At 58.9% G+C, this 230,686-nt stretch carries 194 protein-coding genes, 1 tRNA gene, 1 pseudogene and 1 riboswitch (2 of these 197 running past the window's edge); of the genes and pseudogenes, 95 read left to right on the top strand and 101 right to left on the bottom strand.

All coding sequences use genetic code 11. The features are described 5' to 3' along the window. Together ACIPY9_RS06275 and ACIPY9_RS06270 are read right to left on the bottom strand one after the other, a co-directional pair. Nucleotides 1-37, bottom strand: the 5' portion of a protein-coding gene (locus tag ACIPY9_RS06275; protein ID WP_400698136.1) for an EAL domain-containing protein. Its footprint begins 2,324 nt before the window's first position; only the first 37 of its 2,361 coding nucleotides appear in the window; the start codon lies at nucleotides 35-37; its stop codon lies beyond the left edge, outside the window. Continuing rightward, nucleotides 34-711 carry a methylamine utilization protein gene (locus ACIPY9_RS06270; protein ID WP_400698133.1) on the bottom strand — a complete coding sequence of 226 codons (678 nt, stop codon included), beginning with the start codon at nucleotides 709-711 and terminating at the stop codon, nucleotides 34-36. Before ACIPY9_RS06270 ends, ACIPY9_RS06275 begins: the two co-directional genes overlap by 4 nt. 268 nt (nucleotides 712-979) lie before the next feature. Here ACIPY9_RS06270 and lon point away from each other — a divergent pair, with 268 nt between their 5' ends. The 4 genes from lon (at nucleotide 980) to cmoB (ending at nucleotide 5,746) form a co-directional block, all read left to right on the top strand. Further along, nucleotides 980-3,394: an endopeptidase La gene (gene lon / locus ACIPY9_RS06265; protein WP_400698130.1), complete on the top strand. Its 2,415-nt coding sequence runs from the start codon at nucleotides 980-982 to the stop codon at nucleotides 3,392-3,394. 147 nt (nucleotides 3,395-3,541) lie between these two features. Beyond that, complete coding sequence (locus tag ACIPY9_RS06260) at nucleotides 3,542-3,934, top strand: protease inhibitor I42 family protein (protein ID WP_400698128.1); 393 nt, start codon at nucleotides 3,542-3,544, stop codon at nucleotides 3,932-3,934. Between the two features lie 112 nt (nucleotides 3,935-4,046). After that, nucleotides 4,047-4,790: a carboxy-S-adenosyl-L-methionine synthase CmoA gene (gene cmoA, locus ACIPY9_RS06255; RefSeq protein ID WP_400698125.1), complete on the top strand. Its 744-nt coding sequence runs from the start codon at nucleotides 4,047-4,049 to the stop codon at nucleotides 4,788-4,790. Further along, nucleotides 4,787-5,746, top strand: coding sequence for a tRNA 5-methoxyuridine(34)/uridine 5-oxyacetic acid(34) synthase CmoB (gene cmoB / locus ACIPY9_RS06250; RefSeq protein ID WP_400698123.1), 960 nt, complete (start codon nucleotides 4,787-4,789; stop codon nucleotides 5,744-5,746). Before cmoA ends, cmoB begins: the two co-directional genes overlap by 4 nt. 62 nt (nucleotides 5,747-5,808) lie before the next feature. On the opposite strand, the gene pdxJ is transcribed toward cmoB, so the two are convergent. From pdxJ to rpoE, 11 genes are all read right to left on the bottom strand, one after another. Beyond that, nucleotides 5,809-6,549, bottom strand: coding sequence for a pyridoxine 5'-phosphate synthase (gene pdxJ / locus ACIPY9_RS06245; protein WP_400698120.1), 741 nt, complete (start codon nucleotides 6,547-6,549; stop codon nucleotides 5,809-5,811). A gap of 50 nt (nucleotides 6,550-6,599) precedes the next feature. Next, nucleotides 6,600-7,283 (bottom strand): DNA repair protein RecO, encoded by a 684-nt coding sequence (gene recO / locus ACIPY9_RS06240; RefSeq protein ID WP_400698117.1) that lies wholly within the window; start codon nucleotides 7,281-7,283, stop codon nucleotides 6,600-6,602. A gap of 68 nt (nucleotides 7,284-7,351) precedes the next feature. Beyond that, nucleotides 7,352-8,254 (bottom strand): GTPase Era, encoded by a 903-nt coding sequence (gene era / locus ACIPY9_RS06235; RefSeq protein ID WP_400698114.1) that lies wholly within the window; start codon nucleotides 8,252-8,254, stop codon nucleotides 7,352-7,354. Then, on the bottom strand, nucleotides 8,247-8,936 hold the full coding sequence (rnc, locus tag ACIPY9_RS06230) for a ribonuclease III (protein ID WP_117183829.1): 690 nt from the start codon (nucleotides 8,934-8,936) through the stop codon (nucleotides 8,247-8,249). Before rnc ends, era begins: the two co-directional genes overlap by 8 nt. After that, nucleotides 8,933-9,310, bottom strand: coding sequence for a DUF4845 domain-containing protein (locus ACIPY9_RS06225; protein WP_400698111.1), 378 nt, complete (start codon nucleotides 9,308-9,310; stop codon nucleotides 8,933-8,935). The genes rnc and ACIPY9_RS06225 overlap by 4 nt, the downstream gene beginning before the upstream one ends. Nucleotides 9,311-9,419: 109 nt before the next feature. Further along, nucleotides 9,420-10,274, bottom strand: a complete 855-nt coding sequence (lepB, locus tag ACIPY9_RS06220) for a signal peptidase I (protein WP_400698108.1) — start codon at nucleotides 10,272-10,274, stop codon at nucleotides 9,420-9,422. A gap of 9 nt (nucleotides 10,275-10,283) precedes the next feature. Further along, nucleotides 10,284-12,080: a translation elongation factor 4 gene (gene lepA, locus ACIPY9_RS06215; protein ID WP_400698105.1), complete on the bottom strand. Its 1,797-nt coding sequence runs from the start codon at nucleotides 12,078-12,080 to the stop codon at nucleotides 10,284-10,286. A 170-nt stretch (nucleotides 12,081-12,250) separates the two neighbouring features. After that, nucleotides 12,251-13,627 carry a DegQ family serine endoprotease gene (locus ACIPY9_RS06210; RefSeq protein ID WP_400698329.1) on the bottom strand — a complete coding sequence of 459 codons (1,377 nt, stop codon included), beginning with the start codon at nucleotides 13,625-13,627 and terminating at the stop codon, nucleotides 12,251-12,253. A gap of 344 nt (nucleotides 13,628-13,971) precedes the next feature. Further along, nucleotides 13,972-14,931, bottom strand: a complete 960-nt coding sequence (locus ACIPY9_RS06205; RefSeq protein WP_400698102.1) for a MucB/RseB C-terminal domain-containing protein — start codon at nucleotides 14,929-14,931, stop codon at nucleotides 13,972-13,974. Between the two features lie 8 nt (nucleotides 14,932-14,939). Beyond that, nucleotides 14,940-15,533, bottom strand: a complete 594-nt coding sequence (locus tag ACIPY9_RS06200) for an RseA family anti-sigma factor (protein ID WP_400698100.1) — start codon at nucleotides 15,531-15,533, stop codon at nucleotides 14,940-14,942. A gap of 32 nt (nucleotides 15,534-15,565) precedes the next feature. Then, nucleotides 15,566-16,147 (bottom strand): RNA polymerase sigma factor RpoE, encoded by a 582-nt coding sequence (gene rpoE, locus ACIPY9_RS06195; RefSeq protein WP_002554912.1) that lies wholly within the window; start codon nucleotides 16,145-16,147, stop codon nucleotides 15,566-15,568. 494 nt (nucleotides 16,148-16,641) lie between these two features. Between rpoE and nadB the strand changes: the two genes are divergently transcribed. Further along, nucleotides 16,642-18,258 carry an L-aspartate oxidase gene (gene nadB, locus ACIPY9_RS06190; RefSeq protein WP_400698094.1) on the top strand — a complete coding sequence of 539 codons (1,617 nt, stop codon included), beginning with the start codon at nucleotides 16,642-16,644 and terminating at the stop codon, nucleotides 18,256-18,258. On the opposite strand, the gene ACIPY9_RS06185 is transcribed toward nadB, so the two are convergent. Continuing rightward, a complete protein-coding gene (locus tag ACIPY9_RS06185; RefSeq protein ID WP_400698093.1) occupies nucleotides 18,227-18,691 on the bottom strand; it encodes a protein YgfX in 465 nt (154 codons plus the stop codon). The two genes, nadB and ACIPY9_RS06185, sit on opposite strands and share 32 nt — an antisense overlap. After that, complete coding sequence (locus tag ACIPY9_RS06180; protein ID WP_400698090.1) at nucleotides 18,675-18,929, bottom strand: succinate dehydrogenase assembly factor 2; 255 nt, start codon at nucleotides 18,927-18,929, stop codon at nucleotides 18,675-18,677. The genes ACIPY9_RS06185 and ACIPY9_RS06180 overlap by 17 nt, the downstream gene beginning before the upstream one ends. Before the next feature lie 141 nt (nucleotides 18,930-19,070). On the opposite strand from ACIPY9_RS06180, the gene ACIPY9_RS06175 reads away from it, so the two are divergent. Continuing rightward, nucleotides 19,071-20,012 carry a YgfZ/GcvT domain-containing protein gene (locus ACIPY9_RS06175; RefSeq protein ID WP_400698087.1) on the top strand — a complete coding sequence of 314 codons (942 nt, stop codon included), beginning with the start codon at nucleotides 19,071-19,073 and terminating at the stop codon, nucleotides 20,010-20,012. Between the two features lie 111 nt (nucleotides 20,013-20,123). Further along, nucleotides 20,124-20,945 (top strand): HDOD domain-containing protein, encoded by an 822-nt coding sequence (locus ACIPY9_RS06170; protein ID WP_400698084.1) that lies wholly within the window; start codon nucleotides 20,124-20,126, stop codon nucleotides 20,943-20,945. Here ACIPY9_RS06170 and ACIPY9_RS06165 read toward each other — a convergent pair. Both ACIPY9_RS06165 and ACIPY9_RS06160 read right to left on the bottom strand, forming a co-directional pair. Then, nucleotides 20,939-22,324, bottom strand: a complete 1,386-nt coding sequence (locus ACIPY9_RS06165) for a sensor histidine kinase (RefSeq protein WP_400698082.1) — start codon at nucleotides 22,322-22,324, stop codon at nucleotides 20,939-20,941. The genes ACIPY9_RS06170 and ACIPY9_RS06165 overlap by 7 nt on opposite strands. After that, a complete protein-coding gene (locus ACIPY9_RS06160) occupies nucleotides 22,317-22,988 on the bottom strand; it encodes a response regulator (protein WP_400698079.1) in 672 nt (223 codons plus the stop codon). The genes ACIPY9_RS06165 and ACIPY9_RS06160 overlap by 8 nt, the downstream gene beginning before the upstream one ends. Before the next feature lie 446 nt (nucleotides 22,989-23,434). On the opposite strand from ACIPY9_RS06160, the gene ACIPY9_RS06155 reads away from it, so the two are divergent. From ACIPY9_RS06155 to ACIPY9_RS06140, 4 genes are all read left to right on the top strand, one after another. Further along, on the top strand, nucleotides 23,435-24,415 hold the full coding sequence (locus ACIPY9_RS06155; RefSeq protein WP_400698076.1) for a Bug family tripartite tricarboxylate transporter substrate binding protein: 981 nt from the start codon (nucleotides 23,435-23,437) through the stop codon (nucleotides 24,413-24,415). A 61-nt stretch (nucleotides 24,416-24,476) separates the two neighbouring features. Further along, complete coding sequence (locus ACIPY9_RS06150; RefSeq protein WP_400698074.1) at nucleotides 24,477-24,935, top strand: tripartite tricarboxylate transporter TctB family protein; 459 nt, start codon at nucleotides 24,477-24,479, stop codon at nucleotides 24,933-24,935. A 2-nt stretch (nucleotides 24,936-24,937) separates the two neighbouring features. After that, nucleotides 24,938-26,449, top strand: coding sequence for a tripartite tricarboxylate transporter permease (locus ACIPY9_RS06145; protein WP_400698326.1), 1,512 nt, complete (start codon nucleotides 24,938-24,940; stop codon nucleotides 26,447-26,449). Further along, nucleotides 26,442-27,479: an AbrB family transcriptional regulator gene (locus tag ACIPY9_RS06140; protein WP_400698071.1), complete on the top strand. Its 1,038-nt coding sequence runs from the start codon at nucleotides 26,442-26,444 to the stop codon at nucleotides 27,477-27,479. The genes ACIPY9_RS06145 and ACIPY9_RS06140 overlap by 8 nt, the downstream gene beginning before the upstream one ends. Before the next feature lie 101 nt (nucleotides 27,480-27,580). Here the strand turns inward: ACIPY9_RS06140 and ung are convergent, their stop codons facing one another. Next, on the bottom strand, nucleotides 27,581-28,273 hold the full coding sequence (gene ung / locus ACIPY9_RS06135) for a uracil-DNA glycosylase (protein ID WP_400698068.1): 693 nt from the start codon (nucleotides 28,271-28,273) through the stop codon (nucleotides 27,581-27,583). A 163-nt stretch (nucleotides 28,274-28,436) separates the two neighbouring features. Here ung and ACIPY9_RS06130 point away from each other — a divergent pair, with 163 nt between their 5' ends. Further along, nucleotides 28,437-29,540 (top strand): enoyl-CoA hydratase/isomerase family protein, encoded by a 1,104-nt coding sequence (locus tag ACIPY9_RS06130; protein WP_400698324.1) that lies wholly within the window; start codon nucleotides 28,437-28,439, stop codon nucleotides 29,538-29,540. Between the two features lie 53 nt (nucleotides 29,541-29,593). Here ACIPY9_RS06130 and ACIPY9_RS06125 read toward each other — a convergent pair whose 3' ends face one another. Then, entirely contained in the window at nucleotides 29,594-29,950 is a 357-nt protein-coding gene (locus ACIPY9_RS06125; protein ID WP_400698322.1) for a hypothetical protein, read from the bottom strand. A 429-nt stretch (nucleotides 29,951-30,379) separates the two neighbouring features. Further along, a riboswitch (guanidine-I (ykkC/yxkD leader) is annotated at nucleotides 30,380-30,482 on the top strand. A gap of 62 nt (nucleotides 30,483-30,544) precedes the next feature. Here ACIPY9_RS06125 and ACIPY9_RS06120 point away from each other — a divergent pair. The 13 genes from ACIPY9_RS06120 (at nucleotide 30,545) to ACIPY9_RS06060 (ending at nucleotide 47,590) form a co-directional block, all read left to right on the top strand. Beyond that, entirely contained in the window at nucleotides 30,545-31,624 is a 1,080-nt protein-coding gene (locus ACIPY9_RS06120; protein ID WP_400698066.1) for a putative urea ABC transporter substrate-binding protein, read from the top strand. A 27-nt stretch (nucleotides 31,625-31,651) separates the two neighbouring features. After that, nucleotides 31,652-32,467: an ABC transporter permease gene (locus tag ACIPY9_RS06115; RefSeq protein ID WP_400698063.1), complete on the top strand. Its 816-nt coding sequence runs from the start codon at nucleotides 31,652-31,654 to the stop codon at nucleotides 32,465-32,467. Then, complete coding sequence (locus ACIPY9_RS06110; protein WP_400698061.1) at nucleotides 32,464-33,228, top strand: ABC transporter ATP-binding protein; 765 nt, start codon at nucleotides 32,464-32,466, stop codon at nucleotides 33,226-33,228. The genes ACIPY9_RS06115 and ACIPY9_RS06110 overlap by 4 nt, the downstream gene beginning before the upstream one ends. A 14-nt stretch (nucleotides 33,229-33,242) precedes the next feature. Then, nucleotides 33,243-33,968, top strand: a complete 726-nt coding sequence (locus ACIPY9_RS06105; RefSeq protein ID WP_400698058.1) for an urea amidolyase associated protein UAAP1 — start codon at nucleotides 33,243-33,245, stop codon at nucleotides 33,966-33,968. A 13-nt stretch (nucleotides 33,969-33,981) separates the two neighbouring features. After that, complete coding sequence (locus ACIPY9_RS06100; protein WP_400698056.1) at nucleotides 33,982-34,596, top strand: urea amidolyase associated protein UAAP2; 615 nt, start codon at nucleotides 33,982-33,984, stop codon at nucleotides 34,594-34,596. 122 nt (nucleotides 34,597-34,718) lie between these two features. After that, nucleotides 34,719-38,363: an urea carboxylase gene (uca, locus tag ACIPY9_RS06095; RefSeq protein WP_400698054.1), complete on the top strand. Its 3,645-nt coding sequence runs from the start codon at nucleotides 34,719-34,721 to the stop codon at nucleotides 38,361-38,363. A 30-nt stretch (nucleotides 38,364-38,393) separates the two neighbouring features. Beyond that, nucleotides 38,394-40,208 (top strand): allophanate hydrolase, encoded by a 1,815-nt coding sequence (gene atzF, locus ACIPY9_RS06090; RefSeq protein WP_400698052.1) that lies wholly within the window; start codon nucleotides 38,394-38,396, stop codon nucleotides 40,206-40,208. Nucleotides 40,209-40,327: 119 nt separating this feature from the next. Beyond that, nucleotides 40,328-43,630, top strand: a complete 3,303-nt coding sequence (locus ACIPY9_RS06085; RefSeq protein WP_400698049.1) for a dermonecrotic toxin domain-containing protein — start codon at nucleotides 40,328-40,330, stop codon at nucleotides 43,628-43,630. A 100-nt stretch (nucleotides 43,631-43,730) separates the two neighbouring features. Continuing rightward, nucleotides 43,731-45,212, top strand: coding sequence for a diguanylate cyclase domain-containing protein (locus tag ACIPY9_RS06080; protein ID WP_400698046.1), 1,482 nt, complete (start codon nucleotides 43,731-43,733; stop codon nucleotides 45,210-45,212). Next, nucleotides 45,209-45,436 (top strand): cysteine-rich CWC family protein, encoded by a 228-nt coding sequence (locus tag ACIPY9_RS06075; protein WP_400698043.1) that lies wholly within the window; start codon nucleotides 45,209-45,211, stop codon nucleotides 45,434-45,436. The genes ACIPY9_RS06080 and ACIPY9_RS06075 overlap by 4 nt, the downstream gene beginning before the upstream one ends. A gap of 44 nt (nucleotides 45,437-45,480) precedes the next feature. Further along, nucleotides 45,481-46,173: a pseudouridine synthase gene (locus ACIPY9_RS06070; RefSeq protein ID WP_400698040.1), complete on the top strand. Its 693-nt coding sequence runs from the start codon at nucleotides 45,481-45,483 to the stop codon at nucleotides 46,171-46,173. Between the two features lie 303 nt (nucleotides 46,174-46,476). Beyond that, a complete protein-coding gene (locus tag ACIPY9_RS06065; protein ID WP_400698037.1) occupies nucleotides 46,477-47,358 on the top strand; it encodes an alpha/beta fold hydrolase in 882 nt (293 codons plus the stop codon). Nucleotides 47,359-47,516: 158 nt separating this feature from the next. Then, nucleotides 47,517-47,590: transfer RNA gene (locus ACIPY9_RS06060), tRNA-Gly, on the top strand. Between the two features lie 1,158 nt (nucleotides 47,591-48,748). Here the strand turns inward: ACIPY9_RS06060 and ACIPY9_RS06055 are convergent. The 10 genes from ACIPY9_RS06055 to ACIPY9_RS06010 form a co-directional block, all read right to left on the bottom strand. Next, nucleotides 48,749-49,108 (bottom strand): RidA family protein, encoded by a 360-nt coding sequence (locus ACIPY9_RS06055; RefSeq protein WP_400698035.1) that lies wholly within the window; start codon nucleotides 49,106-49,108, stop codon nucleotides 48,749-48,751. Between the two features lie 122 nt (nucleotides 49,109-49,230). Next, nucleotides 49,231-50,037, bottom strand: a complete 807-nt coding sequence (locus ACIPY9_RS06050) for an ABC transporter ATP-binding protein (protein ID WP_400698032.1) — start codon at nucleotides 50,035-50,037, stop codon at nucleotides 49,231-49,233. Between the two features lie 16 nt (nucleotides 50,038-50,053). Then, complete coding sequence (locus ACIPY9_RS06045; protein ID WP_400698029.1) at nucleotides 50,054-50,731, bottom strand: ABC transporter permease; 678 nt, start codon at nucleotides 50,729-50,731, stop codon at nucleotides 50,054-50,056. A gap of 17 nt (nucleotides 50,732-50,748) precedes the next feature. Continuing rightward, a complete protein-coding gene (locus tag ACIPY9_RS06040; protein WP_400698027.1) occupies nucleotides 50,749-51,462 on the bottom strand; it encodes an ABC transporter permease in 714 nt (237 codons plus the stop codon). A gap of 10 nt (nucleotides 51,463-51,472) precedes the next feature. Further along, entirely contained in the window at nucleotides 51,473-52,627 is a 1,155-nt protein-coding gene (locus ACIPY9_RS06035; RefSeq protein WP_400698025.1) for an NAD(P)/FAD-dependent oxidoreductase, read from the bottom strand. Next, nucleotides 52,620-54,122 carry an FAD-dependent oxidoreductase gene (locus tag ACIPY9_RS06030; protein ID WP_400698023.1) on the bottom strand — a complete coding sequence of 501 codons (1,503 nt, stop codon included), beginning with the start codon at nucleotides 54,120-54,122 and terminating at the stop codon, nucleotides 52,620-52,622. Before ACIPY9_RS06030 ends, ACIPY9_RS06035 begins: the two co-directional genes overlap by 8 nt. Further along, nucleotides 54,122-54,562, bottom strand: coding sequence for a (2Fe-2S)-binding protein (locus ACIPY9_RS06025; RefSeq protein ID WP_400698020.1), 441 nt, complete (start codon nucleotides 54,560-54,562; stop codon nucleotides 54,122-54,124). The genes ACIPY9_RS06030 and ACIPY9_RS06025 overlap by 1 nt, the downstream gene beginning before the upstream one ends. Before the next feature lie 71 nt (nucleotides 54,563-54,633). Further along, nucleotides 54,634-55,479, bottom strand: coding sequence for a transporter substrate-binding domain-containing protein (locus tag ACIPY9_RS06020; protein ID WP_400698018.1), 846 nt, complete (start codon nucleotides 55,477-55,479; stop codon nucleotides 54,634-54,636). A 640-nt stretch (nucleotides 55,480-56,119) separates the two neighbouring features. Continuing rightward, the gene (locus ACIPY9_RS06015) at nucleotides 56,120-57,376 is read right to left on the bottom strand and encodes an OprD family porin (protein WP_400698015.1); all 1,257 of its coding nucleotides are present in this window, start codon (nucleotides 57,374-57,376) and stop codon (nucleotides 56,120-56,122) included. 122 nt (nucleotides 57,377-57,498) lie between these two features. Next, a complete protein-coding gene (locus ACIPY9_RS06010; RefSeq protein WP_400698012.1) occupies nucleotides 57,499-58,344 on the bottom strand; it encodes a transporter substrate-binding domain-containing protein in 846 nt (281 codons plus the stop codon). Nucleotides 58,345-58,482: 138 nt separating this feature from the next. Here ACIPY9_RS06010 and ACIPY9_RS06005 point away from each other — a divergent pair, with 138 nt between their 5' ends. Then, on the top strand, nucleotides 58,483-59,373 hold the full coding sequence (locus ACIPY9_RS06005) for a LysR family transcriptional regulator (protein ID WP_400698010.1): 891 nt from the start codon (nucleotides 58,483-58,485) through the stop codon (nucleotides 59,371-59,373). A gap of 576 nt (nucleotides 59,374-59,949) precedes the next feature. Here ACIPY9_RS06005 and ACIPY9_RS06000 read toward each other — a convergent pair. Continuing rightward, complete coding sequence (locus tag ACIPY9_RS06000; protein ID WP_400698007.1) at nucleotides 59,950-60,981, bottom strand: bile acid:sodium symporter family protein; 1,032 nt, start codon at nucleotides 60,979-60,981, stop codon at nucleotides 59,950-59,952. 82 nt (nucleotides 60,982-61,063) lie between these two features. On the opposite strand from ACIPY9_RS06000, the gene ACIPY9_RS05995 reads away from it, so the two are divergent. Continuing rightward, nucleotides 61,064-61,903, top strand: coding sequence for an AraC family transcriptional regulator (locus ACIPY9_RS05995; protein ID WP_400698004.1), 840 nt, complete (start codon nucleotides 61,064-61,066; stop codon nucleotides 61,901-61,903). A gap of 53 nt (nucleotides 61,904-61,956) precedes the next feature. Next, nucleotides 61,957-62,487: a hypothetical protein gene (locus ACIPY9_RS05990; RefSeq protein WP_400698001.1), complete on the top strand. Its 531-nt coding sequence runs from the start codon at nucleotides 61,957-61,959 to the stop codon at nucleotides 62,485-62,487. Between the two features lie 261 nt (nucleotides 62,488-62,748). On the opposite strand, the gene ACIPY9_RS05985 is transcribed toward ACIPY9_RS05990, so the two are convergent. Then, complete coding sequence (locus ACIPY9_RS05985; RefSeq protein ID WP_400697999.1) at nucleotides 62,749-62,910, bottom strand: hypothetical protein; 162 nt, start codon at nucleotides 62,908-62,910, stop codon at nucleotides 62,749-62,751. Here ACIPY9_RS05985 and ACIPY9_RS05980 point away from each other — a divergent pair. Then, a complete protein-coding gene (locus tag ACIPY9_RS05980) occupies nucleotides 62,909-63,829 on the top strand; it encodes an SMP-30/gluconolactonase/LRE family protein (RefSeq protein WP_400697996.1) in 921 nt (306 codons plus the stop codon). The genes ACIPY9_RS05985 and ACIPY9_RS05980 overlap by 2 nt on opposite strands. Before the next feature lie 47 nt (nucleotides 63,830-63,876). Next, a complete protein-coding gene (locus tag ACIPY9_RS05975; protein ID WP_400697993.1) occupies nucleotides 63,877-65,232 on the top strand; it encodes an MFS transporter in 1,356 nt (451 codons plus the stop codon). Here the strand turns inward: ACIPY9_RS05975 and ACIPY9_RS05970 are convergent. Both ACIPY9_RS05970 and ACIPY9_RS05965 read right to left on the bottom strand, forming a co-directional pair. After that, nucleotides 65,225-66,463 carry an MFS transporter gene (locus ACIPY9_RS05970; protein WP_400697990.1) on the bottom strand — a complete coding sequence of 413 codons (1,239 nt, stop codon included), beginning with the start codon at nucleotides 66,461-66,463 and terminating at the stop codon, nucleotides 65,225-65,227. The two genes, ACIPY9_RS05975 and ACIPY9_RS05970, sit on opposite strands and share 8 nt — an antisense overlap. An 81-nt stretch (nucleotides 66,464-66,544) precedes the next feature. Beyond that, complete coding sequence (locus ACIPY9_RS05965; protein ID WP_400697987.1) at nucleotides 66,545-67,222, bottom strand: RraA family protein; 678 nt, start codon at nucleotides 67,220-67,222, stop codon at nucleotides 66,545-66,547. A 233-nt stretch (nucleotides 67,223-67,455) separates the two neighbouring features. Between ACIPY9_RS05965 and ACIPY9_RS05960 the strand changes: the two genes are divergently transcribed. After that, complete coding sequence (locus ACIPY9_RS05960) at nucleotides 67,456-68,433, top strand: hydroxyacid dehydrogenase (protein WP_400697984.1); 978 nt, start codon at nucleotides 67,456-67,458, stop codon at nucleotides 68,431-68,433. A gap of 84 nt (nucleotides 68,434-68,517) precedes the next feature. Further along, nucleotides 68,518-69,852, top strand: a complete 1,335-nt coding sequence (locus ACIPY9_RS05955; RefSeq protein ID WP_400697981.1) for an MFS transporter — start codon at nucleotides 68,518-68,520, stop codon at nucleotides 69,850-69,852. 82 nt (nucleotides 69,853-69,934) lie between these two features. Here ACIPY9_RS05955 and ACIPY9_RS05950 read toward each other — a convergent pair whose 3' ends face one another. The 4 genes from ACIPY9_RS05950 to yiaY all read right to left on the bottom strand — a co-directional run bounded on the left by ACIPY9_RS05950 (nucleotide 69,935) and on the right by yiaY (nucleotide 73,915). After that, complete coding sequence (locus ACIPY9_RS05950) at nucleotides 69,935-70,654, bottom strand: IclR family transcriptional regulator (RefSeq protein WP_400697979.1); 720 nt, start codon at nucleotides 70,652-70,654, stop codon at nucleotides 69,935-69,937. 123 nt (nucleotides 70,655-70,777) lie between these two features. After that, nucleotides 70,778-72,292: a diguanylate cyclase gene (locus ACIPY9_RS05945; protein ID WP_400697976.1), complete on the bottom strand. Its 1,515-nt coding sequence runs from the start codon at nucleotides 72,290-72,292 to the stop codon at nucleotides 70,778-70,780. A gap of 86 nt (nucleotides 72,293-72,378) precedes the next feature. Then, nucleotides 72,379-72,702 (bottom strand): DUF2025 family protein, encoded by a 324-nt coding sequence (locus ACIPY9_RS05940; RefSeq protein WP_400697974.1) that lies wholly within the window; start codon nucleotides 72,700-72,702, stop codon nucleotides 72,379-72,381. A 64-nt stretch (nucleotides 72,703-72,766) separates the two neighbouring features. Next, nucleotides 72,767-73,915: an L-threonine dehydrogenase gene (gene yiaY / locus ACIPY9_RS05935; RefSeq protein ID WP_400697972.1), complete on the bottom strand. Its 1,149-nt coding sequence runs from the start codon at nucleotides 73,913-73,915 to the stop codon at nucleotides 72,767-72,769. A gap of 249 nt (nucleotides 73,916-74,164) precedes the next feature. Here yiaY and ACIPY9_RS05930 point away from each other — a divergent pair, with 249 nt between their 5' ends. Continuing rightward, entirely contained in the window at nucleotides 74,165-75,064 is a 900-nt protein-coding gene (locus tag ACIPY9_RS05930) for a DMT family transporter (RefSeq protein WP_400697970.1), read from the top strand. Here ACIPY9_RS05930 and ACIPY9_RS05925 read toward each other — a convergent pair. From ACIPY9_RS05925 to ACIPY9_RS05915, 3 genes are all read right to left on the bottom strand, one after another. Further along, nucleotides 75,057-76,271: a class I SAM-dependent methyltransferase gene (locus tag ACIPY9_RS05925; RefSeq protein ID WP_400697967.1), complete on the bottom strand. Its 1,215-nt coding sequence runs from the start codon at nucleotides 76,269-76,271 to the stop codon at nucleotides 75,057-75,059. The two genes, ACIPY9_RS05930 and ACIPY9_RS05925, sit on opposite strands and share 8 nt — an antisense overlap. A 112-nt stretch (nucleotides 76,272-76,383) precedes the next feature. Next, nucleotides 76,384-77,001: a TPM domain-containing protein gene (locus ACIPY9_RS05920; RefSeq protein ID WP_400697964.1), complete on the bottom strand. Its 618-nt coding sequence runs from the start codon at nucleotides 76,999-77,001 to the stop codon at nucleotides 76,384-76,386. A gap of 25 nt (nucleotides 77,002-77,026) precedes the next feature. Beyond that, complete coding sequence (locus ACIPY9_RS05915; protein ID WP_400698319.1) at nucleotides 77,027-77,710, bottom strand: TPM domain-containing protein; 684 nt, start codon at nucleotides 77,708-77,710, stop codon at nucleotides 77,027-77,029. A gap of 329 nt (nucleotides 77,711-78,039) precedes the next feature. On the opposite strand from ACIPY9_RS05915, the gene bglX reads away from it, so the two are divergent. From bglX to ACIPY9_RS05885, 6 genes are all read left to right on the top strand, one after another. Then, the gene (bglX, locus tag ACIPY9_RS05910; protein WP_400697962.1) at nucleotides 78,040-80,346 is read left to right on the top strand and encodes a beta-glucosidase BglX; all 2,307 of its coding nucleotides are present in this window, start codon (nucleotides 78,040-78,042) and stop codon (nucleotides 80,344-80,346) included. 77 nt (nucleotides 80,347-80,423) lie between these two features. Further along, nucleotides 80,424-82,193 (top strand): ATP-binding protein, encoded by a 1,770-nt coding sequence (locus tag ACIPY9_RS05905; RefSeq protein WP_400697959.1) that lies wholly within the window; start codon nucleotides 80,424-80,426, stop codon nucleotides 82,191-82,193. Continuing rightward, entirely contained in the window at nucleotides 82,187-83,509 is a 1,323-nt protein-coding gene (locus ACIPY9_RS05900) for a sigma-54-dependent transcriptional regulator (protein ID WP_400697957.1), read from the top strand. The genes ACIPY9_RS05905 and ACIPY9_RS05900 overlap by 7 nt, the downstream gene beginning before the upstream one ends. A 77-nt stretch (nucleotides 83,510-83,586) precedes the next feature. After that, nucleotides 83,587-85,281, top strand: coding sequence for a molecular chaperone HscC (locus tag ACIPY9_RS05895; RefSeq protein WP_400697955.1), 1,695 nt, complete (start codon nucleotides 83,587-83,589; stop codon nucleotides 85,279-85,281). 5 nt (nucleotides 85,282-85,286) lie between these two features. Further along, nucleotides 85,287-86,888: a molecular chaperone DnaJ gene (locus ACIPY9_RS05890; RefSeq protein ID WP_400697952.1), complete on the top strand. Its 1,602-nt coding sequence runs from the start codon at nucleotides 85,287-85,289 to the stop codon at nucleotides 86,886-86,888. A gap of 171 nt (nucleotides 86,889-87,059) precedes the next feature. Beyond that, nucleotides 87,060-88,385 (top strand): MFS transporter, encoded by a 1,326-nt coding sequence (locus ACIPY9_RS05885; protein WP_400697951.1) that lies wholly within the window; start codon nucleotides 87,060-87,062, stop codon nucleotides 88,383-88,385. Between the two features lie 88 nt (nucleotides 88,386-88,473). Here ACIPY9_RS05885 and panB read toward each other — a convergent pair whose 3' ends face one another. Further along, on the bottom strand, nucleotides 88,474-89,325 hold the full coding sequence (gene panB / locus ACIPY9_RS05880) for a 3-methyl-2-oxobutanoate hydroxymethyltransferase (protein ID WP_400697949.1): 852 nt from the start codon (nucleotides 89,323-89,325) through the stop codon (nucleotides 88,474-88,476). Nucleotides 89,326-89,340: 15 nt separating this feature from the next. After that, nucleotides 89,341-89,958 carry a LysE family translocator gene (locus ACIPY9_RS05875; RefSeq protein ID WP_400697946.1) on the bottom strand — a complete coding sequence of 206 codons (618 nt, stop codon included), beginning with the start codon at nucleotides 89,956-89,958 and terminating at the stop codon, nucleotides 89,341-89,343. Between the two features lie 137 nt (nucleotides 89,959-90,095). On the opposite strand from ACIPY9_RS05875, the gene ACIPY9_RS05870 reads away from it, so the two are divergent. From ACIPY9_RS05870 to ACIPY9_RS05860, 3 genes are all read left to right on the top strand, one after another. Continuing rightward, nucleotides 90,096-90,551 (top strand): Lrp/AsnC family transcriptional regulator, encoded by a 456-nt coding sequence (locus ACIPY9_RS05870; protein WP_400697944.1) that lies wholly within the window; start codon nucleotides 90,096-90,098, stop codon nucleotides 90,549-90,551. Between the two features lie 302 nt (nucleotides 90,552-90,853). Next, nucleotides 90,854-91,168, top strand: coding sequence for a hypothetical protein (locus tag ACIPY9_RS05865; protein WP_400697941.1), 315 nt, complete (start codon nucleotides 90,854-90,856; stop codon nucleotides 91,166-91,168). 120 nt (nucleotides 91,169-91,288) lie between these two features. Continuing rightward, on the top strand, nucleotides 91,289-91,918 hold the full coding sequence (locus ACIPY9_RS05860) for a flavin reductase family protein (protein WP_400697938.1): 630 nt from the start codon (nucleotides 91,289-91,291) through the stop codon (nucleotides 91,916-91,918). Here ACIPY9_RS05860 and ACIPY9_RS05855 read toward each other — a convergent pair. After that, nucleotides 91,908-92,147: a hypothetical protein gene (locus ACIPY9_RS05855; RefSeq protein WP_400697935.1), complete on the bottom strand. Its 240-nt coding sequence runs from the start codon at nucleotides 92,145-92,147 to the stop codon at nucleotides 91,908-91,910. The two genes, ACIPY9_RS05860 and ACIPY9_RS05855, sit on opposite strands and share 11 nt — an antisense overlap. A 237-nt stretch (nucleotides 92,148-92,384) precedes the next feature. Here ACIPY9_RS05855 and ACIPY9_RS05850 point away from each other — a divergent pair, with 237 nt between their 5' ends. Next, nucleotides 92,385-92,555, top strand: a complete 171-nt coding sequence (locus ACIPY9_RS05850) for a hypothetical protein (RefSeq protein ID WP_400697933.1) — start codon at nucleotides 92,385-92,387, stop codon at nucleotides 92,553-92,555. A 108-nt stretch (nucleotides 92,556-92,663) separates the two neighbouring features. Continuing rightward, nucleotides 92,664-94,163 carry an MDR family MFS transporter gene (locus ACIPY9_RS05845; protein WP_400697930.1) on the top strand — a complete coding sequence of 500 codons (1,500 nt, stop codon included), beginning with the start codon at nucleotides 92,664-92,666 and terminating at the stop codon, nucleotides 94,161-94,163. Here ACIPY9_RS05845 and ACIPY9_RS05840 read toward each other — a convergent pair. After that, nucleotides 94,160-95,290, bottom strand: a complete 1,131-nt coding sequence (locus ACIPY9_RS05840; RefSeq protein ID WP_400697927.1) for a DUF3396 domain-containing protein — start codon at nucleotides 95,288-95,290, stop codon at nucleotides 94,160-94,162. The genes ACIPY9_RS05845 and ACIPY9_RS05840 overlap by 4 nt on opposite strands. A 438-nt stretch (nucleotides 95,291-95,728) precedes the next feature. After that, the gene (locus tag ACIPY9_RS05835) at nucleotides 95,729-96,394 is read right to left on the bottom strand and encodes a TetR family transcriptional regulator (RefSeq protein WP_400697924.1); all 666 of its coding nucleotides are present in this window, start codon (nucleotides 96,392-96,394) and stop codon (nucleotides 95,729-95,731) included. 237 nt (nucleotides 96,395-96,631) lie between these two features. Between ACIPY9_RS05835 and ACIPY9_RS05830 the strand changes: the two genes are divergently transcribed. Genes ACIPY9_RS05830 through ACIPY9_RS05820 form a run of 3 tightly spaced genes read left to right on the top strand, consistent with a single transcriptional unit; the run spans nucleotide 96,632 to nucleotide 102,387 of the window. After that, nucleotides 96,632-97,792 (top strand): efflux RND transporter periplasmic adaptor subunit, encoded by a 1,161-nt coding sequence (locus tag ACIPY9_RS05830; RefSeq protein ID WP_400697921.1) that lies wholly within the window; start codon nucleotides 96,632-96,634, stop codon nucleotides 97,790-97,792. Nucleotides 97,793-97,795: 3 nt separating this feature from the next. Beyond that, a complete protein-coding gene (locus tag ACIPY9_RS05825; RefSeq protein WP_400697918.1) occupies nucleotides 97,796-100,930 on the top strand; it encodes an efflux RND transporter permease subunit in 3,135 nt (1,044 codons plus the stop codon). Continuing rightward, nucleotides 100,927-102,387: an AdeC/AdeK/OprM family multidrug efflux complex outer membrane factor gene (locus ACIPY9_RS05820; RefSeq protein WP_400697915.1), complete on the top strand. Its 1,461-nt coding sequence runs from the start codon at nucleotides 100,927-100,929 to the stop codon at nucleotides 102,385-102,387. The genes ACIPY9_RS05825 and ACIPY9_RS05820 overlap by 4 nt, the downstream gene beginning before the upstream one ends. Before the next feature lie 59 nt (nucleotides 102,388-102,446). On the opposite strand, the gene ACIPY9_RS05815 is transcribed toward ACIPY9_RS05820, so the two are convergent. The 5 genes from ACIPY9_RS05815 to pcaR all read right to left on the bottom strand — a co-directional run bounded on the left by ACIPY9_RS05815 (nucleotide 102,447) and on the right by pcaR (nucleotide 107,785). Beyond that, complete coding sequence (locus tag ACIPY9_RS05815) at nucleotides 102,447-103,760, bottom strand: MFS family transporter (protein ID WP_400697912.1); 1,314 nt, start codon at nucleotides 103,758-103,760, stop codon at nucleotides 102,447-102,449. Nucleotides 103,761-103,927: 167 nt separating this feature from the next. Beyond that, entirely contained in the window at nucleotides 103,928-105,133 is a 1,206-nt protein-coding gene (pcaF, locus tag ACIPY9_RS05810; RefSeq protein WP_400697909.1) for a 3-oxoadipyl-CoA thiolase, read from the bottom strand. Then, on the bottom strand, nucleotides 105,130-105,909 hold the full coding sequence (locus tag ACIPY9_RS05805; RefSeq protein WP_400697907.1) for a CoA-transferase subunit beta: 780 nt from the start codon (nucleotides 105,907-105,909) through the stop codon (nucleotides 105,130-105,132). The genes pcaF and ACIPY9_RS05805 overlap by 4 nt, the downstream gene beginning before the upstream one ends. Further along, nucleotides 105,909-106,766, bottom strand: coding sequence for a CoA transferase subunit A (locus tag ACIPY9_RS05800; protein WP_400697904.1), 858 nt, complete (start codon nucleotides 106,764-106,766; stop codon nucleotides 105,909-105,911). Before ACIPY9_RS05800 ends, ACIPY9_RS05805 begins: the two co-directional genes overlap by 1 nt. A 176-nt stretch (nucleotides 106,767-106,942) precedes the next feature. Further along, nucleotides 106,943-107,785, bottom strand: coding sequence for a pca regulon transcriptional regulator PcaR (gene pcaR / locus ACIPY9_RS05795; protein ID WP_400697902.1), 843 nt, complete (start codon nucleotides 107,783-107,785; stop codon nucleotides 106,943-106,945). A gap of 812 nt (nucleotides 107,786-108,597) precedes the next feature. Here pcaR and ACIPY9_RS05790 point away from each other — a divergent pair. Together ACIPY9_RS05790 and ACIPY9_RS05785 are read left to right on the top strand one after the other, a co-directional pair. After that, the gene (locus ACIPY9_RS05790) at nucleotides 108,598-108,795 is read left to right on the top strand and encodes a hypothetical protein (RefSeq protein ID WP_400697899.1); all 198 of its coding nucleotides are present in this window, start codon (nucleotides 108,598-108,600) and stop codon (nucleotides 108,793-108,795) included. 197 nt (nucleotides 108,796-108,992) lie between these two features. After that, on the top strand, nucleotides 108,993-110,465 hold the full coding sequence (locus tag ACIPY9_RS05785; protein ID WP_400697897.1) for an inorganic phosphate transporter: 1,473 nt from the start codon (nucleotides 108,993-108,995) through the stop codon (nucleotides 110,463-110,465). A 53-nt stretch (nucleotides 110,466-110,518) separates the two neighbouring features. On the opposite strand, the gene ACIPY9_RS05780 is transcribed toward ACIPY9_RS05785, so the two are convergent. Then, on the bottom strand, nucleotides 110,519-112,006 hold the full coding sequence (locus ACIPY9_RS05780) for a helicase HerA-like domain-containing protein (RefSeq protein WP_400697894.1): 1,488 nt from the start codon (nucleotides 112,004-112,006) through the stop codon (nucleotides 110,519-110,521). A 185-nt stretch (nucleotides 112,007-112,191) separates the two neighbouring features. Here ACIPY9_RS05780 and ACIPY9_RS05775 point away from each other — a divergent pair, with 185 nt between their 5' ends. Both ACIPY9_RS05775 and ACIPY9_RS05770 read left to right on the top strand, forming a co-directional pair. Next, entirely contained in the window at nucleotides 112,192-113,304 is a 1,113-nt protein-coding gene (locus tag ACIPY9_RS05775) for a glycosyltransferase family 4 protein (protein ID WP_400697892.1), read from the top strand. A 4-nt stretch (nucleotides 113,305-113,308) separates the two neighbouring features. Then, complete coding sequence (locus tag ACIPY9_RS05770; RefSeq protein WP_400697890.1) at nucleotides 113,309-114,076, top strand: DUF2334 domain-containing protein; 768 nt, start codon at nucleotides 113,309-113,311, stop codon at nucleotides 114,074-114,076. Here ACIPY9_RS05770 and ACIPY9_RS05765 read toward each other — a convergent pair. Then, the gene (locus ACIPY9_RS05765; RefSeq protein WP_400697887.1) at nucleotides 114,052-114,234 is read right to left on the bottom strand and encodes a hypothetical protein; all 183 of its coding nucleotides are present in this window, start codon (nucleotides 114,232-114,234) and stop codon (nucleotides 114,052-114,054) included. The genes ACIPY9_RS05770 and ACIPY9_RS05765 overlap by 25 nt on opposite strands. A gap of 201 nt (nucleotides 114,235-114,435) precedes the next feature. Further along, nucleotides 114,436-115,221: pseudogene (gene purU / locus ACIPY9_RS05760) on the bottom strand (formyltetrahydrofolate deformylase); the annotation flags it as partial. A 345-nt stretch (nucleotides 115,222-115,566) separates the two neighbouring features. Between purU and mvaT the strand changes: the two are divergent. Continuing rightward, a complete protein-coding gene (mvaT, locus tag ACIPY9_RS05755) occupies nucleotides 115,567-115,944 on the top strand; it encodes a histone-like nucleoid-structuring protein MvaT (RefSeq protein ID WP_400697885.1) in 378 nt (125 codons plus the stop codon). 90 nt (nucleotides 115,945-116,034) lie between these two features. Here mvaT and sbcB read toward each other — a convergent pair whose 3' ends face one another. Continuing rightward, nucleotides 116,035-117,465, bottom strand: coding sequence for an exodeoxyribonuclease I (gene sbcB / locus ACIPY9_RS05750; RefSeq protein WP_400697883.1), 1,431 nt, complete (start codon nucleotides 117,463-117,465; stop codon nucleotides 116,035-116,037). A 173-nt stretch (nucleotides 117,466-117,638) separates the two neighbouring features. On the opposite strand from sbcB, the gene ACIPY9_RS05745 reads away from it, so the two are divergent. From ACIPY9_RS05745 to ACIPY9_RS05730, 4 genes are read left to right on the top strand one after another with little or no spacing between them, the layout of a single operon-like run. Then, the gene (locus tag ACIPY9_RS05745; RefSeq protein ID WP_400697880.1) at nucleotides 117,639-118,361 is read left to right on the top strand and encodes an RDD family protein; all 723 of its coding nucleotides are present in this window, start codon (nucleotides 117,639-117,641) and stop codon (nucleotides 118,359-118,361) included. Continuing rightward, nucleotides 118,358-119,338, top strand: coding sequence for a stage II sporulation protein M (locus ACIPY9_RS05740; RefSeq protein WP_400697878.1), 981 nt, complete (start codon nucleotides 118,358-118,360; stop codon nucleotides 119,336-119,338). The genes ACIPY9_RS05745 and ACIPY9_RS05740 overlap by 4 nt, the downstream gene beginning before the upstream one ends. Continuing rightward, entirely contained in the window at nucleotides 119,325-120,914 is a 1,590-nt protein-coding gene (locus ACIPY9_RS05735; protein WP_400697875.1) for a DUF4129 domain-containing protein, read from the top strand. Before ACIPY9_RS05740 ends, ACIPY9_RS05735 begins: the two co-directional genes overlap by 14 nt. Then, entirely contained in the window at nucleotides 120,911-122,140 is a 1,230-nt protein-coding gene (locus ACIPY9_RS05730; protein ID WP_400697872.1) for a DUF4350 domain-containing protein, read from the top strand. The genes ACIPY9_RS05735 and ACIPY9_RS05730 overlap by 4 nt, the downstream gene beginning before the upstream one ends. Before the next feature lie 505 nt (nucleotides 122,141-122,645). Here ACIPY9_RS05730 and ACIPY9_RS05725 read toward each other — a convergent pair. Beyond that, the gene (locus tag ACIPY9_RS05725; RefSeq protein WP_400697869.1) at nucleotides 122,646-122,837 is read right to left on the bottom strand and encodes a hypothetical protein; all 192 of its coding nucleotides are present in this window, start codon (nucleotides 122,835-122,837) and stop codon (nucleotides 122,646-122,648) included. 269 nt (nucleotides 122,838-123,106) lie between these two features. On the opposite strand from ACIPY9_RS05725, the gene ACIPY9_RS05720 reads away from it, so the two are divergent. From ACIPY9_RS05720 to ACIPY9_RS05705, 4 genes are all read left to right on the top strand, one after another. Beyond that, nucleotides 123,107-124,435, top strand: coding sequence for an AAA family ATPase (locus ACIPY9_RS05720; protein WP_400697867.1), 1,329 nt, complete (start codon nucleotides 123,107-123,109; stop codon nucleotides 124,433-124,435). Then, a complete protein-coding gene (locus ACIPY9_RS05715; protein WP_400697865.1) occupies nucleotides 124,435-125,385 on the top strand; it encodes a DUF4435 domain-containing protein in 951 nt (316 codons plus the stop codon). The genes ACIPY9_RS05720 and ACIPY9_RS05715 overlap by 1 nt, the downstream gene beginning before the upstream one ends. A 1,299-nt stretch (nucleotides 125,386-126,684) precedes the next feature. After that, entirely contained in the window at nucleotides 126,685-127,728 is a 1,044-nt protein-coding gene (locus ACIPY9_RS05710) for an AAA family ATPase (protein ID WP_400697863.1), read from the top strand. Then, complete coding sequence (locus ACIPY9_RS05705) at nucleotides 127,725-129,068, top strand: DUF58 domain-containing protein (protein WP_400697860.1); 1,344 nt, start codon at nucleotides 127,725-127,727, stop codon at nucleotides 129,066-129,068. The genes ACIPY9_RS05710 and ACIPY9_RS05705 overlap by 4 nt, the downstream gene beginning before the upstream one ends. Nucleotides 129,069-129,098: 30 nt before the next feature. Here the strand turns inward: ACIPY9_RS05705 and ACIPY9_RS05700 are convergent, their stop codons facing one another. Then, nucleotides 129,099-129,458, bottom strand: a complete 360-nt coding sequence (locus ACIPY9_RS05700) for a PilZ domain-containing protein (RefSeq protein WP_400698316.1) — start codon at nucleotides 129,456-129,458, stop codon at nucleotides 129,099-129,101. Between the two features lie 200 nt (nucleotides 129,459-129,658). Then, nucleotides 129,659-130,027 (bottom strand): tol-pal system YbgF family protein, encoded by a 369-nt coding sequence (locus tag ACIPY9_RS05695; protein ID WP_400697858.1) that lies wholly within the window; start codon nucleotides 130,025-130,027, stop codon nucleotides 129,659-129,661. A 177-nt stretch (nucleotides 130,028-130,204) separates the two neighbouring features. Here ACIPY9_RS05695 and pyk point away from each other — a divergent pair, with 177 nt between their 5' ends. Together pyk and ACIPY9_RS05685 are read left to right on the top strand one after the other, a co-directional pair. Further along, the gene (gene pyk, locus ACIPY9_RS05690; protein ID WP_400697856.1) at nucleotides 130,205-131,656 is read left to right on the top strand and encodes a pyruvate kinase; all 1,452 of its coding nucleotides are present in this window, start codon (nucleotides 130,205-130,207) and stop codon (nucleotides 131,654-131,656) included. Nucleotides 131,657-131,863: 207 nt separating this feature from the next. Beyond that, nucleotides 131,864-133,150 carry a hypothetical protein gene (locus ACIPY9_RS05685; protein WP_400697854.1) on the top strand — a complete coding sequence of 429 codons (1,287 nt, stop codon included), beginning with the start codon at nucleotides 131,864-131,866 and terminating at the stop codon, nucleotides 133,148-133,150. A 4-nt stretch (nucleotides 133,151-133,154) separates the two neighbouring features. Here ACIPY9_RS05685 and ACIPY9_RS05680 read toward each other — a convergent pair whose 3' ends face one another. After that, nucleotides 133,155-134,105 carry an iron-sulfur-binding ferredoxin reductase gene (locus ACIPY9_RS05680; protein ID WP_400697851.1) on the bottom strand — a complete coding sequence of 317 codons (951 nt, stop codon included), beginning with the start codon at nucleotides 134,103-134,105 and terminating at the stop codon, nucleotides 133,155-133,157. A 187-nt stretch (nucleotides 134,106-134,292) separates the two neighbouring features. Here ACIPY9_RS05680 and ACIPY9_RS05675 point away from each other — a divergent pair, with 187 nt between their 5' ends. The 7 genes from ACIPY9_RS05675 (at nucleotide 134,293) to ACIPY9_RS05645 (ending at nucleotide 154,699) form a co-directional block, all read left to right on the top strand. Continuing rightward, nucleotides 134,293-135,816, top strand: coding sequence for a fumarate hydratase (locus ACIPY9_RS05675; RefSeq protein ID WP_400697849.1), 1,524 nt, complete (start codon nucleotides 134,293-134,295; stop codon nucleotides 135,814-135,816). Nucleotides 135,817-136,134: 318 nt separating this feature from the next. Then, complete coding sequence (locus ACIPY9_RS05670; protein ID WP_400697846.1) at nucleotides 136,135-139,137, top strand: Tc toxin subunit A; 3,003 nt, start codon at nucleotides 136,135-136,137, stop codon at nucleotides 139,135-139,137. Between the two features lie 48 nt (nucleotides 139,138-139,185). Then, a complete protein-coding gene (locus tag ACIPY9_RS05665; protein ID WP_400697844.1) occupies nucleotides 139,186-143,955 on the top strand; it encodes a neuraminidase-like domain-containing protein in 4,770 nt (1,589 codons plus the stop codon). A 19-nt stretch (nucleotides 143,956-143,974) separates the two neighbouring features. After that, the gene (locus tag ACIPY9_RS05660) at nucleotides 143,975-148,294 is read left to right on the top strand and encodes a SpvB/TcaC N-terminal domain-containing protein (RefSeq protein WP_400697841.1); all 4,320 of its coding nucleotides are present in this window, start codon (nucleotides 143,975-143,977) and stop codon (nucleotides 148,292-148,294) included. Nucleotides 148,295-148,402: 108 nt separating this feature from the next. Further along, nucleotides 148,403-151,144, top strand: coding sequence for an RHS repeat domain-containing protein (locus ACIPY9_RS05655; protein ID WP_400697839.1), 2,742 nt, complete (start codon nucleotides 148,403-148,405; stop codon nucleotides 151,142-151,144). Nucleotides 151,145-151,528: 384 nt separating this feature from the next. Beyond that, nucleotides 151,529-151,759: a DUF6124 family protein gene (locus ACIPY9_RS05650; protein WP_400697836.1), complete on the top strand. Its 231-nt coding sequence runs from the start codon at nucleotides 151,529-151,531 to the stop codon at nucleotides 151,757-151,759. Between the two features lie 171 nt (nucleotides 151,760-151,930). Further along, the gene (locus ACIPY9_RS05645; RefSeq protein ID WP_400698314.1) at nucleotides 151,931-154,699 is read left to right on the top strand and encodes an RHS repeat domain-containing protein; all 2,769 of its coding nucleotides are present in this window, start codon (nucleotides 151,931-151,933) and stop codon (nucleotides 154,697-154,699) included. A gap of 199 nt (nucleotides 154,700-154,898) precedes the next feature. Here the strand turns inward: ACIPY9_RS05645 and ACIPY9_RS05640 are convergent, their stop codons facing one another. From ACIPY9_RS05640 to ACIPY9_RS05630, 3 genes are all read right to left on the bottom strand, one after another. Then, nucleotides 154,899-156,056 (bottom strand): phosphatidylserine/phosphatidylglycerophosphate/cardiolipin synthase family protein, encoded by a 1,158-nt coding sequence (locus ACIPY9_RS05640; RefSeq protein ID WP_400697833.1) that lies wholly within the window; start codon nucleotides 156,054-156,056, stop codon nucleotides 154,899-154,901. Nucleotides 156,057-156,206: 150 nt separating this feature from the next. After that, the gene (locus tag ACIPY9_RS05635) at nucleotides 156,207-156,545 is read right to left on the bottom strand and encodes an amidase (RefSeq protein WP_400697831.1); all 339 of its coding nucleotides are present in this window, start codon (nucleotides 156,543-156,545) and stop codon (nucleotides 156,207-156,209) included. Then, the gene (locus ACIPY9_RS05630) at nucleotides 156,538-157,647 is read right to left on the bottom strand and encodes a serine hydrolase domain-containing protein (protein ID WP_400697828.1); all 1,110 of its coding nucleotides are present in this window, start codon (nucleotides 157,645-157,647) and stop codon (nucleotides 156,538-156,540) included. Before ACIPY9_RS05630 ends, ACIPY9_RS05635 begins: the two co-directional genes overlap by 8 nt. 328 nt (nucleotides 157,648-157,975) lie before the next feature. On the opposite strand from ACIPY9_RS05630, the gene olsB reads away from it, so the two are divergent. Next, nucleotides 157,976-158,731 (top strand): L-ornithine N(alpha)-acyltransferase, encoded by a 756-nt coding sequence (olsB, locus tag ACIPY9_RS05625; RefSeq protein ID WP_400697826.1) that lies wholly within the window; start codon nucleotides 157,976-157,978, stop codon nucleotides 158,729-158,731. Beyond that, nucleotides 158,731-159,522: a lysophospholipid acyltransferase family protein gene (locus tag ACIPY9_RS05620; RefSeq protein WP_400697824.1), complete on the top strand. Its 792-nt coding sequence runs from the start codon at nucleotides 158,731-158,733 to the stop codon at nucleotides 159,520-159,522. The genes olsB and ACIPY9_RS05620 overlap by 1 nt, the downstream gene beginning before the upstream one ends. Here the strand turns inward: ACIPY9_RS05620 and ACIPY9_RS05615 are convergent. Beyond that, nucleotides 159,480-160,079: an ACP phosphodiesterase gene (locus tag ACIPY9_RS05615; RefSeq protein WP_400697822.1), complete on the bottom strand. Its 600-nt coding sequence runs from the start codon at nucleotides 160,077-160,079 to the stop codon at nucleotides 159,480-159,482. The two genes, ACIPY9_RS05620 and ACIPY9_RS05615, sit on opposite strands and share 43 nt — an antisense overlap. Nucleotides 160,080-160,240: 161 nt before the next feature. Between ACIPY9_RS05615 and ACIPY9_RS05610 the strand changes: the two genes are divergently transcribed. Genes ACIPY9_RS05610 through ACIPY9_RS05600 form a run of 3 tightly spaced genes read left to right on the top strand, consistent with a single transcriptional unit; the run spans nucleotide 160,241 to nucleotide 162,819 of the window. After that, on the top strand, nucleotides 160,241-160,555 hold the full coding sequence (locus ACIPY9_RS05610; RefSeq protein ID WP_400697819.1) for an ArsR/SmtB family transcription factor: 315 nt from the start codon (nucleotides 160,241-160,243) through the stop codon (nucleotides 160,553-160,555). A 26-nt stretch (nucleotides 160,556-160,581) separates the two neighbouring features. After that, nucleotides 160,582-161,748, top strand: coding sequence for an MFS transporter (locus ACIPY9_RS05605; RefSeq protein ID WP_400697817.1), 1,167 nt, complete (start codon nucleotides 160,582-160,584; stop codon nucleotides 161,746-161,748). A gap of 21 nt (nucleotides 161,749-161,769) precedes the next feature. After that, nucleotides 161,770-162,819 (top strand): alkene reductase, encoded by a 1,050-nt coding sequence (locus ACIPY9_RS05600; protein ID WP_400697814.1) that lies wholly within the window; start codon nucleotides 161,770-161,772, stop codon nucleotides 162,817-162,819. Nucleotides 162,820-162,890: 71 nt separating this feature from the next. Here the strand turns inward: ACIPY9_RS05600 and ACIPY9_RS05595 are convergent, their stop codons facing one another. The 3 genes from ACIPY9_RS05595 to ACIPY9_RS05585 all read right to left on the bottom strand — a co-directional run bounded on the left by ACIPY9_RS05595 (nucleotide 162,891) and on the right by ACIPY9_RS05585 (nucleotide 165,746). Continuing rightward, a complete protein-coding gene (locus ACIPY9_RS05595) occupies nucleotides 162,891-163,745 on the bottom strand; it encodes an ATPase (RefSeq protein WP_400697812.1) in 855 nt (284 codons plus the stop codon). A 66-nt stretch (nucleotides 163,746-163,811) separates the two neighbouring features. After that, nucleotides 163,812-164,810: an NAD-dependent epimerase/dehydratase family protein gene (locus ACIPY9_RS05590; protein WP_400697810.1), complete on the bottom strand. Its 999-nt coding sequence runs from the start codon at nucleotides 164,808-164,810 to the stop codon at nucleotides 163,812-163,814. Between the two features lie 36 nt (nucleotides 164,811-164,846). After that, complete coding sequence (locus ACIPY9_RS05585; RefSeq protein WP_400697807.1) at nucleotides 164,847-165,746, bottom strand: LysR family transcriptional regulator ArgP; 900 nt, start codon at nucleotides 165,744-165,746, stop codon at nucleotides 164,847-164,849. A gap of 95 nt (nucleotides 165,747-165,841) precedes the next feature. Between ACIPY9_RS05585 and ACIPY9_RS05580 the strand changes: the two genes are divergently transcribed. The 5 genes from ACIPY9_RS05580 (at nucleotide 165,842) to ACIPY9_RS05560 (ending at nucleotide 172,529) form a co-directional block, all read left to right on the top strand. Then, a complete protein-coding gene (locus ACIPY9_RS05580; RefSeq protein WP_400697805.1) occupies nucleotides 165,842-166,444 on the top strand; it encodes a LysE/ArgO family amino acid transporter in 603 nt (200 codons plus the stop codon). 204 nt (nucleotides 166,445-166,648) lie between these two features. Beyond that, nucleotides 166,649-167,230, top strand: a complete 582-nt coding sequence (sodB, locus tag ACIPY9_RS05575; protein ID WP_400697803.1) for a superoxide dismutase [Fe] — start codon at nucleotides 166,649-166,651, stop codon at nucleotides 167,228-167,230. Between the two features lie 241 nt (nucleotides 167,231-167,471). Then, the gene (locus ACIPY9_RS05570; RefSeq protein WP_400697801.1) at nucleotides 167,472-168,578 is read left to right on the top strand and encodes a pyridoxal phosphate-dependent aminotransferase; all 1,107 of its coding nucleotides are present in this window, start codon (nucleotides 167,472-167,474) and stop codon (nucleotides 168,576-168,578) included. A gap of 327 nt (nucleotides 168,579-168,905) precedes the next feature. Continuing rightward, the gene (locus ACIPY9_RS05565; protein ID WP_400697799.1) at nucleotides 168,906-170,957 is read left to right on the top strand and encodes a putative bifunctional diguanylate cyclase/phosphodiesterase; all 2,052 of its coding nucleotides are present in this window, start codon (nucleotides 168,906-168,908) and stop codon (nucleotides 170,955-170,957) included. A gap of 213 nt (nucleotides 170,958-171,170) precedes the next feature. Next, entirely contained in the window at nucleotides 171,171-172,529 is a 1,359-nt protein-coding gene (locus ACIPY9_RS05560) for an imelysin family protein (RefSeq protein ID WP_400697797.1), read from the top strand. Between the two features lie 86 nt (nucleotides 172,530-172,615). Here ACIPY9_RS05560 and ACIPY9_RS05555 read toward each other — a convergent pair whose 3' ends face one another. From ACIPY9_RS05555 to ACIPY9_RS05545, 3 genes are all read right to left on the bottom strand, one after another. Then, nucleotides 172,616-173,764 (bottom strand): MFS transporter, encoded by a 1,149-nt coding sequence (locus ACIPY9_RS05555; protein ID WP_400698311.1) that lies wholly within the window; start codon nucleotides 173,762-173,764, stop codon nucleotides 172,616-172,618. A gap of 172 nt (nucleotides 173,765-173,936) precedes the next feature. Next, the gene (locus ACIPY9_RS05550; protein WP_400697795.1) at nucleotides 173,937-174,788 is read right to left on the bottom strand and encodes an SDR family NAD(P)-dependent oxidoreductase; all 852 of its coding nucleotides are present in this window, start codon (nucleotides 174,786-174,788) and stop codon (nucleotides 173,937-173,939) included. Then, nucleotides 174,785-175,942 carry a metallophosphoesterase gene (locus ACIPY9_RS05545; protein ID WP_400697792.1) on the bottom strand — a complete coding sequence of 386 codons (1,158 nt, stop codon included), beginning with the start codon at nucleotides 175,940-175,942 and terminating at the stop codon, nucleotides 174,785-174,787. The genes ACIPY9_RS05550 and ACIPY9_RS05545 overlap by 4 nt, the downstream gene beginning before the upstream one ends. A gap of 126 nt (nucleotides 175,943-176,068) precedes the next feature. Here ACIPY9_RS05545 and ACIPY9_RS05540 point away from each other — a divergent pair, with 126 nt between their 5' ends. The 6 genes from ACIPY9_RS05540 (at nucleotide 176,069) to ACIPY9_RS05515 (ending at nucleotide 185,168) form a co-directional block, all read left to right on the top strand. Then, entirely contained in the window at nucleotides 176,069-176,989 is a 921-nt protein-coding gene (locus tag ACIPY9_RS05540; protein ID WP_400697790.1) for a LysR family transcriptional regulator, read from the top strand. A gap of 138 nt (nucleotides 176,990-177,127) precedes the next feature. After that, nucleotides 177,128-178,555, top strand: coding sequence for a di-heme oxidoredictase family protein (locus ACIPY9_RS05535; RefSeq protein ID WP_400697787.1), 1,428 nt, complete (start codon nucleotides 177,128-177,130; stop codon nucleotides 178,553-178,555). Nucleotides 178,556-178,585: 30 nt separating this feature from the next. Next, nucleotides 178,586-179,650 (top strand): imelysin family protein, encoded by a 1,065-nt coding sequence (locus tag ACIPY9_RS05530; RefSeq protein ID WP_400697785.1) that lies wholly within the window; start codon nucleotides 178,586-178,588, stop codon nucleotides 179,648-179,650. Between the two features lie 16 nt (nucleotides 179,651-179,666). Beyond that, nucleotides 179,667-180,767 carry a DUF1513 domain-containing protein gene (locus ACIPY9_RS05525; RefSeq protein WP_400697782.1) on the top strand — a complete coding sequence of 367 codons (1,101 nt, stop codon included), beginning with the start codon at nucleotides 179,667-179,669 and terminating at the stop codon, nucleotides 180,765-180,767. A gap of 178 nt (nucleotides 180,768-180,945) precedes the next feature. Further along, nucleotides 180,946-182,097: an efflux RND transporter periplasmic adaptor subunit gene (locus tag ACIPY9_RS05520; RefSeq protein WP_400697781.1), complete on the top strand. Its 1,152-nt coding sequence runs from the start codon at nucleotides 180,946-180,948 to the stop codon at nucleotides 182,095-182,097. 14 nt (nucleotides 182,098-182,111) lie between these two features. Continuing rightward, nucleotides 182,112-185,168 (top strand): multidrug efflux RND transporter permease subunit, encoded by a 3,057-nt coding sequence (locus tag ACIPY9_RS05515; RefSeq protein ID WP_400697779.1) that lies wholly within the window; start codon nucleotides 182,112-182,114, stop codon nucleotides 185,166-185,168. Nucleotides 185,169-185,207: 39 nt separating this feature from the next. On the opposite strand, the gene ACIPY9_RS05510 is transcribed toward ACIPY9_RS05515, so the two are convergent. From ACIPY9_RS05510 to colR, 5 genes are all read right to left on the bottom strand, one after another. Beyond that, nucleotides 185,208-185,435, bottom strand: a complete 228-nt coding sequence (locus tag ACIPY9_RS05510; RefSeq protein WP_400697776.1) for a hypothetical protein — start codon at nucleotides 185,433-185,435, stop codon at nucleotides 185,208-185,210. Next, nucleotides 185,435-186,154, bottom strand: coding sequence for a lipopolysaccharide kinase InaA family protein (locus ACIPY9_RS05505; RefSeq protein ID WP_400697774.1), 720 nt, complete (start codon nucleotides 186,152-186,154; stop codon nucleotides 185,435-185,437). The genes ACIPY9_RS05510 and ACIPY9_RS05505 overlap by 1 nt, the downstream gene beginning before the upstream one ends. 5 nt (nucleotides 186,155-186,159) lie before the next feature. Continuing rightward, on the bottom strand, nucleotides 186,160-186,840 hold the full coding sequence (locus ACIPY9_RS05500; RefSeq protein WP_400697772.1) for a class I SAM-dependent methyltransferase: 681 nt from the start codon (nucleotides 186,838-186,840) through the stop codon (nucleotides 186,160-186,162). A gap of 155 nt (nucleotides 186,841-186,995) precedes the next feature. After that, nucleotides 186,996-188,282 carry a sensor histidine kinase gene (locus tag ACIPY9_RS05495; protein ID WP_400697770.1) on the bottom strand — a complete coding sequence of 429 codons (1,287 nt, stop codon included), beginning with the start codon at nucleotides 188,280-188,282 and terminating at the stop codon, nucleotides 186,996-186,998. Then, on the bottom strand, nucleotides 188,272-188,955 hold the full coding sequence (colR, locus tag ACIPY9_RS05490; protein WP_400697767.1) for a two-component system response regulator ColR: 684 nt from the start codon (nucleotides 188,953-188,955) through the stop codon (nucleotides 188,272-188,274). Before colR ends, ACIPY9_RS05495 begins: the two co-directional genes overlap by 11 nt. A 184-nt stretch (nucleotides 188,956-189,139) precedes the next feature. On the opposite strand from colR, the gene ACIPY9_RS05485 reads away from it, so the two are divergent. Further along, nucleotides 189,140-189,880 (top strand): phosphatase PAP2 family protein, encoded by a 741-nt coding sequence (locus ACIPY9_RS05485; RefSeq protein WP_400697764.1) that lies wholly within the window; start codon nucleotides 189,140-189,142, stop codon nucleotides 189,878-189,880. A gap of 540 nt (nucleotides 189,881-190,420) precedes the next feature. On the opposite strand, the gene groL is transcribed toward ACIPY9_RS05485, so the two are convergent. The 4 genes from groL to ACIPY9_RS05465 all read right to left on the bottom strand — a co-directional run bounded on the left by groL (nucleotide 190,421) and on the right by ACIPY9_RS05465 (nucleotide 193,953). Continuing rightward, nucleotides 190,421-192,067 (bottom strand): chaperonin GroEL, encoded by a 1,647-nt coding sequence (gene groL, locus ACIPY9_RS05480; RefSeq protein ID WP_400697762.1) that lies wholly within the window; start codon nucleotides 192,065-192,067, stop codon nucleotides 190,421-190,423. Nucleotides 192,068-192,116: 49 nt separating this feature from the next. After that, nucleotides 192,117-192,410: a co-chaperone GroES gene (locus tag ACIPY9_RS05475; protein WP_004881479.1), complete on the bottom strand. Its 294-nt coding sequence runs from the start codon at nucleotides 192,408-192,410 to the stop codon at nucleotides 192,117-192,119. Nucleotides 192,411-192,662: 252 nt separating this feature from the next. Continuing rightward, nucleotides 192,663-193,154 carry an FxsA family protein gene (locus ACIPY9_RS05470; RefSeq protein ID WP_400697757.1) on the bottom strand — a complete coding sequence of 164 codons (492 nt, stop codon included), beginning with the start codon at nucleotides 193,152-193,154 and terminating at the stop codon, nucleotides 192,663-192,665. A gap of 67 nt (nucleotides 193,155-193,221) precedes the next feature. Further along, nucleotides 193,222-193,953 carry a HugZ family protein gene (locus ACIPY9_RS05465; RefSeq protein WP_400697755.1) on the bottom strand — a complete coding sequence of 244 codons (732 nt, stop codon included), beginning with the start codon at nucleotides 193,951-193,953 and terminating at the stop codon, nucleotides 193,222-193,224. A 127-nt stretch (nucleotides 193,954-194,080) separates the two neighbouring features. Between ACIPY9_RS05465 and ACIPY9_RS05460 the strand changes: the two genes are divergently transcribed. Continuing rightward, on the top strand, nucleotides 194,081-194,839 hold the full coding sequence (locus ACIPY9_RS05460) for an SDR family oxidoreductase (protein ID WP_400697752.1): 759 nt from the start codon (nucleotides 194,081-194,083) through the stop codon (nucleotides 194,837-194,839). A gap of 52 nt (nucleotides 194,840-194,891) precedes the next feature. Here the strand turns inward: ACIPY9_RS05460 and ACIPY9_RS05455 are convergent, their stop codons facing one another. After that, nucleotides 194,892-195,899 carry a DUF481 domain-containing protein gene (locus tag ACIPY9_RS05455; RefSeq protein ID WP_400697749.1) on the bottom strand — a complete coding sequence of 336 codons (1,008 nt, stop codon included), beginning with the start codon at nucleotides 195,897-195,899 and terminating at the stop codon, nucleotides 194,892-194,894. A gap of 167 nt (nucleotides 195,900-196,066) precedes the next feature. On the opposite strand from ACIPY9_RS05455, the gene ACIPY9_RS05450 reads away from it, so the two are divergent. Both ACIPY9_RS05450 and ACIPY9_RS05445 read left to right on the top strand, forming a co-directional pair. Continuing rightward, the gene (locus tag ACIPY9_RS05450) at nucleotides 196,067-196,423 is read left to right on the top strand and encodes an MGMT family protein (protein WP_400697747.1); all 357 of its coding nucleotides are present in this window, start codon (nucleotides 196,067-196,069) and stop codon (nucleotides 196,421-196,423) included. A 54-nt stretch (nucleotides 196,424-196,477) separates the two neighbouring features. Beyond that, nucleotides 196,478-198,028 carry an AmpG family muropeptide MFS transporter gene (locus tag ACIPY9_RS05445; RefSeq protein ID WP_400697744.1) on the top strand — a complete coding sequence of 517 codons (1,551 nt, stop codon included), beginning with the start codon at nucleotides 196,478-196,480 and terminating at the stop codon, nucleotides 198,026-198,028. Between the two features lie 63 nt (nucleotides 198,029-198,091). On the opposite strand, the gene ACIPY9_RS05440 is transcribed toward ACIPY9_RS05445, so the two are convergent. Together ACIPY9_RS05440 and ACIPY9_RS05435 are read right to left on the bottom strand one after the other, a co-directional pair. Then, nucleotides 198,092-198,922 (bottom strand): mechanosensitive ion channel family protein, encoded by an 831-nt coding sequence (locus ACIPY9_RS05440; RefSeq protein WP_400697741.1) that lies wholly within the window; start codon nucleotides 198,920-198,922, stop codon nucleotides 198,092-198,094. Between the two features lie 123 nt (nucleotides 198,923-199,045). Further along, the gene (locus ACIPY9_RS05435; RefSeq protein WP_400697739.1) at nucleotides 199,046-199,525 is read right to left on the bottom strand and encodes a YajQ family cyclic di-GMP-binding protein; all 480 of its coding nucleotides are present in this window, start codon (nucleotides 199,523-199,525) and stop codon (nucleotides 199,046-199,048) included. A gap of 173 nt (nucleotides 199,526-199,698) precedes the next feature. On the opposite strand from ACIPY9_RS05435, the gene ACIPY9_RS05430 reads away from it, so the two are divergent. The 3 genes from ACIPY9_RS05430 to ACIPY9_RS05420 are packed head-to-tail and all read left to right on the top strand — an operon-like array spanning nucleotide 199,699 to nucleotide 203,293. Then, the gene (locus ACIPY9_RS05430) at nucleotides 199,699-200,619 is read left to right on the top strand and encodes a putative 2-dehydropantoate 2-reductase (protein ID WP_400697736.1); all 921 of its coding nucleotides are present in this window, start codon (nucleotides 199,699-199,701) and stop codon (nucleotides 200,617-200,619) included. Nucleotides 200,620-200,662: 43 nt separating this feature from the next. Further along, entirely contained in the window at nucleotides 200,663-202,705 is a 2,043-nt protein-coding gene (locus ACIPY9_RS05425) for an ATP-binding protein (protein WP_400697734.1), read from the top strand. A 15-nt stretch (nucleotides 202,706-202,720) separates the two neighbouring features. After that, nucleotides 202,721-203,293 carry a cob(I)yrinic acid a,c-diamide adenosyltransferase gene (locus tag ACIPY9_RS05420; RefSeq protein WP_400697731.1) on the top strand — a complete coding sequence of 191 codons (573 nt, stop codon included), beginning with the start codon at nucleotides 202,721-202,723 and terminating at the stop codon, nucleotides 203,291-203,293. Between the two features lie 60 nt (nucleotides 203,294-203,353). On the opposite strand, the gene ACIPY9_RS05415 is transcribed toward ACIPY9_RS05420, so the two are convergent. The 4 genes from ACIPY9_RS05415 to secA all read right to left on the bottom strand — a co-directional run bounded on the left by ACIPY9_RS05415 (nucleotide 203,354) and on the right by secA (nucleotide 209,121). After that, nucleotides 203,354-204,295 (bottom strand): Nudix family hydrolase, encoded by a 942-nt coding sequence (locus tag ACIPY9_RS05415; RefSeq protein ID WP_400697729.1) that lies wholly within the window; start codon nucleotides 204,293-204,295, stop codon nucleotides 203,354-203,356. Then, the gene (locus tag ACIPY9_RS05410; RefSeq protein WP_400697727.1) at nucleotides 204,292-204,924 is read right to left on the bottom strand and encodes a glutathione S-transferase family protein; all 633 of its coding nucleotides are present in this window, start codon (nucleotides 204,922-204,924) and stop codon (nucleotides 204,292-204,294) included. The genes ACIPY9_RS05415 and ACIPY9_RS05410 overlap by 4 nt, the downstream gene beginning before the upstream one ends. Before the next feature lie 133 nt (nucleotides 204,925-205,057). Then, on the bottom strand, nucleotides 205,058-206,275 hold the full coding sequence (argJ, locus tag ACIPY9_RS05405; RefSeq protein ID WP_400697725.1) for a bifunctional glutamate N-acetyltransferase/amino-acid acetyltransferase ArgJ: 1,218 nt from the start codon (nucleotides 206,273-206,275) through the stop codon (nucleotides 205,058-205,060). Nucleotides 206,276-206,385: 110 nt separating this feature from the next. Beyond that, nucleotides 206,386-209,121, bottom strand: coding sequence for a preprotein translocase subunit SecA (gene secA, locus ACIPY9_RS05400; RefSeq protein ID WP_400697723.1), 2,736 nt, complete (start codon nucleotides 209,119-209,121; stop codon nucleotides 206,386-206,388). Nucleotides 209,122-209,429: 308 nt separating this feature from the next. Here secA and ACIPY9_RS05395 point away from each other — a divergent pair, with 308 nt between their 5' ends. Then, on the top strand, nucleotides 209,430-209,885 hold the full coding sequence (locus tag ACIPY9_RS05395; RefSeq protein WP_400697720.1) for a DUF721 domain-containing protein: 456 nt from the start codon (nucleotides 209,430-209,432) through the stop codon (nucleotides 209,883-209,885). A gap of 3 nt (nucleotides 209,886-209,888) precedes the next feature. Here ACIPY9_RS05395 and ACIPY9_RS05390 read toward each other — a convergent pair whose 3' ends face one another. The 12 genes from ACIPY9_RS05390 to ACIPY9_RS05335 all read right to left on the bottom strand — a co-directional run bounded on the left by ACIPY9_RS05390 (nucleotide 209,889) and on the right by ACIPY9_RS05335 (nucleotide 220,667). Further along, a complete protein-coding gene (locus ACIPY9_RS05390; RefSeq protein WP_400697717.1) occupies nucleotides 209,889-210,563 on the bottom strand; it encodes a hypothetical protein in 675 nt (224 codons plus the stop codon). Continuing rightward, entirely contained in the window at nucleotides 210,560-210,997 is a 438-nt protein-coding gene (gspM, locus tag ACIPY9_RS05385) for a type II secretion system protein GspM (RefSeq protein ID WP_400697715.1), read from the bottom strand. The genes ACIPY9_RS05390 and gspM overlap by 4 nt, the downstream gene beginning before the upstream one ends. After that, on the bottom strand, nucleotides 210,994-212,112 hold the full coding sequence (locus ACIPY9_RS05380) for a type II secretion system protein GspL (protein WP_400697713.1): 1,119 nt from the start codon (nucleotides 212,110-212,112) through the stop codon (nucleotides 210,994-210,996). The genes gspM and ACIPY9_RS05380 overlap by 4 nt, the downstream gene beginning before the upstream one ends. A 14-nt stretch (nucleotides 212,113-212,126) precedes the next feature. Next, nucleotides 212,127-212,717 carry a type II secretion system protein J gene (locus ACIPY9_RS05375; RefSeq protein WP_400697711.1) on the bottom strand — a complete coding sequence of 197 codons (591 nt, stop codon included), beginning with the start codon at nucleotides 212,715-212,717 and terminating at the stop codon, nucleotides 212,127-212,129. Next, nucleotides 212,714-213,079 (bottom strand): type II secretion system protein, encoded by a 366-nt coding sequence (locus ACIPY9_RS05370; RefSeq protein ID WP_400697708.1) that lies wholly within the window; start codon nucleotides 213,077-213,079, stop codon nucleotides 212,714-212,716. The genes ACIPY9_RS05375 and ACIPY9_RS05370 overlap by 4 nt, the downstream gene beginning before the upstream one ends. Then, nucleotides 213,076-213,525, bottom strand: a complete 450-nt coding sequence (gspH, locus tag ACIPY9_RS05365; protein ID WP_400697705.1) for a type II secretion system minor pseudopilin GspH — start codon at nucleotides 213,523-213,525, stop codon at nucleotides 213,076-213,078. The genes ACIPY9_RS05370 and gspH overlap by 4 nt, the downstream gene beginning before the upstream one ends. A 2-nt stretch (nucleotides 213,526-213,527) precedes the next feature. Continuing rightward, on the bottom strand, nucleotides 213,528-213,965 hold the full coding sequence (gene gspG / locus ACIPY9_RS05360) for a type II secretion system major pseudopilin GspG (protein WP_400697702.1): 438 nt from the start codon (nucleotides 213,963-213,965) through the stop codon (nucleotides 213,528-213,530). Between the two features lie 18 nt (nucleotides 213,966-213,983). Continuing rightward, nucleotides 213,984-215,186 (bottom strand): type II secretion system inner membrane protein GspF, encoded by a 1,203-nt coding sequence (gene gspF, locus ACIPY9_RS05355; protein WP_400697699.1) that lies wholly within the window; start codon nucleotides 215,184-215,186, stop codon nucleotides 213,984-213,986. A 3-nt stretch (nucleotides 215,187-215,189) separates the two neighbouring features. After that, nucleotides 215,190-216,638: a GspE/PulE family protein gene (locus ACIPY9_RS05350; RefSeq protein ID WP_400698308.1), complete on the bottom strand. Its 1,449-nt coding sequence runs from the start codon at nucleotides 216,636-216,638 to the stop codon at nucleotides 215,190-215,192. A 5-nt stretch (nucleotides 216,639-216,643) separates the two neighbouring features. Further along, entirely contained in the window at nucleotides 216,644-218,527 is a 1,884-nt protein-coding gene (gene gspD / locus ACIPY9_RS05345) for a type II secretion system secretin GspD (RefSeq protein ID WP_400698306.1), read from the bottom strand. 62 nt (nucleotides 218,528-218,589) lie between these two features. Next, entirely contained in the window at nucleotides 218,590-218,979 is a 390-nt protein-coding gene (locus tag ACIPY9_RS05340; RefSeq protein WP_400698303.1) for a pilus assembly protein PilZ, read from the bottom strand. A gap of 35 nt (nucleotides 218,980-219,014) precedes the next feature. Next, a complete protein-coding gene (locus ACIPY9_RS05335; protein ID WP_400697697.1) occupies nucleotides 219,015-220,667 on the bottom strand; it encodes a lipoprotein UxpA in 1,653 nt (550 codons plus the stop codon). A 233-nt stretch (nucleotides 220,668-220,900) separates the two neighbouring features. Between ACIPY9_RS05335 and ACIPY9_RS05330 the strand changes: the two genes are divergently transcribed. Continuing rightward, on the top strand, nucleotides 220,901-222,919 hold the full coding sequence (locus ACIPY9_RS05330; RefSeq protein ID WP_400697695.1) for a PhoX family protein: 2,019 nt from the start codon (nucleotides 220,901-220,903) through the stop codon (nucleotides 222,917-222,919). 76 nt (nucleotides 222,920-222,995) lie between these two features. Here ACIPY9_RS05330 and gspK read toward each other — a convergent pair whose 3' ends face one another. Beyond that, nucleotides 222,996-223,970 carry a type II secretion system minor pseudopilin GspK gene (gene gspK, locus ACIPY9_RS05325; RefSeq protein ID WP_400697692.1) on the bottom strand — a complete coding sequence of 325 codons (975 nt, stop codon included), beginning with the start codon at nucleotides 223,968-223,970 and terminating at the stop codon, nucleotides 222,996-222,998. A 263-nt stretch (nucleotides 223,971-224,233) separates the two neighbouring features. Here gspK and ACIPY9_RS05320 point away from each other — a divergent pair, with 263 nt between their 5' ends. Then, nucleotides 224,234-226,327: a multicopper oxidase family protein gene (locus ACIPY9_RS05320; RefSeq protein WP_400697689.1), complete on the top strand. Its 2,094-nt coding sequence runs from the start codon at nucleotides 224,234-224,236 to the stop codon at nucleotides 226,325-226,327. A gap of 93 nt (nucleotides 226,328-226,420) precedes the next feature. Here ACIPY9_RS05320 and ACIPY9_RS05315 read toward each other — a convergent pair whose 3' ends face one another. From ACIPY9_RS05315 to ftsA, 4 genes are all read right to left on the bottom strand, one after another. After that, the gene (locus ACIPY9_RS05315; RefSeq protein WP_400697687.1) at nucleotides 226,421-228,040 is read right to left on the bottom strand and encodes a methyl-accepting chemotaxis protein; all 1,620 of its coding nucleotides are present in this window, start codon (nucleotides 228,038-228,040) and stop codon (nucleotides 226,421-226,423) included. Nucleotides 228,041-228,346: 306 nt separating this feature from the next. Continuing rightward, the gene (lpxC, locus tag ACIPY9_RS05310) at nucleotides 228,347-229,258 is read right to left on the bottom strand and encodes a UDP-3-O-acyl-N-acetylglucosamine deacetylase (protein ID WP_400697684.1); all 912 of its coding nucleotides are present in this window, start codon (nucleotides 229,256-229,258) and stop codon (nucleotides 228,347-228,349) included. Between the two features lie 111 nt (nucleotides 229,259-229,369). Beyond that, nucleotides 229,370-230,563, bottom strand: a complete 1,194-nt coding sequence (gene ftsZ / locus ACIPY9_RS05305) for a cell division protein FtsZ (RefSeq protein WP_400697682.1) — start codon at nucleotides 230,561-230,563, stop codon at nucleotides 229,370-229,372. A gap of 71 nt (nucleotides 230,564-230,634) precedes the next feature. After that, on the bottom strand, nucleotides 230,635-230,686 hold the final stretch of the coding sequence (gene ftsA, locus ACIPY9_RS05300) for a cell division protein FtsA (RefSeq protein WP_400697680.1). Its footprint extends 1,205 nt past the window's final position; the window shows 52 of its 1,257 coding nt (coding positions 1,206-1,257); its start codon lies beyond the right edge, outside the window; it ends in the stop codon at nucleotides 230,635-230,637.

The following is a 230,686-nucleotide window of genomic DNA, read 5'->3' as shown; positions in this document are numbered from 1 at the left end:
AGGCAATGCGCGCCTGAAAGCTATTACGAAGATTCATTCATGAGCAGCCTTGTGGAAAGCATCGCCAAAGGCGCCGGGCGCGGGCTTGGACGGTTTGTCGCTGGCCTTGACCTCGACATCGAGGTTGAAACGCTGAGTCAGGCCCGCCGCTGGCATATCGAATTCACCTCCCGATACCGGCTGCATGTCTTCAGTCTGTGGGTGCCAGAGCGTGGCCGTGTAATGGCCAGCCGGCATCTGATCGAGCTTGAGCGTGCCATTGCTGTCGGTCACGCCAAACCAGGGATCGTCGGTCACGTAGATATAGCCGACCATCCAGTCATGGATATTGCAGCCGAGCACGACCACACCGGCCTTGTCGAACAACAGGGGTTCCGATGGCGTGCCCTCATAGAGACGCAACTCGAAACGCTTGGCCGGAGAAAAGGAATAAACCTGGTGACGGATGTTGTCACTGTTGGGGAATTTGACCTGTGTACCGGTATGCACAGCCAGAACGTGGGGTGAAAACTCCTGATCGTGCTGGTCCATGCTGGCCTTCAACCCACTGGCAGCCGGACCCGCCGGGCCATTGAGCGTCACGACAGCATCGGCAAGCGGCTTGCCTTGCTTGTCGAATACCTGAGCCGTCAGGGCCGCAGCCGACGCACTGGCAGCGGTCCACAGCAGTAATCCGGCCAGAACAACCGAGGAAGAGAATACTTTGGTCATACTCAATTCAACCCACAACGACAGTGCCGGTAACAAGAACGCCAGCACTGGCAGCGATCGATCACTTCGCTTGCAGATCTACTGCCGAACCCATTAAAAGCACATAACTAGAGGCATTATGCCAACACGCAATCAACCCGACGAAAGGTCCGGAATTTCCTCGCCGTCAGCAGACTGATTGCCTCCTACCCACACTATCGACCGCCCCCATTGAAACCTGAGGAGATCTGCCCCATCTAACCTTCATGTTCAATTTCGCAGGTGCCCTATGAGCGACCAGCAGAAAGACTCGCAAGATTTGCCTGATGACGTAGCCGAACACTCTCTTCTGAGCTCCAACAGCACCTCCCTTGCCCTTCCCGGCCAGAATCTGCCGGACAAGGTCTACATCATCCCGATCCACAATCGCCCTTTCTTTCCGGCGCAGGTCCTGCCTGTAATCGTCAATGAAGAGCCCTGGGCCGAGACCCTTGAGCTGGTCAGCAAGTCCGAACACCACTCGCTGGCACTGTTTTTCATGGACACTCCCCAGGAGGATCCACGTCATTTCAATACCAAGGCGCTCCCCGAGTATGGCACTTTGGTAAAAGTTCACCACGCCAGTCGCGAAAATGGTCGATTGCAATTTGTTGCCCAGGGTTTGAGCCGCGTCCGTATCCGCACCTGGCTCAAACATCATCGCCCGCCTTATCTGGTGGAAATCGAATACCCGCAGCAGCCCAACGAACCGACCGACGAGGTCAAGGCTTATGGCATGGCCCTGATCAACGCAATCAAGGAGCTGCTGCCACTCAACCCGCTGTACAGCGAAGAACTGAAAAACTATCTGAATCGCTTCAGCCCGAACGATCCCTCCCCTCTGACCGACTTTGCCGCGGCACTGACCTCCGCGACCGGCGTCGAACTGCAGGAGGTGCTCGATTGCGTCCCCATGCTCAAACGCATGGAGAAAGTCCTGCCGATGCTGCGCAAGGAGGTCGAAGTCGCCCGTCTGCAGAAAGAGATATCCGCCGAGGTCAATCGCAAGATCGGCGAACATCAGCGCCAGTTCTTCCTGAAAGAACAGCTCAAGGTCATTCAGCAGGAGCTGGGGCTGAGCAAGGACGATCGCAGCGCCGACATCGAACAGTTCGAGCAGCGCCTTGCAGGCAAGACCCTGCCCGATCAGGCACGCAAGAAAATCGACGAAGAACTCGGCAAGCTCAAGGTGCTGGAAACCGGCTCACCCGAATATGCCGTGACCCGCAATTACCTGGACTGGGCCAGCTCCCTGCCCTGGGGGATCTACGGCGAGGACAAGCTTGACCTCAAACACGCCCGCAAGGTGCTCGACAAGCACCATGCCGGTCTCGACGATATCAAGGGCCGGATCCTCGAATTCCTTGCCGTGGGCGCCTATAAAGGCGAAATCAGCGGCTCGATTGTCCTGCTGGTCGGCCCGCCAGGCGTGGGCAAGACCAGCGTCGGCCGCTCGATTGCCGAATCCCTGGGCAGGCCGTTCTACCGCCTGAGCGTGGGCGGCATGCGCGACGAGGCGGAAATCAAGGGCCATCGCCGCACCTACATCGGTGCCCAGCCGGGCAAGCTGGTGCAGGCGCTCAAGGATGTCGAGGTGATGAACCCGGTCATCATGCTCGATGAAATCGACAAGATGGGCCAAAGCTATCAGGGCGACCCGGCTTCCGCCCTTCTGGAAACCCTGGACCCGGAACAGAACGTCGAATTCCTCGACCACTATCTGGACCTGCGCCTGGACCTTTCCAAAGTCCTGTTCGTCTGCACCGCCAACACCCTGGACTCGATTCCCGGCCCCCTGCTGGACCGGATGGAAGTGATCCGCCTGTCCGGCTATATCACCGAAGAAAAACTCGCCATCGCCAAACGTCACCTGTGGCCCAAGCAACTGGAAAAGGCCGGCGTGTCCAAGACCCGCCTGTCGATCAGCGACAGCGCACTGCGGGCCGTGATCGAGGGGTATGCACGCGAAGCCGGGGTCCGACAGCTGGAAAAACAATTGGGCAAGCTGGTACGCAAGGCCGTGGTCAGACTGCTGGACGAACCCGAGGCCGTGATCAAGATCGGCAACAAGGATCTGGAAGCGTCACTGGGCATGCCGGTTTTCCGCAGCGAGCAAGTGCTGTCCGGCACCGGCGTCATCACCGGGCTGGCCTGGACCAGCATGGGTGGAGCCACATTGCCGATCGAAGCCACACGCATCCACACCCTGAACCGTGGCTTCAAGCTGACCGGACAACTGGGTGAGGTGATGAAAGAGTCCGCAGAAATCGCCTACAGCTATGTCAGCTCCAACCTGGCGAAGTTTGGCGGTGATGCGAAGTTCTTTGACGAGGCTTTCGTCCACCTGCATGTCCCCGAAGGGGCCACACCGAAAGACGGCCCGAGCGCCGGAGTCACCATGGCCAGCGCCCTGCTCTCTCTGGCGCGCAACCAGCCGCCGAAAAAGGGCGTGGCCATGACCGGCGAACTGACCCTGACCGGGCATGTACTGCCGATCGGCGGGGTGCGCGAGAAAGTCATTGCGGCCCGGCGACAGAAGATCAACGAACTGATCCTTCCCGAGCCCAACCGTGGCCACTTCGAGGAACTGCCCGACTACCTGAAGGAAGGCCTGACCGTTCACTTCGCCAAACGCTTTACCGATGTGGCGAAAGTGTTGTTCTGATGAAATGAAGCGTTGCCTCTGCCCCCTCCCACGGATTGACATGGACTTCTTTGGGAGGGGGTCAGTCACCGCGGGCGATCCTCGATTCCCCATCCAAAACTCCTATCGGTTATGCTCCAGTCTCGTCACGCAAAACCGGACCTTGCCATGACCCCAGCCCGTCTTCTCGTACCCTTGAGCCTTGTTCTTCTGACAGCCTGCGCGCAGACGCCGAAAAACATTGTTTCGGTGGACGCCCAAAGCGACTGCCCGTTGACGCTCAAGAGCGGACAAACCCTGATGCTCACCTTGCCCAGCAACCCCACCACCGGATTCCGCTGGCAGGTGCAGAACCCCGCGCAGAACGTCCTGCGCAGCCTCGGGCCCGAGGTGTACAACAACTCGCAAAGCACGGAAATGGTCGGCAGCGGCGGGCAGTCGGTATGGCGCTACAAGGCGACCGATACAGGCACTGGCCGGCTGATGCTGATCTATCAGCAACCCTGGGCGCCTGAAGTGCCGCCCGAGCAGGCGTTCGAGTGTGAAATCACGGTGAACTGAGGCGTTTTTCGCGTCTTGCCCAACGGCTTATCCGACAGTCCATGATCACTCATGCATCCCGGCGACAACTTGGCTAGAATGCCCGCCTTTCAAAGCCTTCGCCGGAACCGCCGTGAGCAACGAACCCGACCGCATTTTCGCCCAGCCATTGGCTCAGGTGCCTGACTTCGCCTTCAACGAAGATGTCGTGCGGGTCTTTCCTGACATGATCAAGCGCTCGGTGCCCGGTTATCCGACGATCGTCGAGAACCTGGGGGTACTTGCAGCACAGTTCGCCAGACCCGATACCGTGCTCTATGACCTGGGCAGTTCGCTGGGTGCCGTGACCCAGGCTCTGCGTCGCCATGTGCGCAGCGAGGGTTGCAAGGTCATTGCTGTGGACAACTCGGCGGCCATGGTCGAACGCTGCCGCGAATACCTCAACGCGCAAGACTCGATGTTCCAGGAACTGCTGCCTGTCGAGGTCATCGAAGGCGACATTCTGGCCCTGCGATTCCAGCCCGCGTCGGTGGTGGCGCTGAACTTCACGCTGCAATTCATCGCGCCGGAACAGCGCCTGACGCTGCTGAGCAGCATTCGCCAGGCCCTCGTGCCCGGCGGCGCCTTGATCCTCTCGGAAAAACTGCGTTTCAGCGACGAACAGGAACATGCACTGCTGACAGACCTGCACATCGCCTTCAAACGCGCCAACGGCTACAGCGATCTGGAAATAGCCCAGAAACGCAGTGCCATCGAGAACGTCATGAAGCCCGACAGCCTGGAAGAACATCGCCAACGCCTGCTCGCCGCCGGATTCACCAAAGTCGTTCCCTGGTTCCAATGCCTTAACTTTGCCTCGTTGATTGCCCTGCCATGATTGATCTCGCTCCACTCGTACACCGCCTCAGAGGCACACCTCTGTCCGACTGGGCCAATGGCCTTCAGGCACAGCTCGACGCCAAGATGGCCAAGGGGCACGGCGATCTGCAACGCTGGCAGAGTGCGCTGGATGCGCTGCCTGAACTCACGGCCAGCCGTGTCGAGCTGGCCGACAGCTTTACCCTGGAAGTCGAGTGCGACACCGAAACACGTACGCAACTGCACAAGGCCCTGATGGGCCTGTCGCCATGGCGCAAGGGGCCGTTCGATGTCTTCGGGGTCCACATCGACACCGAGTGGCGCTCGGACTGGAAGTGGTCCCGTGTTTCCCCGCATCTGGATCTCAAGGGCAAGCGTGTCCTGGATGTGGGTTGCGGCAACGGCTATTACCAGTGGCGCATGCTGGGTGCCGGCGCCGAAAGCGTGATCGGTGTCGACCCCAACTGGCTGTTCTTCTGCCAGTTCCAGGCCATGCAACGCTATCTGCCGAACCTGCCCGCCTGGCATCTGCCTTTTGCCCTGGAAGACCTGCCTGCCAACCTTGAAGGCTTCGATACCGTCTTCTCCATGGGCGTGCTGTACCACCGCAAATCGCCCATCGACCATTTGCTGGCGCTGAAAGACTGCCTGGTCAAAGGCGGTGAGCTGGTCATGGAAACGCTGGTGGTGCCGGGTGATGCCCAGCAGGTGCTGGTCCCGGAAGACCGTTACGCGCAGATGCGCAACGTGTGGTTCCTGCCATCGGTTCCGGCGCTGGAGCTATGGCTACGTCGTGCCGGGTTCACCGATGTGCGCTGCGTGGATGTCAGCACGACGACCGTTCAGGAACAGCGCAGCACCGACTGGATGCGCTATCAATCGCTGAGCGACTTCCTTGATCCGAACGATCACAGTCGCACCGTGGAAGGCCTGCCAGCGCCGATGCGTGCGGTCATCGTAGGGCGCAAGCCATGAGTTTTCGCGGATGAATCCGCTCCTACATGGCCTGAGTAGGAGCGGATTCATCCGCGAAAGACTTACTTCGCTGCCGCCACAATCAGCGCTTTCATCTCGGCCACTGCGGCCTTGAAACCGACGAACAGGGCATGAGCCACCAGCGCATGGCCGATGTTCAACTCATTGATACCCTTGATGGCCGCTACCGCTTCGACGTTGTGATAATGCAGGCCATGACCGGCATTGACGATCAGGCCCTGAGCCACACCGAACGCCACGCCGTCCGCAATACGCTTGAGCTCTTCGGCCACTTCGGCCGGCGTCTGTGCATCGGCGTAACGCCCGGTATGCAATTCAATGGCAGGTGCGCCGACTCGTCTGGAAGCAGAGATCTGTTGCTCATCGGCATCGATGAACAACGACACTTCACAACCGATCTTCGACAACCGCTCGACCGCGGCCTTGATCCGGGCTTCCTGACCGGCGACATCCAGGCCACCCTCGGTGGTCAGTTCCTGGCGGGTTTCCGGAACCAGGCACACATGGGCCGGGCGAATACGCTCAGCGAAGGCGAGCATTTCTTCCGTGACGCCCATCTCGAAGTTCATGCGCGTCTGCAACACATCCTTGAGCAGCAGGACATCACGCTCCTGAATATGGCGACGGTCTTCACGCAGGTGCACGGTGATTCCATCCGCGCCCGCCTCTTCGGCATCCAGCGCGGCTTTCACCGGGTCCGGGTAACGTGTCCCACGGGCCTGACGCAACGTGGCCACATGATCGATATTCACGCCAAGAAGGATGCGAGTGCTTTGGGTCACGGGTGTCTCCTGAAATTTGATCGAAGCAGGCCGCAGAGCATAAAGCCTGTTCACGGCTTGCGAAACAGTTCGCGGCTCACTAATGGACGGCCACCCAGATGGACAGCCAGCGCCTGACGCATCAAGCGCTTGGCCGATGCCAGCGCGCCCGGAGCACTCCAGTCAGCCTCGGCCATGGCCAGTAGCTCTGCCCCCTGAAAAAGCCCCGGTTGCAGCAGGTAGACCCGCTCCAGGCCAGCGTCCACTTGCAGGCGATACAACCCGTCCGCCGCAAGAGGCTCACCATCGATATCGACATCCAGCGCAAAGCCGTAACCCAGATCATCCAGCAGCCGCCACTCGAACGAGCGCAGCAAGGGTTCCAGCGGACGGCCTTCGGCCAGGGCCATCAAGGTCGCGGCATAGTGATCGAATACGGCAGGATGCGGATCTTCCGAGGGAAGCAGTCGAATCAGCAGCTCATTGAGGTACATGCCGCTGAACAGGGCTTCGCCCGACAACCAGACGGCAACACCGGCGCTTTCCATGCGCCCGACATTCTTGAGCTCGCCACGTCCGCGAAACTCCGCTTCCAGAGGCACGAAGGGGCGCGCCAGCGTACCGGCCTTGCCACGGGCATTGCGCAGCACGGCCCGCAAGCGACCTTGCGGCGTCAGGAAGTCGACCAGGGCGCTGTTTTCGCGATACGCCCGGCTATGGAGCACATAAGCAGGTTGGCCGGTTGGCGTGCTCATCGGGCTGGCTCGAAAGAAGAGAAACTCACCCGGCCACAAAAAACGTCATGGCCGGATGACAGAACAGCTTAAAGGTCGCCGTAGCCCAACGAACGCAAGGCACGCTCATCGTCGGACCAGCCACCTTTGACCTTGACCCAGAGGTTGAGCATGACCTTGGAGTCGAACAGCAGCTCCATGTCGCGACGGGCATCGCTGCCAATACGCTTGATCCGCTCACCCTTGTCACCAATGATGATTTTCTTCTGACCGTCACGCTCGACAAGAATCAAGGCATGGATGTGCAGGGTACGGCCCTGCTGCTTGAACTCTTCGATCTCGACAGTGATCTGGTACGGAAGCTCGGCACCCAGCTGGCGCATGATCTTCTCGCGAACCAGTTCAGCCGCCAGGAAGCGGCTACTGCGGTCGGTGATCTGGTCTTCCGGGAAGAAGTGGTCGTTTTCCGGCAGATGCGAAGCGATCAGACCTTCCAGCGCATCGAGGTTGTGACCGTGCTGTGCGGAAATCGGCACGATGGACGCATTCGGCAGCTGGCCTTGCAGCCACTCCAGGTGCGGCATCAGCTCGCCCTTGTCTTCGATGCGATCGGTCTTGTTGATCGCCAGGATGACCGGGCCTTGTACGTACTGGACACGCTCCAGGACCATCTGGTCTTCCTCGGTCCAGCGGGTGCGGTCAACCACGAAGATCACCACATCGACGTCTTTCAACGCGGCCGAAGCGGTCTTGTTCATGTAGCGGTTGAGGGCTTTCTCGCTGTTCTTGTGCATGCCGGGGGTATCGACGTAGATCGCCTGCACGGCGCCTTCGGTCTTGATACCCAGCATGTTGTGGCGAGTCGTCTGCGGCTTGCGCGAAGTGATCGCCAGCTTCTGGCCCAGAATGTGGTTGAGCAGCGTGGACTTGCCGACGTTGGGACGGCCGACGATGGCAACATAGCCACAGCGGGTTGCAGTTGTATCAGTCATTACCGTTCTCCACGCCCAGGGCAATCAGTGCTGCGGCCGCGGCGACCTGCTCGGCAATCCGACGGCTGACACCCTGACCTCGACTCTTTTCATTCAATAAGGTGATCTCGCATTCGACGAAAAACGTCCGGCAATGCGGTTCGCCCTGGATATCCACCACTTCGTAACGCGGCAACTCACAGGCACGGGACTGCAGGAACTCCTGCAAGCGGGTTTTCGGGTCCTTGTTGGTGTCGACCAGCGTCAGGCTGTCGAACTCGTTGGTCAGCCAGGCCAGGACACGCTCCCGTGCAACCTCCATCCCCGAATCCAGGTAGATGGCACCGATCAAGGCTTCAAGGGCGTCGGCCAGAATCGATTCGCGGCGAAAGCCACCGCTCTTCAATTCGCCAGAGCCCAGGCGCAGATACTCACCCAGGTCAAAACCACGGGCCAGCAATGCCAGGGTTTCACCCTTCACCAGTCGAGCACGCAAACGCGACAACTGACCTTCACGGGCCTGAGGGAAGCGCTCGAACAGCGCCTCACCGGCGACGAAGTTGAGAATGGCGTCACCGAGAAACTCCAGGCGCTCGTTGTTGCGACCGGCAAAACTGCGGTGGGTCAGGGCCAGGATCATCAGTTCCTGATCCTTGAAGGTATAGCCGAGCTGACGCTCCAGGCGGCTCAAGGATACGCTCACGGTTTACCCACGCTGAATTGCTGGTCGAACTTCATCACCAGATCGATGTTCTGGATCAACGGCTCACGCTGTTCATATTTCAAATGCGCGCTGAACTTGTTGTTCTGCACCGTTACCTTTAACGCCTTGTTCAAATCCACATCCTGAATATTGTTGACCTGCATGTTTTTACCGACATAACTGTAGAAATCGTCGACCGTGGTGATGTCCAGAGCCTGATTGCTATCGACCGCCTCGATGATTTTCTTCATCGACATGTAGTCGAGATAATGCGGAACCAGTTTGAACGCCGTACTGACCACAAAGGCGACCAGCGCCAGCGACACCAGCAAACCGACGAACGACAACCCTTTTTGAGAAGCAGAGGACTTCATATACAACCTCAAGGTTAGCCTGCCAACGCAATCGAGATGATTTATCGACAAGCCCCGTTTCAAGCCAGCCCAAATGAGATACGGCGCTGTTCTAGCAGCGCCGCATTGATTACTTGATCAACCCTACCCGAGAGAAGTTAGGGAAGTGACTGAGCTTGGGCTCAGGCCAGCTCATCCAGACGGCAAAAGCCTTGCCGACGATATTCCGGTCCGGGACCATACCCAGTTCATTCTTGGGAATGTTGGGGTCATCCCAGTAACGGCTGTCATTGGAGTTGTCCCGGTTGTCGCCCATCATGAAATAGTGCTCGGACGGTACGGTCCATTCGCTGTCGGGCGGCGCACGGTAGCGGCTCATTTCCTGACGGATCTGGTGCTCGACCTCACCCAGTTGCTCTTCATACAGCTCGGCACTGCCCAGGGTACCCGGCTCGCTGCCAATCAGCTTCTTCGCCACCAGCTCGCCATTGACGAACAGGCGCTTGTCGCTGGTGTAGCGGATATGGTCGCCCGGCAGCCCCACTACGCGCTTGATGTAGTTGACGCTCGGATCGCTCGGGTAGCGGAACACCATGACGTCACCGCGCTTCGGGTCGCCGATCTGGATCACTTTCTGATCCAGGACCGGCAGGCGAATGCCGTAGGAGAACTTGTTGACCAGAATGAAATCACCCACCTCCAGTGTCGGTTTCATGGAGCCCGACGGAATCTGGAAGGGTTCGACCAGAAAGGACCGGAGCACCAGTACCAGAAACAGCACCGGAAAGAACGACTTGCCGTACTCGACCAGCAAGGGTTCCTTGTTCAATTGCTCAACAACCGCGATGTCCGGCTGGCTGACACTGCCCTGATAGGTCGAGATGGCAGCCCGGCGGCGAGGCGCCAGGAGAACCAGATCGATCAGTGCAAGCAAGCCACAGACAAAGACTGCGATGACCAACAACAGCGGGAAATTTAGAGACATAGGACCTGACTATTCCAACCTGAGCACTGCAAGGAAAGCTTCCTGTGGAATCTCCACGTTGCCGACCTGCTTCATGCGTTTCTTACCGGCCTTTTGCTTCTCGAGCAATTTGCGCTTACGGCTCACGTCGCCGCCATAACATTTGGCCAGTACGTTCTTTCTAAGTGCCTTGACGGTTGTCCGGGCCACAATCTGCCCGCCAATGGCGGCCTGGATTGCCACGTCGAACATCTGCCGCGGAATCAGCTCTTTCATCTTCTCGGTCAACGCACGCCCTTTGAAGTGCGCGTTGTCACGGTGAACGATCAATGCCAGGGCATCGACCTTCTCACCGTTGATCAGCACATCGAGCTTGACCAGATTGGCTGACTGGTAACGATCGAAATGATAATCCAGAGAAGCATAACCACGGCTGACCGACTTGAGGCGGTCGAAGAAATCCAGGACCACTTCATTCATCGGCAGATCGTAGCTGACCTGTACCTGCGTACCGAGGAACAGCATGTCGCGCTGGACGCCGCGCTTTTCAATGCACAGCGTAATGACGTTGCCAAGGTGCTCCTGAGGCACAAGGATATTGGCCCGCACGATCGGCTCACGCATGTCCTCAATGGAAGACAGGTCAGGAAGCTTGGACGGGTTATCGACGTAAATCGTTTCACCGTTCTTGAGCAACAGCTCGAAGATTACCGTTGGCGCGGTGGTAATCAGGTCCAGATTGTACTCACGCTCCAGACGCTCCTGGATGATCTCCATGTGGAGCATGCCCAGGAAGCCACAGCGGAAGCCGAAGCCCAGTGCATCGGAGCTTTCAGGCAGGTATTGCAGCGAAGAGTCGTTCAGCGTCAGCTTTTGCAGCGCTTCACGGAAATCCTCGAAATCGTCGGAGCTGACCGGGAACAGACCGGCGTAGACCTGCGGCTGAATGCGCTTGAAGCCCGGCAGCACGTCCACATCCGGCGTGGAGCTCAGGGTCAGGGTGTCACCGACCGGTGCACCGTGAATGTCCTTGATGCCGGCGATGATGAAACCCACTTCGCCCGCTTTCAGGTCGACAGTGGCCGTGTGCTTGGGGTTGAACACACCCACGCTGTCGACCAGGTGAATCTTGCCGGTGGACTTGACGAGGATCTTGTCGCCTTTCTTGACCCGGCCGTGACGGACGCGCACCAGGGAGACAACGCCCAGGTAGTTGTCGAACCAGGAGTCGATGATCAATGCCTGCAACGGGTCTTCGATGTTGCCTTCCGGAGCCGGAATGGTCGTCACCAGACGCTCCAGCACCTCGTCGACACCCATGCCGCTCTTGGCGCTGCACGCCACTGCGTCGGTGGCATCGATACCGATGATCTTCTCGATCTCTTCCTTGACGCGGTCGGGATCGGCCTGCGGCAAGTCCATCTTGTTCAGAACGGGCATGACCTCAAGGCCCTGCTCGATAGCGGTGTAGCAGTTGGCAACAGACTGTGCCTCGACACCCTGACCCGCATCGACGACCAGCAGCGCGCCTTCACAGGCGGCCAGGGAGCGGCTGACTTCATAGGTGAAGTCCACGTGACCCGGGGTGTCAATGAAGTTCAGCTGGTAGGTCTTACCGTCGCGGGCCTTGTAGTACAGCGTGACACTATGGGCCTTGATGGTGATCCCGCGCTCGCGCTCAAGGTCCATGGAGTCGAGAACCTGCGCTTCCATTTCGCGCTCGGACAGGCCACCGCACATTTGAATGAAGCGGTCGGCCAGCGTCGACTTGCCATGGTCAATGTGGGCGATGATGGAGAAATTGCGGATATGACTCAAATCACTCACGGATCAACACTCAAAAAGGTTGCAGGCAGATTGCCCGCCGAAAAATAGCCGGGAATTGTACCTGAAGGAAGCAAGAGGCGTCACGCCCACAGGGAGGCAGATCGGCTCCGCCCGGCGGGCAACCACAAAAAAGGGCGGTGTCTACCGCCCTTTTTCGTCAAACCTGTCGCTTACTCAGCCAGTTTGAAGGTGATGAAACTGGCCCGGCCCTGACGCAGGACACGCATGGACACGGAACGGTCCTTCGGAAGATTCCTGGCCACTTCGGTAAACTGCTTCGCCGAAGTGATCGCCTGATTGCTCAGGTGCGTGATCACATCGCCCGGTTGCAGGCCGATCAAGGCCGCAGGACCGCCCTGCACTTCCTTGATGACGACACCGCCCTTGAGGTCGAAGGTCTTCTTCTGCTCGGCAGTCAACTCGATCACCGAAACACCGAGGCGATTGCTGCTGCGCTCGGCACCCGCTCCCGGAATACCCGTTTCCTGACCTTCGTCCGGCAAGGCACCCACAGTGACCGTCAGGTTCTGACGCTTGCCATCACGAATCACCTCAAGCTCGGCCTTGCTGCCGTCCTTGAGATTGCCGATCAGGTGAGGCAGGTCCGCGGACATCACAATCGGCTGACCGTTGGCACTGAGGATCACATCACCGACCTGCAGGCCGCCCTTGGCTGCCGGCCCGTCTTCAAGCACCTGGGCAACCAGGGCACCGGCAGGCTTGTCGAGACCGAACGACTCGGCCAGATCCTTGTTGACTTCCTGGATCACGACACCCAGCCAGCCGCGATTGACCTTACCGCTGGTCTTGAGCTGATTGGCGACATCCATGGCCACATCGATCGGGATCGCGAACGACAGGCCCATGAAACCACCGGACCGGGTGAAGATCTGCGAGTTGATACCCACCACTTCACCCGCCATGTTGAACAGCGGACCGCCCGAGTTACCCGGGTTGATCGCAACGTCAGTCTGAATGAACGGTACATAGGTATCGTTCGGCAGGCTACGGCCCTTGGCGCTGACGATCCCCTTGGTGACCGAGTGATCGAAACCGAATGGCGAACCGATTGCCAGTACCCACTCACCCACTTTCAGCTTGTTGGAGTTACCCAGCTTGGCGGTAGGCAGGTTCTTGCCATCGATTTTCAGAACGGCAACGTCTGTGCGTGGATCGGTACCGACCAGCTTGGCCTTCAACTCGCTGCGATCGGAAAGACGCACGATGATTTCATCGGCACCATCGATCACGTGATTGTTGGTCAGGACATAACCATCGGCAGAAATGATGAACCCCGAACCCAGCGACTGGGCTTCGCGCTGGCGATCACCCTTTCCTGGCGAACGGGATCCTGGCGGCATGCTGCGCTCGAGAAACTCGCGAAGCATGGGCGGCAAGCCTTCCAGGTCGGGTACCTGACTCGCGACTGCACGATCAGGCATTTTTTGACGGGTGCTGATATTCACTACGGCAGGCGAAGCCTGCTCAACCAATCCGGTGAAATCCGGCAAGTCCTCGGCCTGAGCCACAGCGACCTGTCCGAGCATCAGCACGGCAGCTATCAGTGAAAGATAAGATTTCAAGCTTGGTATCGACATACGGCTCCCGTTAACAACGAGCAAAGTTAAGCAGTACAGAGCGACCGATCCGGATATCGCCTACATCGCACTCAACCGCGACACGATCCCGGATCAGCTTTTGGACCCCAGAAACGACAAAGGCCAGAGCTGCAAGGCTGTGACCTATAGAAAAAAACGAGGGCTTTTGCAACTTGCAAAGTTCACCAAACATTTCAGCATCTCAACCCAAGACCCCGTGAACTCTGGCCTGGCGACTTGTCGAGCCCAAGATGAAAACTTTTACATCCCGGGCTTTGAGATCGTTTTCAGACTTATTGACTGGCCTGGACATCGGTACTGCGCATGGACAATGCCACATGTTCGGCCGTCCCCATCGGAATCTCGCCAACCACTGTCACCATCGAGACACCACGCGGTGTCGTGAGTCGACGCGACACGGCAACGGTAGGCCCCAACTGAGTACGGATATCCGTTGACGATGTATCGCTTACCGGCTCGATAAACACGGAAAAACGCGCCAGACCGTCGCTGTACATCAAACTGGTGACCAGCGCCTTTGAGGTTTGATCCTTGCGGGCAGCGCTACTGCTGAGTTCAAAGCCAGGCGGCAACCATTCGGAACGCCACGCGACAGGACCACTCGACGCCTCAGCCCTGGCCTTCGCGACGCCGACCGGCTTGCAATCGGAACTGGCCTGCAACGATGAATCCGAAGGCACGTCAGCGGTATCGAGTTCAGTGAACTGGAAACGCTCCAGCAACTGCCCTTTCTCGCTCAACAGCAGAGACTTGAGCGGCAGACCGGTTTCGTTGTCCACATGCAGTTCGATGCCATACCGATGCTGATCCTTGGGCGTCATGGCCACAATGGTCGCAGCACGTCCCGCCACCCGCGACTTGCCGACGATGGTCATGTCGTACCAGGCCGAAAGCTTCTTGACGTCGAAGACGCGGGCGGAGGAGTCCGAAGGATTGGCGACACCCGACACGAGCGTGCCGCTGACGCACTGGGTCAACCCGTCGAGACGCACGACTTCCTGAGCGGAACCATCGAGCTGCAACAGTCGCTCCTTCACCTTGCCATCAGTTACCCGATGCCAGATACGGTGAGTGGAGAAGCTGCCATTACGTTCGTAGACGAAGGTGCCTTGATAGCTTTGCTGCTGGTTGGCTTGCGCAAGACGCTTGAACATGTCTTGCGCATCATCGGCATGCACGGGAAGGGCAAGCCATCCACCAAGCAGAAACGGCAACAGAGGGATGGCTCGCATGTTTTTCCTTAGCGGTTTTCCAGGCTGGCAGCGCGTGCATATGGCAGTGCGCTTTCAGTGCCTTTCAACGCAGCTTCCTGTGCGTGTTGACGCAGGTAGCCTGGCAGACGCTGATCGCCTTCAGCGGCCTGACCTTGCAGGACACCATTGGCCATCGGGCCTGTGGCCTGCTCGGAGCTTTCTGTGTAGCCAGCCAGTACGGCCGGGCCTTTTACTTGAGGTACGGACAGGTTGGCCGGCTGCTGAACCTGCTGAGCCAGTTGTGCGCCTGCAATATCGTCCTGATTGTAAAGACGGACACCGGCCAGAACGGCAACGGTCACCGACGCGGCAACGGCCAGACGACCCAGCGTGCGCCAAGGGCCACGTGCGACCTTGAGCGGGCTGACTTCATCGGCGATAGCGGCAGATACAGCAGCCGAAATATCCAGATGAGGGATCAGCAGTTCCTTGTGCATCGCTGCACGGGCAACCTGGTAACGCGACCATGTGGCACGTGTTTCCGCATCGTCAATGGCATTCAATACCCGACGTAATTCCAATTCATCCGCTTCGTTATCCATCACTGCGGACAGCGATTCCTGCAGGGCTTCACGACTCATGGCGGGTTCCTCTCTTGGCTATCGCCGCTGTCTCAGGATTCCTGCAACAACGGCTGCAGGGCTTTATCGATGGCTTCCCGAGCGCGGAAGATCCGGGAGCGCACGGTACCAACAGGACATTGCATGACGCTTGCAATGTCTTCGTAACTCAGACCATCGAACTCACGTAAAGTTAGTGCCGTACGTAAATCTTCCGGGAGAAGCTGGATGGTCCGATGGACTGTGCCCTCGATCTCATCCCTCAACAATGCGCGTTCTGGCGATTCGATGTCCTTGAGGCCATGATCGCCGTCGTAGAACTCCGCATCCTCAGACCTTACATCGCTATCCGGTGGACGCCGACCGCGCGACACCAGATAGTTTTTCGCCGTGTTGATGGCGATGCGGTACAGCCATGTATAGAAAGCACTGTCGCCGCGAAAGTTTCCAAGTGCGCGATAGGCCTTGATAAAGGCTTCCTGCGCAACATCCTGAGCCTCATGGGTGTCGTGCACGAATCGCACGATCAACCCTAGAATCTTGTGCTGATACTTCAGCACCAACAGATCAAATGCTCGCGTGTCACCGCGCTGAACGCGCTCGACAAGCTGCTGATCCTCTTCCTGGGTTAGCATGAACACTCCTCGTTGAGCTTGGAGGGGTGCAGCTGCTGCCATTTCTCAGGCTCGCAAACATAGACTCGGGCTTTTCGCAAAAGTTCTCCCCCTTCAAGCAAGTTTCCTGCGTACAGTGATTTGTCACGCACGAAAAACGCAGCGCGAACAATGTCGGCTGCGTAAATAGTCTTGTCGTCGATTCCGCGGTCGATAATGCATCGACCCATCGCAATACGACGCGGTCCCTTTACAGGCAACCTGCTATGGAGCCGGGCCTCAATAAAAAGTTCCCAAAACCCGAATGCAGGCGCAAGACACGCTGCAACCGCTCAGAGCCAAACCCGACCCGTGGTAGAAACCCCACCGACCGACTCAACGGAAAACGGTATGCATGAGGTCAAGGACTGGCGCACAATCCGAGCCCGCAGTGGTCTCACAATGCCATAAAAGCGAGGCTATTGTGCCGATCCCCCCTTACTTATACTAGTGGCCGCTAACAGCGGAATTCATACATGAGTCAACATTTTCAGCACGATGTACTGGTGATTGGCAGCGGTGCGGCAGGCTTGAGCCTGGCGCTGACCCTTCCCGAACATTTGCGTATCGCCGTCCTGAGCAAGGGCGACCTTTCCAACGGCTCGACATTCTGGGCCCAGGGCGGCGTCGCGGCCGTGCTGGATGACACCGATACCGTGCAGTCTCATGTGGAAGATACGCTCAATGCAGGGGGCGGACTCTGCAATGAAGAAGCCGTGCGCTTCACCGTCGAACACAGCCGTGAATCCATTCAGTGGCTGATCGACCAGGGCGTACCCTTCACCCGTGGCGATCATTCGGGCACCGAAGAAAGCAGTTTCGAATTCCACCTGACCCGCGAAGGCGGCCACAGCCATCGCCGTATCATTCATGCGGCGGACGCCACCGGCGCGGCGATTTTCAAGACGCTGTTCGAGCAGGCCAGCAAAAGACCGAACATCGAGCTGCTGGATCAGCGCGCTGCCATCGATCTGATTACCGAGCGACGACTCGGCCTGCCGGGGCAGCGCTGCCTGGGCGCCTATGTCCTCAACCGCAAGAGCGGCGAAGTCGATACCTACAGTGCCCGCTTCACGATTCTGGCCTCGGGCGGGGCCGCGAAGGTCTACCTCTACACCAGCAACCCGGACGGCGCCTGTGGCGATGGCATCGCCATGGCCTGGCGCTCCGGTTGCAGGGTCGCGAACCTGGAGTTCAATCAGTTCCACCCGACCTGCCTCTACCATCCGCAGGCCAAGAGCTTTCTGATCACCGAAGCACTGCGCGGCGAAGGGGCCTATCTCAAGCTGCCCAACGGCGAGCGCTTCATGCCGCGCTTCGATGAGCGCGCCGAACTGGCTCCGCGAGACATCGTGGCCCGCGCCATCGACCATGAAATGAAGCGCCTGGGCATCGACTGTGTCTATCTGGACATCAGCCACAAGCCCGAAGCCTTTATCAAAAGCCATTTCCCGACGGTCTACGAACGCTGTCTGGAGTTCTCCATCGACATCACCCGGCAGCCGATCCCGGTGGTGCCAGCGGCGCACTACACCTGCGGCGGTGTCATGGTAGACAGCAAGGGCCGCACCGATGTGCCCGGCCTGTATGCGATCGGTGAAACCAGCTTTACCGGCCTGCACGGCGCCAATCGCATGGCCAGCAACTCGCTGCTGGAGTGTTTCGTCTATGCCCGCTCGGCGGCTGCGGACATCGAGGCCCAACTGAGCGATATCAGCATGCCGGCCAACCTGCCTGCCTGGGACGCCAGCCAGGTCACCGACTCGGACGAAGACGTCATCATCGCCCACAACTGGGACGAACTACGGCGATTCATGTGGGACTATGTGGGCATCGTGCGGACCAACAAGCGCCTGCAACGCGCCCAACACCGGGTCCGTCTGCTGCTGGACGAGATCGACGAGTTCTACAGCAACTATAAAGTCAGCCGCGACCTGATCGAGCTGCGCAATCTGGCCCAGGTGGCTGAACTGATGATTCGCTCGGCCATGGAGCGCAAGGAGTCCCGGGGCCTGCATTACACGCTGGACTATCCGGAGATGCTGCCCGAGGCGCTGGACACTATTCTGGTACCGCCCACCTACGCGGGCTGAATTTCAGACGTACGCGCAGACGTCGATGGGTATCCGGCGTCAGCGCATCGCGGGGAATGCAGAGGCTTTTCACAAAGTGCCCGGCGCGCCCTGCCTTTACCGGGCGAAAGCGCAGGATCACGATCCATGGCAGGGCCAGGCTGTCACGGCATAACTGCACAGGCTGCCAGCCACCCTGCTCGCTCCACAGCTGCCAACCCTGGCGATCACGCCGCAGTGCCTTGAATGACGAGGCATGACTGAGCAGGATCGACCTGGGAAGCACCCACAGGCCGTGTACCAGACAAAGCGCAACGCCGGACACACAAGCCCAGCGGGGGATATCGAGCCAGTACAGGGCAACGAAGGCCAGCAACTGGGCGCTCAGATATCCCGCCAGCAGCAGGCGTGAGGCCTGCCAATGGCACTCGAAGCGATCACTTGGGCTGGACACGATCCAGAATCATGCGAACCATGCGCTGCAACTCGGGATCTTCCGATTCGGCACGCTGCATGAACCAGCCGAACATGTCCTGATCCTCGCAGTTGAGCAGACGGCGATAAAGCTCACGATCTTCTTCATTCAAATCCGGGTAGACTTCCCGGACAAACGGCACCAGCAGCACGTCCAGTTCAAGCATGCCGCGGCGGCTGTGCCAGTAAAGGCGGTTGAGTTCAACGTCTTCGACCATGGAGCGCTCCTCAAAGTAGGCCGCGAGTATACAGCCGCAAGCCTGTTGAGCGAATCGCACAATAGTCGCAGCAGTTTTCATGTACCCATATTCACGAGTCGGCACTATGATGTGCCCCAGACTTTTCCACTTGCGATGACCATGGCCCACTCAGCTTTTTTCTGCACGCTATCCCACGAAGGCGTTCTTGCCGTCCGCGGCGTGGATGCCAGTAAATTCCTTCAGGGTCAGTTGACCTGCAACCTCAATTACCTGAGCGACAGCAAATCCAGCCTGGGTGCCCGCTGCACACAGAAAGGCCGCATGCAATCCAGCTTCCGCATCGTGCTTGAAGGCGATGGCTGCCTTCTGGCCATGGCCAGCGAGCTGATAGAGCCGCAATTGCTGGACCTGAAAAAGTACGCCGTGTTTTCCAAGTCCAAACTGACCGATGAAAGTGCGGCCTGGGTGCGCTTCGGCCTTCAGGACGGCGACGGTGCCCTGGTCAGCCTCGGGCTGGACCTGCCACAGGACACCGACGCCCTGGTGAGCGCCAATGACCTGATTGCCCTTCGCGTGTCCCCTGCCCGCGCCGAACTCTGGGTTCGTGCCGAACAGGCAGACAGCGTGAAATCGCGACTGGCCGCCCAACTGGCTGAAGGCTCGCTCAATGACTGGCTGCTGGGCCAGATCCGTGCCGGTATCGGTCAGGTTGTAGGCAGCACACGCGAAGAGTTCATCCCGCAGATGATCAACCTGCAGGCGGTCGGTGGCGTCAGCTTCAAGAAGGGCTGCTACACCGGCCAGGAAATCGTGGCCCGCATGCAATACCTGGGCAAGCTCAAACGTCGGCTTTACCGCCTGACGCTGGCAACCACCGACCTTCCCGAGCCCGGCACGGCACTGTTTTCTCCCGTGCATGCCAGCGCGGTGGGGAATGTCGTCATCGCGGCCAACGCCGAATCCGGCATTGAGTTGCTGGCAGTCCTGCAGGCCGATGCCGCAGAAGACGGCCACCTTCACCTGGGCTCGCCAGAAGGTCCGGCCCTGCACGTGAGTGATCTGCCTTATACGCTGGACAGCAAACTCGAAACCCAGCGTTAAGTGCGATAGCGAACACCTACATAATCCGACTGTCACAAAAGCTATTCGGCCCCCTGGCGCTTATATGGCGTCCAGGGGGTGTGAACACCCCCAACGGCTGCGAGATGCAACATGAGCAAGATGGCTGACGAGGTGCAGAGAAACCTGATCAAGGCGATCGACAGAGATGCCTTGTTTTTGCCTACCCTGCCAGAGGTAGCACTTAAAATTCGTCTGGCTGCCGAGAACACCGAAATAAGCATTGCCGAACTGAGCAAAGTCATCGGCAGCGACACCGCGCTTTCCGCACGGCTGATCAAGGTTGCGAACAGCCCACTGCTGCGCGCCAACTTTGAAGTCAGCGACGTGAACACCGCCATTCGTCGCCTGGGCGTCAATTACACCTGCAACCTGGCCATCGGGCTGGTGGTCGAGCAGATGTTTCACGCCAAGTCGGAAGTCATCGAACAGAAGATGCGCGAGATCTGGAAACAGAGCCTGCAGGTGGCCGGGATCAGTTACACCCTGTGTCACCGTTACACCCATCTGAAACCGGATCAGGCGACGCTCGCCGGGCTGATTCACCTGATCGGCATCCTGCCGATCCTGACCTATGCCGAAGACCATTTCGAGCTGCTGGCAGACCCGGTCAGCCTCAATCACGTGATCGACAACATTCACCCGATCATCGGTGAGCGCCTGCTGCGCTCATGGGATTTCCCGGAGCCACTGGCGGCCGTTCCAGCCCAGTTCCAGGACTTCACCCGCGTATCGAAAAGCGCCGACTATATCGATCTGGTACAGGTTGCCACCCTCCACATACACAGGGACACCGGGCATCCTTTCAGCCAGATCGATATCGTCGACCTGCCGGCCTTTCATCAATTACGACTGAATGTGGCCGGCGGACTGTTGAGCGCTGAAATGGACGCTGCGATGGACATGCTTTACTGAAAGGCCGCAAAACTGACCCGCACCTTCAAGCCGCGCTCAGCACCGTCATGCAACGTGATGTGTGCCAGGTGAGCGCGGCAGATCTCTCCGACGATCGCCAGCCCCAGCCCTGAGCCGCTCCCCTGCTGATTACGGCGGTAGAAGCGCTCGAAGACCCGCTCACGATCCTCTTCCGGGATGCCCGAGCCATCATCTTCGACTTCGAGAATGCAGGGCGCATAGACCCGCAAGATCACGTTGCCGCCCACGGGCGTATGCGCCAGGGCATTGTCGACCAGATTGCTCAGCAGCTCGTTGAGCAACGTCGGTTCACCACGCAGCCAGACCGGCTCGTTGGCTTCAAGGGCCAACGCCACACCACGGGAATGCGCCAGGGGCGCCATCGCCATGCCCAGTTCGCGAGCCAGCTGGCTCAGATCCAGTTCCTGCACGCCGCCCTCGGCAATCGCCCGGGCACCGTTTTCAATGCGCGCCAATGACAGCAACTGATTGGCCAGCGATGTCAGGCGGTCCGTTCCCTGGGATGCCGCCTCAAGGGTGGTGCGCCAATGAGCCGGATCAGGATCCCGCAAGCCCAGTTCGACCCGCGCCTTGAGCGCGGCCAGAGGCGTGCGCAGTTCATGGGCCGCATCGGCAATGAATTGCGCCTGACGCTCGAACTGCTGGCGCAGGCGTTCGGTGAAATGGTTGAGCGCATTCACCAAAGGGCGCAGTTCATGCTGGACCTCGACCATGGGCAATGAACGCAGGTCATCGGGCTGCCGCTCTTCCACTGCAGTACGCAGCCGTTCAAGCGGACGCAGTGCGGAACTGACCGTGATCCAGACCAGCAACAGGGCTCCGCCTCCCAGCATGCCCAGCCTCAGCAGCGTGTCGGCCATCAGACTGCGAGCCATCCGCACCCGGGCCTCCTGGGTTTCAGCCACACGGATTTCCGCAATGCCGTTCATGCCTGGCTCGCTGACCGGCTTGAGCAGGCTGACCACCCGTACGTCCTGCCCCAGATAAACCCCGTTATAGAACTTGGCCAGCGCCGGGTAATCGTCGGTACGCAAGGTACCGGGCGGCGGAGACGGCAGGTTTTCATAGCCGGAAATCAGCGTCTTGTTGATGTCGTTGACCTGATAGTAGATCCGGCCTTCGCTGTCGTAGACGAAGGTATCCAGCGCCACATAAGGCACATCGGCGCTCAGCGTACCGTCACGCTGAGTCAGCCCCGCCGCGATGGTCCGCGCCGATGCCAGCAGGGTCCGGTCGTAGGCCGTATCGGCAACCTCGCGCCCGTTCCAGTAAGCGCTCATGCCGCTGGCCAGCATCAGCATGACCAGCAGCAATGCCAGGTTCCATAACAGCCGCCAGCGCAGGCTGTCGTTACGCATCACGGTTTTCCAGCAGATACCCAAGGCCACGGAAAGTCACGATGGCCACAGGGTGACCGTCGAGCTTCTTGCGCAAGCGATGGACATAGATTTCGATGGCATCCGGGCTGGCCTCTTCATCGAGACCGAACACCTGGGCCGCCAGTTGTTCCTTGCTCATCACCCGCCCCGGCCGGGCAATCAACGCTTCAAGCACGGCCTGCTCACGGGAGGTCAATGTCATCAGCTCATTGCCCAGGGTGAAACGCCTGATGTCCAGGTCATAGGCCAACACACCACAGCGCTGCTGACGCTCACCGCCCAGCACACTGCGCCGAAGCAGTGCCTTGACTCGTGCTTCCAGCTCCGACAGCTCGAATGGCTTGGCCAGGTAATCGTCGGCTCCCAGGTTCAGGCCATGTACCCGGTCCTTGACGTCGCTGCGGGCGGTCAGCATCAACACCGGGAGGTTCTTGCCTCGTGCCCGCAGACGGCCCAGCACTTCAAAACCGTCCATGCGCGGCAACCCCACATCGAGGATTGCCACGGCGTATTGCTCGCTACTCAAGGCCAGATCGGCCGCGACGCCATCGTGTAATACATCTACGTTCAAACCCGCGCCCTTGAGCGCCTGCGCAATACTTTCAGCCAGTTGCAGATGGTCTTCGACGAGAAGAACACGCATCGCCGTCTCCTGATTCTGGATATTGTTATAAAGGCACGGGAGCGGAGTTTACAGGCGTGCCACAACCTGTGAAGCATTGAAACAACTCGATGCGATTACGCTTCTCATCCAAAGATAGTTGAAAGGTTTTTGAAAGGTTCACCATTTAGCATCGCAACGCAGCCCGTAAAAGGGCATACAAACAAAGGCGCCTGGATGCGTCTGTAGAATAAAAACAATAAACGGAGTCAACCATGCCAAAGCCATCTCTGGCTCTTGCGTTCGTCCCTCGCCCTGAAAACTCAGGCGCGTTTCTCTTGCTTCACACCGGTTTGTCGAGCGTCCGCTCCCCTCATTCACGTCGACGATAACCCGTATCGGTCAGCGGTATTGCTTGCCGCATGCCCGAAAATCGCACTGAACAGCTTCTCTAATCCAAAAACAAAAAACGCTTCAGGAGACTGACCATGATTCCATCCCTGCGTCATTTGAGCCTGGCCGCTGGCTGCATGCTGGTTGCCACCCACCTGTTCGCCGCAGAACCCAAGCGTCCGGAATGCATCGCACCGGCTTCGCCGGGTGGCGGCTTCGACCTGACCTGCAAGCTGGTCCAGAGCGCTCTGATCAATGAAAAGATCCTGACCTCTCCCATGCGCGTGACCTACATGCCAGGCGGTGTCGGAGCCGTGGCCTACAACGCCGTGGTCGCCCAGCGCCCAGCCGATGCCGGAACACTGGTGGCCTGGTCCAGCGGCTCGCTGCTCAACCTGGCGCAGGGCAAGTTCGGCCGTTTCGATGAAAATGCCGTGCGCTGGCTCGCGGCCGTCGGCACCAGCTATGGCGCTATCGCGGTCAAAAGCGATTCGCCTTACAAAAACCTCGATGATCTGGTCAAGGCACTCAAGACCGATCCCAGCAAGGTCGTGATCGGCTCCGGCGGCACCGTTGGCAGCCAGGACTGGATGCAGACCGCTCTGATCGCAAAAGCCGCAGGCATCAACCCGCGCGAATTGCGTTATGTCGCCCTTGAAGGTGGCGGTGAAATCGCGACCGCCCTGCTCGGCGGGCACATTCAGGTCGGCAGTACCGACATCTCCGACTCCATGCCCCACATCCTGAGCGGTGACATGCGCCTGCTGGCGGTGTTCGCAGAGAAGCGTATCGACGAGCCGGAAATGAAAGACATTCCGACCGCCAAGGAGCAGGGTTACGACATCGTCTGGCCGGTGGTTCGCGGTTTCTATGTCGGCCCCAAGGTCAGCGACGAAGCCTACAACTGGTGGAAGGAGTCGTTCGACAAGGTGCTGGCGTCTGAAGACTTCGCCAAATTGCGCGATCAGCGCGAGCTGTTCCCGTTCGCCATGACCGGCGCGGAACTGGACACCTACGTCAAGAAACAGGTGGCCGACTACAAGATGCTGGCCAGGGAATTCGGCCTGATTCAGTGATTGAACTCAATTGACTGACAAAACGTCGGGCCTGTCAGCCAGGCCCGACCAGGAGTTTCCCATGGTCTTGCAACGCATTTTCGCTGCCGTGCTGTTACTGGCATGCGCCGGCCTGGCCCTGATGGCCTGGCCTTATCAGGCACCTTTTTCCTATGAACCCGTCGGCCCCCGGGCCTTTCCGCTCTTGATGCTGAGCCTGATGGGCGTGGCGCTGCTGTACATGCTGATTCGCCCGACGCCCATCGTGCACTCCGAAGACGAGCCGCCTCTGGATCGCGAAACCCTGATCAAGATCGGCACCTGCATCGCACTGTTGCTGGTCTTTGCCGGCCTGTTCGAGCCGCTGGGCTTCATTCTCAGCAGCATCCTGATCGGCATTCCCATGGCACGCCTGTACGGCGGGCGCTGGATGCCGAGCGTCGTGGTCGTGACCCTGATGAGCGTCGGCCTTTATCTGCTGTTCGATAAAACCATGGACGTTCCCTTGCCCTTGGGCCTGCTCAGCGTTCTGGAGAATTGATGATGGATACTTTCAGCTACCTGGGTCAGGGATTCGATGTCGCCCTCACCCCTTACAACCTGGTCACAGCCCTTTCCGGCACCTTGATCGGTACCATCGTCGGCCTGCTGCCGGGCCTTGGACCGATCAACGGCGTAGCGCTGCTGATTCCCATCGCCTTCGCCCTGGGCCTGCCACCGGAGTCGGCACTGATCCTGCTGGCAGCGGTGTATCTGGGCTGCGAATACGGCGGTCGCATCAGCTCGATTCTGCTGAACATTCCCGGCGAGGCCTCAACGGTCATGACCACGCTGGACGGCTACCCGATGGCCCGCAAAGGACTCGCCGGTGTCGCCCTGTCGCTGTCGGCCTGGAGCTCGTTCATCGGCGCGTTCATCGCCACCTGCGGCATGGTGTTGTTTGCTCCGATGCTGGCCAAATGGGCGATCGCCTTTGGACCGGCGGAATACTTCGTACTGATGGTGTTTGCGATTGTCTGCCTGGGCGGCATGGCCGGAGATCGACCGCTCAAGACCTTCATCGCAGCGCTGATCGGACTGTTTCTGTCGGCCGTGGGTATCGATGCCAACAGCGGCGTATACCGCTTTACCGGCGACAACATCCACCTGGCGGACGGCATTCAGTTCGTCGTGCTGGTTCTGGGCCTGTTTTCCATCAGCGAGATTCTGTTGCTGCTGGAGAAGACCCACCGTGGCCAGGAAGCGGTCAAAGCCACCGGACGCATGCTCTTCAACCTCAAGGAAGCTTCGGCAGTATTCGCGGTGAACATTCGTAGCGGCCTGATGGGCTTTGTACTCGGTGTCTTGCCGGGTGCCGGAGCAACCCTGGCCAGTGCCGTGGCCTACATGACTGAAAAACGCATTGCCGGCCCGGATGGCGAGTTCGGCAAGGGCGACATGCGCGGCCTGGCCGCCCCGGAAACCGCCATCGGTGCAACCGCCTGCGGCGCGCTGGTGCCCATGCTGACCCTGGGGGTTCCTGGCTCCGGCACCACGGCGGTGATGATCGGCGCCCTGTCGCTGTACAACATCACGCCCGGCCCGATGCTGTTCCAGCAACAACCGGACATCGTCTGGGGCCTGATCGCGTCGTTGTTCATCGCCAACATCATGCTGGTGATCCTCAACATTCCGATGATTCGTATCTTCACCCGCATCCTGGCCGTGCCGAACTGGGCACTGGTGCCGGTGATCGCGATCATTACCGGGATTGGCGTCTACGCCGTGCATGCCACGACCTTCGACCTGTTCCTGATGGTCGGTATCGGTATCTTCGGTTACATCCTGCGCAAGCTGGATTTCCCGCTGTCGCCGATCCTGCTCGGGTTCATCCTGGGTGGTCTGATGGAGCAGAACCTGCGTCGTGCCCTGTCGATTTCCAATGGTGCGCTGGAAATACTCTGGTCCAGTCCGATCAGCATGGGCGTCTGGGTCCTGACCCTGTTCATGCTGCTGTTCCCGCTGTTCCGCATCTGGCGCAAACGCGCCAGGTCCCGTGCGATGGCCAATGCCTGATCGCGGCTTGCGGAGCTGGTGGGGCACCCCGCTGGTCGGCCTGCTGGGCGGATACCTCGCCAGCCAGGTCGGCTGGCCGCTGCCCTGGATGGTCGGCTCGTTGCTGGCGATCATCCTGGTACGCTGCCTGACCCCCTGGCAACTGACCCAGATCCCCGGCGGGCGCAAGTGCGGGCAACTGATCATTGGCATCGGGATCGGCCTGCACTTCACCCCCGTGGTCATCGAGCAAGTGCTGGAACACTTCGGGCTGATTTTCTTCGGCGCGCTGGTGACCAGCCTTTCCAGCATGGTCGGAGTGTGGCTGATGTTGCGCACAGGAGAAGACCGCCCGACCGCGTTCTTCTCCAGCATGCCCGGCGGTTCGGGGGAGATGGTCAACCTTGGAGCACGCAATGGCGCAACCCTCAGCAGCGTGGCGGCGGCTCAGAGCCTGCGGGTGCTGGCGGTGGTGTTGTGTGTACCGGCCATCTTCAAATACTTGCTGGGCGATGGTGCTCCGGCGCTGCACGCCACCACCGTGGACTGGCGCTGGTTGCTGTTTCTGTTGCCCATGGGCGCGGTGCTGGCGTTTTTCTGGGAACGTCTCAAACAACCCAATCCCTGGCTGTTCGGCCCCCTGCTGCTCAGTTCGGTGGTCAGTGTGACCTGGGATTTGAAGATCGGCCTGCCCAACGGGGCCAGTCAACTCGGCCAGTTGCTGATCGGCAGCGGCCTGGGCTGTCATTTCAATCGTGAGTTCTTTCGACGGGCACCGTCCTTTCTCGGCAGAACGCTGATCGGCACAGCCCTGACCATGCTCATCGCTGCCCTCGCGGCCTTGGGCTTGAGCGCTCTCACCCATCTGGATCTGCGCTCGCTGACCCTGGGCATGATGCCCGGCGGCATCGCCGAAATGAGCCTGACGGCCGAGGTGCTTCAGCTTTCGGTACCGCTGGTGACGGCCATGCAGGTCATGCGCCTGTTGTTTGTGCTGTTTCTGGCTGAACCGTTGTTCAGACGCTGGAACAAACGAACCTCACACCTGTAGGACCGGATTCATCCGGGAAGGCGGTATTCCAGACGCGGTGTTTAATGCTGGAGTACTGATTCTTTCGCGAATGAATTCGCTCCTACGGGTGGTCGTCTGGTTCAGATATTTGGCAGATACCAGTCAATCGGCGTCATACCGTTCTGTTCCAGATACTTGTTGGCGCGACCGAAATGCCCGTTCCCCAGAAAGCCCTTGTAGGCCGACAGCGGTGACGGGTGGACCGAGGTCAGCACCAGGTGCTTGGTGGCATCGACCAGTTTCCGCTTGCCTTGTGCATGGGAACCCCACAGCAGAAAGACCAGGTGCGGCTGGTGTGCGCTGACCACTTCGATGACCCGGTCAGTGAAATGCTGCCAGCCTTTACCGGCATGGGATGCCGCATTGGCCCGCTGTACCGTCAGCGTGGTGTTGAGCATCAGCACCCCCTGATCGGCCCAGGATTGCAGACAGCCGTGGTTGGGAATGTCGATGTTCAGGTCACGCTTCAATTCCTTGAAGATGTTGACCAGCGAAGGTGGCGCAGGCACGCCGGGCTGTACCGAAAAGCACAGGCCATGGGCCTGACCCGGGCCGTGATAAGGGTCCTGGCCGAGAATGACGACCTTGACCTTGTCCAGTGGCGTCGAGTTGAGCGCATTGAAGATCAACGGCCCGGGCGGATAGATCTCTTTGCCTTCCGCGTGTTCCTGGCGAAGGAACTCACGCAACTGCGCCATATAAGGTTGGTCGAACTCTTCGCGCAGCGCCTGTTTCCAGCTGGGCTCAAGTTTGATGCGGTCATCGCTTGTCATGGTCATACCCGGTAAAAACACTGCGCGACACTAGGAAAGCTGGCAGCCAATGTCAAATGTCCAGCATTGAACCAGCCGTTTCCTACACTTGACCTCAGACAGCCGTCTGCGGCTTCCCGCACGGCATGATAAAGATCGCTGCCGTACCCACGAGAGGGTCATGATGAATCTGCAATTCAAAGAGCTGCATGCCCAGGATGGTGCCCGGATAGGTCTCGCCAGTCTGGATGCCGAGAAATCCCTCAATGCCCTGTCACTGCCCATGATTCTTGCGCTTCAGGATCAGCTCGATGCCTGGGCGGCCAACCCACAGATCGTCTGCGTCCTGCTGCGGGGCAACGGGCCGAAAGCATTCTGCGCTGGCGGTGAGGTTCGTTCGCTGGCCGAAGCCTGCCGCGAAGAACCGGGAACCGTGCCAGCCCTGGCCGCCAGCTTTTTCGCAGCCGAGTACCGGCTGGACTACAGCCTGCACACCTATCCGAAACCCTTGATCTGCTGGGGCCACGGCTATGTGCTGGGTGGCGGTATGGGCCTGTTGCAGGGTGCCAGCATTCGTATCGTCACGCCCAGCAGCCGCCTGGCGATGCCCGAAATCAGCATCGGCCTGTACCCGGACGTGGGGGCCAGCTGGTTTCTGTCCCGTCTGCCCGGCAAGCTGGGTCTGTTTCTGGGGATGACCGGTGCCCACATCAATGGCCGTGATGCGCTGGACCTGGACCTGGCCGACCGTTTCCTGCTCGACGAACAACAGGACGACTTGATCGAAGGCCTGCTGCAACTGAACTGGCAGGAACAGACCGATATCCAGCTCAACAGCTTGCTCAAGGCCCTGCAACAGGAAGCCGTCAGCCACTTGCCTGAAGCCCAGTGGCTGCCGCGCCGACATCAGATCGATGAGTTGCTGGATGTGGGAAACCTGCCAGGCGCCTGGAATGCCATCAGCCACCTTCAACATCAGGGCGATGCCTTGCTGGCACGTTGCGCCAGGAATCTGCTGGAGGGCTGCCCGCTGACGGCCCATCTGGTCTGGGAGCAGATTGCAAGGGCCCGGCATCTGTCACTGGCTCAGGTGTTCCAGATGGAATACGCCATGAGCCTCAATTGCTGCCGCCATCCGGAGTTCAATGAAGGTGTTCGGGCGCGCCTCATCGACAAGGACCACACGCCCCACTGGCACTGGCAGGATGTCGCCACCCTGCCATCAGCCGTGATCGAGGCTCATTTCGCCAAGACATGGGAAGGCCGGCACCCACTGGCCGACCTGTAGGAGCGAATTCATTCGCGAACGGACCATTCGCGGATAAATCCGCTCCCACGAGATCAATAACGTCCATCACCTCGGCCACGGTCCCATGACCGGCTGCCGCGGTAGTCATTCCGATAGCCGTCATGGCCACGGAACCGGTTATCCCGCCATCCATGCCCCGGTGGCCGTCCGGGCTGGTAATAACGGGGTGGCGGAGGCGGCGCGTAATAGCGCGGCATGGGTGGTGGGGCGTAATAACGCGGTGGCGAGCTGTAGTAATAACGTGTCTGCGGCGCTACATAGATGCGTCGTTCCTGGTAGTAGGAAGAGCGATAACCGTTGTCATAGGCATAGCCTCCAGCGAGCACCGTCGTCGGTTGCGTGTATACCTCGGATTCGTAGTAACCGGGGCCTGCATAGCACCCCGTCATGAACAGGGACAGCAAAGCGATAAGCAAGGATTTTCGATACATGGCGGCCTCCTTGGACCGCGATTGGGCACAACCAGCGACGCTGGTCGGCATCGGCCCCATAGAGTGGGCGGACGAAGATTCAGACAGCAAAAAGGCCATCTAGTGCGGAATCCTCCCCTTGCCATGCAGGGCCAGACAGCCCCGAAAAGCCCTGAAAACCAAGGCCTGCGGGCCTGCTCCAGCGCCGTACAAAGGTGATACAAAACATTTCAGCCCATGACGCCTCATCACGGTGCAAACCTGCACCAGCACAAGGCAGCCCTGCCCCTGAAAGCCCACCTTCCTTTTAAGCAATCCATGAAGAAACAAGGCGTGCAGCAAGTTGGCACAACTCTCGCTTAACGATGGGTGTGCAGGAGTCAACACCGCTTCGCGGCACCACAATTTGCAATAGCCGACTAGGGTTCCGGCTTGCCGACAGGCAAGTGGCTGGTCCGAGAGTTGGCGACCTCCAGTAGAGGTTACACGGCGGGATAAAAGCCCGGGAGACAGGACACCAGTGGTGTCGAGTTGCTCCTGGCCGCCCCTTTCACTACTGGAGGTTTATTCAGCATGCAGAAGCACAAGCCAAAGTCCCGTCTGTCCGGTCTGCTCACCGCAGGCCTCATCGCTGCATTGAGCCTCTCGGCACAGGCCGCTCCCAAAGATCATTTCAACGTCTGCTGGACCATCTACGCGGGCTGGATGCCGTGGGAATACGCAGGCACCCAGGGCATTGTCGACAAGTGGGCGAAGAAGTACGGCATCAAGATCGATGTCACCCAGCTCAACGACTACGTTGAGTCGATCAATCAGTACACCGCCGGCCAGTTCGATGGCTGCACGATGACCAACATGGACGCCCTGACCATTCCGGCCGCTGGCGGCGTGGAAAGCACCGCACTGATCGTCAGCGACTTCTCCAACGGCAACGACGGTATCGTCCTCAAGGGCGAAGGCAAGAAAGTCGCCGACCTCAAGGGCATGGACGTCAATCTGGTGGAGCTGTCGGTGTCCCACTACCTGCTGGCCCGTGCGCTGGAAAGTGCCGACCTCACCGAAAAAGACCTGAAAGTGGTCAACACTTCGGACGCCGATATCTCGGCCGCCTTCAACACAGATGACGTCAAGGCAGTCACCACCTGGAACCCGATGCTCTCGGATATCAAGAGCAAGCCCGGCGTCACCCAGGTCTTCGACTCGAGCAAGATCCCCGGCGAGATCATGGACATGATGGTGGTCAACACCCAGACCCTGAAGGACAACCCGGCGCTGGGCAAGGCCCTGACCGGTGCCTGGTTCGAGGTGGTGGCCCTGATGAACGCCAAATCGGCTGCCAGCCAGACCGCGCTGGAACACATGGCCAAGGCGTCGGGCACCGATCTGGCGGGGTTCCAGTCACAACTCGAAACCACCCGCCTGTTCGCCACGCCTAAAGAAGCCCTGACGTTCGCCACCAGCACGCAGTTGCCGGAAACCATGCGCAAGGTCGCCAACTTTTCCTTTGAACACGGCCTGCTCGGCGAAGGTGCCAGGGACTCCAGCGCCGTGGGCATGTCGTTCGCCAATGGCGTGACCGAAGGCGACAAGGCCAACCTCAAGCTGCACTTCGACCCCAGCTACGTGCAGATGGCCGCCGACAACAAGCTGTAAACCGTACCCCGTCCAAAGGTCATTGCCATGCGCTTGATAAATCGCCACCCGGACCGGGCCGGCCGCCTGATTCTGGTGATTCTGCCCTTCGCCCTGTTGCTGTTTGCCTACTTCACAGGCTCGGCCACACGGCTGATGGAGAACCCCAACGACAAACTGCTGCCCAGCGCAGTGCAGATGGCCGATGCGGTCCATCGCATGGCCTTCACCGAAGACACGCGCACCGGCAGTTACCTGCTGTGGCAAGACACCGGTTCCAGCCTGCAACGGCTGGCCATCGGGTTGGGGATCAGCGCCTTGCTGGGGCTGTGCCTGGGAATAGCGTCGGGCATCCTGCCGATGTTCGGTGCGCCTCTGTCCCCCTTGCTGACGGTGTTGTCGATGGTGCCGCCGCTGGCGATCCTGCCGATTCTGTTCATCGTTTTCGGCCTGGGCGAGTTATCGAAAGTGATGCTGATCGTCATCGGCATCACCCCGGTTCTGGCCCGGGATCTGGAACAGAAAGCGCGAGAAATCCCGGTCGAATTGCTGATCAAGGCACAAACCCTGGGTGCCTCGACCTGGACGTTGATTCTGCGGGTGATCCTGCCGCAATTACTGCCTCGCCTGCTGATCGCGCTGCGTCTGGTGCTGGGTTCGGCCTGGCTGTTCCTGATCGCGGCCGAAGCCATCGCCTCCACGGACGGGCTGGGTTACCGGATTTTCCTCGTGCGGCGCTATCTGGCCATGGACGTGATCCTGCCTTACGTGATCTGGATCACCCTGCTTGCCTGGCTGATGGACTGGGGCCTCAAGGCCCTGACCCGTCGGGCCTTCCCCTGGTATGAAGGAGCCCGCGGATGAACTTCATTTCTGTACGCAATGTCTGGCAACAGTACGACGATCAGGTGGTGCTCGAAGGCTTGAACCTGGACGTGGCTGAAGGGGAATTCTGCACCCTCGTCGGCGCCTCGGGCTGCGGCAAGTCCACCTTCCTGCGCCTGTTGCTCGGCCAGGAAACTCCCAGCCGTGGCGCAATCACACTGGACGGCAAGGCCTTGAGCCATGAGCCGGACCCCAGCCGTGGTGTGGTCTTCCAGCGCTACTCAGTCTTCCCGCACCTGTCGGTGCTGGACAACGTGGCACTGGGCCTGGAACTGCCGAACGCGCCCTGGATCGGGCGGCTGTTCGGGCAGGCCAAGCGCAATGCCCGAGAGCAAGCCGAAGTGCTGTTGCACAAGGTTGGCCTGGGCCATGCGCTGGACAAATACCCGACCCAACTGTCCGGCGGCATGCAACAACGGCTGGCCATCGCTCAGGCGTTGATCATGAAACCTCGCGTCCTGCTGCTGGACGAACCTTTCGGGGCGCTGGACCCCGGCATTCGCAAGGACATGCACAACCTGCTGCTGGAGCTGTGGCGGGAAACGAAGCTGACCGTGTTCATGGTCACCCACGACCTGTCCGAAGGTTTCAACCTCGGCACCCGCCTGATGGTGTTCGACAAGGTGCGGCATGACCCCCACGCCCCCGGTGCCTATGGCGCACGCATCACCTACGACATTCCCCTGAACAGCGGCCGCCTTGCAGCACGTGCGGCCCTCGATTCGTTGCAATCGGCTTGAAAGGAGCCTGATCCATGACTGATTCAACCACCCTGTTCTCCGTGTTCGCCGAAGAGCTGTTGCCCGGCGGCGCTCATCGCTCATTTGTGCTCAAACGCGGCGAACTGCTGCGTCTGACCGACCTGAACGGCAATGCCAACGTCAGCCTGACGCTGCTCAATGCCCATGAAAAGACCGAGCGCCTTAACCTGCCCGACAGCCTCAAATGCCAGCACACCGCCAAACTCACCCGCGGCCACTGCCTGTATTCGGACATGGGCCGTGTACTGGCAGCCATCACGGCTGACACCTGCGGCTGGAGCGACAGCATCGGTGGCGTGCTCAACGCCCGGGAAGTGGCAGAAAAATACGGCCAGGGCCGCTATCAGGAACGACGCAATGGCTTCTTCCGCAACGGCGTCGACAACCTGCTGGTGGAGCTGGGCAAATGGGGGCTGGGCCTGTCCGACCTGCTGATGACCCTGAACCTGTTCAGCCGGGTCAATGTGGACGAGGCCGGCGCATTGCATTTCGTGCCGGACAACTCCAAAGCCGGGGACTACATCGAACTGTATGCACCGATGGACACGCTGGTGGTACTGACCGCCCTGCAACACCCGATGGACCCCAACCCGACCTACGCCCCGCAGCCTTTGAAGCTGAGCTGGATGAAAGCCGACGCCAGCGTGGCCGAGCATTGCCGCACGTCACGCCCGGAAAACGAGCGTGGCTTCATCAACACCGACCGTCTGTTCGCCTGAGGAGGCCCCTGCCATGCATTCGACTCACCACTGCTGCGACGCGACCATACCGGCGGGCGAGCCTTTCCTGACCGAGGTCAAGGCCGGACAGACCGTGCGCATTCTCGACCTGGAAGGCAATCAGGCCGTCGATACCCTGTTCTACAGCCTGGCCAATCCGCGCGAGCGTTATGACGTGCAACGCACCCTGCGTCGCCAGAACAGCGTGTACCTGACCACCGGCAGCGTGCTGTATTCCAACCTCGGCCAGCCGATGCTGACCATCGTCGATGACACTTGCGGCCGGCATGACACCCTCGGCGGTGCCTGCGCCCAGGAAAGCAACACCGTGCGCTACGCCCTCGAAAAACTGCACATGCACAGCTGCCGCGACAACTACCTGCGCGCCTGCGCCCATGACGGGCGGCTGGGCAAGAGCGATATCGGGCCGAACATCAACTTCTTCATGAACGTCCCGGTGACGGCCGAAGGCGGCCTGACCTTCGAGGACGGCATTTCCGCCCCCGGCAAATACGTCGAGCTGCGTGCCGAAATGGACGTGATCGTGCTGATCTCCAACTGCCCGCAACTGAACAACCCCTGCAACGGTTACAACCCGACACCGGCCCGGATACTGATTCGGGACTGATCCCGGAATCGCGACATTCAGAGCCCACCACAACGGACGACCGTTGTGCGCAACGACCCATAGCGGGACGGCCCGCTTCCCATCACGAAACCGAGCGAGCCTGGGTTTCCGGGGTTTATGCCATGTTCGACAAACTGCTGATCGCCAACCGTGGCGCCATTGCCTGCCGCATCCTGCGAACCCTGCGCACCTTGAAGGTCAAGGGCGTGGCGGTCTACTCCGAAGCCGACGCCGCCAGCCTGCACCTGATGCAGGCCGACGAAGCCCACAGCCTGGGCGAAGGCGGTGCGGCGAATACGTATCTGGCGGTCGACAAGATCCTCGCCATTGCCGCTGAAAGCGGTGCCAGGGCGATTCACCCCGGCTACGGTTTTCTCTCGGAAAACGCAGCCTTCGCCCAGGCCTGCGAAGACGCCGGTATTGCCTTCGTCGGCCCGACACCGGAGCAACTGCGCGTCTTCGGCCTGAAACACACCGCCCGCGCACTGGCCAGACAGCATGGCGTGCCGATGCTTGAAGGCACCGAACTGCTCGACAGTCTCGAAGCGGCCCTGACGGCAGCCCGTGAGATCGGCTATCCGGTGATGCTCAAGAGCACAGCGGGCGGAGGCGGGATCGGCATGCGCGTCTGCCGCAGCGCCGAGGAACTGACCGAATCCTTCGAGGCGGTGAAACGCCTGGGGCAGAACAATTTCAGCGACGCGGGCGTCTTCATCGAGAAATACATCCAGCGCGCCCGCCACCTTGAAGTGCAGGTCTTCGGTGACGGTCAGGGCGAGGTATTGGCCCTTGGTGTGCGCGACTGCTCGGTGCAGCGTCGCAACCAGAAAGTGCTGGAAGAAACCCCTGCACCAAACCTGCCGGACGGCATGGCCGACGAACTCTGCGCAGCCGCCATCAAACTGGCCAGGGCCGTCCATTATCGCAGCGCCGGAACCGTGGAATTTGTCTTCGACAGCGAAGACCAGCGTTTCTACTTTCTGGAAGTGAATACCCGTCTGCAGGTTGAACACGGTGTCACCGAGCAGGTATGGGGTGTCGATCTGGTGAGCTGGATGGTGCAACTGGCCGCAGGCGACCTGCCGCCCCTGAGCCAGTTGCAAGCCAGCCTGAAACCCACCGGCCATGCCATTCAGGCACGACTGTATGCCGAAGATCCGGGCCGTGACTTCCAGCCCTGCCCCGGCCTGCTGACCGCCGTGGGCTTTCCCGTCGCCGATGGCAAGCGCCTGCGCATCGATACCTGGGTGGAAGCCGGTTGCGAGATTCCACCCTTTTTCGACCCGATGATTGCCAAGCTCATCAGTTGGGCACCCGATCGGCAGAGCGCCAGCGATGCCCTGAGCCAGGCCCTGGACGACACACGTCTGTATGGCGTGGAAACCAACCGCGACTACCTGCGCCAGATCCTCGTCGATGCGCCGTTTGCCAGCGGCGAACCCTGGACCCGTTGCCTGGAAGGCCTGAGCTATCACGCCGACACCTTTGAAGTCCTCAGTGGCGGAACCCAGACCACCGTGCAGGATTATCCGGGCCGTCTCGGCTACTGGGCCGTCGGCGTGCCGCCTTCAGGCCCGATGGACAGCCGTGCCTTGCGTCAGGGCAACCGGCTGCTGGGCAATGCCGAAGGCTGCGCTGCGCTGGAAATCACCATGAGCGGGCCATTGCTGCGCTTCAATACCGATGCCGTGGTCGCGGTCACCGGGGCAGCAATCCCGATCGCCCTTGACGGTGAACCGCAGGCCATGAACACCGCGCTGCCGATCGCTGCCGGTTCGACCCTGGCGCTGGGCACCATCCCCGGTGCCGGGGCACGCAGTTACCTGTGTGTGCGCGGCGGGCTGGACGTGCCGGATTATCTGGGCAGCAAAAGTACCTTCACCCTGGGCCAGTTCGGCGGCCATGGCGGACGGGCTTTACGCGCCGGGGATGTGCTGCATGTCTCAGCGCTGACGGACCGAAGCGCAGGCCAGCAAATACCGGACGATCAGGTTCCGGACTTGCCCGATGTGCGCCAGATCCGCGTGATCTATGGCCCTCATGGTGCGCCGGAATATTTCACCGAAAACTACATCGACACCTTCCTGGCCACTGACTGGGAAGTGCATTTCAACTCCAGCCGCACCGGCGTGCGCCTGATCGGCCCCAAGCCGGAATGGGTACGTGCCGACGGCGGCGAAGCCGGTCTGCACCCGTCCAACATCCACGACAACCCTTACGCCATCGGCGCGGTGGATTTCACCGGCGACATGCCGGTCATCCTCGGCCCGGACGGCCCGAGCCTGGGCGGCTTCGTCTGCCCGGTGACCATCATCGAAGCGGACTTGTGGCAACTGGGGCAACTCAAGGCCGGAGATAAAGTGCGCTTCAGTCCGGTCAGCCTGGAAGAAGCCCGTACCCTCATCTGTAGGAGCGACTTCAGTCGCGAAAGCACCGGCCCAGACACAGATGATGTATCGACCCATTCGCGGATGAATCCGCTCCTACAGGATGAATACATCCCATATGGGACGCCGGTGGTGCTGGACATTGGCCAGGACGACAAACGCCTGGTCGCACGGCTTTCCGGCGATACCCATGTGCTGCTGGAAATCGGTGCGCCCGAACTGGATCTGGTGCTGCGTTTCCGGGGCCATGCCTTGATGCAGGCGCTGGAAAGCAAGGCGCTGGCGGGGGTGATTGATCTGACGCCGGGCATTCGTTCCCTGCAAGTGCACTATCAGCCCGAACAATTGCCGCTGGGGCAACTGCTCGAGATCGTGGCCGGTGAATGGGATGCCGTCTGCACCACCGGGGACCTGCAAGTCCCGTCGCGCATCGTGCACCTGCCCTTGTCCTGGGACGATCCGGCCTGCCAGCTGGCCATCGAGAAATACATGACCACCGTGCGCAAGGATGCGCCCTGGTGCCCGAGCAACCTGGAGTTCATCCGGCGCATCAACGACCTGCCCAATCTGGACGAAGTGCAGCGCACCGTGTTCGACGCCCGCTATCTGGTCATGGGCCTGGGCGATGTTTACCTGGGCGCGCCAGTGGCCACACCGCTGGACCCGCGTCATCGTCTGGTCACCACCAAGTACAACCCGGCACGCACCTGGACCGCCGAAAACTCGGTGGGCATCGGCGGTGCCTACATGTGCGTGTACGGCATGGAAGGCCCTGGTGGCTATCAGTTCGTGGGGCGTACGCTGCAAATGTGGAACCGCTATCGCGAAGTCGCCGCCTTCGATGGCAAACCCTGGCTGCTGCGTTTCTTCGACCAGATTCGCTTCTACCCGGTCAGTGCCGAGGAACTGCTGCGCATCCGCCGCGATTTCCCGCTGGGCCGTTACCCGCTGAGCATCGAGCACAGCACCCTGAATCTGACGGATTACCAAGACTTTCTGGCGAAGGAAGCCGACGGCATCGCCGCCTTTCGCAGCCAGCAGCAAGCCGCCTTCCAGGCCGAACGCGAACGCTGGATCGCCAACGGACAAGCCGACTTCGAGAGTGAGGAAAGTGCCGCACCGCTCACCGATGAGCCGGCACTTGAACCCGGCCAGCAAGGGGTCGACAGCCATATCGCCGGCAACCTGTGGCAAGTCCAGGTTCAGCCGGGAGAACGGGTGACGGCAGGCGATGTGCTGGTGGTGCTGGAGTCCATGAAGATGGAAATCCCGCTGCTGGCCCCCGTGGATGGCATCGTCCGTGACGTGCGGGTACAGCCCGGCTCGGCCGTGCGCGCCGGACAACGTGTGGTCGTTCTGGAAACGGACCGGAACGCTTGAACCTTTGAGACTTTCAGACGGAATTTCGCCATGAACCACAACGTATCGTTAAGTGATCTGCGACTGGACACCGTGCGTGCCGCCTACCAGTCCGGCCAGCTCACGCCTCGGCAACTGATCCTGGCCCTGCACGAAAAGGCCGCAGCCCTGAACCCAGACTTTCACCTGTTCATCCATCTGTTGAGCCTGGCGGAACTGGAACCGTATCTGGCGGCACTGGAAAGCCGCCGGGTCGAGGAACTGCCGCTGTATGGCATCCCGTTTTCCATCAAGGACAACATCGACCTGAAGGGCGTCCCCACCACAGCCGCCTGCCCGGCGTACGCTTATGTACCGGAACGTTCGGCCACCATTGTCGAGCAACTGATCGCGCTGGGCGCCATCCCCATGGGCAAGACCAACCTCGATCAGTTCGCGACCGGCCTGAACGGCAGCCGCTCGCCTTATGGTGCCTGCCCCAACAGCGTGCTCAAGGAATACCCGTCCGGCGGCTCAAGCTCCGGCTCGTCTCTGGCGGTGGCACTGGGCGTCAGCAGTTTCTCGCTGGGCACCGACACCGCTGGCTCGGGTCGTGTACCGGCGGCACTGAACAATCTGGTCGGCATGAAGGCCAGCAAGGGCCTGATTTCGACGGCGGGAGTGGTCCCGGCCTGCCGTACGCTGGATTGCGTGACCACCTTCACCGCCACCGCTCGGGAAGCCAGTCAGTTACTGGGGCTGATCGCCAGACCGGACCCGCGTGACGAGTACAGCCGAAGCAACCCGTTGTGGAATGACGCCTCGGCGTTCGGTGCCCCTCGTCCGTTCCGTTTCGGTGTCCCTCGCCCCGAAGACCTGGCGTTCTTCGGCTGCTCCCAGGGGCCGGCGTTGTTCGACTCAGCCCTGGCCCACCTGAAAGCGCTGGGCGGCGAAGCCGTCACGCTGGACCTGTCGCCTTTCCTGGAAGCGGCACGCCTGCTGTATGAAGGCCCCTGGGTGGCCGAGCGTTACAGCGTGGCCGGGCCATTGATGCAGGAATCCCCCGACGCCGTATTGCCGGTCATCCGCGCTGTACTGGCCAAGGCACCGGCGGTCACCGGCGTCGATACCTTTCGGGCGCAATACCGGCTACAGGCGCTCAAGGCAATCTGTGACAAGGCGCTCGAGGGCCTGGATTTCGTGGTCACACCCAGCATAGGCCGCCCGGTCACGCTGGCGGAGCTGGAAGCCGAGCCGGTACTGCGCAACTCGGAACTCGGCTATTACACCAACTTCGTCAACCTGCTGGATTACGCCGCCGTTGCGGTGCCCAGCGCGTTCATGGACAACGGCCTGCCCTGGGGCGTGACCCTGTTCGGCCGGGCATTTACCGACCAGTACCTGCTCAGCGTCGCCGATGCCTTGCAACGTGAAACGGCCCTGCCGTTGATTGGCGGTCATACGCCCAAGTTGCCTCAGCCGCTGGCAACGGCCCGTCATGACATGAGCCGCCTGGTGGTGTGTGGCGCACATCTGGACGGTCTGGCGCTGAACTGGCAACTCAAGCAACGTGGCGCACGCCTGCTGGAAGTGACAAAAAGCTCGCCCGACTATCAGCTTCATGCCCTGGCAGGCGGCCCACCGTTTCGTCCCGGCATGCTGCGTGTTGCACAGGGTGGCGTCGCGATCGAGGTGGAAGTCTGGGAATTGCCGAGCCGAGAACTGGGTTCATTCCTGACCGGCATCCCCGCACCGCTGGGCCTGGGCAAGGTGCAACTGGCCGACGGACGCTGGGAAAGCGGTTTCATCTGCGAGCCTTACGGGCTTGAAGGGGCGACCGATATCAGCCATCTCGGCGGCTGGCGCGCATATCTGCAACAACAGTGATCCACAGCGGCCTGCCATTCACAGGCCGCTTTTTTTCCGCCTGTATATAAATAGATAGCCAGGCTGTCGGCACGGCCCGCGACATAGTAAGCGATCACCCACTTCGCGCTGTCACTGCCATGAATGATCTCCGGGATCGCCCCCCTCTTGCCTTCGATCTGGAACACCCCAATCTGGTCACGCTACCGGGGCCCGATGCGGAAAGAAAAGACAGCCTCAATGCCTCGGGGTCGTTTTCCCTTGAGCCTTTTCGTCATTCGGCCCCCGAGACACAGCCGTCTCCACCGGACGAACTGGCCACGCACATACAGCGCCAGCTCAAGGCACTCCGGAAAAGCCCGGGATTCAAGCTGATCGCCGAGTCGGCCCTGTTCCTGAAAGCCATCCAGCTGGACATGGATTGCCCTGCGCCGCCACGTCGCCACGTTCACGAACAGCTGTCACGGTTGCTGCGACAAAAGACCGGCAAGCCACTGGACCCCGATCATGTGCACATCACGCTCAAGACCCAGACTCACCCCTCGGTCGACGAACAAGGGCAAGAACGCTACAGCCAGCGCTTTTCACTGACCGGGCTGGCCCTGGCCTGCCTCGACCCGAAGCACCAGCAGGACTTGAAAAACTGCGTACCAACAGACGCGCCCCTGGCCCCATCGCTGACCACCGGAACAGTGTTTGAACTCATCACCGGCACGCCGTGGGCCGACCATTACCGTCATACGCTCGATACCTTCTGGCGCACTCATGAGGCGACTTATCGCACACTGGCCAGGCTGTCCTTTCTCGACAGTCTGGCCCGTCAGTCAGCCCGAAGAAAGATCAGCCGGGATGGCTATTACCTGACCCTGGATGCACTGGGCTTCGCAGGCTTCCCCACCGACCTCCAGTCACTGGAGTCCGGGGCTCGCGGGCAGCTTGCCGAAGTCCACATGCTGTCACTCAACGGCAGACAGGTCCCCTGCCTCTTTCAGGTCCGCTCCCCCAACACCTCGCATTGTTTCATTCACGCCCCCGGACTGTCGGCAGCCGTCATCGAATACATCAGCGACGACCCTGCCTACATGGCGCAAAGGCTGCTGGATGCCCTCAACGCCTCGCACCTGCACAGACGCTGGCTGAGCCAACACTTCAACGACGACAACCTCCCCTTGTCCGTCCAGTCCGTGCCGATCATGGATGACGTGTTCAGCCACCTGACGAAGGCACAGCAGACCTTTGCCCTCGACCTGCTGAACAACGCCGACGAAGCGCGCATGATCGATCCCTTCAAGCCCATTGCGCGCAGTCTGGCACTGGCAGGTGCCGTGGACCTCTGGCAGACACAACCCGCGATCCTCAAACACATTCCCTCACCGCACAGGCTGGCGGCTCGGCTCATGGGGGAAGCCCTCCCCGACTCATCACTGAACCCGGATCACGTGTTCATTGCCTATCGTCGCGGCACCTCGATCACGCCACTGGGCAGCGTCCATCAACCCGTGTCCCACGTGCATGTGCCCAGTGAAAAGCCCGTCAGTCTCAGTGAAGCCCTGATCAACAACTATCGGGTCGAGTACCCCGCAGGCTACATCGATCATGGGGGGCGCTCCGTGGTGTACCTGGACCCGACCGGCAAAGGGGACTGGGCCGATGACAGGGAACTTCCCCTCTCCGCCCAAAGCATCGAGGACAAGATAATAGCCATCGACTTCCTGTCCCTGATGTCGGCGCATCTCGATGAATTCTGGGAGCAGCAGGCCGACACGATCGAAGCGGCCTTCCGGACCCTGTTCATGACACAGGCTGTCATCTGCCTCAAACAGGGCAGCCTGCTTCGCAGTGGCTTCGACAGGGTCGTACAGTCACTGACGGCTCCAGGAGCACGCTGGCTCACCCTGGGGTTCGAGGTGAAAAGCTCATTCTCCGAAGGCATACAGGCTCTGCAATGTGCAGGGCTGCTGATACTGGAGGGGGCTCAGAAAAACCACCGGGTGCTTTATCAGCCCGGCTTGCCCCAGGCGTTCGTGGAGTTTCAGCATGACGAAGGGCTTCAGAAATACCTCAGGCACGCCACCGGGAAAGAACAATGGCGCACGGCCGTTCTGAACTACATCCCGCAACGTCATCAGCAGCGACTGGATTACCTGTTCAAGCTATGGGCCGGTATACAGGCCCCGACGCCACCGGCGTCCATCCTCCGCCCATGGACAGACACCCTTTACAACACCGACGTACGCAAGGCACTGAATCACACCTTTCATGAACACCCGTTGTCGGGCTCTCCCTTTGCCTTCATGCGCCAGACACTGAAACGGAACGCACTGGAAGAGGCCCGGCAGCAGATCGTGACCTCAGCCCAGCTTTCCCTGCGCTACTGGACCGAACAACTGAATCATCTGCAATTGTTGCTGGCCCCCATGTCCCTGCTGCTGACCCCAGCCTGGATGGTTTCTCTGGCCACGGAAATCGGTATCGCCTCTTTGAATATCGCTTCTGCCAATCTGCCGGGCATCCGCGCTGAGGAAAAAAGGCAAGCGATGCTGTCCCTCCTGTCGCTTGGACTGTTTAACCTGGCGCCCTATACGCCAAGGCTGCTGGGAGGGCTCGGCAAGAAGGCGGTACCCGCCGGAAACGCCGTGCGTACCGGTTCAGGTGTTTTCGTCCGGCCCTTGAATCAGACGGCACGGCTGCGTCGCAGCGTGAACCCGAGAAATACCCGCCTGGAAAAATTCTTTCACACCGACAGCGTGCTCAAGGTCTGGACCATTCCCGGGCTTCCTCTCTCCGGCAGCCTGGCCATTCATGCCTGGAAACTGGGTCGAAAGTTCCTGCTCTGGACTTCAAGCAGAGGCCAGGCGCGTACGCTGGTCATCAGCACTCATGGCCATTACATGCCCTGGAGTTCTACCGTGAAGATTCCGAACGGCACCGAAATCCAGACCTTTGCGCCTCACGGGTACGTGCTGATCGACCCCAAACTGCATCGAGTGGTCAGCGGAAAAATCGGTCCGTTCGCCCGATCGGACAGTTTCGGCAATACCCTGGCCATTCCCCCGTCCTCATTACCGCCTCTGGTGCTGACCGACAAACTGATGGCTGGCACTTCCCTGCCCGGACGATTGAAAAACTACACCCTGTCCAAGTTTCAGACCGTCAGCGATGAAACCTATCAGGACATTGCCCATATTGTGCGCAACTCCAATATTTCACCCTTCAAGAACCAACTCCCGCCCACGCCCATGGATGTATTGACCGTCCGTAATCGCTTTGCAATGAACGCCCCCACACTGGATGACCTGTTCCAGACATTGTTTGCCCAGGGTATTCATTATGACCGTATTCTTCTGGTGCATTGCCGATGTGCCGCACTCGACGTATTGCTGCATCGCGCCCCGGAATATCAAGGTATTGTGTTGAAACCGACACTCATTAATGCACCCTGATTGAAAATGACAGACAACGTGGCCGCACATCCAATTATTAATGGGCCGCTGTTTCATTTAACATGCGTGCTTTCAGGGATCGTAAAGAATCGGACTCTTCATGCCTCTTCACTCTGTAATGACATCGCACCGTTCATTATTGCTGACATTAGTATTTCTGCTCGGAAGCGGCTTTCTGGCAACCTCTCTGCTGAGCTATCACGCCTCGCGGGAGTCCATACGCAAAGGCATCGTCAATACCGAGTTGCCCTTGACGTCGGACACTGTCTATTCCGAAATACAGAAAGACCTGGTTCGACCGGTGCTCATTTCATCCATGATGGCGCGCGATACATTCATGCGCGACTGGGTTGTCGAGGGAGAACGCAACGCCGAACAAATGACCCGTTATCTCAAGGAAGTGCTGGATCATTACGGGGCCTATACATCCTTTTTCATATCCGACACCACACAGCTTTATTATCAGGCCAAAGGTATTCTGAAAAAGATCAATGCCCACGAACCTCGAGACGCCTGGTATTACCAGATACGAAACAGTGATGTGCTTTATGAAATCAATGTCGATCCCGACATGGCCAATAAAGACAACCTGACCTTTTTCATCAATTACAAAGTCTTCGATTACAACAACCGGTTTATCGGCATTGCCGGAGTCGGCCTGACGGTCGATGCGGTCATCAAACTGATCGATCGCTATCAACAGCGCTATGAACGCAGCGTCTACCTTGTCGATACGCAAGGACGCATTGTCCTGACCGGCACCGGCGGCGGACCACGAGGGGCCGTGATTGGTCAGAACCTCAAAGACATCCCTTCACTGCGCGACCTGCTGGTCACATCCCCCGAACCTCACAGCGGCACATTCGAATACAGTGCCGAAGGCGAAGGCCACTTTCTCAACGTGCGCTTCATCCCCGAGCTGGACTGGTACCTGTTTGTCGACAAACAGGAAGAAACAGCCCTGAACGATGTCCGCCAGTCGCTCTACCTGAATCTGTTCATCTGCCTGATCGTGACACTGGTGACCGTACTGCTCCTGCATCGGATTCTCATCAGCTATCAACGCAAGCTGGAAACCCAGGCCACGCTCGACAGCCTGACCGGGCTGCCCAATCGTCGCGGCTTCAACCTGATGGCAATCGATACACTCAGGGATACCCAGCGCGAGGCCACACCGCTGACAGCCCTGCTGCTGGACCTGGATCATTTCAAACGGCTCAACGACACCCATGGGCACCTGGCAGGCGATGAAGTGCTGGCCGGTTTTGCCAATGACCTGAAAAGTTGCCTGCGCCAGTCAGACATCATTTGCCGCTGGGGGGGCGAAGAGTTCATCATCCTGCTCAAGGGCAGCGACACCTCGGGCGCACGGCGCATCGCCGAAAAAATCCGGGAACTGGCCGAGCAGCATGTCTATTTCTTTTCCGGGCTGCCGTTGCAGGTCACTGTCAGCGTCGGTCTGGCCGAGCTGCAACCCGGCGACACCCTGCAAAGCCTGATCGCTCGCGCCGACAGCGCGCTGTATCGCGCCAAGCTCAATGGACGTAATCAGATCTGTATCGAGAACCCGGTTCCGGCATGAACACCACAGCAACAGAGCAAGATCCCAACCTGTGTCCCCTGTGCGGCTTCAACAATCGCTGCACCCTGGCCGACCCGCGCACGGCCGATCAGGCCTGCTGGTGCTTTTCGGCAACCATCGACCCGGCACGGCTTGAAGCCCTGCCCGTCGAGCTCCGCAACCTGGCCTGCCTGTGCCCGCGTTGTGCCGGCATCGCCAACATCGGGCAGGCCAAACCCGTCTGACAGGCGTACCATGCGCCTCCCAGCCCTACAGCCCTTTGAACGCCATGCGCCTCGATCGCTTCCTCAGCAACCTGCCCCGCTTCAATCGCAAGGATGTGCGCCTGGCACTGGTCAGCGGGCGTATCAAGGTCGACGGGCAGGTCACGAGTGATCCTCACCATGATGTACGAGAGTTCAGCCGAGTAGCGTTCGACGACGAAGTGCTGCAGGCCGGCAAGACCGCACGTTATTTCATGCTGCACAAACCTCAAGGCTATGTGAGCGCCACGGTCGATGCGCAACACCCCACGGTGCTCGACCTGCTGGACGAGCCGGACAAACACGAACTGCACATTGCCGGACGGCTGGACTTCAATACCACCGGCCTGATGTTGATCACCAACGACGGACAGTGGTCACGCCGACTGACACAGCCACAGACCCGACTGCCTAAGGTGTATTACGTCGAGACCGAACAACTGATCGACGAACGGTATGTCGAGAAATTCGCCCTGGGTTTTTACTTCGCCTACGAGAACATCACTACCCAGCCAGCCGTTCTGACCCTGCTCGGACCTCGCTGCGCAAGGCTCACGATCTTCGAGGGTCGCTACCATCAGGTAAAACGGATGTTCGGTCACTTCGACAATAAAGTATTGATTCTGCACCGGGAAAGCATGGGCCCTCTGACGCTCACCCCCGAGCTAGAGCCGGGCAGCTACTGCGCCCTGGATGACGCGCAAATCCAGTCGATCTGAAAAAGTCACGACCATTCGGCGGACAGCCACATCAATGTACGGGCGGCACTTGCGGGTTCAGGGATCGCCTGCTTGAATCCAATCGTCAGTCCACATGTGACTGGCAAGTCAGTAACGCATTCTAAGAAACCTTTTGCCGCACCGGACCTCCGGGTCCACGACAAAATGCCCGCCAATAACAATACCTGTCGAACAGATTGTTCGGATCGACATGGGCCTTTCAGGCTATGCCTACCTGTCACGAAACCCGTGCAAATTTTTATTTGCGCCATGCACACATTTGTTCAGTCAGGAGACAGACATATGAGGCCAGAAATCGCCGTGCTTGAAATACAAGGACAGTTTCGGGTTTACACGGAGTTTTACCGCTCGGATGCAGCGGAAAAAACCATTGTCATGGTTAACGGCTCACTGGCCACCACCGCGTCATTTGCCCAGACGGTTCGCAACCTGCACCCGCAGTTCAACGTTGTGCTCTACGACCAACCCTATGCAGGGAAATCCAAGCCCCACAACCTGCATGAAAGGCCTCTGACCCGTGAAATGGAAGGCCAGATCCTGCTGGAACTGATCGACCACTTCAACGCCGAGCACATCATGTCGTTCTCATGGGGTGGCACCGCGGCCCTGATCGCCCTGTCGCACCGGCCAAAGCGTATCGAGAGCGCTGTCATCAGTTCGTTCTCCCCCGTGCTCAACGAACACATGCGCGACTATCTGCACCGTGGCGTGAAACACCTGGGCGACCATAACCGCTATGAAGTGGGCCACCTGATCAACAACACCATCGGCAAACACCTGCCATCGCTGTTCAAACGCTTCAACTATCGCCATGTCAGCAGCCTGGACCTGCACGAATACGACCAGATGCACTATCACATCAGTCAGGTACTGGAACTCGATCCGGACAACTACCTGACGGCTGCGAAGAACATCAACGTACCCGTCCTGTTCATGAACGGTGCCTGGGATGAATACACCGCAGCGGACGACGCGGTGCTGTTTGCCAGATACGTGCAGAACAGCAGCTTCAGCACCATCGAAGCCACCGGGCACTTTCTGGACATGGAACACAAGGCCGCCTGCCGTGACTCACGAGAGGCATTGCTCAACTTCCTGAAACCCGCTGCCGAAACATCGCGCCCGACCTACACCCTGGTTCAACACCATGCATTCGCGTGCTGAACCCGGCGCTCGACAGAGCCAAGGACCCTTTCGCCAGCGCACGGAAAGCAAAGACTGGCGAACGGGCTCCTTGAGCGCGATGCGGCCGAATGAGTGGTGGGATGAAATTAGCGCTTTAAATGAAGGGAGCTATCTGATACAAAGTCAGCCGCTTTAGAGCGGGTATAGTTTAGTGGCAAAACGAAAGCTTCCCAAGCTTTAGTTGAGGGTTCGATTCCCTCTACCCGCTCCACTTTCTTCACGTGTTTCCGGGCCCTTCAAGCGATTTCGCCCGAGCCCCGCCTCCTCCCCCCTGAATCTCCACTCAGCCCTTAAAGCCAGCCACCCCGAAGCCCCAAAAAGTTGGTGCACTGTCGATTCGCGGGCACAGCGACCAGCCAATGGCAAAGTATTACTTCGTCCGAAAAATCACGCTCACACTGAGTGGCGAACGACAACGCCATCTCCCATCCCTGGCCACCGGAAGGCTCGCAAAACATTAAGGACGCAGCAGGCTTGGGCGAGAGCAAGCACAGCCCGGGATATTGATGGATATGGCCCCTTATACCTGACGGCCCTCCTGGTGCCGGTGCGGTAATCGCACGTAGGGTGCCTCCTACGCAATACCCCGCCTCCGAAGCACCAGAGTAATCCTACTGACCAAGGTCAACACACATCTAATGCAACCGGCCAAGCTATTCGGGGCAGTGGATGCGAGTGCGCAATCTCATGATGTCAGGCGCCGGGTCATTGATCACATCCGACTGCGCAAGGGAATCAATCTATCAGTTGCAGCGTTCACAACATGCGCCTTCAACAAGAACATCCGAATAAACCGGTACGTGGAACATGCGCTATAGGCAAGTAAAGTCTCAGAGCGCCGAAGCGGCGTATTTCCTGATTAGGTTTTGTACGAAAAGTCGGCGAACGAAGGTCAGGCAAGGTAAAAAACGGCGAGGAACGGTCGGAGTCGCGCTCGATTGACGGGGTGTCAATGAGCATTCTGATCGGATTCGCCCACGAACCGGTTTTTAACGCAGCATGACCGAGCGCAGCCACTTTACGTACAAAACCTAGGAGACAAGTTTCTTCGCCATACGTCGCGTTCGAGTATCCTGGGCCATACGACGGCCATTTTGATACACCTCTACCTGATCGGCCTCGCCAGCGTATACCACCAATCCTCCAGCCAAGTACTCAATTTCAAGAGTTGCAACGTTGGCGGGCTCTTTCAAATGCAGCCGGACTGTGGAACCGCTCTCAATCCAGAACTCGCTGGATCTGGGCTCAACGACCAAAAGCAGCCGGGATCGAGTGCTGTTGATAAATTGCAGGTTCTTATTGTCATACATGTCATGGGTCTGAAGTAGTGTGGAGGAGGACTGGAGACTGGGTCTGGTTATCAATCCGTCTAGCTTGGCACTGCTGCCGTGGCAATCAACTCCAGTCGAATATCCGGATCATCGAAGGCAACTTGGCACGTCGCTCGGGTGGGCTTCTCATGGTCAAGAAACCACTCGTTCCATACCTCGTTCAAGCCACCGATGTCTCCAGCAATGTCTTTGACCCATAGCTGAACACTCAACAGATGCGAGCGGTCAGTACCTGCTTTTTGCAGGTAGGTTTCCAGGCGCTCCAGAACCTGGAGCGTCTGGTCACGAATATCTCCGGAAAAATCCAGTGCCACCAATCCGCTGAAGTAAGCAACACTGTTGTGAATGACGACGCGGTTTACGCGGGCGTTGCCGTCGATACGATGAATCTGGGACATGTTTATGCTCCGTGGTCTTCCATTAACAAAAACTCTGGGCGACAGTCGCTCGGCGTCACAACTGTAGAGTTAGACGCAACCGGGCTCTCAAAAGGTTGCCAGAGAGTTACCCTGGCAATTGATTAGTCAGCTTTGAAGCGTCCGATAAACCGGTCAAAGCGCTCATTCATGCCGCCGCCGAACATTTCGTGGGGCGTACCCTGCGCACCAATCCTCCCTTCCTCAAGGAATACAATCCGACTGGAGACGTCCCTGGCAAAACCCATTTCGTGGGTAACGATCAGCATCGTTCTCCCCTCACCTGCCAGATCCCTCATAACCTGAAGTACCTCACCTACCAGTTCCGGATCGAGCGCCGACGTTGGCTCATCAAATAGCAACACACGAGGCTTCATTACCAAAGCTCGCGCGATGGCGGCGCGCTGTTGCTGGCCACCAGACAGTTGCGCGGGATATGCGTCAGCACGATGGGAAAGCCCCACCCTTTCAAGCGCGGCTCTGGCCTCCTCTCGTACTTGGGCAATCGGGCGTTTCTGTACATGAACCGGAGCCTCCGTAAGGTTTTCCAGTACGGTCATATGCCCCCACAGGCAGAAGTTCTGGAACACCATCGCCACTTCTGTACGGAGACGATCGACTTGCTTTCGGTTCGCGATACTCAGACCATGACGACTTGCCTTAAGCGAAACCTCCTCACCAAAGATATGAAGCTGACCAGCCGAAGGCATTTCAAGCAGATTAAGGCATCTTAGGAATGTGGACTTTCCCGATCCCGATGCACCCAGAATCGATATCACTTCACCTTCGCAAGCACTGAAGTCGATCCCCTTCAACACCTCGATCTCGCCGTATTTTTTGTGAAGTCCGATCGTAGCGATTGCAGGAGTAGAATGCGCGGGCTCTGCGTTAGAGCGGATTGCAGCTGTCATATGACTCTCCGAAAGATCAAGTTCGCTGAGCGGCGTGGTGAGCAAGAAGCCGGCGCTCAATGAGGGCGATCGCCAGGGTGATTGCAAAATTAAGTGCCAAGTAAATTGCCCCTGCGACGATGAATACCTCCATGACCCTGTACGTGTCAGAAGTGATCTTGTAGGCAATACCAGTAACCTCGGTCAGCGTAATGATGCTCGCCAACGACGTAGCCTTGATCATCAGGATCATTTCGCTGCCGTAGACGGCAAGACCTTGGCGCAGGGCAATGGGCCAGATAATCCGCCTACGAAGCAACAACCCCGACATCCCACAGGCTCTTGCAGCTTCGATTTCTCCCGCGGGTACCGACTGAATGGCCCCCCTGATGATCTCTGCGGTGTAGGCAGACGTATTCATCGCCAGTGCCACAATTGCGCACCAGTAGGGCTCGCGCAGGAATGGCCACAGAAAGGATTGGCGAAGCTCCGGAATCTGACCCAGGCCGTAATAGATCAGGAAAATCTGAACCAGTAGCGGCGTGCCTCGGAATACCTCTACGTAGCCTTTACCGATCCACCGAAGGGGCCGTACGCTGCTGGATACTGCAGCCGCAACGATCACCGCAAGTGCAAACCCTAGTAGTAGAGCCAAGGCTGCCAGCCGAAGCGTAAGCGGTACCCCAGCCAACAGCTGCTTCAATACGTCGAGCAAGAATGGCCAATCCATAATCAACGGCTCCAAGGCTTTGCAAGACGGTGTTCATAGCGCGCCAGGAAAACGCCCGTCACACGGCCGACTACGAAATAGATGATGGCTGCTGCGCCGTAGAACAGCAGTGGTTGACGAGTTGCTCCTGCGGCCAGGCCCGCCTGCCGGATCACCTCCGTCAAGCCGATCACAGAGAGCAATGCTGTTTCCTTTATCGCGGACTGCCAGATATTGCCCAACGCAGGCAGCGCAAAACGCAGGGTTTGAGGTGCAATGATGCGGCGCAGCAACAGCATCCAGTGCATACCGCACGAGACACCGGCCTCTATCTGACCCCGATCCAGTCGCAGATAGGCGGAGCGAAATGCTTCAGTCTGATAGGCGCCGGAAACTATGCCGACAGCCATTACGCCGATCGCAAATGCTGGAAGCGACCAGAAACCTGGCAACCCTCCGAGATTCATTGCTTTGGTGAAAGCAACACTTCCCCCGAAATAGAAAAGGTAGACGATGAGGATCTCTGGGATCCCACGGAAGATAGTTGTGTAACACGAACCGACCATCCGGCACGCGCACACTCGCGACAGTTTTAGACCTGCTCCGGCTACGCCCAATATGCTTCCTAGCAAAAAACCACATATTGCGGCTGACAGGGTGATGCTGCACGCTTTGAGCAGCGGCCACCCCCAACCAGTAGGGCCAAAGCCCAGAGGTACTAAAAAATCTAGCGTCATATCAAAGCCTTCACAGTGCGGCAGTTTTTGTTGTTAGAGCAACGCGCTCCATGGTGAACGGAGCCAGACGCGGATCGACTTGTCCGCTTATCAAAGATTGGGCGACAACCTCACCCACAGCAGGAGCCAACTGAAAACCATGACCGCAGAATCCGAAGACGTGCCAAAGCCCATCGTGATTGCTGCTTGGAGTGATATAGGGGATACCGTCCGGAGTCTTTCCCTCAAGCCCCGTCCATGTCCGCACGACCGGAATTCCCGCTAAAGCAGGGAAAGCCTCGATAGTCGCAGCAGCACCTGCCGTCGCCCTGTCCATCACGGTGAACGAGGTGCCATGGGAGGGGCACGGCTTCCCCGAAATTCCACCCCCGATGACCAGTGATCCTGCGGCGCTTTGCTTGAACGACAGTGGCCGGTCAATTCCGATGACCACGGGGGTGATCCACGGTTTGACCCTGGTGGTGACCATCATGGTCGGTGCATGAGCTTTCATGGGCATGTAGTCGCCAACCAGCGCGGCAATCTCAGTTCCCCACGCTCCGGCACAGTTGATCACCCTTTCCGCTTCAAACAGGCCCACGTCTGTGCTGACCTTCCATCTGCCACCACCGAGGGGAACAAGTTCACTGACACCACAGTGCTCAATCAGACGGACACCGGCTGCGACAGCTGCATTTCGAAATGCGAGTGCAGCATTTGCTGGATTGGCGTGCCCGTCACGACGGGAGATCAACGCGCCCAACGTCGCAGGATTGAGACCCGGGAGCATGTGGTGCAGCTCCTTCAAGTCCATCAACTCCTCAGTATGGATTCCGATGCCGATCATGTCCTTGGCTCGGGCAAGTGCCCAGGTCATCTCAGCCTCGTCCAACGCAATAGCGATTTGAGAGGTGCCCAATCGCACCTCACAACGCCGTGCCGCGTCCGGACCAACGAAGTCTTCAAGTGTTTCCCACATTTCCATCGCACGCAGCGCCAGCGGGTACTCACGTTCATCACGCAGGAGCAGGCGCAAGCCACCCGCGTTCACACTAGACGCATGGCGCCCCGCCATACCTTTCTCGACAATCGTTACATTCCAGCCTGCACGAGCGAGGAATAAACCGATCGCACACCCCTGTAGGCCACCACCGATGATCAGTACCTCGTCGCCCTGATTAAGCATCTTCGGCCTCCGAAGCCACAGCCGGTTTATCATCGAGAGAAATCAGTGTCGCAAGGGCGGGATCAAGCCCCGTCATGGTGGCCAACGCCCCTAACGGAAGAGGTCGAACAGGTGGTCGCTCTCGAAACTGCGACGCTGAAGAGGGAGGCTGTACACCAGCTTCCTGCATCAATCGTGCGAGCGTGACGGTGCAGCTTCGCCCCTGACATGGCCCCATGCCGCAACGAAGAACACCACGCAGATGGTTCATGTCAGTACTACCATTACGAATCGTCTGACGGAGCTGGCCTGCCGTAATCTCTTCACAGCGGCATACGATCGTGTCATCGCTTGGCAGCTCTGCCGAGATACCACGCGGAAACGCGGCATCAATGAAAGGACGGGCTGCCAGGGCGCTCAGCACCTCCCGTTCATGTTCGCTATGGCGTTGACCTTGCTGTCCGTCAAGCTCATTTACGATTGCATGTCCCGCGAGCTTTCCATGAGCAATGGCGGCGTCAGCACCGCCGATTCGACGAGCATCGCCGGATATTCGAATGAGGCATGGTCCCTCGGTCAGCGACGCTTTTGACGCCTGCTCGGCTTGACCGTCATGACTTGTCTTAGGTCTCCAGCTCGAATCGCAAGCTTGCCACTCCATGGCCAATCCGGCGCTATGAGCTAGATCAGTGGAAGGTACGATACCGTCATGGACAATGAGCAAGTCGCATGGCAGTTGGTGGCGCTTACCTGAAATGGTCACGCTCACGGACTCCAAGCAGTCATGACCAGCGGCGACAAGACCAGTAGCGCCGGTGCACATTTGAACGCCGGCAAGTCGCAATTTGGCAATCCAGATCATGCCTTTGACAATGGCAGGAATGGCTGAAAATCTAAGCCTGAATATCGCCCGAAGCTTTTGTCGGAAAGTGTCAGTTCTCGCAATTAGTTGTGGTCGAACACCCAACTGACGCAACTGATCGGCAAGCAGGAAAATGAGCGGCCCGGTTCCCGCCAGAACAATTTGGCCTTTCGGTCGTAGGCGCCCTGCCTTGAGCAATGTCTGGACTGCTCCGGCTGTCATGACACCAGGAAGCGTCCAGCCTGGAAACGGTAGCGGTCTCTCCATTGCGCCGTTGGCAACCAGTATCCGGGCGCCACGCAAATATCCAGCTCTCTCGCCATTTAGCCATCCAACAGTCCCATCAGCTCGCAGTTCCCAAACGGTCGTAAGTGGCCGGAAATCGATACCACTAGTAGCCCTGAATCTCTCGATCAACTCCTTGCCTTGCAAGTACGCAGGCCCCAAGGCGCGAAGCAATTCGTCAGTCTCGGGCTTGGCCTGCACGTTCGTTTCCAGCGAGCGAAAAATCTGCCCGCCCGGCGTCGGCTGCATATCGAGGACAATCACCTTGAATCCCGCCCGAGCGACGGTCACCGCTGCAGACATACCTGCAGGCCCGGCGCCAATGACGATCAAATCCGCATCGGGCGAGCTATGTGCTACTCCGTTCATCACAGCTTGATCCCCTGTAGCTCAGCAGCACCGAGCTGCGTGCGGATGTGCATTCCCTCTTCAACAAGCGACAGGCACGCCTGACGACCGCCTATACCCTCGATTTCAACAACACACTCGAAACAATGCCCGATCATGCAAAATGGAAGTCGTGGGGAACCCGATACCGGAGTGGTTCTGAACTTTTCCACACCCGCACGGAGCAGGCATGAGGCAATCGTCTCACCTTGCCTTGCCGCAATGGGCTGACCATCAAAGTAAACAGTCAATGTTGCCTGCGTGACGCCAACGGGGACGAACATGCCATCACCTAAAAAATCGCCCCACAGGGCGTTATCGTTGAATAGCCGCTCTAGGTTCTGTACGAAAAGTCGGCGAGCGAAGGTCAGGCAAGGCAAAAAACGGCGAGGAAGCGGAGTTGACGGGTTGTCAATGAGCATTCTGAGCCGGTTTTTAACGCCGCCTGACCGAGCGCAGCCACTTTACGTACAAAACCTAGGGGCTAGTGAGATCAGTGTGTGGATACGTCCACGCCGAACCATTTCTCGGCCAGGGCTTTGTTAGTGCCGTCGTCGTTAAGAGACTGGATGGCCGAGTTGAAGGCTTCACGCAGCGCCAGATTGGACTGACTTAACGCTACGTTGGTCGTACCTTGCCCTAACACCCCACCCTGGAAGGTCGGGCCAGTAGGAACAAAGTTGCTTGAGGGATTAGCATCGATAGCGGCTTTAAACGCTGTCACACTCGCAACAGCGACATCGATGCGACCGGAAGACAGCTCCAAACCCAGTTGATCGAATGTTGGATACTCGCGAACATCAAAATCCTTGAAGTACTCCTTCAAGAAATAAGCTGCAGTGGAGCCGGTTTGCACACCGATAACCTTGCCCTCTAGCTTGTTCCTGGCTGCATCGATTGCCGCCACTGCGTCTTGAGCATTTGAAGTCAAATCAAAATTCAAGCCAGAGCCGGGAAGCACTTCCACTGCGCCGTCTTTAATCGTGTAAAACCCATTTGGGGATTTGGCGTAGGGTTCGGAGAATGCGACGACTTTCTTCCTTTCTTCGGTGACCCCCATCGCCGCCATGATGGCGTCATATTTTCCGAGTATTAAACCTGGAATCAGACTCTTCCATTCACCGTCCACGATATCGCACTTCACCCGCATTCTTTCACACAACTTATTAGCGAGATCAATTTCATAACCACTTAATGAACCATCTGGCTTTGTAAATGCCCATGGTGCATAGGAGCCTTCAGTGGCGATCGTGATATGTGCGGGCAGGTTTTGTGCACTAACCACACTCATAGTTGAAGCTGACACTGCCAGCGAAAAAAATAAGATTTTCTTTAACATGCCAAGTTTCCTGTCATGTTTGGTTGAGATTGACGGCAATGCCAAATGGCTTGAGGCGACTATACCAGCGCCTCTAGCACCTTTATATACGTCATCTGATTTACCTCAGCGAAAGTATTACTTACGCTAAACCACTGACTTTATACCAAGGCATTGCCGAGCATCTCAGCGGGCGCTGCTCACGTACGATCGATTGCGATGCAGCGAGGTTGAGAGTTGTTGAGCGCACACAGGCGCATGCGGTGAGTGCTGCGCCCACCAATCTTGAGATACGAATACCAGGCTCTGTACGAAAAGTCGGCGAGCGAAGGTCAGGCAAGGCAAAAACGGCGAGGAACGGTCGGAGTCGCGCTCGACTTTACGTGTTGTAAATGAGCATTCCGATCGGACTCGCGCACGAGCCTGTTTTTAACGCAGCATCACCGAGCACAGCCACTTTTCGTACAAAGCCCAGGAGCACACCAGGGGGCGGAATGACTTGGCAAGAGGAAGCAGGGGCGGCTAGCTGGGGGCTAGCGCCTACAGGACAAAGAAGCGGCCTGAACGGCGCTTGATCGGCGATTGGACGCCAAGCACTGGCACGCCTAGACAGAAGAGAACTAACGGGCATTTGTCGGCCCGTTAGCTGCACAGGGAACAATCAGAAAATGTTGAAGGTGTAGTTCGTAATCAGACGCACCTCGTCCAACTGCCCTCCCCGCTCACTACTTCTGTAGCTCGCCTGACGCAGAGCGAACGACAGATTCTTGGCTGGGCCACTCTGGACAATGTAACGGAACTCGGCATCACGCTCCCAGGCGGCTCCGTCAATATCGTTGCCTTTTCCGTCCTTGAAATCGGAACCTTTAACGTAACGGGTCATGAAGCCGAGGCCGGGGACACCCATGGCTGAAAAATCGTAGTCATAGCGAAGCTGCCAGGACTTCTCGTCCTCGTAGTCGAAGTCAGAGTATTGAATCGAGTTACCAAACCAGTAGTTGGATCCACCATCGATGCCATAGGTGTAATCCCCCTCGCCCGACACCTTCTGATAGCCGACAGAGAACGCATGAGGGCCAACTCGATAGAAAACTTGAGCACTCCAGATCAGGTTATCCAAGTCGCCATACTTAGCCTTGCCAATGCTTTGGGTGTCATAGGCATTGAGGTCAATTTCGATAGATTGCTTACCTGAGAGCGGGAACTGGTAGTTACCGTTCACATAGTATTTTTTAAAATAGTCGTCGGTCTTTGCGTAGTACAGACTACCGGTAAGCCCTGGAGCCCAATTCGAGAACTTATACGCACCGCCCACATAATCGACGGACGTCATGCGTGCGGTGTCGTACGTCGACTGATTCTTGGTGGTCAACCCAGTAAGATGGCCAGCATCAAGCGTCAGGTTTTTGATCTCTTTGCTGGTGATTGTCGTACCGGTAACCGTCTCCGGCAACAGTCGGCTATCAGATGTATATGCCACCGGGATTGTGGATACCTGCGTTCCGTACTTCAGTACGGTGTTAGACAACCTCACTTTCAGTACACCACCTCCCTTTGAGTACTCATCCTTGGGGCCACTGCTATCGGTTTCCATCAGATTGGTGCCATAGCCATAGCGGCCACGCCCCGTATCGAGCTTCACCCCAAACATCCCTATTGCATCCGCACCAAAGCCTACCGTTCCTTGAGTGAAACCTGACTGGAATGTCCCGATAAATCCCTGCGCCCATTCTTCACCATAGCTTTGAACTGCCCCGGAAGCCCGGTTGTCTCGGTTCATGTAAAAGTTACGTGTTTTGATAGCAGCCTTACTACCCGCCACGAACCCTGATGAATCTGACTGGTCGCTAGCTGACACCGTTTGCACGGTGCCAATTGACACGAGGAAGGTGGTTAAACTGAACTTTGCGATGCTCATCATTGCTGCTCCAGACAATGCTTACTTGCATGTTTAACGCATGACATTTATTAAGGGCAGTATTTTTCAGGCGCAGCAAAGCGCGCCACGAAATTCATGACGGCCCTGCTTATTCGTTATTTTTATTTAATGGAGATATCGACGCCGAACCACTTTTCGGCCAACGCCTTGTTAGTCCCGTCAGCGTTAAGAGAGTCGATCGCAGTGTTCATGGCATTACGCAGTGCGTCATCCGTTGGCCGCAGTGCAACATTCACGGTACCAAGCCCGAGAACCCCACCCTTGAAACTTGGCCCGGCAGAAACCAGGCTACCGTCCGGGTGCGAGTCGAGAACGGCCTTGAAAGCCGTCACACTGGCCACTGCGACATCGATTCTGCCAGCCGACAACTCCAGCCCCAACTGTTCAAAAGAGGGGTATTCCCTGACGATTTCATTCTTGAAGTACTGCTTTACGAAGTAAGCAGCAGTAGCACCGGTTTGCACACCGATCACTTTCCCGGCCAAGCGGGATCTAATAGCTTCAAGCTCTGCCTCGGCAGACGCCTTGTCCGTGTTCAAATCGAACTCCTTCCCTGCGTCAGGAAGTCCTGCAAGATCGCTGTCCTTGCTGGTCAGAAAGCCATTAGGTGATTTTGCATACGGCTTGGAGAACGCCACCACTTTTTTTCGCTCTTCGGTAACGCCCATGCCGGCAATGATTGCATCATATTTACCTAGCGCCAGCCCTGGGATAATCCCTTTCCATTCTTGGCTAACCAGGTCGCATTTGACCTGCATGCGCTCGCAAAGCGCCTTTGTCAGGTCAACCTCATAGCCATCCAGAGAGCCATCTGGCTTCGTGAAATTCCACGGAGCGTAAGCTCCTTCTGTCGCGATGGTGATGTGACTGGGCATTTGATCGGCATATGCGACGCTCAAACCGAAACTAGCAATCCCCAAAATAAGTAATGCGTGACGTTTGAACATTCCTAGCTCCCCATATCGTTAGGGTTATTGGCAAAGGGCAGGTAGCAAAACGCTGGCGAGAACTATATCAACGGAGTCAGACTCTTTATATATGCTATCTAGTTGACCTTAGCAGAAGCTGTTCTTATGCTCTTCCACATGAACAGATCCCTTATCCCATCGCTGAACTGGCTGCGTGTATTCGAGGCAGCTGCCCGCAATGAGAGCTTCTCCAAAGCCGGAAAAGAGCTTCACATGTCGGGTGCAGCAGTCAGCCAGCAGGTCCTTGCTCTTGAGCAAAGCCTTGGTCGCCCACTGTTTGAAAGAACAGCCAATCGCATACTGCTGACACCAGAGGGCGCAGACTTCCTGCCGACCGTTCAGATTTCTCTCGGTGCGGTCGAAAGCAAAGCTGCTTCCTTGTTCGCCCCTTTTAGGGTGGAGCGCGTCACTCTCCTAGCAAGTCAACTGATGTCATTGAGCTGGTTACCACTCGTTCTGGCGGATTTCGAGCGTGACCATCCCTCCATCCGCGTTGAGCTCATGATGGACGGCTCTCAGCGTCGGGCAGATCCGGATTTGTCGATATGTTTTGGAGAGGCCCCAAACCTTGTCCAGCATCCCGGACGTTTGATGAGCCTTTCCTACGGAGTCGTTTGCCGAAAAGAGGATCTGCCAAATCTGCTATCCCTGGATGACCTTTTAGGCTTCAAGCTCCTTGAAATGACCTCGCACTCAATGGGGTGGATGGGCTTACTGAGCCATAACTTTGGGCCCTTGCCCACCAAACATTTGAAACTTGAGACCGTCGACACCACACCTCTGGCAATGATGATGGTGAGTCAAGGGCTTGGTTTGGCCGTCGGTCCAATGCCCGTATGCATGCCATTGGCTACCTCACTGGGGCTGGAGATTTGTCCGCTCATTCCTAGAACGCCTGGCCCTGGAAACTACTACATCGAGCACGCCAAGAATCGACCGCAGCGCGCATCAGCCCTGACACTGGCTCAGGCACTTCACACGGCGGCTCAAGTTTCAATGCGCAATTAAAGTTATCGTTGCGCCTCCATCAGAGTCGCGCGCTGCTCTTTCCTCTGCACGGCATCTAAGGTTTCTTAGGACGCCATCATTCAGATGGCCGTCCAGATTGGCGGGCCCGTTGAACGCCAATTCATCAGGCGCTATCAACCCCGTTCTCCATGGCGTACGGCCAATGGCAAAGTACTACTTCGTCCGATAATCCACACTCACGCTGAGTGGCGAATGGCAATTACATCTCCTATCGCTGGCAGAAGGGTATCGCGTGCAGCAACCGCTTGATCATGAGAGTCGGCTCATCCTCGGGAAATAGCTGGGCGATGCCCAAACAGCCCAGTTGCAGTTTGCAGGGGAGGATTACAATCGGCCTCTGGGGGTACTGAATATCAAGGTGCACCATGGTACACAATCGAAAAGCCAGCTATTCCTCCGTAAGAAGCGGTCTTGGGGGAAGGAGATCACTACACGGATACATGCTTTAGGACGGAAATGCCCAATAGAGGTTCGACTCCCTCTACCCGCTCCATTTCTTCAAGCATTTCAGACGTACCCCAAACAGAGTACGTCAGCGCAACACGCCTCCCCGCCTCAGCCTTTCACCGCCCCACCCTGCACTTTCTCGGCCGACACACGTTCACCAGCCGGTTCGGCAATCTCTTCAGGACGACGCGAATAACGCTGTGCCAGCGATGCACACACCATGAGCTGGATCTGGTGGAACAGCATCAGCGGCAGGATCAGCAGGCCGATGGCGCTACCGGCAAACAGCACTTGTGCCATGGGTACGCCAGTCGCGAGGCTTTTCTTGGAGCCGCAGAACAGGATGGTGATGCGGTCTTCGATGCTGAAGCCCAGCCATTTGCCCAGCAGTGCGGTAATGCCGAGGGACAGTGAGAGCAGGAGGCAGCAGCCCAGTACGATTCCGCCCAGAACCATCAGCGGCACTTGCTGCCACAGGCCACCGATCACGGCCGCGCTGAAGGCCGAATACACCACCAGCAGGATGGAGCCCTGGTCAACGAACTTGAGCCAGTTCTTGTTGCGACCGACCCATTCGCCAATCCAGTGACGAGCGATCTGGCCAGCCACGAAGGGTACGAGAAGCTGAATGCTGATCTTGCGAATGGCTTCGACGGTCGAACCGCCGTCGCCATGAACGCCCATCAGCAAGGCCACCAGCACCGGTGTGATGAAGATACCGATCAGGCTCGAGGCTGCTGCGCTGCAGATGGCGGCGGGAATATTGCCTCTGGCCAGCGAGGTGAACGCAATGGCTGACTGCACGGTTGCAGGAAGCGCGCACAGGTACAGGAAGCCCATGTACAACTCGCTGCCGACCAGAGGTAACAGCAGCGGTTTCAGGGCCAGGCCGAGCAGCGGGAACAGCACGAACGTGCACAGGAATACCAGGAAGTGAAGACGCCAGTGTCCTGCGCCGGCAAGAATCGCCTGCCGCGAAAGCTTTGCACCATGCAGAAAGAAGAGCAGGCCGATGGCAATCTCGGTAATCCAGTCGAATGCCACGGAGATCTGACCGCGTGCCGGTAGAAATGAGGCGATAGCGACGACCGCCACCAGTGTCAGAGTGAAGTTGTCCGGCAAGAAACGCGAACGGGCCATGATAGGGATCCTGTTATTGTCAGAATTGCCCGCGTACCTTAGCCTTGATCGAAATATCCGGCTAACGCGATGAGGGCAAGAAATGTCTATAAACGGACAATTTCCCGTACCAGAACGGCTGGTGCCGGTTCTGCATGCCCTGCCCCGTCCTTTATATGCACGCACCGAGTCTCTGGCACGCGCGGAACGGACCCGGATGCACAGGCATCCCTGGGTTCAACTGTCCTATGCGATTTCCGGAGTCCTGCATGTGCATACCCCCGGCGAGAGCTTCGTCGCGCCGCCCCAGCGGGCAGTGTGGATACCGGCGGAAATGGACCACGAAGTCTTGAGCTTCGCCCATACCGAAATGCGCAGTCTCTATCTCGACGCCAGCCTCTTCGGCTCCGCCAACGATCACTGTCGGGTGATCGAGATCACGCCCCTCACCCATGAACTCATCAAACAGTTCTGCACGCTGGACACTGAATACGACGAACAAGGGGCAGAAGGCCGGTTGGCGCGAGTGCTGACCGATCAGCTTCGTATGGCCAGAGAAGTCAGCATGTCTCTCCCCTTGCCGCAGGACCCGCGCGCCCTGCAACTCTGCCGAAAGCTGCAGGACTCGCCGGATGACGACAGGACCCTGGTCGAATGGGGCGAAGAACTGGGCGCGTCCGAGAAAACCCTGCGTCGAATCCTGATGCGCGAAACCGGCCTGACGTTTCGCGTCTGGCGACAACGCCTGCGCCTGCTGGGCGCGCTGGAAGAACTGGGTCAGGGCATCAAGGTGACCCAGGTTGCACTCAACTTCGGCTACCAGTCGACCTCGGCGTTTATCTCGGCCTTCCGGGTCCAGTTTGGCGTGACGCCGGGCGACTTCTTTCCGGGCCACCGTGTTCGTCCGCCCATGCCGGGGGCAAATCCACAGGCCGAGTGGTAAACCCGCCAAACAGTCCTACTCTCAAAGCTCATTGCTGTGAATAGGGACATTCAATGAAGAAGCTTCTGTTGGTCACCATCATCGCCAGCCTGTTCCTGGCCGGTTGTGCAGCTCGCGTCAAACAGGGCGGCTCTGAAACGCTGATGATCCATGAGTCCGCCAAGAACAATCTGGTCGTGACCTTCGTAGGCAGTCGGCAAGTAAACGCCAATGCGGACTGGTATCTGCTCAAGGGAACCTGGTCGAAAGCCCTTTCGGCCGATGCAACAGCGGCGGGTTATTCCTCGGTCTTTCTTGACGGCACACCACGGCCACAGTCTCGCAATGGCGTGATGGTGATCATCCATGTCAGCAACTTTCGCTATCTGGACTGGAAGTCCAGGTTCTGGGCGTCCTTCATGACCGGCAATGCCTGGGTGAATGCACGGGTCGACTTTCGTGACCTGCGCACCGGGCAAGCCCTAGGTTCACGCACCTATGACGCCTCTTCTCGGGGATGGCAGATGTGGTTTTCGGCCATGACCGACAAGCAGTTGCGAAAGATATCCAGATTAATGATTGCGGATATCAAGGCCGCACGTTGACGCGCCCTCGCTGACTCTCAAAGCACAGGAACCGAAGCCTTGGCACCTCGTGCACGTTCGGCCACATGGCCAGGAATAACCGTTCGGATCAGGACCTCGCTCACCTTCAGGACCGAGCTGTCGATCTGAACGCCTTCCCCCCTTCAGGCTGAAGCCGTCCCCTCCGAACTCTCCCCCTGATACGTGCAATGCGTACCGGCTGCAGCCGGAAGCTTCCCGTGGCCGGGCATCGGCTGCCTGGAAAAGCGTTTGCGTGTCATCTCACTCAAATTTTTGAAATGTCATTTCCACAAAAATCAATAAACCACCTAAACATACCCAAAAACGGTCATCGCACCCTGTATAAAAATTATGTATTTTGAAATCAGGTTTCAATAAAACAAAAAACGGGTATTCAGCCCATCCAAGATCAGGAGAACTCATGAGCTTCTTCCCTGCACCTCAGGTCATCGAAACGACCGTCTTCACACGCCTCCCCGACGAGTACCGCCAGCCCCGCCGCACCAGCTGGTCAGATGCCAACCGCCAGGGCCGGTTGATCGATTCCTTTCTGGAAGGCCCTTCCTTCGACCGAAAGGGAAACCTTTACGTGACCGACATTCCCTATGGGCGAATCTTCAGGATCTCGCCAGAAGGTAAATGGACACTGGTGTGCGAATACGATGGCTGGCCGAACGGGCTGAAGATCCATCGCGACGGGCGAATCTTCATCACGGACTACAAGCGCGGGATCATGGTGCTGGATGCCGAGAGCGGCCACATTGAGCCGTTTCTGGAGTCTGCCGGCTCCGAGGGTTTCAAGGGCGTCAACGATCTGGTCTTCTCGCCTTCAGGCGACATGTACTTCACCGACCAGGGCCAGACCGGGCTACAGGACCCGACCGGCCGGGTCTACAAACTGGATGCCGCTGGCAACCTGAGCTGCCTCATCAACACGATCCCCAGCCCCAACGGGATCGTTTTCGACCCCAGACTCAACCACCTGCTGATCGCCGTCACCCGGGCGCAGCAGATCTGGCGCATCCCTCTAGGCAATGGCTCGATCATCGGCAAGGTCGGCGTGTTCTCCCAGTTGCATGGCGGGCTCGGCGGCCCGGACGGCCTGGCCCTGGACGCAGAAAGCAATCTCTACATCGCCCACACCGGTTTTGGCTCCGTCTGGCGTCTTTCAAAGGTCGGTGAGCCCTTGCAACGCATCGTTTCCTGCGAAGGCATCAGCAACACCAACCTCGCTTTCGGCGGTGTGGATAACAACACGCTGTTCATCACCGAGTCGGAGTCGGGGTCGATCCTGCAAGTGCGGACACCCTCCCCCGGACTCGCGATGTACTCACATAGCTGACAGGCCCGACAGTCTCCCAAAACAACGATAAAAGAAGTGACGACGCCATGACTCCAGAAGAAACCCAGACACTCCCCGCCCTGTCCGACGCAGAAGGTGAAAAGCTGCTGCGTCGGGTGATGCTGCGCATCGTACCGTTCATCTTCATCTGCTATGTCATCAGCTATCTCGACCGTACCAACGTGGGCTTTGCAGCCATCAGTATGAACAAGGACCTTGGCCTGACCGCCACGATGTTCGGCTGGGCTGCCGGCCTGTTCTTTTTCGGATACTTCATTTTCGAGATACCCAGCAACCTGCTGATGCAGCGCTTCGGCGCACGCATCTGGATCGCCAGAATCATGATTACCTGGGGCCTGATTTCAATGGGGACGGCCTTTGCCACCGGCCCGATCAGCTTCAGCATCATGCGGTTCCTGCTGGGTCTTGCAGAGGCGGGCTTCACGCCCGGCGTCTATCTGTATTTCACCTATTGGTTTCCAGGCAAATGGCGGGCGAAGGCCACTGCCGCCTTCCTGCTCGGCATCCCCACCGCCAATATCTTCGGCTCTCCCCTGTCAGGCTGGCTGCTCGACATGCACGGCATTCTTGGCCTGAAGAACTGGCAATTCCTGCTGGTCGCAGAAGCCCTGCCTGCCGTTTTGCTGGGCATAGCCTGCCTGTTCGTGCTGGTCGATAATCCCGCCAAAGCGCGCTGGATGAATGAACGGGAAAAGGCCTGGCTCACTGAACGCCTCAACCGCGAACAGCAGGCCATCAGCGCTACCCATGGCAATACCCTGCGCGGCGCACTCACCAACCCGAAGGTCTTTGTGCTGGCGGCCATCAACTTCTGCTGCATCGTCGGCTCGATCGGCATCGGGATCTGGATGCCTCAGATCATCAAAAGCCTGGGCATGGAAAACAGCACGGTGGGCCTGGTTGCAGCGCTGCCCTACATTCTCGGTGCGGTCACCATGACGGTCTGGGCACGACTGGCCAACCGCAGCCAGAATCGCCTGCCCTATGTCGTCAGCGCACTGGCGTTCGCGGCACTCTCGCTGGTGGGTGCCGCCTCCATCGATGAACCGTTCCTGAAGATCACCTGCCTGGCCTTCGCCGTGGCAAGCATCCTCTCGTTCCAGGCGACATTCTGGGCAATCCCGTCGAGCTTCCTGACAGGCCGGGCGGCCGCTGGCGGTCTGGCACTGATTGTGTCGATCGGCAACCTGGGAGGATTTGCCGGGCCCTTCATGATTGGCCTCATCAAGGATGCGACTCAATCCTTCTCCGGTCCGTTTTACGCCGTCGCCTCCATCCTCATGCTGGGTACATGCCTGATGCTGTGGCTCGGGGATCCGGCCCGCAGCCAGAAGGCTCCTGCCGATGCATCGCTACCGGCCCGCGAAGCGAGCTCTAGCTAGAAGAGCCGGACCGTGACGACCAATAGAAACGGTCGAAAACCAGATACCCCGCAAGCAGAACGCCAGCGACACCCATTGTCGCTGGCGCTCCCCACCGGGCCGCAACCAGGCCTGCCAGCAAGCCTCCAATGGCCTCGAACCCGAATCGCATGGCGATGTAGAACGCAATGACTCGCCCGCGCAATTCGGAAGGTGCCTGGCTTTGCAGCAGCATGTTGGTGCTGACGTTATTGGCCGTGATTCCAAAGCCCAGAACAGCCAGCAAGGTTATCGCCCCGACAAAATGAACGTCGAAGGCCAGTCCAAGCAAGGCAAACGCGCAGCACACCGAAGCGCCCTGAATGAAACGGCCAAGCCGGGATACCGTGCCCCCCAGTGCAAGGCAAAGCGTGGCAACAAAGGCACCGGCACCCGCCGCGCCCCATAGCCAGCCGAGGGTCTGCGCATCGCCGCCATAGGACTCTCGGGTAATGACCGGAAGCAGGACCGCATAGATCGAAGACATCAGGTTGACCATCACCACGCCCAGCATCAGCCGCCGCACATCGAGCGTGAACCACAGGTACTTCAGTCCTTCCCGGAACATCTGCCCGGTCTTGCCCGTGACCCTGACAGAAGGCGTGCCCTTGATTTTCAACAGCCCGAACAACAGCAGCAAGAACGCAATCGATGTCAGGAGAAAGCACACGGCCTCACCGCTGTACGCAATCAACGCACCGGCCAGAGGCGGGCCGACAAAACGCGCGGCGTTGATCAGCATGGCGTTGAGGGCCAAAGCATTGGGCAGGTCGGCCGGGTCTGCCACGAAGCTGCCGATCAGCGCTTGTCGCAGCGGGGTCTCAAACGCATTGAGGATACCCAGCAATGACGCCATGACGATCAGCCAGAAATGATCCATCCACCCGGCCCAGGTCATCACCGCCAACGAAAACGACTGAAGCGCCAGCAACGCCTGAGCGATCAGCAGCAGCCGGTGCTTGTCATGCTTGTCGATCCAGGCACCGGCGACAGGCCCGACAAGAAGCTGCGGTGCCAATGCGAGAAAAGCCAGAAGCCCCAGCAGAGAGGCAGAACCGGTGAGGTGATAGGCGAGCCAGGAAAGCGCAACCTGCTGCACCCACTTGCCGAGGGTCGAAACCGCCTGCCCCAGAAAATAGACCTGAAAGTTCCTGTGAGACAACGCCCGCACAGGAGCGGGCCATGTTCTACGGGGTGGAATTGAAGGTGTCATCCAGGCCTCTTGTCCAGGGCCTCGTACCACCCGCCTCAGGAAGAGGCAGGCGGTTCGCACGGCAACATGCGATGCGCCGGATCACTCCGGCAACTGGCAGCCCTTTTTCTTCAACGACTCGATCACCCAGGAGCGATCATTCTCGCCACGGGCAATCTGTTCCAATTGCTTCTGCTCGGCATGGTGCTTGGCCGCAGCGCGATCATACACGTCTGCCACGTGATCGTAGGGGACACAAAGCAGCCCGTCTTCATCGCCGATCACCAGGTCCCCCGGCTCGATGACCATCCCGTCGATGGCAATGGGGACATTGATCTCACCCGGACCATCCTTGTAAGGACCACGGTGGGAAATACCCGCCGCGAACATCGGGAAAGTGCCGGCGCCAATACTGCCTGCGTCGCGGATGGCACCATTGATGACAATGCCCGCCACGCCACGCTTGACCGCATAGGCCACCATCATTTCTCCGATCAAGGCGTTACTCAGGTCCCCACCGGCGTCCACCACGATCACATCGCCCGGCTGCGCAATATCGATGGCGTAGTGAAGCATCAGGTTGTCGCCGGGTCTCGCCTTCACAGTCAGTGCCGGGCCGGCCAGCACGCCTTCGCGGTGCATGGGACGCAAGCGTGCGCCGCCAGCGGTCATCCGGTGCATCGAATCGCTCACGTTGGCGACCGGTACGTCACGGTAGCGTGCAACCCACTCAGCGCTGACCTTGCGTGCCGCCTTGAGAACCTGGAATCCAATCGTCATGGGCATTTCTCTCTTGAAATTATAGTTTCCCAACGGGTCAAACTCGACCGACAATCAGAATCACATTTCATTTTTAAAGTTTCAATAGCCAAAAATGGCTTTTTAAAGACCATAAACCCGATTAAATATTTCTCTATTGAAATGACATTTCATTGTGATAGGGTCTTTATCAATGCTTGCGCTCGATTTCCCCGAGCCTGCAATTCATGCCAATAACAACAAGGTACGCATCCATGACTCGCAAGATTCTGTTGACGGGCCCGGTCCTCGCGCACGACGCCATGAGCCACGCAGCCAGCCTGGATATCCAGATCATCCCCACCACGCCCTACCTGCCTGCCGACGAACTGCTGGCCGTCATTCGTGACGAGCAGCCCGACGCGATCATCGTGCGTCAGGGCAAGCTCAGCAGAGAGATGATCGAGGCCTCTTCCCGGCTAAAGGCGATCGCCAAGCACGGCGTGGGCTACGACACCATCGACATTCAGGCGGCAGCGGACAGCGGCATTCCGGTCACCATTGCGCTGGGCGCGAATGCCCAGTCCGTTGCGGAGCATGCTTTTGCCCTGATGTTCAGCGTGGCACGCCAGACCGCCGCGCAGGACGCCCGGATGCGTGCCGGTCACTGGGACAAATCGACGGCCAACGGCATTGAGCTGTTCGGCAAGACGCTGGGGCTGGTGGGCCTGGGCTCCATCGGCGGAATCCTCATGGATCTGGTCACCCCGCTGCAGATGAAGGTGAAGGTCTACGACCCCTACCTCAAGACCCTGCCGGAACGTTCCCATGTCGAACGGGAAACCGACTTCAACCGCCTGATCGAATCCAGCGATATCATCAGCCTCCACTGTCCACTGACAGACCAGAACCGCCATCTGATCGGCGCAGACCAATTCAACCGCATGCGCCCGAACAGCATTCTGATCAACACGGCCCGCGGCGAACTGGTCGACACCCAGGCCCTGGTGCATGCCTTGCAGACCCGTCGAATCGCAGGAGCCGGGCTGGACACCTTCAACCCGGAACCGCCTCCAGCGGACAGCGAACTCTGGGGGCTGAGCAATCTGGTCGCGACCCCTCACGTGGGGGCCAACACGACCGAAGCGCGGGACCGTGTCGGTCTGTTGGCCGTGCAGCAGATCGTGAAGATCTGGAACAACGAGGCCCTCGATCCTCGCTGCATCGTCAACCGCCAGCTCCTGGGTAATTGATACTGAACTGACAGCCTTGATCCCCATGCTTCACAGGGCTGTCATTTACCGTTTCTCCACAAGAACAAACACAAGGAGAGCACCATGGCCGCGACAAAAGCGCCTCCAGCCGTCAGCGAGCTTGAACGCACCACCATGCGCCGGGTCGCCTGGCGACTTCTTCCCTTTCTGATCATCTGCTACCTGATTGCGATCATCGATCGCGGCAACATCGGGATGGCATCGCTGCAGATGAACCACGACCTGGGGCTGACGCCCGCCATCTTCGGGTTTGCCAGCAGCCTGTTTTTCTTTTCCTATTTTCTGGTGGAAGTCCCCAGCAACCTTGCGCTGCAAAAGTTCGGGGCACGGATCTGGATTGCCCGGATCATGATCACCTGGGGCCTGATCTCGGCAGGCACCGCGTTCGTGCAGGGCGCAAACTCACTCTATGTGATGCGCTTTCTGCTGGGAGCCGCAGAAGCCGGATTCTTCCCCGGCGTGCTGCTGTACATGACCTACTGGCTGCCCTCAGCCTACCGGGCACGAATGGTCGCCATCTTCATGGTCGCCATTCCCGGAGCCAACTTCCTGGGCTCGCCACTGTCAGGTTACTTGCTGACGCTCGATGGCTGGATGGGCATGCGCGGCTGGCACTGGCTGTTCATCATTGAAGGTATCCCGGCCGTACTGCTGGGGATCGCCTGCCTGTTTGTACTGACCGACCGCCCCGAACAGGCCAGGTGGCTGAATGATGAACAGCGCTCCTGGCTGATTGGCCGTCTTGAAGAGGAGCGTCAACTCAAGACCAACATCGGCCACATATCGCTGTGGAAACTGCTCAGGCACAAGGACATCTGGGTCATGGCGCTCATTTATTCAGGAGCTTCCGCCGCAGGCAGCACCATGAGTGTCTGGGCACCGCAACTGCTCAAGACCTTCGGCCTGAGCAACCTGGAAATCGGCCTGACCAATGCCATCCCTTACGGCATTGCCTCGATTGCCATGATTGTCTGGGGACGCAGTTCCGATCGTACCAACGAGCGTCGCTGGCATACCTCGGCCACCCTGCTCTTGATTGCCGCCGGACTGTTGCTGGCATTGGTGACATCCTCCCTGCCAGCCACCGTCCTGCTGCTGACCATGGTGCTGGTCGGTGCCTATTCGATGAAGGGGCCTTTCTGGGCACTGGTTTCGTCGTGGCTGTCCAGCAGCACCGCAGCTGCGGGCCTCGCGGCCATCGGCGCACTGGCCAACCTGATCGGCGGCGGAATCATGGTCAATGCCTACGGGGCGATCCATGGTGCGACCGGGAGTTATGCCCTGGCGATGCTGCCACTCGCCGCACTCTGCATCACCGGCGGGATTGCCGTCCTGGTGATGGGGCGTCATCGCCAGCGCGAACAGGCTGAAGCCACCCAGCCACTCAAGGCCAGTTAGGCCGCAACCTTTATCGGGTTTCCCATGACCTGAAACACCTCCGGCGCTCCCTCTGAATGAAGGAGCGTCGGCGTCTTGATCGTCACGGCCGCTTTCCCTCTGCCTCTGCGGCAGCACTCTTGCCACCCAGACTGCGAGTCAGGTCCTCGGCAACAGCGACAAAAATATCCTGAATCGACTTTGCATAATCGGCAGTCAATCGCATGGCCGGACCAGACAGCACTATCGCCCCGATCACTTCTTGCAGCGGCCCGTATATAGGCAACGCCATGGATGCCGCATGCGGATCGGTGGCACCACTGGAATAAAAAGGCTCCAGGCCATCGCGGGCACGGCTGTAAGGGGTCCGCAACGCCTCGGCGCTGGCCGCGCCATCCATCGGCCGCATGTCCCCCGGCTGCAAGTGGAGCCGAAGCCGATGGGGGGAGTTGACCCGGTACTGACACAGGCGATAGGCACCGTGGCGCACATAAAACGAAGCGGTTTCCCCCGTTTCGTCTGTCAGCTTGTGGAGTCGCGGAAGAACATGCCGTTCCAGATCGAGCGCATCCTGATAGACCGCATTCAGGCGCATGACTTCGCTGGCCAGCATGTAACGGCCATCCGACATCCGGTTGATGAATCCATAGGTTTCCAGCGAAACCATCAGACGCATGATGGTGCTTTTGATAAGTCCCGTGCGCTCTACCAGCTCAACGAGGTTCAGAGCGGTATCCCCCACCCGGAACGCTGAAAGGACAGTGAGCACCCGATCAGCTGATGCAACTCCGCTGACCGCAGGACGTGGACGCGTCTTGACCATCAATAACTCCTAAGCGCTGACAGAAACGTCAGAATCGAAATCGGCGGGGCATTATCCGTTAGCTGAAAACGGATAGCCACCAAGCGGTTTCCGGATTCTCGCCAGGACGGCGTCCCTGGAAACTCATTCAACCCCAACCCGATTGCGCCCAAGGCTTTTGGCCCGGTACAGCAACCGGTCAACCTCGACCAGGCTTTCTGCACCACTCTGCCCTTCGGAAAACCCTGTAGAGAGTACACCCGCACTGATACTGACGACGCCCAGCGGGCTGGCAGAGTGCTCGATGCCCGCCTTGAAGATGGCAGACCGTATCGCTTCGGCAACGCCCAGCGTTCCCGCCTGATCGGTGTCCGGCAGCAGGATCACGAACTCTTCGCCGCCATAGCGGGCGACCAGGTCCGAAGAGCGGTTGGTGTTGGCCTGAATGAGGCGAGCGACCTTTTTCAGGCATTCGTCCCCCACGACATGACCATAGGTGTCGTTGTATTGCTTGAACCAGTCGATATCGAGAAGGATCAGGCCCGCCCGTTCGCCATTACGCCGTGAATGCACCTCTGCCCTCTTCAAGGCCACATCGAAGCAGCGCCGGTTCGCAATGCCCGTCAGGCTGTCGGTCTGGGCGAGCACTTCCAGTTCGCCCCGTGCAATATTGAGCTGCCTTTCAGCTTTCAACAGTTTCTGCACCTGACCATAAAGAACCACGCCGAGCACAACGAGCGCCGAAATGATCAGGCCGACAATGACGAAAGAGCGATAGGCATACGTCCACCAGCTGGCAAACACCGACTCATACGACAGACCGGCAGCGGTCACGATGGGCAGCCCTTGCAGGCGGCGATAGGCATAGATTCTTTTGATGCCGTCCACGACAGAGGTGAGAATCGCCGTACCCTTGTCGCCCTGAGGCAGGTATCGGCTGAAGATCTCGCCCTTGGAAATATTGGTCATCATCAACGCGCCAATGGTCGGGCGACGGGCCAGCAGATCGCCGTTATCCAGGGCGAGGAAAATGACGCCCTTGTCGTCCACCGCCATACGCTCGAAGAAGCTCTGAAAATAGGAAACAGGGATCGTGGCCAGGGCCACACCGGCAAAACTTCCATCGCCATGCTGAATACGGCGGCTGACCGGGATGATCATCTCGCCCGTGGTCCGGCTCTTGATGATCGAGCCTATATGGATGGAGGTATCCCTGTTTTCGCGGTGATAAATGAAGTAATCACGGTCGCTGTTGTTTTTAGTAGCGTCATCCAGGGAGAAGGAATTGGTCACCCAGTTTCCGTATTCGTCATAAATGAAAAGCCCCTGAATGCCTTTCATGATTGCAACGTCACGGGACATGAGCTTGTGCAGGCGCAATCGCTGAGGACGGTCGATACCGTCGCTCTCGACCCGCTCCACAAGGTCCCTGAGTTTGTTGTCTGCCTGCCGTACCGTGTCCTGAGCCTGCTGCTCGGCGGCACTGACAATGTTGGTCACGCCCATTTCGGCCGCGCTCAGGCGTTCGGCTGCCGACTGTTTCATCTGCCATGCCGTCGCCAGTATCAGCGAAATGCAGACCAGGATGATGAAGCCGATGAGCCCCGCCGACAGGGCTTTAGGTGTGAGTCGTGCCGATACAAAAGGTATGGGCTTCATGTTTTCTCGTCATTATTCTGGCATGTCGGCGTGTTGCTGCATGTTTCATACCTGAATGGTGAATGCCATGACGAGCCAGGCAATCGTTACACCTTCACCCAGCGTTCCACCTTGATCTCCGGCAAATCCTGCCGACGCATGTACACCCGGAGCGGCTCGGTAATGTTCAGGCGACTGTCGATATTCTGATCGAACAGCAATTGCAGGCGTTCACGGCTGAGGCTCATCTGGGCACCGGTGCCGTTACTCCAGACGAATTCGCTGGTGGGAGTGATGCTGTCCTCGGTGACGTCCATGCCGAAGGAGTCTTCGCTGAAACGCACGATGAAATGCTTGTGCTTGTGGTGATACCCCACAAACCCCTCAAGTTGCTCGGCGGCGTCGCAGATATCGCTGGAGGTCGTGCTCATCGTGATTTCCTCTCTTGAAAAAAGCCCCCGCGATGCACGAGTCATCGAGGGGGCGGGATGTGAATCAGAGTGCCTGGCGGAAAATGCTCTCAATCTGCTCCTGATCGGCCGGACGCGGGTTGGTCAGGCCACAGGCATCTTTCAGGGCATTGCTGGCCAGAATCGGGATGTCTTCCTCTTTCACGCCCAAGGCGAGAAGGCCCGACGGGATTTCCACCGAAGCCGACAGCTTGCGAATCGCCGCAACAGCCGCCCGCGCCCCTTCTTCAGGTGACAACCCACGGATATCGGCCCCCATGGCATGGGCCACGTCAGTCAGGCGTGCGGCGCTGACCGCGGCGTTGAAGCTTTGTACGTGAGGCAGCAGGACCGCGTTGCAGACACCGTGAGGCAGGTCATAGAAACCGCCCAGCTGGTGCGCCATCGCATGGACATAGCCCAGCGAAGCATTGTTGAACGCCATGCCCGCGAGGAACTGCGCATAGGCCATGTTTTCCCGCGCCACGATGTCCGAGCCGTTGGTGACCGCCTTGTACAGGTTACCGGCAATCAGGTTCATGGCCTTGATGGCACAGGCGTCGGTGATCGGTGTCGCAGCGGTCGACACATAAGCCTCGATGGCGTGGGTCAGCGCGTCCATGCCGGTGGCGGCCGTCAGGGACTTGGGCATGCCCACCATCATTTTCGGGTCGTTCACCGACAGGATCGGGGTGACGTTACGGTCGATGATCGCCATTTTCACGTGACGGACTTCATCGGTAATGATGCAGAAACGGGTCATTTCGCTGGCAGTGCCGGCCGTGGTGTTGATCGCGATCAGCGGCAACTGCGGCTTTTCCGAACGATCCACCCCTTCGTATTCGCTGATATGCCCGCCGTTGCTGGCGCACAGGGCAATGCCCTTGGCACAGTCGTGGGGCGAACCACCGCCCAGGGAGATCACGAAGTCACACTCGCGCTCTTTCAGCAGCGCGAGGCCTTTTTCCACGTTACTGATGGTCGGGTTCGGCTTGGCACCGTCGTATACCACTGCATCGATGCCCTCTTCGACCAGCAGACCTGCGACCTGTGCGGCAACACCGGCCTTGGCCAGGCCTGCATCGGTCACGATCAGGGCCTTGCGGAATCCGTATTTGCGGATGGCTTGCACCGCTTCATCGATGCAACCCGAGCCAATGATGTTCACGGCGGGAATGAAAAAAGTGCTGCTCATGGCTGATTCCTCATCTCTGCTTGGCTCAGGTTCCGGCACGGCGACGGGTCTGGAGCCTTGGGTTTTTCTGTAGCTTCGGCCTTCCGGGAGCGCGGAACGTTGATCCAGCTCAATGAAGCGGAACGGCATGCGACAAGCTGTCGGAAACTGTACGGCCAAATTTCTGTATAGCTGTAGAAGCACGCTCAGGCCGAACTATGGCTAGATGCCAATCCTTGTGGATAAAACATCAAGAACTGGATGGGGATCATGTCTTCTCGTGAAAACACCGGTATGGCTCTGGGCCTGCTGGGCGTCATCATTTTCAGCCTGACACTGCCGATGACACGTATCGTGGTGCAGGAACTTCACCCTTTGCTCAACGGAATCGGACGCGCCTTGCTGGCGGCGATTCCGGCGGCGGCGCTGCTGTACTGGCGACGGGAAAAGTGGCCCACACGGGAACAGCTCAAAGGGCTGGCGCTGGTGATCTGCGGGGTCATCATTGGCTTTCCGGTCCTGTCGGCCTGGGCCATGCAGACACTGCCAGCCTCTCATGGCGCACTGGTCAACGGCATACAACCGCTGTTTGTCGCCATTTATGCCGCCTGGCTGTCCCACGAACGGCCCTCGAAAGCCTTCTGGGGCTGCGCGGCACTGGGCAGTGCTCTGGTGCTCGGTTATTCCCTGATGAGCGGTGCTGGCAGCATTCAGGCGGGCGACCTCTGGATGATTGGCGCCATCGCAGTTGGTGGGCTGGGTTACGCCGAAGGCGGCCGGTTGGCCAGGGAGATGGGCGGCTGGCAGGTGATCTGCTGGGCACTGGTGTTATCGAGCCCCTTGCTGATCGGCCCCTTTCTGTATTTTGCCGTGCAGCATCAAGGACCGGTTTCCAGCGGCACCTTGTGGGCCTTTGCCTACGTGGCGTTCTTCTCGCAGTTCATCGGCTTCTTTGCCTGGTATTCCGGGCTGGCGATGGGCGGTATTTCGCGGGTCAGCCAGGTTCAGTTGTTGCAGATTTTCTTCACCATGGCCTTTTCGGCGCTGTTCTTTGGCGAACACATCGAACCGATCACCTGGGTCTTTGCCGCCGCCGTCATCGCCACCGTGATGCTGGGACGCAAGACCTCGGTCATCGCGCCCCCCAAACCTGCCACGCCACTCAGTTGAGCAAACCGTCTGCCTGGAGCAGGGTTTCCAGGCAGTGCTCGGTAATGCCGTAGAACGTCTTGAGCTCCTGGATGCGCGCCAGCAAGCGGGCCGGGTCAACCGGCTCGGCGCGCTTGACCGCCAGGATCATCTTGTTCTTGTTGGTATGTTCCAGCGAGATGAACTCGAAGACCTTGGTTTCATAGCCACAGGCTTCCAGCAGCAGCGCACGCAGGCTGTCGGTGACCATTTCAGCCTGCTGCCCCATGTGCAGACCGTATTGCAGCATCGGTTTCAAGAGGGCCGGGCTCTGGATCTGCAGGCGGATCTGCTTGTGGCAGCACGGCGAGCACATGATGATCGACGCGCCGGAGCGGATGCCCGTATGGATCGCGTAATCGGTGGCGATATCACAGGCATGCAAGGCAATCATCACGTCCAGGTCACTGGGCGCCACACTGCGCACATCGCCATGCCGGAACACCAGACCGGGATGCTCCAGCCGGGCCGCTGCGGTATTGCACAGGTTCACCATGTCTTCGCGCAGTTCCACACCGGTGACCTGCCCCTGTGCCTGCAAGGTGTTACACAGGTAATCGTGGATCGCGAACGTCAGATACCCCTTGCCCGAACCGAAGTCCGCCACCTTGACCGGCTGGTCGAGCTGGAGCGGCGATGAAGTCAGGGCGTGGGAAAACACTTCGATGAACTTGTTGATCTGCTTCCACTTGCGCGACATGGCCGGAATCAACTCATGCTGCCGGTTGGTCACGCCCAGATCGGTGAGAAACGGACGGGTCAGCTCCAGGTAGCGTTTCTTTTCACGGTCATGCCCGGCCGAGACTTCACGGGCCTGCTGGGTCTGACTCTTGAACAGGGTGCTCTTGCCCTTCTTGCCGAACTCCAGCTGCACCTCATCGGTCAGTGACAGCAGGTGGGCATTCCTGAACGAATCGGGCAACAGGCCCGCAATGATCTCCATGGCCTCGGGCACGGGAAAGTTCTTGGTGATGTCGCGGGTTTTATAGCGATACACGAACGACAGGCAAGGCTGAGCCTTGACGGTCAGCGGCTTGATGATGATCCGCTGCAATTCGGTTTCCTCGCCCACGTATCGGGCCAGGACCAGCTTGATGAGAGCGTCTTGGGAAAGGCTGGTGTCCAGCAAACCCAGGAACTGCGCCATGTGATCCGGCGCGGGTTTGGAGGAAGTGGCAGTGGCTGACATTGAAAAACGCCTCGGACGGCTGAAGCAGGACAGAAAGGAGGCTATTTTAGGCGGGATCAACGCGCAGGGTTAATAAATCTGTGGTGTCGCGAGCACTTTCGGCCCGCGCCCCTTATCCCAGGACCACCAACCGGTTGGTCAGCTCGCTGCGTTCCCGGGTCACCGGAACATGATCGGCCAGCAACTCGCCACAGGCATGGATACAGCCCAGAAAGCCCTGCAAGGTCTGCCCGTCGCGAATCTGCTGGGTAAAGACATCGACCATCGCCTTCCAGGTATCACCGTGCAGCCGGTTGGCAATACCGTGATCGACCAGTATCTCGACATAACGCTCGGCTTCACAGACGAACACCAGAATCCCCGTGCCGCCGGTCGTGTTGTGCAGGTTCTGCTCCAGAAACTGCCGACGGGCCAGGTTACCCGCCCGCCACCGCCGAACCGGCGCCGGAACCAGATGGCTGATGATCGCCGGAATACGGCACAGCAAGGCCACCAGAATGAATGTGCTCATCTGCGCCAGCAGCAGTTCATCGGCGCTCAACAGGTCCAGGAAATAATTGATGACGCCCGGCAGCAGAAGACCGACCAGACCGGCCCATATCAGCGGCATGTAGGCGTAATCGTCGGCACCGGCGGCCAGCACGGTGACCAGTTCGGCATCGGTACGCCGCTCAAGGCGGTCGATTGCCTCTGCGACCTGCCGCTGTTCGTCTTTGTTGAGTAAAGCCATTATTTCCTCGCTCTGGATCCTTTCATTACCAGTTGCCCGAAGCACCACCACCAAACTTTCCGCCACTGCCCGCGGTGCCCCGGCACGCATCGGTACGCCGTACAACGGCAGTCCCTCTCAGGCAGACGAACACAATCAGCAGCACAACGACAACCAGCCCCCCGGCAATCTGCCAGGCCACATCGTTGCCGACCTGAGTGTCGTAGGTACTGAGCTCGGCGGACAACTCGGGCTCTTCGGGCACATGGCCGCCCAAGGCAATGACGACCGCCTGGGCACCGCGCTCAATACCCGCCGAGAAACGGCCACGGTTGAACTCCGGTGCAATCAGCATGTTGATGATGAGCGAAGCCTGAGCGTCGGTCAGGCGCTCCTGCAGGGCCGAACCGGCCTCGATCAGGATCTTGCGCTTCTCACGCCCCACCACCATCAGGACACTGGTGCTTTTCCCCTCGCTTCCCAGCCCCCAGGCACTGCCCAGCCGAGCGCCGTAATCCTCGATGGTCGCCCCTTGCAGATCGGCCACCGTGACCACCACGATACGCTCACCGGTTGCCTGCTCGTGATTTTGTAACATTTTTGTCAAACGCACCGTCGCCTGACTGTCGAGCATCTGTGCCGAATCCACCACACTGCCTGTCATGGGAGGGAACACCAGCGCCGGCGGCTCTGCCTGAACCCTGAGCACGCCGCCTGCCGAAATAACCATGAACAACATCAGCTGCAACACAAACTTCAAAACCCAACCTCCGGTGCTTTTTTGATTTATTGGACCGACACGCCTTAGCCAAAAGAGAAGTTCCCCGGCATAATCCCACGCCAATGCTCGATTTTGGCCAATATTGGCCGTATCAGGCGCAGTACGAAACATCAGCGAGCAGCGATCAGGCAATGCCTGGAAAGGCCTGGCGCAACGAAACATTTCAGCGGCTACCCTTTCGCTCTGCTTGAACAATAAATGCCAAAGGTCGAAGACCCAAAATCTGGCTACCCGGTATTAAACGCGAGTTGCCGGTAAAAAGCCTTGAGAAATCATTCATGAATAAGCTGTGTTTACTAGGACTGCTGGTCGGTTTGGCCAGCCAATCGGTGATGGCCGACGCGACTTCCGCGCCCCCCAACACCCCCAAAGCCGCACTGCAAGCCAAGAATGCCTTCATCTCCAACCTGATGAAACAGATGACCCTCGATGAAAAGATCGGTCAACTGCGCCTGATCAGTATCAGCAACGAGATGCCGCAGCCAAAGATTCTCAAGGAAATTGCCGCCGGAAGAATCGGCGGAACATTCAACTCCATTACACGTTCAGAAAACCGCCCATTGCAAGAGGCGGCAGTCGCCCACAGCCGTCTGAAAATCCCGATGTTCTTCGCCTATGACGTGATTCATGGCCATCGCACGATTTTCCCGATCAGCCTGGGCATGGCCGCCAGCTGGGACATGGACGCCATCGCGCTGACCGGCCGGATCTCGGCCAAAGAAGCCAGTGCCGACGGCCTGGACATGACCTTTGCCCCCATGGTCGACATTTCCCGTGACCCACGCTGGGGCCGCAGTTCCGAAGGCTTCGGCGAGGACACCTATCTGGTGTCGCGCATCTCCGACGTGATGGTCCGGTCCTTCCAGGGCAAGAACGTCGCTGCGAGCGACAGCATCATGGCAGCCGTCAAGCATTTCGCCCTGTATGGCGCGGTCGAAGGCGGTCGCGACTACAACACCGTGGACATGAGCATGACGCGCATGTACCAGGATTACCTGCCGCCTTACCGCGCCGGTATCAATGCCGGTGCCGGTGGCGTCATGGTCGCCCTCAACTCGATCAACGGCGTGCCGTCGACCTCCAACAAATGGTTGATGCAGGACCTGTTGCGCAAGGACTGGGGCTTCAAGGGCGTGACCATCAGCGACCACGGCGCCATCAAGGAGCTGATCGATCACGGCGTTGCCAAGGACTACCGCGAAGCCGCCAAGCTGGCGATCAAGGCAGGCGTCGACCTGAGCATGAACGACGTGGCCTACGGCGAACAATTGCCCGGTCTGGTGAAGGACGGTGAGGTTTCCATGCAGGAAATCGACAACGCCGTACGCGAAGTGCTGGGTGCCAAATACGACATGGGCCTGTTCGCAGCCCCTTATGCTCGTATCGGCGTCGCCGCCGAAGACCCGGCCGACACCTATTCCGACGACCGCCTGCACCGTGCAGAAGCCCGTGATGTCGCCCGCAAGACGCTGGTGCTGCTGAAAAACCGGAACGAGACCCTGCCGCTGAAAAAGCAAGGGACCATCGCCGTGATTGGCGGTCTGGCCCAGAGCCATCTGGACATGCTCGGCAGCTGGTCGGCCGCCGGTCGCCCTCACCAGACCGTGACCGTGTATGAAGGCCTGGCCAATGCCGTCGGCGACAAGGCCAAGCTGGTTTACGCCCGTGGTGCGAACGTCAGCGACAACGAGCACATCCTCAACTACCTGAACTTCATTGAACATGAAGTGGAAGTCGATCCACGTCCGGCTCAGGAAATGATCGACGAAGCCGTGAAAGTGGCCGAACAGTCCGATGTGATCGTGGCCGTGGTCGGTGAGTCCCGTGGCATGTCCCACGAATCGGCCAGCCGCAGCAGCCTGAACATTCCCGGCAAGCAGCGCGACCTGATCAAGGCCCTCAAGGCCACCGGCAAGCCGCTGGTTCTGGTGCTGATGAACGGCCGTCCGCTGGTGCTGGTCGACGAACTGGAGCAGGCCGATGCCATGCTCGAAACCTGGTTCCCGGGCACCGAGGGCGGTAACGCCGTGGCTGACGTGCTGTTTGGCGACTACAACCCGTCGGGCAAGCTGGCCATGTCCTTCCCGCGCTCGATCGGCCAGTTGCCGGTCTACTACGCGCACCTGAACACCGGCCGTCCGTACTCGGCGGACAAGCCGGGCAACTACACCTCGCACTACTTCGAGGAAACCAACGGCCCGCTGTTCCCGTTCGGCTACGGCTTGAGCTACACGCAGTTTGACGTTTCCGATGTCACCCTGTCGGACAGCAAGATGACCCGCAAGGGCAAGCTGACCGCCAGCGTGACGGTCAAGAACACCGGCAAGGTTGCAGGTGCCACCATCGTGCAGCTTTATCTGCGTGATGTAGCCGCTTCGATCAGCCGTCCGGTGAAAGAGCTGAAAAACTTCGAGAAGATCACCCTGCAGCCCGGCGAAGAGAAAGTCGTGAGCTTTACCCTCAGCGAGAACGATCTGAAGTTCTATGACCCGGCCCTGAAATACGTGGCCGAGCCGGGCGAGTTCAACGTCATGATCGGGCTTGACTCCGAGGCCGTGAAACAAGCGAGCTTCAATCTGTTGTAAATGCCGACAACGGCGTATTCGCGGGCGCACCGGCCTGCGAATACGCCCGTTTTGACACCTCGGGCAGTACGCGCGACATGACTCTCAAGCATCGCAATCTACGTCTCTCTCTCTATGTCGTGCTGATCCTGACAGGCGCCGTCCTGTCGGCCGGTCTGGCCATGCGTCAGGCACAACGGCATTCACTGTCGGAAGAAGCCACACGCGCCAACGGGCAATTGTCGCTCTATGCCAATAGCCTGCACACACTGATCGAACGCTATCGCGCCCTCCCCTCGGTGCTGGCGCTCGACCCCGAGATTCGTGCTGCGGTGAACGGGCCGATCACCGAAAACGCTCAGCTTGAACTCAATCGCAAGCTGGAAAAGATCAACGACACGGCCCACTCCTCCTCGCTGGAGCTGCTGGACCGGCATGGCCTGACCGTCGGGGCCAGCAACTGGCGACAGCCCAACAGTTATGTCGGCCATAACTATGGGTTTCGCCCCTACTTCCAGCAGGCCAGAAGCAACGGTATCGGTCGCTTCTACGCCGTCGGCGTCACGACGGGCATTCCCGGCTATTTCCTGTCCAATGCCGTGCTGGACGAGGCCGGGAGCTTCAGTGGTGCCATGGTCGTGAAGCTGGAATTTCCCTCTCTGGAAAAGGAATGGAGCCAGAGCGACGACCTGCTGTTGGTCAGTGACAACAAAGGCATCGTTTTCATTTCCAACCGGAGCGAATGGCGCTATCGCGAGCTGGACCCCATTTCCCTCGATAACCGCGCAGAACTGCTGCGCACCCGTCAGTACGATAAAAAGCCATTGTCGCCACTGCGTCGAAGGATTCTGGACCAGGTCGGACCGTACAGCCATCTGATCCGGGTCGATGGCCCGGATGCCACCACCGACTACCTCTGGCAATCCATGCCGCTGCTCGACGAGAACTGGACCCTGCACCTGCTGCGCAAGCCCCAGATGGCCAATGAAGACGTGCGCAATGCGGCGCTGGCCGGTGCCGGTATCTGGCTGACACTGGTCTTTCTGGGCCTGTACCTTTACCAGCGCTGGCGCCTGTCGAACCTGCGCGAACGCAGCCGTGACGAGCTGGAGCGACAGGTCCAGGAGCGTACGCGGGATCTGCGCACCGCCCAGGAAGGTCTGGTGCAATCGACCAAACTGGCGGCCCTGGGGCAAATGTCCGCCGCCCTGGCCCACGAGATCAATCAGCCGCTGACGGCACAACGCATGCAACTGGCGACCGTACGCCTGCTGCTCGATCAGGGCCGCATCGACGAGGCCTGCAAATCCCTCGCGCCACTGGATCAGCAACTGACCCGCATGAGCGCGCTCACCAGTCACCTGAAAACCTTTGCCCGCAAGAGCCCCGGTGGCCTGCGCGAGCGGCTGGACCTGGCGACCGTGGTCGATCAGGCCCTGCTGTTGCTGGACCCGCGCATACGCGAAGAACGGGTCCAGTGTGTATTGCAGCTGTCACGCCCGGCCTGGGTCCGTGGCGATGCCATCCGCCTGGAACAAGTGCTGATCAATCTGCTGCGCAACGCCCTGGATGCGATGCGCAACAAGACCACAAAACGTCTGGAAGTGCGCATAGAAGCCGATGCCGACCAATGGCGCCTGAGCGTCACCGACACCGGGGGCGGTATTGCCGAGGAACACCTGGCCAATATCTTCGACCCCTTCTTCACAACCAAGCCGGTGGGCGATGGTCTGGGGCTCGGGCTTGCGGTGTCGTATGCAATCATCCACGAACTCAATGGCCGCCTGAATGCAGAAAACGGCGATGAAGGCGCAGTGTTCTGGTTCTGCCTGCCCAATGATTTCATGGAGGCAGAGCTCCCATGCTGAACTCGGTCATTGTCGTCGACGACGAAGCCCCTATCCGCCAGGCCATGGAACCCTGGCTAACCTTGTCCGGCTTCAAGGTGCAGGTCTACAGCCGGGCCGAAGAGTGCCTCGAGCATCTGCCCGAGCATTTTCCCGGCGTGATCCTCACCGATGTCCGCATGCCGGGCATGAGCGGCCTTGAATTGCTGGCTCGCCTGCAAGCGCTGGACAAGGACCTGCCCGTGATCCTGCTGACCGGCCATGGCGATGTGCCGATGGCGGTCGAAGCCATGCGCGAAGGGGCTTATGACTTTCTGGAAAAACCCTTCAGCCCGCAGACCCTGCTCAGCAACCTGAACAGGGCCATGGAAAAGCGGCAACTGGTCCTGGAAAACCGCCGCCTGACCGAACAGGCCGATGCCAGAACACAACTGGATGCCACCCTGCTGGGCGTATCGCCGGCCCTGCAAAACCTGCGGCGCACGGTGCTGGAACTGTCGCAACTGCCGGTCAACGTGATCATTCGCGGTGAAACCGGCAGTGGCAAGGAGCTGGTCGCACGCTGCCTGCATGACTTCGGGCCACGGGCCAACAAACCCTTTGTGGCACTCAACTGCGCCGCCATCCCTGAGCATCTGTTCGAGGCTGAACTGTTTGGCCATGAAAGCGGAGCCTTTACCGGAGCCCAGGGCAAACGTATAGGTCGTCTCGAGTACGCCGACGGCGGCACACTGTTTCTCGACGAGATCGAAAGCATGCCCATGGCCCAGCAGGTCAAGCTGCTGCGCGTGCTTCAGGACAAGCGCCTGGAACGACTGGGCTCGAATCAGAGCATTGAAGTGGACCTGCGCATCGTCGCCGCGACCAAGCCGGACTTGCTGGAGGAAGCCCGTGCCGGTCGATTCCGTGAAGACCTGGCCTATCGCCTGAATGTCGCACAGTTGTATCTGCCGCCCCTGCGCGAACGCCGGGAGGACATTGTGCAACTCTTCAACCATTTTGCCCGTATGGCCGCTGACCGCATGGGCCGGGAAGCACCGGCACTCACGGCCCTGCAATTGAGCCGGTTGCTCAGCCATGACTGGCCGGGCAATGTGCGAGAGCTGGCCAATGCTGCCGAACGCCAGACACTGGGGCTGGACAGCCCGGAAACGGCATCGCCGGGACAGTCCCTTGCCGCCCAGCAGGAAGCCTTCGAGGCCCAGTGCCTGCAAGCGTCCCTGACCCGGCACAAAGGCGATATCAAGTCGGTGCTCAATGAATTGCAGTTGCCCCGCAGAACCTTCAACGAAAAGATGCAACGCCATGGGCTGGTACGGGAAACTTTTCTGGAGTGAAAGTCTTCAGAGAATCGGCCGATTAACTTTATTGCCTCTCGAATCCGGACAGTGAGCACGCAAGGAGAACGCACCACATGATCGTTGGTATTGATTTGGGAACGACCAATAGTCTGGTCGCCGTCTGGCGCGATGGCAAAGCCCAACTGGTTGCCAATGCCCTGGGCGATATGCTGACCCCCAGCGTGGTCGGCCTGGACGACGATAACCAGATTCTGGTGGGCAAGGCCGCTCGCGAGCGCCTGCAGACCCATCCGGGCAAGACCTGCTCACTGTTCAAGCGCCATATGGGCAGTGCCCAGAAGGTCAGCCTGGGATCGAACACCTACCGGCCGGAAGAACTTTCGGCGCTGGTACTCAAAAGCCTCAAGGACGATGTCGAGCGGGCCTTTGGCGAAACGGTGACCGAAGCCGTCATCAGCGTGCCAGCCTATTTCAGCGATGCCCAGCGCAAGGCCACCCGCGTGGCAGGCGAACTGGCCGGCCTGAAAGTCGACAAGCTGATCAATGAACCCACCGCCGCCGCACTGGCGTATGGCTTGCACCAGAAGGAAGGCGAAACCTCGTTTCTGGTATTCGACCTGGGCGGCGGCACCTTCGATATCTCGATCCTCGAACTGTTCGACGGCGTGATGGAAGTACGCGCCAGCGCCGGGGACAACTTCCTCGGCGGGGAAGACTTCGACCTCTCGCTGGTCGAACACTTCGTGACCTTGCACCGGGATGAAACCGACTTCCCGTCCAGAGCCAGCATCGACCCTGCCTTACGCCGCGAGGCCGAGCGCGTACGCAAGGCACTGGGCCAGGACAGCAGTGCCGAATTCGTCCTGCGTCATGCCGATCGCGAGTGGCGCAAGACCATCACCCAGGAACAACTGAGCGAGCTGTATGCCCCGTTGCTCGCCCGCTTGCGCGCCCCCATCGAACGCGCCTTGCGCGATGCGAAAATCCGGGTCGCCGATCTCGACGAAATCCTGCTGGTCGGCGGCACCACGCGCATGCCCCTGATCCGCAAGCTTGCCGCCGGTCTGTTCGGCCGCTTCCCGTCCATCACGCTCAATCCGGATGAAGTGGTCGCCCAGGGGGCCGCCATCCAGGCCGCACTCAAACAAAGAGACGCGGCTCTTGAAGAGATTGTCCTGACCGACGTCTGCCCTTACACATTAGGGATCGAAACCTCCAACCGCTTTGGCAACTCCATCGAAGGCGGCCATTACCTGCCGATCATCGAGCGCAATAGCGTGGTTCCGGTCAGCCGGGTCAGAACCGTGCAGACCCTGAGCGACAACCAGAAGCATGTGCTGGTGAAGATCTATCAGGGTGAAAGCCGCTTGGTGAAGGACAACATTGCCCTGGGCGAACTGGACATCCCGATCCCTCCCGCCAAGGCCGGGGAAATCGAACTGAATGTGCGCTTCACCTACGACAACAATGGTTTGCTGGAAGCCGACGTGCAGATCCCCGCTACCGGGCAGAACCACAGGCTGGTGATCGAGAACAACCCCGGCGTCATGACCCCGGAGGAAATCCAGGAACGCCTCAAGGTGCTGGCGGCGCTCAAGGTTCATCCTCGCGAGCAGCAGGTGAATACCCATTTGAGCGCACGCCTTGAACGGCTGTATCAGGAATACCTGGGCGAAGCTCGCGAGTTGATCGGTTATTGGGCCAGCCAGTTCCAGCGCGTGCTGGAAACCCAGGATGAGCGTCAGATCAACGAAATGCGCAAGAACCTCGAACAGGAAATCGATCGTTTCGAGCGGGGCGAGAGGTAACAGGGATGAATTGCTGGAACGTCCTCGAACTGGACCGCAATGCCGACGAGCGCAGCATCAAGCGCCAATATGCAAAACTGCTGAAGGTAAACCGGCCCGACGAAGACCCGGACGCCTTTCAACGATTGCGGGACGCTTATGAGCAGGCCTTGAACCTGGCTCGTCATCGCATCGATGAAGAGGACACAGAATACGAGCCCGAAGACAGCACGGCACATGAAGTCCCCATGCCCCTGCATGTCGTCATGCCCGCTTCCGAACCGGAACCGGTGGCCACGACCCCTCCTCCACCCGTGGAGCAGAGCTGGTACGACGTGGCTCAGAAAACCACGGCGCAAAACCTGCAATCGCAGCATCAACTGGCAAGGGATCTTGGGGCGGATGCACAGTTCCAGCAGCTTCTCGTACAGCGCTGCCTGCTCGATACCACAGAGAATCTGGATCTGCTCAAGACGGCAGTGACGCAGTTGCGCTGGCTGACGCCCTGGCAAAAGGTGACGCTGAGTACCCATCAGGAAAAACGCCTGATCCAGACCCTGCTCGATGATGCATTGCCACGTCTGCAGGCACTGCTGGAAAACCAGCAGGAACGCCAGTTCATGCACGAGCTGAAAAGCCTCGAGCAACAGCCCTGGCTGGAGCAACTGGAACATCGCGAGCATCTGCAACGCTGGACCATGACCCTGTTGCTCAATACCCGGGACTGGACCCCCGCCCTGTTCGAGCGCATCTGCCAACTGTTCGACTGGGATCAGAAGCACTACGCCCCGACCGATCCTCCGTCCCTCTGGCAGCGCCTTGTCGAACGCTGTGAACACTACAGTTTTGCCAAACGTCTGCAGGAATTGCTCACCGAAAGCAGTGACGCGGGCGATGCCGCCAGGTTGATATTGCAGCCTCCGGAGTTGAAAACCCGACTGCGCATGGCCAGACGCTGCGATGCTGCGGTCTGGCTGACGTGCGATCGCCTGTGCACGGACCTCTCCTACCGCTACCCCGACATTCTTGAGCAATACCCCGATGCGGACCTGAACGGCTGGCGCTCGCTGCACGACCAGACGCATTTCAACCCTCACCTGAGAACCTACCTGTTCGGGTTCGTCTTCATTCTGATATCGGGGCTGGTTCCGACGGTCCATAACGGAAAGTTCGACGTGCTGAACGCGATTTTCGCTGCACTCAGCCTGCCGATTGTCCTGCTTCTGGTGGTCCACATCTTCATGTCATTCTGGGGGCCGGTCTCCCGCTCGTTCGAGTCCCTGGACAACAGACTGAGCGAACGCCTGTTGCCGGACTGCCTGAGCTGGCCCGGCTATCAGGCATTGCTGCTGCGCCATGGTATCCCGGTAACCGTCGTCGGGATCGCCGTTGCCAAGTCAGGCCTGCCATCACTGATCATGTACGCCATGGTCCTGCTGGTCTGGCTGCTTCTGTCGCCTTATCAGGTCTCCAGGATAAAGGACTATTGCGCCCGCAAAACCGGCGGGTGGCAGCACATCAAGGGCTACTGTGCAGACAACATCGGCAAGGGCGCCATGATCGTCCTGGGCCTGATGTTCGCCTTTGTATTCGCGGTACTGATCTTCGGACCTGGTCACACGCGCTGACCCATCGGCAAGTTTCCGCTTATCCAATTTCCCCGGATAAGCGGATTTCCGCTCATTGCTCCCCTCTTACCCCCTCTAAAACGGGCCTCTCGGACCTGGCATAACTCCTGCTATAGCCCAGGTCAGGCTGCGTGCAGCCCTCTTCTAAAAATAATGACGTTAAGGAACACCATGGATATCTCCAACTCCCTCTCGAAAGAGTCGGCTGGCGCACCCGCCGCTGAAAAATCCACCTCAAGCCGTCTCAAATCGATCTTCAGTGGCTCGGTCGGCAACATGGTCGAATGGTATGACTGGTACGTCTACGCCGCGTTCTCGTTGTACTTCGCCAAAGTCTTCTTCCCCAAGGGCGACACCACCGCTCAATTGCTCAACACGGCCGCCATCTTCGCCGTAGGCTTCCTGATGCGCCCTATCGGTGGCTGGCTCATGGGCCTGTATGCCGACTACAAGGGACGCAAGGCCGCCCTGATGGCCTCGGTGCTGCTGATGTGCTTCGGTTCGTTGATCATCGCCCTGACCCCCGGTTATGAAACCATCGGCGTCGGCGCGCCGATCCTGCTGGTATTCGCCCGTCTGCTGCAGGGCCTGTCGGTGGGGGGTGAATATGGCACTTCGGCCACCTACCTCAGTGAAATGGCGACCAAGGAGCGTCGCGGCTTCTTCTCCAGCTTCCAGTACGTCACCCTGATTTCCGGCCAGCTCATTGCTCTGGCCGTCCTGATCGTCCTGCAACAGATCCTGACCACCGAGCAACTTCACGCTTGGGGCTGGCGCATCCCGTTCGCCATCGGCGCGCTGTGTGCGGTCGTTGCGCTGTTCCTGCGTCGCGGCATGGAAGAAACCGAATCGTTCACCCGCAAGCAGAAGGACAAGTCCAAGGAAAGTCTGATGCGCACCCTGATGCGTCACCCCAAGGAGCTGATGACCGTCGTCGGCCTGACCATGGGTGGCACACTGGCCTTCTACACCTACACCACCTACATGCAGAAGTATCTGGTGAACACGGTCGGCATGAGCATCAGTGACTCCACCACCATCTCGGCCGCCACCCTGTTCCTGTTCATGGTGCTGCAACCCGTCGTGGGCGGGCTGTCCGACAAGATAGGACGTCGCCCGATCCTGATCGCCTTCGGTGTATTGGGCACACTCTGTACGGTGCCGATCCTGACCACCCTGCACACCATCCAGACCTGGTGGGGCGCGTTCTTCCTGATCATGGCGGCGCTGATCATCGTCAGCGGCTATACCTCGATCAATGCCGTGGTCAAGGCCGAACTGTTCCCGACCGAGATCCGCGCACTGGGCGTCGGCCTGCCGTATGCCCTGACCGTATCGCTCTTTGGTGGTACCGCTGAATACATTGCCCTGTGGTTCAAGAGCATCGGTATGGAAACCGGCTACTACTGGTATGTCACGGCCTGCATCGCCTGCTCGCTGCTGGTCTACGTGTTCATGAAAGACACCCGCAAGCACTCTCGCATTGAAACCGACTGATATCGCGTTTCAGTGATGATCAAGGGCAGCCACGACATGGGCTGCCCTTTTTAAGAAGGGAGTGACCGTGTTATGGAAAACTTTGGCCTTATTGTCTCTCAGTGTCTTGAAAGGTGTGCTCTGGCCCTGGAAATGATCCAGACACAACATCATCGACGAACGCTCTTGCTGCATCCGTCATCACACTCCGCATATCTGCATACTGCTTGACGAATCGGGGCAATTGACCAGCACGCAGTCCCATCATGTCCTGCCATACCAGCACCTGTGCATCGCACCCGCAGCCAGCCCCAATCCCTACGGTAGGAATGGATACCGCTTTGGTGATGCGACTTGCGACATCGCCAGGCACCATCTCAATCAGTAAACCAAACGCTCCAGCGCGTTCAAAAGCAACGCTCAGGTCTAGCAGTCGTTGTGCGTCGGCCCCCTTACCCTGAATGCGATACCCACCCAGTTGATGCTCTGCCTGAGGCGTGAACCCGATGTGCGCCATCACCGGGATTCCAGCCGCTACCAGCTTTTCGACCTGAGGGACCATCTCAATCCCTCCCTCGATTTTTACCGCGTGCGCACCGCCTTCTTTCATGAAGCGCACAGCAGTTTCAAAGCATTGCTCAGGTGATCCTTGATAAGAGCCAAACGGCAAATCAGCAATAACCAACGCCCGTTCAGTGGCGCGCGAAACCGCTCTGACCAAAGGCAACATCTCGTCGACGGTCACAGCCAGAGTGGAGTCATGACCAAAAACATTATTGGCTGCCGAATCACCGACCAAGAGAACCGGAATACCGGCTGATTCAAAAACGGATGCGGTGTACATGTCGTAAGCAGTCAACATGGCCCATTTTTCACCTCGAGCCTTCATTTCATGTAAATGGGGGATTCTCACTCTCCCCAGACGACGACTGGAATAGGGAGCAGTATTCTGATCAGACATTTTGTTTCCTTAGTTTCAAGCGGACAGCCGCTCGGTAGCGAGTACAACAGCAATCACGATCATCGCGGCTCCGGAAACCCGACTGATAAAAATGGCTGCATCGGGTCGAGAGGCGAGTACCACCCGGGCAGCAAATCCCACGGCTAGATAGACCACAGCGCAACTGAAAGCATGGATCATCCCTAATGACAGAATCTGGGCAGCAACTGGCCAGTCGGCCGAGGGGTCGGTGAACTGAGGCAACAGGGCCAGGAATAACAGGAGAACCTTCGGATTAAGTCCGCTCACGCAAAGCCCCTTTATCGCCCAAGCCCTCCAATGATCGTCATCGGCAGCCGTCCCCTGGGTAGGCATCGAAGGTTTGAGCAACATGTTGAGACCCAGCCAAAAGAGATAGCCCGCTCCCACCAGCGTAAGCGTCAAGAGCGCGAACGGCAGTTTCACCAGTAGCCCTCCTACACCCGCCGCAACGATGGCGGTGGCCAGGAAATGCCCCGAGAGCATTCCCGCGACTGCCGGCACGACGACACGACCTCGTATGCCAGCTGAGATTGCGTAGGCCCAATCGACCCCAGGCGTGATAACGAACAAAAATGATACAGCCCAAAAAGCTATCACCAAGGACATGGTCACGATCAATCCTTCCCTTCTAACCCGTTTAAAGCCCCGCATACGGGCTATAAAAAATGTGATAGAAGGATAATGAAAGACAACTGGGATTATTTTTCAAAGTTGCCCGTCCAACCTTGATTTTTTAGAAGATTTTTAAAATGGATCGTATAGACAAGAAGATTCTTGCTGAACTACAACTGGATGGTCGTCAATCACTTACAGAACTGGCCGACCGCGTGGGGTTGAGCCTGTCTCCCTGCCATCGACGCGTCCGGGCGCTAGAAGAGGCAGGCATCATCAAAGGCTATCGAGCCAATCTCTCGGCTCCTGAGCTAGGCCTCAATTTCTCTTCCCTGGTATTCGTGACGCTACGTGAAGGACATCAACAAGCGGTGGCAGACTTCGAGAACGCCCTTCCCGGCGTTCCTTATATCGTTCAGGCACAGCGACTGTTTGGCGATCCAGACTACCTGCTCATGGTAGTAACCGCCGATCTCCCGGCGTTTCAGAAGCTGTATGACGAAGAATTATCGAGGCTACCGAATGTGCAGCGATTGACTTCAACTCTAGTCATGAAGCATGTCATTACAGATCGGCCTCTGCCATTGATGTGAAGCCCATTACATCGTCGGCTGGATCATTGCGTTATTGAACAAATGACTCTGCCGAACGCCTTTCAAGCCTTTCATTCAATGACAACAAAATTTGTCAAGAGCCTTTTTCTCAAGGTTTTTCAAACAAACGCACTGAAAGCGAGCGCTCCCCCCTGAGAAGCCCGAAAACCGGGCGATACGACTTACTATCATTTTCAACGATGATGGCTAGCAACCCGATTGACTTCTTAATAACCATCAGGCGCGTAGCATGGCCTCCATACCGGGATGACAACTCACCCGACCCAAACCTGGAGTCCATCATGAAAACCAACAAACTGATCCTCGGCCTTGCCTTCTCTGTTCTTGCTTCGACCGCTTTTGCCCTGCCTGTCATCAATGCCACGGACTCGTCGAACGCGACCATCGTGGCTGAAGGTGGCTCGACTCACACCAACATGGATGCCAATCGTCAGGCTGCCGATGGTGCTGACCGCGTCGGTGCGAATCGTCTGACTTCGGATGGTTCCGATCACGTCGGTGCCAACCGCCTGACCTCCGACGGTGCTGACCGTGTCGGTGCAAACCGCCTGACTTCGGATGGCTCCGACCATGTCGGTGCAAACCGCCGCGTCTGATCCCTTCGGATGACTCCCAAGCCCGGTTATACCGGGCTTTGTTGTATGGGGGTTATCGAACGCTCGGCACAGGTCGACTATGATCGCCCCACTGCAATGGTGATCATCAGGACTCGAGTAATGACAGACGATATTCACTTCTATGAACCGTCAAAAGGCCATGGCCTGCCCCATGACCCGTTCAATGCGATTGTAGGTCCGCGCCCGATTGGCTGGATTTCCTCTCAGGACGCCGAAGGCCGGCTGAACCTGGCCCCCTACAGCTTCTTCAATGCCTTCAACTACATCCCGCCCATCATCGGTTTTTGCAGCGTCGGGCGTAAAGACAGCCTCAATAACATCGAACAGACTGGTGAATTCGTCTGGAACCTGGCCACACGCCCACTGGCCGAGGCGATGAATCAGAGCTGCGCAGCCGTGCCCGCGGACGTGGATGAGTTTGAGCTGTCGGGCCTGACGCCACTGGCCTCGAAGATCGTTGCCGTGCCGCGTGTTCTGGAAACACCGGTCTCGTTCGAGTGCAAGGTCACACAGATCGTGCAACTGCAACGCGCTGACAAGGAACTGGTACCCAGTTGGTTGATCCTGGGCGAAGTGGTGGCCGTGCATATTGCCAAATCGCTGCTCAAGGACGGCGTCTATGACACCGCCGCCGCCGAGCCGATCCTGCGTGGCGGCGGCCCGGCCGACTACTTCCAGTTAGGCCCGGAAGCGCTTTTCAGGATGCACCGGCCAACGGTCACTGGTTAACCAGCACCAGCTCCCCCTCGCCATCCACGTCGATCAAGCGCTCCAGTTCACGGACTGCGGCCAGATCGGCGTCATGGGCGGTCTTGAATTTCTCCCCAGGCAATACGGGATGAAAACGCGGCGCACCACCTGCGTCCAGCGCCTTCACTGCAATTGCCGCGCTATAACCACCTTCTCCGGGAATGACGGCGGAAACCGCCTCGTATTCCTTGAATTCCTTGCGTGCCATGGGTAGAGAACCTGTGAGCCGAGTCAGTCAAAAGACAGCATTCTAAACCCGTCAATCGTCTGTGCAGGACTGGATTTATCCAGAAAGGCCTTATTTCCGGCATCGAACACAGTGTTGAGGATAAGACCTCTTCCCGGATAAATCCGGTCCTGCAGTAACTACCTGCAGCCTGTCATTTTCCATTCCTGTCCTACACTCAATTCAAGCAATTTCTCTGGCAGAAATGAGGAATGCACCATGAAAGCAAAAACAAGAAAATGCATGGCTGTATTAGGCATCATCGCAGTGTTCTGTATTTACGCGGCAGGGATCTATCGCATTGAAATGGCCCGTCAGGCTCCGAGGGTCGCGATTTGTACCTTCGGACATTGCGTGCCGACCGATGCGACGTTCAGCGTGTTGCGATGACCGTATCGCGCCATAGAAAGTCTGCTATCGATTAGCAGGCTATCGGACTAGACTGGGCAACTCTTTCCGCTCTCTCCGGGCGACTCACCACTGCCTTCAGGTTTTGCCTTGACCAGTCTGACTCAAACCACGCCCAGCATTCGCAGCATCCTGTTCGCACTGATGATGGCGGTGTTCCTCAGTGCTCTGGACCAGACAATCGTTGCCGTTTCGATGCCGGCCATTTCATCCCGTTTCCAGGATGTGGAATTGCTGGCCTGGGTCATCACGGCCTACATGATCGCCCTGACAGTCGCCGTGCCCATCTACGGCAAGCTGGGTGACCTGTATGGACGGCGCAGGCTGATGCTCTTCGGGCTTGGCCTGTTCACCCTGGCGTCACTGCTGTGCGGTGCAGCCCAAAGCATGGAGCAACTGGTCCTGGCACGGATTCTTCAGGGCATCGGGGCTGGAGGCATGGTTTCGGTCAGCCAGGCCATCGTGGCCGACATCGTTCCGCCTCGTGACCGGGGACGCTATCAGGGCTATTTCAGCAGCATGTATGCCATTGCCAGCGTGGCCGGCCCCTTGTTCGGCGGCCTGATGACAGAGTATCTGTCCTGGCGCTGGGTGTTTCTGATCAATCTTCCATTGGGCATTGCGGCCTGGGTCGTGGCTTACCGCACCCTGAAAGGGCTGCCGATCCCGCAACGCAAACCCGTCATCGATTACCTGGGCACCGTGCTGATGATCATCGGCCTGACGTCCCTGCTGCTGGGCATCACCGAAATAGGCCAGGGCCACGGTTTGGGTACGCCCCGGATTCTGATCATGCTGGGACTTGCGTTACTGACCCTGGCGCTTTTCGCCTGGTATGAACGCAAGGCCCGGGAGCCCCTGCTGCCGATGCACCTGTTTACCAATCGCAGCGCCGTGCTGTGCTGGAGCAGCGTGTTCTTCACCAGCTTTCAGGCCATCTCGCTGATCGTCCTGATGCCGATGCGTTACCAGACCGTCACCGGTGGCGGTGCCGACAGCGCCGCCTTGCATCTGTTGCCTCTGGCGATGGGCATTCCCATGGGCGCCTACTGTGCCGGCCGACGGACCGCACTGACTGGTCGCTATCAACCCTTGATCCTGGCCGGAGCGGTGCTCATGCCCGTCTCGATCCTTGGAATGGCCCTGACCCCGGCAGAATCGACAGGCCTGACCAGCCTGTTCATGATGCTGACCGGAATCGCCTGCGGCATGCAATTCCCCACCTCTCTGGTCGGCACGCAGAACGCCGTGGCAATACGGGACATCGGCGTCGCGACCAGCACCGCCAACCTGTTCCGCTCTCTGGGCGGTGCCGTGGGGGTTGCCATGATGTCAGCCTTGCTGCTGGCCATGCTGCAACAGACCGGCGCTGGCCAGTTCGGTCCTGGAAGCCTGGGTGGCGAAGGCCATGCCGGTAACCTCTTGATCGACAGCCTGAACAGCACCAGCGGCCCGGCACTGGAAGCATTGCGGGCAGAACTGGCCCTGACTTTCCGTCATTTATTGATGATCAGTGCAGCCGTTTCGCTGCTGGGTCTGGCCACAGCACTGGCCATGCCGAACTCATTGTTGAGAGGTTCGGAAGCCTAATCGTCCTGCCGGGCCCAGAACCACTGGGTCCGGCCTGCCTTGATATGTGCAAAGGCAGGCATGATCTCCCCCTCCGAGAAAAAACGCCGGGAACGTACCTTGGCATTGCTGAACCAATACCCCGAGCGGGGGCATGCATCGCCGGCATTGACGGCAGGCATGGGTTTTTCGTCGAATCGGGCATACCACTTCGCGGTGGTTTCTTCGGTAAACCCTACACCCGGCACCAGATAGGGATGAAGGCAACCGGTGTCTTGTAGACGAACCGGTCTGATGACCTTGTTGACCGCTGTATAAGCTGCAGGCGCCATGCCTGCGCCTCCCAATTGCGGTACAGCACCGGCACGGATCATCAATCCGCCGCCATAGGCATGAAAGACAATGTCGCTGTGGGTGCTCAGTTGGCCACGCAGGGCATCGCTGCCACCCAGCCGCTTCACGAACGCATCGCCCAGCACCGTGTACCAGCTCACGCCCTTGATGCGCTCGAGCAGTCGAAGGCTTTCTATATGCGGTCCGGGGTCGACCATCAGCCCGATGTACTCCTGAGCGAACTGATACTCCAGCGGCAGGTAGTGATGACCATCGCCGGGCAGCACACAGGCCAGCCCGCCAAAGCCATGCTCGGCCCGTACTTCGCTGCTGAGGTAGCGGATCCAGGCCTCGTAACTCTTCAGGCCATCAGGTTCTGTCAGGAAAGACCAGGGCAGAACCATTTTCAGGCAGGACCGGTCATTGTCGGCCTGACCTTGAGGCGTGTTCATCACAAACAGGCTGTAGGTCGCGACTTCAGCCTGGGTCGCGCTGGCAATCGACCAGATAAACCTGTCCTCGGGCGAACTGTTGAGAACCTGACGCCTGCACGAAGCGAACCCCGACGCCGTGAGCCGTCGCATCCGATTGAAGAGCTGCCATTTGAGCACCGGTTTGAACGCCATGTAGAAACGCAGAAAGCAGGCTTCGATACGGCGCCTGGCTTCTTGCGTATGGCTGTCCTTGAAATACAGGGTCGTGATCAGCCCCAGCCGGACCACAGGAACGCCCTGGGAACAATCGACAGCCAGATGTTCAGCCTGAGCCTCCAGCCGGGCCAATAACCTCACAGGGTCAGATACAGTTTCTGACATGAGCTGCCCTCCCGGCGACCTTTCGGATCAGACCTGCGCCCATCTCGGGAAGAGAGAAGCCGACTACGTTCAGGTCAGCAGGAACCTCGCTCACAAGGCTGGAGTTGTCAGGCCGAGCATGCCCAATGCCAACAGGTTTACGGCCGTTTTCTGGGCATATGGGCGCAAGATCCTGCGAAAACATGCAACCTTCCTCCCGTATTGACTGTTAGGGGATGAAGATTGAAGGGAGATTTACAACGGGGCAATACACGGAAATTAGTTTGGGAAATCAGCTACATGCATCGAGAAATGTCCTACTTGATTCCTACAGGACGCTTGTCATCCATTTGCATGCAAAGACCATCGACCATCACCCAAACGAAAATAATGAGTCAACAGATGATTCAGGGGACACCCTATTGGCGTTATATGTTGGTCTGTACGGACGAGTTAGCGCTATATTGACGTCCCTTGCGGCATCGATGGCACTCTGCTCCTCAGTGCGGGACTGAGCAGCAACATGTCCAGACAGGAATCGACCAGTCGCTCGGCATCGGCCGACAGCGAAAAGCTGTCCGGGACCAGCAGCCATTGATCGATGATGCCGTTGATGTAGGAAAACAGGCAGACCGCCGCACGTGGCACGTCCAGTTCGGCAGGCAACTGCCCCTGACGGACAGCGTTGCTCAATGCCAGATTGATTCGCTCATTGCACAACAGGGCGTTGGCTTGACGCTGACGTCGGAAATCACACATTTCATCCGTAAACTCACATTTATGGAAAAGGATTTCGTTGATGCGTCGGGTTTTCGGGTCAAGTGCAACATCATGAAACAAGTGAACCAACAGCTTTCTCATGCAGCCCAGCGGATCTTCTTCGTCTTCACTTTCGCTGGCCTTGGCCATGTCCTCGAGCGGTTCCTTGAGGCTGTCGAGCATCGCCTGCACCAGATCGGCCTTGTTATTGAAGTGCCAATAAATGGCACCTCGCGTCACGCCAGCCAGCGTCGCAATGTCGGCCAGGGTCGTGCGCGCGACACCTCGCTCGTAAAACGCCTGTTCGGCGGCCTGCAGAATCTGACTGCGAGTAACCTGAGCTTCCTCTTTAGTGCGACGAGCCATGGCAGTAAACCTCAAAAAATGCTTCAGGCCATGAATCAGGGCCTGATCAGGCGGCCCTTGTATGGCCTTGTCCCGAGCGTGCGATCAACGTTCTCTCTGCCGCGATGGCAGGGTGAGAAGGTGTTTACAAACAACCGTGAATGTAAGTATATTCATTAGCATGCTACTTATCTAGCCGTAATATTTTTTTACACCCTAACTCCCTTGCGTAAACAGGCTCCTGCCCCGAGGATCTTCATGCAATTCAAGCCAGCTGTTACCGTTCTGGTCACTGCCGTCGCCCTGGCAACAATGCTCAGTGGTTGTAGTAAGAAGGAAGAAGCGGCCCCGCCCGCTCAAGCTCCTCAGGTCGGCGTAGTAACCCTCAAATCCCAACCTTATGCGCTGACCACAGAACTTCCGGGCAGGACCACAGCGTTCCGCGTTGCCGAAGTTCGCCCACAGGTCAACGGCATCATCCTCAAGCGTCTGTTCACTGAAGGCGGCGATGTAAAAGCCGGGCAGCAGCTGTACCAGATCGACCCAGCCCTGTATGAAGCCACGGCCAACAGCGCCCAGGCGACCTTGCAGTCGGCCAAGTCACTGGCCGACCGCTACAAGCAACTGGTCAATGAGCAAGCCGTGAGCCGTCAGGAGTACGACACCGCCGTAGCCTCCAGCCAGGAAGCCGTGGCAGCCTTGCAGACCGCCCAGATCAACCTGCGCTACACCAAGGTGCTGGCCCCGATCTCCGGTCGCATCGGCCGCTCCGCTGTCACCGAAGGCGCACTGGTCAGCAGTTCCCAGACCGACGCCATGGCCACGATCCAGCAACTCGACCCGATCTATGTCGACGTGGTCCAGTCCTCGGCCAGCATGCTCAAACTGCGTGCAGACCTGGACAGCGGCAAGCTGCAGAAAGCCGGTGAGAACGCCGCCAAGGTCAAGCTGACCCTGGAAGACTCCAGCATCTACCCGCTGGAAGGCACACTGGAGTTCTCGGAAGTCTCGGTTGACCAGGGCACCGGTTCCGTCACCCTGCGTGCGGTATTCCCGAACCCTGAACACCGTCTGCTGCCAGGCATGTTCGTTCACGCCCAGTTGCAGGCCGGCGTCAACGCCCAGGCCATTCTCGCGCCACAACAAGGCGTGACCCGTGACCAGAAAGGCACCCCGACAGCCCTGATCGTCAACAAGGACAACAAGGTTGAACTGCGTACTCTGGTCGCCAAGCGCACCGTAGGTAGCGAATGGCTGATCGAAGAAGGCCTGAACGCAGGTGATCGTGTCATCACCGAAGGCCTGCAATACGTCAAGCCGGGCGCAGAAGTGAAAGTCTCGGAAGCGACCAACGTCAAAGGAGCAAACCCGGCGCCTGCCCCGGCCACTGAAAAAGCCGCAGGCAGCAAAGGGGAGTAACCCATGTCGAAATTCTTTATCGATCGCCCGATCTTCGCCTGGGTTATCGCCCTGGTGATCATGCTGGTCGGCTCTCTGTCGATCCTCAGCCTGCCGATCAACCAGTACCCGAGTATCGCGCCGCCGGCCATCGCGATCCAGGTGACCTACCCGGGCGCGTCCGCGCAGACCGTGCAGGACACCGTGGTGCAGGTCATCGAGCAACAGCTCAACGGTATCGACAACCTGCGTTATGTCAGTTCGGAAAGTAACTCCGACGGCAGCATGACCATCACCGCGACCTTCAACCAGGGTACCAACCCGGATACGGCGCAGGTTCAGGTTCAGAACAAGCTGAACCTGGCCACGCCACTGTTGCCGCAGGAAGTGCAGCAACAGGGTATCCGTGTGACCAAGGCTGTGAAGAACTTCCTGATGGTGATCGGCCTGGTGTCCGAAGACGGCAGCATGGGCAAGGAAGACTTGGCCAACTACATCGTCTCGAACATGCAGGACCCGATTTCCCGTACCTCCGGTGTGGGTGACTTCCAGGTATTCGGTGCCCAGTACGCCATGCGTATCTGGCTCGACCCGGCCAAGCTGAACAACTTTCAGCTGACCCCCGGTGATGTCAGCAGCGCCATCGAAGCCCAGAACGTCCAGGTGTCCTCCGGTCAACTGGGTGGCCTGCCCGCCATCAGCGGTCAGCAGCTGAACGCCACCATCATCGGCAAGACCCGCCTGCAAACCGCAGAGCAGTTCGGCAATGTCCTGTTGAAGGTCAACTCCGATGGTTCTCAGGTGCGCATCAAGGATGTCGCCACTGTCGGTCTCGGTGCCGAGAACTACAGCATCGACTCGCAGTTCAACGGCAAACCGGCTTCCGGTCTGGCTATCAAGCTGGCACCTGGCGCCAACGCACTGGACACGGCCAAGGCCATCCGGGCAACGGTTTCATCGCTGGAACCGTTCTTCCCGCAAGGCATGAAAGTCGTTTACCCGTATGACACCACGCCAGTCGTCAGCGAATCGATTTCCGGGGTAGTCCATACCCTGGGCGAAGCGATCGTTCTGGTGTTCCTGGTGATGTACCTGTTCCTGCAGAACTTCCGTGCCACGGTCATCACCACGCTGACCGTTCCGGTGGTATTGCTGGGTACCTTCGGCATCCTCGCGGCCTTCGGCTTCACCATCAACACCCTGACCATGTTCGGTATGATCCTGGCCATCGGTCTGTTGGTGGACGACGCCATCGTCGTAGTGGAAAACGTCGAACGGGTCATGGCCGAAGAGAAGTTGTCACCGCGTCAGGCCACCATCAAGTCCATGGAGCAGATCCAGGGCGCACTGGTGGGTATTGCGCTGGTGCTGTCGGCAGTACTGTTGCCGATGGCGTTCTTCGGCGGCTCCACCGGTGTGATCTACAAGCAGTTCTCGATCACCATCGTTTCCGCGATGGCGCTGTCGGTCGTCGTGGCCCTGATCTTCACCCCGGCGCTGTGCGCCACGATGCTCAAGCCGATCGACCACGAGAAACACGATCAACCCAAGCGTGGCTTCTTCGGCTGGTTCAACCGCACCTTCGACCGCAGCGTGGAGAGCTACGAACGCGGCGTGGGGAATATGCTCAAGCATAAATTCCCGGCCTACCTGGCCTATGTCCTGATCTGCGTCGGCATGATCTGGATGTTCACCCGCATTCCTTCAGCCTTCCTGCCGGAAGAGGACCAGGGCGTTATCTTCGCCCAGATCCAGACACCGGCCGGTTCGTCGTCCCAGCGTACGCAGGAAGTCATCGACAAGATGCGTGACCACCTGCTGACCAAGGAAAGCGGCGCGGTCAAATCGGTCTTCTCGGTCAACGGCTTCAACTTTGCCGGTCGCGGCCAAAGCTCGGCCATTGCGTTCGTGATGCTCAAGCCGTGGGATGAGCGTTCGGCAGAAAACAGCGTCTTCGAGCTGGCCAAGCGTGCCCAGGCACACTTCTTCAGCTTCCGCGATGCCATGGTGTTCGCTGTCGTTCCTCCGTCTGTTCTGGAACTGGGTAACGCCACCGGTTTCGACGTTTACCTGCAGGATCAGGGTGGCGTCGGCCACGAAAAACTGATGGAAGCCCGCAACCAGTTCCTGGGCATGGCTGCACAGAGCAAGGTTCTGGCAGGTGTACGTCCGAACGGCCTGAACGACGAGCCGCAGTATCAGTTGCTGATCGATGACGAACGCGCCAGCGCGCTGGGCATCACGCTGTCGGACATCAACAGCACTCTGTCCATTGCCCTGGGTGGCAGCTACGTCAACGACTTCATCGACCGTGGCCGCGTCAAGAAGGTGTACCTGCAGGGCGACTCGGGCGCACGCATGACACCGGAAGACCTGAACAAGTGGTACGTACGCAACAGTGCCGGCGAGATGGTGCCGTTCTCGGCATTCGCCAGCGGCAAGTGGGTCTTCGGCTCACCTAAACTGTCGCGCTACAACGGTGTGGCGGCAGAGGAAGTTCTCGGTACACCGGCTCCTGGCTACAGTACCGGTCAGGCCATGGCCGAAGTCGAAGCACTGGCCAAGAAACTGCCGGCCGGTATCGGCATCTCCTGGACGGGTCTGTCCTACGAGGAGCGTCTGTCCGGTTCCCAGGCTCCAGCGCTGTACGCACTGTCCCTGCTGGTCGTCTTCCTCTGTCTGGCAGCGCTGTATGAAAGCTGGTCGATTCCGATCGCGGTCATGCTCGTTGTGCCACTGGGCGTCATCGGTGCATTGATGGCAACCAGTCTGCGCGGCTTGTCCAACGACGTGTTCTTCCAGGTCGGTCTTCTGGTCACGATCGGTCTGGCCGCGAAGAACGCCATTCTGATCGTCGAGTTCGCCAAGGAACTGCACGAACAGGGCAAGAGTCTGGCCGAGGCAGCCATTGAGGCCTGCCGGATGCGTCTGCGCCCTATCGTGATGACCTCCATGGCCTTCATCCTGGGTGTGGTTCCATTGACCATCTCCACGGGCGCAGGCTCGGGCAGTCAACATTCGATCGGTACAGGCGTAATTGGCGGTATGATCACGGCCGTTATCCTGGCGATCTTCTGGGTACCGCTGTTCTTCGTTTCGATCTCGGCGCTCTTCAAGAGCAAGCAGAAACATATTCCACACGATGAGGCTGGCCAATGAGCAAGTCCCTGATTTCTCTTGCAGTTACCGCGTTCATTCTCGGCGGCTGCTCTTTGATTCCCGAGTACAAGCAACCGGAATCCCCGGTCGCCGCGCAGTACCCGCAAGGTCCTGCCTACCTGCCAGCAGAGTCCGCAGAACGTGCCGCAGCCGAACAAGGCTGGCGTCAGTTCTTCCGTGACCCTGCGCTGCAACAGCTGATCCAGACCGCACTGGTCAACAACCGCGACCTTCGGGTCGCGGCGCTGAACATCGACGCTTACCGTGCGCAATACCGCATTCAGCGTTCCGATCTGTTCCCGGCCGTCTCGGCGAATGCCACGGGCACACGTCAGCGCGTTCCGGCTGACATGTCCACCTCGGGCCAGGCAGGCATCACCAGTTCCTATGCGGCAAACCTGGGTATCAGTTCCTATGAACTGGACCTGTTCGGTCGCGTGCGCAGCCTCAGCGAGCAAGCGTTGCAGACGTACTTCGCCAGCGAAGAAGCCCGTCGCAGTACACAGATCAGTCTGGTGGCCAACGTCGCCAACGCTTACCTGACCTGGCAGGCCGACAAGGAACTGCTCAAGCTGACGCAGGAAACCCTCAAGACCTACGAGGAAAGCTATCGCCTGACTTCGCGCAGCAATGAAGTCGGTGTGGCTTCGGCACTGGACCTGAGCCAGTCGCGTACCTCGGTTGAAAGTGCCCGCGCCCGGTTGGCCCAATACCAGCGACTGGTCGCACAGGATCAGAACAACCTGACCCTGCTGCTGGGCTCTGCCCTGCCTGAGAACCTGCCAGAAGCTCAGCCGCTGAATGACGATCTGCTGACCGAAATGCCGGTCGGCCTGCCGTCCGATCTGTTGCAGCGTCGTCCGGACATTCTGCAGGCCGAACACAACCTGCTGGCCGCCAACGCCAATATCGGGGCTGCACGCGCCGCCTTCTTCCCGAGCATCAGCCTGACAGCCAGTGCGGGTACAGCCAGCACCGACCTGTCCGGCCTGTTCAAGGGCGGTTCGGGTGCCTGGTCGTTCCAGCCAAGCATCAACCTGCCGATCTTCAACGCCGGTAACCTGCGCGCCAGCCTGGACTACGCCAAGATCCAGAAGGAAATCAACGTCGCCAACTACGAGAAGGCGATTCAGACAGCGTTCCAGGAAGTCTCCGACGGCCTGGCCTCACGCAAGACCTACAACGAGCAGCTCCAGGCACAGCGTGATTTCGTCACTGCCAGCCAGGACTACTACCGTCTTGCCGAGCGTCGCTACCGGATCGGGATCGACAGCAACCTGACGTTCCTTGACGCTCAGCGCTCGCTGTTCAGTGCCCAACAGACGCTGATCACCGATCGCCTGTCCCAGCTCACCAGCGAGGTCAACCTGTACAAGGCCCTCGGTGGAGGCTGGTACGAGCAGAGTGGCAACACTCAGCCGATCGCCAAAGAGAAGCCATCCGTTCAACTGTTCTGATCGGCTCCCACAAAAAAACCACCGAAAGGTGGTTTTTTTGTGCCCGGAACAAACAGCGATCAATGATCGTGATGCAGGTAAGCAGGCTGTTTAGGCAAGCGCAGACTGAACAGGAAAGCCACCACCATCATGGCCGTCACGTACCAGTAGAAGGTATTTTCCATACCATTGCTCTTGAAGCTCAGGGCCACGTATTCGGCCGACCCGCCGAATACCGCATTGGCCACGGCATACGCCAGACCGACACCCAGTGCACGCACCTGTGGCGGGAACATTTCGGCTTTTACCAGGCCGCTGATGGAGGTGTAGAAACTGACAATCGCCAGAGCCAGCGTAATCAGCACGAACGCCAGAAACGGACTGGTGTTGGTTTTCAGGGTCATCAGGATCGGCACGGTGCAAAGAGCGCCCAGCGCGCCGAACCACAGCATCGAGTTACGACGGCCAATCCTGTCCGCCAGCATCCCGAAGAGCGGTTGCATGCACATGTACAGAAACAGCGCGCCGGTCATGATGTAGCTGGCGGTCTTTGGCTGCATGCCGCCGGTGTTGACCAGATATTTCTGCATGTACGTCGTGAAGGTGTAGAAAATCAGCGAGCCACCGGCGGTGTACCCCAGCACGGTGATAAAAGCGGCCTTGTGGTGCTTGAAGAGCGCAGCAATGCTGCCGGCATCCTTGTCCTGACGGCTTTCGGCGGTGGTGGTTTCATTGAGCGAGCGGCGCAACAGCAAGGCAATCACGGCAGCGGCCGCACCGATCACGAACGGGATCCGCCAGCCGTATTCGCGCAGTTCTTCAGTGGTAAGGAATTGTTGCAGGATCACCACGGTCAGCACTGCCAGCAACTGCCCGCCAATCAGGGTCACGTACTGGAAGGACGCATAGAAACCGCGCTTGCCGCGCAAGGCGACCTCACTCATGTAAGTGGCCGTGGTTCCGTATTCTCCACCCACCGACAACCCTTGCAGCAGACGCGCCATCAACAGCAAGGCCGGCGCCCAGGCACCGATCGCAGCATAGGTCGGCAGACAGGCAATGATCAGTGAGCCGGCACACATCATGGTCACGGAAATCAGCATGGAATTCTTGCGACCATGCTTGTCCGCCACACGCCCGAACAGCCAGCCCCCGATCGGACGCATCAGAAACCCGGCCGCGAACACACCGGCGGTGTTGAGCAATTGCACGGTGGGATCGTCGGAAGGAAAGAACGCCGGAGCGAAGTAGATGGCACAGAAGGCGTAGATGTAAAAGTCGAACCACTCCACGAGGTTGCCGGAAGAGGCCCCCACGATAGCGAAGATTCTCTTGCCCCGTTCTTCTGCGGTGTAGAGCGTTTCAGTGGCTTCAGTCGTATTTGTCGTTGTCATTATTTCCCCCATCCAGATTAGGCGACTAGAAACAATCTGTAACATTCAACGCCGACAAGTACAACCAACATCCCCGTAGGAGCGGATTTATCCGCGAAGAGGCCGGTGTATGTTTTGCGAATGTAACCAGCCTCTTCGCGAATGAATTCGCTCCTACGGACGGTGTATCACAGGCGCTCGATCGCCAAGGCCAGGCCTTGCCCTACGCCCACGCACATGGTCGCCAGACCTTTGCGGCCACCGGTCTTTTCCAGTTGGTGCAAGGCCGTCAAGACCAGCCGGGCACCGCTCATGCCCAGCGGATGCCCCAGGGCAATCGCCCCGCCGTTCGGATTGACCTGAGGCGCATCGTCAGCCAGGCCCAACTCACGCAGCACCGCCAATCCCTGACTGGCAAAGGCTTCGTTCAGCTCGATGACATCGAAATCGGAAACCGCCAGGCCCAGACGCTCCACCAGCTTGCGCACTGCGGGCACCGGGCCGATGCCCATCACGCGCGGAGCAACACCCGCGCTGGCCATGCCCAGAACACGCGCCCTTGGGGTCAGGCCATGTTTCCTGACCGCTTCGGCCGAAGCCAGGATCAACGCGGCAGCACCGTCGTTGACACCTGAAGCATTCCCGGCGGTCACGGTCTTTTCAGGGCCATTGACCGGTTTAAGCCTGCTCAGGGTTTCCAGGCTGGTATCGGCGCGTGGGTGTTCATCCTTGTCGACGAGGGTTTCGCCCTTCTTGTGTGCAACCCGCACCGGCACGATCTCTTCCTCGAAAAAGCCCGCAGCCTGGGCAACGGCAGTGCGTTGCTGGCTGCGCAGGGCGAAAGCGTCCTGATCGGCTCGAGAAATCTTGAAATCATCGGCCACGTTGTCGGCGGTCTCCGGCATCGAATCGACGCCATACAACGCCTTCATGACCGGGTTAATGAAGCGCCAGCCAATGGTGGTGTCTTCCAGCTTCATGTTGCGCGAGAAAGCCGCATCGGCCTTGCCCATGACAAAGGGCGCACGCGACATCGACTCCACCCCACCGGCAATCGCCAGTTCCATTTCACCGGCCGCAATGGCCCGGAAAGCCGTGCCGATGGCGTCCATGCCCGAAGCGCACAAGCGGTTGAGGGTCACGCCGGGAATGCCATGCGGCAGGCCCGCCAGCAAAGCGGCCATGCGCGCCACGTTGCGGTTGTCCTCGCCCGCCTGGTTGGCGCAACCGAGGAACACCTCGTCGAGAGCTTCCCAGTCGACCGATGGATTACGCTCCATCAGGGCCTTGATCGGCACCGCCGCCAGATCGTCGGCACGCACGGACGACAGACCGCCACCGAAACGCCCGATAGGCGTACGAATCGCATCGCAGATAAAGACATCACGCATCATGCTTCTCCTGCGACCTGACCGTGAGCCGCAGCGGTCCTGGCTTCCAGTTCGCGCAGGGCATTGAGTTCGGTATCCGTCGGCTCTTCGGAGAAGACGACATGCTCGGCAAAGCGAATGTCCCAGCCGGTGGCCGCAATGACCTGCTCACGGGTGACACCCGGATGCAGAGTGGTGACCACAAACTCGTTTGTGCCAGCCTCCGGCTCCATGATGCACAGGTCGGTGATGATCCCCACCGGACCGGCACCCGGCAGACCAAGCCGCTTGCGTGAATCGCCACCTTCGCCATGCCCGACGGAGGTCACGAAGTCCAGCTTGTCGACGAACGAACGGGCCGACTGCTTGAGAATGATCAGCACCGACTTGGCCGAACCGGCGATTTCCGGCGCGCCCCCCGCGCCCGGCAGACGGACTTTCGGGTTGTGGTAATCGCCCACCACCGTGGTGTTGATATTGCCGAAGCGGTCGACCTGTGCAGCACCCAGAAACCCCACGTCGACACGTCCGCCTTGCAGCCAGTAACGGAAGATTTCGCTGGTGGCGACCACCGTGTCGGCGGTTTCCGCCAGCTCACCATCGCCAATGGACAGTGGCAAGACACTCGGTTTGGCCCCGATCGGGCCGGACTCGTAGATCAGCACCACATCCGGCGAGGAGGTCAGGCGGGCCAGGTTGGCGGCCTTGGACGGCAAGCCGATACCGACGAAGCAGACAGCACCGTTACGCAGGCGGCGAGCGGCAGCGATGGTCATCATTTCACTGGTGGTGTACGTCATTATTTTGCCTCCGCTGCGCTGGCCAGCTTGCTCTGGAACTCACTGAAATCCGCCGTGCCGTGAATATATTCATCAATCCAGGCGTTGAAGCTGTCGCGGTCCCGGGCAATCGGGTCCCAGGCCTGATAGAAGGGGTTGTCCCGCTCGTAGTAGCCATGGGCGTAGGACGGATGAGCACCGCCTGGCACCAGGCAGACCGCACTCAAGGCCCAGGTGGGCAGTACGCAGGAGTTCATGGGCGCGTTGAGGTCATCGACGATTTCTTCGACCGTGACAATGCAGCGCCTGGCCGACAGTGCAGCCTCCTTTTGCGCGCCAAGGATGCCCCACAGCAAGACGTTGCCCTTGCGATCGGCTTTCTGGGCATGGATCACCGTGACATCCGGGCGCACCGATGGCACAGCGGCCAGCACTTCTCCCGTGAACGGGCAGGTCACAGTCTTGATCAGCGGGTTGACCTTCGGCAGATCGGAACCGGCGTAGGCGCGCAGCACCGCGAACGGTAAACCCGAGGCGCCCGCCACGTAGGCGTTGGCCAGGTCGGCATGGCTGTGCTCTTCGATTTCCATCGCATGCGGCCACTGCTTTTCGACCGCATCACGCAGACGATGCAAGGAACCCACCCCCGGATTTCCGCCCCACGAAAAGATCAGGCGCTTCGCACAACCGGCACCGATCAACTGGTCGTAGATAAGATCCGGCGTCATGCGGACCAGCGTCAGGTCCTTTTTGCCCTGCCGGATGATTTCATGGCCGGCAGCCGAGGGAATCAGATGGGTGAAGCCTTCCAGTGCAACGGTATCGCCATCGTTGACCAGTTGCTTCACTGCATCACGTAGAGAAAGAATTTCAGCCATGAGGTGCTCCCGAACCCGACATCACGTTCAATGATCGGCGCGAAGAGCGCCGCAATGAAAACGAGGTTATGCCTGAGCACGACAGCAAACAATCCGATAATCGACTAACCGTTCGATAATCGAACGCATTCAATGCGGCTTATGAGTGCAATGAATCGGGCGAGAAAAACACACCCTCACGTGAACAGTTGCGTACTCAAATCCCGGCTCGCATCCAGCATGATCGGCAGGAAACGCTGCTCCAGTTCGCTACGGGCCACCCGTCCGGCACTGGTACTGACATTCAACGCCGCCAGCACCTGGCCCGAAGCATCGTAGACCGGCACGGCAATCGAGCGCAGCCCCTGTTCCAGCTCCTGATCGACGATACACCAGCCTTGCTGACGAACCAGTTGCAGGCATTCCAGCAACGCTTCGGGGGTACGGATGGTCCGGCTGGTCTTGGGCTGCAAGTCCACGTGATCGAGGTATTCGCGCAAAGAAACATCATCCAGTGCCGCCAGCAGGATACGGCCCATGGACGTGCAATAGGCAGGCAGTCGTCCGCCGACGGACAGGTCGACGGAGATGAGCCGCTGGGTGGTTGCCGAGCGAGCGATATAAAGGATGTCATCACCCTCGAGGGTCGCCATGTTGCAGGCCTCATGCAACAAGTCGCTCATGCGGTCCAGGTAAGGCTGTGAAGAAACCGCCAGCGGAGTCGAGGACAGATAGGCATGACCGAGGGTCAATACCTTGGGCAGCAGCGAATAGGTTCGACCGTCCGTCGTCGCGTAACCCAGTTTGATCAGCGTGTGCAGACAACGACGAACCGCCGCCCGTGGGATTTCCGTACGGTGGCTGATCTGGGCAATGGTCAGATGCCGCTTGCGCTCCTGAAAGGCATGAATCACGGCAAGGCCGCGTGCCAGGGACGTCATGAAATCCGGATCCCCGGTCAGCGCCTGGATGCGCTTTGCAGGCGACGCCACGATAGGCGGTGCCAGCGATGCAAAAGAATTACGCAGTTCATCATTCATTGCCAACACCTCTGTAGCATCTCTCAGGCCTTGTAAACCGCTGGCTTCAGCCCCTTTTGCAGAGGTTCTATGAAGCCCGGATTGTGCGATTATCGAACCAATGGCCGATAATCGCAATTGACCCGTCGCAAATATACTTATACCTTTACCCCTGCCATGAAGTGGCTTCTTGGAAATCCTGGTCAGGTGCCCACTGAGAAGTCCAAGGCAACGGCCTTGCCCACGAAGCAAGGCCGTTTTCATTACCGCTTTTACCCTGACACTATCCGCGACGTCTTGACGCACCTGTTCCGGTCAAATGCGCACTTAATCGGATGTAACATTTTCATTTGAATTCTGTCGCCAGAATTCTGTCTGTGCGCCTTGAAACTGAACACATGAAAGTTCAGACATATTCATGACTGACTAAAACTTCAGAAGCGTCGCACAAAAAAACAATATTTATGGAAGCGCCTGCCCCTTCGACAACCGCTGTAGTTGACGAGGCTTAACTTCTTGGAGATAGTAACGATCACTTGACTGGTTATACCTTGCCCGCCTGCATGCCATGCAGTTCATTACCGGAGCAGGGAACGGTCAATGTTAGCCCTATGCGCTTGACTCAAAAACGAATGTCGCTACGACAGCTGTTTTTTCTGGTGCCCGTAGCCGCGAGCCGCAATCACGTGTTCAGGCCTTTGTGAAAAAGCCGGATCGTTCTGCCTGGCCAAACAAGTCATCCATGTTTTGCCGCCGGCCAGACCACAGGAAAGAACACACTTGCCGTGTTTCGCGTTATCACCGGATTTAATTCGACTCAATCAGGTAACACAGTGACTAAAGAAGAACTGCGCGCGGAACTTGAGCGCCAGGAACAACGTTACAAGGATGTCTACGGCGGGGAAGTCACCACCTATGCCGCGCAACCCGAACCGGAACGCAAGCCTTGGCGCAAAAGAGCCAGTCTCCTGGATCAGGCGTTCAAGCAAGAACTGCAGAAAATGGAAAAAGACCTTAAAGAAGAGCAATGACCCTCATGGGCTTTAACAGGCCCATGCTGTTGGTATCTGCGCTTCGAAACGTCTGAAAACCGGCTGTCACCGCCTTTCCTGGCGCCTGTGGCATGTCTTTTTTTTGACTTTGATCACTACCAATCAGCGGCTGGCAAGTCGATCTGTATTTTTTCTGTCATAATCGCGCCCCCTTCAGACCGGGTCAGAAAACCTACATGATCGATTTATTCAGCGGACTTGATGCCTGGGTGATAGTAAGCCTGTTGCTTGCCCTGGCTTTCGTCCTAACGTTCGAGTTCATAAACGGCTTTCATGACACCGCCAACGCGGTGGCGACAGTCATTTACACCAAGGCCATGCCGCCTCATCTGGCCGTGTTCTTCTCGGGTGTGTTCAATTTCCTCGGCGTGCTGCTGGGGGGCGTGGGCGTGGCGTATGCCATCGTTCACCTCCTGCCGGTGGAACTGCTGATCAACGTCAACACCGGCCACGGGCTTGCCATGGTGTTCTCGCTGCTGGCTGCGGCGATCACCTGGAACCTGGGGACCTGGTATTTCGGCATTCCGGCTTCCAGCTCCCACACGCTGATCGGTTCGATCCTGGGCGTGGGCCTGGCCAATGCCCTGATCAACGACATCCCGCTGGCTGATGGCGTGAACTGGCAGAAAGCGATCGATATCGGCGCTTCGCTGGTGTTCTCGCCTCTGGCCGGTTTCCTGGTCGCCGGGCTGGTGCTCGTCGGCCTGAAGTGGTGGCGTCCACTGTCCAAGATGCACAAGACGCCCGAGCAGCGTCGCAAGATCGACGACAAGAAACACCCACCCTTCTGGAACCGTCTGGTGCTGGTCATCTCGGCCATGGCCGTCAGCTTTGTCCATGGCTCCAACGATGGCCAGAAAGGCATCGGCCTGATCATGCTGGTACTGATCGGTATCGTGCCGAGCCAGTTCGTGCTGGACCTCAACAGCACCACCTACCAGATCGAACGGACCCGGGATGCCACCTTGCACCTGAGCCAGTTCTATCAGCGCAACAGCAGCACGCTGGGCGAATACCTGGCCATGGGCAAATCGCTCAAGGGCGACCTGCCGTCCAGTGCGGCGTGCAACCCGGCCCAGACCGAACCGACCATCGACGCGCTGCTCGACACGCTGAAAGGTGTGGCCGACTATCACTCGCTCTCCTCGGAGCAACGCATTGAAGTCCGTCGCTACCTGCTGTGCCTGGACGACACCGCACGCAAGGTCGGCAAGCTGCCGAACCTGGGTTCCCGCGAGAAATCCGACCTGGAAAAACTGCGCAAGGACCTGACCGGGACGACCGAATACGCTCCGTTCTGGGTGATTCTGGCAGTCGCACTGGCGCTGGGTATCGGCACCATGGTTGGCTGGAAACGTGTGGTACTGACCATCGGCGAGAAGATCGGCAAGCAGGGCATGACTTACGCTCAAGGCATGTCGGCACAGATCACCACGGCCTGCGCCATCGGCATGGCCAACATCTTCAGCCTGCCCGTTTCGACCACCCACATTCTGTCGTCGGGTGTAGCCGGAACCATGGTCGCCAACAAGAGCGGCCTGCAAAGCGGCACCGTGCGTACGATCCTGCTGGCCTGGGTCCTGACCCTGCCCGCCACCGTTGCACTGTCGGCCTGCCTGTTCTGGCTGGCGTCCAAGGCTCTGGCCTGATCCAGTGAACAAGAGGCGGTGCACACGGTGCCGCCTCTTGCCGATCACGACCGCTACCGGCGCTTCTTGCCGCCCAGCAACGACCCCATCAAACCTCGCACCAGCTCACGTCCCAATTGGGTCGCCGCCTGGCGCATGGCATTTTTCATCGCCTGACCGGCAAGGCTGCCCAGAAACTCCCCCGCCTTGTCCCCGAAGCTTTCCGACTCGGCTTCAGAAGCGGCAGGCGCATCGGCCTGTTCCGGGACGCTCGCCTTGCGAGTGACAAGCATCTCGTAAGCCGACTCACGATCAACAGGCTTGTCATAACGCCCCGCAAACGGAGACCGGGCAATCAGGTTCGCACGTTCGGCCTCGCTCAACGGCCCGATACGTGACTGGGGCGGGGCAATCAGTGCCCTCTGGACCATGGCTGGCGTGCCCTTGTCCTGCAAGGTTCCCACCAGGGCTTCGCCAATCCCCAGTTCAGTCAGCACGCTGAGCGCATCGAAGGCAGGGTTGGGCCTGAACCCGTCCGCCACGGCCCGCAGCGACTTCTGCTCCCTGGCCGTAAATGCCCGGAGCCCATGCTGAATACGCAGACCGAGCTGCGCCAGAATGGCATCCGGCAGATCCCCCGGCGATTGAGTGACGAAATACACACCCACGCCCTTGGAACGAATCAGGCGCACCACCTGCTCAAGCCGCTCTTGCAACGCCTTGGGCGTATCGGCAAACAGCAGATGTGCCTCATCGAAAAACAGCGCCAGCAGCGGCTTGTCGGCATCCCCCCTTTCCGGCAGTTGCTCGAACAGCTCTGCCAGCAGCCATAGCAGGAACGTGGCGTAAACCTTGGGTGCTTCATGCACCAACCGGCTCGCGTCCAGCAAATGAATACGCCCTCGTCCATCATCCGCTGGCTGAAGAATGTCCTGCAGTTGCAACGCGGGCTCACCGAACAAAGCCTCGGCGCCCTGCTGCTCCAGCACGGCAAGACGCCTCTGCAAGGCCTGACTGGAACCGGTGGTCATCAGCGCCGCGTCTTCGCCCAGCAGTTGAGGGTTGTCACGCAGATGATTGAGCAGAGCCTTGAGGTCCTTGATATCCAGCAGCAACAACCCTTCACGATCGGCCACCTTGAACGCGGCGTACAGGGCCGATTGCTGACTGTCACTCAGCTCAAGCAGATTGCCCAATAACAACGGCCCCATTTCACTCAGAGTCGTCCGCAGAGGATGACCGGACTGACCGTCAACATCCCACAACGTAACCGGATACTCCCGAGGTTGATGCTTGAGCCAGGGCATGCTGGCAATACGTTCGGCAATCTTGCCCTGAGGGCTTCCCGCCGCCCCCAGCCCACAGAGATCGCCTTTGATATCGGCGGCGAAAACAGCGACACCGGCATCGCTGAACGCCTCGGCCAGCCGTTGCAGGGTCACCGTCTTGCCAGTGCCGGTCGCACCGGCCACCAGACCATGACGGTTGGCCAGGCGCAACGCCTGAAAGACCGGCTGCCCGTCCAGGTCGGCACCCAAAACCATTTCCCGAGCGTCAGGCATGTCATCACCTTCTTTTACGCAGCATTCAGAACACTGACTTTAGGCCGTTTTCAAGAAAGCTTCAGCATTGACCCGTTTAGCAAACCGACTCATGACACTCCCGCCAAGCGGTGGATTTGCAGACGAACATCTATTCTTGTCAGAGGTCAACGAAAGAACGACCACTGATCGGAGGAGTGTCCACAGTGCATATCGCCGACATGACCATGTTCTACGCCCCCGCCAGCGGCGGAGTCCGCACCTACCTCGATGCCAAGCATAGACGCCTTGGGCACTACCCCGATGTTCGTCACAGCCTGCTGATACCCGGTGCCAGTTCCAGTCATAACGATGGCATTTATCACGTGGCCGCTCCCGCTCTGCCGTTCAGCAATGGTTATCGCTTTCCATTGCGGGTGTCGCCCTGGCGCAATGCGCTGCATAGCCTGCAACCCGACCTGATTGAAGTCGGTGACGCCTACCTCACCGCCTGGGCCGCACTCGATGCCCGGCGGCAACTGGATGTTCCGGTCATCGGCTTCTATCACTCGGACCTTCCCTTGCTGGTCAGCAATCGCATGGGGCACTGGATGGGCACCAGTGTCGAAGCCTATATCAGCAAGCTGTATGGCAACTTCGACCGGGTGTTGGCACCCAGTCAGGTCATGGCCGACAAACTGATCGCCATGGGCGTCGAGAATGTTTATGCACAACCGCTGGGGGTCGACCTGGCAGTCTTCCATCCACGCCACAGAACACCGTGCCTGAAAGCGGAGCTCGGCCTGGATGAAAACACCCACTTGCTGATATTTGCAGGCCGCGGCTCGAAAGAGAAAAATCTGCCGGTCCTGCTTCAGTGCATGAAAAGGCTTGGCTCACGCTATCACCTGCTATTGGTGGGTTCGCATATGCCGACTCAGGTACCCGATAACGTGTCGGTCATTGGCCGCTTCTGCAAACCTCCCTACCTGGCGCAGTTGCTGGCCAGTGCAGATGTGCTGTTGCATGCCGGCGATCAGGAAACCTTTGGCCTGGTGATACTCGAAGCCATGGCCAGCGGCATTCCGGTGATTGCGGTCGCGGCGGGCGCCTTCACGGAAATCGTGACGCCCGAATGCGGCGTGCTGTGTCAGGCAAACAACCCCAGATCCATGGCCTGCGCCGTACGCGAACTCTTCAACCAGGACGTCCGCGAAAAAGGCCGGGCCGCACGACGCCATGTCGAAGCCCATTACAACTGGGATTCCGTGATCAACGGGTTGCTTGCGCATTACCGGGCCGTCCTGGGATATCGCCTGCCCGCCCTCGCTCACGGCTAGCACCTTGAACCTTCAAATTCCGCGCAGCGTGCTGCTGGTCTTGCACGATGTGGCACCGTCGACCTGGGCTGATTATCAAGCGTTCGTGGCAGCCGTTGACGCATTGGGTTCCATTCCCATCACCTGGCTGGTGGTGCCTGATTTCCACAAGCACGACCCGCTGGAGCATGACCCACAGCTGCGCAAGCTGTTACAGCAGAGGCTTGAACGCGGCGATGAGCTGGTGCTGCATGGCTACCATCATTGCGATGAGGGCCCGACGCCACGCTCCTTGCGTGAGTACGTCATTCGTCGTCTCTACACCTGGGAAGGCGAGTTCTCCACCCTGAACTGCCAGCAGGCACTGACACGTCTGGAATCAGGTATCGAACTGTTCAGACGCCATGACTGGCCACTTCACGGCTTCGTGGCCCCTGCCTGGCTGATGAGCCCGGGGACTCGCGAAGCGTTGCGCCAGTTGCCCCTGCGCTACACCAGCGACCCGCAGCATCTTTATCGGCTGCCGGACTTTACCGGCGTCGATGCGCCGGGGCTTGTGTGGAGTGCGCGAAGTGCATGGCGCAGAGGCGCGTCGAAGCTCATCGGTGAATACCGTCTGAGGCAGTTACAGGAAGCCCCGACCATTCGTCTGGGCCTGCACCCTGTCGACATGCGCCATGCCTTCTCGCGCGATTATTGGCTGGCCACCCTTGAACGCTTGTTGAAAGACGGCCGTCAGCCCATGACCAAAATCGGCTGGCTGAATGCTCAAGCGTCGCTATCGGACTCGTGAGATTGTTCCTGTTGCAACCGGCGCCACAGACTGGCCGCTCCAGTGAAGTCGGCACCGTTATCAGGCGTCAGCGCATCGGGGTCATAGCGGCTCAGACACCCCTCCCCCAGCGTGGGAGGAGCAGTGGATGTAGCCTTGTCGAATGGGTCAGTCGTCATGGGTACCTCGGCTCTTCGTCATGAATGAACTCATCAGTGTAGAAGTGAATTCACTCATGGAAAGGCCAGTACCGACTCGCGGTTAAAACCGCTCCTGCAGGCAAGTGTGCAGGAGCGGATTCATTTGCAGATGACTCAATCAAAAACCACGGTCTTGTTGTCGTGTACCAGTACCCGGTCTTCCAGGTGGGCACGCAGACCACGGGCCAGAACCATCTTTTCCACGTCGCGGCCGAAACGCACCATGTTTTCGATGCTGTCGCGGTGGCTGACGCGTACGACGTCCTGCTCGATGATAGGGCCGGCGTCGAGTTCTTCTGTCACGTAGTGGCAGGTAGCACCAATCAATTTGACGCCACGCAGAGAGGCCTGGTGATAAGGCTTGGCACCGACGAACGACGGCAGGAAGCTGTGGTGAATGTTGATGACCTGATGGGCATATTCACGGCACAGCTGAGGCGGCAGGATCTGCATGTAGCGCGCCAGAACCACGACATCGGCCTGATGATGGCCGACCAGACGCGAGACCTCGGCAAACGCCGGCTCCTTGTCCTTGGGGTCGACAGGTACGTGGTAATAAGGAATATCGTGCCACTCGACCATGCTGCGCAGGTCCTGGTGGTTGGAGATCACGCAGGCGATGTCGCAGTCGAGCTCATCGCTGTGCCAGCGGTGCAGCAGGTCAGCCAGACAGTGCGATTCGCGGCTGGCCATCAGCACCACACGTTTCTTCTGCGCAGAGTCGGTGATACGCCAATCCATCGAGAACTCTTCGGCAATCGGCGTAAAGGCCTCGCGAAAACCTTCCAGATCGAATGGCAATGTATCGGCACGGATCTCATGGCGCATGAAAAACCAGCCACTGAGATTGTCGGAATGGTGGCTCGCTTCGGTAATCCAGCCATTGTGGGAGGCCAGAAAGTTACTGACTTTGGCAACGATGCCAACACGGTCCGGGCAAGCAATCACCAGACGAAAAGTGCGCATTTAGGGAAACTCCAGAACTTCGCAAAGGCGCTATTCTAGCGACTGTGCGACAAAACTGCAGTATTCCGTTGCCGGCCCCTGCAAGAAAATCAGGCCACCACGCGGCACCGCGTCCCCACCGGCATTTACCTTCGCTCAGGCCAAACAAACCCGCTACTTGAGCGCGCTTAAATAGCAACCTTCTTTGGAACCTGACAGACGATCGCTAGTTCCATGAATCTGCGGACGCTCTGTATATTCTAAATAATTCAAATAAAACTTTTATTTAATGTTTACTTGCTCAAGGCCTCTGACTATTATTGCCTCACTGTATCCCTGCCACCCTATCAACATAAGGTCCCCCTCATGTCCTTGATCAACGAATACCGCGCCACGGAAGAAGCCATCAAAGAACTGCAAGCCCGTTTGAAGAACCTGTCGCAAGACGACAAACTGCAAACCGAGCTGGAGTTTGAAGGCAAACTGCGCACCCTGATGGGCGAATACCAGAAATCGCTGCGTGACATCATTGCTCTGCTGGATCCAGAAGCCAAAGTTAATAAAGCACCTCGTGGCGCCGTGAAAACTACCGGCACCAAGCGTGCGCGCAAAGTCAAGCAATACAAAAACCCGCACAACGGCGAAGTCATCGAAACCAAAGGTGGCAACCACAAGACTCTGAAAGAGTGGAAAGCCAAGTGGGGCAGCGACGAAGTCGAAAGCTGGGCCACTCTGCTGGGCTAAGCATCACCGGGTCGCACCTTTTTTGCACCCGCACAAAAAACGCCAGCTTGCTGGCGTTTTTTATTACCCGAAAACTTTTCCTTTCTCCCCTCATACACCTAATCGTTCAGTTAACTGCTGTACATAATCCTGCCACTGCCTCAACACCTCAAGCTGCTCAGGCCCGGCACTAAGAGACAACTCCTCCCGCGCCGTTGTAAAACTTTCCAAGGTATTGGGCGCTCCGAATTCCGGGTCGCGCAGCCGCTGCTGGCAGAAATGACGCCAACGCTGTTGTTCTTCGTCATTCAAGGTATCGGGGAAGTTACGAGCCCGATAACGAAACAACAATTCAGGCAAGCGTGCGTCATCAAAAGGCCATACTTCATTGCCCAATTGTTCTGGTTCAGCGCAACGTACTTGCTCACAAAGACGCCGATCACGATCACCAATAAAGCCGTCATACAATTGCTGCTCAGGATCTTCAGTGGCCGCGAACTCATCCTTGCCATACAAGACCTGGCATTTGTTCTGCCAAACTTCACGGGATTCACTCAAGCGCGACACTCGTTCCTGGTAGCTCGCCATATCCAGCTGCAAACGTTCCTGATCTTCGGGACGCAAGACATTGAGCGGCGCAATCACCGGGCACCGGTTTATATGCAGTAATTTGACAGGCACCGGCAGCTCGCCTTCGGCCAGCGCTTCACGACGGGTATATAAGCGCTGTTTCAGCACTTCGGCATCCAGGTCCAACAGAGGTGAAGGGTCCAGATGCAGGTCACAGACAATCAGCGCATTACGATTGTGCGGATGCCAGGCCAGAGGCAAGACCACCCCCAGATAATGGCGTGCCGCCGAAAAACGTCCCGAAATATGCACCAGCGGCTGCATCAGACGAATCTGCTCCTGAACCTTGTGCTTGCTGCGCAAGGCGAACAGGTAGTCGTAGAGCCTGGGTTGTTTCTCGCGGATCAGACGTGCAAGGGCAATCGTTGCCCGAACATCGGATAACGCATCATGCGCCTGCCCGTGATCGATACCGTTGGCCGCCGTCAGCCGCTCCAGCTTGAGCGTGACCTTTCCGTCCTCCTCGGGCCAGACAATCCCGTCGGGACGCAAGGCATAGGCCGCCCGCACGACATCGATCAGATCCCAGCGGCTGTTTCCGCCCTGCCACTCACGGGCATAAGGGTCGAAGAAGTTCCGATACAGGCTGTAACGGGTCACTTCGTCGTCAAAACGCAGGGTGTTATAGCCCGAACCACAGGTTCCGGGAGCCGACAGCTCGGCATGCACACGGGTCATGAAATCGGCTTCGCAAAGCCCCTGTTCGGCCAGGCGTCCGGGAGTGATACCCGTAATCAGACACGCCGCCGGATGAGGCAGGATGTCATCGCCGGGCTGACAGTACAGGTTGACGGGCGGCGCGATTTCATTGAGGTCAAAGTCGGTACGAATACCCGCCATCTGCAATGCACGATCATTGCGCGGATTGATGCCGGTGGTTTCGTAGTCGTACCAGAAGATGCTGGAGGTCACGGGCGATTCCTGAACAAAAGACCGGTAAAGTGTAGGCCTTGAGGCCGGTAGATAGCGAATGCAGGCTCACCCGGAACCTTGCGCCCTGTTTTCGCGGCCATGAATGGCGTGTTGCGTAGTGCTGCCGTGCCCGATAGCATCACGTCTCGCTCTCAGGTGTCTCCCTCCCGACAATGCCATCCCCAGCCGAGCCAAGGAATGCAGCGCCCTGCGCGCCACTGGATACCCGGATCAGGATCGAAACCCCGGAGGGCATCGATCTGGTCATGCGACCTGCCGGGCTGATATCCCGCGCCCTGGCCTTCGGAATCGACCTGATCATCCGGACCCTGCTGGTCGGCGCGCTCATCATGTTCTTCAAGCTGTTCGACAAGCTGGGTACAGGCCTGGCAACCCTGGCCATGTTTCTGGTGACCTGGTGGTACATGGTCTTGTTCGAGGTGCTGAATCAGGGCTGCACACCGGGTAAACGCATCATGGGCCTGCGGGTGATACAGGATGACGGTACGCCCATCGGCTGGGCATCGTCCTTGATACGCAACCTGCTGCGCGTGGTCGACATGCTGCCCTTCGGCTACGCCGTCGGTGCCATCGGTTGCCTGAGCCACCCTCTGTTCAAGCGCCTTGGAGACCTGGCCGCCGGAACCCTGGTGATCTACCGCGATGTCCCCGTCCAGCGTCCGGTCATCCCTCCGGCCGAACCACTTATCGCTCCGTTCGTGCTGAACCTGGACGAACAGCGCGCCGTACTGGGGCTGGCAGAACGCCAGAGCACACTGTCCACGGCACGCACCCAGGAACTGGCCACGATACTGGCCGAACCCTTGCACGTTTCCCCCGACAAGGCCGTTGCACATATCAATGGCATCGCCCGTGGCCTGCTGGGGCCGACATGAAACAGAGCCTGTTCGAGACGCGCCACCAACCTCAATGGCAGGACTTCAGCGACCGCCTGGATGCGCTTGAGCGTGGCAAGGCCGCTCGCCAGCCCGGTGAGACATTTGCCAGTGACTACAGACGCATCTGCCATCAACTGGCACTGGCGCAGGAACGTGGCTACAGCAGCCATTTGATCGACGCCCTGCACCAACTGGCAATGCGCGGGCATCAACAGCTCTATCGCCATCGCAGCGCCATCGGCGCACAGTTCCTGAGCTTTATCCTGGGCGGTTTTCCACGTCTCGTCCGGGCGGAATGGCGTCTGGTGCTGGTGGCCAGCCTGCTGTTTTTCGGCAGCCTGATCGGCATGGGTCTGCTGGTGTACTTTTTTCCGGACCTGATCTACAGCATCGTCAGTCCAAAGCAGGTCAGCGACATGGAAAGCATGTACGACCCTGCCGCCAGACGCATAGGCCAGGCCTTTGAGCGTGAATCCAGTGATGACTGGGTCATGTTCGGTTACTACATCATGAACAACATCGGCATCGCGTTTCAGACCTACGCCAGCGGACTGCTGTTCGGGCTGGGCAGCCTGTTTTTCCTGCTGTTCAATGGCCTGATGATCGGCGCGGTAGCCGGTCACCTGACCGAGATCGGGTTCGGCCAGACCTTCTGGTCATTCGTGGTCGGCCATGGTGCCTTTGAACTGACCGCCATTGCCCTCGCAGGCGCAGCTGGCCTGAAACTGGGGCTGGCCCTGCTGGCGCCTGGCCGGCTGACCCGCGCCGAAGCTCTTCGGCTGGCAGCCCAGGCCAGTGTGCGGCTGATCGGCGGTGTCATTCTGTTTCTGTTGATCGCCGCCTTTATCGAAGCCTATTGGTCATCGATGACCTGGCCCGCGCCCACGCTCAAATATGGGGTGGGTCTTGCGCTCTGGGCACTGGTGATTGCTTACCTGACACTGGCCGGGCGGACTTCCCATGTCCCTGACTGATGCCAGCGTCGCGATACGCCCGCGTACCCCCTGGGAAGCCATCGATCTGGGGGTGTTGCTGGCACGTGAACACCGAACCCTGTTGATGAGCAGTTGGGCCATCGTCACGCTGCCGGTCTTCGTGCTGATCAGCCTCCTGTGTCAGGACTCCCCGACCCTGGCCTTCATGCTGTTCTGGTGGCTCAAACCTGCCTATGAACGGCTGCCGCTGCTGATTCTTTCCCAGGCCCTGTTCGGTTCCAGGCCGACACTCAAGCAGGCCCTCAAGGCCTGGCCTGCAACCCTCAAGACGCAGTTGATTCCAAGCCTGACCTGGCGCCGTCTGAGCCCGAGCCGCAGTTTCCTGCTGCCGGTGCAACAACTGGAAAACCTGTCCGGGGCCGAGCGCAGCCAGCGTATTGCCCTGCTCAGCCAGAAAGACATGCTTGCGGCCCGGTGCCTGACCCTGGTCGGCAGCCATCTGGAAGTGATCCTGTGGTCAGGCCTGATCATCCTGCTCTACGCCTTGATTCCACAGCAGATTGAAATCGACTGGGGCTGGAGTCGCATGATCAATAGCGAGGGCAGATGGCACTGGCTCGAGCACCTGAGCAATGCCTTCTATGCCTTGATACTGATTTTCTGGGGCCCCGTTTACGTGTCCTGCGGCTTCACCCTGTACCTGAATCGCCGCACGACACTGGAAGCCTGGGACATCGAACTGATATTCCGGCGGTTGCGCCAGCGCCTGCTCGGCACGGCCTGCACGGTGCTGATGGCCGCTGGTCTTGCGCTGTCTGCCATGCCCTCCAGCGCCTGGGCAAACGACACTGAGCGTTACAGTTGCCCGCTGCCGGAGCCAGAGCAAGATCTCGAAACCCGGTCACCGGCCTCCCCCGATACGCCGCGCCTGATCAACCAGGCCTTGACCAGCGAGGCCGCCAGAAAGGAAATCCGGACACTGTTGCAGCAGCCGCCCTTCAAGAACGTCAAGACCGTTACCGGCTGGCGATTCCCGGAGCCCGAAAAGAAAACGCCCCAGGCCAAGGCCGAAAACGCCAACACGCTGCTCAAATGGCTGAACGGGCTGCTGAGATCGGCCAATACCATCGCTCATGTATTCGAGGTCCTGTTATGGGCCGCGGCCATTGGATTGATCGGGCTGCTGATCTGGCGCTATCGCCAGTGGTTCAAGACCTTCGTCAGCCGTACGCCGCAAAGGACAACCTCCTTGCGCGAAATGCCGGAACAACTTTTCGGCCTGCCCGTCAGCGCACAAAGCCTGCCGGACGATATCGCGACCCACGCCCAGCAGCTATGGGCCAGTCAGCCGCGTGAAGCTCTGGGTTTACTGTACAGAGGCTTGCTCAATCGCTTGCTGAATGAATACCGCCTGCCCCTCAAGGAATCGGACACAGAACATCAGGTCCTGGAGCAAGTGGCCCGGCTGAACCTGCCGCTTCTGAGTGCGTTCAGCCGAAAGCTGACCACCCATTGGCAGAATCTGGCCTATGGTCACCGCCCGCCGCCCGACCACCTGCAACAGGAACTCTGCGATGGCTGGCGCAGCCTGTTCGGTACCGGTGCACAACCATGAACAAGCGTCGCCGGATATTCGTCGGGCTGCTGCTGTTCGTGGCCCTGGTCCTGGGCAGTGTCTATGCCTACAGAAACCTTGAGCGCTATGAAACGAGCGTCGATCAAGGACCGTCGCCGGAAGCGGCAGCCAACCCCTACCTGGCTGCCGAGCACTTTCTGCGTCAACACCTGACCTCGGTGAAGTCAGTCCATACCCTGCCCGAGCTTCCCGATCCCGGTCAGCAGGCGCAGACCCTCCTGTTGCTCGGCAGCCGAGAGAACATGACGCCCGTCCAGGTCGAACGGCTATTGGCCTGGGCCCGTTCGGGCGGCCACCTGCTGTTCGTGGCCGAGCAGATATGGGACGAGAAAAAGGGACGCAGTGGCGACCTGCTGCTGGACAGAATCCACATCCGCCAGTATTTCACCCGTGACATCAAGGCCCAGGACCGCCAACAGCAATCGCGAGAAAAGGCGCAACTGCCAAAACCCCATATTCCCTTGGCCGCCCCAGGCCTTTCGACGCCTTCCGTTCCCTGGCCGGAACTGACCCGTCTGTACCTGGAAAACGAAAGCGAACCGGCCTATATGAGCTTCAACCCGGCCTTCCATCTGGAAGACCCTGAAGACCATGCCCAGTCCTGGGCCAACAGCGCCGACGCCACCCACATGCTGCAAATGATCTACGGCGACGGGCTGATCACCGTGCTCACGGATGCCAATCTGTGGAAGGAACGCTTCATCGGCAAATACGACAACGCCTGGCTGCTCTGGTACCTCACCCAGGACAGTGACGTGACCCTCTTGCTGCAAAGCGAGCATGACAACCTGCTGGACCTGCTGCTGCGTCATTTCCCGCTGGCGCTGACGGCATTCGCCGTGTTGATCGCCCTGACCCTCTGGCACGCCGGACTGCGTGAAGGCCCGGTACAGGCCCCGGCCCCCGTCGGCAGGCGGCAACTGACCGAATACTTGCGCGCCAGCGCCGACTTTGTACGCCGGCACAGCGGTCGACAGGCCCTGTTGAAAAGCCTGCAACTAGACATTCTGCGACGCGCACGCCTGCGTCATCCCGGCTTTGAAAAACTGGGCGTAACCGACCAGTGGCAGGTCCTGGCCCGCCTGACGCGCCAGCCCACCAGCGCCATCAGCAACGCCCTGCGCCCAAGGCCCAGCCAACGCCTCTCCCACGCCGAATTCACCCGTCAGGTTGCCCACCTGCAAACCCTCAGGAATGCCTTATGATCCAAAGCCTTGCAGCAGTTAGATCTACGCACTATCAAGCTAAAGCCCTGTCAGACAGTGGGTAAAGAGTCATAGTAGTAGTCGTCGCCCTCTTCCATGCTGGCGGTGGAAAATTAGCTATTTGCTGACGACAGAATGAAAGATGGATAAAGGACATAATAGGGGGGAATCTGGGTGCAGCTATCACCTTAGTGTTCATTTACCGGTTGGGCAGGGAGCGATGATGCTTGCGCACCTTCTCCCAGCGACCAAACCGGAAACGATCATACTGGCGAACCGGTACAACCTTGGCATGATTATTCATGACCAAATCTCCGTTTTATTCTCAGCAAGCCGCTGATAGGCCCTTACATCCCATATGCAAGCGACGCATAGTGGTTTGAGGGGACCCGGAGATCCTGAGGTGATAGCCGCGCGAAAAATGGTAGCAGGAAGCCAGCTGCGTGGGAAGTGACTATCCTAGGGGCTACGGCAATAGACAATAGAAATGTTGCCCAGAACATTCTCAGCGCTGACGCGGCTGGTGCTGCTCGACGAGCCGTGCGTACGCTTTAATGGTTTCTCTCTCTGCCTCATAGAGAGCCTTGAGACGTGACTCTTCTGCCCGACTGACCTTGCCGACGGAGCTCTCGTAAACGGTCCAGGCGATAGAAGCGCTGGCCAGCACCTTATGCAGAGCTTGAGCTATCTCATCCATTGACGCTCACCTCGTCACACATCGTTGATCAGTACAGAGAAAGGCTCATGATGACGCCTAGTTAGCTTGGGATAGCAATCATAGATGAAAGGTTCACCTCTTGCATCAGAATCCCACCGTACGCTGGTCAGTTTGTGCCCCCAGTGTCACTGACCTCGTTTACACAGATCATCAGCTTCCCAGTACCAGACTGTAGACGACAAAAACAAGCTAAGCCATTATATTGCCATCAAATGAGCCGCTTTTCACCATGGATATTAGGTGCCAAATTGTCTACATCCAATCTAAAACGCTTTTCAATCCATAAACTTTTTCAAGAGAGAGATGTAAGTCTCGATTTTGATGACAACTGCCGGGTTTTGGTCGCCGAGAACGGCCACGGAAAAACCAGCATCCTTAATGCCCTATATCACACTATTCGAGGTGATAGTATCAAGCTTGGGAAGATAGATTTTCAGTGGATTGAAATTGAGTTTGGTGACGGTGAGAGATTCAGAATATTTCGCAAGGAACTGGACCTTGCTAACGCATTCAAGGATAAAGCATTCTACGACCACCTATGCATACTCGTAGGCAGAGAAGAAACACATAGACTAGTTGAGGCCTATTTTGATCATGCCAATGTTCCCAGCAGATTTAAAGCCAATCCTTATTTCAAGTTTGCTCAAAAGAAGACCGGCTTCCCACCCGAGACGCTAATTGCCTTTCTGGGGCAGCATTTGGGGCCGGGTTCCGATGAAGAAAGTGGAGTTAAGACTAAAATAAAATTTAGCAGAATAAAGGCTAAGTTTCCATACACCTTGCTGTACTTGCCTACCTATCGCCGCGTTGAAGTTGATCTTTCTATTGGCGAGGGTGACGATGGGAGTGGCACAAGGGAAAGTATTTATTTTGGTATGCGAGATGTGGAGGAACTGATCAAAGCCCGCACCCAGGAGATCCTGTCGTCATCGGTAGAGTGGTTCTCGAAAGTTAATGGGCAGATGCTGAGTCAGCTTGTCGAGGGGTTTTCTCTAGATCAAGAGCTGAAGGAAAGCATTAAAAAACCGGGTGACGTGAAAATCGTACTTGACCGTATCGGAAACAACATTGATGGCGAGACCAAGCAGCGGATTTTGGAGCTGATTGAGTCGAACGCAATTTTTATGGACCACGACCCTCTTATCTTCTTTATCTCTAACTTGGTCAAAGTTTATGAGCAACAACGCGAAAATGACCAAGCGCTGCAGAGTTTCACTGAAGTTTGCAACAGATACCTTGGTGACAAGATGATAAAGTACAACGAGGGCTCTGTCGCGCTGCAGGTCGTGCGGCGGAAGAATCAAAGGTCCGTCGGTTGGGAAGTTTTGTCTTCGGGTGAGAAGCAAATCATTTCATTATTTGCAAAGCTTTACCTTCAGAAGCAGAACAGTTTCGCTGTCTTCTTTGATGAACCTGAACTTTCGTTGTCGCTGGAGTGGCAGAAGACACTATTGCCGGACATTCTAGATTCTGGAAAATGCGCTTTTCTCTTAGCCACGACTCATTCCCCGTTCATCTTTGAAAACAACTTGATGCCATACACGGTGGATCTCTCGCATTACATCAAGGAGCTGTGATGAGCAGGGTGGCTATTCTAAAAAGTGCAGCATCTTCCGCTGCGGTTAAATTCCTTGAGGTGACCAGAGCTCACGCCAAGAGGCCACAAGCTGCGATATGCATTTTTGAAGGGAACGACGAAAAGTATTATGCTTGCAGACTGAGTTCAATTCTAGGTCAAGACTGTTGGGTGGGGATAAATACTGGGGGCAGAAATCCCGTATTAGAGCTTCGAAAGCTAATTTTGCAGCACCCTGTCTATAAGAAGTGTAGGTTTCTATGTTTTATCGATAAAGACTACGATGACTGGCTGATAAATCCTGACCCAGAGCGTATCTACATCACTCCGTGCTATTCCATCGAGAACCTATATGCGAGTCAGATGTGTCTGGTAGGCGTGCTATCCGCCGAATTTCGGGTCACCGACTTTAATGAGATGGCGAATGAGTATACCGCCTGTATTGACCTGTTTCAAAAACGCATGATCGAAGTTTGTGAGTGTCTTTTGCCATTCAATATCTGGGGCAAGGGTCGTTCATTAATGGAGAGAGATGGCAAAGACATACCGAAGATTTTCCTTAACGACGCAACTATCGACAAACTCATTCAACTTGATCTATTGTCGTGCAGCATACTCTACGACCCTAATGATATAAGCTCTTTGCTAAAGAAAAGCAGCAACGATGATTTCTGCGCTGATGCGATAGCTGAGGCAACTTTTTCATTTGAAAACGCTAATCGCATGCTTCGTTATAGAGGTAAGCAGCAAATTGAAGCATTTAGGCGGTTCTTGGCAGCATTGCGGCATGACTTCGTAACTGGAGGGGGCATAGTGTTCAAGCAAAAAGGCAAACTAAAAATGGAATTCGATGATACCAAAGATTTGCTATCAGAGCTTTCCCAATATGCTGATACTCCAGAGTGTCTTCGCCGTTTTCTGCATGTAAGGCGCGTGGAAATGGAAGGTTGAAACAGGCGATATAGATCTGCTTCAACGCGATGCCCTGCTATTTGTGGTCTATAATTAAAGGGCATCGCTACTGACCACTGCAATCTAATTGTGCAACCATACTATCGTTACTTGCCCAACACCGAGATAAGAAGCATTGTCAATATTGCGCCATTTATGATAAAAACTCGATATTTTTAAAATCGCACTTCGCCAACTGCACCGCCATTTTAGTGGGTAGGGGACGGTGCCTGCCATATCAAATTGCATGCCTAAATTTTAAGCTTCTAAGCTTGGAAATCCTCGTATAATACTAATGGGAGCACGTGCGGCTAACGCGTCGAAAGACTGACCGAACTTCAAGAAGTAAGCTCGTCAATAATATGCCGACAATGTAGCAACCGATGCGGCACAAGCCTTACATCCAAAGTCCATAAGCCTCCATATAGCTGAACCCAGTATCTGAAAACCGAAGCCAATCCTACTTTGCGGCTAGCTGCGTCGGTTAAAACACGCACGACAACACTCTCAGGTGCCAACACGGCAAAGTCAGAAGATATTGGCGTCGGCGTATGGATCCACGAACATCATAGTATCTGCGGCTTCGGACAATATCTTTGCCAAGGCTGAAAAGGCAGAAAATACTCACCTAAAGAGATAAAAAAGCCATGGCTAGCCGAAGTGCTCAGAGCCCTGCGGGACCAAGTACGCTACACAGGTAAGTGGTTATGGGCTGCACCGTTTCGATATGGCTTGGAAAGCGGGGTTAGGGCATAAGCTATTTACAGAGTAGTTGAAAGCAGCCGCATCATCCAAATTTCCGCTTTGCTCCATCAACGCAGAAGCACGACCTAGCCATCTTATGGCTTCAGTTGTCCGCCAATCAGTCGTTCCGAAATCCGGCATTTCAACAATTAGGTAACCGAGTTCGTGATAACGATGATCAGGTTCGATTTGCGTGAATGCTCAGACTTCAGTAATGAACGATACGGCTAGTATCATCCAAGTCCCCACGCCATGCCAACCTAATAGGATAGAGGTGATGGTGGGGAGGAATAGAGGGGTTGATCTTAGCTGCTATGCTGCACCGTGGTTCGATCGGCATCCACAGCTTTTTTCGTGAGCTAAAGGATCTACGCACTCAATATCATGCATGATCTAAATCGACTCAGCCCGATTCCCATAGGCGACACAGAGCATGCTTCTTTTATGGACGCCCCGTTCGTCGTCAAGCGTAAACTCCCAAAAAAGTTAAATTAGGTAACTTGTTGATTTATGGAAGGTAAAATAGGTTTAGCAGTTAACAAGGCTCCAGAATCTATGAGCGATCAAACGACCGACCAGCCCCATGACATGGACCCTGTCACCGAGCACGCGGCTGAACAGGCTCCCAGTAATCAGGCACAACAACGGCAGCGTGCCATTCACCTTGCGCAGGCTCTTCGCAATGAGCTGCAAAAAGCCGTGATCGGCCAGAATGCCGTGATCGACGACGTTCTGACCGCTCTGATCGGCGGCGGCCACGTGCTGCTCGAAGGCGTACCGGGGCTGGGCAAGACCTTGCTGGTTCGTGCCCTGGCCCGCTGCTTCGGCGGTGATTTTGCCCGTATCCAGTTCACCCCCGACCTGATGCCCAGCGATATCACCGGCCACGCGGTCTACGACATGCAGACCGAGCAGTTCAAACTGCGCAAGGGTCCCTTGTTCACCCATCTGCTGCTGGCCGACGAAATCAACCGCGCTCCGGCCAAGACCCAGGCCGCCTTGCTGGAAGCCATGCAGGAACGGCAAGTCACCCTGGAAGGCCGGGCATTGCCCATCGCCCAGCCGTTCATGGTGCTGGCGACACAAAACCCCATCGAACAGGAAGGCACCTATCCGTTGCCGGAAGCGGAGCTGGATCGCTTCATGCTCAAGCTGCGCATGAACTATCCCGATGCCAGTGAAGAGCTGGGCATGGTGCGGCAGGTCACCCGCTCGCCCCGGGCCGACATGCTCGATGTCCAGCCGCTGCGGGTGATTCTGCAGGCCCGTGAAGTGCAGGCACTGCAACGCATTGCCAGCGAACTGCCCATCGACGAACAGGTGCTCGACTATGCCGTGCGTCTGGCACGCAGTACACGCACATGGCCGGGCCTGAGCCTGGGTGCAGGGCCGCGGGCCTCCATCGCGCTGGTCCGTGGCGGGCGGGCAAGGGCCTTGTTGCGCGGCGGCGAATTCGTCATACCGGACGACATCAAGGGCTGTGCCCTGGCCGTGTTGCGCCACCGGGTACGCCTGTCGGCAGAACTGGATATCGAAGGTTTGTCGGTGGATCAGGTACTCAAGCAAATGCTCGATCAGGTTCCGGCACCGCGCCTATGAAACAGGCACTGAGGCCTTCCGTTTCGCTGCTGCGCTGGCTGCTCGGGCTGGCGAGCCTTGCTGTGCTGCCCGGTATTTTCAGCGCACTGGATGTCCATGTCCCCCCCACAATGAATGCCCTCTTTTGGGGGGCATTGCTGGGGCTGGCGGGTGTCAGCCTGTTCGACGCCATCCGGTTGATGCGCCAGCCGTCACCCGACGTGCTGCGTCACCTGCCGGGCAGCCTGGCCCTGGGACGCTGGAGCGAAGTGCGACTGGACCTCAGATATTCAGGCTCCGAGCCCCTGACCGTGCGTGTGTTCGATCACGTTCCCGACGGCCTTGAATTTGAAAACATGCCGCAATCGATCGTCCTGTCTTCCGGCACACCGGGACAGCTGGGGTATCGCCTGCGTCCGGTGAAACGTGGGCACGTCACCTTCGAGCGCTGTGAAATCAATCTACCCAGCCCCCTGGGGTTCTGGTCTTCGAGGCGTTATGTGCCATTGGTCGACACGACCCGTGTCTACCCGGACTTCGCCCGGCTCTATGACGGACAATTGCAGGCGGTGGATCACTGGCTCAGCCAGTTGGGTGTCCATCAGAGCCCGCGCCGTGGCCTGGGGCTGGAGTTCAACCAGTTGCGTGAATTCCGCGAGGGCGACAGCCTTCGCCAGATCGACTGGAAAGCCACCGCCCGCCAACGTACACCGATTGCCCGTGAGTATCAGGACGAACGCGATCAACAGATCATCTTCATGCTCGATTGCGGCCGACGCATGCGCAGCCAGGACGGCGAGCTGTCTCACTTCGACCACGCGCTCAATGCCTGCCTGCTGCTCAGCCACGTGGCCCTGCGCCAGGGCGATGCCGTCGGGCTGATGACCTTTGCCGGCGAACAGAACCGCTATCTGCCTCCCGCCAAGGGGCAGAGCCACTTGAAGCGATTGCTCAACGAAGTCCACGATCTGGAGAGCACCCGGCATTCGGCCGACTACAGTGCCGCTGCACGACAACTCCTGGCCCGGCAAAAGCGCCGGGCACTGGTGGTGCTGGTAACCAACCTGCGCGACGAAGACGATGAGGAATTGCTGGGCGCGGTGAAACACCTCAGCCGACAGCACCGTGTACTGGTGGCCAGCCTGCGGGAAGAAGTACTGGATAACCTGCGTCAATCGTCGGTACAGACCTACGATCAGGCACTGACGTACTGCGCCGCCATCGACTTTCTCGATGCCAGGGCGTCCCTTCATGAACGCCTGACGGCACAAGGCATGCAAGTTCTGGATGTGCGCCCAGGCGAACTGGGCGCACAACTGGTCACTCGCTATTTGAACTGGAAGAAAGCAGGAACACTGTAGTGCAAAACGTCTACAGTCTTCGCACGTCCGTCAGGCAGAAGCCTCCGCGGGATAGAAACAGAAGTACTGGCGCAAGGCGTCGACCAGGACCGGATATTCATCGGATACCGTGATCAATTTGAAGCCGGAATCATAACAGCCCGGCGTTTCATCCTCGTTGCACCACAGGCACACCGCCTTTACATCTACGACTTTTTGCTCGTTATCGCTACGAGGCATCTTCACCCGCAGATCAAAGGTGGCTCCCACCATCAGCGGGAGATCCGTGATCAGCATCAATCCGTCTTCCGACACATTCCCCAGACAACCCATGGACCTGCCGGTATGCCGGTTTGAAACCTGAAGATAATCCTGTAACTGGTGACGCTCAATCCTTCGATTTTTAAGCATAGTCGCCGCCTTCAAACCATTGGGCATGGTCATGCACGCAAACAATCCGAATTCCCTGCAGCCCTGAACCACCTCCTGCTGCTTGGAAAGCCCTTGAAACAGGTTGTAGCCCTTTATTTTTCATTCCCTTGACAGTCAGCCTAGCTCAAAAATTTCTCGCATCCACTCGAAAACACGATAGTTCACCCAATCGAGTGGAATTATTTTGCGGCAGGAAGGGGCTTGGCTGCCGGCGGGTTATGGCCCAGTTGAGAGAGCGTTTCAAGGCGGGCACGGGCGCGATAGGCGTATTCGCTGGTCGGATATTTCCCGATCAGGAACTGATAGGTCTGCGCGGCATCGACATACAACTTCTGGCGTTCAAGGCATTGCCCACGCAGCATCGTGACTTCCGGCATGACGTACTGACGCTCGCGGCTCTGACGCTCGACCTTGGACAGAGACAGCATCACACTGTCGCAATCACCCCGGTCATAAGCCTGATAAGCCTCGTTCAGATTGGCGTTCATCGCCCACCGGGTACAGCCGCTGACAGCAGCCAGTAATAAAACAATCGTTAAAATGCGCATGGGAGTCTCCTGTTCTGAGGCCTATATCGGCTTGGAATACGTTTTCTTCAGGGCCGACGGGCGACCAATTATCAGCCGGGTGCCCTGTTGATTTGCAAGGCGGTAGTGCAAAGGAACAATGACTAAAGCCCCGGACAGGAGTAGCCTCTCGCTGCGCTTCAATTAAGGAGTTTGTGCATGACCGTTCGCCGCACCAAAATCGTTGCCACACTGGGCCCTGCCAGTAATTCACCTGAAGTCATCGAACAACTCATCCTGTCAGGCCTGGACGTTGCCCGCCTGAACTTCTCTCACGGCACCCCGGATGAGCACAAGGCCCGCGCCCGCCTGATCCGCGAAATCGCCGCCAGACACGGGCGTTTCGTCGCGCTGCTGGGCGACCTGCAAGGTCCGAAAATTCGTATTGCCAAGTTCGCCAACAAGCGGATCGAGTTGAAGGTCGGTGACAAATTCACCTTCTCCACCACTCACTCGCTGACCGGCGGTACTCAGGAAATCGTGGGTATCGACTACCCCGATCTGGTCAAGGACTGCGGCGTAGGCGACGAGCTGCTGCTCGACGACGGGCGCGTGGTCATGCGCGTGGATACACAAACCGCGACCGAACTGCATTGCACCGTCACCATCGGCGGCCCGCTCTCGGACCACAAAGGCATCAACCGCCGTGGTGGTGGCCTGACAGCGCCGGCCCTGACCGAAAAAGACAAACAGGACATCAAACTGGCTGCCGAAATGGAGCTGGACTACCTGGCCGTTTCCTTCCCTCGCGATGCGGCGGACATGGAATACGCACGCAAATTGCGTGACGAAGCCGGTGGTACCGCCTGGCTGGTCGCCAAGATCGAACGCGCCGAAGCCGTTGCCAACGACGAAGTGCTGGACGAACTGATCCGCGCCAGCGATGCCGTCATGGTTGCCCGTGGCGACCTGGGCGTGGAAATCGGTGACGCCGAGCTGGTGGCCGTACAGAAACGCATCATCCTGCACGCACGTCGCCACAACAAGGCAGTGATCGTCGCCACGCAAATGATGGAGTCGATGATCTCCAGCCCGATGCCGACCCGCGCCGAAGTGTCCGACGTGGCCAACGCCGTGCTCGACTACACCGACGCCGTGATGCTCTCGGCCGAAAGTGCCGCCGGTTCCTATCCGGTCGAAGCCGTACAGGCCATGGCCCGTATCTGCATGGGCGCCGAACGTCATCCGACCGGCAAGACCTCCAGCCACCGCATCGGCCACTCGTTCACCCGCTGTGACGAAAGCATCGCGCTGGCGGCCATGTACACGGCCAACCACTTCCCGGGCGTCAAGGCGATCATCGCCCTGACCGAAAGTGGCTACACGCCGTTGATCATGTCGCGCATCCGCTCCTCGGTTCCGATCTATGCGTTCTCCCCGCACCGCGAGACTCAGGCTCGTGCAGCGCTGTTCCGTGGTGTCTACACCGTGCCGTTCGACCCGGCGAACCTGCCACCAGGTCAGGTCAGCCAGTCCGCCGTGGACGAACTGCTCAAGCGCGGTCTGGTGGAGCAAGGCGACTGGGTCATCCTGACCAAGGGCGACAGCTACCACACCATCGGTGGCACCAACGGCATGAAGATCCTGCACGTTGGCGACCCGCTGGTCTGATACATCCGAAGCGGTAATCAAAAGCCCCGGCGCGCAAGCGACCGGGGCTTTTTCATGGTGCAGCGATCGTGCCCATGGCCTGTCATTTCTGACAGTTGCCCCCCTGTTTGCCTCATGGCACCGTAAAGTCCTTCCGGTACCCGGTGACCGGAAATCAATCACATACGGCGTTCAGGATGAACGTTGCAGAGTTGAGGGAATAAGCTCATGACTACAAAAAAATCACCGCTGGCCGCTGGCGACCTTGATCCTGACTTTGCTGAAAACGGCATTCTGCTTACGCATTTCGGGCCGGAAACGATCAATGCCGCCGTGCTTGGGGTCAACCTTGCTCCTGATGGCAAACTGTTGATATCCGGTTATCGCGGCCAGAATGACTATGCGCTGGCCCGCCTGAATCCCGACGGTACACCTGACCAGAGCTTTGGCAATGCCGGAATCGTGCTCGGGCAGTTCAGGGCGGGCCTCGAATCGGCAGCCGCCGCAACCTTTGTCACAGCAGACGATAAATTGCTACTGGTCGGGAAAGTCTATATTGATGCGCTCGTCGATTACCGAGCGGTGACCCGACTTAATAGCGACGGCAGCCTCGATACCCGTTTCGGTGACCAAGGCTCTGTCATCCTGGACCTGCCGCTCGAAAAAAACGCGACTGAATCCACCCGTTTTGCACGCGATCCCGAAACGCTGCAGAACGCGTCCTCAACGGTCAGTGCCCTGCTCCAGTCGGATGGCAAAATCGTCGTCAGCGACACGTTCCGTGATATCGCTGTCACATTCCGTCTGACTCCAGACGGTTCTCTGGATACCTCCTTCAATGGCACGGGCTATGTGACCCTGGGTTTCCCGGACAGCCTGACCAGACTTGAACCTCTGTATGTCGAAAACGGCAAAATCATCATCGCCGGGACTTATCGGTATACCCCGACCGTTGAAGCTCGTCCGCTGGTGGTTCGCTATAACACCGATGGCTCACTGGACAGTAGTTTTGGAGAAAATGGCATTTTTATCGTTCCACCTGAAAACACCGATGCCCAGTCAGCTCAATGCCTGGACATATTCAGAGAGTCCAACGGCAATATTCTGGGGGTCGGCAGCACTATCGTAGCCCCCCTCAAATCGGTGTTGCTGGGCCTGGGTAAAGACGGCTCGATGGACCCTGCGTTCAACGGCGGCCAAGCGCTGTTTACCGAAATCGGCGAGCAAGGCAGCCAATGGAACAATGCCGCTCTGGACAGCCGTTCGGGCCTGAATGTCGTGCTCGGCGGTACCTTGGGAACCGCGTCAGAGGCAATCGTAGGACGCCTTGATAATCGGGGCGTGTGGGACACTCAGTTCGGCGCCTCTCAAGGCTGGGTCAGGATCGCGGCAGGAACTGGACACACCCTTAATTACGATGTTGCTGTCCAGGACGACGGCAACATCCTGGTGGCAGGAGCCCTCATCTCGGACAGTGGGTTGTTCAAAGGCTTTGTCTTCAGAGTATTGGGATAACGCTTTATATACCTGCGCTATCCCTACCGGTAAACGCATCGGCCAACACCCGGTTACGTGGCACGCCCGCCAGATACAAGGCCTTGGCAAAAGTCTCGACACTGACCGGGCTGCCGCAAACCAGCGCCACGGCCTGACGGGCGATCAAACGCAACCCGCCCAGAGCGGCAGACGACTCCTCAGCCGTAAACAGGCGGACCTGCAACTGTGGATGCACCTTGGCCATACGCTGTAATTCGTCAGACAGATAGTGTTCGCCAGGCTCATGGGCCAGATGCAGCAGATGAATGGCACCCTGATGTTCCTGGCGCAGCGCTTCACGCAGCACGCCCCACAGCGGCCCGAGCCCGGTACCGGCCGCCAGCAGCAGCAACGGGCGCTCCTGCCAGTCGGGATCATAGTGCAAGGCTCCGCCACGCAATTCGCCCAGACGAATGGCATCTCCGGGCTGCAACTGACGCGCCGCATCGCAGAAGGCCCCCGGCTGGCGGCAATCGACATGAAATTCAAGAAACCCGTCTTCACCGGGCAGGCTGGCCAGTGAATATGGTCGGGCAATGCCATTGGCGGTCCACAGGACCTGATGCTGGCCGGCGCGATAACGCACGGGGCGTTCAGGCTCCAGACGCAAGCGCAATACCGTCGGGCTCAGCCAGTCGCCACTGACGACTCTGGCGGGCAGGCCATCGCGAGCGAGATCGAACACCTCCACGGTCAGGTCTTCGACCACCCGGCACTGGCACGCCAGACGCCAGCCTTGCTGGCGTTTTCCCGGCTCCAGCGCCTCAGGCTTGCCGTCCTCCGGCTCACCTTCGACGCATCGCACCAGACAGGCATGGCAACTCCCCGCCCGGCAGCTGTAGGGAACGGCAATGCCCGCGTGGTTAAGGGCATCGAGCAGATTACTGGCGGCGGCCACTGACCAGCACCGATCACCGACGTGTAATTCAGGCATCGTCCATTCCAGTGGGCCATTGCAGAAAATAACGGCGATTGTACAGGTTGGCTCTCCGGGCAGGTTATACTGCCGCGCCTTTTTGCGCCCGCTACGGCTACCCTGACAACTCTGGCTTGCGCCGTGGTGCCAGATGCACGCCGATAGCGTAATTGAATGTTCCCGTCCTAACAGAGGAGCGCGCCGCATGACCGTGATCAAGCAAGACGACCTGATTCAGAGCGTTGCAGACGCCCTGCAATTCATTTCCTATTACCACCCCGTCGATTTCATCCAGGCCATGCATGAGGCCTATCTGCGTGAAGAGTCCCCTGCCGCCCGTGACTCCATCGCCCAGATCCTGATCAACTCGCGCATGTGCGCAACCGGTCATCGCCCGATCTGCCAGGACACCGGTATCGTCACCGTGTTCGTGCGTGTCGGCATGGACGTGCGCTGGGATGGCGCCACCATGAGCCTGGACGACATGATCAACGAGGGCGTGCGTCGCGCCTACAACCTGCCGGAAAACGTCCTGCGCGCCTCGATCCTCGCCGACCCGGCAGGCGCTCGCAAGAACACCAAGGACAACACCCCTGCCGTCATCCATTACTCCATCGTGCCGGGTAACACCGTCGAAGTGGACGTCGCGGCCAAGGGCGGCGGCTCGGAAAACAAATCGAAGATGGCGATGCTCAACCCGTCCGACTCGATCGTCGACTGGGTACTGAAAACCGTTCCGACCATGGGCGCTGGCTGGTGCCCGCCGGGCATGCTCGGCATCGGCATCGGCGGTACTGCCGAAAAGGCTGCGGTCATGGCCAAGGAAGTGTTGATGGAGTCCATCGACATTCACGAACTCAAGGCCCGCGGCCCGCAGAACCGCATCGAAGAGATCCGTCTGGAGCTGTTCGAGAAGGTCAACCAGCTGGGCATCGGTGCCCAGGGCCTGGGCGGCCTGACCACCGTGCTCGACGTCAAGATCATGGATTACCCGACCCACGCCGCTTCGCTGCCGGTGTGCATGATCCCCAACTGCGCCGCCACCCGCCACGCACACTTCGTGCTGGACGGCTCCGGCCCGGCGTCCCTGGAAGCGCCACCGCTGGACGCCTACCCGGAAATCGTCTGGGAGGCCGGCCCGTCGGCCCGCCGCGTCAACCTCGACACCCTGACGCCGGAAGAAGTCCAGAGCTGGAAGCCGGGCGAAACCGTCCTGCTCAACGGCAAGATGCTCACCGGTCGCGACGCTGCGCACAAGCGCATGGTCGAAATGCTGAACCGTGGCGAAACCCTGCCTGTCGACCTCAAGGGTCGCTTCATCTACTACGTCGGCCCGGTCGATCCGGTGCGTGAAGAAGTGGTTGGCCCGGCTGGCCCGACCACCGCGACGCGGATGGACAAGTTCACCCGTCAGATCCTGGAGCAGACCGGCCTGCTGGGCATGATCGGCAAATCCGAGCGCGGCCCGACCGCCATCGACGCGATCAAGGACAACAAGGCGGTCTACCTGATGGCCGTCGGTGGCGCTGCCTACCTCGTGGCTCAGGCGATCAAGAAATCCAGGGTCCTGGCCTTCGCCGAACTGGGGATGGAAGCGATCTACGAGTTCGAGGTCAAGGACATGCCGGTCACTGTCGCAGTCGACAGCAAAGGCGAATCCGTCCACATCACCGGCCCGCAGATCTGGCAGAAAAAGATCAGCGACAGCCTGGCGGTAGAAGTGCAGTAAATCGGGCTTGCCCGTTCAGAAAACCCGGCGCAATGCCGGGTTTTTTATAGGCCACACAAAACCCGTAGGAGCGAATTCATTCGCGAAGAAGCACCCCGCCACTTCAAACCAATAACACAACAATCGAAAAACGTTGGAAGACCCCATCACCATAAAAACCCCTTCATTTATCGCTAATCGAACCGTTCACCCCCCATTTCATAACCCTCTGTTTTATTTGAAAAAACAATCATCCCCCGCGACCCACTGTCATTTCTGTCAGATGACAGAAACCCGAGATTGAAAAAAGCTGTCAGTCATCCTGCAGGGAGCACTGACATGTCTGACCAGCCCTTTTCCTTGTTACAGAATCTCGCCAAGACGGAAGCCCCCTCCTCTGAACGCACAGATGGCAAAGTGGCTTTTGTCAGTGCCATGGAAAAGATGGGGATCAGTTCGGTATTCGATATCGTACGTCGCGCCAAACCGGCTTTCGTACGCGAACTGCTTCAGTACAGCGACGCCAACGGTGACCTGGCCTACGAAAACGCACGGTGCTATGCCACCCAGATCGTGCGCCTTTACCGCAATCAGCTGGTTTCGTCCGGGCGCACTCAAAACCTCACCCAGCGTACCGGTGTTCGTTCGCTGGTCGATATCGGCCCCAGCTTTCCCAACCTGTTCAAGGAAAACTGGGATCTGTTCTGCAAGGTAGGGACGATCGAAGCCAAGGACTCTCCCGCCGCCTACCTCACCGCTCTCTACCGCTTCGCAATGGAAGAGCTGGAAGGCAGTAGCGCCGAAACCAACCGTATCCATCTGGATGCCCGTCGCCCGGATCTGAAAGACCTGCTGATCGACCAACAGACAACCTATACCCCGCTCTCCACCCTTGAAATCGTCAATACGGTATTGGAAAAGGCCATTATGGCGTACACAGGCACGGTCGATGGGCTCAAGGGCAAGAGCATTTATCAACTGGTCTCCGAGAAGCAGCACCCTTTCCAGTTTCCATACAACTTTCATCATCAACAGATCAGCCTGGGGCTCGCAGGCAAAAAGCCGATCCTCGGTGAATTGAGCTACCGGATCAGCTTCCAGGTACCCGCCACCTCTCCGGGCAACAATGCTTATGGCGCGGTGCAATCAAGCAGTAACCGGGCGCAGATGATGATGAGCGGTACCGGGCCAGAACAGCAGGCGCTCGTGCTGGCCCCGGCCTTGCCGGAAGCAGACGAAACCCTGATCACGCAGTTCTTCAAGAACAAATACGGCACCCTGTACATCAGCGGTGCGGGCAATCCGCTGAACTCGCTCAAGATATTCAATGAAAAGACCGGCCTGCCAGGTGATGCCGTAGAGGCTCTGCTCGCGACAGGCGACAAGGCACCTCACCCCTCGCCCAATGTTCAGGCAGCCGGTGCTGCAAGCACTCCGGAAACCGGACAGCCGACCGATAGCGGCATTGCCGCCGACCACTCCGCCAAATACGGCGCCAGCTACGTCAATGGCCCGACGGCCACTGCCGCCATGGCGCTGGGTCTGGATGCGCAACAGAACCGCCAGTTGCTCAATACCAGCCTGGACCGTTTCGACCGCATGCAACGCATGATTCGCCTGCAACGCTGGCTGGATATCCCGTTCGCGCCGCTCGATACCCTGGTCATGGCAATCATCCGTTCAGAGGGGGCGGCCAATGCCGGTAGCGTGCTGAACGAAAATACCCTGCGAGCCCTGGGTGTCTATCGCTACCTGAGCCGGCACTATTCGATTGAACCGGAGGCGTTTGCCGGTTTCTTTCATCAGTTGAGCGCCTATGCCAGCCAGGGACGCTTATCGATGTACGACCGGGTCTTCAACAACCCGATTCTGTTCGACACGCCACTGGTGCTGAACGGGAGTCCGATATGGCTGACCAGCGGAGACAGCCCGAGCAACAAGACCCTCGCACAGATCTGTGCCGCACTGGGCCTGGAATATACGCGGGAAAGCCTGTGGCCGATCCTGACAGATACACGGGATGCCTATGCCGGAGCCGATAAACCACTCCTGCGCACGCTGTCCATGATGTCTTCCATGTATCGCCAGGCCCGCATCGCGTCGATGTTCGGCCTCTCGGCAGCGGCCGGCCGTGCGCTGGTCGATCTGCTGGGGGGTGAGTCCTACCGCAGCCAGGTCGTGAAAGGAACGGTCAGAAATACGACAGGCGAAACAGCAGGCGAAGCCTCTCCTGCCGATCTCCTCGACATTCTCATGCAAATGGACTGGGCCGTACGCTGGCTCAACGAAACCGGTCGCGACGTGTGGACGCTGCGTCGTCAACTGGCAGTTGATACCTTTGAACCCACCGTCTCCCAATCGCTGCTCGACCAGTTGGAGCAACTGGGCAAGGACGCGAGTGAAAGCGTGCTGACCGAGCCACAGTTGCGCACATTGAGCCTGCCCGCCAAGGATGATAACGACGCCACCATCGACTGGTGGGGAACCGTGCTGGCTCCTCTTGTCGACACCCATGGTCTGGTCAAGGCCCTGCCCTTGACACTGGAGGGCAACGTCGCAGCCGATATCGACACGCTGCTCGCCGTACAGCTTGAACCGGTCGCCCTTGATGCAATCACAAAAGAGACAGCCAGGACCCGACTCGGCGAATACCTGTTCAAAGGCTACGTCATTCAACACCGGCTGATGGAAGGTTTGTTGCTGGCCAGCGCCGGGGTGCCGCTGGACCGCTGCGAAACGGTCATGCGCTGGGCCGGCACCAGCGCCGACGTGTTTCTGGGAACCGCCATCGACACAGTGGCAGGTACAAGCCTCAGCTTGCCGCTGGCCGCCGGCAGCGAGGAACTGATCGCGCCCCTGATGACCCTGCATCGCTATGCCGAAGTCAATCAGCAGCTGGGGCTCAGCGCCCAGGCGTTGCGCACCTTCCTGGTCAATCCCGAATGGCTGCATGTCAGCCTGACTGCCCCGCTGACTCTGTCGCTGACCAGCCTTTATGTTCTGGACCGTTACCGGCACTGGCGTGACAACTGTGGACAACCGGAGTCGGCCTTGCTGGCTTATTTCATGCTGGCCAACAACGGCGGCACGCCGGGGCAATGCGACGCGCAACTGGCATTGCTCACACGCTGGAGCACAACCGAACTGGCCAGAGCGCGCACGCAGCTGGGAAGCCCCGCCAGGTCCATGCATCAGGTGGACTGGCTGAAACGCATGCAGGACACCTGCGCATTGACAGGCCTCAGTGCCGATCAGCTCCTGGCCGCAACGGAATTGACCAGCGCCAGTACCCTCGACCAATGGAAAAAGGTGGGAGATGACGTCATGGGAACGAGTCGTTAATCGGCGCCTTCAGCCCCCTTATCATCGATTGCCATGGAGGCGACACACATGTCCCTTTCCATTGAAAGCCAGCTCAATGAGTCCTTCCGGAACGCGCTGGTGGAGTATTACCTGGGGGAAGTCGTCCCCCATTCTGCCTTGCTGGTCCAGCTGGGCCTGGACCAGCGCCTGAAGACCGCCAACGATCTCTATGAGTTTTTCCTGCTCGACAATCAGGTCTGCAATGAAGTGGAAACCAGCCAGGTCGCCTCTGCGGTTGCCAGCCTTCAGCAGTACATCAACGCGGCCCTGCTGGGTATGGAGCCCGGGTACGATCTGCTGGAACCCACCCAGGCGCACTTCGTCGAATGGCGCGAACGCAGCAGCCAGTACCCGCTCTGGGCCGCCAACATGCAACTGGCCCTGTACCCGGAAATCTTCATTTCCCCGGCGCTGCGCCTCAAAAAGTCCGGCTACTTCGCGCAACTGGAAAACGACATCAACCAGAACAGGATCAATATCGATACCACTCAGGAAGCCGTGAAGTCTTATCTGTCCAGCTTCGAGGAAGTGGCCAACCTCACCATCATCAATGGTTACATCGACAGCACCCGGTTCGCCGAAGGCAAGTATTACTTCATCGGCAAATCCCGCGCCGAAAACATCTATTACTGGCGCATGGTCGACATGAACGAACGGGCCTACCTGGAAGGCACCGACGGGCCCAGGCATGACCATCCGACACCGGGTGCCTGGTCGGACTGGAAACGCGCGGAAATCGGGGTCAACGCCACCACTCTGGAACGCACCCTGCGGCCGGTGTTTTTCAACAATCGGTTATTCGTGACCTGGGTCGACATCATCGATGTTGCAGGCGAGGCGGAGGTCTCCGGTTCGGCCGAGGCCCCCAAAGTGACCACAACCGACCAGGTACAACTGGTGTTCAACCTGTCATACAAGAAATACGACGACTCCTGGAGTGCTCCGCAGTCTTATATGCGCATCGTGAGTGCCAATGTATTCACCCATGCCGACAAGACCGTCGACCTGAAGAAAGACCTCAATACCCTGGCTGTTTTCGATATCTCGGCCTCACCGGAATCGCTGTTCATTGCCATGTATGCCGGTGAAAAACTGACCACCGGCGATACGGACGGAAGCACGTCTGACTATGCCTTCCTGCGCACCGCATTCGTGGACAAGAACTTCAACACGACCCCCGCCTTTCCCTCCCGGGGTCTGGTCGATAAAGACTATGACCCGGCAACCGCCGAACCCGATGAGTTGCGTATCAGAAAGACCTGCTGGGTATTTGCCCTCAAGAACAAGACCAACTTTCAATTTACCTGGAGCATGCAGGTCGGCTTCAAGACCCTGACCACCTCATCCCCGAATACCGGTAATGACCATTGGGACTACCGAGGCTGGCAATCCAGGGTCCGTGCGTTGGAGGACCCCGCCAAAGCACTGCCCTCCATTGATCATGCGAAATCCACCATAACGCTAACGACGGCGATCAATAAAAACATCATTCCGGATGAGGACGAGAGCGCGGCACCGGCCACAACGATTGACATTATTTTTCGTGGAGAGCCCGATACTGTAACAGTGCATCTGGTTATCGGGCCTCTGCTAGGGCTTTATAACAAACTCCTGGAGGGCTCGACGATAACCGTGCCGGTTGAAGGAGAGTTCAACCTGATGGCACTTCAGTTTCACCTGTATGCCGATTACGCGACAAAAGAGCCAGCAGGGCTTGAAAACTTCCTCGTCAATGCCTTTTTCAACCCCTTTATTCAGCTGGGAGATAACCCTGTTATCGATTGCAAAGGCGGGTTCGTCAAACATTACCTGCTCAGACTGATCAAAGGGGAAACGCCCTATGACGTGAGTGACATCAAGACCGGGATCGTTGTCATTGACTATGTCATCCCGCTCCCCCTCCAGCCGCTCATCACGTTCTCAGTGCCTGAAGTGTCCATAACGCTGGCTCAGTACTTCAATCATCCAGCGGACATGAACAAACCGTACGAGGCACAACTGCCTGTCAGTCAGGCCAGTCGCTCGGACCAGCTCCTTGCACCCAGCCCTTACTCGACAACCCTGGCGTTCGACAAGTCGACGTTACGCCCCAAACTGCCCGCGACCTACATCGAAGGCTCCAATGCGTTCTACATCACACACGGTGTCGGCATATACACCAAGAACGGGGAGTCGATCGCCGGTGCCATCAGATCCACCAGACTGGAGCTCACCTGGGAGTCCGACATCGGTGCTGACCCGATAGCCCCCAAAATCAGCAAACGTACCGACCCGTTTCTGGGCATCGCCGAATACATCGACTTCTCCGCTTCCAGCATCCAGTTCAGCGACGGCTCGACCACCGACAAGCGCGATCCGATCCGCATGAACACGCTGTTCGCCCGTGAGCTGATCAACAAGGCCAATATTGCCCTGGAAGCCTTGCTGTCCTGGGAAACCCAGCAACTTCAGGAACCCCCCATCGGCACGGAAACCGCGCCGAGCAAAATGGATTTCAAAGGGGCCAACGGCCTGTATTTCTGGGAATTGTTCCTGCATCTGCCGTTCATGATCTCCCATCGCCTGAACCTGGAGCAGCGCTTTCAGGATGCCGAGTTCTGGCTGGCCTTCATTTTCGATCCGGGCCGCAAGGCCAGAAACGACGCCCCGGACTACTGGAACGTGCGGCCACTCACCGAACGGCCTGACCCGGACTACTTCATGCGCGCGCCCATCGACCCGGACGGTATCGCCGCCAGCGATCCGGTCAGGTATCAGAAAGCCGTGTACTTCCATTACATCAAGAACCTCATCGATCGCGGAGACATGGCCTATCGGCAACTGACACCGGACAGCCTGGGCGAGGCCAAACTCTGGTACGTGCGGATTCTGGACCTGCTCGGGCCACGTCCCGATACCGTGCTCACCAGCCGCTGGACGCCGATCACGTTGTCGACCCTGGCGGCATCGAGCAATCCCGGACTGAGAGCATTTGAAAATCAGCTTGTCGAGCAGGAACGACAGGCTCGCCATGAGGGCGGTCAACTGCCGTTGCTGCGCCTGAGCACCTTCGGCAGCGACCCGACCCTGAGCGCCGAGGACACCGATCACTTCATCGTGCCCATGAATGCAGAGCTGACCCGCTACTGGGACATGCTCGAATCACGGCTCCATAACCTGCGGCATAACCTGACGCTGGATGGCAAACCCCTGTCGCTGCCGCTGTTCGCCGCGCCACTGGACCCACGAGCCCTGCTGGCCGCCTACGCCAATGGTGCCACCGAAGGTGGCGCGGGCAGCCTCCTGGCACAGGAAACACCTCATTACCGTTATACCGTGATGTTCAATCGGGCCAGTGCTGCTGTGGATAACCTGATCCAGTTCGGCGCGACCCTGCTGTCAATCATCGAGCGCAAGGAACAGGGGCAACTGGCAGAGCTGCAACAGCAACAAGTCTGGGAATTCGCGCAATACGCCATCGATCTGCAACTGGAAACACAGAAAGTCGAAACTGAAGCACGCAAGGCACTGCAGGCCAGTCGAGATATTTCCGCTGCCAGAGCCGTTTTCTATGCAGGGCTGACAGAGGAAAATGTCAGCCCCGTAGAAATCGCCGCCGCTGCCGCACATCTGAGGGCCAGGGTTTCAGCCGGCATTGCCGCCACCGCGACAGCCGTTTCAGCTGCACTCAAACCTGTTCCCAATCATGCAGGATTTCATGCTGGTGCAATCGGAGGCATGGCCGCTGGCGTCGCAGCAGGGGGAGCCGTGGGAGGCTTCCGTCTTGAGGGTATTCCCGAAATAGTCGCCATCGGCGCACATGCCGTCGCCACCCTGAACGACGCCGTTGGCGACGCTCTGGAACGCTCGGAGATCTTCCGCCGACGCCTGCAGGAATGGGAAAACGCCCGCGATCAGGCCAAACTCGAAGTCGATCAGATCACCGCACAACTGGCCGTTCACGATGCACAAACCCGTATCACGGCTCTGCAACTGCGTCAGGCCGAAGAAGCCAGAAAGCAGGCCGAGGTCGTCCATGCCTTCCTCAACAAACGCTTCACCAACAGCCAGTTGTACCAATGGCTCAACGGCCAGTTCTCGACCTTTTACTACCAGGCGTACGACGCCACCTTTTCTCTGTGCATGGCGGCACAGGCCTGTTGGCAGTACGAAATTGCCGACTATTCGACCAGTTTCATTCAACCCGCTGCCTGGAAAGACACCTGGCGCGGGCTGACCGCCGGCGAGTCACTCAAGCTGAACCTGCTGCGCATGGATGCCGCCTATCTGGCCCGTTACGACCGCAGACTGGAGATCGTCAAGACCGTTTCGGTGAAACAGCTGCCCGTCTCGTCCGAAGACGACCCCAGCCTCAACATGGGCTGGGACGCCGTCGTCGCCCGGCTGGCAGATGAAGGCATCGTCGAATTTGAAATCACTCAAGCCATGCTCGACGCCGACTATCCCGGCCACTATCTGCGCCGCATCAAGCGAATGAGTATTTCGCTCCCGGTAACGGTCGGCCCCTATCAGGATATTCGCGCCACCCTGACGCAGACCTGGAATGCGGTCCAGATGAATGGCCCCGACGGCCCGCTCAAGGAAAACATGCGGGCCAGCCAGCAGGTCATCGTCTCGACGGGCGTCGATGACGACGGCCTGTTCATGTTCAATTTCGATGATGAGCGTTACCTGCCTTTCGAAGGCACCGGGGCGATCTCTCGCTGGGCCCTGACCTTCAGCGCAGGGCAAGAAGAGATGATCGCGTCGATCACCGACATCATCGCCCACGTGCGCTACACCGCGAAGAACCGCTAAACGAGGGAGAGCCAGCGCCATGGATGCTCAAGCACCGTCACCACAAGCCGCACAACCCGCCGTCATCACCCCTTCGCTGCCCAAGGGAGGTGGCGCCATTCAAAGTACCGGCAAGGGCTGGGGGCCTGTGGGCAGCAGTGGTACCGCATCACTGGAAATCCCCCTGCCCGTCAGCCCGGGTCGAGGCCATGAGCCCGATCTGGTGCTCAACTACCAGAGCAGCATCGGCAATGGCCTGTTCGGTCTGGGCTGGAACCTGAACATTGGCTGTGTGGCACGACGGGCCAGCAAAGGCGTGCCGAGCTATACGGATGATGATGTGATCCTGGGGCCCAACGGCGAAGTCTGGCTGCCCGATCGCGATGCACAGGGCGCTATCCGGTTTTCCAATGCCAGCAGCTATAACGGCCATGACCTGGGCAAGACCTATCAAGTGGTCCGGTATTTCGCCCGGGTCGAAGGCGCATTCGACCGGATAGAGCACTGGCGCATCGACCCGGTCGATCCGGGGTTCTGGCTGATCCACAGCGCCGACGGCCACCTGTATTTCTACGGCAAGAAAGCGAGTTCGCGCAGCACCGACCCGGCCGACTCGAACCGTGTCGCCGAGTGGCTGCTGGAAGAAAGCATGAACCCTGTTGGCGAACATATCCTGTATGAATACAAGCCCGAAGACGAAGTCGGCCTTCCCGCCGATTATCCCAGGGACTTCATTGCCCAGTGCTACCTGTGGCGGGTTCGTTATGGGAACGCCCAGGCACACCCGGTGCTGTACCTGTGGGACGAAGACTCGCTGGACAACCTGCAATGGCACTTCGACCTGCTCTTCGACTACGGCGAACGCAGCACCGGTGCCGCGGAACGCCCCACCTATGACGAATTGAACGAATGGCCGGTGCGCAGTGATCCTCACTCCAGCTTTGCCTATGGCTTCGAGCTGGGCAATCTGCGGCTGTGCCAGCAGGTTCTGATGTTTCATCACTTCCCGGACGAACTCGAAGAGTCGCCTTTGCTGGTCCAGCGCCTGCTGCTGGAGTATCAACAGACCGGCCTCAAGTACAACCTGCTTGCCAGGGCGCATGCCCAGGCCTGGGATGGAACCACAGCGAAACAGCTTCAACAGCAGCCGGCCCAGCAATTTACCTACAGCCAGTTCGATACCGACTACGACATCTATACCCCTTTGGACCCCATGCCCGGGCTCAACGACGGCGAGCATTACCAGATGATCGACTTGTACGGCGATGGCATTCCCGGCGTGCTGTATCAGAGCGACCAAAGCTGGTTCTACCGGGAACCGATCCATGAAGACGCCGGTAACCCGGATGCCGTGACCTACGCCCCTGCCCAGGAGTTGCCGAAGATCCCGACGGCCGATTCCAGCGCCCCGGTGAGTCAGACACTTCTGGACCTGACCGGCGACGGTCGCCTGGACTGGATCGTCGCCCAACCCGGCATGGCGGGCTTCTTCACCCTCAACCCCGACCGTAGCTGGTCCGTTTTCAACCCCTTCGAGTCCTTTCCTGCCGAGTTCTTTCACCCTCGGGGGCAGATGGCCGATCTGGTGGGCGACGGTCTTTCCGACCTGGCCTTGATCGGCCCTCACAGTGCGCGCCTGTATGCCAATCGCCGGGCCATCGGGTTCTCGACACCGATAGACGTTCCCCATGACGAGGACCGTTTGCCGCTGTTCAGCGACAGCCCCAACGAGCTGGTGACATTCAATGACCTGTTGGGCACAGGCCAGCAGCACTTGATCCGTATCCGGCACAACGAAGCCCGTTTCTGGCCAAACCTGGGAGGCGGGCACTTCGGCACAGGCCAGCTGTTCGCCAGCCTGCCGTTCGACTATGAAACGTTCGATGCAACCCGGATTCGACTGGCCGACCTCGACGGCTCCGGGGCCAGCGACCTGCTCTACCTTGAACCGGAAGGTATCCGGATCTTCATGAACGAAGGCGGTAATGCGTTCGCAGCCCCCTTCGAGCAGGCCTGGCCCGAAGGCATGTCGTATGACCGTTTCTGCCAGGTCAACGCCGTCGACCTGCAAGGGCTGGGCTTTTCGAGCCTGGTGCTGACAGTGCCACACATGGAGCCCCGCCACTGGACCCTGCACTATGCCGCCAACCGTTCAGGCCTGCTGCACAAACCCTACCTGCTCAGCGCCACGGACAACCACATGGGCGCGACAGGCGAAGTGACCTATCGCAGCTCGGCACAGGAATGGCTGGATGAAAAAAAAGTCTTGCAGGACGCTGGAAAGATTGCGGTTTCCTTCATGCCGTTCCCGCTTCATGTGGTCGTTCGACAGATCCAGAAAGACATCGTGACCGGAACGGCCCTGACCCAGCTCTTCCACTACCGGCAAGGCTTTTATGATCCGCTGGAACGAGAGTTCCGTGGCTTCGGCCTGGTCTTGCAGACCGACACCGAAAAACCACCGCAACAGCAGGAAGGCTTTACCGCAGCGGTCCTCAACAAGACCTGGTTTCATACCGGGCGTGTCGTGCAACCCTCTGACGAAGACTATGACACTCGTGACCCGGAGGCCGTCCCTCTGGGGGAACATCTGCTGTCCCGTTACGACCCGGACACGCACACCGAACAACCGATCACCGACCCCGACGAGGCCACGCGCAATGAAATGGCACGCGCACTCAGCAGCTTTCCATTGCGCACAGAAGTGTTCGGCCTTGACGACAATCAACAGCCCGACGTGCTGTATTCCGTGCAAGCACATCGCTACCTTGTCCGTCAGCTTCAACCGCTCACGCCGCATCAACGTTACGCGCTGATGATGCCGCTGGAACTGGAAGCCATCTCCTGGCAATACGAAGCCGGTCAGCCCGATGATCCCATGTGCCAGCACACACTGAACCTGGCCTGGGACGCTTACGGCACCCTGACCCACAGCGTCGTGGTGAACCATGCACGCCGCAGGCAACCGAGCGATACGCCGCCGTTCGAGGATCCCTACCAACAACAATGGTGGCAAGCCTCCCACGACGAAGCCCAGCAATATCACTATCTGAACGAAGTGCGCCGCGAAGCCATCCACCTGGAGAACCCGCAAAGCTGGCGACTGGGCCTGCCCTACCGGACGCGCGGCAACGCCATGGTCGTTCCGGCTGCCACACTCTTGCCGCAACAGATCAGCCATGAACGCTTCGTTGACCCGCAAGGCACCTTCGCCAGCCTGCCCCGCACACTCACCGAACTGTCGGTCTATCGCTACCTCGGTTGCGAAGACGGAACCGCGACCTTCCAGGCACTGGCCGACGCCCTCGAACGGGCAGAACTCGACGATCATGCGCTCAGCGCCTATGAACGGGTAATGGATACCGATCAGCTGACCGCCAGGCTGACAGAAGTCGGTTATCAGAAAATGGCCTCCTTCCTGCCAGCCGACAATCTGAACCTCTGGTCGATCAGACAGGGATTCGCCACCTACGGCGGCCCTGAAGCCTTCTATCGCATCACCACCTTCAGACCCTCGCGCAGCCATGGCTGGACCCTTGTCGAATACGACCCCTACAACCTGTTTGTGACCCGGCTCACCGATCCGGCGGGCTGCGTCACCACGGCAAGCTACAACTACCGTGCGCTACAGGCATTCAGGATCGTCGATCCCAATCACAATACCCAGGAAGCGGACTACGATGCCTTCGGTCGGTTATGGGCAACCAGCTTCTACGGCACGGAGCTGGGCCAGGAGGTCGGCTTTGAACCGCTGGATCCGGGGAAACGTGTCTGGGGAGGCAGCAACACGGCCGTCAAGTCGCCCGCCAGCGCACTGGCCAATCATGCCGAAGCCTATTACTACGACGCTAACGTCCTGTTCGATCCGGGAACTATCCCCTTTGCCTGTGCGACCTTGCAAGCCGATCGCTATCCGGGCGATCCAGACCTGCAGATCCGCATCCGCCTGATTTCGCTGGACGGCTTCGGGCGCACCTTGCAGACACGCCAGAAAGTCGAGGACGGTGACGCTTACTCGGTCGATCAGAACGGCTACCTGGAAATGGAAAACGGCAAGCCGAAAATCGTCCATGCCTCCCCACGATGGCGAATCAGCGAGCGCGTGGAATACAACAACAAAGGGTTGGCAGTGCGTATCTATCGCCCGTACTTCACCAACAGCCATGTGTATGTGAAAGACGAACGGCTGCGTGAGCACGGCCATTTCGACCGCCAGTTCTACGACCCTCTGGGGCGCCCGACCATCACCCTTACGGCCAAGGGCTGGATGCGGCGTCTGACGTACAGAACCTGGTACACCATCAGCGAGGACGAAAACGATACCGCCGCTGAAATGCTGGAACAGAGAACGTCGCCGTAGGAGCGAATTCATTCGCGAAGTCTGCATGCCTGTCGCCACATGTCTTGCGGATGTAGCGGCCTCTTCGCGAATGAATTCGCGCCTACCGGATTTTGGGGACGCTTGCGAATGAACATGATACTGCATGCCCATACCCCCACCCTGGCTGTCACGGACCCGCGAGGGCTGGCCGTGCGCAGTGTTGCGTTCTGTCGGCGCGAACAGGACCACCCCGCCGATGAGCGGGTCACCCGGCACACTCATGATGCAGCGGGCCGCCTGATCGGCCAGCGTGATCCGCGTCTGGCGCATTCCAACCTCGACACGATCCATAGTCTCAGCCGTCAGGCTCTGTTGACCGACAGCGTCGATGCCGGCTGGCGGCTTGAGTTATTGGGAGAAGCCGGTCAGCTCATCGCGGGGTGGGACGGACGCGGCAATCAGCGACAGATGGAGTACGACACGCTTCTGCGTCCGCTGACGATCACAGAACAAGGGCTGGTGAGTGAGCGCCTGACCTACGGCGGGCCGGACGCTTTCGTGCATAACCAGTGCAACCAGTTGGTCCGCCATGACGACACGGCGGGCAGCCTGTTCTGGGCCGACTATGGAGTCCCCGGCTCGGCCCTGAGCGAGGTTCGGCGCTTTCTGCAAACCGTGGAAACCCCGGACTGGCCGCTGCCCGAAGCCGAGCGCGATGCCCTGCTGGAAACCCATCCTCTGGAAACCCGATGGGCCTTCAATGCCGTGGGCGAGGTCATCCTGCAAACCGATGCCATGGGGCATGCCCAACACTTCAGCCAGACCGTGGCCGGGCAATTGAAGAGCCTCGAACTGACCCTGGCCGGGGCGGTGCAACCTCTGGTGCTGGTCGATGAGATTCGCTACAACGCCTTCGATCAGGTCGAGCAGGAGACGGCGGGCAATGGTGTGATCAGCCGTTCGCTTTACGACCCGCAGGATGGGCGCTTGATGGAGCGCAGTGCCGGACCGTTGCAACACCTCAAATACGCTTACGACCCGGTCGGCAATATCCTGCAGATCGAAGACACCGCACAGCCGGTGCGTTTCTTCGCCAACCAGCAGGTCGAGCCGATCAGCCATTACCGCTACGACACGCTGTATCAACTGATCGAAGCCACGGGGCGCGAGGTCAGTGCCGGAGCCAGTCATGGCCCGCAATTGCCTCCTCTACAAACCTTGCCGCCCGATCCGAATCAGGTGAGCCATTACACCCAAAGTTACGATTACGACGCCGCAGGCAATCTGTTGCAGATGCGCCACGTGGGTGCGCAAGCCTTTACCCGTACGATGCGCGTGGCCCCCGACCGCAATCGCAGCCTGCCCGAAGGCGAAGTCGATGTGGATTTTCCCGGAGCCTTCGACGCCAACGGCAACCTGCTGCACCTGATACGTGGCCAGACACTGGACTGGGATGTGCGCAATCAACTGCAACGGATCACCACTGTCACCCGCACCACTGAAGCCAGCGATCAGGAGCAGTATGTCTACGATGGCCAGGGCCAGCGTTGCCGCAAGATCAACAGCACCCAGACCGCCAGCCGAACGCTGATCAATGAAGCCCGCTACCTGCCCGCTCTGGAAATCCGCACCACCGCCGAAGGTGAAGTCCTCAACGTCATCAACGCAGGCAACGTGCGAGTGTTGCATTGGCTGGCCGGTAAACCGGACGGCATTGCCAACGATCAGGTCCGCTACAGCCTGACCGATCATCTTGGGTCGAGCACGCTGGAGCTGGATCAACAAGGGCACCTGATCAGTCAGGAAAGTTACTACCCCTTTGGCGGTACTTCATGGTGGGCGGCGCGCAGCGCAGTGGAAGCGAGCTACAAGACCATTCGATATTCAGGCAAGGAGCGCGATGCCAGCGGGCTGTATGACTACGGCTTCCGCTATTACGCGCCATGCTTGCAACGCTGGATCAACCCGGACCCGGCGGGGGATATAAATGGGTTGAATTTTTTTGGCTTCGTGGCCAACTCGCCCATCACCCGTGCCGATGTGGACGGCAGGGTGTATGAGGGAATAGGTGACGCCACCGAAGCGTTCATCATGAACGAAGGCGATACCATTCTTTACCGCGGTCTGAGCAAGTTCCCCAATAACCAGAAAGAAAACCTGAAAGGAGCCCTGGCAAAAGTCCGCAAGATTTATAAAAGTGCACTGGATGTCATCAGCCATCATCCCGATGAAAGTGTCGATATCATGCGCAGCTTCTTTGGCCCGCAACACGCTGAAGTCACTCGCCATATCGTAAGCTCCTGGCAGCAGACTCACTTGCGCGCGTCCGAATACAAAGGAGCATTGAAGGACAAGAAATTTGTAGGCATCAAAGCCTCGGACAGTAAGGAGGCTGCCTATATCCACACTTCTGACCCTCATGGCCGGGTAATCCTCAACATACATCAAATGAGCAAGAAGCAACTGACCTTGACGCTCGGCCATGAGCTATCCCATTTAAAGCAAGCCAGCGGAAGTACCGTAACGGGGCCAGGTTCACACGATTACTATTATCTTTTTACCCGAGACCTTCCAAAGCTGACTCAAGAAAGCAACACGCTCCCTCAGAACAAATATCAAGCCGTGGCCGAAGCGATCACAAGGGGTGGTTTGACCCCTGAATATTTTTCAGGATTCGAGGAACTGGAGAGGGGCTTTAAAAGACGGGTCAGTGCTTTGCATCCAACCCCGGGCCAGACCTTGACCATAGAAACGGCCATCGCTGAGTTCAATCGGCATCCTGACATCATTGCCAGGATGTCCTCCCGCAATGCCGACAGTCTGATATTTGCAGCTCATGCCCTGCACAGGCTTTACACATCGAAGTCAAAAGCTCACGCCTCAAAATGAGCGCGCGCGCAATAAAGGCTTCCATGACGATGATGACCACGGGGTCATATCGTCTTGTCAGGCCTCCAATGGCAGGATGCCTCTCTTTCACTTGAGTGAAATTTCCGAGAAAATCCCGGCCTATTGCGCCTCGTTATCGGGCTCTCTAGTCTGCACCGGTCGCTGCAAAATCAGCGATCAGGTTTGGTAGACCTGAGTGACCTGTGCGCAATGCGCCCCTTTATAGAGGCGCATTTTTACGGCCTGCGTTTATGGTGGCCGTGCGCTTGGCGTCTTTGGACGCACCGGTTGCCTGGTCACCGGTCTACCAACCTGCGTGCGGCCGCCACCCTTCGTTTGGTAGCGAGAGTGGCAGCTCCTCATTAACGATCAGGAGTTACACACATGCTCGATAAAGTCATCCCCGACCCACCCACCGCGTTATTCATCGTCAACGAGTCCGTCAACCAGGAAGAAGCCCTCAACTACGCCTCCGACCTGCTGCGCTGCATCATCACCACTGCCTGTGAATCGGGGGAAAGCGCCCAGGGAACGAGCCGTGATCTGGCCTTCTCGGTTCAGCATCTGGCGGAAATGGCCAAGGCCATGGTCGATCGCTCCATCGCCTGCCTGTAACCCACAGGAGCGAATTCATTCGCGAAGTCTGCATGCCTGTCGCCACATGGCTTGCGGATGTACCGGCCTCTTCGCGAATGAATTCGCTCCCACCGGATTTTGACGTATGGTCAAATCCAGCAGATTGCCTGAACTAGACTCATGTCAGATCGCAGACAGGGACGCTTGCGAATGAACATGATGCTGCATGCCCACACCCCCACCCTGACGGTCACGGACCCGCGAGGGCTGGTCGTGCGCAGTGTTGCGTTCTGTCGGCGCGAACAGGACCAACCCACCGATGAGCGGGTCACCCGGCACACTCATGATGCAGCGGGCCGCCTGATCGGCCAGCGTGATCCGCGTCTGACACACTCCAACCTCGACACGACTTACAGCCTCAGCGCTCAGGTGCTGCTCACCGACAGCGTCGATGCTGGCTGGCGGCTTGGATTATGGGGAGACAGCGGTCAGGTCGTGACGACATGGGACGGGCGCGGTACTCAGCGCCACACCGAATACGATGCTTTGCTACGCCCATCAGTCATCACCGAGCAAGGCCTGATCACCGAACGCTTCACCTACGGCGGGCCAGACGCCTTCGCGCACAACCAGTGCAATCAGTTGCTCCGTCATGACGACACGGCAGGCAGCCTGTTCTGGTCCGACTATGGCGTGCCCGGCTCGGCGCTGAGTGAAGTCAGGCGCTTTCTGCAAGCTGTGGAAATTCCGGACTGGCCAGTGTCCGAAGCGGAACGCGATGCCTTGCTGGAACCCCATCCTCTGGAAACCCGATGGGCCTTCAATGCCGTGGGCGAGGTCATCCTGCAAACCGATGCCATGGGGCATGCCCGGCACTTCAGCCAGACCGTGGCCGGGCAATTGAAGAGCGTCGAACTGACCCTGGCCGGATCTGCACAACCGCAAACACTGGTCAGTGACATTCGCTACAACGCCTTCGATCAGCTCGAGCAGGAAACGGCAGGCAACGGAGTCGTCAGTCGTTCGCTTTATGACCCACAGGATGGGCGCCTGATGGAGCGCAGTGCCGGATCTTTGCAACACCTCAAGTACGCTTACGACCCGGTCGGCAATATCCTGCAGATCGAAGACACCGCACAGCCGGTGCGTTTCTTCGCCAACCAGCAGGTCGAGCCGATCAGCCATTACCGCTACGACACGCTGTATCAACTGATCGAAGCCACGGGGCGCGAGGTCAGTGCCGGAGCCAGTCATGGCCCGCAATTGCCTCCTCTACAAACCTTGCCGCCCGATCCGAATCAGGTGAGCCACTACACCCAAAGTTACGACTACGACACCGCAGGCAACCTGTTGCAGATGCGCCATGTCGGCGCACAAACCTTCACCCGTACGATGCGCGTGGAAACGGACAGCAATCGCAGCCTGCCCGAAGGTGAAGTCGATGTGGATTTTCCCGAAGCCTTCGACGCCAACGGTAACCTGTTGCACCTGATACGTGGCCAGACACTGGACTGGGATGTGCGTAATCAACTGCAACGGATCACTACGGTCACCCGCGCCACCGAAGCCAGCGATCACGAGCGGTATATCTACGACGGCCAGGGCCAGCGTTGCCGCAAGATCAACAGCACCCAGACCGCCAGCCGCACCTTGCTCAATGAAGTCCGCTACCTGCCCGCTCTGGAAATCCGCACCACCGCCGATGGCGAAGTCCTCAACGTCATCAACGCAGGCAACGTGCGGGTGTTGCATTGGCTGGCCGGCAAACCGGACAGCATCGCCAATGATCAGGTCCGCTACAGCCTGACCGATCATCTCGGGTCGAGCACGCTGGAGCTGGATCAACAAGGCCAACTGATCAGCCAGGAAAGCTACTACCCGTTTGGCGGCACTGCATGGTGGGCCGCACGCAACGCAGTGGAAGCGAACTACAAGACGATTCGATATTCAGGCAAGGAACGCGATGCCAGCGGGTTGTACTACTACGGTCTCCGCTATTACGCGCCGTGGTTACAGCGCTGGATCAACCCGGACCCGGCGGGGGATGTGGATGGGTTGAATTTTTTCCGTGCGTCAAGGAATTCACCGATCTTATGGATGGACCCTGCTGGCTCAAGTCCTTTTCATTTTGCCGATGTGATGGATGAACTCAATAAAAGTGGTGATCCGATCCGGGCAACAGGCCTCGAAAATATCTCCCGGTGGAATCCTCAACTAGGTGGTTCTTTGGCTGTAGCGTTGTCATCGAGCAAAAAGGGATTGGTCTTTGCTCGCCAGACAGTCAATCAAACAATGTTGCCTTTTGCAGCCCCGGCGGCTCGCGAAACACTGCTGAGCTACTTCAGAAGTCCACCGGAAGCCCAGCCTCATGTCGACCCACATATTCTCCGGATGTTAGGCCAGAGTCTCGGGAAAATGTCTTCATTTCTTCAAATCTGGGACAGCGCCAGGATGGTGGGTATGAATGCGGATCAAAACAGTCGACAAGTGGCCTGGCAATATAGCAATGACCCGGAACACCACTTATTCATGAGAGCAGGCCCTCTCCATGAAGAGTCCCATCGTGCCGCTTGGAACATCATCCATGAAGCCTCTCACATCGCTCTGGACACCAAAGATTTCTGGTACATAAACACGCCAGGGGCAACCCCGGCAGGAGCCAGCGGGACAGACTCATACGCGGGAAGAATCGACATTCTCACTCACATGCAAAGACTCCAGAAATACTATCCAAACGCACTCTGGAGCGGGCCTGAAGCCGCACACTTCAACCGTTCGGATTTTGAAAGAAGCCCACTGCAGCGAACCCGAATCATGCTGCAAAACGCTGACTCCATATCGCTGGCGGTTTCATACATCAATGAGAAATTCAACGGTCCATTGGCCAGGCTCAGCGTGCTTCATCCCTCCAGCATTCCAGCCTTGGATCTCGCCACTCAGAAACCGGAACGTACTCAGCTCCGGCGTTTTTCCTTATGAGAAAACCCAGGTCTATTGCGCCTTGGTATTGGTCTCTCTAGCCTGCAACGGTCGCTGCACACTCCTGTGGGAGCGAATTCATTCGCGAAGTCTGCATGCCTGTCGCCACATGTCTTGCGGATGTACCGGCCTCTCGCGAATGAATTCGCTCCTACAGAAGCGTTTTTTTGTCCGATAGAAGCGAATGCCGGGAGGCAGATTAATTTCGTCGATCCAGCAGGTTGACCACCAGCCGGTCGATCCATCCCCACAACCGCTGCTTGACCCGACGCCACAAAGGCCGGGCCTTCCAGTCGGCCAGGGTGATGCTGGCGCTCAAGGTAAAGTCCTTCTCGAAACTGGCCTCCACATCACGGGTCAAGGCCGGGTCGATGGCTTCAAGGTTGGCTTCCAGATTGAAGCGCAGGTTCCAGTGGTCGAAATTGCATGACCCGATACTGACCCAGTCATCGATCAGCACCATTTTCAGGTGCAGGAAGCAGGGCCGGTATTCAAAGATTTTCACCCCGGCCCTGAGCAGGCGCGGGTAGTAGCGATGCCCTGCATAGCGCACTGACGGGTGATCCGTGCGCGGGCCGGTCAGCAGCAAACGGACATCGACGCCACGCGCCGCCGCCTTGCGCAGCGAGCGACGGACTTTCCAGGTGGGCAGAAAGTACGGAGTCGCCAGCCAGATACGTTTGTGACCACTGTTCAGGGCCCGGACCAGCGATTGCAGAATGTCACGATGCTGGCGGGCGTCGGCGTAGGCCACACGGCCGAGGCCTTGCCCGGACACGGGGACTTTGGGCAGGTGGCTGAGACCGAAGTCTTCCACGGGCCGCCAGGCCGTACGGCGCAGGTTGGCGTGGAACTGGCGGTCGAACAGGGCTTGCCAGTCGATCACCAGCGGGCCGGTGATTTCCACCATCACTTCGTGCCACTGGCTGGACATGCGCCCCGGCTCCCAGAACTCGTCCGTGACACCCGTACCGCCCACCACGGCCAGGGCTTTGTCCACCAGCAACAGCTTGCGATGATCCCTGTACAGGTTGCGGATACCGCGCCGCCAGCGAATGGGGTTGTAGAAACGCAGGATCACGCCCGCCTCGACCAACTGCCTGCGCAGGCCGGTGTTGAAAGCCTGGGAGCCGAAATCGTCAAACAGGCAACGCACAATCACACCTCGACGTGCGGCGTCGACCAGCGCTCGAACGACGGCATCCGCACAGGCACCGGCTTCCACCAGATACAGCTCCAGATCGACCTGCTGTCCGGCGCGGTCGATGGCCGCAATCATGCGGGGAAAGAACGTCGGGCCATCAATCAGCAGCTGGAACCGATTGTCCTGACGCCAGGGAAAGATCGCACCCGCCACGTCAACGCGCCGGATACGTCAGGACGGCAATACCTGGCGAAGCGCAGACCGGCAGCATACGAGGAGTCTTGGACATGAACATTCCCTATCGGCATGGGTGGGCAACCTTATCCGCCTGTCAGACCGCTGGCAAATGACTCCGTTCGTCGCTCAAGGTGAATCCGGCAGCAAACGGCACCCCTGACGCTCGCTCATCCATGCCGCACGACTGCTGCGCCCCATACCGCTGGCACTGACCGTCTTGCTGGAGGTGTCGTCCGCCAGGGTGCCGGGAATGTATTGCTTGACGTAACTGTGGCAGTAATCGGCCGGGTTGTTCATCACATAACGGCACGAACAATATTCCTTGGCCGTGTAGGCACTGATGATCGTGGGAAACGCCTGCAAGGCCACACGGTATTGCCAGGCCAGTACGACCATCATGAAGAGCACCAGCAAGAGCAGGCTGGTGAAAGGGCGACGCCAGATAAATAGCCGACGGTTATTCATTGCCCACCCCTTTGCCAAAGGTCGCTCGCAGCAGCTTGAGCATGTGGTTGTGGTCGTAAGTGTCATCGCGGTCATCGGCGTAGCGTACGATCACCAGGTCTTCGCTGGGTATCACATACAACGCCTGGCCCCAATGCCCGAGCGCTGCAAAGGTATCGGGAGGCGCGTCCGGCCAGGGGCCCGGGCCATTGCCATCCGTGCGATTGAGCCACCAGTGGCCGCCCGGCACTTCAGAGCCCACCTGCACATTCTTGCCCTTGAAGGGCGTCAGTACGAAATTCACCCAGGCCACGGGCAACAATTGCCATTCGTGCCAGCGTCCTCCTCGCTGCATCAACAGGCCGATACGGGCCAGATCCCGAGCCGTCATGTAGGTGTAGGAAGAGCCGACGAAGGTGCCACTGCCATCGGTTTCCCAGGTGGCGCTGCGAATGCCGAGCGGATTGAACAGTGCCGTCCAGGGATAGTCCTCGTAGGCCTGTTCGCCCACCATGGTTTTCAGCGCAGCCGACAGGACATTGCTGTCGCCGCTGGAATACCGATACGCCGTACCCGCCGCGCTGGCGACGCCGTGATTAGCCGTGAAGCGGGCCATGTCGTCACGACCACGGGTGTAGAGCATGGCGACGACCGACGAGTTGAGTGGCGCATATTCATAGTCTTCCTGCCAGTCGAGGCCCGAGGCCCAGTGCAGAAGGTCTTTAAGGGTGATCATCGGATGCGCCTGGAACGGGCTGTAAAACTTCGCGACCGGGTCGTCCAGCTGGAAACGCCCCTGGGAGAACGCCACACCCAGGACAGTGGCCAACACGCTCTTGCTGATCGACCAGGTCAGGTGAGGCGTGTGGGCCGTGGTGGCACCGGCATAGCGCTCATAGACAACCCGGCCACCACGAATCACCAGCAAGGCATCGCTGCGAATGCCCGCACGAGTGGCATCGTCGCGGGGCGGGAACGCGTAATCCTCCAGTGCCTTGAGAGCCGCCGTCTGAGAGGACGGCTGGACGGCCCACTGCTCGCCCGGCCAGCTTTCTGCCAACGCTGAACAGGCATTCAGACCCAAGAACACAAACAGACACAAACGGACAATAGAACGGGACATGGCCAGAGTCTCCGGGACGGCAAGCAGCAGATATTGACAGACATTCATGACAATCATCGCCACGCCTCCAACTCTGCATGAGCGAATTCATTCGCGAAGTCTGCATGCCTGTCGCCACATGTCTTGCGGATGTACCGGCCTCTTCGCGAATGAGTTCGCTCCTACAGAAGTGAACAGTCCCCGCAACAAATACGTGGCCCGTCACACAACCATCACCAAAGCTTCACGGTCATGACACGCCACCTCCCTAGCCTGCACGTACAGCAAAGCGCTTGGACTAATTCAGTCGACCGGCCGCACTTGCATGGCTGGCTCATGGAGACTTGGTATGACACAGATGGCCCGCATTCGTGACAATACTTCTGACCGTCGTCTTCAGGCCGAGCGCCTGATCGGAGCCAGCGCCTTGCAGGAAGCACAGGCCTTGCGCTTCAGCGTGTTCAGCGAAGAGTTCAACGCCCGTCTCAAGGGTGCCGAACAGGGGCTGGATATCGACGATTACGATGTACATTGCTCGCATATCGGCGTTCGCGACCTGAGTACCGGTCGCCTGGTGGCCACGACCCGTCTGCTTGATCACAAGGCCGCCAGTTCTCTGGGGCGTTTCTACAGCGAAGAAGAATTCAGCCTTCACGGCCTGTTGCACCTGCAAGGCCCGATCCTGGAGCTGGGCCGTACCTGCGTCGATCCGGCCTATCGCAACGGCGGCACCATCGCGGTGTTGTGGAGCGAGCTGGCAGAAGTGCTCAACGAAGGCGGTTACAGCTACCTGATGGGCTGCGCCAGTATCCCGATGCAGGACGGCGGCATCCAGGCCCACGCCATCATGCAACGCTTGCGCGAACGCTATCTGTGCACCGAGAACCTGCGCGCCGAGCCTAAAAACCCGCTGCCGACACTCGACCTCCCGGGCAACGTCATCTGTGAAATGCCACCGCTGCTCAAGGCCTACATGCGCCTGGGTGCGAAGATCTGCGGCGAGCCTTGCTGGGATGAAGATTTCCAGGTGGCCGATGTGTTCATCCTGCTCAAGCGCGACGAGCTGTGCCCGCGCTATGCCCGTCACTTCAAGGCTGCCGTTTAATGAGCCGCCTGCGCAGTTATGCGCGAGTGACACGGGTATTGTTGGTGATTGCGGCCGGTCTCGGGATTGCCGGGGCCTTTGCCGTGCTCGAACGCTTGAAGATCGGCAGTTCCATGGCGCGTCGCCAGCGCTGGACCCGCTGGTTCATGGCCCGCCTGAGCAATGCCCTGCCCTTTCGTGTCACCCTCAGCGGCGAACTGCCGAGCCAGCCGATGCTGTGGGTCAGCAATCATGTGTCGTGGACGGATATTCCGCTGCTGGGCATGCTTACGCCGCTGTCGTTTCTGTCCAAGGCCGAAGTGCGCACCTGGCCGGTGGCTGGCTGGCTGGCGCTGAAAGCCGGCACGCTGTTCATTCGTCGCGGTTCGGGAGACAGTCGTCTGATCCAGCGCCAGATGAGCACCCATTTGCAACAGGACACACCGCTGGTGATTTTCCCGGAAGGCACCACCACCGATGGGCGCAGCCTGCGCACCTTCCATGGCCGCCTGCTGTCCAGCGCCATCGAAGCCGGCGTGCCCCTGCAACCGGTCGCCATTGCCTACTCGCGTAACGGCGAAGCGGACCTGATCGCACCGTTCATTGGCGACGACGATCTGCTCTCGCATTTGCGTCGCCTGTTCGCCCATGAGCAGGGCGATGTGCATATCCACCTGCTCAAGCCGATTCCGACCGCAGGCCAGGAACGTGCCGCACTGGCCTTCCAGGCACAGCAGGCGGTTCAGATCGCGCTGTTCGGTGAAGCCGCTCAACCGAGCGAAGTGGTGTCGCGTCCCGCCAGGGCCGCTTGAGCAAAATCCTGCAACAGCGGATAGAACTCATCGAAGTCCGCACTCAAGGGTTGGTACAGCGCCTGCAACTCCTGCATCGCGCCGGCCAACCCTTCAGGCCGTGACAAGCGCCTGGAAATCCCGCCCAGCACCTGCTCCAGCACGTCGAAATCCCGATACGAACCCAGCCAGTCCTGCGCAGCCATGCGTGGTGCGATCAAGGCCAGTCGCTCAGGCAACTGCTGCTCGGCAGCCAACGCCCCATACACCTTGCGGGTAAAGGCCTCCAGCGAAATGTCGGCATAACGGTGCCAGTCCCGAGCCAGACAGTGGTCGAAAAAGACGTCCAGCATGATCCCGGCATAACGCCGCCGCTGCATCGGGAAGCGGGCCATCGCGTCCTTGATCAGCGGGTGGTTGTCCGTGAATGAATCAATGCTGCGATGCAGGCGGATCGAGGCTTCCAGTTCCGCAGGAAAGCGCCCCGGCAATGGCCCTTTGACGAAATCGCCGTACAGGCTGCCGAGCAATTGGGCAGGCCGGTGGCCGCCAAGGTGAAGGTGCGCGAGATAGTTCATGCCTCGAAGCCTACGCCGTTTTGGCCTTGTCAGTCCATATCGCTATAACCCGATATACCGATTCGCAACTTTCTTAGCACGCTTTTATATTTGTATATCGCGAAATACAGATATAAAGTTCGCCCCATCGCGATATACCGCTATACCCCTTTGAGAACGACATGACCCTCGACCTCGACGACATCATAAAAGCCCTGGCTCATCCTCTGCGCCGCGAGATTCTGACCTGGCTCAAGGACCCCCTTGTGTGCTTTCCGGATCAGCAGCACTCCAATGAGCACGGCGTCTGTGCCGGTCAGATCGACCAACGCGCAGGCCTTTCGCAATCCACTGTTTCTGCCCACCTGGCCACCCTGCAACGCGCAGGCCTGATCACCAGCAAAAAAGTCGGTCAATGGCACTTCTTCAAACGCAATGAAGAAGTCATCGAAGCGTTCGTGCATGCCCTTGTGCAAGAACTGAACAACCGGCCTTGATGCCCCGAACCTCAAGGAGACGCCTCGTGCCCCTTCCCCTGCTTATCCTGGCCCTGAGCGCTTTCGCCATCGGCACCACTGAATTCGTCATCATGGGCCTGCTGCCCGACGTCGCTGCCGATCTGGGTGTTTCCATCCCCGGTGCGGGATGGCTGGTCACCGGTTACGCCCTGGGTGTCGCCATCGGCGCCCCCTTCATGGCCCTGGCCACGGCCCGGCTACCGCGCAAGGCTGCGTTGGTCACGCTGATGGGCATCTTCATTGTCGGCAACCTGTTGTGTGCACTCGCCAGTGATTACAACGTGCTGATGTTCGCCCGCGTAGTGACGGCTTTGTGCCATGGCGCATTCTTCGGCATCGGTTCGGTGGTTGCAGCGGGTCTGGTTCCGGCCAACCGCCGCGCCTCTGCCGTGGCCCTGATGTTCACCGGCCTGACCCTGGCCAACGTGCTGGGCGTACCGCTGGGAACGGCGCTGGGTCAATACGCAGGCTGGCGGTCGACCTTCTGGGCCGTGACCGTGATCGGCGTCGTGGCGTTCATCGGCCTGATCCGTTTCCTGCCTACAAAACGCGATGAAGAAAAGCTCGACATGCGTGCCGAACTGGCCGCGCTCAAGGGAGCCGGTATCTGGCTGTCGTTGAGCATGACGGCACTGTTCGCGGCGTCGATGTTCACCCTGTTCACCTACGTTGCGCCATTGCTGGGTGACGTCACGGGTGTATCACCACGCGGCGTGACCTGGACCCTGCTGCTGATCGGCCTGGGTCTGACCGTAGGCAACGTGCTCGGCGGCAAGATGGCTGACCGTCGCGTCTCCACCACCCTGATCGCGGTATTCATCGCCATGGCCGTGGTGTCCACAGTCCTGAGCTGGACCAGCGTGGCGCTGATTCCGACCGAGATCACGCTGTTCCTGTGGGCCGTTGCATCCTTTGCGGCCGTGCCCGCCCTGCAGATCAATGTCGTGACCTTCGGCAATGCAGCCCCCAACCTGGTTTCGACCCTGAATATCGGTGCCTTCAACATCGGCAACGCGCTGGGTGCCTGGGTCGGTGGCAGTGTCATCGCCCATGGCCTGGGCCTGACCAGCGTGCCTCTGGCTGCGGCTGCGCTGGCCGTGCTTGCGCTGCTGATCACCCTGATTACTTTCCGCCAGACCAACCATCCCGATCTGGCTCCTGCTACCAACTGATCACTTAAGAGGGTTCGACGCATGACCACTATCTTTGACCCGATTACCGTAGGCGATCTGCAACTGCCTAACCGCATCATCATGGCCCCCCTGACCCGCTGCCGCGCCGACGCTGGCCGTGTTCCGAATGCGATGATGGCCGAATACTACGTGCAGCGCGCCTCGGCAGGCCTGATCATCAGCGAAGCCACTTCGGTCACGCCACTGGGCGTGGGCTACCCTGACACCCCCGGTATCTGGTCCCACGATCAGGTGCGTGGCTGGAGCAATGTCACCAAGGCCGTTCACGGCGCGGGTGGCCGCATCGTCATTCAACTGTGGCACGTGGGGCGCATCTCTCATCCTTCGTACCTGAACGACGAAACACCGGTGGCCCCCAGCGCCGTCAAGCCGGCAGGCCATGTCAGCCTGCTTCGCCCGAAATCCGACTACGTGACGCCACGTGCCCTGGAACTGGCGGAAATCGGTGATGTGATCGAGGCCTATCGGGTCGGTGCGGAAAACGCCAAGGCAGCCGGTTTCGACGGTGTCGAACTCCATGCCGCCAACGGTTACCTGATCGATCAGTTCCTGCAGACCAGCACCAACCAGCGCAACGACCAGTACGGCGGCTCAGTGGAAAACCGCGCCCGCCTGCTGCTGGAAGTCACGGACGCACTCATCGAAATCTGGGGAGCGGGCCGTGTCGGTGTGCATCTGGCCCCCCGTGCCGACCTGCATGACATGGGCGATGCCAATCTGGCCGAAACCTTCGGCTACGTGGCCACCGAGCTGGGCAAACGTGGCATCGCCTTCCTGTGCGCACGTGAAAGGGACGCGGGCGACAGCCTCGGGCCACAACTGAAGAAAGCCTTCGGGGGCGTGTACATCGCCAATGAACGATTCACCAAGGACAGCAGCAATGCCTGGCTGGCCGCGGACAAGGCCGATGCCGTTGCCTTTGGCGTGCCTTATATCGCCAACCCGGATCTGGTAGAGCGCCTTGAAAAAGATGCCCCGCTGAACCCCGCCAATCCGGACACGTTCTACAGCAAGGGGCCGGTCGGCTATATCGACTACCCACGCCTGTAAGCACTGCTCCGCAGAAATGAAAAAGCCCTGGCTCTCTCAAGCCAGGGCTTTTTGCTTCAACGCATCGGCATTCAGCGACGTGCGTTGATCTGCTGGGACAGCGTCTGGATCTGGCTGGTCAGGGCGTTGATATTGCGCGTCACCTGAGCACGAAAGGCATCGAACTCGGCGGTGCTACCGCTGGCTGCCGGAGCCGGGCGATTTTCCTGCTCGCTCTTGAGCACCACCAGGTCCTGCTCGAGTCGTTCGATGGCTGCCGACGGGTTGCCTTGTTTCTTCAGGGTCGCCACGTCTGCGCTCAGGCTCTTGAGCTGGGCATCGAGTTTGCCCTGATCGCTCTGCGCGGCTTTCAGGTCCGGCATGGCCGCCTTGAGGGCGGTCAGCTCGATGGCAACGTTCTTGAGCTGTTCCTGCAACTGCACGTATTCACTCTGCTGTTGCGCGGCCTGTGTGGAGATCTGCTCAAGGCGCTTGTCGAGGCTGCTTTGCTGCCCTTCGACACCTTCGCGCTGCTTGTCCTGATCTTCCAGTTGCGCTTCGAGCAGCTTGATGCGCTGCTTGAGCGCTTCACCCTCGGTGGTCAGCGATTCGGTCGCCACGACCTTGCCGGAAATATCCTGCAAACGGCCTGCGGCCTCTTCGCTGATGCGGGCAAAGCTTTCCTGGGTCGCGACCAGTTGCTGCTCCATCAGGGAAACCTGCTGGAAGCTCCACCATCCCAGGCCACAGAACGCGATGAACAACGCGCCTACCAATGCCCAGAGCGGCCCGGTGCTCGGCCCCTTGACCTTGACCACCGGTGTGTTGCGCGAATAGACCGTCGTACGCTCGCGAGCGCCCTTGGTCGGGGCGAAGTCATCGTCGTCATCGTCCCTGGCACTGAGGTTCGGCACGTCATCGATGTCGTCGTATGGATCGTTACGCATGGGTAACCCTTTGAAAGAAGCTGTTGAAACCAAAGTCGCGCAGTATAACCGGGCTCTGTTGCCGTTTCAGCGCGAAGCGCGCTGCTGAGCCGTCCACCAGGCGCAGAACTCGTCCAGCGCGGCCCAGAGGCTGACTTTCGGCTGGTAATCCAGATAATGCCTGGCCCGGCTGATATCAAGCGTGAAGTCCTTGTTCATGACCTGCATCCCCAACCTCGACAGGGTGGGTTCAGGTCGCCCCGGCCATAACAGACAGGCCCCTTCGTTGATCGCCGCGGCGGTATACGCCAGCCCGTAGGAGCGATAACGCGTCACCTGCGGCAACTGCATCTGGCGCATGACATAGTTGATGGCATCCCACAGCGGAACCGGCGCGCCATTGCTGATGTTGTAGGCCTTGCCCAGTGCAGAACCGGTCGCCAGCAGGCTGCTCAGCAGAGCATCGTTAAGGTTCTGCATGCTGGTGAAATCCACCACGTTCAGGCCATTGCCCACAATCGACAGGCGCTTCCTGCGCTGCATGTTGAGCAGCCGCGGGAAAATGCTGGTATCGCCTGCGCCCGTGACAAACCGCGGTCGCAAGGCAATGACTTCAAGCCCGAACTCCTCGGCGCCAAACACCTTTTGCTCGGCCAGGTACTTGGTACTGGCGTAGTGATTGTGCAAGCGCCTGGGCACTTGCTCTTCCTTGATTCCCCGGTGCGAACGCCCGTCAAAGTAAATCGACGGTGACGAAAGATGGACCAGCCGCCGCACTCTTTGTTTCAGGCAGCCTTCAACAATGTTCTCGGTGAGTTGTACATTGCCCTGCATGAAATCCTGGCGAGTGCCCCATACGCCCACCGAACCGGCACAATGCACCACGACTTCAACGTCATGACACAAGGCCTTGACCAGCTCGGGGTCCGCCAGATCACCCTGAATGAATTCGGCTCCGCGTCGTACCAGATGCTCGACACCCGTGGCCCGACGGCCATTGATGCGCACGCTCATGCCCTGCTCAAGGGCGAAACGCGCAAAGCGTCCGCCGATGAAGCCGCTTGCGCCGGTGACCAGAATCTTCATTTACCGCTCCCACATTTCATATGTCTGCACTGACGCTCACTTGTCGCCCAGCGGCACCAACCATTGGCTTGCCTGTTGTGCCAGATGCGTCGTGAGGCGGGTCAATAATTGCCCGCCATTACGCCAATGGTGCCAATACAAGGGCACGTCGATGTAACGATCCGGCACCAGCTCGCGCAACGAACCGCTCTGTAACTGCGCCCGTACCTGCAATTCGGGCACCAGCCCCCAGCCGAGCCCGGCCTCGATCATCCGTACAAAGCCTTCGGACGAGGGGCACAGATGATGCTCGAAACCACCTTCCACCCCAAATAGCGCCAGATAGCGGTGCTGTAGAAAATCGTCCGGCCCGTAGACCAGCGCAGCCGAGTGCATCAGTTTTTCAGGGCTGACGCCTCCGACAAAATGGCGCTCGATAAAATCCGGGGTGGCCAGCGCACGATAGCGCATGGCTCCGAGCAACTGGCTGCGCGCCCCCGCCACCGGTCGTTCGCTTCCGCACAGGCAGGCAGCCACTTCACCGGCACGCATGCGCTTGAGGCCCACGTCCTGGTCTTCGACCACCAGGTCCATCAGCAGGCGCTGCTCGGCACAGAAGACACCCACCGCTGGCGCCCACCAGGTTGCCAGGCTATCGGCATTGAGTGCGATACGCAGCCGTTCGGGCATGCCTTCTTCGTCCAGCGCCGGAACCTGGCTTTGCAGGTCACGCTCCAGCAGACGCACTTGTTGCACATGATTGAGCAAACGCCTGCCGATATCGGTCGGCGAAGGGGGCGTGGCCCGGATCAGCACCGGCTGGCCGATACGCGCTTCCAGCAGCTTGATACGCTGCGACACGGCGGACTGGGACAACCCCAGCACCTGCGCGGCACGCTCGAAACCGGCCTGCTCGATGACCGCCGCCAGGGCTGACAGTAATTTGTAATCGAACATCAGTTTTCCTAATGAGGAATCAGGAATATTGGTTTTTCTTATACATCGAGAGCACCGACAATCGCCACCTCTCCCTGCATTGCGGAACTCATGTCATGTGGCAAAGTTATTTCAACGGCCTGCTGGTCGCGGGTGGCCTGATCATGGCCATCGGCGCGCAGAACGCTTTTGTACTGGCTCAGGGCCTGAGGCGTGAACATCACGTCTCGGTGGCGACGCTGTGCATCGTCTGCGATGCGATTCTGGTGGCCGTGGGTGTCTTCGGCCTGGCCAATGTCCTGGCGCAGAACCCGACCTTGCTGGCCGTCGCACGCTGGGGCGGAGTGCTGTTCCTGACCTGGTACGGCGCACAGGCATTGCGTCGCGCCTGCTCCCGCCAGAGCCTTGAGCAAAACGAAAGCGCCGGTCAGCGATCGCGCCGGGCCGTGCTGCTCAGCGCACTGGCCGTCACCTTGCTGAACCCCCATGTCTACCTCGACACGGTCCTGCTGATCGGCTCCCTCGGCGCTCAACAGACTGTACCGGGCGCCTATGTCGCCGGAGCCGCCAGTGCGTCGTTTCTGTGGTTTTCGGTGCTGGCCGTCGGCGCCGCCTGGCTGGCCCCATGGCTGGCACGTCCCGCCACCTGGCGACTGCTGGACCTGATGGTGGCGGTCATGATGTTCAGCGTGGCCGCCCAGTTGATCGGGGCCGCCTGAAACCGGTCGCCCATAAAGTGACCAATGACCGCAAAGGCTCTGGAACCTCTATCCCACACAGTTGTTGCGTGGTTAAGCCGCGGGGCCGGTGCTATGATCCGGGGTCTGCGCCGCAAAAGAGTAAAAACTCTCGGTGCATGCTGTATCCGGCCGCCCGTGATCGGCCTTGCGACTACCGCAATTGACCTGATAAGGAGATAAACCATGGCTTTTGAATTGCCACCGCTGCCCTATGCAAAAGACGCTCTGGTGCCGCACATTTCCGCTGAGACACTGGAATATCACCACGACAAGCACCACAACACCTATGTCGTGAACCTGAACAACCTGGTGCCAGGTACCGAGTTCGAAGGCAAGACTCTGGAAGAAATCATCAAGACTTCTTCGGGCGGTATCTTCAACAACGCCGCTCAGGTCTGGAACCACACGTTCTACTGGGAATGCCTGTCGCCAAACGGTGGCGGCGAGCCTACCGGCGCTCTGGCCGATGCAATCACGGCTGCCTTCGGTTCCTTCGAGAAGTTCAAGGAAGAGTTCAGCAAAACCTCCATCGGCACCTTCGGTTCCGGCTGGGGCTGGCTGGTGAAAAAGGCTGATGGCTCCCTGGCTCTGGCCAGCACCATCGGTGCCGGCAACCCGCTGACCAGCGGCGACACCCCACTGCTGACCTGCGACGTCTGGGAACACGCTTACTACATCGACTACCGCAACCTGCGTCCAAAATACGTCGAAGCATTCTGGAACCTGGTGAACTGGGACTTCGTGGCCAAGCAATACGCTGCCTGATTCCTGTTTCCAGCAAAAAACCCGGCACTGCCGGGTTTTTTATTGCCTCCATCAAGGCATTGATTCAAAAGAACATTTCACCTTCTGAAAGCCCCTCTTTAGCCCCGCGCCGGCACCTCTCTGTAAATATCCTTCGCTTGCTATCGTTTCCCACAACGAAGACCCCGCCACTCAACCACGCACTATATTAATGTGCCATTACGAGTGCAGACGTTCGCAACCAACAAGGGATTACTACTCCATGTCATCGGTCAGCCGTCGTTCTTTCGTTACCCTCTCCGCCCTGGCTTCCGCCAGCATGGTACTGCCTCGTATCGGTGCTGCGGCTCCCCGGAATCCTCCTGCAGCCAGCACCAAAAAGATTCATCTCAACTTCAATGAAAGCCATTTAGGCCCGTCATCCCTGGCCCTTGAAAAAATGCAGGACGGCGCAGCCTCGACAGGGCGCTATCACTATGGCGCACAACTGAAACTCATCGAGCTGTTTGCCAGACAGAACCAGATCCCCAGCGATTACGTTCATGCCTACAGTGGCTCGCGTGAACCCCTGCAATATGCGATTGCCGCGTTCACCGATGAACACCGGAGCCTTGCCCTCGCCACGCCGTCCTATGACGCCCCTGTGGAAGCGGCGAACAGCCAGAAGGTCACGATCCATGAAGTGCCGTTACTGGCCAATGGCGAGCACGATCTGGCGGCCATGCTCAAGGTCGACAAGACACCCGGTCTGATCTACATCTGCAACCCCAACAACCCGACCGGCACCGTCACGACACCGCAACGGATCGAGGAAGCCATCCTCAACAAACCTGAAGGCTCAGTGGTGCTGATCGACGAGGCCTACATTCATTTCTCGGATGCCCCGAGCCTCATCCCGCTGGCCACAAAGCGCAAGGATGTGCTGGTCCTCAGAACGTTTTCCAAACTCTACGGCATGGCGGGTGCCAGGCTGGGTCTGGCGGTAGGCCACCCGGAGCTTCTGGAAAAGCTCGAAGTCTGGGACGGCAACAACTTTGTCCCCCTGCCCGCGGCCATGGGGGGGATTGCCAGCCTTGAAGACCCGGCGCTTGTCCGTCAGCGCAAGTTACTCAATGCCAATGTGCGCGAACAGACGCGGGCCTTTCTTGCTGGGCATGGTTTCACTTGCACAGCTTCCCAGGCCAACTGTTTCATGATCGACACGGGGCGCCCGGCCGAGAAAGTCATCGAAGGGCTGGCCAGACGTAATATTCTGATTGGCAGGAAGTGGGATGTCTGGCCGACCTGGGTACGCGTCAGCATCGGGACGCAAGACGAAATGAAAGCTTTCCGTCAGGCCTTTCTAGAGGTCGTACAACAGCTGGCCTGACAGGCGCCCAAGTCCCTTCGCAGCCTCCTCTGCCCTCGCTTCAAGCAAGTGAGGGCGGTCACGCTTTCATCGCCCGATGGCGCCTGGAGTATTGCCAGAAAGCAATAGCGGACTAATATCACTGCTTATATCTTACAGAGTCATGCTCAAGTTCCATGCATACTTGTCCGACATAATAAGATCCCTATGGATCCAGGGTTGTGGACGGACAGGGCAAGGGAAGCAAGAATCGATCTGTCGGGAAACGCTCTCGACACAGGTTGGTAAGGCTGGTTTTTCGATGGTTGTAGGGCTGCACACTCCCGACACGAATTAAGGAATGACCATTTGAAGCTGGAACTCAAACACAGCTTGTCGGTTAAGTTGCTGCGCGTGGTACTGCTGTCGGCGCTGTTCGTAGGCGTTGTATTGAGTTGCGCGCAAATCGTCTTCGATGCCTACAAGACGCGTCAGAATGTGGCCAATGATGCCGAACGCATTCTGGATATGTTCCGCGATCCTTCGACCCAGGCGGTCTACAGCCTCGATCGGGAAATGGGCATGCAGGTCATCGAGGGGCTGTTCCAGGACGACGCCGTTCGCATGGCGTCCATCGGGCATCCGAACGAAACATTGCTGGCGGAAAAAGACCGCCCCCTGAAAGCTTCCTCGACTCGCTGGCTGACGGACATCATCCTTGGCCAGGAGCGCACCTTTACGACACAACTGGTCGGCCGCAGCCCTTACAGCGAGTATTACGGTGATCTGCGCATCACTCTGGACACCGCCAATTACGGTGAAAGCTTCATCATCAATGCGGTCATCATTTTCATCGCCGGGGTGCTGCGCGCGCTGGCCATGGGGCTGGTGCTGTATCTGGTCTATCACTGGCTGCTGACCAAGCCGCTGTCCAGAATCATCGAGCACCTGACCAGCATCAACCCCGATCGCCCCAGCGAACATCAGATCCCCCTGCTCAAGGGCCACGAAAAAAACGAACTGGGCATCTGGGTCAATACGGCCAATCAGTTGCTGGCCTCCATCGAACGCAATACCCACCTGCGGCACGAAGCCGAAAACAGCCTGCAACGCATGGCTCAGTACGACTTCCTGACCGGCCTGCCCAACCGGCTGCAGCTGCAAACCCAACTGGACAAGATCCTGGTGGATGCCAGGCGCCTGCAACGCCGGGCTGCGGTGCTGTGTGTCGGTCTGGACGACTTCAAAGGCATCAACGAACAGTTCAGCTATCAGGCGGGCGACCAGTTGCTGCTGGCTCTGGCGGATCGCCTGCGCGCCCACAGTGGTCGGCTCGGAGCACTGGCACGTCTGGGCGGCGACCAGTTCGCACTGGTCCAGGCCGACATCGAGCAGCCTTACGAAGCGGCGGAGCTGGCGCAGAATATTCTGGATGACCTTGAAGCCCCCTTCGCACTGGACCAGCAGGAAATCCGTCTGCGGGCGACCATCGGCATCACCCTGTTTCCCGAAGACGGCGACAGCACCGAGAAGCTGCTGCAGAAAGCCGAACAGACCATGACCCTGGCCAAGAGCCGTTCGCGCAACCGTTACCAGTTCTATATCGCCAGTGTCGACAGCGAAATGCGCCGTCGTCGCGAGCTGGAAAAAGACCTGCGCGAAGCCTTGCCTCGCAACCAGCTTTATCTGGTCTACCAGCCTCAGATCAGCTATCGCGATCACCGGGTCATGGGCGTGGAAGCCCTGATCCGCTGGCAGCACCCGGAGCATGGCCTAGTTCCGCCGGATGTCTTCATTCCTCTGGCCGAGCAGAACGGCAGCATCATTGCGATTGGCGAGTGGGTGCTCGATCAGGCCTGCCGTCAGTTGCGCGAATGGCACGACCAGGGCTTTACCGACCTGCGCATGGCAGTCAACCTGTCCACCGTGCAGTTACACCACTCGGAATTGCCCCGTGTCGTGAACAACCTGCTGCAGATCTATCGTCTGCCGCCGCGCAGCCTGGAACTGGAAGTCACCGAAACCGGCCTGATGGAAGACATCAACACCGCCGCCCAGCACCTGCTCAGCCTGCGTCGCTCCGGCGCGCTGATTGCCATCGACGACTTCGGTACCGGTTATTCGTCCCTGAGCTATCTCAAGAGCCTGCCGCTGGACAAGATCAAGATCGACAAGAGCTTTGTGCAGGACCTGATCGATGACGACGATGACGCCACCATCGTGCGTGCCATCATCCAGTTGGGGAAAAGCCTGGGCATGCAGGTCATTGCCGAAGGGGTGGAAACGTCCGAACAGGAGGCCTATATCATTTCCGAAGGCTGTCACGAAGGTCAGGGTTACCTCTACAGCAAACCCCTGCCAGGCCGTGAATTGCTGGCGTACCTGAAACAGGTGCAACGCAGCCAGGCAGAAGTCCTGTAAACCAGCCACTGGTGTGTGGAAAAGGGGCTGGTCGCGACGGCAATCACAGCCTGTATCGCCCCTCTGTCTTGAAACCGACAGTTACAAGTCGTCGAATGCTCGTCCACGACTTTACGGGCCTTATGCCTTTACACCGAATGCAAATCTTTCGCATTATGTCGCAGTTTTTCTGGGCGCCCGGCGCCATCACTTCTCTAGACGCAGGATTCCGTCATGATTCGTATGCCTCTGGCAACAGCTAGTCTGCTGGCCATCGCTATCTCCCTCGCCGGTTGCGGCGAAGGCAAGGACAAGGCGGCCGCGCCTGCTCCTGCAGCGACGCCAGCACCCGCGACTCCGGCCGCTGCACCCGCCGCACCGGCTCCGGCAGCTGCAACCCAGACCGACGATGCCGCCGCCAAGGCGGTGGTCGCCAACTACGCCAACATGGTTTACGCCGCGTTCAGCGATGCCGAAGCCGGTGCCAAGACATTGCGCACCGCTGTCGATGCCTTCCTGGCCACCCCGAACGACCAGACCCTCAAGGCCGCCCGCGATGCCTGGGTAGCTGCTCGCGTGCCTTACATGCAGACCGAAGTCTTCCGTTTCGGCAACACCATCATCGACGACTGGGAAGGTCAGGTGAACGCCTGGCCTCTGGATGAAGGCCTGATCGACTACGTGGCCAAGGATTACCAGCACGCGCTGGGCAACCCTGGCGCGACCGCCAATATCATCGCCAACACTGAAATCCAGGTCGGCGAAGACAAGGTCGACGTCAAGGACATCACGCCCGAGAAACTCGCCAGCCTCAATGAGCTGGGCGGTTCCGAGGCCAACGTTGCCACCGGCTACCACGCCATCGAATTCCTGCTGTGGGGCCAGGACCTGAACGGCACCGGCCCTGGTGCGGGCGCACGTCCAGCCAGTGACTACCTCGAAGGTGCCGGTGCAACCGGTGGCCACAACGATCGTCGTCGCGCCTACCTCAAGGCCGTGACCGAACTGCTGGTCACCGATCTGGAAGAAATGTCGGGCAACTGGAAAGCCGGTGTCGCCGATAACTACCGCGCCACGCTGGAAGCCGATTCCGGCGAGAACGGCCTGCGCAAGATGCTGTTCGGCATGGGCAGCCTGTCCCTGGGTGAACTGGCGGGCGAGCGCATGAAAGTGGCCCTGGAAGCCAACTCCAGCGAAGACGAGCACGATTGCTTCAGCGACAACACCCACAACTCGCACTTCTACAACGGCAAGGGTATCCGTAACGTCTATCTGGGCGAGTACACCCGCACCGACGGCACCAAGGTCAGCGGCCCAAGCCTCTCGTCCCTGGTCGCCAAGGTTGACCCGGCCACCGACGCCACCCTGCGCGCCGACCTGGACGACACCCAGGCCAAGCTGCAGGTGATCGTCGACCACGCCAACAAGGGCGAGCACTTCGACCAGTTGATCGCCGCGGGCAACACAGCCGGTAATCAGGTGGTACGTGACGCCATTGGTGCGCTGGTCAAGCAGACTGGAGCCATCGAACAGGCCGCCGGCAAACTGGGCATCACCGACCTGAACCCGGACAACGCCGATCACGAGTTCTGATCCGCGATGTGATTGAGGCCTTCAGGCCTGCGGTATCGAATGCCAGTCAGTTCTGCTGACTGGCATTTTTCATGGCGACGCCGGAGTCAGGCAGCGGTTTTGCCAATGCCTGTGAACCGTTTCTCGACACCGATGGAAACCAGGAAAAAGGCCACCCCGACAACGGCCAGCCCTGCCCCGACCCAGCCCGTGGATGCCCAGCCGAACCCGGCAGCAATCGAGGCACCGCCCAAAGTGGCTCCCACGGCGTTGGAGATATTGAAAGCACTGTGATTGAGGGCCGCCGCCAATGTCTGGGCCTTTCCGGCAACGGCCATCAAACGCACCTGAAGCGCCGGTACCAGTGCAAATCCGCAGCCGATCAGGAACAGTAAAACCAGCGTGACGACCGTGGATGATGCGAACACGGAAAAGAGCCCAAGGAAGAAGGCATTCCAGACCATGATCGCGAAAATGGCAGGAATCAGGGCGCGATCGGCCAACCAGCCGCCGACCAGATTGCCCACGATCATTCCTGTTCCCCATAACGCCAGGACCATGGGCACCTGACCCGACGATAAGCCTGTCACCTCGGTGAGCGTCGGTGTGATGTAGCTATAGACGGAGAACATTCCACCAAATCCGATGGAGGCCGTAGCAAGGGTCAACCAGAGCTGCGGTCTTTTCAGCCCGCCCAGTTCAGACCTTGCGCTCACGGACTCATCTCGGGGGATGGCAGGAATGAACACCCAGAACAGCAGGATCGTCAGCCCTCCACCCGCCGCCAACGCCGCGAAAGCGCCCCGCCAACCGAACGCCTGCCCTATCCAGGTCGCGGCAGGAACACCGATCACGTTGGCAGCCGCCAGGCCAGCCATGACATACCCGGCAGCTTGTGCCTTGCGGTTTTCAGCCACCATGGCTGCCGCCACCAGACACGCCACGCCGTAATACGCACCGTGTGGCAAACCTGCCAGAAAGCGGGCTCCCAACAGTGTGGCGTGGTTCCAGGCCACAGCGCTCAAGCCATAGCCGACCGCAAACAGGGCAAGCAACGCAATCAACAGCGCTTTACGGGGCCAGCGTGCCGCCAGAATGGCAATGAGCGGCGCCCCGACGACAACGCCCAGCGCATAGGCCGTAATATAGCCACCGGCAACCGGTATGGAGACATTCGTATCAGAAGCCAGCGATGGCAGAAGGCTCATCGAGGCAAACTCTCCCGTCCCGACGAAGAGGCCGCCCAGTCCCAGCATGGCAATGGCGACACCGACGCCATGGGGCACGGAGATGGCAGGCGATGAGCTGGAGGAAGGTTGTGTATCGATATCGGTCTGGCTCGTCATGGGGTCGCACGCTCCCGTGCAGGCCCCTCTGAAGCAGGGCCTGAGTCAATGAAAGGGGAAAGAAACCGGCTGATCAGCGGTTTCAGAGGTCTGCGATGCTGGCAGCGAACGCGTCGGCATAATCCTTGTGCCAGCGTGAGAGTGCCGGACGCTTCTGGATGAGGTCATCCGCCGCCCACTGCATCCGGCGCTGATCCAGTTCCCAGCTCGCTTCGTTGTCTTCGCAGAAGAGATAGAAATCGCCTTCGCCCATTTTTTCGATCAGGCGTTCTGCAACCTGATCGGCCGTCCAGGGGCTATCCGGCTTGGGCGTGTCGGCGGTCATGTCGGGGAAGTTCATGGGTGTGAAGGTGTAGCCGGGTATCAGCAGATGAGCGGAGATTCGCGCGCCAACCCGCTCCCTCAACTCGTGCGCCAACTGCTCGGTCAGCACTTTGATGGCGGCCTTTGAAACTGAATAGGCCGCATTGCCCGGACGGGTCGTGATGCCCTCCTTCGAGCCGACGTTGACGATGGCAGCGCGTCCTTCATGCGCAAGCCATGTCTCGACAAACATTTGCTGCAACCGAAGCAGGCTCCAGAAATTGACTTCCATCAGCGCACGCCACCCGGCCATGTCTTCCCAGGGGCCAGCGCCCTTGAGAATGGCGGCATTGTTCACCAGCAGGGAAACCTCACCGAACTCACATGACTGTTCATGGAGGCGATGAAGATCGTCTTCGCACGTGACATCTCCCTTGATTGCCAACAGCCTGGCGTCCGGCATGTCCCTGCGCAGTGCTCTGACTGCCAGATCCAGTGCCTCCGCGTCCTTGTCGAACAGAACGACGTTCATGCCTTCCCTTGCAACCCGCCGGGCAATGGCATACCCGATACCTAGCGCTGCTCCGGTGACAACGGCAACGGCGCCTTCACGAATGGCCGGATGGTTCATGGAGAAACTCCTCTCGCTGAATGTTCATCGGGTGAATGGCTCCGTAGAACAATCTCTGTAATCTCGGCAGGAACGCCGAGCCGTATCGGAAAACCGTTCCACAATCCGGTGCCATTGCTGAGATACAACGTCATGCCTGCAATGTTGTAGCGCCCGGAAACGAAGCCTTGATTTGCCTGGCGAGCAATCAGGTCCAGGCCTTTGACCATTCCGCCATGGGTGTGACCGGAGAGTTGCAGGCTCACGCCCGCCGCCGCGGCCTGATCGGCTCCCACGGGACGATGCTTGAGAAGAATGATGGGGGCTTCTGCCGGAACGCCTTGAAGAGCCTGAGACAGATTCGGCCCTTCAAGGCCGAAAGCCGGCGCAGCTTCATCGGTCACGCCTGCCACGACCAGAGCCTTCTGCCCCTCGCCCAGCACGGTGTGCCCATTGACCAGAACCTGCATGCCAAGCTGCCGGAACACCGCCATCCAGCGCGGACCGTCAAAGTAATACTCATGGTTTCCCGGAACAGCGATGACGCCCCGGGATGCCTTCAATGCACTCAAGGGCGCAACGTCCTGTCGACGGGCTTCGACGGTTCCATCGATGAGATCGCCTGTGATCAACACCAGATCGGGCTCCAGCGCATTGCTGCGCGCCACGACCTGACGGACCCAATCCTCCTGAAAAAGGCGACTGATATGCAGGTCCGTCAATTGAACGATACGCATGCCATCCAGCGCGGAGGGCAACCCCTTTATCGTCAGTTCCAGGCGCCGGACCTCAGGAACCTGAACGGCCTGATAGACACCCAGCGCCGACAGCCCAAGCGCCACAACGGCAATGGCCGAACGAACACGCCCACGGGCCAAGGCACTCAAGCGCCTCCTGCGATACAGAGCCAGAAGCCCGGCGCCCCCATCGCTCAAGAGCGTGAAGACCAGAATCAGGACAAATGCACAGAACAGCCACCCGGCCACCAGAACGCCCGCTCGTGGAAACTCGGGGGAAAACATCGTGCCGTAGACCAGTATCAGAATCAGGTGATACTTGGAGATCACCAGCAGCGTAATCGCCAGCACCGTGCGACACCCCGTGGAAACGGGCAGCGGAACAATGAAGCGCCAAAGCACATAGAGGTATGCAAGCGTGAGGTAGACGTGGAACACAAGACACTGCCCGGAAAGAAAGGTGAGGTAATGGTTGAATTCAACTAATGGTACATTGCCAGACCGGCGACATTGATTAGCCCCATTGAACCCACCATTGAAAAAAACTCAACATCAGGACTCGAAATGCCCGTACTGCCTACCACGCGACTGTCTCGTGCAGACCTGGCCGACCTGAATTCATTTCTTGCCGTGGAGCGGGTCCGAAGCTTCACCCAGGCGGCTATCGAGCTGGGAATCACCACCTCGGCCCTGAGCCATTCGATCCGCAACCTGGAGGCCCGTCTCGGCGTGCGGCTCCTGAATCGCACCAGCCGGACCGTATCCCCCACAGATGCCGGAGCCGTGTTGGCGAAACGTCTGACAGTGGGGTTCACTGAAATCAGCGGGGCACTGGCGGCACTCGATCAGCATCGCGACCGCCCCTCCGGCAAGCTGCGCCTGAATGTATTGAGCGATGGCGCGCGGCTGCTGTTTACACGGTATCTCCCGCGTTTTCTGGAAACCTACCCGGAAGTCTCGGTGGAGGTCGCGGTGGATGACCGGATGGTGGACATCGTGTCCGCGGGCTTCGATGCCGGGATCCGGTTTGGCGATACCATCCCCGAGGACTACATCGCCGTGCGGATCAGCGAAGCCTTGCGCTGGGTCGCGGTCGCGTCGCCGAAATACCTGAATGCCAGCCCCCGGATCCTGATTCCCGAGGACTTGAAGAACCAGAATTGCATCCGGATCCGTACGGGCAACGGCGTCATCTATCGCTGGGATTTTGCAAAGGACGGTGAGCATCGTTCGATCGATGTCCCCGGGCAGCTCTGTGTGAACGAAACAACGTTCGGAATAGAAATGGCGCTGGCAGACAGAGGCATCACTTACTGCCTTGAAGAACGGGCCCGTCCCTATCTGGATCGGGGCGAACTGCAAATCGTCCTGCCCGACTGGGCGCCCATCGAACCCGCGTTTCATCTCTATTACCCGGGACGTCGACAGATGCCGCCCGGTCTTCGTGAACTGATTGACTCCTTTCGCCAAGGCGTCTCCTCCTGATACGGGCACAACGCCCTGCCCTCATGAATTCGTAACAATACATTGCCTCAGGACAAGCAAACGATAACTCCTCTTATTCAAAGCGCAGGAGGCTGATAAGCTTGCTGGCCCTGATTTTCGGCTCTTTGCAGAATTTGGATGAGTATGCCGCTGCGCCTTTCCCTTGTATTGCTTTCGACTCTGGCCCTGATCGCGTGCGATGACGCCCCGCGTTTCACCCAGGCAGAGCCGGGCGAGGCTTTGTCCGGTGGCAGTACCACGGTGCAGAAAAGCGATCAGAACGCCTTCTCGCTGCCGTCCGCCAATCTGTCACCGGTGCGCAGGCTGGACTTCAGTGTCGGCAACAGTTTCTTCCGCAATCCCTGGGTCATCGCGCCGTCGACCACCACGGCCCGTGACGGACTCGGGCCGTTGTTCAATACCAATGCCTGTCAGAACTGCCACATCAAGGACGGCCGTGGCCATCCGCCAGAGCCGGGCGACAGCAATGCCGTGTCCATGCTGGTCAGGCTCTCGATCCCGGACAACCCGGCGTACGCAGAAGTCATCCAGCGCAATGGTGTCGTGCCCGAACCGACCTATGGCGGGCAATTGCAGGACATGTCGATTCCCGGCGTCGCGCCGGAAGGCAAGGTGCGGGTCGAGTACGATCCCCTGACCCTCCGCTTCCGCGACGGTATGACGGTCGAGTTGCGCCAGCCGACCTTGCGCATCACGCAACTGGGTTACGGCCCGATGCACCCCGACACCCATGCTTCGGCGCGCATCGCACCGCCCATGATTGGCCTGGGCCTGCTCGAAGCCATTCCCGAAGCGGCGCTCCTGGCCAATGCCGACCCTGACGACAAGAATGGCGACGGTATCTCGGGGCGTGCCAACTGGGTCTGGGACGATGCACGGCAGAAGGTCGTCATGGGACGGTTCGGCTGGAAGGCCGGGCAACCCACGCTCAACCAGCAGAACGTTCATGCGTTCTCCGGCGACATGGGGCTGACGACAAGCCTGAAAACCGCCGATGACTGCACCTCGTCCCAGACCGACTGCCTCGAGGCCCCGAACGGCAATGGCCCGAACGGCGAACCCGAGGTCAGCGACAACATTCTGCGTCTCGTGGAGTTCTATACCCGCAATCTCGGGGTCCCGGCGCGCCGCAATGTGAACGATCCGCAGGTGCTGGAAGGCAAGAACCTGTTCTTCAAGGCTGGCTGTCAGCAGTGCCACACGCCACAATTCACCACCCGCGCCGATGCCGCAGAACCCGAACTGGCCAATCAGGTGATTCGCCCTTACACCGACCTGCTGTTGCATGACATGGGTGAAGGCCTGGCCGACAACAGGACAGAGTTTCAGGCCACTGGCCGTGAATGGCGTACGCCACCATTGTGGGGGCTCGGACTGACCGAAGCCGTCAGTGGCCACACACAATTGCTACACGATGGTCGCGCCCGCAACGTGATGGAGGCGATACTCTGGCACGGCGGCGAAGCCCAGGCGGCCCAGCGACAGGTTTTGGCGTTCGATGCCGAACAGCGTGCAGCGCTGTTGGCATTTCTGAATTCGTTATGAGTCTTTCCCTTTAAAAATAAGGAGCCGGACATGTTCCGACCCAAGTTGTTGTTCACCAGCCTTGCGGCTCTGGCTCTGGGAGCCTGCTCACCCTCGGACCCTCAGGCCGTCACCTCGGCCGCCATCGCCAAGCAGGTGATCCTGCCGACCTACAGCCGTTGGGTCGATGCCGACCGTCAACTGGCCAGCAGCGCACTCGCCTTCTGTCAGGGCAAGACCGACCTGGAAACCGCCCGCGCCGACTTCCTGAAAGCCCAGAAAACCTGGGCCGAGCTGCAACCCTTGCTGATCGGCCCGCTGGCCGAGGGCAATCGTGCCTGGCAGGTACAGTTCTGGCCGGACAAGAAGAACCTGGTCGGGCGTCAGGTCGAGCAACTGGTCACCGCTCAGCCACAGATCAATGCCGAAGAACTGTCCAAGGCCAGCGTCGTGGTACAGGGGCTGTCGGCCTATGAGTACATTCTGTTCGATGCTGGCATCGATATGGCCAACGCCGAGCAGAAAGCCCGCTACTGCCCGCTGCTGACCGCCATCGGTGAACGCCAGAAGGCCCTGGCCGAGGAAATCCTCAGCCGCTGGAACAGCAACGACGGCATGCTCGCGCAATTGAGCAAGTTTCCCAACCCTCGTTATGCCGACTCACACGAAGCCATCGCCGAGCTGCTGCGCGTGCAGGTCACGGCACTGGACAGCCTGAAAAAGAAACTGGGCACCCCGCTGGGTCGCCAGACCAAAGGCCTGCCGCAGCCGTTCCAGGCCGATGCCTGGCGCAGCAAGTCGTCGCTCAGCAGCCTTGAAGCCAGCCTGATCAGCGCTGAAACCGTCTGGGCCGGTGTGGATAACAAGGGGCTGCGCGGTTTGTTGCCCGCCGAGCAGAAACCGCTGGCCGACAAGATCGATGCCGCCTACGCTGCCAGCCGCAAGCTGCTGTCGGAACTCAAGCCGCCACTGGCGGACTTGCTGGCCTCCGAGGCTGGCCGTCAGCAACTCAATGCGTTTTACGACAGCCTGAACGTGGTTCACCGCCTGCATGAAGGTGAACTGGCCAAGGCGTTGGGTATCCAGCTGGGCTTCAACGCCAACGACGGCGATTGATGGAGAAGGAGTGATGATGTTGCGACGCCAGGCCCTGGCCCTCGGCAGCCTGTTGCTCAGCGCCTGTACGTTGGGCGGCTGGACGCTGTTTCGGCAAAAAGGCAAAAGCCCGCTGCTGCTGTCTGCTCGCGACGATGGCGATGCCAAACACTACGCGGTGGGTTATCGACTGGACGGCACGCAAGTGTTCGCGACCCAGGTCGCCCAGCGCTGCCATGACATCATCAACCATCCGTCATTGCCATTGGCGGTGTTCATCGCCCGCCGCCCCGGTACCGAAAGCTACCTGATCGACCTGCGCGACGGTCGCCTGTTGCAGACCATCACGTCAAAACCGAACCGACACTTCTACGGCCATGCCGTGATTCATGCTGACGGCGAATGGCTGTACGCCACGGAGAACGACACCACAGACCCCGGTCGTGGTGTGCTGGGGGTTTATCGGTTTGTCGATGAGCGACTGGTGCATTCGGCAGAGATCCCGACCCATGGCATCGGCCCGCATCAGGTGTCGTGGATGCCGGACGGTGAAACCCTGGTGGTCGCCAATGGCGGTATCCGCACCGAAGCCGAAAGCCGCGTGGAGATGAACCTCCATGCCATGGAACCCAGTCTGGTCCTGATGCAGCGCGACGGCACCCTGCTGAGCAAGGAAACGCTTTCGCAGCAGATGAACAGCGTACGTCACATGGGCATTGCCAGCGACGGCACGATTGTCGCCGGGCAACAGTTCATGGGCGATGCCCACGAGTCCGCCGAACTGCTGGCCATCAAACGTCCGGGCCAACCGTTCCAGGCCTTTCCGGTGGCCGAAGAACAACTGCGGGCGATGGCTCATTACACGGCCAGTGTTGCCGTCCATAGCGACCTGCGGCTGGTAGCCCTGACCGCTCCGCGAGGCAACCGGTTCTTCATCTGGGACCTGGACAGCGGCGCTCTGAAACTCGATGCCCCCTTGCCTGACTGTGCAGGTGTCGGTGCAGTCGCCGACGGTTTTGTCGTGACCTCCGGTCAGGGACGCTGCCGTTTCTACGACTGCCGCCAGCCCGAATTGCTGGCCAGGCCTCTGGATCTGCCGGCAGGACTTTGGGACAACCACCTGCATCTGGTCGGTTAGCCGGTAAATACCGCCTATAAGGATGGGGTAGGAGCGAGCTCATTCGCGAACACTATTCGCGGTTGAAACCGCTCCTACAGGCGATAAAAAGAGAAATTTCCCACGCGGCATCGGGTTGCAATATCCAACCGCGGAGCTAGCCTGCTTGTCAGGTCAAATATCTCCAAGGAAGTGCAGTATGGTGCGTCGGCGCATGCTGATCATGCTGGGCTTTGTTCTGCTTGTAGTGCTTTTACTGGCGGGCTACAAGGCGCTCTCCATCTATCGACAAATCCAGCAGTTCAGTGCCCCGAAACCACCTGTCAGCGTGGCCGTAGCCACCGCCACCGAACAACCGTGGCAAGACCTGCTGCCCGCCATCGGCACCCTCAAGGCCTTGCAAGGCGTCGATCTGAGCCTGGAAGTCGCGGGTACGGTAAAAGCCGTGTTATTCGAGTCTGGACAAAAGGTCCGGGTGGGTCAGCCTTTGCTGCAACTGGACAGCGATGTGGAAAAGGGTCTGTTGGGCACTGCCGAGGCCGATCTGGGTCTGGCCCAGGTCGAATACGGGCGCGGCAGCAGGCTGGTGGGCGATCAGGCCATTTCCCGAGGCGATTTCGACAGGCTCGCCGCACAGCAGAAAAAAGCGGCGGCAAGCGTCGCCCAGCTCAAGGCGTCTCTGGCCAAGAAACAGATTCTTGCACCGTTCAGCGGCACCATCGGCATTCGTCAGGTGGATGTGGGCGACTATCTGGCCAGTGGCACCGTGATCGCTACCCTGCAAGACCTGAGCAGCCTCTATGTCGACTTCAATGTGCCGGAACAGGCCGTGCCGAAACTGGCCCTCGACCAGACCGTTCGTCTCAGTGTCGCGGCCTACCCCGGCCGGTCGTTTGAAGCGAAGGTCAGCGCCATCAACCCCAAGGTCGACGACACCACGAGAAACGTCCTGATCCGCGCCACCCTGCCCAATCCTGAAAGCATTCTGCTACCCGGCATGTTCGCCAATCTGCAGGTCGTGCTGCCCAGTGCCCCGACCCGGATCGTGGTGCCCGAAAGCGCGATCACCTACACCCTCTATGGCAACTCGGTGTTCATCGTCGCGCCGAAGAAAAACGACAGGGGAGAACCGGAAAAGGACGCCCAGGGCCAGCCACAACTGACGGTAGAGCGGCACTTTGTAGAAACCGGAGAACGTCGCAATGCCCGGGTCGTCATCACCCAAGGGTTGAAAGCTGGCGACCAGGTCGTCAGTGGCGGTCAGCTCAAGCTCGACAACGGAACCCATGTGGCCATCAGCACTGACAAGACACTGCCGGCCGATCCAGACAGCCAGCCACGCGTTGACTGATCGAGGAACTTCCCATGGCCTTTACAGACCCGTTCATTCGCCGCCCGGTACTGGCGACCGTCATCAGCCTGCTGATCGTCCTGCTGGGTTTCCAGGCATTCAGCAAACTGACCATCCGCCAGTATCCGCAGATGGAAAACGCCTTGATCACGGTGACCACGGCGTATCCCGGCGCCAATGCCGAAACCATTCAGGGCTACATTACCCAGCCGCTGCAACAGAGCCTGGCCAGTGCCGAAGGCATCGATTACATGACGTCGGTCAGCCGCCAGAACTTCTCGGTCATCACCATCCATGCGCGAATAGGCTCCGATAGCGACCGCCTGTTCACAGAGCTGCTGGCCAAGGCCAACGAGGTCAAGAACAAGCTGCCACAGGATGCCGAAGACCCGGTGCTGAGCAAGGAAGCCGCCAACGCTTCGGCGCTGATGTATATCAGCTTCTACAGCTCCGGGCTGAGCAACCCGCAGATCACCGATTACCTGTCTCGGGTCATCCAGCCCAAGCTGGCCACGTTACCGGGGATGGCCGAAGCGGAAATCCTCGGCAATCAGGTGTTCGCCATGCGCCTGTGGCTGGACCCGGTACGAATGGCCGGCTTTGGCCTGACGGCAGCGGATGTCACCAATGCGGTACGCCGTTACAACTTTCTGTCGGCGGCCGGCGAGGTCAAGGGCGAATACGTGGTCACCAGCATCAACGCCACGACCGAACTCAAGTCCGCCGAAGCCTTTGCCGCGATTCCGCTGAAAACCGAGGGTGACCGTCGAGTGTTGCTGGGAGACGTGGCACGGGTGGAAATGGGCGCGGAGAGTTACAACGCCGTCAGCTCGTTCGATGGAATCCCTTCGGTCTACATCGGCATCAAGGGCACCCCCAGTTCCAACCCGCTGGATGTCATCAAGGAAGTCCGGCGCATCATGCCGGAGCTGGAAAGCCAGCTGCCGCCCGGCCTGAAGGTTTCCATCGCCTATGACGCCACGCTGTTCATCCAGGCCTCGATCAATGAGGTCGTGAAAACCCTGATCGAAGCGGTGCTGATCGTCATCGTAGTGGTCTTTCTTTTCCTGGGAGCGCTGCGTTCGGTGCTGATCCCGGTCATCACCATTCCTCTGTCGATGATCGGTGTCCTGTTCTTCATGCAGTTGATGGGGTATTCGATCAACCTGCTCACGCTGCTGGCCATGGTGCTGGCCATCGGGTTGGTGGTGGACGATGCGATTGTCGTGGTGGAAAACATCCACCGGCATATCGAGGAAGGCAAAAGCCCGTTCGAGGCCGCGATTGAAGGGGCTCGGGAAATCGCCATGCCCGTGGTGTCGATGACCATCACCCTGGCGGCGGTGTATGCCCCCATCGGTTTTCTGGAAGGCCTGACAGGCGCACTGTTCAAGGAGTTCGCCTTGACGCTGGCCGGTGCGGTGATCATTTCCGGAGTCGTCGCCCTGACGCTGTCTCCGATGATGTGTGCCCTGCTGCTGCGTCAGGATAAAAATGCCACGGGCCTGGCCCACAAGCTCGACACACTCTTCGGGCACCTGAAAGTACGCTACCAGCGCATCCTGCACGGCACGCTCGATACCCGCCCGGTCGTGCTGGTATTCGCCTTGATCGTGCTGTGTCTGATTCCTGTGTTGCTCAAGTTCACGCAATCGAACCTGGCCCCGGACGAAGATCAGGGCATCATTTTCATGATGTCGACCTCTCCGCAGCCCACCAACCTGGATTACATCAACGCCTACACCGATGAGTTCGTGCAGATATTCCGGGAGTTTCCAGAGTATTACTCCTCGTTCCAGATCAACGGCTTCAATGGCGTACAGACCGGCGTCGGCGGCTTCCTGCTCAAGCCGTGGGACGAACGCAACCGTACCCAGATGGAAATCCTGCCGGACGTTCAGGCCCGGCTGGCGCAGATCCCGGGCCTGCAGATCTTCGGCTTCAACCTGCCATCGCTGCCCGGTACTGGTGAAGGGTTGCCGTTCCAGTTCGTCATCAATACGCCCAACGATTACGCCGCGCTGCTTGAGGTGGCCGAGCGGATCAGGAAACGGGCCGTGGAGTCCGGCAAGTTTGCTTTCATGGATATCGATCTGGCCTTCGACAAGCCGGAAGTCGTGATCGATATCGACCGGGCCAAGGCCGCTCAGATGGGCGTGTCCATGCAGGATCTGGGCGGCACGCTGGCGACCTTGCTGGGCGAAGCGGAAATCAACCGTTTCACCCTTGAAGGCCGCAGCTATAAGGTCATTGCTCAGGTCGAACGGCCTTATCGGGATAATCCGGGCTGGCTGAACAACTATTACGTGAGGAACAGCGAAGGCCAGCTTCTGGCGCTGTCCACGCTGATCACCGTCAGCGACCGGGCCAGGCCCCGTCAGCTTAATCAGTTTCAGCAACTCAACTCGGCGATCATCCAGGGATTCCCGATCGTCAGCATGGGTGAAGCGATCGAGACCGTTCGCCAGATTGCCAGTGAAGAAGCCCCTGCCGGATTTGCTTACGATTACGCTGGTGCCTCTCGACAATTCATTCAGGAAGGCAGTGCCCTGTGGATAACCTTTGCCTTGGCGCTGGCGATCATCTTTCTGGTACTGGCAGCGCAGTTCGAGAGTTTCCGCGACCCGCTGGTGATTCTGGTCACGGTGCCCCTGTCGATCTGTGGCGCCTTGATTCCGCTGTTCCTCGGGCTTTCAAGCATGAATATCTATACACAGGTCGGCCTGGTGACACTGATCGGCCTGATCAGCAAGCACGGCATCCTGATCGTCGAGTTCGCCAATCAACTGCGCCATGATAAAGGGCTGTCGGCACGGGAGGCCGTGGAAGAAGCGGCCGCGATTCGTCTGCGTCCGGTCCTGATGACGACGGCAGCCATGGTATTTGGCATGCTGCCACTGATCCTGGCGACGGGGGCCGGAGCCGTCAGTCGATTCGACATCGGGATAGTGATTGCGACAGGCATGTCGGTGGGAACGCTGTTTACCCTGTTCGTACTGCCTTGTGTGTACACGTTGCTGACTGCACGGGACAAACCGGTCGATGCAAGGATTGCGTATCCGGAAAACTAGAAAGCCCCATCAAGGGGCTTTGTGAGGTTGAAGATCCTTTCAGCCTTTCGGCCCGGCTCCCTGAACCAGACTGAACATCAACAGCAATAAGTCATGATCGGGCCTCATTGCTTCGGTGCTTTTTGCAACGCGCGGCAAAGGGCAATGCCCCTCACCTTTCTGAGCACTGAGTATCTTTGTCGAGGGTTGTTCCCAGGCAGCCATGGCAACCGTTGCTGTTGCCAAGGCCCCGACGACGAACAAACCTCTAGCCATTTCAAGCTTCATCACTCTAAACCTTTGATAGTGCTGCCAAACACTGCCTGGTAAAAGTAGACCAGCTTTTGCCAGTCTGCTGACTCAAATGACGAATGGCGTCGAAGCTGTTTCATGTCGTGTTGAGCGGCACCATAGGCCGTCCAGCGGCGCCGGGCCTTTTCAAGGTCGAGCAGCGCCACATCCACACGCGCCTGCGCCCCTTCGCCCGATATACGCACAAAGATATGTTTGCCATACAGGCAGCTGTGCTGCCAGCGAGCCAGGTGCATGCGAGCCAGAGTGGCACCGATTTCCTGGAGCAGCAGTTCATGGGCCAGTTCACCGTGACGCTCACGGCCCCCCTTGGCATACCACTGATTCAGATCCTCGAATCCGTCCAGTGCCTTGGTCACCAGCAAGGCTTGCCATTCACGGTTGGCATCTCGCTCTGCACCACAGAACACGACTTCAGGCACGCCTACGCCAACCTGCCGGAGCGCCTCAATGGCATCGAACTCACGCAGCACCGTCGGGCGACCAAACGGGTACAGCCAACTGCGGTAGATATGCCCTGTCTGGCGTTTGCTATAAAGCATTGCCCCTTCAGCGCTGTATAAGCGCTGAACACCACTTTCCCCCCCACGACGGCAATTAGGCTCTTCCACCCATTCCCCACGCTGGCTCCAGAAATGACTGAAACGACTCTCCTTGGAAATCCGTACTGGTTTGCCTAAAGCCTGAACACTCATCGGGTTTATCCTTTACGCAGTAAATAGACTCGCCACATGGCGTAGAACGGCAAGAAATCCATACGCTCCTGAACCCGGAAACCTGCGTTTTCAAACTCGGCTTCAACAGTGGTAACAGGTAACACAAAACGATTCTGGTAACTTTCCGCCCCATTTCTCTGCTGTCGGTACTGTTCAAGACGCTTGCGCTTCCAGGCCTTGAAGTTGCCATCGACCCAGAGCGAAACGATGACGCTGTCACGAGTGACGCGATGAAACTCCCGCAATAGAGACATTCGGTGTTCGGCCTGCCCAACATGGTGCAGCAACCGCATGCAAAAGATGCTGTCGACCGCGTTATCGGGCAGGTTGATGGCGAAAGCAGATGTCTGCAAAGGTTGTACCCTTTTCACCACATGCTCGGGTTGCGCTTCGCAGGCAGTCCTCAACATGTCCGCAGAATTGTCGGCACCGATGATCGAACGATTGGACTTTTCCGCAAGCAAAGGCCAGAAACGCCCGGCACCACAAGGCAGGTCAAGTACCAGGCCGGGGTCACCCGCAAGATTCAGGGCCTTTCTGGCCAGTTGCTCATCCCGATAATGAGATAACTTGCGCCATATACCGTCCTGATGCTTTTCCAGGTACTGCCGGGCGTGGTCTTGATCGTACTTGCGTGAAAACTCAAGCTCTATGCGCTTGCTCATGGAGGGCATCTCATGACTTTCAGATTAAGGCCAGAGTAACCAGGGCCCTGTCATCGTCAGGTCATGCAGATGTGAAAAAAATGTTCCGTATTCAGGAAGCATTTCAAGACGTTACAGGAGGAGTCGCCTGGGCCACTCCTCCCTCGCGTCAAACGTCAGGATTTGGTGACAAGACTGACCCTGAAACGACAGCCATGAGGCTCCATGGGCGTCAGATCCACGCTCCAGCCCTGATTCACACAGATCCGTTGAACCAGAGAAAGCCCCAGACCAAGCCCTTCACCACGCTGTTCGTTGCCTCTTACAAAAGGCTCGAACATGGCTTCACGTTTTTCTTCCGGGATACCGACCCCGCTGTCTTCCACGACAAAGCCGTCTTCCAGCAGGGTCAGGGCAATGAATCCATCGTCCGTGTAATGCAGCGCATTGCGTAGCAGGTTGCCCATCACCGCATGCAGAAAGGTCGCGTTGTAGTGCACATCGGCCAAGGGCTCCGCTCCGGAAGGGTTATAGATCAGCTTCAACCCCTTGCCTTCGATCGGGTCACGCCACAAGGCAACCAGTTGCTCGGCAACCGCTCCCAGCGTGGCCCGCGGTGTCATGGCCGGATCTTCCCGCTGCGTACGGGCCAGCATGAGGAAGGTCTGTACCAGGTCGCGCATTTCTTCACAGGCCCTGGCAATACGTTCCACCTGCCGTCTGGCGCGCTGGTCCAGAGCCGGATTTTCCAGCAGCAACTCGCATGAGCTGGCGAGCACCATCAGGGGCGTGCGCAGCTCATGGCTCACATCACTGGTAAACATCCGCTCGCGTATCAATGCCTGTCGAAGACGGCCGAGTGTGGCGTCGAATGCGACGGCCAGCTCACCGACCTCGTCAGCGGCATAATCGGGTGCCAGGGGCGGAGCCAGACCCAATAACTGGTCGCGATGACGCACCTGACGTGCCAGACGCACCACAGGCGCCATGACGCGCCGCGCCAGAATCCAGCCCAGAAAGACTGCCAGCGCCAGCGCCAGGACGAACCCCACCAGCACAACGGCGAACAGGACACGCTCACGCTCTTCAAAGTCGCTCTGGTCCTGAAGCAAGGCGTAATGCCTGCCATCCACCACTTCGATCATGGCGTGATAGGACAAAGGGCCGCGAAACACTTCATGAAAGCCCGGCTCAAGGTGGCGCAGGTCCTTGGGCAGGTCGAAATCGCCGGGGCCGTTGGAGAAATAGAACAGCTGATCCTGCTTGGGGCGATGACTCCAGTCGCTGACACTGTCCATCAGCATCAGACGATTGAGGTCCCCTCCCAGTCCTGCGGAGATCAGTTTCTCTTCAACCAGGTGAACGGTGGAAATGATCCCCATGGCGAAGGACCCGGCCACCAATGCACTCATCAAGGCAAAGGCAATGATGATCCGTTGGGCAAGACTCTGTTTAAACTCCATCCTTGCCCTCGGCCAGACGGTAGCCGACACCATGCACGGTTTGCAGCAACGGTTTGGGGAACGGTTTGTCGATCACCTGACGCAGTTGATGCACGTGGCTGCGCAGGCTGTCGCTGTCAGGGCAATCATCGCCCCACAGCGCTTCTTCCAGAATTTCGCGGCGCAGGACATGAGGGCTCTTCTGCATCAGAACGGCCAACAGTTTCAACCCGACCGGGTTGAGCTTGAGCATGCGGCCGTCGCGGGTGACTTCCAGGGTATCGAGGTCGTAGACCAGATCGGCCACCTGCAAGGTGCGACGCCCTCCTCCCTGGGCCCGGCGCAAGACCGCTTCGATACGGGCCGCCAGTTCGGACAGCGCGAAAGGCTTGAGCAGGTAATCGTCGGCACCGGAACGGAAGCCCTGCAAGCGGTCATCCAGCTGGTCGCGGGCCGTCAGCATGATCACCGGTGTGTCACGTCGCGCATCTTCGCGCAGACGTTTGCAGAGGGTGTAGCCGTCAATGCCGGGCAACATGATGTCGAGTACGATCAAGTCGTAATGCTCGGTTGCAGCCAGATGCAATCCTGAAAGGCCATCCTGTGCGCAATCGACGGTATACCCCTTCATGCCCAGATAATCGGCCAGATTCGCCAGAATGTCGCGGTTGTCTTCAACCAGAAGAATTCGCATTGGAAGCACGCTCATATGCAATAAAGGCTGGCGCAGCTTAAGGCGAAGTTGGTCTCAGGGCCAGTACCACGTGGCTTTACGATTTTTTCATCAAGTGTTCACGAACGGGCGACAGTTTCGAGCAGAAACTGCGGCGTCCCCCGTAAGTAGCCGTCGGGGCCTTTGCCATTGACCTGGATTCGACATGCCGACACCCGCCACCCTGATCAACTCCCGCCCGCTCAATCCCTGGCTCTATCTGGGCATTCCTGCCGCAACCGCCCTGATTCTCATCCTGCTGGAACTGACGTCTCTGGACATGAACCTGGCCCGTCTGGCCTATGACCCGCTCGCGGGAGAGTTCATCGGCAAACACAGCTATTTTCTCGAAGACATTCTGCATGACCGCGCCAAGCAGGTCGTCATTGCACTGGGGGTCATATCCGCACTCGTTTTCGCCGCATCCTTCAAGGTCACACGCCTGATGCCATGGCGGCGCGAGCTGGGTTGTCTGGTGCTGTCCATGGCGCTTTCGACCGGTTTCGTCACACCGGTAAAAGTCGTCACCTCCGTCCAGTGCCCCTGGAGCCTCAACGAGTTCGGCGGTCAGGAAACCTACAGCGAACTGCTCGCCGCGCGTCCGGCCACCGACAAGCCGGGCCGCTGCTGGCCGGGCGGTCATGCGGCAACCGGGTTTACCCTGTTCGCGCTGTTCTTCATGTTTCGTGATCGCAAGCCGCGTCTGGCAAAAGCAGGCCTGGTACTGGCTTTCAGCCTGGGGACGATCTTCTCCATCGGCCGGATGCTGCAAGGTGCTCACTTTTTCTCGCACAACGTCTGGACGGCCGTGTTTTGCTGGCTGATCTGTCTGGGTGTGTATTACTTCATTCTGTACAGACCGGACAAAAGCACGGCCACCGAGATCGGCGCGCCCATGAAACGCTAGGTTCTGTACGAAAAGTCGGCGAGCGAAGGTCAGGCAAGGCAAAAAACGGCGAGGAACGGTCGGAGTCGCGCTCGACTTGACGGGTTGTCAATGAGCATTCCGATCGGACTCGCGCACGAGCCGGTTTTTAACGCAGCATGACCGAGCGCAGCCACTTTACGTACAAAACCTAGAACGACGCCATGTATTGCTGGTAATAATCCAGAGTGTAGATGCTTGTCCCTGGACTCGAACATCACCTCGAATCGATCGAGAAGCCCGGTCACGTATTCATTGGTCCAGCGATTCAACATCCGGTCGCCGTGACCATAGAGGCCGCGCCTGCAGGCAGGTTGCGTTGAGGGTGACGATACTGGCATGCAAAGCCAATCCGGGCAGTGGGCAGGGTAATCCTGAAATCCGAAATGAATGGAGGTCAGACTGTCGAGCAGGTGAAAGCGTTCGCTGAGAGCACTTGAAGTTGAAAAGCGTCGTGGCCCAAAACAAAGAACCCCGCACAAAGGCGGGGTTCTTCAGGGTGTAGCGAGGGGTAAGGCTGGCTTACATCATGCCGCCCATGCCACCCATGCCGCCCATGTCTGGCATGCCGCCGCCAGCTGCTGGCTTGTCTTCAGGCACGTCAGCGATCATCGCTTCGGTGGTGATCATCAAGCTGGCAATGGAGGACGCCGCCTGCAGAGCAGAGCGAGTCACTTTGGCCGGGTCCAGGATACCCATTTCAATCATGTCGCCGTATTCGCCGGTCGCAGCGTTGTAACCGAAGTTACCCGAACCTTGCTTGACCTTGTCGACTACAACGCTTGGCTCGTCGCCGGAGTTGGCAACGATCTGGCGCAGAGGAGCTTCTACAGCGCGACGCAGCAGGGTGATACCGACGTTCTGATCAGCGTTGTCGCCTTTCAGTTCGGAGATAGCCTGCAGGGAGCGAACCAGAGCAACGCCACCGCCAGGAACCACGCCTTCTTCAACGGCTGCACGGGTAGCGTGCAGGGCGTCTTCAACGCGTGCTTTCTTCTCTTTCATTTCGACTTCGGAACCGGCACCGACCTTGATCACTGCAACGCCGCCAGACAGCTTGGCCAGACGCTCTTGCAGTTTTTCCTTGTCGTAGTCGGAGCTGGTGTCACCGATCTGCTGGCGGATCTGAGCGATGCGCGAGTCGATATCGGTCTTGACGCCGGAGCCGTCGATGATGGTGGTGTTTTCTTTGTTCAGTACAACGCGCTTGGCATTACCCAGGTGCTCCAGGGTAGTGCTTTCCAGGCTCAGACCGATCTCTTCGGAGATAACGGTACCGCCGGTCAGGACAGCGATGTCCTGCAGCATGGCCTTGCGACGGTCGCCGAAACCTGGAGCCTTGACGGCTGCAACTTTCACGATACCGCGCATGTTGTTCACAACCAGAGTCGCCAGGGCTTCGCCTTCGACGTCTTCGGCAACGATCAACAGTGGACGACCAGCCTTGGCGACTGCTTCCAGAACCGGCAGCATTTCGCGGATGTTGGAGATCTTCTTGTCGACCAGCAGGATCAGCGGGCTGTCCAGCTCGGCAACCATGGTGTCCGGCTTGTTGATGAAGTACGGGGACAGGTAGCCACGGTCGAACTGCATGCCTTCGACGACCGACAGTTCGTTCTCCAGACCAGTGCCCTCTTCAACGGTGATAACGCCGTCTTTGGTCACTTTTTCCATGGCTTCAGCGATGATGTCACCGATGGAGTTGTCGGAGTTGGCGGAGATGGTACCCACCTGAGCGATGGCCTTAGTGTCGGTGCAAGGCTTGGACAGTTTCTTCAGCTCGGCAACGATGGCGATGGTCGCCTTGTCGATACCGCGCTTGAGGTCCATCGGGTTCATGCCGGCAGCGACGGCTTTCAGGCCTTCGTTGACGATAGCCTGAGCCAGAACGGTAGCGGTGGTGGTACCGTCACCGGCGTCATCGTTGGCACGGGAGGCAACGTCTTTGACCAGCTGCGCGCCCATGTTCTCGAAACGGTCTTTCAGTTCGATTTCCTTGGCAACCGAAACACCGTCTTTGGTGATCAGAGGAGCACCGAAGCTCTTCTCGATGATAACGTTGCGGCCTTTTGGACCCAGGGTCGCTTTTACTGCGTCAGCCAGGACGTTTACACCAGCGAGCATTTTCTTGCGACCGGCGTCGCCGAATTTAACTTCTTTAGCAGCCATGATCTTTATTCCTTGAATACTTGGTAGTGACGGAAATCAGCGGTCGTACTCAGCCTTCGATGACAGCGAGGATTTCGTTCTCGCTCATCACCAGCAGGTCTTCGCCGTCTACTTTCACAGTGTTGCTGCCGGAGTAAGGGCCAAACACTACCTTGTCACCCACTTTCACGGCCAGCGCGCGGACTTCGCCGTTGTCCAGCACACGGCCGGTACCCACAGCGACGATCTCGCCACGGTTAGGCTTTTCAGCAGCCGAACCTGGCAGAACGATACCGCCGGCAGTTTTCGTTTCTTCTTCGCTGCGACGGATTACGACGCGATCATGCAGAGGACGAAGCTTCATTGTCGATCTCCTGATTATGGTTTTAGAGCGCCCGGTGCACACACCGGCGGGTTAAAAAATCCGGTCTTGCCGGTTACGGTTCGACATGCGAACCGCAGAATACGGTCTGGCGGAAAGGCCAGAAACCTTGCGGTGACCCATACATAAGGGCGGGCAAGGTGATTACAAGGCTTGGGCAAGAATTTTTTTGCATATACAGGAACTTGAAACGGACACGGCACCCGAAGGTGCCGTGCAGAGAGGTCGCGGCAATTACTTGTCGCGGTGCTCGAACTCACCCTCGATGACATCCGGCTCGCGGGTGGGCTGATGAATCGCACCAGGACGGCTGCCAGCCGACCCCGGATTGGCCTGATGCAGGTCGTCGGCGAACGCTCTCTGGCGCATGGCCTGATCCTCTGCACGGCGACGAAGCTTGTCGGCCAGCATGCGCCGGGTGAACGGCAGCAGGCAGATCACGCCCAGAATGTCACTGATGAAGCCCGGCAACAGCAGCAGGCCGCCACCGACCGCAACCATCAAGCCTTCGAGCATCTGTTGGGCCGGAAGCTCGCCACGCGCCAGGCTTTCACGGGCCCGCAGTGCGGTGGCCAAACCCGCCACACGCATCACGAACAGCCCCAGCACGGATGTGCCCAGCACCAGCAGGAAGGTCCACAGGAAGCCAATGGACATACCGACCCGGACCAGAACAAACAGCTCAAGGACCGGAAAAAGCAAAAAGAGCAGCAAAAAAGCACGCATCAAATCAGTTCCTCTACGGAAGAATGCCTTCCAAGTAGACCCTATGTGATGTCAGAAGATCGTTAATTCAAGCTTCCTGCTCTTCAGAAGATGGCCATTTCTGCGCGCGAGCCAACTGGACCAAGGCTTCGCGCACTTGTGTCGGCGTATTGCAGGGCTGCCCGAACGCCAGCCAGTACACCCCGTGACCGATCCGCAAGTGCATGCCTTCACTGTCGAGACCGACCATCTGTGCAGGCTCGCTTTGCGGCAGTCCGGCAAGCGCCACGTAGTGCGCAATGGCATTGGCATGATCTTCATTCATGTGATCGACCATGCGGGTTTCGACTTCCCCGGCGAACGGGTTGGCCAGCGCAACGTTATCGAACCAGTGAATCGCCCCGAAGCCGCCGATGTAGCGATAACGCACCGGCTCCAGCACCCAGAAATCGAAATCATGGGCCGTGTGGTAGCTCGCGGACTCGGGGAAATAGCGGTAATAGCGCTGGGCAGCCGCTTCGATGGCTTGCGGATCGCTCAATTTACGGGCTTCGGCCAGAACCGTGATACGCCCGACCGCCTGCACGTCTTCAGCCTCTCGCTCGCCCACCAGCAAGGAGCACTTGGGGTCTGCGGTCAGGTTGTGGGTATGTTGGGCAATACGGCTGATCAGAATCAGCGGCCAGCCTTGCTCAGTGAGGCAGTAAGGCACGGCCGAGCCGAACGGAAAGCCGGGCATGGACCTGGAATGGGTGGACAACACGGAGCGGTACTCTTTGAGCAGCAGCTCGCGTGCGTTTTTAGAGGCTTTCGCGCTCATCCTGTGACTCCTTATAACGTTTTCGTCAGGTTAAAGACGAACGCTCTAAAACAGCTTATAAAGTGCTCTGGCAATGGCATTTTCGACTCATGATGCCATGACAATGACTTGCAGATTGGGCACGCACATGGAATTGAAAAACAAGTTAATTATTATTACGGGCGGGTGCCAGGGGTTAGGCCGTGCCATGGCCGAATACCTGGCAACCAAGGGTGCCAACCTGGCGCTGGTGGACCTGAACCAGGACAAGCTCGATCAGGCCGTTGCCGCCTGCAAGGCTCTGGGCGTTGAAGCCCGTGCCTACCTATGCAATGTAGCCAATGAAGATCAGGTCACGGACATGGTTGCCAGGGTCGCCGAAGACTTCGGTACCATTCATGGCCTGGTCAATAATGCCGGTATCTTGCGCGATGGCCTGTTGCTCAAGGTCAAGGATGGCGAAATCACCAAACTGAGTCTGGCGCAATGGCAGGCTGTCATCGACGTCAACCTGACCGGTGTCTTTCTCTGCACTCGGGAAGTCGCGGCCAAAATGGTCGAGCAGAAGAGCCAGGGGGCGATCATCAATATTTCCTCGATCTCTCGCGCCGGCAACATCGGCCAGACCAACTATTCGGCTGCCAAGGCTGGCGTGGCGGCGGCCACCGTGACCTGGGCCAAGGAACTGGCGCGCTACGGCATCAGGGTGGCGGGCATTGCGCCCGGCTTCATCGAGACGGAAATGACCGCCAGCATGAAACCCGAAGCCCTGGAAAAAATGACCTCGGCCATCCCGCTCAAACGCATGGGCACCCCCGCCGAGATCGCGCATTCGGTGGCTTATATCTTCGAGAATGACTATTACAGCGGAAGGATTCTGGAGCTGGATGGTGCCATGCGCATTTAGACGTTACTCATGAAAAACGCCTCAACAGAGGCGTTTTTCATGGCGGGAAGGCTTACCAGCTCACACCAAAGCCTGCGGTGTAGCGGGTTTTGTCGACATCACCGTTGTCAGAGCCACTGATGATGTTTTTCTCTGCCTTGAGGTTCAGCGACGCCCAATCGGTCACCTTGTAGCGCAGCCCGGCTTCGACATCCAGGGAATAATCGGCAACGCCACTCAGTGGCCTTGCCACCTCACCCGTGGAGAAGAACTCGAACTTCTTGCCCACCAGATAGCGGTTGTAGTCCCAGGTGCCCGCGACCGAATAGAAGTTCTCCTTCTGACCGTTGGAGAACTCGAAGTCCGTGCGGTTAAGCAGCCCGCCAACCTTGAACGCACCCAGTTCATCATCCCAGAGCTGATAGCCGGGACCCGTACCGATGGTGCGCTGACGGGACAGGTCTTCGATCTTGTCGCGCTTGTAGGTGATGCGCGCATCCCAGAACAGCTTGTCGGTCAGGAAGCGGTCGAGGGAGTATTCGGCGCTCCAGTTATCGGTGCCGACCGCATCGTCCGTGGTCTCGCGGTTGTAATCACCCTTGGCGTTGTGCCGCCATTGCCCATGACGCGCCGAGGTCTTGAAGGCGACGTTGTAGTCGTCGGTATCGTTCTCGGCCTTCTGGAAGTCCAGGGCCGCATCGATATTGCCCTTCCACACCATGTCGGTGATGACCGGTTTGGGTTTGACGATCTGCTGGATGCTGGCCAGTTCCACCGTTTTCGGTGCCTCGCCATTGACCAGCACGACCTTGCCGTCATCGGCAGCCTTCAACGATTTGGCGACCTCCCCCGTGTACTGGTTCTGCTTGACCAGCAGCGGCTGTTCGCTTTCCAGCGTCTTGACCTGCTTCCAGTCCAGCGGCACGGCACCGCCATACGGCGTTTCGATCAGCAATTTACCGCCATCGAACAGCTTGATGGTGCCACTCAGACGATCGCCATTCTTCAACCAGACGGTATCGGCGAGCAACGGAGTGGAAACAGTGGTGATAGCAAGGCACAGCAAGGTTCTGGACAACATAAGCAACTACTAGGCTCTGTTAAGCGAAAAATCGGGCATTATCCAGCGGGTCGGCCGGATAACGTCAGGTCGGCAAAGACCGAAACGGCACAGTGTTCAATGACAGTGAGAATTTTCCGTAGTTCCGGTAACAGTTTTTCTACATTTTCATAAACAGGTAATGAACCGTGATTCATCCCGTGACAGAACAGGGCGATCCTGCCGGGCTGTCCCCGGCAGAAGCCCGACGCACAGCGCTCTACCTCACCCTTGCCCAGGTTCCCGAAGGCAAGGTCGTCAGTTATGGAGAACTTGCCGACATCGCCGGGCTGGGAAGGGCCGCTCGTTGGGTGGGTCGTACATTGAGCCAGTTACCGGAGGGGACTTCGCTCCCCTGGCATCGGGTTCTGGGGGCTGGCGGCAGGCTCAGTCTGCCAGCGGGAAGCGTTTCAGGTGACGAACAGCGTGCCCGCTTGCGTGCCGAAGGCCTTACCATCCAGAACAATCGGGTCGATATGAAGCGCCATGGCTGGCGTCCCATGTAGCACAGCGGTTAGAGTGCGCCCTTTGTTTTCGCAACCTGAGGCAGTTTCCAGCCCATGCCCCGTAAAACCTGGCGCGCCGCGCTCGCCGCTTATGCCAGCCCCTCGACATTAGTGTTGCTGCTGCTCGGATTCGCTGCGGGCATGCCTTACATGCTGGTCTTCTCGACGCTGTCGGTCTGGTTGCGCGAAGCCGGTGTCGCTCGTGAAACCATCGGCTATGCCAGCCTCATCGGCCTGGCCTATGCCTTCAAATGGGTCTGGTCGCCACTGCTCGACCAATGGCGCCTGCCCCTGCTCGGCAAACTGGGGCGCAGACGCTCCTGGCTGGTCCTCTCGCAGACGCTGGTGCTGCTGGGCCTGATCGGCATGGGCTTCTGTGACCCTCAGCAGCATCTGTCATGGTTGATCGCCATTGCCGTTGTAGTGGCCTTTGCCTCTGCGACGCAGGATATCGCCATCGATGCCTATCGCCTGGAGATCGCTCAGGACACCCAGCAAGCCGCCCTGGCAGCCAGCTACATGTCCGGCTATCGCGTGGCGGCGCTGTTATCCACAGCCGGCGCGTTGTATTTCGCCGAAGGCTTTGGCTCTACAGGATTCTCCTACAAGCACTCGGCCTGGACCGGCACCTATGTGCTGTTCGGGCTGTTGATGCTGCCAGCCCTGATCACCACCTTCATCATGCGCGAACCGCCCGTGCCCTTGCGCACACAGTTGTCGGCGGCCCGCTATGGCTTCATGCATCAACTGGCCTCGGTGTTCGTGCTCATTGTGCTGCTGGTGTCGGTGCCGGCCATGTTCACCCAGCTCTACAACACCGACTTCGCGAGCGTGCTGTTCCAGGGTGGCAGCTGGATGGACCTGCTGCTGGAAGACCGGGCGTTCCTGCGCTCGATTCTCTATATCGTACTCACCACTGCCTGCCTCTCGACCATGGGGCGCCGCGGCCTCGCCCCCGTCCTGACCCCCGTCAACGACTTCATCATGCGCTATCGCTGGCAAGCCTTCATCTTGCTGGGCCTGATCGCCACCTATCGCATGTCCGATACGGTGATGGGCGTGATGGCCAACGTGTTCTACATCGACCAGGGCTTTACCAAGGACCAGATTGCCAGCGTCAGCAAGATCTTCGGTCTGATCATGACTCTGGTGGGTGCAGGCGTGGGCGGGCTGTTGATCGTGCGTTTCGGCATCATGCCGATCCTGTTCATCGGCGGCCTGAGTTCGGCAGCCACCAATATCCTGTTCCTGCTGCTGGCCGACATGGGGCCGAACCTGAAAATGCTGGTGTTGACCATTTCTCTGGACAACCTGAGCTCCGGGCTGGCCACCTCGGCCTTCGTGGCCTATCTGTCGAGCCTGACCAACCTCAAGTTCTCCGCCACTCAATACGCCCTGCTCAGCTCGATCATGCTGTTGCTGCCACGCCTGATCGGCGGCTATTCAGGGGTCATGGTGGAAAAATTCGGCTACCACAACTTCTTCCTCATCACCGCGCTGCTGGGCGTACCGACCCTGCTGATGATCATCCTGCAATGGAGCAAGGAAGCCGGCACCGCGAAGCAGAACGAAACAGACAAGGCCATCGCTGACGAAAAGCCCTGAGCCTGTGGATAACAAAAAGCCCCGACTCTCGCGAGCCGGGGCTTTTTCATGCCGCCGTGACGATCATTCCTGAACCACACGCACCATGCGTTGTGGGGACGGGATCTCGATACCGGCCGCTTTCAGACGATCGCGGGCCTCGATATTGAAGAACGAAACCACGTCGCCCATATCGCCGGTCTTGGTCCACACCCTCAATGACAGGGTAATTGCGTTCTCGCCCAGCGCCGCCACCACAGCCTGCGGAGCCGGGTCCGGAAGCACACGCGGGTCCTGAGCCATGTCCAGCAGCACCTGAAGCGCCTTCCTCAGATCAGCCTCAGGGCTCACACCAATGTCGAAAACGATCTTGCGGGTCGGCTGACGGTTGGTGTTGGTGATGATGCCGTTGGACAGATTGCCGTTGGGCATGATCACCGTCCGGTTATCGCCGGTACGCAGCACGGTGTGGAAAATCTGGATGCTGTCGACAGTACCCGCCACACCTTGTGCCTCGATCCAGTCGCCGATACGGAACGGGCGAAACAGCAGAATCAGCACACCACCGGCAAAGTTCGCCAGGCTGCCCTGCAAGGCCAGGCCAATGGCCAGGCCGGCAGCACCAATGGCCGCAACGAACGAGGTGGTTTCGACACCGATCATCGATGCGACACTCACCACCAGCAGAATCTTGAGAATGATATTCGCCAGACTGCTGACAAACCCCTGCAACGCCAGATCGGCATTGCGCAACGCCAGCAACGCGCCGACCTTGCTCGTCAGCCTGTTAATCAACCACCAGCCAATACTCAGTGTTACCAACGCCAGCAGCACACGGCTGCTGTATTGCATGATCATCGGAATCCAGCTTTGTGAAACCTTCCACAGCTGATCGACTTCTGCGCTCAAATCCATCTTGTTTCTCCTGCCTGTCACGAACCCGACTTGAAAGGACTGCCAAGAACAATCATTTCAGCGTTTACAGGGGTGTTCGGACTCGCCAGGGAACAAAGGGTTCCCTGGCAGTCAGCCTGATGACTAGTCGCGGAAGTTGTTGAATTGCAGCGGCATTCCCGAATCGTATGTCCGCAGCAAGGCAATGGCGTCCTGAAGGTCATCGCGCTTTTTGCCAGTGACACGCACTTGCTCACCCTGAATGGCAGCCTGGACTTTCAGTTTAGCGTCCTTGATGTGCGCGACGATTTTCTTGGCCAGCTCCTTGTCGATGCCTTCTCTGAGCACCGCTTCCTGCTTCATCACCTTGCCTGAAGCGTAGGCGTCCTTGACCTCAAGGCATTTCACATCGATCTTGCGCTTGACCAGGGCCATCTTGAGAATTTCGATCATCGCTTCAAGCTGGAACTCGGCCTCGGCAGTGAGCGTGACGGTCAGTTCCTTGAACTCGAAAGTGCCCTTGCCCTTGAGGTCATAGCGACGGTCCAGCTCTTTGATGGCGTTGTCGACGGCATTAGTGACTTCGTGTTTATCCAATTCGGACACTACGTCGAACGATGGCATGTAATTTCTCCAGATAAACGGCGTACCCGGTAATAAGGCGAGCACGCATGACTTGACGGTATGAAAGAACGCTCATTATAACGAGACTTTTCCAGCCTTCACTGCGAGCCTTTCATGCCGACTTCCGATTTCCTGGCTAACGGGCCGTTCAATCGCCCGGACAGACAGCGCTGATGCCCGGCATCTGGCACATCCTCGGCGCGGGCAGCCTGGGTAATCTGTGGGCCACACGACTGGCCCGGGCGGGCGTTCCGATGCGTCTTGTCCTGCGCAATGCTGAGCGGCTGGCCGATTATCAGGCCCATGGCAGCAGCCTGACACTGGTGGAAAACGGGATGGCGCGGCAGGTATTCATCGCCGCCCAGACACTGGACAACCCTGAGCCCATCGAGCGTCTGCTGGTGGCCTGCAAAGCCTATGATGCCGAACAGGCCGTGGCACAACTGGCTCCGCGCCTGGCTGAAAACGCCGAAGTCATCCTGCTGCAGAACGGCCTGGGCAGCCAGGACTCGGTAGCAGCACGCCTTCCCCATGCTCGCTGCATTTTTGCATCGAGCACCGAAGGGGCATTTCGCGAATCGGACTGGCGAGTGGTATTTGCCGGTCATGGCTACACATGGCTGGGCGATGCCAGCCATCCCGCCCCGCCGTCATTCCTCAAGACGCTGGATGACAGCGGCATTCCCCATGAATGGACACCCGATATCGTCACTCGCCTGTGGCGCAAACTGGCGTTGAACTGCGCCATCAATCCGCTGACGGTCCTTCACGATTGCCGCAACGGTGGTCTGCTGGAGCATCACTGCGAAGTGGCAACGCTGTGCGCCGAACTGACCGTGCTGCTGGAATGCTGTGGCCAGCCGGCAGCCGCTCTGGACCTGCACAGCGAAGTGTTGAGGGTGATCCAGGCCACGGCCGCCAACTATTCATCGATGTATCAGGACGTCGCCAATGGCCGCCGCACGGAAATCAGTCATCTGCTCGGTTACGCCTGCGTCGCCGCCTCGCGTCATCAGTGCCCGGTGCCTCACTTGCAACACTTGCACAAGCGCCTGATCACACATCTCGCAAGCAAGGGTTTGCGTACCGACTAGCTCACGCTACCCTGCTGATTCCTTCTTCGTAGTGATTTGCCCCATGCCATTGCGCCAGCGCCTAGAAAACCTGCCCGTGGGCCAGAAGTTGCTGGCAGCCTTGCTGGTCCTGCTGACCACTGTCCTTCTGGTGGCCAACCTGACCTTCATCAGCGCCGCCTATTACATTTCGCAGGAAGCCATGGCTCCGCAGGCCTTGCAGACCATCGGTCGCCTGATCAGCAGCCCGAACCTCAACGAGCAGGCCCTGAACTCCCCCCGGAATGCCAATGCCTTGCTCAAGGAGCTCAAGAGCTATGGGCCGTTGCGCGCGGCCGCGTTATACGACAATAACGGCCGTCGCCTGGCACAGGTGCAGCAGGGGGAAACGCTGCATCTGCCGGAACATTACGGGGATATCGAAAGCTGGCGCCTGACCGAGTTTCGCAGCACGCAAATCATCCCTGTCCCCAAGGGTAATCAGGAAGCTCCGGGGCATTTGCTGCTGGTGGCCAGCAGCGAACTGCCAACAGCGTTCTACACCGGAACACTGACGGCCAGCCTGGGCATCCTGATCTTCAGCGTTCTGCTGTGGATGGTCATCGCCCGCCAGATTCGCCGCCTGATTACCGAACCGATCTATCAGCTCGAAGAGTTATCGCGGCAGGTCACCCGCGAAGAAAACTATGCACTGCGAGCCGGCCCCGGCAATGAGGACGAAATCGGCAGCCTGGCCGAAGCCTTCAACACCATGCTGTCGCGTATCGAGGCTCGCGAGCAGCAGCTCAAACGGGCCCGCGACGACTCTCAGGAAGCGTATGCCCAGGCTCAGGGCCTGGCCGAAGAAACCCGCCATACCAACCGCAAGCTGGAGCTTGAGGTGCAGGTTCGCAGCAAGATCGAGAAAAAACTGACAGGCTTCCAGAACTACCTCAACAGCATTATCGACTCGATGCCTTCGGCGATGATCGCACTGGATGAACAGTTGTATGTCACCCAGTGGAATCAGGAAGCAACCGCCCTGTCCGGCACGACACTGGATGAAGCCCTCAACCAGCCTATTTTCATCGCCTTCGAGCCGATGAGGTCGTTCCTGCCCCAGATCAAACAGACCGTTGAGCGGCACAGCGTCACCAAGATCGAGCGTGTTACCTGGATCAAGAACGACGAACCCCGCAGCTATGCCCTGACCTTCTACCCGCTCACAGGCGATGCTGGCCGGGGTGTCGTCATCCGGATCGATGACATCACCCAGCGGATTTCCCTGGAAGAAATGATGGTGCAGTCGGAAAAAATGCTGTCAGTCGGCGGGCTGGCTGCCGGTATGGCCCACGAAATCAATAATCCGCTGGGTGCGATTCTGCATAACGTGCAGAACATCCGGCGTCGCCTTTCCCCCGAATTGCCGAAGAACATCGAGCAGGCCGACTCCGACGGCATCGACCTGACGACCGTCAATCACTATCTGGGCAGCCGGGGCGTCCCGCAATTGCTCGACGGCATTCAACAGGCGGGCGCCCGGGCGGCCAAGATCGTCAGCCATATGCTCAACTTCAGCCGCCTGAGCAACCGTCAGTTGACCCCCTGCGAACTGCCTGCCCTGATCGATCAGGCACTGGAAATTGCGGGTAACGACTTTGATCTGGCAATCGGTTTCGACTTCAAGGGCCAGCACATCATTCGCCAGTTCGACCCGGAACTCGGCCCTGTCCCCTGCATTGCCAACGAACTGGAACAAGTGTTGCTGAACCTGCTGAAGAACGCTGCACAGGCCATTCACCAGCGGGCCGAAAATGAAACCGAGCCGGGACGTATCACCTTGCGCACCCGCCTTAACCCGCCATGGGCCGAGATCCAGGTGGAAGACAACGGCATCGGCATGGCGGAAAATGTGCGCAAACGGACCTTCGAGCCGTTCTTCACGACCAAGGAAATCGGCCAGGGCACTGGCCTGGGTCTGTCGGTGTCGTACTTCATCATCACCAACAACCACAAAGGCCAGATGGAAGTGCAATCGGCCATCGGCACGGGAACCTGCTTCACCCTGCGCCTGCCTTTGGTCGCCAATCAGGTGAACGTGCAACAACAGGTCATTTCCAGGCTGTAACCAGGAGCCATACGCATGGGCTTTCGCTTGTCGAAGATTTACACACGCACCGGCGATGCCGGTGAAACCGGTCTGGGTGACGGCCGACGAGTGCCCAAGGATCACCCGCGAGTAGAGGCCATCGGTGAAGTCGATACGCTCAACAGCCAGCTGGGGCTGCTGCTGGCCGGTCTGGCCGGGCACCCGTCACTCAAGGAGGTGAGCGAGGTGCTGAGTCCTTGCCAGCACCGCCTGTTCGACCTTGGTGGTGAACTCGCCATGCCGGCCTATCAGGTGCTGAACAGTGCCGAAGTCGAGCGGCTGGAAGTGGCTATCGATCGGTGGAACGAGGAAGTCGGGCCACTGGAAAATTTCATATTGCCCGGAGGCTCGATGCTGATTGCCCAGGCCCATGTCTGCCGCAGCCTGGCACGCAGTGCGGAGCGGCGCTGCCAGCAGCTCAATGCGCTGGAACCGCTGGAAGGCGTCGGGTTGGCGTATATCAACCGGCTATCGGACTTGCTGTTTGTGGCCGCACGCATCATCGCCAAACGGCAGGGGATTGCAGAAATACTCTGGCAGGCAGCCCCAAAGCCCAACACTCCGTAGGAGCGAATTCATTCGCGAAAAGGTTGTCAGCCTTCGCGAATGAATTCGCTCCTACGGGAGTCAAGCGGGCCAGAACGCGCGGATTCCGGCCACGCCTTGCGCGCCGCTCTCCCACGCCTGTTGACGCTCATCAGGCCCGACGCCCCCCAGCAGGAACACCGGTTTGGTGAAGCCTGCGATCAGGCGGGACGCCTCTTCCCAACCCAATGGCTGTGCATCGGGGTGAGTCTGAGTCGGCTGAACCGGCGACAGGGTGACAAAATCCACCCCCATCTGCTCGGCCAGGGCCAGCTCTTCGGCGTTATGGCAGGAAGCCGCCAACCAGCGGACCTCAGGAAACGGGCGGCCACGACTGGCGTACTTGCGCAGTTGCTCGGCGGTCAGGTGCCATCCGGCTGAGGGGAAGTCGCCCAACCACTCCAGAGGGCCTTTAAGCATCAGTTGCGCCTTGCCGGCACACAGGCCAACGGCATCCACGGCCAGATCCCGGTATTGCGGATCGTAACCGGCCGGTGCGCGTAACTGAATCAGCTTGATGCCTCCAGCGATAGCCTTTTGCATCCCCCGCAGAAGCTCGGGGGTTTCCAGACCGTCGGGCGTGATCAGGTAATCGCCGGGCAACCGCGCAGCCGCGACGATGGGCTTGTTCGCCGCCGGAAACTCGTAATCGGCCAGCTCGCGATGAGTCACCCAGACCAATGGCTGCCCTTCGGCACCATGGGGTTCCCCGTTAAAGGCAGAAACCTCCCAGACATCCAGCAACACCTGCTTGTCCGGATAGTCATGCCGGATCTGGATCAGCGGGCGCGCCGCCGTGACCGCAATCCCCAGCTCTTCCTGCAACTCACGGCTCAAGGCGTCCCGGACAGCCTCACCGTCCTCGACCTTGCCGCCGGGAAACTCCCACAGACCGCCCTGATGTTGAGTATCGGCACGCTTGGCAATGAGGATTCTGCCGTCAGCGCCACGAATGACGGCCGCGGCCACATGAACACGTTTCACGCCTCGGGCTCCTCCAGAGCAGCCTGTTGCCACTTCTGGAAAGCAGGCCATTGATAAAGGGTTTCAATATAGGCCAGCGCCTCGGCAGGCAGGGCAACGCGATAGGTGCGCAGACGAATGGCCACCGGCGCAAAGAAGGCATCGGCAATGCTGGCCTGGCCGAAAAGAAACGGACCGCTTTCGGTCGCCGCAGCACGGCACTCGGCCCACAACGCAACGATGCGATCGATGTCGGTCTGTGTATCGACCGGGATGACCTCCAGCGCCTGATCATGACGCAGGTCCATCGGCATGTTGGAACGCAGGCTCATGAAGCCACTGTGCATCTGTGCGCATGCCGAACGGGCCTGGGCACGAGCGGCGACATCACGCGGCCAGAGAGCCGCTTCAGGGAAACGTTCGGCCAGGTACTCGCAGATCGCCAGCGAATCGATGATCGTGCCGTGCTCGCACTGGAGCGCTGGCACCTTGCCGGTCGGCGAAAACTTCAGGATCTGTTCGCGGGTTTCCGGCTTGTTCAGGCGAATGACCTGATCGGTATAGGGGGCTCCGGTCATTGCCAGCACCAGCCATGGGCGCAGCGACCAGGAGGAATAACGTTTGTCGCCAATGATGAGGTTTAGAGACATAGCGTTGACTCCAGAAACAGATGCTTTACATCTCCCGTGGGAGCGGGCTCATCCGCGAATAGGCCAGTGCATCCGCAACACATGCACGGCCTGGAATGCCCTCTTCGCGAATGAACTCGCTCCTGCAGATGGATCAGGTGCGGTATTCCGCGTTGATCTTCACGTACTCATGGGACAGGTCGGTGGTCCAGATCGTTTCGCTGCAATCGCCGCGCCCCAGCTCGATACGAATGGTGATTTCTTCCTCGGCCATGGCTGCCGCGCCCTGCGCTTCAGTGTAGGTCGTTGCACGGCAGCCTTTGCTGGCGATGCATACGCCACTGAGGAAGACGTCGATCTTGCTCACGTCCAGATCCGGTACGCCTGCACGGCCCACGGCAGCCAGGATACGGCCCCAGTTGGGATCGGAAGCGAACAGCGCGGTCTTGATCAGGGGCGAGTGAGCCACTGCGTAGCCCACATCCAGGCATTCCTGATGATTGCCGCCGCCATTGACTTCGACGGTCACGAACTTGGTCGCACCTTCGCCGTCACGAACGATGGCCTGGGCCACTTCCATGCAGACTTCAAAGACGGCTTTTTTCAGTGCCTCGAACAGCGGGCCCTTGGCTTCCGTCACTTCAGGCACGTCAGCCTGACCGGTGGCGATCAGCATGCAGCAGTCGTTGGTCGAGGTGTCGCCATCGATGGTGATGCGGTTGAACGACTTGTTCGCGCCGTCGCGGATCAGGTCCTGCAACACGCGCTGGGAAACTTTGGCATCGGTCGCAATGTAGCCGAGCATGGTCGCCATGTTCGGACGGATCATGCCTGCGCCCTTGCTGATACCGGTCACGGTGACCGTCACGCCTTCGTGCTGGAACTGACGGCTGGCACCTTTTGGCAAGGTGTCGGTGGTCATGATGCCGGTCGCTGCGGCAGCCCAGTTATCCACAGACAGGTCATCGAGAGCGGCTTGCAGCGCGCCTTCGATCTTTTCCACAGGCAACGGTTCGCCGATCACACCAGTGGAGTAAGGCAGTACGGCGCTGGCGTCGACACCTGCCAGTTCGGCCAGCCGGGCGCAGGTGCGCGTGGCAGCCGCCAGGCCTGGCTCGCCGGTACCGGCGTTGGCGTTACCGGTATTGGTCAGCAGATAACGCACGGTGCCCTGTACTCGCTGTCTGGCCAGGATGACCGGCGCCGCACAGAACGCGTTCAGGGTGAAGACGCCTGCAACGCTGGAGCCTTCGGCGCAGCGCATGACGACGACATCCTTGCGCCCCGGGCGCTTGATGCCGGCAGAAGCGATGCCGAGTTCAAAACCGGGAACCGGGTGCAGTGTAGGCAAAGGACCAAGACCAACAGCCATGGGGCGCGCTCCTCGAGCAGTATCTGTGCCGTCTTCACGGGACGGCTATCAATGAAAAAACGCCGCGACAGGTGAGCCGGTCGCGGCGTAGAGATTACAGCGTCAGGGCCTTAGCTGATCTGGCCATGACAGTGCTTGAACTTCTTGCCCGAACCACACCAGCACAGCTCGTTGCGGCCCAGTTTCATGTCGTTGCGAACCGGTGCGGTCGCGACCGCCACATCACCGCCTTCCTCAGCCAGTGCAGGCTGCTCCAGCCCGGGTGCATCGGCGTGCTGGAACTGCATGCGTTTGGCCAGTTCCTCGGATTCGCGACGCAGACGCGCCTCTTCTTCCTCGGGGTCTTCGCGGCGGACCTGAACGTGGGACAGGACGCGGATGGTGTCGCGCTTGATCGAATCCAGCAGTTCCTGGAACAGGGTGAAGGATTCGCGCTTGTATTCCTGTTTCGGGTTCTTCTGTGCATAACCACGCAGGTGGATACCGTGACGCAGGTGGTCCATGGTCGACAGGTGGTCTTTCCACAGGTCGTCCAGCACGCGCAGCAGGATCTGCTTCTCGAAGGTGCGCAGCGCCTCGGCACTGGCCTGATCTTCCTTCTCGCTGTAGGCAGCCAGGAGTTCAGCCAGAATCTTCTCGCGCAGGGTTTCTTCGTGCAGGTGATCGTCTTCGTCGAGCCACTGCTGGATCGGCAGTTTCACGGCGAAGTCGCTGTTGAGCGAAGCTTCCAGACCGGCCACATCCCACTGCTCGGGCAGCGATTGTGGCGGAATGTGCTGGCTGACCAGATTGTTGAGCACTTCTTCGCGGAAGTCGCTGATGGTGTCACCGATGTTGGTGGCCGCCAGCAGGCTGTTGCGCATGTGGTAGATCACTTTACGCTGCTCGTTGGCAACGTCGTCGAACTCCAGCAATTGCTTGCGGATATCGAAGTTGCGACCTTCGACCTTGCGCTGTGCCTTCTCGATCGCGTTGGTCACCATGCGGTGCTCGATCGCTTCGCCGGACTGCATGCCCAGGGCCTTCATGAAGTTCTTCACCCGGTCAGAGGCGAAGATACGCATCAGGCTGTCTTCGAGGGACAGGTAGAAACGGCTGGAACCGGTATCGCCCTGACGACCGGCACGGCCACGCAACTGGTTGTCGATGCGGCGCGATTCGTGACGCTCTGAAGCGATCACGTGCAGGCCGCCCGCTTCGATCACTTGCTGATGGCGCTTCTGCCAGTCGGCCTTGATCTGGGCAATCTGCTCGTCCGTCGGGTTTTCCAGGTTGGCGACTTCGACTTCCCAGTTACCGCCCAGCAGGATGTCGGTACCGCGACCGGCCATGTTGGTGGCGATGGTCAGCGCACCCGGACGACCGGCCTGCGCAATGATTTCCGCTTCCTTTTCGTGGAACTTGGCGTTCAGGACCTTGTGATCGATACCTTCCTTCTTGAGCAGGTTGGACATGTGCTCGGAAGTTTCGATGGTCGCCGTACCGACCAGAACCGGACGGTTTTCCGCCAGACAGGCCTTGATGTCGGTCACGATGGCCGCGTACTTCTCTTCGGCCGTCAGGTAGACGAGGTCGTTGAAGTCCTTGCGCGCCAGAGGCTTGTTCGGCGGGATGACCATGACCGACAGGTTGTAGATCTGATGGAACTCGAACGCTTCCGTGTCGGCAGTACCGGTCATGCCGGACAACTTGCTGTACAGACGGAAGTAGTTCTGGAAGGTGGTCGAGGCCAGGGTCTGGCTTTCGGCCTGGATGTTCAGGTTTTCCTTGGCTTCGATGGCCTGGTGCAGGCCTTCGGACAGGCGACGGCCCGGCATGGTACGACCGGTGTGCTCGTCGACCAGCAGGATCTGACCGTCCTGGACGATGTATTCGACGTTGCGGTTGAACAGCGTGTGGGCACGAAGAGCGGCATAGACGTGGGTCAGCAGGCCCAGATTATGCGCCGAGTACAGGCTCTCGCCTTCGGCCAGCAGACCGACTTCGGTAAGCAGCTCTTCGATGAACTGGTGACCGGCTTCGTTCAGCTCGACCTGACGGCTCTTCTCGTCGATGGTGTAGTGGCCCGGCTTGGTGACCTCGCCTTCCACTTCCTCGATGTGCCTTACAAGACGAGGGATCAGGCGGTTGATCTCGGTGTACAGCTTGGAGCTGTCTTCAGCCTGACCGGAAATGATCAGCGGCGTACGGGCTTCGTCGATGAGAATCGAGTCGACTTCGTCGATGACACAGAAGTTGAGTTCGCGCTGGAACTTGTCTTCCATGCTGAAAGCCATGTTGTCGCGCAGGTAATCGAAGCCGAATTCGTTGTTGGTGCCGTAGGTGATGTCGGAGGCGTAGGCTGCACGCTTCTCTTCCGGCGGCTGGAACGGCGAGACGATACCGACGGTCAGGCCGAGGAATTCGTACAGCGGACGCATCCAGTTGGCGTCACGACGGGCCAGGTAGTCGTTCACGGTCACCACGTGTACGCCCTTGCCGGACAGTGCGTTGAGGTAAACGGCCAGTGTACCGACCAGGGTCTTGCCCTCACCGGTACGCATCTCGGCGATCTGACCTTCATGCAGGGTCATGCCGCCGATCAACTGCACATCGAAGTGACGCATGCCCATGACACGCTTGCCTGCCTCGCGGGCCACGGCAAACGCTTCGGGCAGGAGTTTGTCGAGGGTCTCGCCTTTGGCTATACGGGCCTTGAACTCCTCGGTCTTGGCACGCAGTTGCTCATCCGAAAGGGCAACCATTTGCTCTTCAAAGCCATTGACGATCTGTACCGTCTTGAGCATGCGTTTGACTTCACGCTCGTTCTTGCTTCCAAAGAGTTTTTTTAACAAAGGCGCAAACATATCGACAGGATCTTCCACACATAGGAATGGAGGGCGGCCCCGTGAGTCGCCCGTGCAGCCTGATGGCCGCATGCGAACGAGTATTCTACCCGGAAACGATGGTGAGGAAAGTGGCGTTATTCCACGATGCTGGCACAGCGCTGTGACGGGGCAGACCTACTATGGGGCCATTTTTCAACACTTCAACCCGCCTGGGGCAGAAGTTACTCATTGATTTACATATAAAAGCACGGAAAGCGCTTTGAACGAAGCCGCAACAACGCTTTCTGTTAACATGGCGACCTTGTCACCCCTTTGGCATTGCTCCCATGGCCTTTCGTCCCCTCAATGCTCGAACACCTGCCGTTCTGCTGCGCGACGCCAAGCCTCTCAAAGCCATTTTTCGCCACGCCGAACGCCTGAGCCACCTTCAACGCCTGCTCGAAAGCCAGCTGCAACCGGCCGCCCAGGAACATTGCCATGTGGCGTCATGGCGCGAAGGCAGCCTGGTATTGATCGTGACCGACGGTCATTGGGCCACACGCCTGCGCTACCAGCAAAAGCGCCTGCAGCGGCAATTGGTCGCCTTCGATGAATTCGCCAACCTGACACGCATTCTCTTCAAGGTCCAACCGCCCACCGTGCAACAAGGTGCTGCGGGTCATACCATCGACCTGTCATCGGCTGCGGCCGAAAACATCCAGGCCACCGCAGAAGGCATCACTGACCCCAAACTGCGTGCTGCCCTGGAGCGTCTGGCCAGCCATGGCCGGGACAAGAAGTAAACCTCAGCGTTTACCCAGAACCTTTTCAAACTGTGAAGCCCCCGCCTTGAGCAGGCCAGTCTGGACCAGCACCGGCGTCACCATGGCTGCTGGCTCGACCCAACCGCTCACCGTCACCCGACTGACGGCAGGTTCCACTCCGATCTCGAAACGGTGCTCGCCGTCGCGCCGGACCTCGGCCAATAATTTGAGCCCTTCCCGGCACTCAAGCGTGAGGTGAGCATTGCCCAGCACCACCATCCAGGGTGACAGCAACGCCAGGTCCTTGCCTTGCAGATCCCCTTGGCTGGACGTACAACTCGCGCCGAGCCCGGACATAGACAGACGGCCCTGCCAACGACCGTCCAGCACATGGCCCGCAGCGGGTGTGACAAGGCTGGCGATCGGCGCAAGCTCTGCTTTCCACGCCCAGGGCCAGCCGTACGCACTCAGTTCCCAGGCTTGCTGCTGATAGCCGGCACGCACTTGCGCCTGCCCCCTCAAGGGCCGGATGTTCCAGCTCAAAGGCCCCACGGCACCCAGCCTTTCCGCCCGCCCACGCCACAGGGTCCCTTCGATCCCTTGTGGCTGCCAGCCCGGCGCCCACGGGACAAAACGGGCCACAAATGCAGCCGGTGCATTCAGTACAAGCGTCAGGACAAAAACCAAGGCCCCGAGCATCCAAAGCCTGCGACTCATGGACGCCTCCCGGCACGACCCACATCCAGATTGAACACCAACCCTTGATGCCCTTGCTCAAGGCTCCAGCGCAGCGGTCGTCCGCCCTGCTCCTGAATGCTGCGCATCACGTGGGTCAGGGTTTCGGCCCGAGCCAGCTCACCTTGCAACTGCCAGATGTCGCCTCGCTGCTCGACCCGCGTCAGCACCAGCCCTCGGGCACTGGCCAGCGCCTGCCAGTATTCGCTGGAAAACGTTGCGCCGGTATTCAGCGCCTGGGCCTGCTGCGCCAGCAACGGCCATTGGCGCAGGTCCTTGGCCCAGAGCAGCAACGGACGGCCCATCAACACCAGCAGCAACGTCAGTATCACGACCCACCCCGCCAGCAGTGCGTAGCGTCGGGCAGGCGGTAACGTGACAAAAGCGCTTGAAGCGCGCTGAATCCATTCATTCATGGCTGCGCATCCAGAGTGAAGTTGAGCGTGAGCAGGGACATTTTTTCATTCGCCTCGACACTGACCCTGGCGCCCACGGCCCTGGCCATGTTCTGCCAGTGATCCAGAGCCGGGGGCGGAGCGCTGCCGCTCAAGACCCATCGCAAGGTTCGCCCATCGAAGTAAGTCCCGGACACACCCCAGTCTCGCTGACGGTCGAGCCAGATCGCCACAGCCTGTTCCAGCTCGACAATCTGCTGTTGGCGGCTTCGCCAGTCCGTCTGTTCGGATTGAAGACGAGACAGCAGTCGTGCGGCCTGTTGCGCGCTGCCAACCTGACCGGTCACCGCCTCGACCTGAGCCTTCCAGACCGGAACCTGTTGCCAGAACTGCCCCAGCATCAGAGCCCCCCAGCACAGAGCCAGTACCGCACAGGCCGATACCAGACGAAGCTGGGTTCTACTGAACGGCAATGCTCGCTGCCGGGCCTTGGGGCGCCGCTTATCCGAGCGTTCCAGCGCATTGGGCAAACGACTCAGAGAAGCCCATCGGGAAGGCCAGGGTCCGGCCATTTCTTCCGTCGATGGGCGCCAGCCGTCAGGCAGTTCACCCAAGACCTCAGGCCACACCAGCCAATGCTGCACGCCATTGTCAGCGCCCCGTATCAGGCAACGGCCTTCGGGGCGAGCCCACTCCACTATCTGGCCCGGTGCCTGAACAGGCAGCAATTGCAGCTCGGCCCACAGGTAATCCGGCGACACACCCAGCGTTTCACACGCCGCCAGCCAGCGTTGAACACAAGCGCGCTCCACAACCAGCAACTCCAGAGACCCGGCCCTCTTCGACAGGCAACTGATCTGCACGTCTTCAGCAGGCTGTTGCAGCAGATCTTCCAGCAGTAGCGGCCACTCATGCGGTTTGAGGCCCGGTGGCGCTGGCACCTGAAAATGGCTGCATTGCGCGGACGGCATGATCAACGCGACCGTATCCTGCACGTAATGCGCAGGCGGCGGCCAATCACCGTGTTCGGTACCAGGCAAACGTCGCCATTGCCACACGCCTTCAGCACAGGCCGCCGGACGCAACAGCAACCAGTGCCGCTCGGCCCGGCGCTTGGCCCGCCAGCGTTCAAACATGGCGAAAAACCGATTCACGGACGACCATCGGGCAAGCTGAAAGTGCAGACATACGGTGCTCCATGACGCTCGAATTCGAGTCGCACGCCCCGGTCGGGCTGAAGTGCGACAGTGGAAGGAAACGCCAGCCAACGGGTTCCCTGATAAAAACTGAAACGAACCTGATCGACGCCATCCAGCCACTCGCGCCTCTCCCAGCGAGGCGCGTCTGCGGCATACAGGTCGGCCGAGGTCGACAGGCTCAAGCGCCCTTCGCGAGGGCTGAATTCCAGTCGCTGCCGTTGCAGCCTCGATTGCCCCTCAACTTCGGGCCAGGCGGTCAATGCGACCCAGCCAAGCCGGTTGGCAGCAGGTTCCCAATCGAGCCGCATGACGGGCAGCGGCAACCGTTTTTCATACAAACGCCGCAACACCAGCCCATCCAGTCGCCGCTCCAGCGCTAGACAGAACTCCAGCACCACCGGTTCGTTGCCGGGCTCGGCCAGACGCTCACGTACCGTTATCCAACCGTTCACCAGGGTCGCGAGCACCACACCGACCACGGCGGTCAACGCCATTGCCACCAGCAATTCAACAAGGGTCAGTCCCCGTTGCCCATGACTCACGGGCGCACCAGAAATACAGTGAAATGGCCCAGCGGTTCGCGTTCATCACGGGCGGCGAACAGCGCCAGTTCCCCCCGTCGCAAGCCCTGAACACTCGTCATGCCCAGCTCAAGTCGCCAGTAACACATCTTGTCGCCCTGCTGTAATTCACCGCTGACCTTGTTGATCTGCGGCCAGTACCGCTCGACACCGAATCGTGCCTCCAGCTCGCGGGCACACAGAGCGCCAAGGCGATGCTGCTGAACGGCCTGATGCACGCTGATGCGCTGGCGCAACATTTGGCTGACCATCATCGCCATGACCGCTGCAATGCCCAGCGCAACCATCACTTCCAGCAAGGTAAAGCCGCGCTGGCGCTTCATGGCCACTTCACTTGGGTGAGGCTGTTATCGGTACGCCATTCCCAGCGCTGCTGCCCTTCGGGCCATTGCCAGTTCAAGACCGACGCCCTGGCCACACCCGCCGGGGTGAATACCACGCGGGGCTCATCAGATGCAGGCCAGTCCGCCAGCAACTCTGCGGGCCAGGGTTTCATGCGGGATTCATCGGCAACCCAGTGCGTCTGATCATGGGTGCGGGTCAAGCGCACAAATTCCGGCTGACGACCATTCCAGCGCATCCCCAGCACCTGACCGCTGTGCCGGGCTTGCGCCGCCTGCGTCCGGGCTTCGGCAGCCAGGCGCTCAAGAGCCTGCTGCATCGGGGCATCGCCTGAATCCAGCCAGGCCACACTCAAACCACTGAACAAGCCGATGATCAGCAACACCACCAGCATTTCCAGCAGTGAGAAGCCCCGCTCAGCCTTCACGCCTAGAGGTTCCAGTTACCGATATCGCCATCGGTGCCTTCACCGCCCTGCACCCCATCGGCGCCCAGCGAGTAGATATCGATACGCCCGTGCTCACCGGGGGCACGATAGAGATAAGGATTACCCCACGGGTCGGCTGGCAGGCGGCGGATATAGCCATCGGCCCGCCATGAACGCGCCAGAGGCTCGACCGTCGGCGCACGGGTCAGTGCCGCCAGCCCTTGTTCGGAACTGGGGTAACGCAGGTTATCGAGACGATACATGTCCAGCGCCTGCTCAAGCGTGGACAGGTCGGCCAGGACTTTCTGGCGCATGGCCTTGTCCTGATTGCCGAGAACACTGGGCGCCACCACGGCGATCAGCAGGCCGATGATGAAAATCACCACCATGATTTCCATCAGCGTGAAACCGCGTTGGCGGCGCAAAGAAGATGCAGGCATAAAGCGATTCTCCATGAATCAGAAAGTAAGCCCTTGGTTGAGCTGCATGATCGGCAACAGCACAGCCAGAACGATGAACAGCACCACGCCGCCCATCACCAGAATCATCAAGGGCTCGAACAAGGCCATGAGCATGTCCACCTGACGGGTGAACCCGCGCTCCTGGTTGTCCGCAACCCGTTCGAGCATGTCCGGCAAGGTTCCGCTGGCCTCGCCACTGGCGACCATATTGAGCAGCAGCGGCGGGAAATGACCGGCCGTGTTCAAGGCACGATGCAGGCTGACGCCGCCTTCGACCTGTTCGCGCACGGTTTCCAGAGCGCGATGCACTTCACGGTTGCCCACCGTAGCGGTCGCCACGTGCAAGGCTTCGAGCAACGGCACGCCGCTGCCCACCAGAATCGCCAGGCTGCGGGCCAGCCGGGCGCTTTCCAGCACCGTCAGCAGCAACCCGACCCTGGGCAGGCGCAGCAATGCCCGGTCCAGACGCAGTCGCCACTGCGGCTTGCGCAACAGAAATCCGCCTCCGGCCGCCGTCAGCAGCGCCAATCCCAGCAGCCAGGGGCCGATACGTACCAGCCCTTCGCTGATGCCGATCAACAATTGGGTAATCAGAGGAAGGCTCTGCCCGGTGTGACTGAACTGCTCGGTGAGCTTGGGAACCACGAAGGTCATCAGACCGATGACCACGGCCAGCGATACCAGCATCAGCACCGCCGGATAAATCATTGCGGTACGGGCCTTGTGCCGCTGGCGCTGGACTTGCTCAAGGTGCTCGGCCAGACGTTCCAGCACCGGCGCCAGCTTGCCGGAGCGCTCCCCTGCTTCCACCAGTGCGCAATAAAGCCCACCGAACAGACCGCCCTGACGACGAAGGCTCTGGGCCAGACTGTGACCTTCCCCGAGCGCACCACGCACGGACACCAACAGGTTGCGAATCGCGGGCTCGGCCAGTTGCCGCTCAAGGGTCGCGAGAGCATCCACCAGAGGAATCCCGGCACTCAACAGTGTCGCCAACTGCCGGGTCAGCTCACATAACTGGCTGTGATTGAGGCGCTGGCCGCGCGGGCTGCGCGAGGTCGAATCCTGGATCTGCAAGTCCCGGGCGAACAGCCCTTGCTCGCGCAACAGTTGCCGGGCATGACGCTCGCTTTCAGCCTGCAGACTCGCTTTGTGCGTACGCCCTGCCGGGTCGAGGGCCTGATAGCGATAAGTCGGCACGGATCAGCCCCGCACCGCACGTAACACTTCCGCCAGGCTGGTTTCGCCTCGGCGCAAACATTCGCTGGCCATGGCCGCGAGGCTCTGACGCTTGTCCGTCAGGTAATCCTGCATGGCCACTTCACTGGCGCCGTCGTACAGCAAGGCAATCAGGCCTGCGTCCAGCTCAATGAATTCGTACAACCCCATCCGGCCGTCATAGCCACTGCCCTGACAAGCGTCGCAGCCTTGAGGGTGAAAGCTCTCGGTCAGACCGGACAGTTCCGGCCACAGCATGCGCTCGGCCTGCTGCAAGGGCTGCGCCACGGCGCAATGACACAAGTGCCGCACCAGTCGCTGGGCCAGCACGCCCTTGAGGGTCGAGGCGATGAGGAAGGGTTCGATGCCCATGTCCCGCAGACGGGTCACCGCGCCTACGGCACTGTTGGTGTGCAGGGTGGAAAGCACCAGATGCCCGGTCAGGCTGGCCTGGACCGCGATCTGCGCGGTCTCCCGGTCACGGATTTCGCCGAGCATGATGACGTCCGGGTCCTGGCGCAAAATGGCCCGCAAGCCATTGGCAAAGGTCATTCCGGCCTTGGGGTTGATCGCCGTCTGGCCGATGCCGGTGATGGCGTATTCAACCGGATCTTCGACCGTGAGGATGTTGCAGGAACCATCGTTGAGGCTGTTGAGGCTCGCGTAGAGCGTGGTGGTCTTGCCCGAGCCGGTCGGGCCAGTGCTGAGCACAATCCCGTTGGGGCGTTGCAGACAGGCGCGCAGCCCCTGTTCCACTTCAGGTGGCATGCCGAGATTGCTCAGGTCCAGCAAACTCGCCTGCTTGTCCAGGACCCGCATCACCACGCGCTCGCCATGAATACCCGGCAAGGTCGACACCCGAATATCCACTTCACGCCCGGCAGAGCGCAGGGTAATCCGGCCGTCCTGCGGCTGGCGCTTTTCCGCGATGTCCAGCCGGGCCATGACCTTGATTCGCGACACCAGCATCGTCGATAACGCACGCGGCGGACGCAGCACTTCCCGCAGATGGCCGTCGATGCGCAAGCGAATCACCAGGCTGGCTTCAAAGGTTTCCACATGAATATCCGAGGCCCGAAGGCGCAAGGCTTCACCGAACAGGCCGTTGATCAGGCGAATCACCGGTGCGTCGTTGTCGTTCTCCAGCAGGTCTTCGATCTTCGGCAATTCACTCATCAGACTGTCGAGGTCAACCTGTTCGCCAATGCCATCGATCAAAGCGGCCGTTGCCGATTCGCCCGCCTGATAAAGCGTCCCCAGACGGGTTTCATAATCCTGTGTCGAAAGGTGTTCGACCGCACTCGGCGCGCCATATACACGCATCACTTCCCGCAACATGTCGGTGTCGCTCCCGCTGCGTAGCCACAGGTGCCAGCCGGCTTCAACCGGCACCTTCGCAACACCGGTCTGGCGTGCGATTCGATAGGGCAGCAGTGCGTTTACCATGCGCCCTTTTCCAGTCGATCGCGGCTGGACGGAAACAATTGCAACAGCGTGTCGCCCTCTGCGATACCCGGTAACGGCAGCGAGGTGTTGGTCTTGAGATTGCGGTATTTCTCACTGCTGAGCTGCGCCAGGGTTTCACCGTCGCGCACGATGCGCGGGCGAATGAACACCATCAGGTTCTGTTTGACCCGTTGCGTTGCGTCGGAGCGAAACAGCCGACCCAACACCGGAATATCACCCAGCAAAGGCACACGCTGATCGCTGGTGGTGGACTCATCCCCGATCAACCCCCCCAGCACCACCAGGCCGTTATCCTCGACCATGACTTTGGTCTTGATTTCGCGCTTGTTGGTGATGACGTCACTGGCGCTGGTGCTGTCGGCAATCGACGACACTTCTTGCACGATGTCCAGGCGCACGGTGTTGTCGATGTTGATCTGCGGCTTGATCCGCAGCTTCACGCCGACCTCCTTGCGCTCGATGGTCTGGTACGGGTTGGTGTTGTCCTGGGTCACCGACCCCGTCACGAACGGCACTTCCTGGCCCACCAGAATCGAAGCCTCGGCGTTATCCAGAGTCAGCAGGGTCGGGGTCGAAAGGAGGTTGAAACCGCTCTGGCTTTTCAAGGCATTGAGCAGCGCCATGAAATTCAGCCCGCCGCCATTCAGGTTGCCGACACCTGCGGTCACGCCCTGAACGCTGGACAACAACTGACCGAGACCGGCCGTATCGCTGGCTTGCACCAAAGCGCCCACGCTGGTGACGCTCGGGGCGTTGCCACTGAAGTTGATCGCACCGCCGCCGAAACTGTCGCCCTGAAACAGCCACTGCACACCCAGTTCCTGCGCACGGGTGTCCGAAACCTCAGCAATGATGGCCTCGACCACCACCTGCGCACGCCGGATATCCAGTTGTTCAACGATGTTGCGATAAGTCGTCAACTCGCTGTCCGGCCCCACCATCACCACAGCGTTGGTGCCTTCCTCGTATTCCATGCGAATGCCCGAGGTGCTGACTGGCAGGGATTTTTCACTGCCTTGGGCCGAAGAGGTCGGCGCCGCAATATCCTGACTGAGGCCCCGCAAGACCTTGACCACTTCGGCCGCATTGGCATGCCGCAGGTAGATCACCACGGTATTGGCGTTGTGCTGTGGGTCGTACGGCTTATCCAGTTGCGTGAGCAAAGCCCGTACCCTGGCGCGGCTGTCAGTGCTGCCGCGGACCAGCAAGGCATTGCTGCGCGGGTCAGCCACCACCTGCGCAGTGTCGGCGCCCTGCTCGCGGGCCAGCAGGCGAGTAACCAATTGCGCCGTGTCATTGGCGTTGGCGTTCTTCAACGGCAGCACTTCCAGCGGTTCCTGGCTCACCTGATCGAGTTGCACCAGCAGGCTGTCGATACGATCCAGGTTGCTGCGCCAATCGGTAATCACCAACAGGTTGGCTGAGGGATACGGCGTGATCACACCCACTCGCGGGTCGATCAGCGGTTTGAGGATATTGAGCATCTGTTCGCTGGCGGCATTGCGCACGTTGAACACACGGGTCGCCATGCCGTCATTGACTTGCGAGGCATTGCGGGCCGACTCCACGGGTACGGGCTCCAGGCGGGCCGCCTGATCGGGGACGATCTTGACGCTGCCGTTGGGCAAATCAACCGCGGCAAAACCCTGGGCACGCAATTGAGCCAGGAAAATGTCGTAGATCTCTTCACTGCCCAGCATCTCGCTGCTGCGCACGGTCACCTTGCCCTTGACCCGTGGATCGATGATGAACGTGGTGTGGGTGATACGCGAAACGCTGTCAATGAATTCCGAGAGTTCGGCATCGACAAAATTGACCTCGTAAAGCGGCTCTTCTTCAGCGCTCACGCCGCTCATGGCCAGAGCACACAACAGAAAGGCAAGACGCAGTGGCTGCTTGAGAAGATTGATGGTCATGCTTATCCCTGTTGCTTGAAGCCGAAGGACGGCCGTTGCGGGGGCCAGGGCAAACGTTCGCGCTTGCCGTTGTTGTCGAACACCAGGCCCAACTCATCGATGTCCTGCAAGAGAATGCCGGGGGCCAGTTTCTGGCCGCGAGCCAGCGTGCGTTGACGTTGTTCGAAACGCAGCACCACGACCGTAGAACTCAGGGGACTGGCCTTGAGGCCGCCCAGGTATTGGATGTTCAGTGTGGTCAGGGGCAATTCATTGTTGAGGATGGGGCCAGTCCGCCAATGCCGACTCAACAGGTCTGCCACTGGAGCGCTCGCTAGAGGAGCAGGAGCCGGTTGCGCCAGGCCATGCCAGACTTGCAGCACACATTGCGCGGCCAGCCAGCCGGCCAGCATCACCAATGCGCCATGGCTTGCTCCGACAAGACGCGTCACACGGCCGACTCACGGGGATGCCAGCCGGGATGCCCTTGCACGTAACGCATTTGCGGTCGCTGCAAGGACGCTATGCGCCAGTCGGCCGGACGCTCACGAAGCCAGGCTTCCAGATGCTGCCAGAGCGGCTCGCCGGCCTGCGCATCAAAACCCAGGCCAAAGGTTCGGCATTGCCCGGCAGGCTCGCCCACACCACTGACCCGCTTGCCGCTGGCGCTGTAGGTCACTTGCCAGGGCTGGCCTTGCCAGCGCGGCAAATCCTGGCTGTTGTCCAGCAAAAGCATCTCACCGAACATTTGCTCGGCAGCGTTTTCCAGCACCTGCGGGACTTGTCTGGCCGACACCTTCACAACCGGCGCCGGGTAGCTGGCCGTCAGGCTGATCAGGTGCTCACGGGTAATCATCTGGCCTTGAGCCAGAGGGCTGTCGTAACGCAGGCCCGGAAGTAAAACGGCGCTGTCCGGATGTTCAGCCAAGGCCTCATGCAGCAATCGATCCCAACTGCCGCCCCGTACATCCCGACGCCAGAGGTTTTCCGGCGCGCGGGCCAGTGGTTGATCGAGCCAGCCGGCATGGGTGGCGCGTTGCTGTTGGGCAACCTGCCGGATGCGTTGAGCCTCAACCTGATCACTGGCCGTCAGTGTGTTTTCCAGCGCCGGATGAAAGCGCGCCGTGAACTGCCATTGCCCGCCCGCCATCTGGCAACGAATGCGAAAGGCTCCGCTGGCTCGGGTGCCGCCCAGCACCACGGGCACGCGTTTTCCAGAGGCTTGCATGATGTCCACTGGATGCGGCCAGAGATCCTGCCCCCGGGCACACAGCACCAGATCGACTTGTGGCAGACGTTCGGCCAGCCAGAAGCCCGGACCGGTGCCGACATCCGCCAGTGCGATCACCAGATCGGCATCGGCCCGGGCACGCTCAAGGGCCGGTTGCAGGCTGTCATGCCATTGTTTGAGGGATGCTTTTTGATCACGGGCATACGGGTCGGTAATACCCACCACCGCAATCCGGATTCCGCTCCGGAGAAAGAAGGCCACGGCTTCCGTTCCCAGACGCTGGCTGACATCGGCAGCCAGATCGGCGCCCAATACCGGATGACCGAATTGACGATAAAGACCGGCGCACTGTTGCGGCCATAACAGACGTTCATCGCTGCTGACCCGAACTTCTGTGCCCAGCAATGCGCTGCCCTGAGCCCCGGACCGGCCTTGAGTCAGATAAGCCAGGCCACTGCCATTCCAGCATTGGCCGTTTTCCAGCGTCAGGCTGTTGCCCTCTCCGGCTTCACGGCGAAAACGCTGCAACAACGCACCCAGTACCGGATAGCCACCGGTTTCGATGTGTGGGCTCAGGCTGGCGTCGAGCAGGCTGTTGAGCTGGATCTGGTCAGGGGCATGGACATGGGCATCGACGCCACTGATCCAGGGTGCCTGACCGATCCGTGTCGCCGGTCCCAGACGGGTGGCAGGCACAACCGGTCTGCCCGGCTGACGCGCATCCAGGGTGTCGGCCACATACAGCAGATCGACATGGTCACCACTGGCAACAGCGCCTGTGCTCTGGAGACTTGAGCAAGCCGACAGCAACGGCGCCATGGCACCTGCCGCCATCCATCCCAACACATCGCGTCGCGCCATTGAAGCCATCGTTCTTATGTCCTGAGGCTGACTCTTCACAGGGGCGGCATATTGGCGATGGGAAATGACAGTTTGATGGCAGATTTTTAACCCTTGGGCCTGACAAGCGCTCTCGTTACAAAAGGAAATAACTAATACATTTTTTAGTCGGCTTATTAATAAAACTGCCAATGAATCATCACACTCGACTTCTACAGTCCCGGTTCCTTTTCCAAACCTACTTCATAAAAAGGACCTGATGAATGAGTCGTAATACCGGCGACAACCTGAACCGCAACCTGAGTAACAATGAGCCGATGTCATCCGTGCTCGACACCTACCTGAGCCGTCGCAGCGTGGTACGTGGCGGGCTCGGTGCCGCCATTGCAATGATTGCCGGCACAGGGCTGACCGGTTGCTTCGACAGCGGCAGCGATTCAGATGACCCGGTGGCATCGGAACCCGGGCTGAAGCTGGGTTTCACCTCGATTCCAGGTTCCCTCACCGACGCGGTCACCATCGCCGCCGGTTATACCGCTTACGTCCTGGCACCCTGGGGCACACCGCTCAGCAGCCTGGCCAATGCCTGGAAAAGCGACGGCACCAACACCTCCACCGATCAGGCCAACTCGATGGGCATGCACCACGACGGCATGCATTACTTCCCCATCAATGGCAGTTCCAGCGACGGCCTGCTCGCGATCAACTTTGAATACATCGATCAAAGCGCCCTGCACCCGTCCGGCGCAACGCTGGTGGGCGGCGTCCGTCCGGTCGAAGAAGTACGCAAGGAAATCAATGCCCATGGCGCTGGCGTCGTCCGCATCAGCAAGGTCGGCAACCGCTGGCAGGTGGTGGAAAACGACCCGCTGAACCGCCGCTTCACCACGGCCTCGCTGATGAACCTGTCCGGCCCGCTGAAAGGCACCGATCACGTCAAAACCGTGTTCTCGACCGACGGCAGCCAGACTCGCGGTACCAACAACAACTGTGGCAACGGCTATACGCCATGGGGCACCTACCTGACCTGTGAAGAAAACTGGCCGGGCATTTTCGTCAACACCGGCACACGCCCTGCCGATCAGGTGCGTATTGGCATCGCGACCGCCAATGGCAACTATCGCTGGGAAACCGCTGCAGGCGATGCTTCCGAGGTCAACGGCGAGTTCACTCGTTTCAACATCACCGAGAGCGGTGCCACTGCCACGGACGACTACCGCAACGAAGCCAGCACCTATGGCTACATCGTTGAAATCGACCCTTACGACGCCAGCACTTTGCCAGTCAAACGCACAGCACTCGGACGCTTCCGTCACGAAGGCTGCTGGCCGGGCCTGACCACTCCAGGCAAGCCGGTGGTGTTCTACATGGGCGACGACTCGCAGAATGAATACCTCTACAAATTCGTGTCCACAGCCCTGTGGGACGAGGCGGACGCCACGCCGAGCGATCGCCTGGCGACCGGTGCCAAGTACATGGACAGCGGCAAACTCTACGTTGCCCGTTTCAATGCCGATGGCAGTGGTAACTGGTTGTTGCTCGATGTAGCCACCGCCACGACCGACAGCAGCACCCTCGGCGCCAAGTTCACCGACCTGCCCGGCATCATTCTCAACACTCGCGGCGCTGCGGATGCCGTCGGCGCGACACCGATGGACCGCCCTGAGTGGACGGCCGTCAACCCGCTCAATGGCGACGTTTATCTGACCCTGACCAACAACACCAGCCGCACGACGGCCAACGCGGCCAACCCACGAATCGATAACAAGCACGGGCACATCATCCGCTGGCATGACGCCGACGATCAGGTGTCGTTCACCTGGGATATCTTCGTCTTTGGCGCCAATGCTTCCGGTACCGCAGATATCAACCGTTCCGGCCTGACCGAACTGAACCAGTTCGCCAGCCCCGACGGCATGAGCTTCGACAGCCGTGGTGTGTTGTGGGTACAGACCGACAATAGCGAATCCACCATCACCAGCTACACCAACGACCAGATGCTGGCGGTCATTCCGACCAATATGGTCGATGCACAGGGCAATCAGATTCCGGTCAACGCCCAGAACCAGAGTGACTTGCGTCGTTTCTTCGTTGGCCCCAATGGCAGCGAAGTCACGGGGCTGGCCTTTACGCCGGACAACAAGACCATGTTCATCAACATCCAGCACCCGGGTAACTGGCCATCCACCGATGTGGCCACCGACGTCACTGTCGGAACCGTCCGGCCACGTGCTTCAACCGTAGTCATCCAGCGCGCCGATGGCGGCGATCTGGCGGTGTAGTTCAAAGGCACAAGCTGGAAGCTACAAGTACAGGCTCTGGCTTGTAGCTTGTAGCTTGTAGCTTGTAGCTTGCCGCTTACAGCCTGCTCCCCTCCCCCACCTTACGCTCCCGCACCACCATCTCCTGGGCCGGCACACGGCTGTGCCATTTCACGATACCCAAGGCCTCGACCCGGTATTGACTGAGAAAGACCTGCCCATCCAGACTCACCTCAATCTGCAACAGAAAGTGATCGCCGTTGAGCTGCAACCCTTCGCTCAATTGTGCGAAGGCTTCGTCGTCCATGGCCCCCATGGCCTGACGCAAGGCGCTGGCATCGAGATAGCCTCCGGCCGGTCGGCCACTGATCAACCGGGTCAGCTGCGAACGCTCGATCTTTCCCTCGAACAAAGCCTCCAGCAAGGGCAGTTCACTGAGGCTCAGGGCATTGGCATTCAGGCGCCAGCCCGTGGTTTCCGGCAGGGCACACAATTGTCGATAGCGTTGTTCGCGCTGCCTGTCGGCGGGCAGCAGCAGGTTCAACTCACTGGTATCGACCATTAATTGATTGGCCGCCAGACGTGGCGGAGAGAGACGCAGGTATTCGTTGTTTTCAGCGCCGTGCAGACGGCTCTGATGATCGGCATCGATCCAGTCAGTCAAACCTTGAGCCAGACGCTCAGCCGCCATATCGGCTCCCAACAGATGAACCAGCTGCTTTTGCGCACGCTCGGCCTCCACGCCAATCAGACTGTTGACGTTGAAACACCGGTGCAGATCGACGATACGAATGCTCGCCTTGCCGCCCTTGAAGTCATAGCTCAAGGGCTGGCCGCGCAAGGCCTGCCAAAACAAAGGGCTCGCACGCCACACCGGGTCCTTGAGCGCCTGCTCGGCAAACGCCAGGGCTGCTTTTTCGATGGATCGCGCCTGAACCCGCTGCTGCAACAAACGGACGCTGTCCACCTCTTGCCGCCCTTGCTCGACCATCCAGGCCATCCCGGCGGCAAGCATGGCCAAGGCGACCAGCACCATCAGCAATGCCGCCCCTTGTTGTCGGTTTTTCGTCATCGTTCAGCCTTGGGTTCTCCACGCAAGGCGCCAGTCAACACCGACAATGTTGCAGGTTCGTGGCAGCTTTAATGATCGGTTCCCCCTTTACCTCTACGCAAAAATGGCCGCCTCAAACGCTCAAGAATGAATAAAGAACGTTGTAGTGATTAATTTTTCTTTCCCGGCTTCCGATTGCCATTGTTTGGCTATCATCATTCAGCCTCAACGGCATACCGACTCTTGTTGTCCCTTTGGGATCATTTGAAATCAGGGAGATTTATATGGCCAGACTGGAAGCGTCTTGTTTGGGGGCCAAGGTCCCGGAAGTGAGCAGTTATCGTTTGCGTGGCGCGATTGCCATGATCGTGGCGTGCAGTGCGTTGCCAGCGATGGCGCAAGAGGATGCCCGCAGTTTCAGCAACCCGCCTGACCTGCAACAGGAAGCACCAAGCCAGGCTGTCGGGCAGGCGACCTTGTTGATGCGCTCCGGCATGGAAAAGGCCGTCACCAAGAAACTGTCCGAGCCGGCGCCTCGGGCGGGCAAAGAACGGCAATTGATCCTGAATATCGGCTACACCACCAATCGCATCTATAACCCGACGACCAAGAGCTACGACCAGGTCAAGCTGCGCAGCTATACCGGCACGGACGTCAACCCGCACACGCCTTTCGTAGCACCGACGATCAACGCGACGCCGGGCGATACCGTTCGGGTAACGCTGAACAACAATCTGCCGAAAGATCCAAGCTGCACGGATTCCCACGCCAAGGTCGACAAGCCACACTGCTTCAACGGCACCAACCTGCACTCCCATGGCCTGTGGGTCAGCCCGACCGGTAACAGCGATAACGTCTTGCTGTCGATCAACCCCGGCGTCAGCTTCCAGTACGAATACAACATCCCGGAAGATCACCCGGCCGGGACCTTCTGGTATCACCCTCATCGGCACGGCTCCACGGCCCTGCAGGTCGGCAGCGGCATGGCGGGAGCCCTGGTGATCCATGGCGATCGCAAACCGACGCCCGACACCAACGGTGATATCGACACCTTGCTCAAGGGGGTCGATGGCAAGGCGTTCACCGAACGTCTGCTGGTGCTGCAACAGATTCCTTATGCCTGCACCGAGGATGGCGGCAAGACCTATAACTGGAATTGCGCCAAAGGCCAGACGGGAATCGTCGAAAGTTATGAAGGCCAGTTTGGCCCTTCGGACTGGCAGAACTCAGGTCGTTACACCACGATCAACGGCAAGGTTCAACCGATCTTTTCCGCCAGCAGCGGAGCGGTCGAACGCTGGAGACTGGTGCATGCGGGCATTCGCGACACCATCGTGCCGCAGTTCCGCAAGATGGCCGAGACCGGACGCCAACTCAGCCAGGAAGGTATCAGCGCCGCCGACTCTGAGAGCTTCGTTGCCAAGCAGTGCATTGGTGAGCCCGTACCGTTTCAAGTCATCGCGTCTGACGGCCTTACCATGGACAAGGCTCAGCAACTCAACCAGGTCACCTTGCAGCCGGGCTATCGCAATGACCTGCTGGTGATGTTCCCCGAGCCAGGGCGCTACTGCCTGGTGGACAAGCCTGAAACCAAGGCCGGGAGCGTCAACCAGACCACTGGCAGCACACAACTGCTCGGCTTCGTTGATGTAGGCGCAGGTCCTGCCGTGAAAGACATCAAGGCCAGACTCACCACCGAACTCGTGGCGGCGGCCAAGCGGAACATGCCAGCGAACGTCCAGAAACAGGTCATCGCTGACCTTGAGAACGGCCTGAAGCTGACCAGGTTCATTCCTCATCAAAGCATCTCCGATGAGGAGCTCAAGAAGAGCGGCAATCTTGAGCAGAATCTGGTGTTCATGCTCAACGCCACCGACAAGAAGAACGTCAAATTTGCAGTCGGGACCACGGCAAAGGACGCAGTGCCTTATGAACCCGACGTTATCAACCGTCAGTTGACACTGGGCACCGCAGAAACCTGGACCCTGCAATCGGCTTACGTCAGCCACCCGTTCCACATCCACGTCAACCCGTTCCAGATCGAGAAGATCATTGGTCCGGATGGCACGGATCTCAGTGAGCCGGGTGCTGTGGATAAAACCGATAACAACGACACTCAGTATGCCGGCCTCAAAGGGGTCTGGAAGGACACCCTGTTTGTCAAAGGCCCCAGCAGTGATGATCCGAACTTCGACCCGGTGACCAACACCGAAGGGCTCTACAAGATCTACGTCCGCACCCGCTACCAGCGCTACATCGGTGAGTTCGTGTTGCACTGCCACATCCTCGATCATGAAGATCAAGGCATGATGCAGAACGTCAACATCAGCATGCCGGATGGCAATGGCGGCAACCTGGGCAGTGGCAGTCACCATTGATGGCTTTTGACTGAAAGAGGCGGCTCACACAGAGCCGCTTCTTTTTTGCCCACGAAAACCCGGCGGTGCCTTATGCGAGCCAGGGTGAAAGGCTTATGCGCTCAAGCGCGAGATGACGTCATTAAGCCCCACGGAAAGCTCGTGCAGGTCATGACTGGCCCCTTGAGTACGCTTGACGTTGTCCTGGTTGGTCACGGCGATGGCGGTAATTTCAGTCAGATTGCGTGAGATATCCTCAGCCACTGAAGTCTGCTCTTCAGCGGCGGTGGCGATCTGGCGGTTCATGTCCCGAATGTTTTCCACGGCCACGGTGATGCGCTGCAGAGTGGCACCGGCATGGGTGACCTGTTCGACGCTCTCTTCGCTGCGCGCCTGTCCGCCCTGAATGGCCTGCACAGCATCCGTCGCGCCGGTCTGTACTGAACTGATGATCTGATTGATCTCGGCCGTGGACACAGCAGTACGTTGCGCCAACGTGCGTACCTCGTCGGCCACCACTGCAAAACCACGTCCGGCATCGCCTGCACGTGCGGCCTCAATGGCCGCATTAAGCGCCAGCAGGTTGGTCTGCTCGGCGATACCGCGAATCACTTCAAGCACCTTCCCGATCCGGCCACTGTCTGTTTCCAGTTGCCGAATAACGTTGGCGGTGGATGCAATTTCGTTACGCATCCGGGTAATGGTGGCGATGGTCGACTGCATGACCTTTTCGCCATCCTGCGCATTGTGATCCGCTTCATCTGCCGCATGCGCCGCGTCCGCCGCGTGTCGCGCAACTTCCTGGGCGGTGGCTGACATTTCAGTCATGGCCGTGGCGACCTGATCGGTACGCTCGAACTGCTCATGAGTACCTTCAGCCATCAGTGCCGCAATGGCATTCAACTCACTGCCAGCGGTATCCAGATCGGTGGTGCTGCGTTTCAGGCGATTGAAGGTCTCCGCCAGAAAGTCGCGCAAGGTATTGGCCGCGACGGCCAGACGGCCCAGTTCGTCCTGACGTTTCACGTCGACTCGCGCAGCAAACTTGCCTTCACTCAGTTGCGCCACGTAGTCGATAAGCATGCGGATCGGGGTAATCAGATTGCGGTTGATCATCCACAACGCCAGCAGCCCCACCAGCAAAGCAGAGCTCAGCATCACGGTAGCGCCAATCAGAATGGTCCGGTCAGCCGCGTTGCTGATCGCAATCGACTGGGCGTCGCTGGACTTGTGCAATTGATCGACCAGAGTGGCCATCTGCTCGCTGGTCGGACGGTCTACACCCTTGACGGCCATATCGCCAGCAGAGGCCTCGCCCCCCGCAGCGATGAACGCCTCGCGCCCGGTACGGTAGGCGGAGCCCAGCGTACGGTGTTCTTGTTGCAAGGCTTGCACCTGGCTTTTCAGCGAAGCGTCGGTTCCTTTCATGTCGGCAAGTTGGCCCAACGTGCTTTGCACCTTGCGCTCCTGCTCTTCGAACTGGGCCCAGAACTTGTCGCGCTCTGCTGGCGTCTTGCCACGCAACAGTACGTTTTTCCATTCCTGGACCTGGACCTTGAACTGCAGATTGGCTTCGTCAACCAGTTGTGAAGCCTTTAAAGGGCCGTCAAGGAGACTGCGATACGACTGCACGTTATCGGACAGGAAATGAAAGCAAGACAACGCAATGACAAGCAGCAGCGCAAGGCTGCCCCCGAGCAGGCCAAGAATTTGTAGCCTCAGGGATTTAGACATGATTAACGATCTCTGGAGAAAACGGATCTGCGAACGCTCGCAGATAGGTGACAGGCCACATCCCTGTACAACCGTTCAAATTAGATCCGGTGTATATGCCCTATGAGATCCCCATCGGCGTACGCCAACCTTTCTTTAAAGAGGACGACGACTGGTAAAAGATCGATAAAAGTCGTCAAAAAAATGCCGAAAACATGACCGTTTGACTCTCTGAAATAACTGCGCCCTCGCGTTGCGCACGGCATAAAAAAAGGCCGCCCGAAGGCAGCCTTTAAAGAAACAAAAAGGAAAGAGAGTAAAGCTTGCTTACACGGCCGCGACAGGACGCATGTAAGAAATAGGTGCCGTACTGGCATCCTCAAAGGTCACGACTTCCCAGGCGTCCGGTTGCTCGATCAACGTGCGCAGCAGACGATTGTTCAGTGCATGCCCTGATTTGAAGCCACGGAACTCACCGATCAGGCTATTGCCCAGCAGGTAGAGGTCACCAATGGCGTCCAGGATTTTATGTTTGACGAATTCGTCCTCATACCGCAGGCCGTCTTCGTTCAATACACCTTCCTTGTCGACAACGATGGCGTTTTCCACACTGCCGCCGAGTGCGAGGTTGTGCTTGCGCAGGTACTCGATGTCACTCATGAACCCGAAGGTTCGTGCACGGCTGACTTCCTTCACGAAGGAAGTGCTGGAAAAGTCCACGCTTGCACTCTGGGTGCGGTCGCGGAAGACCGGGTGATCGAAATCGATCTCGAAACTGACCTTGAACCCCTCGAAAGGCACGAAAGTAGCGCGTTTACCGCCCTCTTCCACTGTCACCTCACGCAGGATACGGATGAATTGCTTCGGCTCCTCCTGTTCCTCGAGGCCTGCCGATTGAATCAGGAATACGAAAGGGCCTGCGCTGCCGTCCATGATTGGAACTTCGGAGGCAGAGAGCTCGACGTAGGCGTTATCGATGCCCAGGCCAGCCATGGCCGAGAGCAAATGTTCTACCGTATCGACCTTGACGTCGCCATTGACCAGAGTGGTCGACAGCGTGGTGTCTCCGACATTTTCCGCTCGCGCAGGAATGTGCACGACAGGGTCCAGGTCGGCTCGGCAAAACACGATGCCGGTATTCACAGGCGCAGGCTTCAGGGTCAGGTAAACCTTTTCCCCGGAATGCAGGCCGACACCTGTGGCACGGATAATATTTTTCAGGGTGCGTTGTTTAATCATGGCATGGCCGCTTCAGCGCAAGTTGCGAACTGGTATCAACAAAGGCTGGCGATGATAGCAGACCATGCCTTTGCTGAACACCAATCACCCTAATACCCCTGATACATTTCATCAATCGGCCTGACGACGCAGGAAAGCCGGGATGTCCAGGTAATCAAGGTCATCGTTAGGGTTCATCTTGGCCGCTGCGGTCGCGCTGGCGTGAGCCTGGTTACGCATGACGGTCGGACGGTCCAGATCACGGTAGTTCACCGATGGCGCTTCCTGACGGGCAGCAGCAGCCGGTTGAGCCGCAGCCTGCTGAACGGCTTGCAGGGTGTTGTCGATCACCTTCACAGGTTTCTCGATTTTCGCGCCCAGGCCAGTGGCAACCACGGTCACGTGCAACTCGTCACGCATGTCCGGATCGATGACAGTACCGACCTTGACCATGGCGTGCTCGGAAGCGAACGCTTCGATGATGCTACCCACGTCGGAGTACTCACCCAGAGACAGGTCAGGACCGGCGGTGATGTTGACCAGAATGCCGCGTGCGCCTTGCAGGTTCACGTCTTCGAGCAGCGGGTTGCGAATGGCCGCTTCGGTCGCTTCACGCGCACGATTCGGACCGCTTGCGCAGCCGGTACCCATCATGGCCATGCCCATTTCGCTCATCACGGTACGGACGTCGGCGAAGTCGACGTTGATCATGCCCGGACGTTTGATGATGTCGGAGATACCGCGAACGGCACCGGCCAGAACATCGTCAGCCTTGGCAAAAGCCGACAGCAGGCTGGCGTCTTTACCCAGGATGGTCAGCAGCTTCTCGTTGGGGATGGTAATCAACGAGTCGACGCTTTCAGACAGCATACGGATGCCTTCATCGGCGATCTGCATGCGCTTGCGGCCTTCGAACGGGAACGGACGGGTCACGACCGCAACGGTCAGGATACCCAGTTCCTTGGCCACTTCAGCAATGATCGGCGCTGCACCGGTACCGGTACCGCCGCCCATGCCAGTGGTGATGAACACCATGTTGGTGCCTTGCAGGACTTCTGCAATGCGCTCACGGTCTTCCAGTGCTGCCTGACGACCGACTTCAGGGTTGGCGCCAGCGCCAAGACCTTTGGTCACACCGGTACCCAGTTGCAGAATGGTACGGGCACCGATGTTTTTCAGTGCCTGAGCATCAGTGTTGGCACAGATGAACTCCACGCCTTCGATGTTGCTCTTGACCATGTGATTGACAGCGTTTCCACCACCACCACCCACGCCGATAACCTTGATTACCGGGCTCTGCGGGACGTTGTCTACGAGTTCGAACATTTTCCCTCTCCTTCAGTTCTCTAGTTGTTTCTGCCTACTACCTGCCGCTACCACTTTTGAAGCCTTGAAACTCAGAAATTGCCCTGGACCCAACGCTTGAGTCGCTCAAGCACAGGAGCCTTG

This window comes from Pseudomonas sp. NPDC089734, assembly GCF_044748865.1.
Classification (GTDB): Bacteria; Pseudomonadota; Gammaproteobacteria; order Pseudomonadales; family Pseudomonadaceae; genus Aquipseudomonas.
This window is presented reverse-complemented; position numbering and strand designations above follow the sequence as displayed.

Excerpts from the sequence above, each read along its gene's own strand:
- ACIPY9_RS05460 (WP_400697752.1), top strand. The coding sequence starts at position 194,081 with ATGGAATTGAAAAACAAGTTAATTATTATTACGGGCGGGTGCCAGGGG.
- ACIPY9_RS06155 (WP_400698076.1), top strand. The coding sequence starts at position 23,435 with ATGATTCCATCCCTGCGTCATTTGAGCCTGGCCGCTGGCTGCATGCTG.
- ACIPY9_RS05980 (WP_400697996.1), top strand. The coding sequence starts at position 62,909 with ATGAGCTTCTTCCCTGCACCTCAGGTCATCGAAACGACCGTCTTCACA.
- ACIPY9_RS05615 (WP_400697822.1), bottom strand. The coding sequence starts at position 160,079 with ATGAACTATCTCGCGCACCTTCACCTTGGCGGCCACCGGCCTGCCCAA.
- ACIPY9_RS05650 (WP_400697836.1), top strand. The coding sequence starts at position 151,529 with ATGCTCGATAAAGTCATCCCCGACCCACCCACCGCGTTATTCATCGTC.
- ACIPY9_RS06165 (WP_400698082.1), bottom strand. The coding sequence starts at position 22,324 with ATGCGTAACGACAGCCTGCGCTGGCGGCTGTTATGGAACCTGGCATTG.
- ACIPY9_RS05525 (WP_400697782.1), top strand. The coding sequence starts at position 179,667 with ATGTTGCGACGCCAGGCCCTGGCCCTCGGCAGCCTGTTGCTCAGCGCC.
- ACIPY9_RS05970 (WP_400697990.1), bottom strand. The coding sequence starts at position 66,463 with ATGACACCTTCAATTCCACCCCGTAGAACATGGCCCGCTCCTGTGCGG.
- ACIPY9_RS06270 (WP_400698133.1), bottom strand. The coding sequence starts at position 711 with ATGACCAAAGTATTCTCTTCCTCGGTTGTTCTGGCCGGATTACTGCTG.
- ACIPY9_RS05370 (WP_400697708.1), bottom strand. The coding sequence starts at position 213,079 with ATGAAGCGCCAGCGCGGCTTTACCTTGCTGGAAGTGATGGTTGCGCTG.
- groL (WP_400697762.1), bottom strand. The coding sequence starts at position 192,067 with ATGGCTGCTAAAGAAGTTAAATTCGGCGACGCCGGTCGCAAGAAAATG.
- ACIPY9_RS05930 (WP_400697970.1), top strand. The coding sequence starts at position 74,165 with ATGTCTTCTCGTGAAAACACCGGTATGGCTCTGGGCCTGCTGGGCGTC.
- ACIPY9_RS05920 (WP_400697964.1), bottom strand. The coding sequence starts at position 77,001 with ATGGCTTTACTCAACAAAGACGAACAGCGGCAGGTCGCAGAGGCAATC.
- ACIPY9_RS05785 (WP_400697897.1), top strand. The coding sequence starts at position 108,993 with ATGATCGATTTATTCAGCGGACTTGATGCCTGGGTGATAGTAAGCCTG.
- ACIPY9_RS05475 (WP_004881479.1), bottom strand. The coding sequence starts at position 192,410 with ATGAAGCTTCGTCCTCTGCATGATCGCGTCGTAATCCGTCGCAGCGAA.
- ACIPY9_RS05705 (WP_400697860.1), top strand. The coding sequence starts at position 127,725 with ATGAAACAGGCACTGAGGCCTTCCGTTTCGCTGCTGCGCTGGCTGCTC.
- ACIPY9_RS05655 (WP_400697839.1), top strand. The coding sequence starts at position 148,403 with ATGAACATGATACTGCATGCCCATACCCCCACCCTGGCTGTCACGGAC.
- cmoB (WP_400698123.1), top strand. The coding sequence starts at position 4,787 with ATGATTGATCTCGCTCCACTCGTACACCGCCTCAGAGGCACACCTCTG.
- ACIPY9_RS05590 (WP_400697810.1), bottom strand. The coding sequence starts at position 164,810 with ATGAAGATTCTGGTCACCGGCGCAAGCGGCTTCATCGGCGGACGCTTT.
- gspG (WP_400697702.1), bottom strand. The coding sequence starts at position 213,965 with ATGCCTGCATCTTCTTTGCGCCGCCAACGCGGTTTCACGCTGATGGAA.
- ACIPY9_RS06100 (WP_400698056.1), top strand. The coding sequence starts at position 33,982 with ATGCATTCGACTCACCACTGCTGCGACGCGACCATACCGGCGGGCGAG.
- ACIPY9_RS06035 (WP_400698025.1), bottom strand. The coding sequence starts at position 52,627 with ATGCTTAATCAGGGCGACGAGGTACTGATCATCGGTGGTGGCCTACAG.
- ung (WP_400698068.1), bottom strand. The coding sequence starts at position 28,273 with ATGACAAGCGATGACCGCATCAAACTTGAGCCCAGCTGGAAACAGGCG.
- ACIPY9_RS05960 (WP_400697984.1), top strand. The coding sequence starts at position 67,456 with ATGACTCGCAAGATTCTGTTGACGGGCCCGGTCCTCGCGCACGACGCC.
- ACIPY9_RS05895 (WP_400697955.1), top strand. The coding sequence starts at position 83,587 with ATGATCGTTGGTATTGATTTGGGAACGACCAATAGTCTGGTCGCCGTC.
- ACIPY9_RS06010 (WP_400698012.1), bottom strand. The coding sequence starts at position 58,344 with ATGTTCAAACGTCACGCATTACTTATTTTGGGGATTGCTAGTTTCGGT.
- ACIPY9_RS05530 (WP_400697785.1), top strand. The coding sequence starts at position 178,586 with ATGTTCCGACCCAAGTTGTTGTTCACCAGCCTTGCGGCTCTGGCTCTG.
- ACIPY9_RS06065 (WP_400698037.1), top strand. The coding sequence starts at position 46,477 with ATGAGGCCAGAAATCGCCGTGCTTGAAATACAAGGACAGTTTCGGGTT.
- ACIPY9_RS05990 (WP_400698001.1), top strand. The coding sequence starts at position 61,957 with ATGAAGAAGCTTCTGTTGGTCACCATCATCGCCAGCCTGTTCCTGGCC.
- ACIPY9_RS05745 (WP_400697880.1), top strand. The coding sequence starts at position 117,639 with ATGCCATCCCCAGCCGAGCCAAGGAATGCAGCGCCCTGCGCGCCACTG.
- pcaF (WP_400697909.1), bottom strand. The coding sequence starts at position 105,133 with ATGATGCGTGATGTCTTTATCTGCGATGCGATTCGTACGCCTATCGGG.
- uca (WP_400698054.1), top strand. The coding sequence starts at position 34,719 with ATGTTCGACAAACTGCTGATCGCCAACCGTGGCGCCATTGCCTGCCGC.
- gspD (WP_400698306.1), bottom strand. The coding sequence starts at position 218,527 with ATGAGCGGCGTGAGCGCTGAAGAAGAGCCGCTTTACGAGGTCAATTTT.
- ACIPY9_RS06205 (WP_400698102.1), bottom strand. The coding sequence starts at position 14,931 with ATGCGAGCCATCCCTCTGTTGCCGTTTCTGCTTGGTGGATGGCTTGCC.
- ACIPY9_RS05445 (WP_400697744.1), top strand. The coding sequence starts at position 196,478 with ATGCCCCGTAAAACCTGGCGCGCCGCGCTCGCCGCTTATGCCAGCCCC.
- pcaR (WP_400697902.1), bottom strand. The coding sequence starts at position 107,785 with ATGAATGATGAACTGCGTAATTCTTTTGCATCGCTGGCACCGCCTATC.
- ACIPY9_RS05680 (WP_400697851.1), bottom strand. The coding sequence starts at position 134,105 with ATGCCTGAATTACACGTCGGTGATCGGTGCTGGTCAGTGGCCGCCGCC.
- ACIPY9_RS05395 (WP_400697720.1), top strand. The coding sequence starts at position 209,430 with ATGGCCTTTCGTCCCCTCAATGCTCGAACACCTGCCGTTCTGCTGCGC.
- ACIPY9_RS05315 (WP_400697687.1), bottom strand. The coding sequence starts at position 228,040 with ATGTCTAAATCCCTGAGGCTACAAATTCTTGGCCTGCTCGGGGGCAGC.
- rpoE (WP_002554912.1), bottom strand. The coding sequence starts at position 16,147 with ATGCTAACCCAGGAAGAGGATCAGCAGCTTGTCGAGCGCGTTCAGCGC.
- ACIPY9_RS06115 (WP_400698063.1), top strand. The coding sequence starts at position 31,652 with ATGCGCTTGATAAATCGCCACCCGGACCGGGCCGGCCGCCTGATTCTG.
- ACIPY9_RS06110 (WP_400698061.1), top strand. The coding sequence starts at position 32,464 with ATGAACTTCATTTCTGTACGCAATGTCTGGCAACAGTACGACGATCAG.
- lepB (WP_400698108.1), bottom strand. The coding sequence starts at position 10,274 with ATGTCTCTAAATTTCCCGCTGTTGTTGGTCATCGCAGTCTTTGTCTGT.
- ACIPY9_RS05420 (WP_400697731.1), top strand. The coding sequence starts at position 202,721 with ATGGGCTTTCGCTTGTCGAAGATTTACACACGCACCGGCGATGCCGGT.
- ACIPY9_RS05700 (WP_400698316.1), bottom strand. The coding sequence starts at position 129,458 with ATGCTTAAAAATCGAAGGATTGAGCGTCACCAGTTACAGGATTATCTT.
- ACIPY9_RS05740 (WP_400697878.1), top strand. The coding sequence starts at position 118,358 with ATGAAACAGAGCCTGTTCGAGACGCGCCACCAACCTCAATGGCAGGAC.
- ACIPY9_RS06225 (WP_400698111.1), bottom strand. The coding sequence starts at position 9,310 with ATGAAGTCCTCTGCTTCTCAAAAAGGGTTGTCGTTCGTCGGTTTGCTG.
- ACIPY9_RS05945 (WP_400697976.1), bottom strand. The coding sequence starts at position 72,292 with ATGAAGCCCATACCTTTTGTATCGGCACGACTCACACCTAAAGCCCTG.
- ACIPY9_RS05715 (WP_400697865.1), top strand. The coding sequence starts at position 124,435 with ATGAGCAGGGTGGCTATTCTAAAAAGTGCAGCATCTTCCGCTGCGGTT.
- ACIPY9_RS05555 (WP_400698311.1), bottom strand. The coding sequence starts at position 173,764 with ATGCTGGGACTGGGCGGCCTCTTCGTCGGGACGGGAGAGTTTGCCTCG.
- ACIPY9_RS05855 (WP_400697935.1), bottom strand. The coding sequence starts at position 92,147 with ATGGCACGCAAGGAATTCAAGGAATACGAGGCGGTTTCCGCCGTCATT.
- ACIPY9_RS06200 (WP_400698100.1), bottom strand. The coding sequence starts at position 15,533 with ATGAGTCGTGAAGCCCTGCAGGAATCGCTGTCCGCAGTGATGGATAAC.
- bglX (WP_400697962.1), top strand. The coding sequence starts at position 78,040 with ATGAATAAGCTGTGTTTACTAGGACTGCTGGTCGGTTTGGCCAGCCAA.
- ACIPY9_RS05825 (WP_400697918.1), top strand. The coding sequence starts at position 97,796 with ATGTCGAAATTCTTTATCGATCGCCCGATCTTCGCCTGGGTTATCGCC.
- ACIPY9_RS05955 (WP_400697981.1), top strand. The coding sequence starts at position 68,518 with ATGGCCGCGACAAAAGCGCCTCCAGCCGTCAGCGAGCTTGAACGCACC.
- ACIPY9_RS06030 (WP_400698023.1), bottom strand. The coding sequence starts at position 54,122 with ATGAACGGAGTAGCACATAGCTCGCCCGATGCGGATTTGATCGTCATT.
- ACIPY9_RS06070 (WP_400698040.1), top strand. The coding sequence starts at position 45,481 with ATGCGCCTCGATCGCTTCCTCAGCAACCTGCCCCGCTTCAATCGCAAG.
- ACIPY9_RS05805 (WP_400697907.1), bottom strand. The coding sequence starts at position 105,909 with ATGACGTACACCACCAGTGAAATGATGACCATCGCTGCCGCTCGCCGC.
- ACIPY9_RS05470 (WP_400697757.1), bottom strand. The coding sequence starts at position 193,154 with ATGCGTGCTTTTTTGCTGCTCTTTTTGCTTTTTCCGGTCCTTGAGCTG.
- ACIPY9_RS05765 (WP_400697887.1), bottom strand. The coding sequence starts at position 114,234 with ATGACGACTGACCCATTCGACAAGGCTACATCCACTGCTCCTCCCACG.
- ACIPY9_RS05410 (WP_400697727.1), bottom strand. The coding sequence starts at position 204,924 with ATGTCTCTAAACCTCATCATTGGCGACAAACGTTATTCCTCCTGGTCG.
- ACIPY9_RS05820 (WP_400697915.1), top strand. The coding sequence starts at position 100,927 with ATGAGCAAGTCCCTGATTTCTCTTGCAGTTACCGCGTTCATTCTCGGC.
- ACIPY9_RS06120 (WP_400698066.1), top strand. The coding sequence starts at position 30,545 with ATGCAGAAGCACAAGCCAAAGTCCCGTCTGTCCGGTCTGCTCACCGCA.
- ACIPY9_RS05975 (WP_400697993.1), top strand. The coding sequence starts at position 63,877 with ATGACTCCAGAAGAAACCCAGACACTCCCCGCCCTGTCCGACGCAGAA.
- ACIPY9_RS05675 (WP_400697849.1), top strand. The coding sequence starts at position 134,293 with ATGACCGTGATCAAGCAAGACGACCTGATTCAGAGCGTTGCAGACGCC.
- ftsZ (WP_400697682.1), bottom strand. The coding sequence starts at position 230,563 with ATGTTCGAACTCGTAGACAACGTCCCGCAGAGCCCGGTAATCAAGGTT.
- ACIPY9_RS05595 (WP_400697812.1), bottom strand. The coding sequence starts at position 163,745 with ATGCGTAACGATCCATACGACGACATCGATGACGTGCCGAACCTCAGT.
- ACIPY9_RS05860 (WP_400697938.1), top strand. The coding sequence starts at position 91,289 with ATGACAGACGATATTCACTTCTATGAACCGTCAAAAGGCCATGGCCTG.
- ACIPY9_RS05520 (WP_400697781.1), top strand. The coding sequence starts at position 180,946 with ATGGTGCGTCGGCGCATGCTGATCATGCTGGGCTTTGTTCTGCTTGTA.
- ACIPY9_RS05800 (WP_400697904.1), bottom strand. The coding sequence starts at position 106,766 with ATGGCTGAAATTCTTTCTCTACGTGATGCAGTGAAGCAACTGGTCAAC.
- yiaY (WP_400697972.1), bottom strand. The coding sequence starts at position 73,915 with ATGAGCAGCACTTTTTTCATTCCCGCCGTGAACATCATTGGCTCGGGT.
- ACIPY9_RS06085 (WP_400698049.1), top strand. The coding sequence starts at position 40,328 with ATGAATGATCTCCGGGATCGCCCCCCTCTTGCCTTCGATCTGGAACAC.
- ACIPY9_RS05425 (WP_400697734.1), top strand. The coding sequence starts at position 200,663 with ATGCCATTGCGCCAGCGCCTAGAAAACCTGCCCGTGGGCCAGAAGTTG.
- ACIPY9_RS05430 (WP_400697736.1), top strand. The coding sequence starts at position 199,699 with ATGCCCGGCATCTGGCACATCCTCGGCGCGGGCAGCCTGGGTAATCTG.
- ACIPY9_RS05580 (WP_400697805.1), top strand. The coding sequence starts at position 165,842 with ATGTGGCAAAGTTATTTCAACGGCCTGCTGGTCGCGGGTGGCCTGATC.
- ACIPY9_RS05320 (WP_400697689.1), top strand. The coding sequence starts at position 224,234 with ATGGCCAGACTGGAAGCGTCTTGTTTGGGGGCCAAGGTCCCGGAAGTG.
- ACIPY9_RS05585 (WP_400697807.1), bottom strand. The coding sequence starts at position 165,746 with ATGTTCGATTACAAATTACTGTCAGCCCTGGCGGCGGTCATCGAGCAG.
- ACIPY9_RS05630 (WP_400697828.1), bottom strand. The coding sequence starts at position 157,647 with ATGTCCCGTTCTATTGTCCGTTTGTGTCTGTTTGTGTTCTTGGGTCTG.
- ACIPY9_RS05915 (WP_400698319.1), bottom strand. The coding sequence starts at position 77,710 with ATGGTTATTTCGGCAGGCGGCGTGCTCAGGGTTCAGGCAGAGCCGCCG.
- ACIPY9_RS06040 (WP_400698027.1), bottom strand. The coding sequence starts at position 51,462 with ATGACGCTAGATTTTTTAGTACCTCTGGGCTTTGGCCCTACTGGTTGG.
- ACIPY9_RS05835 (WP_400697924.1), bottom strand. The coding sequence starts at position 96,394 with ATGGCTCGTCGCACTAAAGAGGAAGCTCAGGTTACTCGCAGTCAGATT.
- argJ (WP_400697725.1), bottom strand. The coding sequence starts at position 206,275 with ATGGCTGTTGGTCTTGGTCCTTTGCCTACACTGCACCCGGTTCCCGGT.
- olsB (WP_400697826.1), top strand. The coding sequence starts at position 157,976 with ATGACACAGATGGCCCGCATTCGTGACAATACTTCTGACCGTCGTCTT.
- ACIPY9_RS05735 (WP_400697875.1), top strand. The coding sequence starts at position 119,325 with ATGTCCCTGACTGATGCCAGCGTCGCGATACGCCCGCGTACCCCCTGG.
- ACIPY9_RS05435 (WP_400697739.1), bottom strand. The coding sequence starts at position 199,525 with ATGCCATCGTTCGACGTAGTGTCCGAATTGGATAAACACGAAGTCACT.
- ACIPY9_RS05510 (WP_400697776.1), bottom strand. The coding sequence starts at position 185,435 with ATGAAGCTTGAAATGGCTAGAGGTTTGTTCGTCGTCGGGGCCTTGGCA.
- ACIPY9_RS05515 (WP_400697779.1), top strand. The coding sequence starts at position 182,112 with ATGGCCTTTACAGACCCGTTCATTCGCCGCCCGGTACTGGCGACCGTC.
- ACIPY9_RS05830 (WP_400697921.1), top strand. The coding sequence starts at position 96,632 with ATGCAATTCAAGCCAGCTGTTACCGTTCTGGTCACTGCCGTCGCCCTG.
- ACIPY9_RS06145 (WP_400698326.1), top strand. The coding sequence starts at position 24,938 with ATGGATACTTTCAGCTACCTGGGTCAGGGATTCGATGTCGCCCTCACC.
- nadB (WP_400698094.1), top strand. The coding sequence starts at position 16,642 with ATGAGTCAACATTTTCAGCACGATGTACTGGTGATTGGCAGCGGTGCG.
- ACIPY9_RS05500 (WP_400697772.1), bottom strand. The coding sequence starts at position 186,840 with ATGAGCAAGCGCATAGAGCTTGAGTTTTCACGCAAGTACGATCAAGAC.
- ACIPY9_RS05645 (WP_400698314.1), top strand. The coding sequence starts at position 151,931 with ATGAACATGATGCTGCATGCCCACACCCCCACCCTGACGGTCACGGAC.
- ACIPY9_RS05495 (WP_400697770.1), bottom strand. The coding sequence starts at position 188,282 with ATGGAGTTTAAACAGAGTCTTGCCCAACGGATCATCATTGCCTTTGCC.
- pyk (WP_400697856.1), top strand. The coding sequence starts at position 130,205 with ATGACCGTTCGCCGCACCAAAATCGTTGCCACACTGGGCCCTGCCAGT.
- ACIPY9_RS05390 (WP_400697717.1), bottom strand. The coding sequence starts at position 210,563 with ATGAGTCGCAGGCTTTGGATGCTCGGGGCCTTGGTTTTTGTCCTGACG.
- ACIPY9_RS05685 (WP_400697854.1), top strand. The coding sequence starts at position 131,864 with ATGACTACAAAAAAATCACCGCTGGCCGCTGGCGACCTTGATCCTGAC.
- ACIPY9_RS05710 (WP_400697863.1), top strand. The coding sequence starts at position 126,685 with ATGAGCGATCAAACGACCGACCAGCCCCATGACATGGACCCTGTCACC.
- ACIPY9_RS05670 (WP_400697846.1), top strand. The coding sequence starts at position 136,135 with ATGTCTGACCAGCCCTTTTCCTTGTTACAGAATCTCGCCAAGACGGAA.
- mvaT (WP_400697885.1), top strand. The coding sequence starts at position 115,567 with ATGTCCTTGATCAACGAATACCGCGCCACGGAAGAAGCCATCAAAGAA.
- ACIPY9_RS05610 (WP_400697819.1), top strand. The coding sequence starts at position 160,241 with ATGACCCTCGACCTCGACGACATCATAAAAGCCCTGGCTCATCCTCTG.
- ACIPY9_RS05505 (WP_400697774.1), bottom strand. The coding sequence starts at position 186,154 with ATGAGTGTTCAGGCTTTAGGCAAACCAGTACGGATTTCCAAGGAGAGT.
- ACIPY9_RS05815 (WP_400697912.1), bottom strand. The coding sequence starts at position 103,760 with ATGACAACGACAAATACGACTGAAGCCACTGAAACGCTCTACACCGCA.
- ACIPY9_RS06140 (WP_400698071.1), top strand. The coding sequence starts at position 26,442 with ATGCCTGATCGCGGCTTGCGGAGCTGGTGGGGCACCCCGCTGGTCGGC.
- lpxC (WP_400697684.1), bottom strand. The coding sequence starts at position 229,258 with ATGATTAAACAACGCACCCTGAAAAATATTATCCGTGCCACAGGTGTC.
- ACIPY9_RS05940 (WP_400697974.1), bottom strand. The coding sequence starts at position 72,702 with ATGAGCACGACCTCCAGCGATATCTGCGACGCCGCCGAGCAACTTGAG.
- ACIPY9_RS06105 (WP_400698058.1), top strand. The coding sequence starts at position 33,243 with ATGACTGATTCAACCACCCTGTTCTCCGTGTTCGCCGAAGAGCTGTTG.
- ACIPY9_RS06170 (WP_400698084.1), top strand. The coding sequence starts at position 20,124 with ATGAGCAAGATGGCTGACGAGGTGCAGAGAAACCTGATCAAGGCGATC.
- ACIPY9_RS05695 (WP_400697858.1), bottom strand. The coding sequence starts at position 130,027 with ATGCGCATTTTAACGATTGTTTTATTACTGGCTGCTGTCAGCGGCTGT.
- ACIPY9_RS05600 (WP_400697814.1), top strand. The coding sequence starts at position 161,770 with ATGACCACTATCTTTGACCCGATTACCGTAGGCGATCTGCAACTGCCT.
- gspM (WP_400697715.1), bottom strand. The coding sequence starts at position 210,997 with ATGAATGAATGGATTCAGCGCGCTTCAAGCGCTTTTGTCACGTTACCG.
- ACIPY9_RS06175 (WP_400698087.1), top strand. The coding sequence starts at position 19,071 with ATGGCCCACTCAGCTTTTTTCTGCACGCTATCCCACGAAGGCGTTCTT.
- ACIPY9_RS06180 (WP_400698090.1), bottom strand. The coding sequence starts at position 18,929 with ATGGTCGAAGACGTTGAACTCAACCGCCTTTACTGGCACAGCCGCCGC.
- ACIPY9_RS06075 (WP_400698043.1), top strand. The coding sequence starts at position 45,209 with ATGAACACCACAGCAACAGAGCAAGATCCCAACCTGTGTCCCCTGTGC.
- sodB (WP_400697803.1), top strand. The coding sequence starts at position 166,649 with ATGGCTTTTGAATTGCCACCGCTGCCCTATGCAAAAGACGCTCTGGTG.
- ACIPY9_RS06150 (WP_400698074.1), top strand. The coding sequence starts at position 24,477 with ATGGTCTTGCAACGCATTTTCGCTGCCGTGCTGTTACTGGCATGCGCC.
- ACIPY9_RS05635 (WP_400697831.1), bottom strand. The coding sequence starts at position 156,545 with ATGAATAACCGTCGGCTATTTATCTGGCGTCGCCCTTTCACCAGCCTG.
- ACIPY9_RS05330 (WP_400697695.1), top strand. The coding sequence starts at position 220,901 with ATGAGTCGTAATACCGGCGACAACCTGAACCGCAACCTGAGTAACAAT.
- colR (WP_400697767.1), bottom strand. The coding sequence starts at position 188,955 with ATGCGAATTCTTCTGGTTGAAGACAACCGCGACATTCTGGCGAATCTG.
- ACIPY9_RS06260 (WP_400698128.1), top strand. The coding sequence starts at position 3,542 with ATGACCCCAGCCCGTCTTCTCGTACCCTTGAGCCTTGTTCTTCTGACA.
- ACIPY9_RS06025 (WP_400698020.1), bottom strand. The coding sequence starts at position 54,562 with ATGCTCATTGACAACCCGTCAACTCCGCTTCCTCGCCGTTTTTTGCCT.
- ACIPY9_RS05455 (WP_400697749.1), bottom strand. The coding sequence starts at position 195,899 with ATGTTGTCCAGAACCTTGCTGTGCCTTGCTATCACCACTGTTTCCACT.
- gspK (WP_400697692.1), bottom strand. The coding sequence starts at position 223,970 with ATGACGAAAAACCGACAACAAGGGGCGGCATTGCTGATGGTGCTGGTC.
- ACIPY9_RS06210 (WP_400698329.1), bottom strand. The coding sequence starts at position 13,627 with ATGCTCGGACAGGTCGCTGTGGCTCAGGCCGAGGACTTGCCGGATTTC.
- ACIPY9_RS05995 (WP_400698004.1), top strand. The coding sequence starts at position 61,064 with ATGTCTATAAACGGACAATTTCCCGTACCAGAACGGCTGGTGCCGGTT.
- ACIPY9_RS05730 (WP_400697872.1), top strand. The coding sequence starts at position 120,911 with ATGAACAAGCGTCGCCGGATATTCGTCGGGCTGCTGCTGTTCGTGGCC.
- ACIPY9_RS05340 (WP_400698303.1), bottom strand. The coding sequence starts at position 218,979 with ATGCTGGCCGGCTGGCTGGCCGCGCAATGTGTGCTGCAAGTCTGGCAT.
- ACIPY9_RS05560 (WP_400697797.1), top strand. The coding sequence starts at position 171,171 with ATGATTCGTATGCCTCTGGCAACAGCTAGTCTGCTGGCCATCGCTATC.
- ACIPY9_RS05485 (WP_400697764.1), top strand. The coding sequence starts at position 189,140 with ATGCCGACACCCGCCACCCTGATCAACTCCCGCCCGCTCAATCCCTGG.
- era (WP_400698114.1), bottom strand. The coding sequence starts at position 8,254 with ATGACTGATACAACTGCAACCCGCTGTGGCTATGTTGCCATCGTCGGC.
- ACIPY9_RS05865 (WP_400697941.1), top strand. The coding sequence starts at position 90,854 with ATGAAAACCAACAAACTGATCCTCGGCCTTGCCTTCTCTGTTCTTGCT.
- ACIPY9_RS05660 (WP_400697841.1), top strand. The coding sequence starts at position 143,975 with ATGGATGCTCAAGCACCGTCACCACAAGCCGCACAACCCGCCGTCATC.
- ACIPY9_RS05900 (WP_400697957.1), top strand. The coding sequence starts at position 82,187 with ATGCTGAACTCGGTCATTGTCGTCGACGACGAAGCCCCTATCCGCCAG.
- ACIPY9_RS05570 (WP_400697801.1), top strand. The coding sequence starts at position 167,472 with ATGTCATCGGTCAGCCGTCGTTCTTTCGTTACCCTCTCCGCCCTGGCT.
- ACIPY9_RS05905 (WP_400697959.1), top strand. The coding sequence starts at position 80,424 with ATGACTCTCAAGCATCGCAATCTACGTCTCTCTCTCTATGTCGTGCTG.
- ACIPY9_RS05890 (WP_400697952.1), top strand. The coding sequence starts at position 85,287 with ATGAATTGCTGGAACGTCCTCGAACTGGACCGCAATGCCGACGAGCGC.
- ACIPY9_RS05620 (WP_400697824.1), top strand. The coding sequence starts at position 158,731 with ATGAGCCGCCTGCGCAGTTATGCGCGAGTGACACGGGTATTGTTGGTG.
- lon (WP_400698130.1), top strand. The coding sequence starts at position 980 with ATGAGCGACCAGCAGAAAGACTCGCAAGATTTGCCTGATGACGTAGCC.
- ACIPY9_RS05665 (WP_400697844.1), top strand. The coding sequence starts at position 139,186 with ATGTCCCTTTCCATTGAAAGCCAGCTCAATGAGTCCTTCCGGAACGCG.
- ACIPY9_RS05535 (WP_400697787.1), top strand. The coding sequence starts at position 177,128 with ATGAGTATGCCGCTGCGCCTTTCCCTTGTATTGCTTTCGACTCTGGCC.
- ACIPY9_RS06055 (WP_400698035.1), bottom strand. The coding sequence starts at position 49,108 with ATGTCCCAGATTCATCGTATCGACGGCAACGCCCGCGTAAACCGCGTC.
- ACIPY9_RS05870 (WP_400697944.1), top strand. The coding sequence starts at position 90,096 with ATGGATCGTATAGACAAGAAGATTCTTGCTGAACTACAACTGGATGGT.
- ACIPY9_RS05550 (WP_400697795.1), bottom strand. The coding sequence starts at position 174,788 with ATGAACCATCCGGCCATTCGTGAAGGCGCCGTTGCCGTTGTCACCGGA.
- ACIPY9_RS05380 (WP_400697713.1), bottom strand. The coding sequence starts at position 212,112 with ATGTTTGAACGCTGGCGGGCCAAGCGCCGGGCCGAGCGGCACTGGTTG.
- ACIPY9_RS05925 (WP_400697967.1), bottom strand. The coding sequence starts at position 76,271 with ATGTCAGCCACTGCCACTTCCTCCAAACCCGCGCCGGATCACATGGCG.
- ACIPY9_RS05965 (WP_400697987.1), bottom strand. The coding sequence starts at position 67,222 with ATGACGATTGGATTCCAGGTTCTCAAGGCGGCACGCAAGGTCAGCGCT.
- ACIPY9_RS05850 (WP_400697933.1), top strand. The coding sequence starts at position 92,385 with ATGAAAGCAAAAACAAGAAAATGCATGGCTGTATTAGGCATCATCGCA.
- ACIPY9_RS05950 (WP_400697979.1), bottom strand. The coding sequence starts at position 70,654 with ATGGTCAAGACGCGTCCACGTCCTGCGGTCAGCGGAGTTGCATCAGCT.
- ACIPY9_RS06160 (WP_400698079.1), bottom strand. The coding sequence starts at position 22,988 with ATGCGTGTTCTTCTCGTCGAAGACCATCTGCAACTGGCTGAAAGTATT.
- ACIPY9_RS06015 (WP_400698015.1), bottom strand. The coding sequence starts at position 57,376 with ATGAGCATCGCAAAGTTCAGTTTAACCACCTTCCTCGTGTCAATTGGC.
- ACIPY9_RS06050 (WP_400698032.1), bottom strand. The coding sequence starts at position 50,037 with ATGACAGCTGCAATCCGCTCTAACGCAGAGCCCGCGCATTCTACTCCT.
- ACIPY9_RS05465 (WP_400697755.1), bottom strand. The coding sequence starts at position 193,953 with ATGAGCGCGAAAGCCTCTAAAAACGCACGCGAGCTGCTGCTCAAAGAG.
- atzF (WP_400698052.1), top strand. The coding sequence starts at position 38,394 with ATGAACCACAACGTATCGTTAAGTGATCTGCGACTGGACACCGTGCGT.
- secA (WP_400697723.1), bottom strand. The coding sequence starts at position 209,121 with ATGTTTGCGCCTTTGTTAAAAAAACTCTTTGGAAGCAAGAACGAGCGT.
- panB (WP_400697949.1), bottom strand. The coding sequence starts at position 89,325 with ATGTCTGATCAGAATACTGCTCCCTATTCCAGTCGTCGTCTGGGGAGA.
- ACIPY9_RS05725 (WP_400697869.1), bottom strand. The coding sequence starts at position 122,837 with ATGGATGAGATAGCTCAAGCTCTGCATAAGGTGCTGGCCAGCGCTTCT.
- ACIPY9_RS05885 (WP_400697951.1), top strand. The coding sequence starts at position 87,060 with ATGGATATCTCCAACTCCCTCTCGAAAGAGTCGGCTGGCGCACCCGCC.
- recO (WP_400698117.1), bottom strand. The coding sequence starts at position 7,283 with ATGAGCACGCCAACCGGCCAACCTGCTTATGTGCTCCATAGCCGGGCG.
- ACIPY9_RS06000 (WP_400698007.1), bottom strand. The coding sequence starts at position 60,981 with ATGGCCCGTTCGCGTTTCTTGCCGGACAACTTCACTCTGACACTGGTG.
- ACIPY9_RS06005 (WP_400698010.1), top strand. The coding sequence starts at position 58,483 with ATGAACAGATCCCTTATCCCATCGCTGAACTGGCTGCGTGTATTCGAG.
- ACIPY9_RS06130 (WP_400698324.1), top strand. The coding sequence starts at position 28,437 with ATGAATCTGCAATTCAAAGAGCTGCATGCCCAGGATGGTGCCCGGATA.
- ACIPY9_RS06020 (WP_400698018.1), bottom strand. The coding sequence starts at position 55,479 with ATGTTAAAGAAAATCTTATTTTTTTCGCTGGCAGTGTCAGCTTCAACT.
- ACIPY9_RS05985 (WP_400697999.1), bottom strand. The coding sequence starts at position 62,910 with ATGAGTTCTCCTGATCTTGGATGGGCTGAATACCCGTTTTTTGTTTTA.
- ACIPY9_RS06125 (WP_400698322.1), bottom strand. The coding sequence starts at position 29,950 with ATGACGGGGTGCTATGCAGGCCCCGGTTACTACGAATCCGAGGTATAC.
- ACIPY9_RS05780 (WP_400697894.1), bottom strand. The coding sequence starts at position 112,006 with ATGCCTGACGCTCGGGAAATGGTTTTGGGTGCCGACCTGGACGGGCAG.
- ACIPY9_RS05335 (WP_400697697.1), bottom strand. The coding sequence starts at position 220,667 with ATGGCTTCAATGGCGCGACGCGATGTGTTGGGATGGATGGCGGCAGGT.
- ACIPY9_RS06080 (WP_400698046.1), top strand. The coding sequence starts at position 43,731 with ATGCCTCTTCACTCTGTAATGACATCGCACCGTTCATTATTGCTGACA.
- ACIPY9_RS05840 (WP_400697927.1), bottom strand. The coding sequence starts at position 95,290 with ATGTCAGAAACTGTATCTGACCCTGTGAGGTTATTGGCCCGGCTGGAG.
- ACIPY9_RS05440 (WP_400697741.1), bottom strand. The coding sequence starts at position 198,922 with ATGGATTTGAGCGCAGAAGTCGATCAGCTGTGGAAGGTTTCACAAAGC.
- ACIPY9_RS05540 (WP_400697790.1), top strand. The coding sequence starts at position 176,069 with ATGCCCGTACTGCCTACCACGCGACTGTCTCGTGCAGACCTGGCCGAC.